Origin of the sequence: Exiguobacterium sp. s152, from assembly GCF_018618335.1 — a bacterium.
GTDB lineage: Bacteria > Bacillota > Bacilli > Exiguobacteriales > Exiguobacteriaceae > Exiguobacterium > Exiguobacterium chiriqhucha.
The window spans coordinates 57051-285751 of record NZ_JACSLX010000004.1; the positions used below are offsets into that span (position 1 = coordinate 57051).

Genomic DNA, 228701 nt, shown 5'->3' on the forward strand with positions numbered 1-228701 from the left:
TGACCTCGGTCCGATTCGTCCGTCTGCCGCCGAAGCTATGGGCCGCTCGATCGATGGCACCAAGGTACGCTTCCGTCTCGACGATTTTCCCGACAATTTGACCGTCGAAATGATTGTGGACGAGATACTTACCAAGCAGCGATCGGGCCAATTCAATCGTCGGTTGTTCATAAAATGATAGGTCGAGTCGTTTCATCGTCATCCCTCCTCCACCTATTTTCTCAAACGTTAGCGCACGGACACAAAAAAAATGCCCTTCGTAGTCAAAGGGAATTCATGATCGGAATCGAATGGTATGACATACGAGAAAGCGAGGCGAAGAAAGATGGGGTATCTTCTAGAGTTAAGACAGACAGTGGGGAGCAGGCCGCTCATCAGTGTCGGGGCGACCATCCTCGTTTTGAACGAATACGGGGAGCTGTTGTTCCAACATCGGTCCGATACGAATGATTGGGGATTGCCCGGAGGCTCGATGGAGTTGAATGAGACGTTAGAAGAAGTGGCCGCTCGTGAATTGAATGAAGAGACAGGGCTTGAAACGAATCAATTTGAACTCGTCGGTGTCTGTTCGGGACCGAAGTTTTACTTCAAGTATCCGAACGGAGACGAAACGCATAGTGTCATCAACCTCTTCCATGCGAAGCGCGTGCAAGGGGCGTTAGCCATGAACGACGGAGAAAGTCTGGACTTGCAGTATTTCTCAAGAGCTGACTTGCCATCGAACATCGAATCGAGGGCTCAGGCGCTCATCGACCAGTTCGGAGATGCGCTATGGGAACTTGAGAGCTCTTTTACTTGAGACACTCAAAAACCATCCAGGACCTTTAATTGTCCTAGATGGTTTTTTTGAGTGATTCGATTAAGATGCGATTCGCATCGTCTCACGCTGCTTTCCCAACTTCACGTATCCGAGAATAATCGAGAAAATCGGGCTGAGCCAGAGGAAGAAGGCGAATGGTGCGTATTCAAGCACCGGCACCCCGAGTGTAGCGGCGAAGAACGCACCCGACACGCCCCATGGAATGAGCGGGTTGATGACCGTCCCACCGTCTTCGAGGGCACGTGACAAGTAACGGGGATCGATGCCGCGATCGATGAACCCTTGCTTGAACGCTTGACCTGGGAGCAAGATTGACAAGTACTGTTCGCCCGCGAGCAAGTTGACGCCAATCGAGCTGAGGACGACCGACAACACCGAGCTGCCTGGTGATTTCAATCGTTCGAGCAACGCATCGACAATCGCTTGGAATACGCCGAGCTCACGGAGCAAGCCACCGAACGCGAGCGCAATCAAGACGAGACTGACCGACCAGAGCATCGACTCGAGTCCGCCACGATCGAGCACAGCTGCAATCGTCTCGTTCTCGACACCCGACTTGAACCCGGCCTGCATGACACCGAACCAGTTTGTGACGTTCCAGTTGCCTTGAACGAAACCAGCCGTCAACACCCCGGCGAACATCCCGACGAGCATCGTCGGCAAGACCGGCATGCGACGGAACGCAAGCACCGCGACGAGAACCGGCGCGAGAAGCGTCAACCATGACAAGTTGAATCGTCCAGCGAGTGCCGCCTGCGCTTCAGCGATTTGCGTCGTATCCGCCGCTTGACCGCTCCGACCGAGAAGCGTGAACAAGACGAGGGTGATGAGGATGGCCGGTACGGTCGTCCCCATCATAAAGCGGATATGGTCGAATAGTTTGACACCAGCCACGGCCGGTGCAAAGTTCGTCGTATCCGATAGCGGACTCATCTTGTCACCGAAGAGTGCACCCGAAACGATGGCCCCGGCCGCGAGCGCCGGAGAGATCCCGAGCGCCATCCCGATTCCGAACAAGGCGACCCCGACCGTACCGACTGTCGTGAAGGCACTACCCGTGAACGACGAGACGATCATTGTGATGAGCAGGACGCTCGGCAAGAACCATTGTGCTGAAATTGTATCTAAACCGATGGAGAGGATTGTCGCCACCGTACCAGACATTTGCCATACGCCAATCAACATCCCGATCAACAGTAAAATCAAGACCGGCATGATGGCTTCACGAATCCCGCTAATCATCGCCGCTTCAATTTGTTTGAAATCACGCGTCCGATAATACGCGTAACCCCCTATTAATACCATTGTGCCAAAGATCGCCATATGTGGCGTCGCTTTGGCCAAAAACATCAGTGCGAGCAGGGAAATACCGCTCATCAGTACGACGAATACAGCCTCTTTTCCTTTCATCTGCATCGACGTCCCCTCCTTTCAGTTCCATCATTTTCTACCTAACCGCTTAAACGCTTTTATGCGCGAAAGTGTTTCAGTGATGTTCTTTACTATACCTGCTTCTCTTTTCCCTGTCAAACGTCTTTTTATGGTAAAGTAAACGCTCGAGGGTGACCTCCGGAGTTCGTAACCTCCTCCGACATCAAAACTAGCGAAAAAGGAAGTGTGCACGTTGCAACACGAAAAAGCATTGGTCGTCTTTAGTGGCGGTCAAGATTCAACCACCTGCCTATTTTGGGCAAAACAACAATTCTCTCATGTGGAAGCGGTGACGTTCGCCTACGGGCAACGCCATGACGCGGAAATCGAGGTCGCAAAAGAGATTGCGGCCGAACTCGATGTCCCGCACCACATCCTCGACTTGTCCTTACTCGGACAACTCACCTCTAACGCGTTGACGAGACATGATCTCGACATCGACAATGCGGACGTCCCAAACACGTTCGTCGATGGACGCAATCACTTATTCTTATCCTTTGCGGCCGTCATGGCCAAACAGCTCGGTATGCATCACATCGTCACCGGCGTATGTGAGACCGACTTCTCAGGTTATCCGGATTGCCGGGACCAGTTCGTCAAATCCTTGAACGTGACGCTCAACTTGGCGATGGACTATCCGTTCGTCATCGACACACCGCTCATGTGGCTCGACAAAAAGCAGACGTGGGAACTCGCGGATCAACTCGGTGCGTTCGATTATGTCAAAGAACGGACGCTCACGTGCTATAACGGCATCCTCGGAGCAGGTTGTGGCGAATGCCCGGCTTGCGTACTCCGTCAAAACGGCCTCGCCGCTTATGAGGAGGTGCGCGTATGAAGAACGCTCCATTCCTCGCCCCGACGAGTGTTGAAGCTAAACAAGACGGCTCGCTCATCTACTGTCCGCACCGTGTCCAAATCGTCAAAGAAGTGACATTCGATGCCGCCCATCATTTGTTTGATTACGACGGCAAATGCCGCGCGCTGCACGGACATACGTATAAATTGCAAATGGGCATCAGCGGTTTTCTCGATAACCGTGGCATGACGCTCGACTTTGGTGATTTAAAAGCCATCTTTAAAGAAGAACTCGAACCATACCTCGACCATCGTTATTTGAATGAGTCGTTACCTTATATGAACACGACTGCCGAAAACATGTGCTACTGGATTTTCGAACAGCTCGCCAAGCACTTGCCTGACGAGCGCGACGTCCGCGTCGAATTCGTCAAACTGTACGAGACGCCGACCTCGTACGCCGAGTTCCGCCGCGAATGGTTGGTGGACTGATGAAAATCCCTGTCCTCGAAGTGTTCGGCCCGACGTTTCAAGGGGAAGGCCGCGCCATCGGGCAAAAGACGATGTTCGTCCGGACCGCCGGTTGCGATTATCGCTGTTCGTGGTGCGACTCCGCCTTCACTTGGGACGGCTCAGAAAAACCTGACATGCTCACAGCCGACGAGGTGATCGAACGGCTCGACGCGCTCGGTGTGTATGACTACGTCACCATCTCGGGCGGCAACCCGCTCCTCATCGCCGCGATGAAAGACTTGGTGACGAAACTGAAGGCGCGTGACGTCAAACTCGCCGTCGAGACGCAAGGCAGTCGCTATCAGGATTGGCTCGCTGACATCGACGACGTGACGCTCAGCCCGAAACCACCGTCTTCCGGCATGACGACCGACTGGGAGAAACTCGACGCCATCGTCGAACGGCTGCGCCCCGAACAGACAACGTTCAAAGTCGCCGTCTTCGACGAGATCGACCTCGCCTATGCGAAATCGGTCCAGACGCGCTACACCCCGGACGTCATGTATTTATCGGCCGGCAATCCTGAGCCCGGTGCGGACGGTGACATCACCGACGCCCAGCTCCGTCGCTTAAAAGAACTGTGGGAAGACGTCGCTCGTGACCCGTCATGGCAAAGCGTCCGTGTCCTACCGCAACTGCACACATTACTGTACGCCAACGAACGTGGCGTCTAAGGAGAATACTTATGAGACCAGATGACTTACAAGACTTGTCGCTCCTCGGACAGAAGAGCGTCCCATATATTTTTGAATATGCACCGGACGTCCTCGAGGCGTTCCCGAACCGTCACCCGGAGAACGATTACTTCGTGAAGTTCAACGCACCGGAGTTCACGTCACTCTGCCCGATCACGAACCAACCGGACTTCGCGACGATTTACATTTCATACATCCCGGACGAGAAACTCGTCGAGTCGAAATCGCTCAAGTTGTATTTGTTCAGCTTCCGCAACCATGGCGATTTCCACGAGAACTGCATCAACGTCATCGGGAAAGACCTCGTCAAGTTGATGGAGCCGCGCTATCTCGAAGTGTGGGGCAAGTTCACGCCCCGCGGCGGCATCTCGATTGACCCGTACTACAACTACGGAAAACCGGGCACGAAATACGAAAAAATGGCGGAACATCGTTTGTTCAACCACGACTTGTATCCTGAGACGGTCGACAACCGATAAATCAAAAAGTAGGCGCTCCCGTTGAGCGCCTACTTCTTTTTATAGCGATTAATTTGTCGTTTAATCGGTTCGCGGAACACGGTTGCAACGAGCGTCAGGACGACTAAGACGACGAGGGCGAGGATGATCATCTTAAAGTCTCCACTCGCGATACTGCTGCCGAGGAAGTTGTTGGCGAACGCTCCTGGAATCATCCCGACCGTGGTCGCGAAGATATAACCTGGGAGGCGCACTTTCGCGAGCCCTGAGGCGTAACTGACCAAGTCAAAGTTGACGAGCGGAATCAAGCGTAAAATCAACACATAGAAGAACCCGTCCTCTTCAATCTTATGCTGCACCTTCTCGTAGCTGCTCGTCTCGAAATGATGGAGAAAGCGGTCACCAAAGCGAATCGCGATATAGTAGGCGACGAGCGCACTGAGCGTGGCCCCGATGATCGTATAGACGACACCGGGCAACGTCCCGAATGCCAACCCACCGGCGACGGACAAGACGGACGTCGGAAATAAAATCAACGGACGAACGGTGAACAATAAAATATATACGAGCGGGGCGAGCCAACCGAATTGAACGATATAATCTCGAATCTCACTCGGACGCAAGTCAATCCACTGATAAAGGAACGTCACAGTACCGAATACGAGCAAGACGACGGCAATGATCCATTGGGTTTTCCATTTATCCATCGGTCGCCCTCCTCTCTTTCTTTCATCATATCGCCTCGTCTCAAAAAAGTAACGCCTTCCTTTTTTTAGGAGTCACATTATGGTACGGTTAGAAAAAGCAGAAGGAGGAATCCCTATGTATTTGGCAGACGCCATTAAACTGAAACAACTGCTGCTGAAGCAGATTGATAAGTTGCTCGAAGAAGTCGAACGCGTCGCGTTCATCGAACTCGAGAAAGATGAACCGCTCCCGACGATTCAGTCCCGGTCGCTCGAGGATATCGAAGTCGAGCTCGAGTCGATTCGAACTGACTTGCGTCGTCTGGACCGTCTCGTCTGTGAAGCAAACCTACGTACCGTCGTCGAGACGAATGATGGACCGCTCCCGCTCGTCGAAGCGATGGAGTTCGCCATTCAATTACGCGCTCAAGCTCGGATGTATCAAGATTTGGCCGAACGCCCGAAGCGCGAGTTCCGAACCGGGTATGTGGAAGGGACGGCCGTCATCAAACATGCGCTCTATGACCCTGAGCTGTATCGCTTGAAAGCCCGAGACGTCGAGAAACGGGCCAACCGGATCGCCAGCGCCATCGAGGCGGCCAACCATCGGACCGAAATCGACTTTGATGCAAGCCGCTATATGTAAGAAAAATGCGTCGGGAACGTTCCCGACGCGTTTTACATATGGTGATCGTGATGGTCGTGGTGATGCGAGCTCGAACGGCGTCGCGGTGCCGGCTCATCGGCGAACTTCTCCCCGTCCAAGATGCCGAGCCGCTTGTATTGGCGGTCAATCCGCTCCTTCGTCTCGTCGTGCACGTGCGGTGACTCCATGACCAAATGATAGCTGCCGAGTGCGACCCGGAACGGCTCCATCTGTGTCCGTTCGACCGGGAACGACGTGACGTCCCGCAAATAGTCGGCGAGCCGGTTCGCCGACTCGTCACTCGGATGGTCGGCCAAGTCTGACGCGAACTGCTGCATATCTTTCAACAGACTGTTCGTCTTCACTTGATTGCGGATGCCTGCCATCACGGCAAACACAATCAACGCGATAATACTAATAACCACAATCGGAAAGATGCTGAACATCCCTTCGAACAACGAATCGCCCATCCCGGTCGAATCGATGTATACTTCTTCCCCGAACGCAAACGTATAGACCATGATGTTGCCCCCTTTTTTCTATAATACGGACGAGGTGCCATTTGGTTTCATCGACACGAAAAAACCGTGGCATGTGCCACGGCTCATCGGTCAGTTCAATTGTTTTTCCATCATGATGCGCGGCTCGTTCTCCTCGGTATACGCCCCCATGATGTCGTAGCCACACAACAGGTTCAAGATGATGACCCCTTTGTTCGTGTTGCGCGCTTTCGTTCGAATCGAATGGAACCCTTGTGCCTTCACCCACTCGAGTTGCGTGTCCATCAGCTTGCGACCGATGCCATGCTTTTGAAACTCAGGGTGAACGCCGCCGGCCCAGCTATAGAAGCGATACGGCTCGGCCTCATAACCGATTTTGAATCCGACGAGACGCTCGTCCGAAAACGCGAGCAACACGAGCGGGTTCGCATGGCGATACAGCCGTTCTTTAAAACGCAGTTGATCGATGTCCCCGTATAACGTCCGATACAGGTTAAAGAATTCCTCTTCATAGTCTTTGAAATTCGTCGTCACATCTTTCACGATAAATGAACTGGTCGTACTCATCTTTCCATCCCCTTTCGAAATATGGACAAGTAGTTCGTACGCCTGTACCTTTCGCCGTTTACTCCGTTTTTCCTGTCTCGCGCGCAAAAGCGGTCAAACCTTTTTGCTTATAGACGCCGAGCGACCGCTTCGGAAGGCTCTTCACCATCCAATTTTTTAAGATGCGCTGCTTGTCTTCCACCTTCAGCCCATAGCCGTCCGTCACGACATGACGCGCCCGCGTCGTCACATCGTATAACGAGATGGCGGCAGCGACCGAAATGTTCAAGCTTTGGACGTATCCTTGCATCGGAATCAAATAATTGCCGTCCGCCTTGGCGAGCGCTCGTTCCGATACGCCGTGATGCTCGTTCCCGAACAACAGCACCGTCGGTTTCGACACGTCGATGTCCTCAAGCGGAACCGCCTCTTCACTAAGTGCCGTGGCGAGAATTTGATATCCGTCCGCCTTCAATCGGTCAATCGCGTCCTCAATGGAAGGGTGTTCGACCACGTCGACCCAACGATCCGCACTCTTGGCGATAATCGAGTTCGGTTTGAACTTGGCCCGACCTTCGACGACGTGCAACGTCTGCACACCGAACGCGTCCGCCGAGCGGAGCACGGCCGACTGATTGTGCGGATCATCGACCCCTTCCGTCAAAATCGTGATATGGTTCGTCCGTAACGCCAACACTTCCTGCATCCGTTTGACACGGTCTGGCATCAACATGCTATACAGTAATCGATCTTCTTCTAATAACAGGCCCGACTGCAACAACTCCTCAAGCAAGGCCGCCTGCTCTTCTTTTGATAATGCCGATGTCGTCTGTCTCCATCCCATCGTTCTCGCCCCTTTCAACCTCTAGTATTGTAGCGAGATTCGTTTCGACTGACAAGCTATGGGCGAAACGAGTCGAATCGGTTTCGATTATGAAAATCCATGAAAATTAGGAAAACGGTTGCACAAAGTTATGCAATCGATTACAATCATCTATGCAAGCGATTGCATTGACAGTCGCCATAGACAGATAAAAAGTTCCGTATAGGAAGGAAGCGTATAGCATGAAACAACTCATCTCGTTCGACTTTTGGCAGAAACTCGGTAAGGCCTTAATGGTCGTCATCGCCGTCATGCCAGCCGCAGGTCTCATGATCTCGATCGGTAAATTGATTGGCATGTCAGCCGGAGACGTCAGCATCTTGCTCACGACCGCTCGCATCATTGAAGATCTCGGTTGGGGAATCATCGTCAACTTACATATCTTGTTCGCGGTCGCCATCGGTGGCTCGTGGGCGAAAGATAAAGCCGGCGGTGCTTTCGCTGCACTGATTGCCTTCATCTTGATTAACCGTGTCACAGGTGCCATCTTCGCCGTCAACGGAACGATGCTCCAAGACCCGGAAGCGACAGTCCAGTCACTCTTCGGAGCTGACCTCGTCGTCGCTGACTACTTCACATCAGTACTCGGTTCACCAGCTCTTAACATGGGCGTGTTCGTCGGGATTATCGCCGGTTTCCTCGGTGGTGCCCTTTATAACAAGTTCTACAACTTCAACAAATTGCCGAACGCCCTCTCGTTCTTCAACGGGAAGCGCTTCGTCCCATTCGTCGTCATCCTCGGTTCGGTCGTTGCCGCGATTGCCTTGTCAATCATTTGGCCGACGATTCAAGGTGCGCTCAACAGCTTCGGTGAATGGATTGCGACGTCACGCAACACGGCACCAGTCCTCGCGCCGTTCATCTATGGTGCGCTCGAACGTCTCCTCTTGCCGTTCGGACTTCACCACATGCTCACTGTGCCGATGAACTACACGGAACTTGGTGGCACGTATACGATTTTGACAGGTGCGACAGCCGGTTCGGTCGTTGCAGGTCAAGATCCGCTCTGGTTGGCTTGGGTAACGGACCTCGTTAACCTGCGTGCCGCTGGTGATACAGCCGCTTACAACGCCTTGCTCGCAGACGTCGTACCGGCCCGCTTCAAAGTCGGTCAAGTCATCTTGTCGTTCGCTGCCTTGATCGGTGCTGCTTACGCGATGTACCGCAACGTTGACGAAGACAAGAAAGCACAATACAAGCCGATGTTCTTGTCGGCTGGTCTCGCCGTCTTCTTGACGGGTGTCACAGAACCAATCGAATTCATGTTCATGTTCGTCGCTCCAGTCCTTTACGTCGTCTATGCACTCATGGCCGGTGCCGCCTTCGCTTTGGCGGATGTCATCGACCTCCGTGTCCACGCGTTCGGTGCGATTGAATTGCTCACACGGATCCCGATGATTGTGAAAGCAGGATTGCTCCAAGACTTGATTAACTTCTTCCTCGTGTCGGCGGCCTTCTTCTTCTTGAACTTCGGTGTATTCAACTTCTTCATCAAGAAGATGAACCTTCCGACGCCTGGTCGCAACGGGAACTACATGGAAGAAACAACTGAGAAATCGAACGTGACCGGCAACGAGCAGGTCATGGGGATTATCGCTCTACTCGGTGGGGAAGAGAACATCGAGGACGTCGATGCCTGCATGACGCGTCTGCGTGTCACAGTCAAAGACATGTCGCTCGTTTCAGAAGAGAGCGAATGGAAAAAGAACGGCGCCATGGGTCTCATCTTGAAAGACCGCGGTGTCCAAGCAATCTACGGCCCGAAAGCCGACGTATTGAAGTCTGATATTCAAGACGTCATCGGTGCATAATCAACAGGCCAGCTCGTACGAGTTGGCCTGTTTTTTCTAAAGGAGGACTATCGTGAATATTTTAACGCTGAACTGTCACGCCTGGTTAGAGGACCGCCAACAAGAGAAAATCGACTCGATCGTCGAACGGATCGCGAGCGAGGAATATGACATCATCGCACTCCAAGAAGTGAATCAACATAAAGAAGCCCCGCTCATCGACGGCTTGATTCGAGAGAACAACTTCGCCTATGTGCTCGTCGAGCGTTTGAAAGAGCAAGGCGTCGATTACTACATGACGTGGGACTTCGCCCATTACGGCTATGACATCTACGAGGAAGGCGTCGCGATTTTGTCGCGCATTCCGTTCGTATCGACCGAATCGTTCTTCGTCTCGCAGACGACCGATCCGAACGATTACAAGTCTCGGAAAATCGTCAAGGCGGTCGTGGACGGCATGGACGCGCCGACGGCGATTTACTCCTGTCACCTCGGTTGGTGGCATGACGCCGATGAACCGGTGCGCCATCAGCTCGATGAACTGTTGCGCCGCGTCGAGGACGACGACCGCGCTTTGTTGCTCGGTGACTTCAATAACGACGCGTTCATCCGTGGCGAAGGGTACGACTACTTGATCGAGCACGGCCTCCAAGACTTGTTCCATTTGGCGACCGAGCGTGAAGGTGATGCGACCGTCCAAGGCAAGATTGCCGGCTGGGACGAGAACAAGCGGGCGCTTCGCATCGACTTGATGCTGACGAACGCCCCGATTCACGTCTCACGCCATGCCGTCGTCTTTGACGGCGAGAACGGTCCGATCGTTTCCGACCATGCCGGTGTCGAAGCGACGGCATTCTGGCGCTAATCAGACCCTTTTCTTTCACAATGTGAGAGAAAAGGGTTTTGCTTTTGACGAAAATTCGGTATGGTTGGAAACGACTGATGTCTAACGACCATTCTTTTTTGAAAGTAGTGATTTCTTTTGACGACTTCTTCAACGCTCAGTCGGACCGACTGGACGCTTATTTTATCACTTGCCCTGCTCACGTTCGTGCTCGGGACGAGTGAATTTGTCATTGTCGGCATTTTGCCTGATATCGCTGACGGCTTATCCATCTCCATCGCCACGGCGGGGACACTCGTCTCGGCGTTCGCCATCACGTTCGCCATCGGCACGCCACTGACGATGTCATTGACGAGCCATTTACCGAAACGAAAACTGATGCTCGTGCTCACCGCTCTGTTCATCGTCTTCAACCTATTCAGCAGTCTCGCTCCGACGTACGGGATCTTGCTCGTGCTCCGGATGATGACCGCCGTCGTGACGGGCGTGCTCATCTCGCTCGCCATGCTCGTCGCCAGTGAATCGGTACCGACCGGGAAGCGCGGGATTGCCGTCTCGTTCATTTTCGGTGGCTTTACGATGGCGAACGTATTCGGCGTCCCGCTCGGTACGTTCATCGGGCAACGTGCCGGATGGGAAACGACGTTCTTGTTGACGACCGCTTTAGGTGTCGTCGCATTTCTCGCCGTCTACCGCGTCGTCCCGAGTCAGTTGACGAGCGTCAAGACGTCAATTGCCGATCAATTGCGCCTCTTGACGAACCCGCGGATTTTAATCGCATTCTTCATCCCGGCGTTCGGCTTCGGCGCGACGTACGTCGTCTATACGTATCTCGTTCCGATTTTGAAAGGTGTACTCGGCGTCCCGGTCTCTTGGATTAGCCCAATTCTGTTTGCCTACGGGTTCATCTCCATCTTCAGCAATATGGCGGCCGGTAAAATCGCCAGTCACAATCCGATTGGTCGGCTCAGATACGTCTTCCTCATTCAAGCGCTCGTCTTGGCGGCGTTGTATGTGACTACGTCGAACGTGACGCTCGGCCTGATCAATATCGCGTTCATGTCGTTCATGGCGATTCTACTGACGACATCGACGCAAATCTATTTGATCGACTTGGCCGAGAAGTTCAATCCGGACGCCAAAGGCCTGGCTTCATCGCTCATGCCGGTCGCGAGCAACGTCGGCATCGGTATGGGCTCAGCGCTCGGCGGGCTCGTTTATGCGAACGCACCCGTCATGACGCTCGCCCTCGTCGGGGGAGCCGTAGCACTCTTGACGGCATTGTTAACCACCGTCAGTTATAAGCTCGACCAACGTTAAAACAGCGTGCCCACGTCGGGCACGCTGTTTTCATAACCAATCGATGATTTGGTCGATCGTCTCGTCTTGTTGCTCTTTGGCGCTGAGCGGGCTGTCGTTATCCCCATCCTGCGGTCCGTACATCCCAAAGTTGGCGTGATTGCCGTCCTTAATCTGATGGAAGACGGCGTCATTCGGGACGTTGTCACGGCTCGCTTCGATATCAGCCGGTGTGGCCAGACCGTCGATTTCCCCAGAGACGGACAAGACACGCAGATTGCTATCCGCCATCGTACTGATTGGGTACGACGCGAGGAAGATGACGCCCTCGACTTTTTCCTCGTGTTCGAGCGCGTAACCGGACGCGGCCGAACCGCCGAGTGAATGCCCCCCGACGACCCAACGCTCGATGTCTGGATGGGCGGCGATGATGGCATCTGCGGCATCGATATCGGCTATCCCGAGATTTAAGCGCAACGATGGGATGGCGACGAAGATTCCTTCTTCCGCTAACCTTGCTCCATAATAGGCGTACGCCTCTTTCTCGACTTTCGCTCCCGGATACAGAATGAAACCGACCTCGCTCGACGAGTCACCGAACTCGAGACGATTGTCCACTTCCGTCGCCTCCGCCGCGTAATCGAGCGCTTCTTCCGTCGGTCCGTACGTCAGTTGCGTCCACACGAGGAAGCCGATGATGGCGACCAATATGACCCCTAATAGGCCAAGGCCAATCCACTTCAGTTTTTTCTTCATTATATACCTCCATTTGCATCCACTTCCCCGTCACGGTACACTAATAAGAAAAAAGGGAAATACCAGGGGGACATCATGACCAAAAGTTCTGTAACCACGACGATTCAGTGGTTTATTTTTATTTTAGCTACAAACATTGTACCACCGCTCTCCATCGCTGCCTTATTCGAACTGTCGCCAGCCGACACGATGACATTCATCTCACGTTCGCTGTTCGTCTTTGCACTCTTCAGCATCATCCAGACGCTTCTCGGCCACCGACTGCCAATCTTAGAAGGACCGGCCGGGATTTGGTGGGGCGTGTTCACACTCTATGCCTCCATCGGTCCAGCACTTTATGGTAGCGGACAAGAGACGCTCCAAGCGCTCGGTTTCATGTTGTTCTTGAGTGGTGTGCTCGGTGTGGTCATGACCGTCACCGGTCTGTTGCGACGGATGCTGTCGTTGTTCACCCCACAAGTGCTCGGGGTCTATATGATTCTGCTCGTCCTGCAACTGTCGGGTGCCGTCATCAAAGGCGGCTTTGGCGTGACCGAGGACGGCATTAACATCGTTCAAGCCGTCGCGACGGCCGGTCTCGTGTTGTTCGCGCTCACGCTCGAGCGTAGCCGGTTCAAACAGTATGGACTCGTCATGACGCTCATCGCCGGATTTTGGTTGTTCAACTTGCTCGGACTAGGCAACCCGATCGTCCGTTCCGAGTCATTCTTCCTTGTTCCTGAACTGTTCCCGTTCGGAACGTGGGTGTGGGATTGGAACTTGCTTCCGACTGCGTTCGTCATCACGCTCCTTCTCATGACGAACGTCCTTGCCAATATCAAATTGATTGAACGCATCGTCAGCTCGCGTGAGAAGCGTCAAATCGAAGGCAACGTCCCGGCATCTGGTGTCGTCAGTGGGATCAGTCAAATGGTGGCGGGCATGTTTGGGACACCGGGACCGGTCGCCATCTCTGGAACGGCTGGTTTCTTATCCTCGACGGAGAGCGTTCATCGCTCACCACATCTCGTGGCCCATGCTGTGATGATGTTGCTCGCCCTCATCGGTCCGTTCGTCTCGCTCATCGCGAGCATCCCGGCCGCCGTCGGATACGCCATCGTCACCCCGCTCATCGCGACGATGATTATCATCGGAATTAACGAGGCAGCGTTCGAATTGAATCAAAAGACGGCGTCACTCACTGTCGGGCTCCCGCTCGTCATCGGAGCCGGCGCGATGTTGCTCCCGCCTGGAGCAATGAACGATTTGCCGCCACTCTTGGCGACCGTGTTCTCGAACGGACTCGTCCTCGGAACAATCGTCGCCTTGACGACGGCCATCCTTAGCCGCATCCACGACTAAAAAAAACTGACCTCGCGCGAGGTCAGTTTTTTTCGGTTACGTGCATATGGAACGCTGCATCGTGCGGCAAGACGGCACCATCTTCGGCCTCGAAGTGCGCACGGTCCTTGACGTAGGCAGCAATCGAAATCGTATCGCGGTGCAGTGCTCGTTTGAACGCCTGCTCGGCTGTGACAGGTGTCCCGTCGTCGTTTTTCAACTCAAGACCCATCAGTTTATAGCCGAGCGTCTGTCCGCCGCGACGCATCTGACACGCCTCGAGCGCATAGGCGACGAGCGTCGGCGTGATGACGGTATGGACGAACTCGCTCTTCACTTTTTTACGGACGAGCTGTTCGACGCCGTAACTGACCAATCCAGCGATGACGCTATCAATCAATACGGCTTTCGTCCGTTTTTTCGTCAGTCGCTTCATTGGCTCATCCTCTGCATCATACCAGACGTCAATACTTCGATGCCTTGTCCTTCTTCGGCGGCCATAATCAAGGCACGCGCCACATGAAGCGCTTGAATCGGTGCGGCGTCTGGGAGTTTATCGAGCAAGAACGGTTGGAGCGGACGGCTGAAGACCTCGGCTGCTTTCTCGCCGAGACGGAACTCCTCCCGATCCCCGAGCAAGAGCGACGGACGGGCGATAATCAAGTGCTCGAAGCCGAACACTTTGAGCCCGTTCTCGAGCTCCCCTTTCACGCGGTTGTAGAAGAAAGGTGACCGAAGTGACGCGCCTTGCGCCGAGACGACGGCGTAACGTGTCGCCCCGTGTCGTTTCGCGACGCGTGCCACTTCAAGCGGCAAGTCGAGATCGACATGTTTGAACGCCTGACGTGAACCAGCGACGGCAATCGTCGTCCCAAGTGCGCAGTAGACGTCATCGATGTGCGGCAACGCCTCGTCCATCTCTTCGAATCCGACGACTTCATGCAGTTTCGGATGACTCCATCGTTTCGAGCGGCGGACGATTATCCAGACTTGATCATACCGTTCTTGTTCGAGCAACTGTTCGACGAGTTCGCGTCCGATCAATCCGGTGGCGCCAACGACAAGTGCAGTTTTCCCCATGCTTGTTCCCCCCTAGTTACGTAGTTCCTTTCAGTCTAGCTGACTTGCCGGTTATCGGCAACGACCTCGGCCGGACGGAACCGGTCGACGAGTCGGAAGAACCCGTTCAATAACAAGGCAGTGAACGATCCGGCGACGATGGCACTGTCCGTGAACAACTGCACCGCTTCCGGCATATTTGCGACGATGGCCGGGTTGGCCGTGATGCCAAGCCCGACACCGATCGACAAGGCGATTGTAATCAAGTTCTCATTTTTCGCAAAATCAACTTGGCTCAAAATCCGAATCCCGGACGCGGCGACCGTGCCGAACATGACGAGCATCGCCCCACCGAGAACTGGTTTCGGAATCAATGTCGTGAACGTCGCGACTTTCGGCAAGAAGCCCAGTAAAATCAACAGACCGCTCGTCCAGAAGATGACGCGACGCGATTTGACGCCTGACAATTGGACGAGTCCAACGTTTTGACTGAACGTCGTGTACGGGAAGCTGTTGAAAATCCCTCCGAGAATCGTTGCCACACCCTCGGCCCGATATCCTTTCGTCAGCTCGTTCGAGCCAATCGGTTTTTTCGTGATATCGCTCAGTGCCAAGAAGACACCCGTCGATTCAATCATCGAGATGATGGCCACGAGCGTCATGACGAGGATGGCCGAGACATCAAACGTCGGCATCCCGAAGTAGAACGGTTGTACCATTTGGAACCAACCAGCCTCACGGACCGGGCTGAAATCGACGAGACCGAGGAATGCGGCGACCCCTGTGCCGATCAAGACCGCAAACAAGACGGCGGCCGCCCGTGTGAACACGGTACCGATTCGGTTCAAGACGAGAATCAAGCCGATGGTCAAGCCACCGAGCGCCAAGTTTTGCATCGAAGCGAAGCCAGGCTCACCCGGCATCCCGCCGCCGATGTCATTGATGGCGACCGGGATGAGCGAGAGACCGATAATCGTCACGACTGAGCCGAGCACGACCGGCGGGAAGAAGCGGGCCAGTTTTCCGACAAAACCTGAAATTAAGATGACGATGATCCCGCTCGCGATGAGCGCCCCATAGATGGCGGTGATTCCGCTCGAACTACCGATGGCAATCATCGGACCGACCGCGGTGAACGTACAACCGAGCACGACCGGCAGACCAACGCCGGTAAAACGAGTCGTCCATACTTGTAACAGCGTCGCGACACCACACATGAACAAATCGATTGCGACGAGATACGCGAGTTCCGTCGGACCGAGTCCGATGGCGCCACCGACGATGAGCGGGACAATGGCCGCGCCCGTGTACATGGCGAGTAAGTGTTGGAAACCAAGGCTGGCTGTCTTAAACGTATTCATCGGACCACCTCCACGAAGGAAATCTCACCCGCTTCAAGCTTTGCGATCCGGGCGAGTGACTCGACTTGATAGCCTCGTTCGAGCAACTTGTCCCGTCCCGGTTGGAACGACTTCTCGATGACGATGCCGACACCGGCGACGACCGCCCCGGCGGATTCGACGAGCTGCGTCAAACCGAGAGCGGCTTCCCCGTTGGCAAGGAAGTCATCGATGACGAGCACGCGCTCCCCGGGTTGGACGAAGCGTCGGCTCAAACTGATGCGGTTCGTCTCTTGTTTCGTGAACGAATAGACGTCCGCTTCAACGAGATCGTCTTGGAGTGTAAGTGATTTACGTTTACGTGCGAAAACGAACGGGATGTTCATCTCAAGCGCCGTCATCATGGCCGGAGCGATTCCACTCGATTCCAATGTGACGATGCGGTCAATTCCCTCGTCACGGAACCGGTCTGCGAACTCGCGTCCGATGGCTTGCATTAAGACAGGATCGACTTGATGGTTCAAGAAGGCATCGACTTTCAATACGTGTTCGGACAACGCTTGTCCTTCATCTCTGATTTTGTCTTCTAACTGCTTCATTGTTTTCCCTCCAATAAAAAAATGCGATTCGTCACCCCAACCCGGGGACGACGAACCGCATGGAAACAAAACGAATGCACACGACAAGCGTCACCCGTAGTCGAACCATTTACGGTGGTTCGGTAGAGACTTGTGAGCCATATTCTCACGGATATACGAGTGCGAATCTTTTATTTATATAAGATAGGACTTATTCTAGACGATATTTTATAAATTGCAACCCGTTTTGGAAAAGACGGCTAAAAGTTCGATTTTTCTGAAACTGCTGTATACTAAAGATACTGGAAAAACGAGAGGAGCTACGTCCATTATGAAGCTATTCGTATTAGGGGCCACAGGCCGGACCGGTCATCAGTTTGTCGACCAGGCCATCGAGCACGGCCACCATGTGACCGCCTTCGTGCGGGAACAGAAAAAACTCATCCGGACACCGCAACTTGAAATCATCGAAGGCGACGTCACAGACAGCGCCGCACTGACGAACGCACTCGCTGGTCATGATGCTGTCATCAGCTGTCTCGGAACCGACTTGAGCGATCCCGACTTCTTGGCCCGCGTCACCGATGCGCTCGTCCCGGCACTGAAAGCAAACGCCATCAGTCGGGTCGTCTATCTCGCCTCGGCCGGAATCGACAAAGAGATTCCAGGTATCGCCGGCACGGTCGTCACGTTCATGCTTCGGAAACCGCTCCGTGATCACCGGGCCGCGGTCGATTTATGGCGCAACTCGTCGTTCGATTACACGATCGTGCGGCCGATGCAACTGACGGACGGTCCTCGGACGTCAGCGTATCGCACATCCGTCGACAGCATTCCCGACAACGGCAAACAGATTTCACGGGCCGATGTCGCCCAATTCATGCTGAACGCCGTTGAAGACCAACTCTTCATCCGCCAATCGGTCGGACTGGCGTACTAATTTTTTTGAATCCATGCTACAATATCGGATAGTCAACTTTGAAGGGAACGAATAAGAAATATGAGTATATTAACAGTACAAAACTTGAGCCACGGTTTCGGTGATCGCGCCATTTTAAATGACGTGTCTTTCCGTCTATTGAAAGGCGAACACATCGGCCTCATCGGAGCGAACGGTGAAGGAAAATCTACGTTCATGAACATCATCACGCGTAAGCTCCAGCCGGACGAAGGCAAAATCGAATGGGCGAAAAACGTCCGTGTCGGTTACCTTGACCAGCACGCTGTCCTCGAACGTGGGATGACGATTCGGGACGTGTTAAAGAGCGCGTTCCAATACTTGATTGACACCGAAACACGAATCGGTGAGCTCTATATGGAAATGGGCGATGCGACACCTGAACAGATGGACGACATGCTCGCCGAAGTCGGCGAACTGCAGGAAATGCTCGATTCGAACGACTTCTATATCATCGACGCGAAAGTCGAAGAAGTTGCACGCGGTCTCGGTATTTTAGATGTCGGACTCGACCGTGACGTCACGGACCTCTCAGGTGGTCAGCGGACGAAAGTATTGCTCGCGAAATTGCTTCTCGAGAAGCCGGACATCCTTCTCCTCGATGAGCCGACCAACTATTTGGACGAGGCCCACATCGAGTGGTTGAAGCGTTATCTCCAGAACTACGACAACGCCTTCATCTTGATTTCGCACGATATCCCGTTCTTAAACAGCGTCATCAACTTGGTTTACCATATGGAGAACCAAGACTTGTCACGCTATGTCGGGGACTACGACAAGTTCATGGAAGTGTACGAGATGAAACGCTCGCAGCTTGAATCGGCTTATAAACGCCAGCAGGCAGAAATCGCCGACTTGAAAGACTTCGTCGCCCGCAACAAGGCACGTGTGTCGACACGGAACATGGCGATGTCGCGCCAGAAAAAACTCGATAAGATGGACGTCATCGAACTGAGTGCGGAACGTCCAAAACCAGAGTTCCGGTTCTTGCAGGCACGCACGTCAGGTCGTCTCATCTTTGACGCCAAAAATCTCGTCATCGGTTATGATGAGCCGCTCTCACGACCACTCGACCTCCAAATGGAGCGCGGTCAGAAGATTGCCCTCGTCGGTGCGAACGGGATCGGGAAAACAACGCTGTTGAAGAGCCTTCTTGGCATGATCAACCCGCTTGAAGGAACCGTCGAACGCGGTGAGTTCTTGGAGATTGGGTACTTCGAACAAGAAGCGGCCGTCAGCAACAACACATGTATCGAAGAGATTTGGAGCGAGTTCCCATCACTCAACCAGCAACAAGTCCGTGCCATGCTCGCGAAATGCGGTCTCATGACGAAGCATATCGAGAGTAAAATCGCGGTCCTCAGTGGTGGAGAGAAGGCGAAGGTCCGTCTCTGTAAGCTCCAAAACAACGAATCGAACTTGCTCCTCCTCGATGAGCCGACGAACCACTTGGATGTCGACGCGAAGGAAGAGTTGAAACGTGCGTTGAAAGAATATAAAGGCAGTATCCTACTCATCAGTCACGAACCAGAGTTCTATCAAGACATCGTCACCGACGTCTGGAACTGCGAATCGTGGACGACAAAAGTATTCTAATCCGTGTAGAGGAAGTGGCGTATGGCTGGCCCGATTCAAGTAAACGAACGTATCGTTCTATATGACATCATTCGAGGGTTTGCCCTATGCGGCATCTTTCTCGTCAACATCCCCACAATGCTCGGAAGCGACTGGATTTCCGGTCGCGCCGACTATGCGGGGAGCGATTTACTCGTTCGGACGCTATTCGATTTGTTCGTCCAGACGAAGTTTTACACGATTTTCTCGCTCTTGTTCGGAATCGGCTTCTCGATTTTTCTCGAGCGCTCATATGCGCGCGGGGACTCGGTCGCCCGTTATATCCGCCGTATCGTGATTTTGTTTCTATTCGGACTCGTTCACCTGGCCATTTGGTCGGGTGACATCTTACATACGTACGCGATGTGGGGCTTGTTGCTCCCACTGTTTTATGGATTAAGCAACCGGGCGATTTTGACATGGGCATGGAGTTTGTTGATTGGGAGCTTTTTACTCTTCTATGTCTCATCCATGTACTTAGAATTATCGCTCGGATTTAGGTTTAGTGGTGATCCTTTCCCGGCAATCTTTAATTCTGGATTCGGCCCATGGTTCGACTATCGCTTAGACGAAGAGATTTTTGACATGTTCCAAAACTCATTTTTTGTCGGGGTTGAAATTCTAAGCCTGTTCTTGTTCGGACTTTATATCGGACGGGAACGGAAACTCCTCACGTGGAGCATCCGAGGATTGACACGGACGGCCATCATCTGTACGATAGCGGCCCTTCCGTTCTTCGCAGTCATTATTTGGCATCACTACGGTAGCGGTGCCGAATATTCGGCGACGAACTCTGCGGCTGTCCTCGTCTCTGGGAAACTGCTCGCGACGACGTACGTCTGTCTCTTTACGATTGCCGTCCGTAACGGGCGCGCATTCCGTCCACTGCAGGCGCTCGGCCGTATGGCGCTGACGAACTATTTGACGCACACGCTCGTCGTCGTCCTGCCGGTCATCGCCCTCGGCTACTACGGTCGTCTGTCGTTGACGGAAGGATTGTTCTTAAGCATCGCAATTTTGATTGCCCAAGCGTTCTTCTCGATGTGGTGGCTCAAATCGCATCGATATGGTCCGTTCGAGAAGTTATGGCGCATCGGAACATATGGAAGACAATCCAACTAGAGGGACGCCGGTTCATGCTGTTCGTGATTACGAAATCCTGACAATATATATGCGAACAAGGCTCGAAGCAGACGCTTCGAGCCTTGTTCGTTATAAAACAAAAAATGAACGCCCAGTCGATCGACAGGACGTCCATGCATTTCTTAGTTTGTGGCTGCAGCAGTCAACACAGGCACAATTTGTTTTTTACGTGAGACGACACCAGGGAGTGTCGCAAGGCCATCGACCAATTTGACGTTGAACGCCTGCTCGAATAGGTCAGTCTTCTTACCGACAACGAGTGCTTCTGAATCGTTCGTCAAGATGTTCGTGATGGCGAAGACAAACAAATCGAGTTCTTTGTCTAATATCTTCACGGCCATTGCCGCTTCGACTTCAGCTTTACGGCTCAATACATCGTTCGCGTCGACCGTGTTCACTTGAGCAATCTCGATGCGGTAGTCGCCCATCGCAAACTCTTTCGCGTCGAGCGAGATGAGTTCTGGGATCGTCTTTTGGCTAAGGTCCGCTCCGGCTTTCAACATCTCGAGACCGTATGTCTCGATATCTGTACCAGAGATAGCTGCGAGTTCTTTTGCCGCTTTGATGTCCTCGTCCGTGCATGTCGGTGACTTGAACAAGAGCGAGTCCGAGATGATCGCCGATAGCATCAATCCTGCCATGTCAGGCGCGATTTCGACACCGTGCTCTTTATAGAGTTTGAGCAAAATCGTCGCCGTGCATCCGACAGGCTCCGCCCGATAGTAGAGGGCATCTGCTGTTTGGAAGTTGGCGATACGGTGGTGATCGACGACTTCGAGGATGCGTACGTCCTCGATGTCTTCCGCGCTTTGTTGGAACTCGTTATGGTCGACCAAGATGACCGAGTTCACTTCGTCCGAGACGCGTTCCACGAGGCGTGGTGCCTTGACGCGGAAGTGGTCGAGCGCATATTGCGTCTCCCCGTTCACTTCACCGAGACGGATTGCCTCAGCGTCCATCCCTAACTTTTTCTTGAGCTCCGCGTAAGCGAGCGCCGAACAAATCGTATCCGTATCTGGATTTTTATGTCCAAAGACTAGTACTGTACTCATCATACATTCTCCTCACTATGATAGTTTTCCCTTATCCATTATAACGTCTATACTCATTCTTTCAATTCCCAAACAAAAAGAGCCACCAGGGGCTCTTTACGCTTGTTCGTCTTCGTCCGTCTCTTCGAGGTCCGAATGATCCCCTTTTGAATCTTCTTCGTGCGAAATATCCGGTTGGTCTCGTTTCAACTTCTCTTGTTCTTCTTGTTCACGCTTTTTATCTTGTTCTGACATCTGTCTCATCCTTTCGGTTTTGTCATGTCGTAGACTGTTCCCCGAGCTGGATGGCTTCAAACGGATGTATTCTTACTGTTAACAAACTGTGATGTCACGCTTGAACGAAGACGACCTCGTCGCCACGGATCTCGACGTTGACGTCTTGTCCTTGGAACAACCATTCATCCTGTTCAGCCACGACGAAGCGAATCCCGTCCGCTTCCGTTTCGACCGCCGCGTTGTCGATATCTTCCGTGATGACCCCCACTGAGAAACCGTGCGTCAAATCGGTCGAACCCCCATATTTAGCGAATAAACGCACCGTCTGGCCTGCCTCGACCTCCATCTCATCTTTAAAAAATTGGAGTGCTTCTTCTGTCACGTTAATCTTCATCTGTCATCCTCCTCTCGACTTCTGTCTCCATTCTAATCGTTTCAGAAAAGACGAGCGAGGAAGTTGCCTAGAGTGTCGTCCCCGACAAATACGTGACCGTTAAACTGTTTGTGACCGAAGCTGCACCGTTCATTTCATCAAACGTCACGTCGAACAGCGTCCGGCCGATGTCTTCATTTGGCGAGTGCATCGTCGACAGACCGAATGCCTGACCGATCGGATGACCATCGAAGCCGAGGATAGCGACTTCATCGGGGATGCTGACACCGCGACGGCGTAATTCCCCTAAAAAACCGAGCGCCACGTAATCCGACGAGAAAAAGAGCGCTCGAGGACGCTCTTGTTGACGCAGAAACGCATCGGCCAGTCCGATCCCGTCCTCGCTCGTCAAGTAACCGGTCCAAACCCATCGCTCACGCGCAAGTTCGACTTCATCGAAGTACGCCTGCTGACGCGCGATTGAGCTTGGACTGTCTTGTCTTGACAACACGATGCCGATTTCGGCATATCCCGCTTGCGCCAACACGCGCAAACCGGCGACGAACGCGGTGTAATGATCGACGTGGACCGAAGAAATCGTCTGCGGCGCCCCGACGGTCGCGACCGCGATCGGACCAAATTTTCGATACGTTTCCATCTCATCGAATGACATCGTATGGGATAACAGGATCGCCCCATCGACTTCACGGTGCTTCAATAGATCAAGCGCTTGCCGTTCTTGGTCGAGTTGATACTCTGTCTGCCACATGACGAGTCGATAATCTCTTTGGAGGGCAGCTTTCGCGAGCCCGTTGACGAACAGTCCATAATACGGATGATCCAAATACGGCAACACGACGACGAAACGTTGTGTGCGACCGGTCGATAACGTCAGCGCCTGCTGATTCCGTAAATAGCCAAGCTCGGCCATCGCCCGTCGCACCCGCTCCCGCTTCTCTTTCGACACATACGGATGCTCGTTGAGCACGCGCGACACCGTCGTCACGGATACGTCCGCGTATTTCGCGATATCTCGGATGTTCGCCATTCCGCTTCACCTCAATCTGTCAGTCTTTGCATATAGTGTACCCAGTCTGACTCCTGACTGTCACCTTTCGCAATCACTTGCTTTCGGATGGCTTGGACGAGGCGGAACCGTTCTTCGACGGGTAGATGAAGAAACTCGTCTTGAAAACGGGCGCACAACATTCTTCCGAGCGGCGTATACAACTGATTGATGACGAGTTCGTAGACGATCCCACTACACCATGTTTTCCACGTTATCGGATTCATGAGCTTTCCCTCCTTTGACTTAACCGTACAGTCTGAAACGCGTTTCAGAGCAAGTACTATTTTTATTTCATCTATTTCCGAACATTCAACGCTTACATGAGGAAATTTAAAGTTTTTTCGCTCAAAATCATTGACGACAGCCAGCTCATTTTGTATAGTCATCAAGTTGATAACGTTAGTTCGACGATTGTCGGACATTATTGTTCGGAAATTACTAATTATAGGGAGTCCTACTCATGAACTTATTTCAATTGAAACAACATGGTACGAACGTTAAACAAGAAGTGATGGCAGGCATCACAACGTTCGTGACGATGGCTTACATCTCTGTCGTCAACCCGGCAATTCTGTCAGATGCCGGCATCCCGTTCGCCCAGGCATTCACGGCGACCATCATCGCCATCTTGATTGGTACCGGGCTCATGGCGTTCTACGCCAACCTTCCGATTGCCGTCGCCCCAGGGATGGGACTGAACGCATTCTTCGCGTATACGCTCGTCGCCCAGCAACAGATCACGCCGTCCGCCGCGCTCGGCGTCGTCTTCGTCTCATCGGTCTTCTTCTTGATTTTGTCGCTGTCACCGATTCGGACGAAACTGATTCAAGCCATCCCGGCCTCGCTCAAGCACGCCATCACGACCGGTATTGGTTTGTTCATCGCCTCGCTCGGATTGAAGTTGTCAGGACTCATCGTCGCCGATGAAGCAAACCTCGTTCGCCTCGGGGACTTGTCGTCGCCAAGCGTCCTGCTCGTCCTCGGCGGTTTGATCGTCTCGGCCCTCTTGTTCTCACGGAACGTGCCGGGCTCACTCCTCATCGGGATGGTGCTCACAGGCATCGCGGCTACCTTCATGGGTCTCTTGAAGATTGAAGGCGTGACGGCGATGCCGACATTGCCGGAAGGACTTATGGTCAATCCGCTCACGGCGTTCTCGGACGTCATCCAGTACGGTTTGTTCGGTGCCGTCTTGTCGTTCTTCCTCGTCACGTTGTTCGATACGACCGGAACACTCGTCGGTGTCGGAAAACAGGCCAACCTGTTGAAAGAAGATGGGACGATCGAAAACGGGCACCGCGCCTTGTTCGCCGATTCGCTCGCGACGATGGGCGGCTCGCTCGTCGGGACGAGCCCGTCGACGGCTTATATCGAGTCGGCCGCCGGTGTCGCCCAAGGCGGACGGACCGGTCTTACGACAGCGGTCGTGGCCGCCATGTTCGGACTGACATTGTTCTTCAGCCCGCTCATCGGTGCCATCTCTGGTGTTGCCGCCATCACGGCACCGGCCCTCATCATCGTCGGTGCGCTCATGTTGACGAACGTCCGTTACATCGACTGGACAGACTTCAGCGAATACTTCCCGGCGTTCATGACGATTCTCATCATGCCGCTCTCAGGCAGTATCGAACGCGGGATTGCCTTCGGTTTCATCCTGTATCCGATTTTTAAAGCGATGAACAAAGAAACAGTCCACCCGCTCATCTACTTGTTCGGCGCGCTATTCATCCTGGAAATGTTTTTCTTATAAGTTAGATTCGAGCCCTCGTCGACCGATGAGGGTTTTTCTGTTATCGGGCAGGGTAATGCTGTTTTATAGCAGTCATCTTCTGAATATTGATTCATTATCATTTAGTTCTCAATTAGACAGGATTTGACAATTTTTTGTGAGAATCGTTCCATTTTTCTTTTTTGACCTCGTTTATTATGGAATAATAACTGTGAAACCGTTTACGAATTAAACTATGAACCGGAAAGAAGGAATGGACATGCCTAAAGTGGCACTGTTCGTCACTTGTCTCTCTGATACGTTGTTCCCATCGGTAGGACAAGCGACGGTCGAACTATTAGAACATCTAGGTTGTGACGTCAGTTTCCCGTTTGAGCAGACGTGTTGCGGGCAGCCCGCCTATAACAGCGGCTACCATGAAGAGACGAAGAAGATTGCGAAGCATATGATCGAGACGTTCGAGAAGGCTGATGCCGATTATATCGTCGGCCCGTCCGGCTCTTGTGTCATGATGATGCGCGACTATCCGCACTTGTTCAAAGACGACCTCGCCTGGAAGATGCGGGCCGAGGCCCATGCGGCGAAGACGTTCGAGTTGACGCAGTTCATCGTCGACGTGCTCGAAGTGACGGACGTCGGGGCCAAGTTCCCGGCCAAGGCGACGTACCACGCCTCGTGCCATATGACGCGCTTGCTCGGCATCGAGGCGGCACCGGGTCAGCTGCTTAAAAATGTCGACGGCTTGACGATGCTCCCACTCGAGAACGTCCACAACTGTTGCGGCTTCGGGGGAACGTTCTCCGTCAAGATGCCGGACGTCTCGGTGCAGATGGTCGATGAGAAGGTCGAATCCATCTTGAACTCCGGGGCCGAGGTGCTCATCGGGGCGGACGCCTCGTGTCTGATGAACATCGGGGGACGCCTCCATAAACAAGGCCATCCGATCAAAGTGATGCATATCGCGGAAGTGTTGAACGAAGGGGTGAAACAAGCATGAGCATGGGGATTCGGTTAGATGAGAAGTTTCAGGAGCGACGCAAGGACGGGATTGATAACCCGTTCATGCGTCAAGCCGTCAGTTCGGCACAGAACCGTCTGCGCGACGGAAGATTGAACGCGGCAGGTGAGCTTGGGGATTGGGAAGCGTTTCGGGACCACTCGGAAGAGATTCGCCAACACGTGCTCGAGCATCTCGACTATTACTTATATCAACTGAGCGAGAATATTTCCAAACGAGGCGGCAACGTCTTCTTCGCCGAGACGCCGGAAGAAGCGAACCGGTACATCCGGGAAGTCGTCCGCGCCAAGAACGCCAAGCATGTCGTCAAATCAAAATCAATGGTGACCGAGGAAATCGGGCTGAACGAGGCGCTCCACGAGGAAGGATGCACGGTCGTCGAGTCCGATCTCGGGGAATGGATTCTGCAGCTCGACAACGACCCGCCATCGCATATCGTCGCCCCGGCCCTCCATAAAGACCGGAACGCCGTCCATGAGACGTTTACGGCGCACGGCTACGAAGGGACGAACGACCCGACCGAACTCGGCCGGTACGCCCGTCGAGAGCTCCGGAAAGACTTTTTGAAAGCGGAGGTCGGCATCACCGGCTGTAACTTCGCCATCGCCGAGAGCGGTGCCGTCGGTCTCGTCACGAACGAAGGCAACGGCCGCATGGTGACGTCGCTTCCGGACACCGTCATCTCGGTCATGGGGATGGAGCGGATCGTACCGTCGTATGAGGAGTTCGAGGTGCTCGTCAATATGCTATGTCGGAGCGCCGTCGGTCAACGACTCACCTCGTACATCACGACGTTCGCTGGCACGCGCGGTCACGGCGAAGTCGACGGACCAGAGGAGTTCCATCTCGTCATCGTCGACAACAAACGCTCTGGTATCCTCGGCACACAGTTCCAATCTGTGCTCCAATGCATCCGCTGTGCGGCCTGTATTAATGTCTGCCCAGTCTACCGCCATATCGGTGGTCACGCCTACGGCTCAATTTATCCGGGCCCGATCGGTGCCGTACTCGCCCCGCTCCTCGACGGATACGAGAATTATAAAGAATTGCCATACGCCTCGAGCCTATGCGGTGCCTGTACGGAAGCCTGTCCGGTCAAAATCCCGCTTCACGAGCTGTTGATTGAGCATCGTCGGGTCATCGTCGAGGAGAAGAGACAATCACCGTTCGTCGAGCGCATCGCCATGAAAGGCTTCGCCGTCACATCCTCGAGTCCGTTCTTATTTGAAGCGGCCGAACACATCGCGCCGTTCGCATCGTCCCCGTTCACGAAAGCGGGACAAATCGACAAAGGGTTACCGGCGTGGACGGATTCGAAAGACTTACCACAACCCGCCAAGCAGACGGTGCGGGATTGGTTCAAGAAACGGGGGAATGCAGAATGAATCCAGGCACAATCACCAATCGCGAGGATTTTCTAAAACGAATCGCAGGGCAACTCGGACGTGACGTCGATTTGACGCCGCCGAAACGAGTGTATAAGCACCGACCGCAAGACGAGGTGTTGAAAGATGCGTCCGACGAGGAACTGCTCGAAACGTTCCGGATGGTCGCGACACGCATCCACACCGACGTCGTCGAATGCGAGTCGGCCAACCTCGATGATACGCTCCGTCTGTTAATTGATCGGTATGAAGGGAAGGCCATCATCGCTGAACATGACGACCGGATTCAGGCGTGGGCCCCAAACACGAGCGAATCGTTTGACTGGTGGGATGTGGAGCGCCCGGAAGACAGCCGTGCCCTCGCCATAAAAGCCGATATCGGCATCACGATTGCCGACCAGGCCCTCTCCGAGAGTGCAACCATCGTTCAATACGCAGCACCCGGCAAGTCACGTACAATCAGCCTATTGCCGCGCGACCATATCGCCATCATCCCGAAATCGGTACTTGTCCCGCGGATGACGCAGGCGGCCAAACAATTGGCCGACCTCGACCGCTCCGGTGAGCTCAACTCGCCGAACGGAGTCAACTTCATCTCAGGTCCATCGAACTCGGCCGATATCGAGATGAATTTGATTGTCGGGGTGCACGGACCAGTCCGTGTCGCCTACTTGCTCGTCCACGATCTGTAAACAAAAAGACTCGCGCGTGAATAGCTCACGCGCGAGTCTTTTTCATACTTATTCGACGGTGATGCTCCCGTTGGAGCTCGTCAGTTTGAGTTCGACCGTCCCGTCCCCGAACGTCCGCTCGTTCGCCCGATCCCCGAACAGTTCGACTTTGCCGTTTCTCGTTTTGGCCCGGATGACGGCGTCACGCGGATCTCGCTTCAAACGCACATCGATGCGTCCGTTGTTCGTTTTCAGACGGACCGGATGCTCGAGCACATCGATGACACAGTCGATTCGTCCGTTCGATGTCTTCGCCTCGACTGCCCCTGTCACGTCATGGATATCGAGACGGCCGTTCGACGACTGAACCTCGAGACGATCCACAGTCGAGCCAAGCACTTCCACGCGTCCGTTCGACGATTGCGCGTCAAGGTCCTGCCCTGTCATCGACGTGAGACTGACTTTCCCGTTCGAAGAGCGGAACGAGCCTCGCTTGGCGCTAACAGTATGGCCCGTGATGCTCCCGTTCTCACTCTCAACTTCGACCGATGCGGCCTCGAGATTGCGCACGTCACAGGAGCCGAGACGATTTTTCAAGACGACTTGCTCATACGCATGGCGTGGTAGCTCGACGTGTAACACCGGTGCCTTTGTCACTGCCCAGGCGAACAAGTTCGACAGACCGAACCGGCGCTCTGATTCGATTCGAATCTCCAGGGTGTCCCCAACGATCTCCATCGTCACCCCGTGGTCCCGTTCCGTCTCGAGCGTGGCGTAGGCAAAGCCGTCATGAGACGGCACGACTTGGACGTGTGCTTGCAGGACGTTAATCGAGACGTTGCGAAACGCCACGTTCTGGCTTTTGACAACGGCCGGTTCTTTTCGTACGTCAGGCGATGGATCGACCGAACCAAGCAACTCGCTCGCGAGCGCGCTTGGCGCCCCGAGTTCCTCAATCATCGCCGCATCTGTCTTCCCGTCGATTCGTCCACTCGCAAAGTATTCCGACACATCCCGTAAAATGTCGACCCGCTCGATGACGCTCATTCCCATCAGTAACCGTTCGAGTTCCAATAAATATTGTTCTTCTGTCATTTGTCCGTTCCCCCTTCAATCAATTCGTTGACACCGGTCGTGAACGCTTCCCATTCCGCACGTAGTTCTGCCAAATGAGCTTTCCCCTGCTCTGTGATCGTGTAATACTTTCGCGGTGGTCCTTCTGCCGACTCCTTTAAGTACGTTGTGAAGTACCCGTCCGAGGTGAGTCGCCGCAGGAGCGGATAGACGGCCCCTTCCGAGATGGCGACTTTTGCCGAGATGGCTTGCACGAGCTCATACCCGTATCGGTCATGCGTCTCGACGAGCGCGAGCACACATAAATTGAGTACGCCTTTCTTGAACTGAGGGTTCATTTCTTCGCCTCCTCTACTATATATTAAACAATAGCTTATCATTCACTATTATTCAATAAATAATAGTTAAATTTCCGCTTATTTCTTGATTGGTGGAAACAACTGGTTCAAATCTGTACAATGAAGGAACGACACTCGCAGGATATTTGTCACAGTAGGAACGTACGCAGTTCCAGGAAGGAACGGTCTTTATGAAAGCATGGATTGACCAGCGGATCGGAAGACAGTTTTTATTCGTCTTCTATTTATTCATCGGACTGATCCTCCTTACCTCACTCGCCGTGTACATGTATACGGAAAACCGAATCGAACAAACGACGTCATCGCTCGAGAACATTAGTGAACGTCGCACGAACGCGACTGAACTATTCGAGACGTGGCAGTCGATGCAATATGAAATGCGCGGGTATGTCATCCTCGGCGACGATGCGATGCTCGCCCGCGTGAAAGAAAAACAAGACTTAATTGAGATTCAGACTGCATGGTTCGAGACGAACGCGGTCACTGAAAAAGAGAAGACGTATGCAAGCGACGCACGGACGCTATTCTCGGCCTATCAACAACGCGTCATGCCGAGTCTAGAGCGATATGTCATCGCCAAACGCGAAGGGACGGTCACAGAACCGTTTTTGAAAATGCCGACGCTCGGTAAAGTGACACCGCAAGCGGAACCGCCTGCCGACCGCAAATTTAAAATCAACTCAAAAAGTGCAGCTGACATGAGTGCGAGCATCGTCGATATGGAGACGGTGTTCACCGAATACCGCAACTCGTTGAATGAAGAAGAGAATCAGTTGCGAGAACAACTCGCCACTCATACAAAGTGGGCGCAAGTGCTCTGGCTCCTCTCCCTCCTCGCCGTGTTGCTCGTCCTCTTTATCGTTGCTCGTCCTTACGTGAAACGATTAACCGGTCAACTTCAAGAGTTGATCGTCAACAGTGAACGATTGGCGGATGAACGCATCATTCCGATTCCAGCGGCCGTATCTTCACGAAACGAGGTCGGACAATTGACGAACTCATTCCGTCAAATGGCCTCTTCGCTCGCGACACAACGCAACCAAGTCGAGGAAGAACGCGAGAAGACGGCGCGCCTCCTGCACTCGATTCGTGATGCGGTCATTTATGTCGAGCATACGACACATGAGAAGTTCGCCAACCAGGCCCTCTTCATCATGTTCAATCAAGCCGCCACGAAACGGAACGAGATGGACTTGTATCGTTTGGATGCCGATTTAGAAGAACTTGGTTTCCAAGTCGATCAGAAAGACTCGTTCTTCTCATTCATGCGCCGCGCGTTTGATGGCGAGAGCATGGAAGAAAGTGTGACGTTCTCGATGAATCAAGAAGAACGCTTCATTCAGATGTATGCGGAGAAAATCCACTTGCGCGGCACCCGTCACGGCACGATGCTCGTCTTCCGGGACGTGACGCAAGAGACCGAGGTCGACCGTTTGAAAACGGAACTCGTGTCGACCGTGTCGCACGAACTGCGCACACCGCTCACGAGCATCATCGGTTTCACCGAGCTGCTTCGCTATCGGACGATGCCCGCGGAGCGCATCGATCAATATTTAGGGATGATTCACCAAGAGACGCTCCGTCTCGAAGACTTGATTTCCAACCTGCTCGATGTGCAACGGATGGAGTCCGGAAAACAGACGTACCATAGCCGACCCGAGAGCTTGCATACGATTTTAAAAGAAACGATCGCCATCCATCAAGGTGCGAGTGAACATCATCAGCTCGACCTCGAATGTGATACGAATCTATATGTATACGGTGATCGAGATCGCTTGAGTCAACTGTTCACGAACTTGCTCCACAACGCGATCAAATATTCACCAGAAGGTGGAAAAGTCGCCGTCTGTGTCACGAATGACAAGTCCGATGTCATCGAGATTTCGATTCAGGACACCGGCATCGGCATTCCGACGTCGGCGCTACCGAAACTGTTCGACAAGTTTTATCGCGTCGACAACTCGGCCAGTCGTAAAATCGGTGGCACGGGCCTCGGCCTCGCCATCTGTAAAGAAATTGCCGAAGGACACGGCGGAACGATTCGCGTCGATTCGAGCGTCGGCCACGGCTCGACATTCACCATCATCTTGCCGAAATACGCGGCGGAAGATCAACTAAGCAGTTAATAGACAAAAGGAGACGCCGCTTGACGCGGAGCCTCCCTTTTATCATTGCACTTTATTTTCAGGACCGAATGATGGATAGAGCGACAAGCCTCCGTCCGCGAAAATCGTCGCGCCGGTGACGTATGATGACTCGTCTGAAGCAAGCCATGCCGCAACGGCCGCAATCTGTTCCGGACGACCAATCTCATGAGTCGGGATGAGCGCCTCGAGCCCTTTCTTCTCTTCAGGGTCTTGCATCGTCTCTTCATTGATTGGTGTGTCGATGGCGCCTGGTGCGATGCCATTGACACGAATTTTGTTCGGTGCGTACTCGAGGGCGACCGATTTCGTGAACATCTTCACGCCACCTTTACTCGCCGCATAATGCGTATAGCCTGGACGTGGAATCACTTCGTGCACCGATGACATGTTGATGATGTTCCCTTGAATCTCATGGTCGACAAAGTATTTGAGGGCGGCACGTACACCGAGGAACGTTCCCGTCAAATTCGTGTCGATGATTTTCTTCCAGTTATCGAGCTCCATCTCGTGCGTCTTTGCCTCGACCTGTACGCCGGCATTGTTGACGAAAATGTCCATCTTCCCGAACTCCGATACGGCCGTTTCAATCATCTTCTCGGCGAGACCCTCTTCGGCGACGTCCCCTTTGACCGCGACCGCTTTCCCGCCAGCAGCCTCGATGCCTTCAATGACTTTGTTCATCTCGTCCTCGCTGCTACGATAATTCAAGACGACATGAACCCCTTCCTTCGCATATCGTTCCGCGATGGCGCGCCCAAGTCCTTTCGAACTCCCGGTGATGACCGCGACTTTTCCTTTTAGTTCTGGATAGTTAGCCATATCAATTCCTCCTTCATCTCTTCTCGATTTGTAGTTCCCTCATTCCCCTCTTGTCGAAACCTTTCCGCCTGTTTTTTGAATATTTTTGGTAAATCTACTATACTGAAACAAACTATTCGTTTTCAGGGATTCTCCTGAACGACATACGACTTAACGTTAATGGAGGTGACTCCCCGATTTTTGGGGGAATTTTTGGACAGTCCCATGTTACTCAGCTTATTGATCGTCGCCTTGCTCATTTTTATGACCGCCTTTTTCGTGGCGGCCGAATTCTCCATCGTCAAAGTGCGTGGGGCCCGACTCGACCAACTCGTGCTCGAAGGAAACCGACGGGCCGCTGTCGCCAAGAAAGTGATTGAGAATCTCGATGACTCGCTATCGGCCTCACAGTTCGGCATCACACTCGCTGCCCTCGGGCTAGGCTGGATTGGCGCGGACCAAATCGAAGGGATGATTCAACCGCTCGTCGACCGCTTGAACGTCTCATCGTCGCTCGCGACCATCCTATCTTTCTTGATTGCCTTCTTGCTGATTGCCTTCTTACACGTCGTCATCGGGGAACTCGTCCCGAAAACGCTTGCTGTGCATGAAGCCGAACGCTTGACGTTACTCGTCGCCCGACCGCTCTATTTCTTCACGAAATTACTGTATCCGTTTATCCATGTGTTGAACGGGACGGCCCGGTTGACGTTGCGCTTGTTCGGCGTGCAGACGACCGCACAAGAGACGGCGCACTCGGAAGAAGAACTTAAGATCATCATGACCGAGAGCTTCCGCAGCGGAGAAATCAACGAGAATGAGCTCGCCTACGTTCAAAACATCTTCTCCTTCGACGAACGGATCGCCAAGGACGCGATGGTCCCACGAATGAACATGGTGACCATCGACGAAGAAGACTCGATTGAGACGATTATCGCTACCGTCCAAGAACATCAATACACCCGTTATCCGGTCACGCGTGATGGCGACCGTGATGACGTGCTTGGCTTCATCAACGCCAAACAATTATTCACCGCTCAACTCGTCAAAAGCGATGCCCCGTTCGAGACGTTCATTCATCAGCTTCCACTCGTGACGGAATTCACACCGCTCCAAGAAGCGATGGTGAAAATGCAGAACGCGCGGACGATGATGTGTCTCGTCATCGATGAGTACGGCGGTACGGCCGGTCTTCTCACGATCGAGGACATCCTCGAGGAAATCGTCGGAGAGATTCGTGACGAGTTCGACCGTGACGAACAGGCTGAAATCACCGAAGTCACACCCGGTCATTACCGCTTGTCCGGTCTCGTCTTGACGCAAGAGATTGAAGAACGGTTCGGCATCGAAATCGAGGATGACGTCGATACAATCGGCGGATTCGTCTTATCGCAAAAAGCGAATGCCCGCACCGGTGAACGGTTCGTCTTACCGGGCGAACATGAACTGATCGTCCGTGAAATCGACAATCACCGCGTCGTTTTCGTCGATTTGATTTTAGCCCATAAAGACGAGATTCAACCTGAACTCGACTGACTCAATGGACCGCCCTCCCCAATTTTTCGGGGAGGGCTTTTCGTGGAGCGGTCGAACTGTCGCTATATTTTCATGTCTTGTCGTGATATACTGCACATATGTTGCTAATTTGAGTGCGTGTCACTCATTGACACAACATCACCGAACAGTTCATCAATGTTCGGTCCAACAACTACAGAAAGAAGGTTACGCATGGAACGTAAACTATTTTTAATTGACGGAAACTCCATGCTGGCCAGTGCCTACTATGGTGCCGCCGCGAGCCGAACGAAAAAAGGACGCGAGGTATCTAAAAACGATCGGAGTGCCGTCATCGGTATGACCGGCCTCATCCGGACGATTCTACGCAGACATCGTCCGACTCATTTCGTCGTCGTGTGGGACGTCTCACGTGAAACATTATGGCGCCGCGAGCTCTATCCAGGCTATAAACGCCGTCGCCGCCAGACACCACCCGAGTTGAAAGCACAAATGGAACTCATGCGCCAATTGCTTGAAGAGAGCGGCATTCCGCAATATCAAGTCGAAGGCTATGAAGGTGAAGATTTGATTGCTCATATCGCTCGGAAGTTTAGCTGTAGCGCCCCTGTCGTCATTATGACGAAAGACAAGGACTTGCTTCAGCTCGTGAGCCCACGCATCACCGTCTGGCTTCAAACGCAAGAGCTGCAACAAATGCAGGCTCGTTGCGACATCAAAGACAATCGCCCGCTCCCGCTCAAGCGACATCTCGAGATTCGCCCTGAGGAGATTGCGGCATTGTACGAGGGATTGAAGCCAAAACAGCTCTCAGCAGTCAAAGCGTTGACAGGAGACCGTTCAGACGGGATTCCACCTGTGGCCGGATTAGATGAAAGTCAATCGGTCCAGTTAATCAAACGCTTCGGTTCGCTCGATAAGCTCTATACGGCGCTCAGCGTCAAAGGCGACAAACGACAATTGATCAATGAAACGATCGCGGCACTGACGTCAGAAGAAGTGCCCCGTAACTTGAGACGCACACGTAAAAAGGCCGAGCGCAACATGGAGCTCGTCCGTCTCGATGTCACGGTGCCAGAACTTGAACACTTGAAACTCGCTCATCTTGAGCTCAGTATCAATTCAAAACGTGTCGAACAAGCGTATCAAAAGCGCGGCATTCGCCTCTCGTTTGATTCAAGTCAAAAGAAAATTTCAGCACGCTAAAAAAGCGTGGACATTAGTCCACGCTTTTTATATTGACCGTGATGCCGTCGTCATCGGTGAGCGACCATTCCGATGTCATCCCGCCGAGTTCGCGATTCGTGGCCGTATCGACCAAGAGCGTCCACGCCTCCAGACCGGCCTCTTGTCCCATCGGCTGGCTTGGTCGGGCCCAGACGTTCGCGCCAATGTGGTGATGATACCCGTCGGCCGCTAAAAATAAGGCGCCCGGATACGAATCGGTCGTCACCTTGAAACCGAGACGATTTTGATAGAATGATTTTGCCGCTTCTAGGGAACGTACTTTGAAGTGGACATGCCCCATCGTCGTCCCGTTCGGAAGACCCGTGAACGGACGGTCGGCCGCCGCCTCAAGCATCGATTCATATTCAACTGGGTCCGTCGACATCTTCACATGACCGTTCGCTTCATATTCCCACTGCTCGCGGGGACGATCGGCGTAGAGCTCGATGCCGTTACCTTCCGGGTCGCTCAAATAGAACGCCTCACTGACCAAATGATCTCCTTGTCCGACTTCAATCCGTTGTTCAATCAAATGACGAAGGATCCGTCCGAGTTCGACGCGGTTTGGCAATAGGATCGCCATATGGAACAAGCCAGCTGTTCGTGGATTTGGACGCACGCCGCTCACTTCATGTAAGACGACGAGCGCCATTTCGTTCGTTCCGAGTGTGACGCGATGTTCTGACGTCTCGAGTACATCCATTCCGATGACGCGCTCATAATATGTTTTCATCATTTCTAAATCATTGACGCGCAATGTGACGGCGCCGAGTTTAATGTTTGTTAAGTTCATCCTTGATCACCTCTTTCTCAGTATACCCGCTAAGTAGCATCGACAGAAGACGGCACAAAAAGGTGGTATAGTTACCTCAAGGATACTGTAGAAAGGAGTGAGACTGATGCCATTGATTTCAAGTTGCGAAGTCGATACCGCGCTCGAGCTGATCACGGGGAAATGGAAACCGTCGATTTTACTCGCGCTCATTAATCGGGACACGTTAAGGTTCAGCGAGTTGAAACGCTCGCTCCCAAATATCAGTCAAAAGATTTTGACGGCACAGCTTCGCGATTTAGAGGAGCAAGACATCATCATCCGCACCGTCTATCCCGAAGTTCCGCCTCGTGTGGACTATCGCTTGAGCGAGTATGGGAAGACGTTGATTCCGGTGCTCGAGACAATGAACGCTTGGGGCATCCAACACGCAGAACGTATGCGTCAAAAATAATTGTCCACATGTGGATAACCCGTTTCCGCATTCCCATCTATCACTTATCCACAGGAGGCTCACATGATTCGTTATCCACAATTGACCGGACATCACTTCGGTGTGACGGCCCCTTCGTCTGGCGTTCCCGCTGAATTACATGGACTGCTCCATGAGGCCGAGGCGACATTCACCCGCCATGGGTTCACGCTTCAATTCGAGCCATCGGTTTGGACGCAAGACAAAGCAAAATCGGCACCAGCAGAAGTCCGGGCCGATGAATTGACCCGGTTGTTCCACAATGATGCAATCGATTTGATTATCCCGCCATGGGGCGGCGTCCTCTTGATTGAGTTGCTAGACGCGATTGACTGGGACGCGCTCCCACCGAAATGGATGCTTGGCTATTCGGACGTCAGCTTATTCCTATTCGTGTATACGCTCAAGACCGGTATCGCTTCGGCCCACGGGACGAACCTTGTCGACCTACGCGGCGAAGAATGGGACGCGACGAGCTCGCGTTGGCTCGATGTCGTATCAGCAAAAGAAGGCGAGACGGTCATCCAGCTCGCCTCGGAACAGTTCCAAAAAGAATGGCAGCATGAGAACCCAAGCCCGCACGTCTATCATTTGACCGAACCGACGGAGTGGAAATCACTCGACGGGACAGAGGCGACCGGACGACTGCTTGGCGGCTGTATCGATGTCTTGTTACATACCATCGGCACACCGTATGGAGATGTCGCCACGTTCCAACAGACCCATTTGGACGGGGAGCCGATTCTTTGGTATTTCGAGAACGCCGAGCTCGATGTTACGGCACTCAAACGGACCCTGCTTCAAATGAAGTGGGCCGGTTGGTTTGATTATACGTCTGGCATTTTGTTCGGGCGCAGTGCGGCTCAACAGCCCGTCCAAGGCTACACCGCAGAGGACGTGTATACGGAACTGCAGGAATTGCTCGACGTGCCTGTCATTTACGATATCGACTGCGGGCACGTCCCGCCGCAAATGACACTTATCAACGGTGCCCACGCCTCGATTCAAGTCGAGGACGGCAAAGGGACACTTATTCAAACGTTCAAGGGCTGAGAAATCAGCCCTTGATTTTTTTAATGAGCGACATCAGATGGCTGCGGAAACGACCTTCTGGGAACAAGCCCACTTCTCGTTCAATCAACGGTACCCATTCATCCCCACACCCGTGACTCGTTCCAATTAACAGCCCTTCGAAGTAAATGGCTTGATCGACAAACCCATGCTTCGCCCATTGATCATGATGCTCCAACAGTTTCAAAAACGATTTCCGGGCTGCCTCTATCTCACCAGTCAACGCGAAATAGACGCCTTTACTCATCTCGAACGCTGCGATGAATTCTGTATTTCCTTCTAGCAACTGATCCATGACAGCAATCTGTTGCTGTAGAAGATCCGTCTTCCGATATTCAATCGCATAGAGCGCTTCTGTCATCGCCAGGCGTATTTTCATCGTCACGTCGTCCGTGAAGCTCGTGTATTGTTTCGCTTTTTGTAGCGCATCGACAATCGTTGCTTCATCTTTTAAATAAAGGGCACAAATGGCAATCGTTCGATATACATCGTCGACCCGATAGTACATTTTCGTTCGTTTCATGTAATCAAGCGTATCTTCGAGACGACGAATCGCGCCTGGTAAATCATCGTCATACAACATATTACGGAACACCATCAACATGCTGAATTCGACGCGCGTCTTCGTCTTTATCCTTCTCGAATCAATCAACTCAATCGTATCGATACGCTCAATCGCTTCATCAAATCGATTCCACATGAGCAGATAAAACGCTTGGCTGATGCGGGCCATAATCAGTTCTTCTTTCTCCTCGAGCCGCTCAAACACCGCGATTGCCCGATCATACCACTCCAACAGTTGTTGTTGATTCCCACTATAAAATACACTGTCCGCGAGTAACGTGTACGCCTTCCCTTGCCATACCGAGTTCATCTCAACGTCCACGTAAGGGAGGAGCGCCTTCTGAACGGCCTCGTCTTCCCATGAGTGGAGACCTCCTTGCGTATATTCAATCTCCTCGACGATTTTCTGTAAGTCCTCCTCGCGAGGATCGACGAGCAATGACTGTACCGACACGTCGAGTCGTTTCGCGATTTCACGAAGGCTGCGCATCGACGTCTCTGCTTTGCCGTTCTCAATCATACTGAGCATCGATTTCGTGATGATGCCTTCAGCGAGCTGGCTTTGCGTCAGTTTTTTTTCTTTGCGTAACGCTTTAATCCGTTGTCCAATCATAGAGCACCTCTTAAAAGTTAAATTTAATTGAACTTATTGTATACAGATCGAGTGTCATCGTTTACTATAAAGTTAAATCAGATTGAACTTAACTGTAAAGGAGAATCGATATGACGACCACTTCATCAAACTTGTATGTATTATTGCTCGGAAAATTCATGTCGTTGTTTGCATCCAGTCTCTTCACGTTCGTCGCGGGACTGACGGTTCTGACGACGTCCGGTTCGGGACTACAGTTCGCACTCGTCTTGCTTGCCGGCACAGTGCCACGTGTCTTATTATCTCCGTTTGCTGGGGCGTTTGCCGACAAACTGGATCGCAAGCGCGTGATCATTACGATGGAGTCCGTGAACGCCTTATTATTTTTAGCTGCCGGCATCGCGAGTCTCGTCTGGACGTTCGGCGTTCCTGCTTTCTTGATTATCACATGTCTGCTCTCTGTCGTCTCGACTTTCTTATCCGTCACATTATCGAGTTCGATTCCATTCTTGTTCGACGAAGACGGACTCCAACGCGCCAATTCCCTCATTCAAAGTACCATCTCCATCTCAAGCATCGGCACGCCGCTGCTCGCCGGGGCACTGTTCACGTTACTTCCGGTATCAGCGTTTCTCTTCAGCTCGTCTCTCTTATTTATGATCGCCGCTCTTGTCGCCTCTCGTCTCCACTTTAAAGCGTACGACCATGTCCCCAGCGAGCAATCGACTTGGTCCGAGGTCCGGTCTGGCTTCCGCTACTTGAAACGCCAGCGCGTACTTTGGACGTTGACCCTCTTGGCCGCCTTGCTCAATTTCTTTTTTGTTGCCACCGAAGTGCTGTTCCCGATTGCCGCCCTACAAGAAATCGGCGTCAGCCCGCTTCAATTCGGATTTTTAGAAAGCATGTTCGCCGTCGGATTTTTAGTCGCCTCGCTCGCCCATGCATTGCCGGTCTTTCAAATCAAACATCGGCTAGCCACGACCCGAACCGCGCTGATCATTATGAGTTGCCTCTTTATCGGACCGGCCGTCCCGCTCTATTTCGACTTCTCAGTCACACCAGCTATCGTCTTCTTCGCTGGTTTCGCCTTATTAAGCGGGTTCTTCATCATCCGTGTCAATATCCCCATCCAGCTCTATTTACAGACGAACACGGAACCGAGTTATCTCGGTCGCGTGATTGGTGTCCTCGAATCCCTCGCGATGGGCATCACACCGTTCGGCTTCATCGTGTTTGGCCTATTAAGCGAATGGATGCCGGTCGCTTCACTCTATACGATTTGCATGCTCTGCCTGCTCACCATCACGTTGTTCGCGATGTATCGGATCCGTCACGACATCACTGCCGAAAAAGCCGCTGTATCAGCGCAAGCAGAGAGTGCATGAACGCAAAAAAGACATCGAACCTCAATTCGATGTCTTTTCTGTAGATGGTAGGACTCGTTTCTCTAACAAGAACGGTCCGAACGGGATAACGGATGCCATAACCGCGAGGACCAACACTTTGAAGCCCCAGTTGAAACGCCATGCCATATAGACGGCTGCCGCCACATAAGCGACGAACAAGAAACCGTGGGCCGCGCCGACGATGCTGACGGCAAGCGGCATGCCCGCCAAGTACTTGAGCGGCATCGCGAAGAGCAACAAGAGTAAGAAAGACATCCCCTCTGTGTATCCAAGCCATTTAAAACGTGTCGCGTTCATATTCGTTCTCCTTTTCAATCGATGCTACGTCCATCGTAGCCGAAAGAGGTGATGTTTGTCACAGGAGAACGTCATAAAGTCGTTACGCTATTTGACGATTTGGTGAACGATGCATGACTTTTGTTTCCACGAATTTGCGTAGGAACAATCCATCGACACCAAGTTTCCCAGCATTATAGCCTGCGACAAGAATGAGGACTGAGACAATCAACATCGTTGGATTCGTGCTGACCGTACCTGAGAGCAAGAACGCCATGTTCATCACGAGACCGAAGAAGGCTGCGCTACGTGTGAGGGCACCAACCAAGAGTCCAAGACCCACTAGGAATTCACCGTATGGAATCAACACATCGAACAAGGCAGCGTTCGGGATGGCGAAGTTTTCAAGGAATGCTGCCCACCAACCGGCTACAGCTGGGTGATCGCCTGTTGCGAGGGTCAGTGCGTTATTGAGGAAACCTTCTGAACCGAATCCGCCTGTGATCTTGCCCCAACCTGCTGTGAGCCAGTGATAGCCGAGCCAGACACGAAGGACTGTCAAAATACCGGTGGCGACGTTGTGGTTCTGCCAAAATTTTGTGAACATGATAATTCCTCCTTAGATGAGTGAATGATGTCTTATATGTGATTACATTCACAATATACCATCCATGTTCATCTTTTCACATAGGTTAGGATAACAGTTCACGTTTCGTTCATATGTGTGTCACAGGTCAGTCACTTTTTGGAAATTGGTCAATTACAAAAGACGCCCACTCGGGACGTCTTTGTTTGAATTACAGATTTACTTCTTGGGGCGGCTGCCCTTTTTTATTCATCACACGCATCGATTGCGGCGAGATTTTTAAGATGACGAGTTTCGGATCATCCGGACCGTCGAACCAGCCTTCGAGTTTCTCGTTCCATACTTTTTCTTTCATTGATTCGTCATCGGATACCGTCGTCTCCCCCAAAATCTCAAGATACGTATCCCCGACGCCATCGCCGTCATAGCCAATCAGAATATGCGTATACGGATTGTTCTTCAGTTCATCGACTTTATCCGTGTCTTTCGATGTTGCCGTGTAGAGTGTCAGCTCATCATGGAAAAAAGTCATATAACGGCTGTGCGGCTTTCCTTTATAGACCGTCGCCATCGTGCCCACGTTACTATGATCTAAAATCTGTCTTGCCGTTTGCATTGCATCCATTCTGAAAAACCTCCTTGTGGTAGTCACTCGTATATTCATTCCCCTGGGACAAGTGATTAAACACGCGGACAACAAAAAACCTGCTCGCCGAAGCGAGCAGGTTATAAAATTCCTTAGAAAGGAAGATTAGATTTTTTCAACGTTAGAAGCTTGTGGTCCACGAGCTCCGTCAGTGATTTCGAAAGTTACTGCTTGGCCTTCTTCAAGTGTCTTGAAGCCGTCGCCTTGGATTGCTGAGAAGTGTACGAATACGTCGTCTCCGCCTTCCATTTCGATGAAGCCGTAACCTTTTTCTGAGTTAAACCATTTTACTTTACCTGTGTTCATAATGAACCCTCCTGAAATAAACGCTGTGCGTTCTAGTAGTGCCTTACTAGAAAAAACTGACCAATAAAAAATCACAAACCTCTAGGATTATCTTAAACGAAAAATAATCCAAAGCGTTTTGTGAATTATGTTTCCAGCTATTCTTAATTAAGCACATATAGAATATACCACGGATAAATGCTTCTGTCTACTAAATACTTCGGTTTGCTAAAAATACTTTTAAAACGGGTACATCCAATTGTAGTGAACGCTAGGAGGATGAACCATATGACCGCATACATTGATCGCTCGAATATCGCTGCCACCATCGCCCACCACTCGAACTGGGCGCTCGGTGATCTATTGAAAGAAACACTTGATTGGCATGAGGCGACACGACAAGCCAATTATCCCGATCAAGCGAAAACCTATCTCTCCCACCTGCCGATGACCGAACGCATCGTCCCAGTGACAAGTTCCTTGCCGCTCGAGACGATCGATGGAATCGTCCGCCCGGTATGGATGCGTCGGCTCGACGCCGAGCACTTGAACTTGAGACAAGCGACACGCCAACATGTCGACGTCACCGACTACGGGGCCGTCGGGGATGGTTTGACCGATTGCACGCTCGCTTTCCGGCTCGCCCTCCGGTCGAACCGCCACGTCCACGTGCCGGCCGGCGTGTATGTCGTCCGCGGCATCCGCATCCCGTCGAACTGTGTGCTCGAAGGCGCCGGTCAGCAGGAAACGATCATCAAGCTCTCGGACCGAGCTCCGAAACATCGACGGTTGCTTCGAAATGCAACTCCATTCGCCGGAAACCACCATATCGAAGTCGCACATTTGACGCTCGACTGGAACGTGGAGCGCCTCGGTGACGTCGACCGGACCTCGAGTGGCGATACCGCTTCAAGCGCGTTGACGTTCACACACGTCAAATTCGGTTGGATTCACCATGTCACGGCGAAAAACGCGGGACTGCATGCCTTCGATATCACATCTCCTCATTATCATTACTTAGGGGACGGGCTTCGCGCCAAAAAAGGGAGCCGGTACGTGTGGCTCGACCATTGTGAAGCAACGAATTACGGAGATGACGGCATTACGACCCATCATAGCGATGCCCTCTATATCACGAACTGTTACTGCCATCATCCACACGGACGCACCCACGCCCATGGCTTCTCGAACTCGAACGGGATTGAGATTGATGATGGGTCGCGCCACGTCACGCTCGTCAATAATATGAGTGAAGGTTGTTTCGGGGGCGTCGAAGTGAAAGCGCACGGGACGTCATCGGCCGCCCATGACGTTCATATATTCGGACATTTTTCGTATCACGACAATCGGTCATTCAATTTCCGTCATATCAGCCATCACTTGGCAGATGACCCGCAGTCGAAGACGGCCCGCTTCCTGTCGGGCACGAATCTCGTGTCGATGGAACCGGTCCGCTCGAAGCTGTATACGAAATCTTCGGCACGCAGTCTCGTCGTGTCGGCGTATCAGGACGTGTTCATTCATGGATTCACGGCCATCGGCAATCCGGATTACGACTACCGCGCCAATCCAGCCCTCGCCGTCCAGTATAAATCTCGCAACGTACGCTTGAAACGGATTGCGACGAGCGGATTTGCATCGAGTCGGGCCGACATTGAACTGTTCGGCGGCGATAACCGGACCGACCACGTCACGATTGAGGACGTTATCTGTCGCAACTCGGCCCCGGTCGCATTGAAAATTGGTGGCCAGTTGACGAATATTACACTCCAGCGAATCGAAGGCGAACAAAAAAGTGGAGATGTGCTCATCTCCACGAGTAGTCCAATCGAGGCTCACGACTTGTTTGCTTACGGATTCTCAGGTCGCGTACGCAACGATGTTTGAGCCGCCTCGACGAGTTCATCGAGCATCGTCTCGTCTAAATTGAACGAACTCACCGTCTGTTTTGCCATCATGCGGACGATGGCTTTGTCGAGAAAGCCCATCCGCTCGAAATCATAGCCGTTGCCGACGACTTCGACGAAATAAGCGTGCACGCGCAACACTTCCCGATACGCGTCCTCGAGCTCCCGTTGCCGTTCGGCCGCGGTCGGCGTCCCAGCACATAGATAAAGTCCAAGCGGACGCTTCAACAATTTAGCTTCATGAATATGAAGCCATGCCGTCATCTCATCTTGGATTTTCCCCATCCGGATTGAGCTGCCGACAATCACATGATCGATTGTCGCCCAATCAACGTCTGGCTGTTCGACCACGTTTTGAATGTGCACGTTCCCTGTTAGCCGCTCGGCCAACAGATGGGCGACTTTCTCACTCGTCCCGTAGCGGGTCGAATAAGCAATTAACGTATTCATCGTGTTTCCCCCTTTCGGTCAGACTCTACTATCCCTATTCCCGAAACGGGTCATCTTTACTAACAACACAACAAAACTCGCCACGGAGGCGAGTTTTGTTCGTCACACTTTATACACTTGCGCTTCGTACGGACGAAGCGTGAACGGCTCTATTGGTTCCATGTTCCCAATCACCCGCTCTTTCACGTCGAATGGGAGCTCACGCGTCACCGTCTCGTCCGAGAAGTTACAGAGCACGAGCCACGTCTCGCCTTCGAACGTACGTGTAAAGGCGTATACCGCTTCATCGTCCGGCAGCAACAACTCATACTTCCCGTAAACGACAATCGGATGTTGTTTACGGAGCTGAATCAATTGGCGATAGTAATGGAAGAGCGAGTCCGGATCGCGTCGTGCCGCTTCCGCGTTCACGGTCACATAGTTCGGATTGACCCCGATCCAAGGCGTGCCGGACGTGAATCCGCCTTGCGCCTCGGCCGACCACTGGACCGGCGTCCGTGAGTTGTCGCGCCCACGTGCGTGAATGCCGCGGAAAATCTCATCATGCGTCAACAGTCCGTTCGTCGTGTAATCCCGATACGCGTTGAGCGTCTCGATATCGCGGTACTCATCAATCGAGTCGAACGCCACGTTCGTCATCCCGAACTCTTCACCTTGATAGATGTAAGGCGTCCCTTTCAACATGTGCAGGAGCGTCGCCAGCATCTTACCGGAGACGACACGGTATTCGTCCGAGTCGTTCCCGAACCGCGAGATGGCTCGCGGTTGATCATGGTTGCTCCAATAGAGACTGTTCCAGCCATCTTCCTCAAGACCTTCCTGCCAACGCGAGAAGATTGTCTTCAAGTCCGTCAACTTCCAGTCCGTCGGGTTCCATTTGCCGAAACTGCCGTTGCCGACGTCGACGTGTTCGAAATGGAACACCATGTTCAACTCGTCACGGTCTGTTCCCGTATAAAGCTTCGCCTCATCGACGCTGACGCCCGGCATCTCACCGACCGTGATCGTATCGTATTTCGACAAGACCTCACGATTCATCTCCTGCATGAACTCATGGATGCGCGGCCCGTTGAAGAAGAACGGTGTGCCGTCCCCATAACCTGTCCCACGCGTCTCGCCGTCTGGATAGCTCGGATCTTTCGAGATCATGTTGATAACGTCCATCCGGAAACCGTCGACCCCTTTATCGAGCCAGTACGTCATCAAATCGTATACTTCACGGCGCAACGTCTCTGACTCCCAATTCAAGTCTGGTTGCTTTTTGCTGAACAGATGCAAGTAGTATTCGTCGCTCGCCTCATCGTATTGCCACGCACTCCCTCCGAAGAAAGCGCCCCAGTTCGTCGGCGGCTGACCGTTCTCGCCTTTTTTCCAAATGTAATAGTCCCGATACGGGCTGTCTTTTGAGGAGCGCGACTCCATGAACCATTGGTGCTCGTCTGACGAGTGGTTGACGACGAGGTCCATCATAATTTTGATGCCGTGACGATGCGCTTCTTCGAGCATCGCATCGAAATCGTCCATCGTTCCGAACTCATCCATGATGGCACGGTAATCGCGGATATCGTATCCGTTGTCGTCGTTCGGTGAATCGTACACCGGCGATAGCCAGATGACATCGATTCCGAGTTCCGCCAAATACGACATCTTCTCGGTGATTCCAGGGATGTCCCCAATCCCGTCACCGTTCGAGTCATTAAAGCTGCGCGGGTAAATTTGATAGACGACCGCTTCTTTCCACCATTGTTTCATGTTTCATCCTCCTCATACGTTCTGTCGATTTCATCGTACCCGCTCGTCGCCTTGATTTCTATCCATGATATGATGAGAATATGCACGATTTTGCTATTAAGAAAGGATGATTCGATGGAAATTGGCTTTTGTGGCTATTCGTATCATACAACGACCTACACTTTTCCTTTTCCCAATCGATTGGAGACGTATTTGATTCGTTTGCAGACGGAGGGCACGGCGCGCATCGTCGTCAATGGGAAGACGCATACGGCACGACCTGGCGATTTGTTGCTCGTCAAACCTGGTGACGAGTACGAACTGCATGTCGACACTCCGGCAAGCGGGGACTATCATCTCTTCTGTGATGGTCCGACACTCGATGCATGGTGGGCGGCGATCGACCGTTCCCGCATCACGTCCATCTCGATCGACCCTCGCTTGTTGTCACTCTGGCAGCATATCACCGAAGAGGCGCGACGCCCGACGACTGAACAAAGTCCGGATTTGATTGAAACACTGATTGAAGCCTTGCTCCTCATGCTCGACCGTTCCGTCCAAGAAGTGCAAGCAAACGTGCGACCACCTGTCGTGTCACGCATGATGCGTTATATAGAAGGAAACGTTACAAGCGACTTCAAAGTGGTGGACGTCGCCGACGCGGTCGGGCTCAGTGTATCGCGGACCGTCCACTTATTCAAAGAAGTGACCGGTATGACGATTGTCGCCTATGCTCAATCGATTCGACTCCAGCTCGCCGAAGAACAGATGCAGTATACCCAACACTCTCTCGAACGGATCGCCGAGCTGTCCGGATTCCGCTCCTATCCATATTTTCATCGTATCTTTAAACGAAAATATGGCGTCGCACCAGGGGTCTATCGCACACTTCAACAAAAAAACGAGAAAAAATAAAAAAAGAGTGATCCATTTTTTGAACCGCTCCGTTAGATGGGTGTAAGCAACGACAACCACTCAAAAAAAGGAGCGATTACCCATGAAGAAGAAAACAATGAACAAGATTGTAGCACCGGCACTTGCACTCGGCTTACTCGTACCATTGAATGCACAGGCAGCGGATCACGCGCCGACAGCTAGCACACCAGCAGGTGACTTACGAGCCACGCTCGATCAATTACTTTCTGAGCATTACGTCTTAGCCGTCACATCGATGATGAAAGCTTATGATGGAGCACCAGACGCTGAAGTCGCGATGAAGGCACTCGATCAAAACGCACTCGACATGACACCGGCCATCGCTTCAATTTACGGAGATGAAGGCGCAGCGCAGTTCGAAGAAATCTTCGCTGGTCATAACGACTACTCAGCTGACTTCGTTGAAGCGGCTAAATCAGAAGACAAAGAGCTTCGCGCTGACGCAGAAGCTGAAGTCGATGAATTCGTAGAAGAGTTCTCAACATTCCTTGATGCAGCAACAGAAGGTAACTTACCAAAAGACGCTGCAGCTGACGTACTTGAGCTTCACGAAGACCAAGTTCTCTCAGTATTCGACAACTATGTCGCAGGTGATTACGAGTCGGCATATATGACGTACCGTGAAGGGTACAAGCTCATGTTCGACATCAGTAAAGCCCTTTCAGGCGCAATCGTCACACAGATGCCTGACAAGTTTGAAACTGCTGCTGACACACCGGCCGTCGAGCTTCGTTCAACATTGAACAGCCTTGCTGGTGAACACTTCGCACTCGCAGCAATCGGCATGCAAAAAGGCTACGATCAAGCAGAAGACTTTGACTACGTGAGCTGGGCTGAAGATCAGAACACACTCGATTTCAAAGCAGCCATCGGTTCAGTCTACGGTGACGAAGGTGCAGCCCAATTCGAAAAAGTATGGAACGGGAACCACATCACAGCCCAAGGTGACATCGTTGCCGCTACACTCGAAGGCGATGAAGCTAAAATTGAAGAAGCACGTATGAAGCTCGACCAGTTCGCTGTCGATTTCAGCACATTCCTCGATGCAGCGACAGAAGGTAACTTGCCACAAGAAGCTGGCCAAGAAGCCATCAAACAACATGAGGCCCTCGTGCTTCAAACGTTCGATCAGTATGTAGCTGGTGATGCGGATGCCGCTTGGATGTCATTCCGTGAAGGATACGCGTTCATGTTCGGTGTTGGTGAGACACTCGGTAACGCGATCGTGACACAAATGCCTGACAAGTTCGCTGAAACAACAATGCCTGAAGAGATGCCTGAAACAGGTCTCGGTGGTGCACAAGAACAATCAATGAACACGCTCTACGCTGGCCTTGCTGTACTTGGCGGAATCTTGCTCGCCTTCGTAACGCTTCGCAACCGTAAAGTGTCTGAACAATAATTCAATAAGGAGGGAGCCCCATGAACAAGCGCCATTTGTTTCTGGCGCTCTCTCTCTTTTGTTTTGGCTTCTGGACGTGGACGAGCGCCCAAGAATCGTCGTCACCACCTGTAGAAGAAAAACAAATAGAGGAGAGCCCAGATTTATCGGCTGAATTCTCACTTCTACAGGAAGAGGTGAAGAAGCTTCGATTAGCCGAGGAAGAGGAAAGTGCCAAGGCCGCGACACCCGTCCAACTTCAAATTCCTAAAATCAAGGTCGACACCGCAATCGAACAGGTCGGCGTACTCGACAACGGCCAGATGGGCGTCCCAAAAGACGAGAACCAAGTCGGTTGGTTCGAGCCCGGCGTCAAGCCAGGCAGTAAAGGGAATGCCGTCATCGCCGGACATGTGGACAGTAAGACCGGCCCCGCCGTCTTCTATGAGCTCGATCAACTGAAGACAGGCGATGACGTGACAATTATTGATGAGAATGGCAACACGTTGACGTTTCGTGTCACAAAAACAGAGAGTTACGATACGAAAAACGCACCGATCGAAAATATTTTCGGGGCCACGTCGAGTCGACATTTGAACTTGATCACGTGTTCCGGTACGTTCGGTGACGGCGGTTACGACGAGCGTTTCGTCGTCTATACCGAACTTGTCGATACCAAGATCAATACCGAAGTCGAACTTGATGCACCGACGAGCGTCGAACTCCGCGGGAACTTATTGACGTGGCACGCCGTCCGTGACGACACCGTCATCGGCTATCGCGTCTATGAAGTCGTCGACGGAAAAGCGACTCGTATTGAGAGTATCGCGTCGCACGCCCGGAAGAGCATCGAGGTCACGAACGAGCAGGCAGCGTATTATGTAACTGCCATCGACCAGCTCGGAAATGAGTCGAGTCCTTCTCAAGAGACGAAATAACCACAAAAGAACCCGCAGACGATTTATGTCTGCGGGTTCTTACGTTTTACACGAAACACGGAATCTGCGGGTTGAACGTCTTATTGTTCTCCGTCATGACCTGTTTTTTGATTTTGCCTTCGCCAAGATAGACGATACGGTCGGCGAGCGCCTCCGCGTCCTCTTCATCGTGCGTGACGAAGATAGTCGTCGTCCCCGTCTGTTTGAGGAGGCGGCGCAAATCGTCCCGAATGCGATGTTGGAGCGACGTGTCCAAGTTGCTGAACGGCTCATCCAAGATGAGGAGCGACGGTTTCGGTGCGAGCGCACGCGCGAGCGCGACACGCTGTTGCTGACCACCACTGAGCTCGTATGGATAGCGATGACGGAACTCGGACAAGTTCACGAGCGCCAGCATCTCTTCGACGCGCTCGTTCCGCTCCTTCCGGCTCAATTTATGCAGACCGAAACGGATGTTCTTCTCAACAGTCATATGCGGGAAGAGCGCATAGTCTTGGAACACCATCCCGACACCACGCTGTTCAGGCGGCATGAACTGGCAGTCGTCGCAACAGACACAGTCGTTGACGACGACGACGCCTTGGTTCGGCATCTCGAGCCCCGCGATGAGGCGTAAAATCGTACTCTTCCCAGAACCGCTGTCGCCGAGAAGCGATACGATTTCACCTTTCGTGATCGAGATGGAGAATCCTTTAATCGTCTCAGCTTGCGCACCTTTATAGCTGAAGTGTAAATCGTTGATTTGAACAAACATTAGTCGGCCTCCTTATCAAGCACCTTATGGAACACAAAGATCAACAGTCCGCTCATGAGCACGATGACGATCGAGGCGAGCGCGGCCTCATGAATCTTCTCGTCACTGACATATTTGAACGCCTGCGTGGCGAGCGTCGAAAAATTGAATGGCTGTAAAAACAGCGTCAGCGGCAATTCTTTCATAATATCGATAAAGACGAGAATGAACGCGCTCATGATCGCCCCTTTAATCATCGGGATATCGACCCGGAAGAACGTCTGTACCGTCCCCCACCCGAGCATGCGCGACGCTTCCGTGAACGACTTCCCGACTTTCTCAAATCCGCTCTCAATCGAGTTATAGCCGATGGCGAGGAAGCGGATGACGTAGGCGAAAATGAGCATGATGAGCGTCGTCCTAAACACGAACGTCTGCCCCAAATCGAGCGCGAGCGCCACGTTCAGCACCCACTCGTCAAGCAGCAAGAACAACGTGATGACGGCGATGGCGATGGCCGCTCCCGGAATCGAATAGCCGAGCGTCGTCACTTTCGAGATGACGCGTGTCATGTTCGACGGGAACAGGCGCGTGTAGTTCGCGATGATGAGCGCGAACACGAGAATGATTACGGTCGCGATGAACGCCACGCTCACCGTGTTCCAGACGAGGCGGAAAAACTCGGCCGTGAACACTTGTTCGAACGTCAATACCGTCCAAGCGACGAGCTGCACGAACGGGATGAGGAACGCGACGGCGAAGATGGTCGCTACATAGCCGAATACGGCGTAGCGGTGCCACCCGTTCAATTGTCTCGGTTTGAGCGGCTTCACTTTCGTCGTCGCATAGCTGAACTGCTTCCGACCTCGGACGAGCCGTTCCATCGTCAAGATGGCGATGACGAGAATCATGAGCGTCCCGGCGAGTTTCAGCGCCGAGGACGTATCTTTCATCCCGAACCACGTACTGAAGATGGCCGTACTGAACGTTTGAATCCCGAAGTATTTGACGACCCCATAGTCGTTCAATACTTCCATCAACACGAGGCTGACCCCGCCGATGATGGCGACACGCGAAATCGGGATGACGACGGTGAAGAAGATATCCCATGAGCCGCGGCCGAGGATGCGGGCGTTCTCAATCATCGAGGACGATTGGTTGTGCAAGAAAGCCCGCGTGATCGTGTAAATGTATGGATACAAGAACAGCGTGAAGATGAACACCGTTCCTTGAATCGTCATGATGTTGAAATACGTCTGGTCGACGGTGATGCCGAACTCATTGCGTAGCGTCGTCTGGATGACGCCCGTATAGTTCAAAATCCCGTGATACGTGTATCCCCCGATATAAGGCGGGATGGCGAGCGGTAAGATGAGCGCCCATTTGAAGAACTTACGGAACGGGAAGTCGTATACCGTGACGAACCAAGCTAAGCTCGTCCCGATAATCGTCGTCAGCAGGCCGGTCGCAAGCATGATGAACAGGGTATTGCGTACGTAAGTCGGCAACAAATACTCGCGGATGTGTTGCCAGTTGTCATTGACCGGTGCGAATAGTTCGACCAAGACGACGACGCCTGGCAGGACGATGAACAAGAGCGCGATAAAGCTGAGGATGGCCCATCCATTCAGTTGTCGTTTCAGCGCGTACCAGTTCATGTCGTACAACTCCCGTTCTTCTCTCGTTCAGTCACTTCCTGTCCCATCATATCAGGTTCAACGCTCTCGTTGTACCGCTAGCGTGTCGAGAAACGCAAAAATCTTCGGCCTGAACGTCTGTTCAAGCCGAAGTCTTCTTATTTCCAGCCCGCTTCGTTGAAGACGCGGATGGCTTCTTGCTGGTTTTCACCGAGGACAGACAAGTTGATGTCCTGCTCTTTGAACTCACCCCATGATTTAAGGAGTTCGTTCGGTTCAACCGATTCATTTACTGGATACTCGTAGTTTACGCTCGCGAACTGCTCTTGTGCCGACGGATCAGACATGAACTCCATGAGCTTCTTCGCGTTCTCCGAGTTCTTCGAGGCTTTCGTCATCGCGATTCCTGAGATGTTCACGTGTGTCCCCGTCGTATCTTGGTTCGGGAAGAAGACGCCAAGTTGTTCAGCGACTTTCTTCTCTTCCGCATCTTCCGAATTCAACATGAGACCCATGTAGTAGGTGTTCATAATGGCGACATCACCTTCACCGGCCACGACTGCTTTCGCTTGGTCACGGTCGTTCCCTTGTGGGTCGCGTGCAAAGTTGTTGACCATGCCTTTCGCCCACTCTTTTGCCTGGTCGACACCGTTCACTTCAATGAATGAGGCGAGGAGCGAGATGTTGTACATGTTCTCAGACGGACGAACGAGTACTTTGCCGTTCCACTGCTCTTCCGTGAGTGCTTCATACGTTGACAAGTCTTCTGGTTTCACGCGGTCTTTCGCGTAGACGATGACACGCGCCCGTTTCGTGAGACCGAACCATTCGTTGTCCGTGTCACGGTATTTCTCCGGAACGTTCGACTCAAGCACGTCGCTATCGACCGCTTGCAGGTGTCCCGCTTCTTTCGCTTGATACAAGTTCCCTGCATCCGCTGTGATGAAGAGATCGGCTTCTGTATTGTCGCCTTCTGTGTTCAAACGCTCGAGCAACTCATCGCTCTTCCCTTCAACGACATTAACTTTCACGCCTGTCTCTTCTTCGAACTGCTTGTAAAGCTCTTTATCTACATCATAGTGACGGCTCGAGTAAACGTTGACGACTTTTGACTCTTCTGCTGTCTCGTTGTCGCTTGAAGTCGTCGTTTCTTCTGTGCTGGCGCAAGCCGCAAGAAGTGATGTCGTGAGCGCAGCCGAAAGGCCGAGTGCCATGTACTTTTTGTTCATTTCATAATCCCCCACTTATTCATATCTATTATTGGTAATGATAATTACTCTCAGTTAATATCATCACTGATAATCATTCTCACGTCAACCTTTTTTGAAATCGTTTACTGCAGTTATAGGTACATAACTTAACAGTTTTAACATCATCATTTCTTGACTTCAAAATGACTAGCCCCCTATAGTGAAAGAGAACAAACCGTCTGGTCGGTACAGAAAGGAGGCATGACATGACAAACCGATCAATGATCACGAAACAAAAATTGTTGGATGCCGCGACGGATATCATCATGGAGCATGGTGTGCATCATCTTACATTAGATGAAGTCGCCAAGACAGCTGGCGTCTCGAAAGGTGGTCTCCTGTATCATTATCCATCCAAAGAAGCGCTGCTGACCGCCATCGTCGAACGGCTCCAAACCGAACAAAACGATTTGTACGAGTCGCTTCAAGCGGACGGCAACGGTCCTGTCGAAGCGTTCGTCCGCCTGTTTGACGAGACAAAACTCCATCCGGAGCGTTCACCGATCCACATCGACGCCGAGAAAATGATCGCTTTCTTGACGTTGTTCGCGGTCGACCAAGAGTACGCGGAACGATGGAAGCACGACCTCGACACGTTCTTCGCTCAGTTTCAACAGACGAGCGACCCCGTTGAGACGATGATTATCCGTTATGCACTCGAAGGCATGATGATGTCCGAGCACTTCAACGTCGGCGTCGCCCCGCCTGCCTTAAAACACGACATTATCGCTCGCTTGATCGAGCGAGCCCGGAATATCGATTCGGGTAAAACAGACTAAGCCCTCAGAGGAGAAATGAATCCCATGCAGAAAATCACGTCCTTCTCCGTCAACAACAAGTTCGCAGTCTGGTTGATGACGATCATCTTGACAGCCGCCGGAATTTTCGCCGGCTTGACGATGAAACTAGAAACATTGCCTGACATCACGACACCGACCGTCTCGGTGACGACGATTTATCCAGGAGCCTCACCTGAACAAGTGCTCGACGAAGTGAGCACCGTGCTCGAAGAACGCTTGAAGAGCTTGAACGGTGTCGAACAAGTTCGTTCGTCTTCGTTCCAGAACGCTTCAAACATTCAAATCGATTACGACTTCAGCACCGACATGGAAGAGGCTGAACAACTGGTCAAAGACGCGCTCAGCAACGTCGAGTTGCCTGAAGCCGTCCAAGACCCGCAGGTGTCGCGTCTCAGCTTTGACGCGTTCCCGGTCATCGGGGCAGCCGTCTCGGATGAGAGTCTCGATTTGGCTGAATTGACGAAATTGGTCGAAGATGAGTTACAACCAGCGCTTGAAGGTGTAGAAGGCGCTCAGACCGTGCAAATCGCCGGACAAGAGATTCGTCGCGTCGAGCTTCAGTTCGATGAGGAGGCACTTGCCGAATACAACTTGACGGAAGACACGGTCAAACAGTTGATTCAAGCGAACGATGCCCGCATCGCGCTCGGCTTGTATGAACTCGGTGATACGGAACAAGCCGTCGTCATCGACGGGAAGTCGGAGACGCTCGAAGCGTTCCGCGACCTCCAAATCCCGTACTCACCCGCACAAACGGAACAGCCGGTGCCAGGTGCGCCAACAGAACTTCCGACTGGCGAGACTCCACAAGTCCCGACTGAAGTGCCAGGTGCCGTGCCACCAGCCAACATCCCGACGACTGTCCCGACCGTCGCCTTGAGCGAACTCGCGACGATTGAAGACCGCGGGATCGAGGAATCGATTTCACGGTCGAACGGGGAACGTTCCATCGGGATTCAAGTGACGAAAACACAAGATGCGAACACCGTCAACGTCGTCAACGCCGTCAAAGACGTGCTCGCCGACTTCGAAGCCGACTATGACACGGCCAAAGTATCGGTCACGCTCGACCAAGGTCAACCGATTGAAGAATCGGTCGAGACGATGGTCTCGAAAGCGTTGCTCGGTGGCTTGTTCGCCATCTTGATCATTCTCGTGTTCCTTCGTAACTTCCGCTCGACGATTATTGCGGTCATCTCGATTCCGCTCTCGCTCCTTATGGCATTGATCGTCTTGAAACAGCTCGACATCACGCTTAACATCATGACGCTCGGCGCGATGACCGTCGCCATCGGACGCGTCGTCGACGACTCCATCGTCGTCATTGAGAACATTTACCGCCGCCTCACCCGTCCGAACGAGACGTTGCGAGGCAAAGAACTGATTATCGCCTCGACGAAAGAAGTGTTCATTCCGATCGCGTCGTCGACGATCGTCACAATCGCTGTCTTCTTGCCGCTCGGGTTCGTCACTGGCTTCGTCGGTGAGCTGTTCTTACCGTTCGCCTTGACCGTCGTCTTCGCCTTGCTCGCGTCATTACTCGTCGCGATCACGGTCGTACCGATGATGGCCGACTCGTTCTTTAAGAACCGCGATAAATTGAAACCAGAAGAAGGACCAGGGAAGCTCGCGCAATGGTATCGTGGTGTCCTCAACTGGTCGCTCAACCATAAACTCGTCGTCTTCGGTCTCGCGACAGCACTCTTAATCGGAAGTTTCGCCCTCGTCCCAGCCATCGGGGTCAACTTCTTGAACCAAGAGTCGGAGAAGACGCTTTACGTCACGTTCGACCCAGAACCGGGCCAAACACTCGACGATTCGATTGCGGCAGCTGAAATCGCCGAAACTTATTTCATGGAAGAGCAAGCAGACGCGACCGACGTCCAATTCACGGTCGGTGGCGAGAACCCGCTCAACCCGGGGAACAACAAACAAGGGATTTTCATCGTCCAGTATGACCCGGACACAGAAGATTTCGCTGACGTCAAAATCGCTGACGTCGAACGCTTGAACGAACTCGCTACAGGCGGGGAATGGAAAGAGCAAGACTTCGCCGGCGGCGCCGGCACGAGTGGCGTGACGTACAACGTCTATGCCAACTCGCTCGAAGATCTAGAAGCCATCGTCCCGACATTCATCGAGACGATTGAAGAAGAGACGGATTACGTCCGTCAAGCGACGTCCGATCTTCGCGAATCTTACGTGCAGTACACGTTCAACGTCGACCAGCAAGCTACTGCTGAGGCAGGCGTCTCGGCCGCTCAGCTCGCCCAGACGATTGGACAGTTCCAAGCGCAAGAAAGCCCGCTTTCGACCGTGACGATCGATGACAAGCAACTCGATGTCATCATCCCGACAGAACAAGTCACGTACGACAGCATCGAAGAGTTGCAAGAACAAGAAGTGACGACGCCGATTGGGCCTCGGCCAATCTCGGACTTCATCGAAGTCGAGGAAGGTACGACACCGGATACGCTCGTCCAACGCGACGGGAAGCTCCTCGCTCGCGTCAACGTCGAGCTCAGCACGGACAAAGCGACGGAAGCTTCGGCTGCTATCGAAGAACGTGTGTCTGACATCGAGCTCCCGACTGGCGTCTCTTATGACGTCGGTGGGGTCACTGAACAGATTCAAGAATCGTTCACCCAGCTCGGTCTCGCCATGCTCGCGGCCGTCGCCATCGTCTACTTGGTGCTCGTCATCACGTTCGGCGGTGCCGTCACACCGTTCGTCGTCCTGTTCTCGCTTCCTTATGCGATTATCGGGGGACTTGTCGCCCTACTCATCACAGGCGAAACGATTTCGGTATCAGCCTTGATCGGTGCGCTTATGTTGATTGGGATCGTCGTCACGAACGCCATCGTCCTGATTGACCGCGTCATTCATAAAGAAGCGGCCGGTCTCTCGACGCGTGATGCGTTGCTCGAGGCAGCCGGTACACGTCTCCGTCCGATTCTCATGACGGCGCTCGCGACAATCGGTGCCCTCGCTCCGCTCGCACTTGGCCTTGAAGGCGGTGCCTTGATCTCGAAAGGTCTCGGTGTGACCGTCATCGGCGGATTGACAAGTTCGACGCTGTTGACGCTCCTCATCGTCCCAATCGTGTATGAGTTCTTCGCACGGTTCCGCAAGAAAAAACAAGCGTAACGCAAAAGAGAGTTGTCCCAAATAGGGTCGACTCTCTTTTTGTGTTTAATAGCATTGCATGATGATTTCTGCCTCTTCAAAGCGCTTGTCTTTGAGGGCGTCGGTCGGGATGAGGAAATAAAGGATGCCGGCGTCACCGAACATGATGTCGAGTTCTTCACTCGAATCCATTTGGAATAAGAGAAACGGGTCACGGAAACGTTCCCCATACGTCTCTTCAATCTCTTCAAACACATCGTTTTGCACCTCGTCCGGATGCCCGCCCACCGCATGCAACTCGCCCTCATCGAACAGCTCCTCAAAAGCGGTATATTCTTCTTCGCTCATCAAATCAAACAGTGCATCATCGTTTTGCGCATAACCTTCCTCGAATGTGGCAGCCCGCTCCTTGAGCGCTTCGCCGACCCGTACCCGTTCAAGCGTCGTCGCTTCTGTATAGAGGACGCGCCAAAGGTGACGTTCGTCTGCGTCACCCCACGGTTGTTCATCCAAATCATAGAAGAACGATAACATGCCTTCTTTCGGAAGCGCTTCGACCGATTCAAATCCAGCGAAGTCACTAAGCCTGAACTGTGCCAAAAACGTCAAGTTCTCTCCGGGATGGTCCGACACACTCGGTAAATCCGGATAGCCGCCAAATTTCGAATGACCGATTGCGACTTCTTCTCGTGTCGTTCGGGGTTCAAGCTTCAAGTTAACGCGCTTCGTGAACGCCGCCAAGATGTCATCCCCCTGTTCGAGCCCGTGCTGGTCAATAAACTGTTTGATTGATTGAAGTTCCATTCGAACACCTCATTCGGATATGATACAAGTAGTCTATCATACCGAACGTGTGTACCCTTTATCATTTTTTATATAGCCTTTCTCTTGACCGAATGAATGAAACTTGAGAAGATGCTTACGTTTTGAACTTATTCGTGAAAGGATGTCACATATGCAACGTCTCATCGAATGGGTGATTGGCCTTTCGCTCTTGTTTGGCTTGAGCGCACTCGGAAATTGGATTGTCGCGACGCTTGATTTAAAAGTTCCCGGAAGCGTCATCGGGATGGTCCTCTTGCTGCTCTTATTGATGACCAAACTGATTCGGGTCGAGTGGATTGAAGACAGCGCTGGTTTTTTGACAAAGCATCTCGCCTTCTTCTTCATCCCGATTGCGGTCGGACTCATGTCGTACAGTGATTTATTAAAAGCGGAAGGCATGCCGCTCTTTGCCGCCTTGATCGTCAGTCTAATTGTCGGCCTCATCGTCACCGCACTCATCTCAGGAAGACGAGGTGAGGCCTCATGACGTTATTTTGGGTGTTCATCACCATCGGCGTGTACATGTTGAGCCGAAAGTTGTCCTTCAAATGGGCGTCCCCGTTCACGAACGTCGTCTTCTTGAGCACGGCGACACTGATTGTCGTGTTGCTGTTGTCCGGACAGACGTATGATGCGTACGCTCCGGCTCGAGACGCCATCACGACGCTGCTTGGACCAGCCACGGTCGCACTCGGATTACCACTCTATCGCAACTTGCCCATTTTGCTCGCGCGTGCGAAACGGGCGCTCGGGGCCATCATGCTCGGGACGCTGTCGACAATTTTCGTCGCTGTCGGGTTAGGGACCGCGCTTAAATTGACAGATCACGTCTTGCTCGCCTTGTCCGTAAAATCAGTGACGTCACCAATCGCACTGGAATTGGCGCGGCAACTGCAAGGTGACGCCGCACTCGCCGCGTCGGTCGCCGTCGCTTGTGGGATTCTCGGGGCCATGCTCGGTCCGACGATTCTGACGCGCTTCAACGTGACCGACCCGTTCACACGAGGATTGGCGCTCGGGACGCTGAGCCACGGCATCGGCACGGCCCAAGCAGCCACAGAACACCCGCTGTCAGGGGCGACAGGCGGCGCCGCGATGGGTCTGTCTGCCATCTTCACGTCATTCGTGTTGCCGTTTCTACTTCCTCTTCTGTTTTGATTCGGGAAGAAATCGGGCACGAAGAGAGGCCATTGCGCCTCTCTTTTTATTTTCAAACAATTTCGATACTTTTCAAAACGGCTCTCATGCTAAACTAAATGAGAACAGATTCATCAGAGGAGGCAGACCATGCAATCGAAATTGATCGAACGTTTAATCACATATGCAAAAATTGACACACAGTCCGACTTCACGAGTGAGACGACACCGTCGACGGCGAAACAATGGGATTTGATTCGCCATCTCGAGACCGAGTTGAAAGCGATTGGACTCGAAGACGTCGAGACGGATGAATATGGCTACTTGTTTGCCACGCTCCCGAGTAACGTCGACCACGATGTACCGACAATCGGCTTACTTGCCCACGTCGATACGGCGACCGACTTCACCGGGACGAACGTCAACCCGCAACTAGTCGAGCATTACGAGGGTGGCGATATCGTCTTGAACGAGGCGCTCGGTGTCATCTTGTCGCCGCGTGACTTCCCGGAACTCGACGGCTACGTCGGCCATACGCTCATCACGACAGATGGGACGACGCTGCTCGGGGCCGATGATAAAGCCGGCATGGCTGAAATCGTCACCGCTGTCGAATACTTATTGGCCCATCCGGAAATTCCGCACGGACCGGTCCGCATCGCCTTCACACCGGACGAAGAGATTGGCCGCGGCCCGCACAAGTTCGACGTCGCCCGCTTCAACGCCGACTTCGCCTATACGATGGACGGTGGCCCGCTCGGCGAACTCCAATATGAGAGTTTCAACGCCGCCGGTGCCACGGTCACGTTCCATGGGACGAACGTTCACCCGGGCAGTGCCAAAAACAAGATGGTCAACTCGATGAAATTGGCGATGGCATTCCACAACCGCCTTCCGGCCGATGAGGCGCCAGAGCATACGAGCGACTATGAAGGCTTCTTCCATTTGAACGGCTTCTCTGGCGACGTGGAGACGACGACGCTCCAATACATCATCCGCGACCACGACCGCACGAAGTTCGAAGCGCGCAAAGCGTTGCTTGAAAAACTCGTCGTCGAATGGAAACAGAAATACGGCGAAGCGCGCATCGACTTGAAGATGGACGACCAATACTACAACATGGCCGAGAAAATCGAGCCGGTGAAACATATCGTCGACACGGTCGCCGATGTCATGCTCGAACTCGGCATCGAACCGAAAATCGAACCGATTCGCGGCGGGACAGACGGCTCGCAACTGTCGTATATGGGACTCCCGACCCCGAACATCTTCACGGGCGGCGAGAACTATCACGGCAAGTTCGAGTACGTCTCCGTCAACAACATGGAAAAAGCGACCCATGTCATCATCCAGACGCTCCACACGTTCGCTGAACGCGCGCGAGCATAACACATGCGCCTCCAATCGTTCTCTTCTAGAATAGAGACATTGGAGGCGATTTTTATGAAGCATACGTTTCAAATGAACCTCGACTGGACCGGCGGACGCAATGACGTCGGTACGCTCGAGGCTGAACGGTTGAAAACACAAATCTCGATTCCCCCGGAAATGGATGGGCCCGGCATCGGGACGAACCCTGATGAGATGCTTCTCGGTGCTGCGGCGACTTGCTATATCATCACGCTCGCGGCCATGCTCGGGCGCAGTGACCTGCCGCACCGTGGCATCACCATCGACGCCGAAGGCATCGTCGACGTGACGAACGGCGTCTTCACGTATGAGACGATTCGCTACACGACCCGCATCAACGTGCCGGCAACAGCCACAGACCGTGACCTCACGCTCGTCGAACGGATTGCTAAAAAAGCGAAAGACGGTTGCATGATTTCACGCGCCTTGGCCGGCAACGTCACGTTCGAGCTCGACACGACGGTCACACGCGTCGACTGACGATGTATCGCTTCGCACAACCCCTGCATGAAGGGATCATCTTGAAACGGCGCAATCGGTTCGTGATGGACGTGTTGCTCGGTGACACCGTCGTCGCCTGTCACTGTCCGGTCACAGGCCGCATCGGCGATCTCGTCTTTGACGGGGTGCCTTGTCTCGTCTCGACGACGAACGACCCGCGACGGCACACGGCCTACACGGTAGAAGCCGTCTCAATCGATGCGGATGGACAATGGATCGGGATTCATCAAGGTCGCGCCAACGATTTCGTCGCGCATTGTTTGGACACGGACGCATTACCGGTCTTTCCTTCCCCCAAACAGGTGGGGCGTGAGCAAGTCGTCGGGTCATCACGACTCGATTTCAAGGTCGATGGTGTTTATATGGAAGTGAAGGCACCACTCGCCGAGCTGTTCGTGACGCCTCTCTCGCGCTTTGAACGACGTGCGGTGACGAGACCGGTCGAGACCGAACGGTTGATGCGGCATCTCGAGACGTTGATTGCGACGTTGCCTGAAACCAAACGGGCTGTCCTGCTGTATGTCTTCCTATACGACGCGCCCGTGTTCACCGGCAATCCGAACCGGAAACAAGACGCACGGATTCGCCAGATGATTCGCGAGGCGATTGCGGACGGACTAGAAATGTGGCAAGTGAACGGCGAGCTGACCACAGAAGGGATTCGTATGATCCGTTGCGTTGAGACAACGAATCATTTCAAGTAAAAAAGCCATCGCTGATGGCTTTTTTACTGTAACAACAGTGGGGTCACGTATGCCTCGATGACGGCCGAAATGGCGAGGAGCGGCACCGCGATGGAGAGAAACATCTTCACGCCTGCCACAAATAGCGCCTTGAACGTGACGTCCGTCTCTTTCCCGCGCAGTTTCTTCCACACGTAACGGTTGAGCGATAATCCCATCGCCGCTCCGAGCAAGATGGCCGAAATCTCGGTGATTCCGTGCGGCAAGATGCCGAGCACGATGACCCGGACGACCGATTCGCCGGCGAACCCGACGAGCATGGCGACTAAACCGATGACAGCGGCGTTGATGACGACGAACACGTATGGAATGAAGAGCGGAATCATCCCGAGCAGGAAAGCGAACAACGTGACGCGTGTATTGTTCACGAACAAGGCAATCATCGTCTCGCGCGCACTCGTATCGAACGTCAAGCCCCTCGATTCAAACGTATCTCCGAGCTGGGCTAAAATCTCGTCTACTTGATCGGGTGCGATAAACGATCGAAACAAGAAGTACGACCCGATGCCGGTAATGATGAAAAGGATCCACAGTCGCAGAAAGTCGTTCCGATAATAGTTCGACCACGCCTCGCGAATGGATAGTGATGTTTTCATTTGAATTCCCCCTTATCAAGCTATACGAATCTCGTCAACGTTCGTTTCATTTTTACCCACGACTGCGCGTTTTCCAAAAACGTGATACAATACACGTCGTAAACAAATCAGAAAAACGAGGGATCCTATACATGATTACAGTAAATAACGTAAGTCTCCAATTCGGTGGACGCAAGTTGTTCGAAGACGTGAACATCAAGTTCACACCAGGCAACTGCTACGGCTTGATCGGCGCAAACGGCGCCGGGAAATCAACATTCTTAAAAATTCTTGCCGGTGAGCAAGAGACGACAACAGGTGACGTCAGCTTCTCGCCTGGCGAACGCCTCGCTGTCCTTAAACAGGACCATTACGCGTACGAAGATCAAGCGGTACTCGAGACGGTCATCATGGGCCACGAGCGTTTGTATCAAGTCATGAAAGAAAAAGACGCCATCTATATGAAGGAAGACTTCTCTGACGAAGATGGTATGCGCGCGGCTGAACTCGAAGGCGAATTCGCCGAGATGAACGGTTGGGAAGCTGAATCAGAAGCTGCCATGGTCCTTCAAGGGCTCGGTATCACGGACGCATCACACCACAAGCTCATGAGCGAGCTCACAGGTGGCGAGAAAGTCAAAGTCCTCCTTGCACAAGCATTGTTTGGCAAACCTGACATTCTTCTCCTCGATGAGCCGACGAACGGTCTTGACCTTAAAGCGATTCAATGGCTCGAAGAGTTCTTAATCAACTTCGAGAACACCGTCATCGTCGTATCCCATGACCGTCACTTCTTGAACAAAGTATGTACGCACATGGCCGATCTCGACTTCGGTAAGATTCAATTGTACGTCGGGAACTACGACTTCTGGTACGAGTCGAGCCAACTTGCTTCACGTATGGCCAACGACCAGAACAAGAAAAAAGAAGAGAAGATCAAAGAACTTCAAAACTTCATCGCCCGTTTCAGCTCGAACGCCTCGAAGGCGCGTCAAGCGACGTCGCGTAAGAAGTTGCTCGATAAAATCACACTCGACGATATCCGTCCATCATCACGCCGTTATCCGTTCGTCGGCTTCTCGATGGAACGCGAAATCGGGAATGACGTACTCTACGTCGACAACGTCTCGAAAACAATCGATGGCGTCAAAGTACTCGATAACGTCACGTTCTCACTGAACAAGACGGACAAAGTCGCATTCGTCGGCCGTTCGGACGTCGCCATCACGACACTCTTCAAAATCATCATGGGTGAGATGGAGCCCGACACAGGTACAATCAAATGGGGCGTGACGACGACACAGTCTTACTTCCCGAAAGACAACTCAGAATACTTCGAAGGCTCGGATAAGAGCATCTTGGATTGGTTACGCCAGTTCTCACCAGCAGACGAGTCGGATACGTTCCTTCGCGGCTTCCTCGGTCGTATGCTCTTCTCAGGCGAAGAAGTCATGAAGAAAGCGTCTGTCCTCTCAGGGGGCGAGAAAGTGCGTTGCATGCTCTCGAAAATGATGCTCTCAAACTCGAACGTCCTCGTTCTTGACGATCCGACGAACCACTTGGACCTCGAGTCGATTACGGCGCTTAACAACGGGCTCGAAACGTTCAAAGGCGTACTCCTCTTCAGCTCGCATGACCATCAGCTCATCTCGACGATTGCCACGCGCATCATCGAAGTGACGCCGAACGGGATCGTCGATAAAGAAGCGACGTATGACGAGTTCCTCGAGAACGAATCGCTTCAACAACAAGTCGAATCACTCTATCAGAACGCATAAGAAAAACGATCGGCCGCGGCCGATCGTTTTTTATTTGACCTCGACGGTCTCCATAATGTGTTCATGGATATCGTGTCCTTTTGTCACATGGACTTGGACGTTGTACGTACCAGCCTCAGGGAACGTATGCTCACCTGCATAGCTTCCGCCTTCCGTTTCATCAAGCTTGACCCAGTCGTGCTTGTCCGCTCCGTCTTTGAACACTTCGAGCTGAACGTCCGCACCCGTCAACGCCTCATGCTCAATCTCAACGTTGACGGTGAACGGTTGGACTTCCTTAGCGACAGCTTGCGTCGGATCAAGGACGATGTCCGCTCCGGCATGGTTATGATGATCTTCCTTGGCCTCGGCTTCAGCCTCCGGATGACCGACCGTCACGTTCGTCGTCGGCATCGTGTGCATCGATCGAGCCGTCACGTGCACTTGTACCGTATAGACCGCTTCATCGGAGAAAGTTGTCTCCGCCTCATACACTCCGTCTTCTGTGAGCGCCGCTTCGGTCGTCTCGCTCTCTTCCTTGGCACCGTTTTTCCAGACTTCGAACTTAATCTCGTCGGCGTCATCGACTGCTTTCCCGTCTTGCGTGACGCGAACCGCCAACGTGATCGCCTCGTCTTTGTCGGCTGTCGCCGGCACGTTCAATTCTGCCTCTACTGGCTCCATCGACGGTGCGGTCTCGGCACTTTTTGTTGCCTCATCTGTCCCGCATGCCCCAAGAACGAATAGACCGACAAGCCCAAACGTCACGCCGAATCGTTTCATCATGTTGTTCATGTTGAATCCCCCTATTCAATCGCTTACATTCTTCACACATTGTTCATGATAGCACCCTTTTTTAGGAAATGTGTGAGGATTGTGTGAGATTTGCCACGTTTGTCACTCATAAATTGAACACAAATTTTGAGAGATATTATCCAAAAAATCCTTTGCCTAATTTTAGGGTTGAACGATGTTTACCATCAAAAGGGGGTATATAAAATATATACACAGCTCAATATATGGAAAGCCTTAACATCAAGATACATACACCCAAGAATGGAGGCGAAACCAAAATGAAGAGCAGGTTCGTACGTGTGTTAATGGCCTTGTTGATCATGTTGGCACCGTTAGTCGCTTATCCAAAATCGGCCGATGCCGCCGCTTCGAAATTCATCACGAGCGTGAACACGACGAGTAAAGTCGTCGCGTTAACCTTCGATGACGGTGCGGATGGTGCGAACACGAATAAGATTTTGGACATACTTGCCAAGAACAACGTCAAAGCCACTTTCTTTTTGACTGGATCGGGCGCCGCTAACCATCCTCAATACATCAAAAACATCGCCGCTAAAGGTCACCAACTCGGTAACCACTCCTACACCCATCCAGACTTCACGAAGTTGACCGCCACGCAGATGAAATCAGAACTTGACCGGACAGAAGCAAAAGTCAAATCGATCACCGGTAAAACGACAAAACCAATCTTCCGGGCACCGTTCGGCGCCGTCAATAGCGCCGTGTTGAGCGGAGTCGGCGCTGCCGGCTACGGTTATACGATTCAATGGAACATCGATACCGTGGACTGGAAAGGAGTCACTGCTAGCCAAATCAATACGAAAGTACAGGCGAACATCAAACCAGGCTCAATCGTCTTGATGCACACCGGTGCCGGCGCTCCAGGTACACCGCTCGCCTTGCCGACGATGATTTCGCAATTGAAAGCGAAGGGCTATAAATTCGTCACCGTCTCCCAACTCCTTGCTTATCGTTCTACTTCGACTGCCAAAACGTATACCGTCAAATCAGGTGACACCCTTTACAGCATCGCTCGTGCTTACGGCGTCACCGTCTCTGCCCTTGCAGCCGCCAATAAAATCACCAACTACAACTCGATTTATGTCGGGCAAGTGCTCGTCATCCCAGGTACCACTGTAACTCCTCCACCTACGACGACCGTCAAATATACGGTCAAATCGGGTGACACGCTTTATAAGATCGCCACTTTGTACAAAACGACCGTCGCTAAGATTGCCGCCGCCAACAAGATTACGAACATCAATTCAATCACTGTCGGACAAGTCCTCGTCATCCCAGGGACGACCGTCACACCACCAACGACCACAGTAAAATACACGGTTAAATCAGGGGACACCCTCTATAAGACTGCGACGATGTATAACACGACTGTCGCTAAAATCGCAGCCGCCAACAACATCACGAACACCAGCTTGATCAGCGTCGGGCAAGTGCTCACGATTCCGCGCTAAACAGACGAAGGAGATGAAACCTTCTCCTCTCCTCCTCGTAAATGAAAGGGAAGCACTATTCATTTTCAGAGGAGGCACAATTGATGGGACGAACACTGCTACGTCGTCTTGGCGTCGGGACGACGATTGGGATGGCAATCGCCACGATGCTGTTCTCTACGTTGATTTGGTTAGGCTACTCAGATGCACAAACGACGGGACAACCCGTTACATTCGCTGGCATTGACATTTACCGAATTGCGGATGGGTACGGAATCCCAAATCATACAAATATGACGTGGCTTGGGATTGTCATCACCGGTAGTTGGATCGTCCTCGTCGAGATGCTTCGGTCTATCCGCGGGCGGCGACGTCTAAAAACCACTGGCTAAAAAAACTGTCCACCGACGTGTTCGCTCGGTGGACAGTTTTTTCATACCCCTAAACATTCATCGACCATGGCAACGGCAACATGCGCCTCATCGGTCCCATGCACGAGCACCCGTCCATCAAGAAATAAAAGCATCCGATGATTCCGCCAACGCCATTCTAACGTGAACGGTGTTCGTTTCACCGCGATGTCCGCACGCTCGAGCTGATGTGCGATCGGTTCAAGCCCTTCGATAGAGCGACGGACTTGGACGACATCGCGACCGCATAGAAGTGCCGTCTGCTGTCGATTCGAGACGAGACTCGGATACTCGTGGGTTTGGCAAGACGGACAAGACACATCGACGAGCCGTGCGACATCGAGCCGCTGTGACTGGTTTTCCCACATGTCTTCAATCAAAAGTCGACGTTCCAGCTTTTCCAGCCGGCCCGTTAAAAACTTCAACGTCTCGACGACTTGACGGCTCGCCACATGTTGGACGATGGGGGCCACGACCCCCGCTGTCGCACACGTCTGTCCGGCTAATGGCAAGTGACGCATGAGGCAACGAAGACATGGGGCCTCTCCCGGCATGATGGTGTAGTTCATGCCGTACGCCCCGACACAGGAGGCGAACATGAACGGGATGCCACGCTCGAGTGCGAAATCATTTAACAACAACCGTGTGTCAACGTTATCGGTTGCGTCCAAGACGAGGTCGACAGGCGACAAGGTACGGAGCCACTCCCACGATACGTCGGCAATCCGAGCATCCAACTCAACGTCCGAGTTGATGGCACGTAGACGTTCGAGCGCCGCAATCGCTTTCGGTGTCTCGGCAAGTGCGTCCTGTTCCGTGTAGAGCGTCTGACGTTGTAAATTGGTCACTTCGACATAATCGCGATCGACGAGGATGAGTGGGACGCCAGCCCGAACGAGCTGATCAGCAACAGCCGCACCAAGTGCGCCGAGTCCGACGACGAGCACGCGCTTTTCCATCAACTCGCTTTGACCCTCCACTCCGATGCCGTGAAATCGCGCTTGCCGTGCGTAACGTTCCGGAACGTGTGTCATCGGACGTAATCCCCTGACTTCCCGCCTTGTTTCTCGAGTAAATACGTCGGTCCGATGACGATGCCTTTATCGATCGCCTTCGTCATGTCGTAGACGGTCAAGGCAGCGACGGACGCGGCCGTCAACGCCTCCATCTCGACCCCGGTATCGCCTTTCGTCTTCACGAACGACTCGATGATGAGCTGTGTCCCGTCCCACTCGAACGTCAAGTCGACTTTTTTCAAGGCGAGCGGATGGCACATCGGGATGATGCGGCTCGTCTCTTTAGCAGCCATGATACCGGCGACTTGTGCGACCGCGAGCACGTCGCCTTTCGATACTCGACCACCCGTAATCAGCTGTTTTAGCGTGTCGCTCAGTTCAACCGATGTACGGGCCCGAGCCGTCCGTGTCGTCTCCGCTTTGTCGGAAACATCGACCATTCGTGCCCGCCCTTGATTGTTTAGATGTGTCAGTTCCATCATTTACCCCCCACTCACCATTGGAATGACGGCGACCGTGTCCCCATCTTCAACGAGATACGTATCCGTCTCATAGCGTTCATTGACCGCGAACATGAGACGCTCTGCACCTGACACCCCTCGATCGGCCAAATCCGCTCGCAACGCGGCAAGCGTTTGTGGACCCGCGACCGCATAGGACCGCGTCGCTAATTCTTCTGCCACGTGAGCAAAACAAAGTACTTCAATCATGTATACGTCACTCCTTCCGGTCGGCCCGGGTGTTGTTCTTTTTGATCGCCCATCCATTTCGTTCCGTCGGTCCAATGCTCTCGCTTCCAAATCGGGACGATCTCTTTAATCCGTTCGATGGCATATCGATTCGCCTCATACGCGTCGGCACGATGGGATGAACTCGTGGCGATGACGACTGCCTCTTCCATGATGTCGAGCCGGCCAATCCGGTGATGGATGGCCGTCAATGCCCCTGGCCAACGTGCCGCGACTTCGGTCGCGATTTGTTCGAGCATCTTCTCGGCCATCGGTACGTATGATTCGTACTCGAGGAGCTCCGTCTGTTTCGAACCCGTCATCTCCCGCACCGTTCCGATGAAGAGTACGACCGCACCGACGTTTCGATGCCGGACCGTTTCATAAAGCACCATCGGTTCGAGCGGATGTTCATTCACTTGATACCATTTCATCCTCCATCCACCTTTCCACTGAACGCATCAACCGGTCCTTATCTGCCACGGAGTCTCCGCGTGCGATCACGTTCGTCACATCGACCGGTTGTTCATGCCCGTCTCGCACGAGCACCACTTTCGGATAGTCTTTCCGTTTGTATCCTTCGATGAGCACGATGTCGACGTGCATCTCGTACCAGTTGAGGAGCAACTCAAACGTGTCGGCGTCTCGCCATTCGATCATCGTCTCCCCTTCACCAATCACACTCGAGAGCACGGCACCAGCCAACGCATGACGGTGCGAGTCTGTCATTGGCAAATCGAGCGCCCCTCCGTGACCATGATGCTTGATGACGCCGACTCGTTTTCCAGCCGCCGACAACTGCCTCGTCAGCTCGGAGACGAATGATGTCTTGCCGCTATTTTGATAGCCGACCACTTGTAAAATCAAAGCTGATCGATGATTCGACACCGGACCGAGTCCCCTTTCTGAAACCCTCTCGTCCCGCCTGGCAGCTGAATCAACGCGTTACACGTCGCGAGCGAGGAGACGATACCCGACTTATCTTTGCCGCTCGGATGAACGACCGCCTGTCCGGCTTCGTTAATTGATATATGTCCGCGCACGAACCGGTCGAACGGATTCGGTTTCGGGAAATCGGCACCGAGCATCGCGTCAACGACCGGACGCGATGCTTGCCCAAACAAGGTTTTCATATACGTGCCGACAAATAGTTCCGTGCCGACGAAGCAGGCCGACGGATTACCCGATAACCCGAACAGCAGTCGATCCTTGAAGCGTGCGACCGTTGTGACAGAACCTGGACGCATCCCAACTTTATTGAACAACACGGTCGCTCCGAGTGCGTCATACACATCGGGCAAATAATCGAAATCGCCGACCGACACCCCGCCCGTCGTGATAATGGCATCACTCGTCCGAAGCGCCTCTTCAATCGCCCACTTTGTCGAGAGGAACGTATCCGGCAAAATGCCACCATACGTCGCCGTGCCGCCGAGTGCCTCGATTTGGGCAAGAATCATATAGGCATTTGAATTATAAATTTGACCGTCGGTTCTCTTCCGTCCCGGTTCGACGAGTTCGTCTCCGGTCGCGAATACGGTGATGTGTGGTTTCACGTACACGTCGACCTGGTCGTAGCCGAACGTCGCGAGCAAGGCAATGACGCCTGGATTGATGCGGGTACCTCGGTCAATGAGTTTCGTCCCCGCCGCCACATCTTCCCCGCGATAGGAGATGTTGGCATCGCGGGCTGGCCGTTTGAACGTCACGACTCGGTCATCTGCTTGCACGAGTTCGAGCATGACAATCGCATCCGCTCCGTCTGGGATTTTTGCTCCGGTCATGATGCGAATCGCCTCGCCATCACGTAACGGTTCCCCGACGTGTCCAGCTCCCTGTACGTATTGGACAGGTAAGGTCACTGGTTCGTCGCGACTCGCAGTCAACAAGTCGCTTGCTCGGACGGCAAAACCGTCATACGGTGATTTATCGAACGCTGGAACGTCATGCGTCGCGACAAGGTCCAGCGCTAAAATTCGTCCGTGTGCTCGATATAACGGTACCGTTTCCGATTTGGCTCGTCCCGTCGTTTCTTCGACGAGTGCGATCGCTTCGTCAACGGCGAGCGGCTTTCGAAATAGGGTCGACATCTTCTCCATCACTTCACTTCCTTCCCGAACAGAGATTCATACTCATTTGGTGTATTCACATTTTTAAACCAATCTTGCTCTTCAAATGAGACAATTGTCGCCTCAGTCAAGTGGGGCATGACCGCCCGTTCGCCACGATGTAAGGCAGCTTCAAATTTTGAAAGCATCGAACAGGGGTACAAGCCGATGAGCGGATGAATGCGATTGTCAGCGTAGGCGATGACCGGTTGATCGCTTCGTTCCGTCGCTAGGCGTTCATAAACACTTGCTGGCACCAAGGGCGTATCACACGCACAGACGGCGTACCAATCACTCGTAACGTGCCGCATGACGGTGACGATGCCTGCGATCGGCCCCATGCCTCGCCATTCTCGGTCGTCTTCAAGTTGATACGCGGTCGTCGACTGCCCGGCGGGAACGACGCTCCACTGGGTCTCCGTCGTCGTAGCTAGGATGTTCCTTGCTCGTTCTTCAAACGAGGCGTCTTTGTAGCGAGCTTGCCATTTAGGGGAGCCGAACCGACGCGATTGGCCGCCTGCCAAAACGATGCCAATCATCGCGTCGCTTCCCAGACAATGTGCGAGAGCTCGGGGAGAATCAAACGAGTCATCGCCAAGTCGACGGCGCCCCGTGACCCTGGCATCGAGAAGATGATTGTATCCCCGATACGTCCGGCGAGAGCGCGCGACAACATCGCGGCCGGTCCGATGTCGTCCGTGAAGCTTACGTGACGGAACAACTCGCCAAAGCCGACCATCTCCCGGTCAAGCAGTGGTCGAATCGTCTCGATGGTGACATCGCGCTTCGTAATTCCCGTCCCACCGGTCGTTAAGATGACATCCATCTTCTCATCAACCATTCGTCTGACGGCCGCCTCAATCTCTATCGGATCATCTTTCGTGATTTCACGGTATGTGACTGTGTGAGCCTCTGCTTTTAACAACGAGCAAATATGTTCTCCCGAAACATCTGTATCGAGCGTGCGTGTATCCGAGATTGTTAAAATCGCGGCCCGGACACGCTTTGTATTTTCATGTACGTGATTGTGTGTTTGCATGGTCTTCACCCTCCGATGTAACTCATTTCAATCCGGTTGCGTGTCCGGTTCCCATTTCGTGATCGTTCTTCCGAATAGCGATCGTCGCGCACTTCCCATACCATTTTTAACGTCATCGCGATGAGGTCGTCACTCGCTCCGCTGCGAAGCAACTCGCGAATATCTGTCCCTTCTTCCGCGAACAGGCACGTATACCATTTGCCATCGCTCGATAGCCGACCTCGTGTGCACGTCCCGCAGAACGGTTGACTGACCGAAGAGATAAAACCAACTTCTGCTCCATCATCGTAGCGGTAACGTTTGGCCACCTCCCCGAGCGCCTCGGGAGCAAGTGGTTCGAGCAAGCCGTTCTGTTGGCGCAACACCTCGAGAATCGATTCGGACGATACGACATGTTCGACATTCCACTCATTCGCCGTGCCAACATCCATGAACTCGATATAACGAAGCGTAATATTCCGTTCTTTGAAATAAGCGGCCATCGGGGCAACTTCATGATCGTTCCATCCTTTCCGGACGACCATGTTCACTTTCACCTCAAGCCCTTGTCGTTTCGCCTCATCGATGCCTCGTAACACCGTCTCGGGCGACGTCCCGCGCCCGTTCATCATCCCGAACGTCTCGGCTGATAAGGCGTCTAGACTCACATTGACCCGGTCCAGCCCTGCTTGTTTCAACGCCTTCGCCATCCGTTCTAAATAGACGCCGTTCGTCGTCAACCCGATCGTCTCGATGGTCGTGACCGCTCGGAGACGGTGAATCAGTTCATCGAGATTCGCTCGGAGTAACGGTTCACCTCCGGTCAAGCGCACTTTCTTCACGCCATGCGGGGCGATAATCCGAACGAATCGCTCAATCTCATCGAATGATAGCAATTCATCTCGCTTTAAAAATTGGTGGTGTCGAAACGCCTCTTCCGGCATACAGTACCGACATCGGAAGTTACATTTATCAATCACCGAGATACGTAAATCTTCCAACGGTCGTCTCCGTCGATCGGTCCATGGTGTCATGTAGGTTCATCCTTTCTGTCAACGACAGAAGGGACCGACGAAGTCCCTTCCCAAAAGTCAGCGAATCGGCTTTTCAGCACCGTTTCGCAAATAGTAATAAATGGTAGTGATGATTGAAATCGCATAAAGAGCGAGCATGACGAACAACGCGCCATTAAATGAGCCGACGAACTCAAGCGACCAGCCAAACATCTTCGGAATGAAGAAAGCACCGTAAGCGGCAAACGCTGCCGAGAATCCGACGACAGCCGGCGTCTTCGTCGCCACGAACACGTGGGGAATCATCGCGAACGTCGCACCGGAGTTGAGTCCCGTCGCAATGAACAAAACGACGAACGAGATGAAAAACATCGTCAAGTTGTTGTTCGTGATGGCCAAGATGACACTCATCGTCCCGAGTGCCATGATTCCGAACACGACCAATGTCACTTTGGCGGCCCCGACTTTATCGCTAATCCATCCTCCGAACGGCCGCGAGGAAGCACCGAGGAAGGCACCGAGGAAGGCGAGCGCCATCAAATCCGATTCCGGGAATTTTAACTTCAAGATCATCGGGAACGCCGCTGCGTATCCGATGAACGAACCGAACGCCGCGGTATAGAGCAACGTTTGAATCCAGAAGTGCTTGTCTTTGAACACGCTCGCTTGTTCACGAATCGATTGGCGTGCCGTCGGTAAGTTGTCCATGAACAAGTACGCACACACCGTCAAGATGATGGTCGGCACGACCCAGAGCAATGCGGCGTTTTGGAGCCAAATCTCTTGTCCGGTCTCCGTCACGAGGGCGTTTCCACCGATGACCCCGAAGATTCCTGTCGTGATGACGAGCGGCGTGATCAATTGGACGAGCGAGACGCCTAAGTTCCCGATGCCACCGTTAATCCCGAGCGCGGTCCCTTTTTTCGCTTTCGGATAAAAGGCACCGATATTGGCGTTTGACGACGAGAAATTTCCACCGCCGAGCCCGCACAGAGCGGCCAAAATCATGAACACCCAATACGGTGTTTCGACGTTTTGGACGGCGTAGGCGATACCAAGGAGCGGCAACAGCAAAATCGATGTCGAGAAAATCGTCCAGTTCCGTCCGCCGAATATGCTGTTCGCAAACGTGTAGAAAAAGCGCAACGATGCCCCGACAAGTCCAGGCAGGGCGGCCAAGGTGAACAGTTGACTTTGGGTAAAGCTGAACCCGATCGAATTCAATTGGACGGCCGCGACCGACCACATCTGCCAAACGATGAACGCAAGCGTCAGGGCCGGGACCGAGACGAGCAGGTTGCGATTGGCGACTTGCTTCCCCGTCCCTTCCCAGAACCCCACGTCCTCTGGCTTCCACTCGGCGAGTGCATGCGACCCTTTGTCTAATTGTTGCATTGTCTATTCCTCCTCTAAACGGTTCAATTCGTATCCTAATCCCATCCTATCGACCCCTCCCTTAAAAAAGTGTGCCTTCTTTCACACTTATTTCGCATGTTGAGTTTTTTTATCGGCTTGTCATCAATCTGTGACAAAATCGCCTTTCTTTCGGTTCTGTGACATTGAACACAGAAAAACCCTCCCCGATTCCTTATCGTAAGGAATAGAGGAGGGATAACTGTGTCACATCTTATTCAAATTCATTGCGCATCCGAGGCTCGTTTGGCGCTGCAGCCATATTTCTTCAGTCAAGATGGGGCCCATGTGTTCCGCGTCTTCGGTGTCTCGATTGCCGAAGCGGCGTTCACGGAGACGGGCATCACCGTCACGTTCCCACTGGAAAGTCCGATGGAAGAACTGCAAGCCCTGCATGACTTGCTTGTCCGAATCGATACAAACCACGACGTGACGATCGATGATACCCAGGCGGTCATCGGCTACCTAGGGGACGGGACGGTGGTCACCGTCTATCGCCACTTCAAACGTTGGCTGGACTTTTTGTCCGCAGCGCGCGTTCGCTCGATGGAAGGTGTCGTCGTCGAAGTCCGTGCTAACGGGGTCAAGCTAGCCGAAGGAGTACTTCGGTCTTACGAGTTGATGGAAGATGGCGATTTTTATGTATCGGCCTGTACAATCGAGGCCGATGGGTTAGAACATTTCGAGGGCGAGCTATCACTTGCCGCCGTGATGTGATCAATCGATGACACAGACTGAAATGGGACAGTCCTCACAATGGTTGAGCTGTTTCAAGCGGTCGAGGTCATGAATGATGATTTGACGAGACGGGAGCGACAAAATCCCCTCTTGGGCGAGCTCGTTCAACATGCGGTTCACGCGTTCGCGCGACGTTCCGCAATAGTTGGCGAGCTCTTGATTTTTCAGTTTCAAGTCGATGAGAATGCCACCTTCGACTTCCACCCCATAGCTGTTCGCCATGCGAATGAGCGTCGAATAAAGCGCCCCTTTCTTCCCGTTCAACACCAAGTCTCTAAATTTCGTATGCTGCTTCCGCATATGTTCGTTAATCATAATCATGAACTCGCGGACGAACTCGGGATTCGATGACAAAATCATCGTTTCAATCCGTTCGATTTTGACCGCATAAATTTCACTGTCTTCTAACGCTTTCGCGTTAAACAGATATTTCGGATCGATTGCGAACAACGTCAATTCTCCGCAACAAGCCTCAGCGCTTAAACAACGTAACGTCAATTCTTTTCCATTTTCCGTCAATTTCGAAATTTGGATTAGTCCACTCTTTACAATATAAAATTCGGATGCGTCTTCTTGTTCCCGGAACAGAAACCCGCCTTTGGGGACATGAATGATTCGATGTGCCAATTTTTTTGTTTCCTCGAGCACCATCGATTTACTTGAATGAGCCATTTCCACCGACCTTCCTTAAAAACACGTTGCACCATATGAAAGCTTGCCTTCATTCTAAACACAAACCCCCTCGAAACGCAATCAACATTTGGAAGCGTTTCAAGGGGACGACTATTCTTTTGTACGATATTCAATTTTTTTCCAATATCGATATAACAAGGTGATCAATCCGACATTGATGATGGCGATGACCATATATAGTCGCATCGAGGCATGATCATACACCATATAGCTCTCAATTGTATATTGCAACAGCACCATGTTCGTTGCGAGCAACACGACCAATCCGATTAAACTCCAACCGTTACGCCCCATGATGAATCTCTCTTCCGACCGCAAAGATTTTCCCGTTTTCAATCTCAAGTAGGATTTTAGGAAGCTCCCGTTGTGGCGGACCCGCTTGGGGCTGTCCATCCAGACCGAAGTAGCCGCGGTGACATGGGCAGAGTAGCACATCTTCTTCCTCTACATAAAACACAGGACACTGCAGATGTGTACATTTGTTGTTATAGGCAACGAACTCACCGGTCTTTAAATGAACAAGCAACGATGGCTCCGTGCCTGGATATTCGAATTCGAGTGATTTCCCCCGCTCGAGCGCCGCGACCGTCGTGATGAACTGACGATTGGTTCTCGGTGCACTGCGGACGAAAGTCGCGATATTAAACGGGACCGTCGCGAGACCGAGCGCGATGCCGGCCCCAAACGTCGATTTGATGAAGGCACGTCGGTTCAGTTTCACATCATCGGCCCGACTCAAGTTATCGACAAGTGCGGATAACCGTTCCCGCTCTTTTGAATCTTTCGACATAAGTCATCTTCCTTTCTGTCTCAGTCGGAATAGACGCCAAAGAATTCAGGGACGTAATTCCATTTATCGTCTTGTGAAGGTTTTTTTCCTTCAATCATGTTCATTTGAACGCGCTGACGACGCAGTTGCATCATCTCGTCATGGTCAATGAAACGAATCGCATCTGACGGACAAACTGACGCACACATCGGCGCGATATCATGTTTGGAACGGTCGTAACACATGTCGCATTTATACATCTTGTTCTTCTCAAAATCGAACTTCGGAATTCCAAACGGACAGGCGAACGTACAGTTCCGGCAGCCGATACATTTTTCTTCGGAAGCCGATAAGACGACACCTTCTGGCGTGATTTGAATCGCATTGGCCGGACACACTTGAGCACAAGCTGGATTTTTACATTGCATACAGATCATCGGGAACGTCTGACGGTTCTCCGAGAAATCGATATAGTCCACGTAGTTGCGCTCAAGTCCGTCATGATCACCACATTCGCGGCAAGCAGCCTGACAAGCTCGACAGCCGATACAACGTTCAAATTCTAAATACATGACTTTATTCATTTCGTATGAACCTCCTCATCCATGACGTGACAGCTCGTTGTAATCGCATGGTCCGCCATGAACGGTACGCTCGAACCGAGTGGCACCGTCAACGGGTTAATGTGTAGCGGCGTATTCGCCGGTAACTTCTTCAATTGAACCGCACATACTTTGAACTCAGGCATGCGTGACATCGGATCGAGACACGGATTCGTCAATTGATTGATGGCGAGCTCTTTGCCCCAATGGTAAGGGACAAAGACGGTATCGTTTCGAATCGCCTTCGTCAAACGCGCCTCGACGACCATCGCTCCGCGGCGTGTCCGCAGTTCGACTTTGTCACCCGTTTGTAGGCCATAACTTGAGGCGAGCTCGGGATGAATCTCCACGAACGGCAATTTTGACATCGTGCTCAAGAAATCGACACGACGCGTCTGGTTGCCAGACAAGTAATGGAAGACGACACGGCCCGTCGTGAGCGTGACCGGATATTCTTCATTCGCATATTCGCCGGCCGGTCGATACGTGACGACGGGCAAATTCGCTTTCCCGTTTGCCGTACCAAACCGTTCTTTGAACATCGTCGGTGTGCCCGGATGGTCTTCAGACGGACACGGCCAGAAGACACCATATTCGTTGTCGATTCGTTCCCACGTGATTCCGGAGTAGTCGGCCGCTCCACCTTTTGTCGCGATGCGGAACTCCTCCCAAATGTCACGCGCCGTCTCGTACGGGAAGTACTGTCCGCGTCCCATCCGTTCAGCAATCCGCTTCATGATGTCCCAGTCTGGAAGCGAGTCTCCGAGAGGTTCGCGTACTTTCCGGATCCGAATGACACGTCCTTCTAGGTTCGTCGTCGTCCCTTCATCTTCGGCCCACGAACAAGCCGGCAAGACGACGTCCGCGAACTCGCAAGATTCTGACATGAAGAAGTCGCTGACGACGAAGAAATCGAGCTTATTGAAACTGTCCCACACGTACGGTAGGTTCGGTGCCGAGACGGCCGGATTCGAACACATGAGGTGCATCGCCCGAATCGTTCCCGCTTGAATCTCATCGAACATTTCGAATGCAGACACACCTGGTTTTGGCATCTCGGAAGGATCGATGCCCCAGACACCGCTCACATATTCGACGGCTTTCGGGTCAGTTAACTTCCGGTAGCCCGGTAACAAATCGGCTTTTTGTCCATGTTCCCGTCCGCCTTGGCCATTCCCTTGCCCGGTCATCGTAGCGACACCCGAGGCGAATTTTCCGACCATGCCGCGCAGAAGTGCCATCGACGTGTAGAGCGAGACGTTGTCGACGCCTTTTGACTGTTGTTCGACACCACGGGCAAACAACATGACCGACCGTGGGCTCTTTCCGTAAATGTGACCTGCCTTTTCAAGCTTTTCGATAGCAATCCCCGTCACATCACTCGTCCGTTCGAGCGTCCAGTCACGGACCGACGCCTTCAACTCTTCGTAGTTATCGCAACGCTCATCCACATACGCTTGATCGACATAATCGTGTTCGACTAAAAAGTTGAGCAGTCCCATCGCAAGCGCCGCATCCGTCCCCGGTTTCAAATCGAGGTGAACATCGGCGACACGCGCCATCGGAATCTCACGCGGATCGGCGACGATGATTTTCGCGCCTTTGTCCTTTGCTTTCCAAATATGTTGCGTCGTCGTCGGATGACATTCGGCGATATTCGAACCGGCGACAAAGAACGTGTCGACATGCTCGAACTCCGTCCACGGGAGCGTCGCCCCGCGGTCAATCCCGAGAGTCTTTAAGAAACCGCCGGCAGCAGATGACATACAGAAGCGGCCGTTATAGTCGATGAATCGTGTGCCGAGTGCGACCCGCGCATACTTCCCGACGAGGTAACATTTCTCATTCGTCATCGAGACGCCGCCGAAGACAGACACCGCATCCTTTCCGTGCTCTCGTTGAATCCGTTTAAAGTTCGCTTCGATCACGTCGAGCGCTTCGTCCCATGTCGCTTTCTCAAACTTGCCATTCCGCTTGATGAGCGGTGTGAGGATGCGGTCCGGATGCTCAATCGTTTGATAGGCCGTGACGCCTTTCGGACAAAGCTTGCCTTTATTCACCGGGAAATCGTAGCGTGGTTCGACGCCTTTGACGGCTCCGGTCTTCTCATCGACCCGGATGTGCATGCCGCACTGCATACCGCAGTAACAACAATGGGTCGTAATCAGTTTCTCACCAGGTTTGATTAAGTTCTGTACTTCTGGCGACGTTAAAAAGTCACTCATCGTCTTCCCCTCCATAGAACGTTTCCGCTCTTCGTTTTGAAAATCCACTGACGTGATAGCCGTTAATCGTTTGAAGCGGATAATGCATCCCGTCACTTCCTGGCCGTCCGAGCGCCGAATCGAGCCGGGCCCGACGACGACAGGCGTGACAGAGGTCTTGGACCGTATGTGCCGCATCGACTTTTACGAGTTGGTCCGACCCTTCGAGCAATTGTTTCACTTGCTCGATTTCTTCAAGCGTCCCGGTCGGTTCTCCGCATTTAACGCACAGGTGTCTCATCTTTTGCCTCATCTTTCGTCTCCTTCGGCCGGCCGAACCCTGGCATCGACATGCCGGTATTCGTATCGACCGGGTGCGTCGACAACTGTCCATTCATCAAGTTCAACTGCATCTTCACACGCATCGAACGTCGACACGGTTGGCAGTAATCCGACAGCTGGGTCCCGTCACTGAGTCCGAGCTGAATCGTCTGTGCTTGTAAAATCGCTTGGACGTCCTCGACTTGATTGTCCGTTGCATAGCGTGTGCCACAACCAGCGCAGACACGCGTCTCATCCGCTTCGACTTCCCGGTAGTTCATCGGTACGCTGGCTGCCATCGGTCGGACCGGCAAGTGGAACAGTTTACCGAACGGGAAGTAGCATAAAAAGATGATGACGGTCAATTGATGGAACAAGGCGAGTTCATGATGGACGAAGCCGCCGAAGAATACGTACGACACGGTCAACAAGAGACCTGATACGGTGACGATGAGCAACATGAGGAGCGGTAAAATATCAAATTCGAATCGCTGGGTCACTTTCACGTCCTGGTCGTTAATCCGGCGATAGAGTGCCATGAGCACGCCGACGAGCAACATGAGCGCGGTGATGTTCAAGCCGTTATAGACGAGCTCGGCGAACAACCCGTGCGCGGCCATTTTGATGGTCGGGGTGTTGAAGACGACGATTTGATACGTCTCGATATCAATCAAATCAAAGCGCATCCATTGGAACGTCAAGCCGAACGTGATGGCGAACGACCCGAGGCATCCCCAGGCGATCAACATATGTTGGGTCCAGCGGTACCAGCCACGTTCCCAGATGAACTTCTGTAAGACGATGTTATTGACAGTTGTCGTGGCGACGGCTTTACTGGCCCGTTTCTTTTCTGCCTTCATTTGTTTAAGGCTCCGCTTCAATACTTGCGAAGTGGCCGGCCGTGCAAAGAATAACGTCAAACGAACGACCATCCCAATCATGCAAATGACGGCGGCGATATAGTAGCCGAACAACGCCATGTCCACGTGCTCAAATCCTGCCGACGCGACCCACGTCGAGAGCACCAAGGCGGTGAATCCTACGAACGACCACTTTGCAGCGGTCGAATAAAAATAACGATCGGACATATGTGTTCCTCCTTCTCTTTCCGAGCGACTTCATAGTTTCATCATAAAGATGACATCTCGACTTAACTGTTACTTTTTTCACAGATAAGCGATTCGAGACGTGACAGAATAATGAACGAAGGAGGCGTTCCCTTATGAAATCATCATTCAAAATCATGTTATTTCTCGCCATCGCAGCCATGCTTGTCGTCTTTTCCATCGGGTTTGTCTTCGCTAACCGGGCGACGACCGAGCCAGACGTCGAAGGATATGTGATTGAAGTGAATGAGTTTGACCGCACCGCTCTCGTCATCAGTGGTATCACTGCAGAAGAGGCCACGCTCTCTCCTGACACTCTTTTCGCGCAAAGTGAACCGGAAGACGTAAGTTGGTTCAAGTTTCAAGTGAAAGCCACGTTCGAACAAATCGCTGTCGGGGACCACGTCCACATTTGGAAAAAGACCGGCCCAAGTATCTTAAATACTCCGAACCGGTCTTATGTGAAAAAAGTCGACGTGATTGACTAATATTGACGTTTGCCATAACGTTCACTCAGCCATAGGACTAAAAACGCCAAACCAACCAACCATCCGCTCCAGACGAGTGCCTGGGTCATATCACCGTTGATTGTCGCCATATAAATCGCAGTAGCGAGTGTCATCGTCTCGCCCGGAATGTTCCCGGCAATCATCATCGTGATCCCGAACTCGCCGATTGACCGTGCGAAACCGAGGACGAAGCCGCTCGTCAACGCGGGTAGCAGCAGTGGAATCGTCACGTAAGTGAACAGTTGACGCTCTGACCCGCCGAGCACGCGTCCGGCCTCATACCATTCTGCATCGAGTTGTTTGAGCCCGAGACGAATTGTTTGGTAGATGAGCGGAAACGCGGCCAAGGCGGACGCGATGACGTTCGCCTGTTTGGTGAACAAGATGGTGACGGGCAAGAACCCACCGATCCCGTTGTTCCCAAGGACAATCAAAGCGTATAGCCCGATGACTGTCGGCGGCAAGATAAGCGGCAGTAAAAACACTGTCTCCAGCAGCCGCTTTCCTTTAAATTGACGGTGATGCATGAAATAGGCCGCTCCGAAGGCAAGGACGAAGGCGCTCACCGTCGCCATCATCCCGACTTCGAATGTGAGTTGAAGTGGAGATTGCGTCATTTGGAAAATCCTTTCGCCAAAAAGTGAGCTTGAATCTCATCATCAAACAAACGCGCATAGATATCGCGGACGTATGGATCATGCGTTAAGCGAACTGCCGGATACGAAATCGCACCCGTCGCTTCAAACGGGACCGACTGAATCGACTCGATGGCCGTCGTGAGTTCCGTTTTATAAACGAATCCCGCATTGGCGTCACCTTGTTCGATGAGCGTCAGCACTTGTCTCACGTTTTGGGCGAACATGACTCGCGGCTCCACTTCCTCCCACACATCTTCCCCTTCGAGCGCCACTTTTGCGTAACGACCGGCCGGGACATTGATCGGATCACCGATGACGATGCGAGCACATGTATTTAAGTCGTCCCACGTCTCCGCGCACGGTTTCCCTTTCGGTGTTACGAGCCACAATTCGTTATGCAAGAACATATCCCGCTCTAGAATCGGGATTTGTAATCGGTCGACATCGTCAACGCTCGCGGCTAAAAAGATATCTGCCGGAGACCCGTGATTGATTTGTGCTCGCAAAGCGCCGCTCCCGTTCGTCACGACCCGAACATCAATCCCCTCGAATTCCGCTTCAAGTTGTCGCTCGATCTCTTCCAAAGCCGGTCCTAAGCTCGCCGCTGCTAGGATGGTCACGGTGTCCTCCGAATCTGAACTCGACCAGACTTGACTTAGTAATAAGGCGACTGCCATCCCTATGATGACTCCACTCACCCGTTTCATGATTGATCACTCCTTTGCTTCTCTTTTATCGTAGCGATTGCTTCGCCTCCCATCTGTATCAAACGTCACAAAAATACACCCCTACGTCAGTAGAGGTGTGCCCTTATTAAGCGAACGTGCGCGCCCGCGGGAATAAAATGTTGTTCTCGAGATGAATATGTTCGAACGTATCCGATTCGAGCGCTTCTAACCGTTGATAGACAAGACGATACGTCCCACACGCACCTTCAGGCGGCGTATAGTCGTTCGTGATGTGCCGAAGCTCTTTCAAGATGTCACCCGCTGCTGCATGTTCTGACTCGAGCAAAGCCAAAATGTCATCAAGCTCCCGTCTCGTTTCAGCTGTCGGTGCCGTCTCATGACGAAGCAACGTCGGGAAGTCTTCCGTCTCTTCTTTGACGATATGTTGTTCAAGTTCCACTTTCAATTGATTGAACAATTGGTGAATGCGACCGAGGTGCGGATGATTTTGTCCGTGAACCCGGAACACTTTTGTCACATATGGTGTGAGCTGAGGCAATTCGTCCGTCAAAAACTGGTGATGCTTATAAATGATGTGCTCAATCAATTCCGAAGAAGAAGCGGCATCCCAATCGATGCTCTTCTCGTTCATCTCTTGCTTGCGTTGATAGAGCGCATTGACTTCTTCTAAAATATCTTCTGTCGACCGTTTCGATTTGTCAGTCGCTTCAGCGAGTGGTCGGTTGCCACCACAACAAAAATCGATTCGGTTCCGTTTGAAGATGTCTGCTGCTTGCGGGCATTGTTTGACGATTTCAGATACGTGCGTATCGCCCGTGAATGTCTGTGTCATCTGTCATAACCTCCATATTCGTTTTGACATATTTAGCGTAGCAAGAGTTTGACGACAAAAATGTGAAATACGTCACATTTAGGTGAACGGGATTGCCTCGTTCCAAATTTGGACACAAAACAGCCCCTCATTTTGTGAGGGGCGTCGATTAATGGGAAGGCGTTTCAAACTGCTCTGCCTCTGTCGATCCGGCCAGTGCCGTCGTCGACGACTGGCCTCCAGAAATGACGAGTGACACTTCATCAAAGTACCCGGTCCCGACTTCGCGCTGGTGACGTGTCGCCGTATAGCCATGCTGCTCCGCCGAGAATTCAGCTTGCTGCAACTCGGAATAGGCAGCCATCCCGCGGGCTTTGTATCCGCGTGCGAGTTCGAACATTCCGAAGTTGAGCGAGTGGAAGCCAGCGAGCGTGACGAATTGGAACTTGTACCCCATCGCACCGATCTCTTGTTGGAATGTTGCGATTTCCTCGTCCGACAGCTTCTTCTTCCAGTTGAACGAAGGTGAGCAGTTGTAAGCAAGCAGTTTGCCCGGATATTTCGCGTGAATCGCATTTGCGAATTGGCGTGCCTCGTCCAAATCGGGCTCGGACGTCTCGCACCAGACGAGGTCAGCGTACGGTGCGTAGGCAAGACCACGCGCGATTGCCTGTTCGATGCCTGCCTCGGTGCGGTAAAACCCTTCCGGTGTCCGGTCACCGACGATGAACGGATGGTCGATTGGGTCGATGTCGCTCGTAATCAAATTCGCCGCGTGAGCATCCGTCCGGGCGACGATAATCGTCGACACCCCCATGACGTCTGCCGCGAGCCGAGCGGCAATCAAGTTTTTCACGGCCGTCTGTGTCGGTAGCAACACTTTCCCGCCGAGATGTCCGCACTTCTTCTCTGACGACAATTGATCCTCAAGATGGACACCGGCCGCCCCCGCCTCAATCATCGCCTTCGTCAGTTCGAACACGTTGAGCACACCGCCGAAACCGGCCTCCATGTCAGCGACAATCGGGGCGAACCAATGCGTATCGCCTTTTCCTTCCGCCGTTTGGATTTGGTCGGCGCGTTGAAGCGCCTGATTGATCCGTTTGACGACGCTCGGCACCGAATTGGCCGGATACAGGCTTTGATCCGGATACATATGTCCCGACAAGTTCGCGTCGGCGGCAACTTGCCAACCGCTCAAATAGATGGCCTCAAGACCAGCCTTTACTTGCTGGATGGCCTGGTTCCCCGTCAACGCCCCGAGCGCGTGGACGTAGTCCCGCTCGTGGAGTAACTCCCATAACCGTTCCGCTCCTTTTGTCGCGAGCGTATGTTCAATCAACACTGACCCCCGAAGCCGCATCACGTCTTCGACTCCGTATGGACGTTCGACCCCTTCAAATCGTTCCGACTGTATCATTTCCTCAATTTGTGCGTGTTGTTCGTTCATATCCATTCCTCCTGTATTATATTAATTATAATTTTAATTTTTTGTTATATAACAGATGGTGCAAAAATTAATCTAAATAGGCACAGCATTCGAGCGCCGATTTGAACGACGAGTGTTCCATGCCGCAGCAGCGACAGACGTTCTCTTCATCACGTTCTTCCGGTTTGCGGAACACGACGACTTCTTCGACTGGCTCTCTCATGATTTGGAGCGATCCGTCGGCCCGGTCTAGGACGAGGCGCATCAAATCGTTCCCGTAGACGAACGCCGTGTTCGCTAGCGTCGCTGTCGATTCCCCTGAGATGATTCGACGGACGACCCAACGTTCAATTAACTGTTCGCTTTCGACTTTTTTCGTTGTCATAATGATGCTCCTCCTTTTAAGTTCGGTTCTAATGTCACTTGTTGTAAAAACTGTCGACGGCGCCGGTGCAAAATCGGTTCCGTATATCCATTCGGCGATTCGCCGCCTTCGAATACTAAATCTCGCGCCGCTTGATAGGCGATCGAACGCTCCACGTCAGGCGTCATCGGGCGATAGTACGGGTCCAACGCGTTTTGCGCGTCGACGACACCGGCCATCCGGACGAGCGTCGCTTCCACTTGCTCTCGACTACAGACGCCATGATACAACCAGTTGGCCACGTGCTGACTCGAGATACGGAGCGTCGCCCGGTCTTCCATTAAGCCGACATGATGAATATCGGGCACTTTCGAGCAGCCGACACCTTGTTCGACCCAACGGACGACATACCCGAGTAAGCTTTGCAAGTTATTCTCGAGCTCCTCGTTCACGTCTTCGTCCGTGTAGTCTCGCGTGGCGAGTGGGATTTCAAGCAACCGACTCCGTTCCATCACATGATCGAACGAACGAGCGGCCACTTCACGTTGGACGTCAAAGGCGTCGACTTGATGGTAATGGAGTGCATGAAGCGTGGCGGCCGTCGGTGATGGGACCCAGGCCGTCGTCGCCCCGGACCGGACATGGTTGATTTTTTCGCGCATCATCTCGCCCATACGGTCCGGCATGGCCCACATTCCTTTCCCGATTTGTCCGCTTCGATGGAATCCGGCGTCGAGTCCGCACCGGACGTTCGACCGCTCATACGCGTCGAGCCAAGCCGAGGCTTTCATCTCACCTTTTCGGCGCATCGGTCCGAGCGTGAGCGAGGAGTGAATCTCATCCCCGGTCCGGTCGAGGAAGCCTGTATTGATAAAGACGATGCGCTCTTTCACTCGTTCAATGCAGTTCTTTAGATTGAGCGACGTCCGACGCTCCTCGTCCATCACACCAACTTTAATCGTGTGACGCGGCAGCTCGAGCACGTCTTCAATCGCGTCGAACAAATCGTTCGTGAAGGCGACTTCTTTCGAGCCATGCATTTTCGGTTTGACGATATAGATCGAACGTTCGCGAGAATTGTGTCTAGCGTCGAGATGACGGCTCGAGATGAGCGCTGTGAAAATCCCGTCCAGGATGCCTTCCGGCACTTCACGCCCTGCCTCATCAAGCATCAAATCCGTCGTCATCAAGTGTCCGACGTTGCGAATGAACAAGAGTGACCGTCCCGGTAGCGTGACTTCACGTCCTTCCGGTCCGATATAATGCCGGTCCGGGTTCAATTTCCGTGTGAGTCGTCTCCCGCCTTTCATGAATGTCGCCTCGAGTGTTCCGTCCATGAGACCGAGCCAGTTCGAGTAGAGCTGGACTTTCTCTTCGGCGCACACGGCCGCGACCGAGTCCTCACAGTCGATGACGGCCGATAACGCTGATTCGAGCTCGATATCGACAAGTCCCGCTTGATCTGTTTTTCCGATTGGATGGTTCCGGTCAAACTTCAGCTCGACGTGAATCCCGTTGTGGACGAGCAGGAGCTTCTTCGGATCACTTGCCTCCCCGACATAGCCGACGAGACAATCGTCTTGGAACGCGATGCGGTTCCCTTCGATGATGGCGTACGGCCTTCCCTCTGACACGAGATAGCCGTCCGCTTCCGCATGCGAGCTGTCTCGGAGCGGGAACGTGTCGTCGAGAAACCGTTTGGCGTAGGCGATGACCTTCGCCCCTCGTTCCGGATTATATCCAGCCGTCGGCTCCTCGTCCGTGTCGATGACGTCCGTTCCGTACAAGGCGTCGTACAAGCTGCCCCAGCGAGCATTCGCCGCGTTCAACGCATAGCGCGCATTATCGAGCGGGACGACGAGCTGTGGCCCGGCCTGTATAATCTCTGAGTCGACGTTCGTGACGTCGATTGTAAAATCGGGAACGATTGGCTCGATGTAGTGGATGTCTTGCAAGAACGCCTCGTATCGATGTTGCTCGAAGGTCGGACCATGTTCCTTGTACCAGTCCTGTAACAGTCGTTCATATGCTACTCGTTCTTCCAGCAATGCTTCGTTCCGCTCCGTGAAGTCGTCTAGAATTTGACCGACCCCCACCCAAAACTGTTGCCGGGAAGCCTCTTCGGGCAATACCCGCTGCGCAATCAAGTTGACGAGTGCACGATGGACACGATATGTGCCAATCCTTACGTATTGTTCCAATCCGTCACATCCTTTCGAATAATTGTTATATATCAGTTGAATATAATATAGACTATTATATAACAGTTTGACAACAGTTTTTTTGAATCTTTTTATTTGCCTTCTCTCTTCAAACCGATTAGGATGAATTGTGTGACCTATCAATGATTGATTTATCAATTAGTTTTAAGGAGGATGTTTCATGCGCGACGCCTGTTCGCTCAGCGACGAAATCCTTTACCACGTCATCACCGTACAAAAAGAACTCGCCCAACTGTTCGATACGGAAATGGACGGACTCAGTTCGACCCGCTTCGATATTTTAAGCAACCTGCATCACGTCGGACCGTTACGGCAACGTGAATTGCAACAACGGGTCGGCGTCGACCATGCCGCCATCACGCGTCACTTAAAACAGCTTGAGACACAGGGCTTAATCACGCGCGAACGATGTCTTCAAGACAATCGGGTCATCTTTGTCGATTTGACGGATGACGGTCGTGAGCGGATTGCACATTGGACCGAGCAAAAGAAGTGCTTATCGGACCGACTTTTTGTAAACATGAAGGTAGAGGATCAACAACAGCTACTCGAATTGCTAAATACATTACAAACCAACATTCAACACGAAAGGAAGACCCTTATATGAACACGACTACACAAAAAGACTTTATGGAGATCGTCAAAGGACGCCGCTCGATTCGCGTATACGATGAGAATGTCAAAATCTCGAAAGAAGAGATGACACAAATCTTGGAGGAAGCGACGACGGCTCCGTCTTCACTTAACTTACAACCTTGGCGCTTCGTCGTCATCGATAGCGCGGAAGGCAAAGACACGCTCCTCCCGCTCGCAAGCTTCAACAAACGCCAAGTCGAGACGTCATCTGCCGTCATCGCCATCTTCGCCGATTATCAAATGGCCGATTACACAGAAGAGATTTTCGATACGGCCGTTGAACGTGGCCTCATGCCGCCAGACGTCCGCGACCGTCAAGTCGATATGATTACAGGCATCTTCAAAGATGCACCGAAAGAGTCAATCAAAGACAGTATCTTGCTCGACTCAGGCCTCGTCGCGATGCAGCTCATGCTCGTCGCCCGCGCCCACGGCTATGACACGAACCCGATTGGTGGCTATGACAAAGCGAACATCGCGGAAGCGTTCGGCCTCGAAAAAGAGCGCTACCTTCCGGTCATGCTCCTCTCAATCGGAAAAGCCGCGGAAGACGGTTACCAATCAGTCCGCTTCCCAATCGACCGCATCACAGACTGGAAATAAGAAAAAGCTCAAGCGCCGAGGCGCTTGAGCTTTTTTTCATCCGATGTATTTGACGACCTCGTTGAAGTCACGGCGTGTCTTCGGCGCGAAGTCACGGGCCCGATGTCCGAACGCGACCATGACCGAGAGCGACCAAGCGCCTCGTTCCATGACACCTTCTGAAATCAACAATTCGTCAATATCTGCTTGATTGAACCCTTCAATCGGGCATGAGTCGACACCGATTTGGGCAGCAGCCGTCATCATGTTGCCGAGCGGAATGTACGTCTGACGTTTAATCCACTCTTGGAACACACGCTCGTCGTCCAACAATCGATAATCTTGTTCTTGGAACTCACGGACACGCTTCACACGGAGGGCATATTCGTCTTCCGTCCGCCCTTGGACGTCCGTGACGACGTGACGGATATAGTCCGAATCATATCGCATCGCTTCAGGCGTCCGCGCCAAAATCAACACGAAATGACTTGCCGTCAACGCTTGTCCTTGTGCACCCCAAGCATGGTCTTTAATCTTTTGGAGCAAGTCTTCGCGACGAACGACGACGAACTGCCACGGCTCGAAACCGAACGAACTCGGTGACAAACGGCCCGTCTCCAAGATGAACTCGAAATCTTCCTCATCGATTTTTCGGTCCGCATCGAACTCTTTCGTCGCTTGACGCCAACGATACGCGTCTAAAATATCTTCTTTTTTCACGATTTTCCACTCCCCATTCACCAAGATGACTCCATCATATCAAAACGATAAATGAGAAAGCGCTCATGAAGATTCTTCAATGGTAATCGGACATCCTGCACGTAGCGAAACGGCGTCTCATCGTTCAAAAAATGTAAGTACTCATCGGCCGGATAATAGAGGATGAGGTCGACCGGGCGCGGTGTGCGCTCGACCGAGTCGATAATATTCGCGACGACCTGCCGGAACACGTTCACCGAGAACGGGTTGAAGAAATAAAAGCGGTTCGCCTCAGCCGGCACCTCAAACTGTTCGGCGTAGCCGCGGACGAGCTGAACACTGCCACGCGTCCGATGTTTCTTGGCATAGTTCATCCAATTCTCGAGCGCCGCCTCATGGAAGCCGCCGTCCATCTCGACACCGATGGCCCGGACCCGGAACGTATAGGCGAGATAAAACGGAAGCCGCCCCTTCCCCGAACCGAAATCTACGACCGTGTCCGTGGCCGCGAGCGGATAGGCGTCACGCAACAAGTCGAGCGCCTCATAAGGAGTCGGTTCATAGCGATGGTATTCAGCCGAGGCCGGGAACCCTTGTTGCGGTTTCGCCGTCTCGATTTGAAGCAATCGTTCATAATCTTGTTCAGTCATAAATCTGTCCTTTCTTGGATGGCGCGGAAAAACGGATGACGCTCCATCTCTTGTTTGAACGCCTGTCGTTCTTGCCACAGCACATAGCCGACATAGAGCGGGATGAGCAACTTGAACCAGCTCGGCACGAGGAGCATTCCGGTGACGGCAAGTGGGACGAGACGCAACCATAGGTTCCGATGACGCGGCGTCCGTATATAGAGTAAAATGGCCGACGTACGCCGGGCGGACCCAAACCGATTCGGTCTCGGTCGATAAAGCGGACGTTTGCGCCGACTTGGTTTCTCGATCGCACCCGACGTGGATAATAAGGCCCGGTCGAAAGCCATACGCAGCGCCTCACTACGTTCGAGTTCTTGACTAAGATATGGGTGGCGTGACAGCCATCCTTCTCCGATATACATCGCAAATGCAACGAGGCCGCTGCCGAGGACGACCGCCCCTAAAGGCGAGTCGCTGAGGAGCGCATACATACAAACGAACGTCACACAAGTGACCGTAACTCGTAACATCCAATGGCTGCGCCGGACTGTCAACTGATAACGGATCCACGTATGAATCCCGGTCAAAAACAGGAGGCTGATCCCAAATGCGGATATGGAGACAACGGGCCAACCGTCAAGCCAAAGCACGGGGATGAATGCCAATAGGACAAAGAGGAGCGTTGAACCTAGTTTGATGGCGTAATAAAACAACGAATCGTGCTTCAATCTGTGAATCAAAGAACGTTTGGCGATCAGCGTCACGTCCGCCCGTTCGATCCAGACGAAAAACTGATTTCTGAGTAGTACGATTCCAATTCCAAGCGCCCAAACGAACATCGGTACTTGGCTCACCCATCTAAGCTCACCTTGCCAAAGCAATCGGTATTGATATCCGAGAAAGATGGCGAACGGAATGACTCCGTAAAGAACGACTGTCCAATCCAAAATGAGCCGCCACGTCTTCCACTGCTTGGTCATATGGACTCGAATACGTCTAGCAAACAGCTGATGTTCATTCATCGCATAACCACATCTTCCATCATATCGAACAGCGACTCGCCTTCGGTTTGCAGGCTGAGACGCAATTCATCTTTCGTCCCACTTGCGAGCATGCGTCCGTCATCGATCCAGACGAAGCGGTCGCATAACCGCTCTGCCGTGTCGAGGACGTGGGTGACGAGAAGCACCCCGGTGCCTTGACGGCGTTCCGCTTCAAGTAAACGAAGCAACTGAATCGTCGTCGTCGCGTCGAGTCCGACGAACGGCTCATCGACAAGGAGAAACTTCGCCTCTTGGATGAGCGCCAACAGAATCATCGCTTTTTGCTTCATCCCTTTTGAGAACGAGGCGATATAGTCGTACCGGACCGTCTCGAGCCGAAACAGACGCAGCAATTCGTCTGTCCGCTCGCGAGTGTGAACACTCGTCAATTCCAATACGAGAGCGATATGTTCCTCGAGCGTCAAATAATCATAGTAAACCGGTTGCTCGGGGATATAGGCGTAGCGGTCGATTTTCACCGTTCCACGCATCCACGGGATTGTTCCGGTGAGACAGGCGAGCGTCGTGCTCTTCCCGGCCCCGTTCGACCCAATCATCCCAACGATTTCGCCCGGTCGGACCTCAAATTCGATGTCCTCAATGACCGACTCACCGCGTTCATACCCGGCTTGTTCAATGTGAACGTCCATTCGAACCTCCTTCGCAAAAAGTCGCCTTTTCCGGCGACGTCATCGAACGATATTGACCGAAGAGAAAACGAACTTGTCATAGCGGTGCCGGGCGAATGAATATTCGAATGGCTTCCCGTTACTCAAGTAAACGACTTGTTCGACTTCAATGATTGGGTCGGTAATGTCATTCTTCAAGTAACGTTGGTCGTACTCGTCAGGCTTGTCTGCTCGAATCATCTTGTGTGAACTCGTGATTGTATAACCGAGCTCCTGTTGGATGTAACTATAGACCGACTTCTCTAAAATTTTACGCGACAGTCCTGTAATTAGATTGGCGACCATGTACGTCAATTCGATGACATACGGCTCTTCGTCCACATAGCGGACACGACGAATCTCATAGACTGGTTCCGTCAGCTCAATCATCAAATGGTCAGCGACTTCCTGGGTCGGGAACTTCACTTCAAAATCGAGCACTTCACTGCGCAAACTGCGGTCGCCGATGACTTGCGTCAATCCTCTCGTCTCTTTACTGATGATGTTGATGCGTTCTTTTTGGAAACTGGCTGGCAAGATGAACGTCCCTTTGCCACGCTTCCGATAAATCAAGCCTTCCATCACGAGAATCTCGAGAGCACGCTTCATCGTCATACGGCTGACACCAAATTCTTCTGCCAATTGAATCTCATCTGGGAGCGGTGTTTCGAGTTCATAAGCCTGTTCATTGATCCGATGCCGAATCTCATCCGCAATCGATTCATATTTTGGTTTTTTCTTTGTAGACATATTCCACCTCATGTATAGACATATACAAATAATATATCAAAAAAAGCTGACAAAGAGTAGGTCCTTGTCAGCTTTTCCTATTATTCTGTAAATCCATGATTGGTAATCACTTGTTTGAACCAGTGACCAGACTTTTTAACGGTCCGCTCTTGGGTCGCCAAGTCGACACCGACGAACCCATAGCGGTTCTTATAGGCGTTGCTCCATGACCAGTTGTCCATGAACGTCCATAAATGGTACCCTTTCACGTTCGCACCTTCTTCGAGCGCCCGATGCGTCCATTTCAAATGCTCGCGAATGAAATCGATCCGGTAGTCGTCTTGGACGCTGCCGTCGGTGTCACGGTAACGTTCTTCCCCTTCAACGCCCATCCCGTTCTCAGAAATGAAACACGGGATGTTGCCATAGTTGTCTTTCAAGTTGATCAAGATGTCATAGACGCCCTGCTCATAAATTTCCCAACCACGATACGGGTTCATCTTGCGACCCGGCATCTCATAGAAGTCGAACAAATTCTCGGGTAGGAACGGCGCATCAGGATTCGGAAGCGACGCCTTTGCCTTGACCCGACGCGGTTGATAGTAGTTGATGCCAAGGAGGTCGATCGTATTCGCCCGAATAAGATCCAAGTCGCCCGGCTGCATCTCCGGCATCGCGCCTTGTTCCTGTAACACGTCGATGAGTTCTTTAGGGAACGTCCCGAGCACGGACGGGTCCAAGAACGAGCGGTTGAAGATGGCGTCGGCCAAGCGCGACGCCTTCAGATCGGCCGGATGTTGACTGCGCGGATACGACGGTGTCAAATTCAGGATGATCCCGATTTGACCGGGTTGTCCCTGCTTCCGATACGCCTGGATAGCGAGCGCGCTCGATAAGATCGAATGGTAAGCGACTTGAACGGCACGCTTGAAATCGACGACGTTCGGATAGTGGAAATCGTACAAGTAGCCGCCTTCGACCGGTACAATCGGTTCGTTATGGGTGAACCATGTCATCACACGGTCTCCGAAAAGTTCGAAACACGTCTTCGCGAACTGTACGTAAGCGTCGACGACGTCACGTGATTCCCAACCGCCTCGGTCTTGAAGCGCCATCGGCATGTCGAAGTGATACAAGTTGATGAACGGCTCGATGTCATGATCGATGAGGCAATTGATCACATTGTTATAGAACGTGATCGCCTCTTCATTCACCTCACCGACGCCTTCTGGGAATAGACGTGACCACGAGATTGAGAAACGAAACGTGTTATGTCCGAGCTCCTTCATGAGTGCGATGTCTTGCTCGTACAAATGATAGAAGTTAGACGCCTCCGTCGCGCTGACGCCATTGAAGAATCGGTTCGGTTGTTGCATATACCAATAATCCCAAATATTTAAGCCTTTGCCGCCCTCAAACGCCGCACCTTCCATTTGCGTCGCCGAAGAGGCCGTCCCCCACCAAAAATCGGTCGGGAATTGATACGTCACTGCTGCTGATGTTTTCGTTTCTGTCGGGTTCGTCATAAACTTTCTCTCCCTTATTCTCTATTTCTCATTCATACCGCTTCGTCTTTATGGTTAGCGGCTTCTTCCTGTTCTTTCTTCAAGTTCAAACGGTCAATAAATTTAAGGAATGGGAACCAGACCGCCAAGATGATCAAGAAGTTGACGAGTTGTAGCAATCCGCCGGCAAGTGAGTTCGTCGCCATCATCCCACTGATGAACATCGGGACGGTCCAAGGTACCGCGACCCCTGTCGGCGGCGGGACGAGCCCTGTCGACATCGCAAAGTAAGTGACTGTGACCGTGATGAGTGGGGCGACAATCCACGGAATCATGATGAGCGGGTTCATGACGATCGGCAGACCGAAAATGACCGGTTCGTTGACGTTAAAGATCCCTGGTCCGAGTGACAGTTTCCCGATTTGTTTCAACTGCTTCGATTTCAAGAACAACAAAATCGCTACGATGACGGCAAGCGTCGAGCCCGAGCCGCCAAGGCCGACCGTATAGATTTCGACGAACTGTTTACTGATGATGTTCGGTACTTCTCCGGTCGCCGTGTACGCGTTCAAGTTTTCAAGCGACAACGTATTCCAAATTGGATCCATGACCGAGTTGACGATGACTTGTCCGTGCAACCCGAAGAACCAGAACAATTGGACGAAGAAGATGGCGATCAACGTTGGGACGAGACCGTTACCCAATTTAACGAGCGGCTGTTGCACGACGTTGAAGATGACGTCATGTAAGTTCGTATTGAACAAGCTCGTCACACCGATGTTGAGGAGCAAGAAGACCGTGAGCGTCAACAAGGCCGGAACGAGCGCCGAGAACGACTTCGCAACCGCCGGCGGTACGCCATCCGGCATTTTGATCGTCCAGTTCTTTTGAACGACGAATCGATAAATCTCACCTGAGAGGAAACCTGTAATCATGGCGAGGAACATTCCTTTGGCGCCAAGACGATCGAGCGGGAGGACGTTACCGACCGCTTCTGTCATTCCTTCGACTTCAATGAGGAACGGTGTCAACAAGAGGAACGATACGAGCGAAATCGCCCCACCGAAGACGGCTTCGACGTTGTAACTTTTCGAAAGATAATAGCCAATACCGAAAACGACGAAGATTGACATGATTCCCATCGTGGCCGATGGGGCGTTACCGAGTGACGATTTGAACGCATTCAGCGTCCCTTCCGACATGAACTTGTCTAAGAACGGCAAGTTGGCAATAACGACGACGATTGAACCGAACATGGTAATCGGGAACGCGAGCATGAACGCATCCCGTAAGACTTGCAAATACCGACTGTTGTTCAAGTAAGTCGCCATCGGCATGAGCAACTTGCTGATCAATAAGAACATTTTGTTGTCCTGTGACATAGGATTCACCCTTCTTGATTAGGATTTACAATCTTTTGCTCCATCATCTCAATCAGACCTGCCGTCAAATCTAGCATCGTCTGAGTCGACATGAGATGGTCTTCGGCGTGAAGGAGCAACAGTGACATGTCCGTCTTCTCCCCGTTCGCCTCTTTTTGAATTTGGCTAAAGTGCGTCTGATGCGCTTCTTTTAACTGTTCACGTGCTGTCGCTAGCTGCGCTTCAAACGCTTCGTAGGAACCCTTCTTATACGTTTGGATTGCTTCTTGAATCGTGCTCCGAGCGTTCCCGCTATGCAAAATCATCATGAACGCCATCTGTTCTAACGTTAACTCTTCCGTTCCTTCCATGACCTCACCCCATCAATTTGATTGCTTGCTCATACGCTGCTTTCCCATTCGCCGTTCCGTAGGCCATCATGTCGATGACTTCGACCGGCTTTGATGTTTGCGCTTTCAATTTGTCGAGCAAAAAGCGCATTTGCGGTCCGATGAGGATGACGTCCGCCTCTTCCATCTCCTTACCAACCTGGTCTTGACCGACTGCCCAAATTTTCGCTTCGTCCCCGATTGACGCCGCGTGCTGTTGCATTTTCGTGACGAGCAGGCTCGTCGACATTCCTGAACTACAAGCAAGTAATACCTTCTTCATGTTCGATCACTCCTTTTTTGAAATCGTTTACAACTTTTATTATACACATGATTAATTTCATGTCTATACTTGATTTAAAGTTTGTTTAGTTTTTAAATTTAAAAGTGTATACGATAATAAATGAGAGTGAGGGAATTGACGATGAAAATCATCCCGTTACAGCCGCATTATCAATATCGTCTTTGGGGAGGCGACCGCTTAAAGCGTTTTGGTTTTTATTTTGATGAAGTCTCGATTGGCGAAGCATGGACCGCCTCGGCGTTGCCGCAAGGCAGTTCCGTCGTGTCTGCTGGCCCTTACGCGGGGACGCCACTAGGCGAACTGTACAACACGCATCGTGAACTATTCGGTATCGATGCTTCGGTATTTCCATTGTTAATCAAGTGGATTGATCCGAACGATGATTTATCGATTCAAGTCCATCCTGATGACGAGTTGGCGCAGTCGCTCGAGGGTCAACCGTATGGAAAGAATGAATGCTGGTACATCCTCGACGCGCCAGAAGGGGGAGAAATCATCTACGGGCATACGTTCGAGTCGAAAGAGACGTTACAACAGGCGCTCGAGGCTGGTGATGTCATGTCCGGTTTAATTCGAAGACCTGTCAGCCGCGGCGATTTTTTGTACGTGCCGGCCGGGACTGTCCACGCTTTGACGAAAGACGTATCTGTTCTCGAGATTCAACAAAGTTCAGATACGACGTACCGTCTCTATGATTACGGACGCACTGAACCGACGACGGGCCGCACACGTGATCTCCACGTCAATCAAGGTACCCTTGCCTCCTTTGCACCCCATCTCGACTATGTGGAACATGTCCTGTCACTGAATCATTTCCGGACGCAGTTGACGCGCAATCCGTATTTCTTTGTCGAAAAATGGACGATCGAACGCGAAGAATCCGTCTCGACGGACACGTTCCGTTTGCTCTCGGTCGTCGATGGGACACTTGAGATTGACGGTTCGTCCTTCGATATTGGTGCGACGTTGCTTTTGCCAGCGGATCAGTCATTTCAGTTGGACGGAACGGCCACGTGCCTCGTCACCGGCGTATCCTCTCCAACGAAACAAAAAGCCCGCATCGGCATCGATTTGGGCGGCACAAACACACGAATCGCCGTCGTGTCGACAGAAGGGCGCCTCGAGAAACAATATAAGTTGAAGACACAGCCACACCTTGAGCTCGACACCTTGTTGAACCAAATCAAGCTTGCCGTCGAACGATTCCAACTCGAATATGACATCACGCACGTCGGCATCGCAGCTCCTGGTCCGCTCGACTTAAAACAAGGTGCGTTCTTGACCCCGCCGAACCTCCCGAACTGGCACCATCAGACGATCGTGGAGCCGCTATGCACTCTGCTCGGCCTACCTGTCACGTTAGAGAATGATGCCAATGCGGCGGCACTCGCCGAAGCGAAGTTCGGGGCTGGTCGTCATGTCGACTCCGTCTTTTACGTCACGGTCAGCACAGGTATTGGCGGCGGCTTCGTCTATAAGCAAAATTTGATTAGTGGGGCTCATGGTAGCGCCGGAGAAGTCGGCAATATGATTATTCGTACGGACGGACCAACACATCCGACGCTGAACGTCGGAGCGCTTGAGACGCATGCGAGTGGAACGGCACTTCACGAACGTGCCCGCACTAAAGGAATGACTGATTCGATGACGCTTTTGACAGACGAAATCGAACGCAACACGTTCGTCGAGGATTTAGCGACCGGTCTCGCCAATATCATCCACACGGTCGACCCTGACGTCATCATTCTTGGAGGAGGTGTGACGGCTTCGGCTCCGTTATACTGGAATCAGTTACAAGACGCGGTCGCGATGCGAGTATACCCTCATTTGAGAGGAGCGACCCCCCTCGTCCTGCAGCAACTGCATGGCGACGCTGGCGTCATCGGGGCCGCGTTCTTGCCATAAGGAGTGGAAACAAGACATGCAACATTATTTAGCCATCGATATTGGTGGTACTAGTATCAAATACGGAGTCGTCCAAGCCGACGGCAACCTCCTGTCGAACAAACACGTCCCAACCCCAGCGACGTGGGACGGCCTGCTTGATCACGTCGATGTGATTTTTAACGAAGCTACCGTCGAGGCCCCACTCGACGGAATCGCCTTCAGTGCGCCCGGCTCCGTCGATTCGACGACCGGTGTGATTCATGGCATCAGCGCATTGCCTTATATCCACAATCGTCCGTTTCTACAGCCGTTCGAAGACCGTTACGACTTACCGGTCACCGTCTTGAACGATGCCAATGCGGCAGCACTTGCAGAAGGATGGAATGGTGCGGCCGCATCCGTGAAACGCTATGCGACCGTGGTCATCGGAACCGGCATCGGTGGAGCGTTCGTCGACTCGAACGTCCTTATGGTCGGGTCGCACTTCCACGGCGGTGAGTACGGGTACTGGATTTTGGACCCGAACTTACCTCATCCTGACGGAACATGGAGCGCCATCGGCTCGACGGCCGTCCTCGTCAAGCGTTGCAGCGAACAGCTCGGTCGTCCACTCACCGGAAAAGATGTGTTCGCGCTTCAAACCGATCCGGTCATCCAAACGGAATTAGAGCGCTTCTATCGCTGGAACGCGATTGGCATGTACAATCTCCAATTCGGGCTCGACCCGGATCTGATTTTAATCGGTGGTGGCATCAGTCGCCGTCCGGAAGTCCGGGACGGGATTAAACGACACTTGGATGCGCTCTGTGACGCGTTCGGCACGTTCCGCATCGACATCGAGACGTGTGCCCATTTCAACGAGGCCAACTTGATTGGTGCCGCACGGTTTCACATGTTAGCGCAGTAAAAAAAAGGGTTTCCATCACGAATCTGTGATGGAAACCCTTTTATTTTGCGAGGCGATCTTCATGGAGTTGATGATACACCTCGTCTCGAATCGCTGCGAGCGTACGATCATGGACAATCATATGCTCCCGAATCGTCCGGTTAACGCGTTCATTAATCTTGCCGGCCTCCAAGTGTCGATCCAACACGGGAAGGCTGAAGTCGTCAATCGGCAAATAGGCGATAGCAATCACGACTGACCCTGACTTCACCGAGACTTGCACGCCGTTCACTTCTGGAAAGAAATAAGATTCATAATACGGTTCGACGACCAGTTCTGATTTCCCCGCATCTCGGACTTCTGGAATCGTCGTCGGCAACGCGATGAAATATACCATTTGATCGAACGAGAACGAGACGTCTTTCAATGAGACGCCGAGCGCCGCAGCATGTCGTCTCGCTAACTTACCTGTCACGAAACGATAACACGGCTGACTCGTCAATAAGATTGAACCGATAAAGGCGACGGTCATAATCATGACACTGAATTCGGTCAAAGCGGCACCCCTTCCCAACGACAAACTTGGTTTTTCCCTTTTGATTTGGCTATATAGAGGGCTTGATCGGCACACTCAATCAACTGTTCAAGGGACTGTTCATGAAGGGTGTGCTTTGAAGCGACGCCGAAGCTTAGCGTCAACTGTCCACCCGGTTGTCGTTCTCCGTTCATAAAGTTCGTTCCGAGCACGGCGCTGCGGATTGTCTCCGCCACCTGTGCTGCCTCGACCTCGTCATACTGCGGCAATAGCACGACAAACTCTTCGCCACCGAACCGATACGCCATCTGTTCATCCGGCACGCTCCGTCGAATGACGCTCGCGAGTCGCGTGAGTAACTCATTTCCAGCCAAGTGACCATTCGTGTCGTTGAAGTGCTTGAAATGATCGATATCCATGACAATTAGTGACAGCTCGTCCGTTTCGCACTCCCGGAACAAGACGTCCAAATCTTGTTCGAATGAGCGATGGTTTTTAAGACGCGTCAAGCCGTCACGAAGTGCTAATGTCTCGATGCGCTGGTACAACATCGTTTGATGGAGCGCGAGCGAGGCTTGCTCCGCAATCGGACGGACGCTATCAATTTTTTGAGGGGTAATCGGCTTTTTATTGACGACGTTATCGATGACAAGGAGTCCGTAAGGAATGCCTTGATGGTGAAGCGGGAAAATCGTACACTCATCCATTTGTAAATCGGTATGTAGCATCCGCAGCACCGGGTCATCGGTGATGCTCGCGTAGACATGGAGCGGTCGTCCTGAATCGAGTGTCTGTTTGAACAGGTGGTTGCCATGAAACGGAATCGTCATCTTCCGAATCCGTTCGTTCAACTGTTCATCGTGCGTCGAGTCCGTCTCCTTCTCATCAATCAGTCCTTGGAGGTCATAATGTTGGCGCGTAATTTCTTCCCAAATTTGAAAGCCGTCTTCTGGATTCATCGGTCCTGTCCCCATCACTCCGTAAATGCTATCTTTTTCCAAATCCGCAAAGAAGATGATTGAACGGTTAAACCCGAGCCCGTGCCCCGCCGTCACCGATGTCAAAATTGTTTGCAGCAACCGATCCGGATCGAGCGTGTCTTGCATTGTAAAACTGACTTCCCGAAACACGTTCAATTGACGAGAACTTGCCGTCAACATCCGTAACCGTCCCGATCGCTCACGCTTCAACTGTTTGACATAGCCGAAGAGCAACGCCGCACCTAGTCCGAAAAAGATATAACTGAGTAACAACGGGAACGACAACGTTCCCGATTGGCTGTACACCAAAATCCAACCGACCAGAATGGCCGTCACCATGCCCTTCCAGTGAAAACAGACGAGTCCCGTCACAATCAACAACAGTACGGACCAATGTAAATCATAAAAGTCGAACAACACCCCGTGCCAAATCACGACGAGACTGCTCGTCCCGGCGAGCAGCCAGCGATTCAGGGCGGGGGTCGTCATCAACCGGAGGACGTTGAGGACGATGGTGATTAGGACGGTACCGCCAATCAATAAGCCATAAACCATGGTTACCCCTCGTTTCATCGATTCATCTATACTTTTGATTATAAATCGAATCTTCGAAGGCGGGACCGAATTCGCCCAATCACTGACCAAACTTTTAACTTCCTTGAAGTATTTTCCATAAGATGTCGAACGTCTTCATCCCCCTCTTATGAGTGATTTCACATAATCCTTTCGTTTACTTTAGTGGAGTAACGTGGAATGATGGAATTAACTAACCTATTTAAGCGAGGTGGAAGCGTGACCCGTACCGAACATCTAGAAGCTACACGGATTTTACAACATCTATTCAACGCGTCTTCCTTCGTCGGAATCGACTTCGGTTCCGGCCCAAACCATCACCTACTTTACTTTAAACGAGATGGCAACGAGTCTTGGCTCTCAATCGAAGGACCCTGGTATGTCCATTCATCGGGTCCGTCGTTCAATGAAGATGAACAACTCCATCACCTCGTCGGACTGCGACGTGAACGCGTCCGCTCCGTCCGTTTAACAGAAGACAACCCCAACCTTGAACTCACATTTGAATCCGGATCGGTCTTGTTCGTGAACGGTTATCATGAGCAGTATGAGAGTTGGCAGGCCGGAGACGCCCGCCCGCTCGGAGGCGAGCACTTTTTACTCGTCGCCATGCCTCAAGGAGACTTGGCCGTCTTCGCCGAAGATGACGTCTGATGGCAGCCTGGACAGAGATTCTCACATATATGTTGATTGCAGGCGGCGTCAGTCTCGCCATCATCGTTTTGCGAAAAATCACGAAAGCATAATAAAAGAGCGGCTGCGGCCGCTCTTTTATTATTTCACCGTCTCGTCCTCGAACAAGCTTGCCCCGTTCGTCTGGATGACGTTTTGATACCAGAAGAACGAGTCTTTCCGTGAACGTTCGAGCGTCCCTGACCCGTCGTCGTGCTTATCGACGTAGATGAAACCGTAACGTTTGCTGTACTCCCCGGTCGATGCGCTGACAAGGTCGATACAGCCCCAGCTCGTATAACCGATGACGTCGACACCGTCTTCAATCGCCTCCACCATCGCTTTCAAATGGTCACGCAAATACTCAATCCGATAATCGTCATGGACCGAACCGTCCGCTTCGACCTTATCATAAGCCCCGAGACCGTTCTCGACGATGAAGAGCGGCAATTCATAACGCTCATACAGTTTGTTCAAAATGACGCGAAGTCCCATCGGATCGATTTCCCAACCCCAGTCGCTTGCTTTCAAGTAAGGGTTTTTCACACCGCTCATAATGTTCCCTGCTGCTTCGTCTTCTGTCTTCTCCGCTTTCTCGGTACGCGACATATAGTAGCTGAGTGAGAAGAAGTCGACCGTGTGTGCTTTCAGCGTCTCGAGATCGCCGTCTTCCATCACGAGTTCAATCCCATTCTCACGGAAGAATCGTTTCGCGAACGACGGATATTCACCGCGAACGTGAACGTCGCCGCAGAAGAAGTTCATCATGCGCTCGGCGTCATGCGCGTACCAAATGTCTTCCGGGTTCGAGCTGTACGGATAGACCGGCGCCGCGATGAGCATGCAGCCGATTTGCATCGATGGGTCGATTTCGCGTGCCGCTTTTGTCGCGAGCGCACTTGCCACGAGTTGATGGTGCAACCCTTGATACGTCAATTGCAACTGGTCATCCCCTTCACGGATCGCCATCCCGAGACTGAGCATCGGCATGAATTGGGCCCCGTTGATTTCATTGAACGTGAGCCAATACTTGACCTTGCCTTGGTAACGTTCGAACAAGACACGGCTGTACCGCTCGAAAAATGTCACGAGGCGGCGGTCACGCCAACCACCGTATGCTGTCGCCAAGTGGAGCGGCAACTCATAGTGCGAGATTGTGACGAGCGGCTCAATCCCCTGCGCGACGAGCTCGTCGATGACGCGGTCATAGAATTGAAGACCTTCCTCGTTCGGCTCGAGTTCGTCACCGTTCGGGAAGATGCGCGACCAAGCGATTGACATGCGGAACGTCTTGAAGCCCATCTCTTTGAAGAGAGCGATGTCTTCCTTGTAGTGATGATAGAAGTCAATGCCTTCGTGGTTCGGGTACGTATACTCGTCATGTAGCTCGAAATCGAACGTCGGGTCATGGATGATTTTCATCCGGTCCTTGCCGCCCGGCATCACATCCGCGATCGACAGTCCTTTGCCGCCTTCTTGATATCCGCCTTCAAATTGGTTCGCCGCTGTGGCGCCACCCCATAAAAAGTTTTTCGCTACTTGTTTCATATCCATTTCCTCCTTTTAGGCTAAGACGCGCAAGACGCCGTGGTTTGGTTCGACGATGCCGCTATGTGTCGGCAAGACATCTAAGTAGTTCCCTGTATTGGTGACAATTACTGGAGTTATCGTGTCGTAACCGGCTTGAGCGATGGCTTCTAAATCAAATTTCACCAACACGTCGCCTTCGGTCACTTGTTGTCCGTCTGTGACGAACGATTCGAAATGTTGTCCCCCGAGCTGGACCGTGTCGAGCCCGACGTGAATCAATACTTCGACACCGCTATGCGACCGGAGTCCGATTGCGTGCTTCGATTGATAGACCGTGACGACTTCCCCGTCGAACGGCGCATAGACGACGCCTTCTGTCGGCATGATGGCAATTCCTTTCCCCATCGCGCCACTCGAGAACACTTCATCGCGAACGGTCTCAAGTGCGACGACTTCCCCTTTGACCGGTGAGGAGACCGGTGTACCGACGTGATCAGTCAAGACAGGTGCTGATTCGACACGCGGCGACGTTTCTTCCGATGCTACTTCTTTATGGAATGCGAACGTGAGTCCGAACGAGACGAGCGTCGCAACTGCCATCCCAATCAACGCACCATAGAATGTCATATCAAGGCCCGTTGCCGGAATCATGACCGGGATACTGAACACGCCGAGACCACCCATCGCATAAGCGGCCGTCCCGAGCATACCGCCGACGACACCGCCGGCCGCGCCGCCAACCATCCCAAAGACGAACGGTTTTTTACGCGGGAGCGTCAATCCGTAAATCGCCGGCTCGGTGATACCGAACACACCAGCGATCGTCGACGAGGTACCGAGTCCCTTCGTCTTCGGGTCACGCGCCTTCAATGTGATGGCGAGCGTTGCCCCGACTTGACCGAATGTGGCCATGAGGACCCCGACGACAATCGTGTCCATGCCGACGACTGCCAAGTTGTTGATGATAATCGGCACGAGCCCCCAATGGAGACCGAACATGACGAGCACTTGCCAAAATGCACCGATGAAAGCGATGGCGACGACTGGACTGAGTTCATATAAGAACGAGTAGCCGCCGGCGAGACCTTGACTCGCGTATGTCGCGACCGGACCGATGGCGAGGAACGTGAGCGGGACGACAATCAAGAGTGCCATCATCGGGGTCGTGAAGTTACGGACCGCCTCATGCGTGTGTTTGTTGAAGAACGTCTCTACTTTCGATGACACGTACGCCGCCAAGATAATCGGAATGACCGAGGACGCGTAGCTCATCAAGACGACTGGCACCGTGAGGAATGAGAGTGACTCGCCCGCACCTTGTATCGCGACGATGGCCGGATAGACGAGCGCACCCCCGATAATCATCCCAATATACGGATTGCCGCCAAACTTCTTCGCTGCCGAATGGCCGAGGATGACCGGTAAGAAGTAGAAGAGCGCGTCGGCCGCTGCGTTCAAGACGATGTATGTGCCCATGTCTTGTGTCAGTAAGCCAAGGGCGACGAGAATGGCGAGCAACCCTTTCAATAGACCACTACCGGCCATAGGTCCGAGGATCGGGGTGAAAATCCCCGCAATCACATCAATCAAACGGTTAAAGACGCCCGTTTTTTCCGTATCGTCATTTGATGACGTCTGGAATCCACCGGCCTCGACCACGTCCTTGTAGACGTATGGGACGTTGTTGCCGATGACGACTTGGAACTGGCCACCACTTTGGACGACCGTGATGACGCCGTCATGATTTTTTAACGCTTCGGGGTTAGCTTTCTGTTCATCTTTCAATTTAAAACGTAACCGTGTCGCACAATGGAACACGCTTTTGACGTTGTCTTTCCCGCCGACGTGACGAATGATGTCCGCGGCGAGCGTTTTTGTTTGGCTCATACTGTTCACTCCTTCAATTTGTATAAAAAGAAAAACCTAAATGAACGCACACGGGAGGTGTCGTCATTTAGGTTTGGCCTGCATCATCAGTAACCATCCTTAGGATCGTCGTTCTTTCATTAAGTTTTCGATATGAATCATCATATACAACCGCTCATCGGTCGAAACCTCGTAATTGTACTTCGTGGCGATTAGACCGGCGATTTTCTCGACACATTCGTAAGCGTCCGGATAGCGCAGCTTCACCATCTCGAACAGCGTCTCGTCGCCCCCCTGCTTAATCTTCTCACCTGAGGCAAGCCGTTGGACGAAATACTTCAAGTGGGTCAAGAATCGTGAATAGGCGTATGATTCTTCATCCAAATCAATTTGAAAGTGGTACGTGATGATGGTGAGGATTGCTTGTGTGGCGCGTGTCATCTCAGTGACGAGATGCAAATTCTCACCTTTGGCACCCGACATCGTTGCGTTGACGAGATGGAGCGCGATGGCGACCGCCTCGTCTTCGTCTAATTTGACGTCGTGCCGTTCATTGATGAGGGCGACCGCTTCTTTCCCGATGGTGAACTCGGGTCCGTAAAATCGTTTCACTTCCCAAACGAGCGGGTTCCGAATGATGATTCCATCCCGATACCGACTGAGGGCGAAATGGATGTGGTCGGCGAGGGTCACATATAGCGAATCATGGACCGACTTCTCAAGCCGCGTCTCCGCCAACTTGACGATCTCTTTGACCGTATCCATCTCCGCCGCTGGCATCTCATTCAAAAAATGAACGAACCGTTCGTGGCTCTCTTTACTCTCGAGCGTAAAGACTTTTTCAATCCGCGCTTGATCAATCGCATCACCCGGACGTTTTTGAAACGCAATCCCCCGTCCCATGACGACTTGTTCTTGACCGTTCGCTTGAATGGCCACGACGTTATTGTTGAACACTTTTGAAATCTGCATGGAATCAATTCACCTCCGCTCAAGTTCGAGTGAAAAGAAAAAAACCTAAATTCACACCGGTCCGCCCAAATTTGGATGATCGGCATCAATTTAGGTTTTGCCTGCTTGACCAGTAACAATCCCAAAATGGATTTTCTTCTTCTCGCTACTAGCATACTCCCTTGAAATCTTGACGTCAACATAAAAATAAAACGCTTACACCATGACCGTTTTCACTCGAACAGGATGCGTTGCATCCGTTCTGGTGCCGCTAGAAAGTCACGCATGACACGGACGTGCTCGAGTTCGTCGAATGTCGTCGGCCGGAGTCCCGTCTCGACTTGGAGTATGTCGGCGTCAGGATACGACATGAGGATTGGTGAATGGGTCGCGATGATGAATTGACTGCCCGATTGGACGAGTTCATGCATCCGCGCGAGCATCGTCAACTGCCGCATCGGGGACAAGGCGGCCTCAGGCTCGTCCAATATATAGAGCCCGCCATCCCGGAAACGATGGAGCATGAGCGACAAGAACGCCTCCCCGTGCGATTGCTCATGGAGCGATCGACCGCCGTAAGACGCATAGAACCGTTCCGGGTCGGGCGACGTTCGTGCAATCTCATCCACATAACTCGACAATTGATATGCCGTCTCGGCCCGGAGGAAAAATCCGTCCTTCGGTCGATAGGCACCCCGAATCGGACGGAGCGCCTCGAACAACGGGCTATGCGTTGCCTCGGTCTCAAAACGGAACGTCGTCGCCCCACCTTCCGGATTGAATCCGGCGGCGATGGCCATCCCTTCGACCAACGTCGATTTTCCACTCCCATTCTCGCCGACCAAGAACGTGACCGGCTTCGTCAGCGTCAGTTCATCAAACCCCTCAAAAATCGGTAGCGAGAACGGATAGCCCGGTGTCTCAATCCGGTCCCGTTCCAAGCGCACGCCCCGCAAAAATAAGTTTAATCCCATTCGATCCAAAATAGCGCCCCCTCTCTCGACTCAATCCCGTACGACAGCCCTTGTGCCTCGAGTAACAGCTTATTGATAGCCAGACCGAGCCCGTGCCCGTTCGAGCGGTCGCCTTTCACATACATGTCCCAGATGTTGACAAGCATCGATGCTGTGATGCCCGGACCCTGATCCTCGATTTCAAGCCGTCGCTCGGTGAGCCTGATTGTAATCATTCCGCCAATCGGACTCGCATGATACGCGTTCTGAAGAAAGTTTGACAAGATGCGCTCCATCGCCAACCGGTCCGCCTGAACGACCGCATCCTCGACGAGTTCAAGTGTGACCGTCACTTGCTTGTGACGGAACCATTCCTCCATCCGCGTGACCGTCGCTTCAATCAATTCATTCATGTGAACAGTCTCAATCGTGAGCGCCAGCTTGCCTGCCGATAGCTTCGAGTATTCGAGCATCTGGGTGACGAGCCGGTCGATGCGATCGACCTCTTCGGTCATGCTGCGTCCCGTCTCGGCCACGTCTTCTTGTTTAACGACACCGAGTTCAAGCATTTCTGCCTCGTTTCGGACGATGGCGAGCGGGGTGCGGACGTCGTGCGTGATTCCCGAGATGAACGTGTTTTGCAGTCGCTCTTTCTCTTCGAGCGACGTGTTCATTTGACGGACCGCTTCCGTCAAATCGCCGATTTCATCGTCAGTGACCGGTGGCAACGTGAGATCATGACGACCCGACATGATGGACGCGGTCGCTTGCTTCAGCTCGATGAGCGGGGACGTCAAACGCCGACCCATCCAATATGTGACACCGACGGCGACGAGGAGTGCGAGCAAAAAACCGCTGCCAAGAATGACATAAATTTGGCGAAACTGAGGGTTCGACAGCGGGACAGGTGCATACGTCACGATTTGAACATCTCCTTCTTCCCGAAGGAACGTCAATAGCCGCATCCCGTTCACGCTGACCTCGTCTCGTTCGGACAATCCGTCCGGGTCGAGCATCGGCGTCATCTGTCGACGCATCCTACCTCCCCGTTCAGGATTGACCGCCTCCCCGTCTTGAAACACGAGGACATCGAGCTGTCCGGGTATGCCGCGCCCATCCACGAGTGCCTCGTAGACGATATCCGCTTCACGCGCTAATTGGTCATAGCTCTCCGTCTCAGCGAAACGTCCAATCAATAGCGACGTCAGGCCGAACGTGAGCAACGCCATTACGACGAGCGGAAGGATTGCCGTCCATAGCAGTTTCTTCATCAAACGGCTCATCAGACTTCCTCCAATCGATAACCGACGCGGTGCACCGTCTTCAATTGCCGTTTCATCGTCGGTGATTTGTCGCGCAACTGCTTGACGTGCGTATCGACCGTCCGCGTATCCCCGGCGAACGTATAATCCCACACCTCGTCGAGTAGGCGGTTCCGATCGAGCGCTTCTCCGCTATGCTTCAAGAAGTAGAGTAACAACTCATATTCTTTATTGGTCATTCGAATCACTTGCCCGGCGTCAATCACTATGCGAGAACGTGCGTCCACCGTCATGTCGCCGAACGAAATCTCGTCCGTCTGTTTCACGAGACGCTTCAGACGAATTTCGAGTTCTTTTAACACAATCGGTTTGACCAAATAATCGTCGGCCCCGAGCTCGAGACCGAACACACGGTCATCTGCCTCTCCTCGTGCCGTCGCCAAGATGATGGCCGGCCGTGGCTTAAGTGCCTTCAGTTTTGGAATGAGCGTCCATCCTTCTCCGTCCGGCAAACGAACGTCGAGCAAGACTGCATCGAACGGTTGCTCAAGCTGTCGTTTCGCTTCGGCGAGCGTGCCGGCCACACTGACATAAAACCCCGCGTACGTTAAAAAGCGGGCGAGCCCGTCCGCTAATTTCGGTTCATCTTCGACTACGAGTACGTTCATCTTTATCGCCTCCACTCTCATTATATCGCATCGTGAAACGAACCCATCATTTCCCAAAGACAATTTGCAGAAACCTTGCAACTCCCTCACAACTTTTGAACGTCCCCGCCCTACACTTGAAGTAGTAAAGGAGGAGATTAATATGAAAACATCTAAATTAGCCATCGCCCTGGCCGGCCTACTTGCCGTCTCAGGAACCGGCGTCTATGCCGCCACGAACGATACGACAACGACCGACGGAACGGAAACGACGACACAATGCGAACGCGGAGAACGCGGCGAGCGGGGTATGTTCGGTGACCGGGCCGCCGAGCAGGCCGCTTTGCTCGAGGCGCTCGGTTTGACCGAAGACGAGGTGGACGCAGCGCGAGAAGAAGGACAATCGCTTCCTGAACTCGCGGAAGAAAAAGGGATCACCATCGAACAGTTCATCGAGGCGATCATCACCTCTCATGAAGCGAAACTTGAGGCAGCCATCGAATCCGGTGACTTGACGCAAGATGAGGCCGACACGATTCTTGCCGACCACGAAGAACGTTTTGCTGACGTCACGAGTTACGACGACTTAGGCGACATGCGTGGCTTTGGTGGTGGACGTCACGGGGGTGGGGGTGGGCATGGCCCACATCACGGTGGTCAATTCGGTGGACCTAACCAAGATGAGGACACACCTGCGTCCGATGATAACGTAGACAATCAGAGCACCAATTCACTGTAAGCAAAAAGGCAACCTCGCGGTTGCCTTTTCATATGGCCAATAACAGTAAAGCGTATCCGATGAGCCCGACAGCAAACGCACGAAAGCTGCTGTCTCGTTCTTCTGGCAGCTCTTCTTTCATGACGTTCAAAATAATCCCCCCGGCCAAGAACGCGACAATCATCGACAGCGTCACTTCATGGAGCGCTGAAAATGCGCCGACGCTCCACCCGGCAAGCACGGCCAACGACAACCACAATCGGCCTCGCCTGTCGTACGACTCCTGATGGTGATGCCTCAGACCCTGGTCGACCGTGATGAAATGAATCCCTAATGCGACAAAGTAGAGTGTCATTGCCCATGCCGTATCGAACTCGCTCTCCGCGAGCACATAGCCGATGCTGAAGTTGTAGACGATGAACAACGCCATGTGAATCCAAAAAACGCTGCCGTTGCCACGCCGTTTCATTTGCGTGGCTAACCGTTCCAAGCCATAAAACACTGCCAGACCGAGCATGCTGACGACGAGGATATGGTTTTCGATTGAGGCGAACAGTCCACTCTCGAGATGTCCTTCGAGTTCTTGTTGATATTCGTTCAGTTCAGGCAAGAGATGAAGAAACACATACGCGACAGCGACTCCGCCGGCGAGTGACAGAAACCGGCTCCGCGGCGTCTCGCGCACGTGAATCAACTGTCCTGAAAAGTAGTGGATCAAGACAAATCCGATGGCGAACAATAAACTTAACCAAAACATCCAGTCACCTCCGACACGTTACCCGTAAGCCGAACTGCTGTGATGACTCCCGGTCCTTGTTCCTTACCCGAGTGTCCTGCCGGATACACTCATTCGCCTCGTTCGGCACGTTGCCGCGCCCGAATCTCTTTCTCGACGCGACGGAGCGCTTTTTTCGAGCCACGGGCAAAGTCATGCGCTTCTTTCCGGTCCCGGTAATCGACGAATAACGTTTCGAGGTCATAGCCGGCTGGATACAAGTCGAGCGCTTTCGCCTCGCGTCGAACTCGACGGAGCGGGTGCTCACTGAAAACACCGTCGACATACACGGTGACTTGGCGCAACGATTCATCCATCGCATAGACAAGACCAACTTGATTCGTCTCAAGCAGGCGGACCCGGTCACCTTTCGCTAGCATTTGGTCAGGTTCGACGACAGGGCGGACGACTTCTTGTGTCAGGCGCGTCGCATCAAGGAGCGACTGGTCATACGTCTTGTCGTGCATATAGCGGGCCGCCTGCTTCAAAATCGATTCGGGCAATTTCATTTTCCGGGCAATGAACAAGGCGTTGCTGTCGCCGGACTGCCCAATCAACAGCCGATACTTCGGTTCGAGCGTGTCCGGGTCGAACTGCATGGCCGCGTTCATGAAGTCCGGATGCGTCTCTGAGTACGCTTTGATTTCGCCGTAATGGGTCGAGGCGACGACGAGACAGCCGCGCTTGTATGCCTCTTCTAAAATCGCGATGGCGAGTGCCGCACCCTCGTTCGGCTCGGTCCCGCTTCCGATCTCATCGAATAATAGTAATGATCGTTTCCCAGCCTCCTGCATGATGCTCGCCACGTTATGCATATGGGCCGAGAACGTGCTGAGCGCCGAACCCATGTCCTGGTTGTCCCCGATGTCGACGAACACGTCGTCAAACGTCGAGATGTCCGTGTCCGGATGGGCCGGGATATGAAGCCCGCTCATCGTCATCAAACTTAGCAGACCGATCGTCTTCAAGACGACCGTCTTCCCGCCGGCGTTCGGTCCGGTGATAATCAGACCGCGGTACGTGTCCCCGAGTGAGAAGTCGAGAGGGACCGCTCGTTCGAGAAGCGGATGGCGGACTTGTTTCAAACGGATGTTCCCGACACCGTTCACGCGCGGGGCGATGCCATCGATGGCTTGGCTATACTTCCCTTTCGCGAACACCATGTCGTATTGGGCGATGACGTCGAGCGTCGCCTCGATGGTCGGCAACGCCTCCGCCACTATGCCGGTAAGCGTGGCGAGCACTTGATAGATTTCGACTGCTTCCTCCGTCCGTTTGACGACGAGTTCCGCGTTCAGCTTCGCCACCGCTTCCGGTTCGATGAACACAGTCGTGCCGCGGCTCGACGTGTCGACGATTGTCCCGGCGATTTTATGTTTATACGACGCTTTGATCGGAATCGTGAATCGGTCTTGTTTCTTAGTCACAAAGCCGTCTTGAATCGCTTCCCGGTTCGCAGCGCTCTTCAAGAACTTGCTCAACCGCTCCTCGATCCGTCCTTCGAGAATGTCGATTTGTTTGCGGACCCGTTTCAATTCTTTGGACGCCTCGTCGACGACACGTCCCCCGCGAATCGACTGGATAATGTCTTCCTCGATACTGCGCCACTCGCTCATCTCTCCCGCGTAAAGGGACAAGAGCGGTGCAAAGAACGCCTGCTCGGCCATGAACCGCTTCAGTTTCCGGGCACCCCGGAAAAATTCGGCGACGGCTTCGAGTTCGCTTGCCTCGAGCTGGATACCCCGGCTGATTTTACCGATGAGTGGTTCCATATCGGATACCCCGATAAAGGGGACGTGTGACGTCGCGTCGAGAATCGCGCGTGCTTCCGATGTCTCTTGGAGCCGTTTTTTAACCGTTTGCAAATGGCTCGTCGGACGCTGGTTTCGTAACAAGTTGCGTCCGAATCCGCTGATGCAGTAGCGTTCGACGTGTTGAATCAAGTCGTTATATTGTAGTTTGTCTAAAGTTTGTTCATTCATGATGGAGTCTCCTTAAAAATGGGATGGAGATACCGCGCAAACAAAAAGCGTCGGCCGATGACGACCAACGCAAAAAGACAGACCGGTGTCTGGCAGTTTATGAAGGGCGGTATCTGTAACAGAACATGAAGGCATGACAAAAAGACGTGTCATCCAACATTTTTTCAGTTCGTTAGGCAGATACAACCTCACTCATTAACATGCAACACCTTTCTCATTCAGTTTCGCCCTAACTATACAACAGATTTTCGAAGAAGTAAAATTTCTAGAGAACGCTTTCAAATTAGGTCTTGATATCTATACATCGGCGTGCTATCTTGAGGGTGACGAAACGAATAATGATCACATGTGACTGATTCGATCAGGCATGGGGTAAGACGAAAGGCTCAGGCCACCCGTCTATACTCCATGCCTGTTTTGTTTTTTCACAATCATTTTTCAAGCGAAAGGATGATTCGAAGATGTTATTGAATAAGTGGATGAAGAGACATACACTGACACTTTATGCACCCATGGAAGGAGACATCATTCCACTTGAGGAAGTGACCGACCCTGTCTTCAGCGAGAAGATGATGGGCGACGGGATTGCCATCATGCCGACGAACGGAACCGTCGTCGCCCCGGCTGATGGGACCATCGTCCAAGTCGCACCGACGAAGCATGCCATCGGGCTCCGTTCGGGAGACGGAGCTGAAATTTTGATTCATGTCGGACTAGATACGGTCGAGCTTGCGGGAAGCCCGTTCGATGTCCACGTCAAAGTCGGTGACACGGTCACGACCGGACAGCCACTGTTGACGGCCGACTTGGAACAAATCCGACAAGCCGGAAAAGACACGGTCACCCCAATGGTCATCACGAATGGAGGAGCTTTGGAACAGCCCTACTCGTTCCATGCAGGCGGCCCATCGCTTCCTGGGAAGACCGTCGTCGCTCAAGCGGGACAATGACTCCTCGATAGGAGGACACATGTTAAAAATCAAAAAGATTCTAAACAACAACGCGGTCATCGTCTCAGATGAGGGTGAAGAGAAAATCGCCATCGGACCGGGCGTCGCATTCAAGAAGGCACGCAACGATATCGTCAATCCGCATAAAGTTGAAAAGCTGTTCGTCATGTCGGAGAACGATAAATTTCAACAACTGCTGACGCGGATTCCAATCGAGCACTTCACGATTTCAGAAGAAATCATTTCGCATGCGGAAAAACGGCTCGAGACGACGTTCAACGAACACATCCATATCGTCCTCACCGATCACATCTCATTCGCCATCGAGCGCGAGCAAGAAGGCATCTCGCTCCGAAATAAACTGTTGAACGAGATTAAGATTTTATATCGCAACGAGTACGAAATCGGACTATGGGCGCTTCACCTCATCGAGGACAAACTCGGCGTCAAGATGCCGAAAGATGAGGCGGCCTTCATCGCGCTGCACATCCATACACTAAAAGTGAAGGGAGGTGATTTACGCAAGACGGTCAAACAGACGACAATCGTACGTGACATGATTCAATCGATTTCGAGACGACTCGATCTATCTATAGAAGAAGATGACTTATCCTATCAACGCTTATTAACTCATTTACGATTCGTCATGGATCGGGTCAACCATTACGATCACCATACGATCGACGAAGATATGCTTCTCATGATTCAAACGAAGTTCTCGTCGGCCTATGCATGTGCGTCTGACGTCGCAAACGAAATGGAAGACTTATACGGCATCGTCTTGCCCGAATCAGAGCTTGGTTATATTACGCTCCACATTCAACGCCTGCAAGATCAACACCATCAAAAAGGAGGAAATTCACAATGATGAACTTTTTACAACGTCTCGGACGTTCCCTCATGTTGCCAGTTGCCGTACTTCCTGCAGCTGCCATTCTCATGGGGATTGGTTACTGGATTGATCCCGTCGGCTGGGGTTCTGAAAACATCGCCGCCGCATTCTTGATCAAAGCCGGTGCAGCCATTATCGATAACATTCCAATTCTCTTCGCAGTCGGGGTCGCCCTCGGAATGGCGAAAAACCGTGACGGCTCAGCCGCTCTAAGCGGACTTGTCGCCTTCCTCACGGTCACGACGCTCTTGTCTTCGGCTACTGTCGCCTTGTTCCAAGGTATCGACGTCGAAGCCGTCAACCCAGCATTCGGTAAAATTGCCAACGCGTTCGTCGGGATCTTGTCAGGTATCGTCGCCGCTCAAATGTACAACCGCTTTAGCCATGTGAAGCTTCCAGACGCGCTCGCTTTCTTCAGTGGTAAGCGTCTCGTGCCAATCATGACGGCATTCTCGATGATTCTCGTCTCGGTCGCCCTTTACTTCGTCTGGCCGGTCGTTTACACAGGACTCGTCGGATTTGGGGAAACGATCTCTAAAATGGGTGCAATCGGGGCAGGCCTTTACGGCTTCTTCAACCGTCTGTTAATCCCAACTGGTCTTCACCACGCCTTGAACTCGGTATTCTGGTTCGATGTGGCCGGTATCAACGACATCGGTAACTTCTGGTCAGGCGAAGGCGTGAAAGGAATCACTGGTCGATATCAAGCTGGATTCTTCCCAATCATGATGTTCGGTCTTCCGGCAGCAGCCCTCGCCATGTACCACACCGCGAAAACAAAACGTAAAAAACAAGCGGCCTCGCTCCTTCTCGCCGCAGCGTTCGCATCGTTCTTCACAGGTGTCACGGAACCGCTCGAATTCTCGTTCATGTTCCTCGCACCAGTTCTCTACCTCGTCCACGCGGTCTTGACAGGGGTTTCCCTCTTCATTGCGGCGACGTTCCAATGGACGGCCGGATTCGGCTTCAGCGCTGGTCTTGTCGACTTTGTCCTCAGCTCACGGTTACCGCTCGCGAACCAGCCGTACATGTTGCTCGTCCAAGGTCTCGTCTTCGGTGCCATCTACTACGTCATCTTCCGCTTCATGATCGTCAAGCTCAACTTGGCAACGCCAGGCCGTGAGTCAGACGAAGCGGTTGACGCGGTCGCAACGGAAACGACTCCTGAAGGCGAAACGAAGACGGCTCCAGTCGCTGTCGGCGGTCAATATTCAGCGATGGCAGCCACGATTTACGACGGTCTCGGCGGCGATCAAAACGTCACAGGCATCGAATCGTGCGTCACGCGCCTTCGTGTCGATGTGAAAGACATGGATACGGTCGACCAAGCCCAAATCAAGAAAGCAGGCATCCCTGGTATCAAGGTTGTCAGCCCGAACCACATTCAAGTCATCGTCGGAACAAACGTCCAATTCGTCCTCGAAGAGATTGAAAAACTCCGGAGCCATCGCGCCGGGTAACTGACGAAAGCCACCTCGCGCGCGAGGTGGCTTTTTACTGCCTTTGCTCATATGTTAGTTCAGCTCTTCTTTTTGACTGACATCAACATCAGCGAAACCGTGACTGAGTAAATCAATAAGAAGATGACAATGCCTAACTCAAGTGCCGACTCAAACATGAAGTCCCCTCCAATCCGTCCTCTTTTTACTATCATTCCCATTCACTATTCATACAAACTGGGTATGTGAAATGGGCTGATCCGATTCACGTACAAAGGCCCTCTTCCTAAAAAGAGGACCTTCGTTATGCACTACATACTTCGCAGTCTGGCAATCCGTTCATCCGGGTTCGGGTGCGTGGAGAACAGACCGCTCAGCTTTTTCTTGAGCGGGTCTGAAAAGTAGAGCGACGCCGAGGCACGTGAGGCTTCCTTCACCGGTGTCTGGATATTGGCGATTTTCTCGAGCGCCGATGCGAGGGCATCCGGATTACGCGTCAATTCGGCCCCGCTCGCGTCCGCCAAAAACTCACGATTCCGTGAGATGGCCAAGTTAACGAGCGTGGCAATGAGCGGTGCGAGAATCAACAACACGAGCCCGACAATCATAAAAATCGGGTTTTGGTTGTTGTCGCGACGGCCGCCGACGCTGCGGAAGAACAGCATCCGCGACCCGATATCGCTCATGATGGCGATGACCGAGACGAGGGCGAGCGTCACTGTCGCCAGTCGTACATCGTAATTTTTGATATGGGCGACTTCATGGGCGATGACGCCCTCGACTTCTTCTCGCGTCAACTGGTCGAGCAGTCCGGTCGTCACGGCGACAGCTGCCTTTTCTGGTTTCAGGCCGGTCGCGAACGCGTTCGGTGACGCATCGTTGATGATGAAGATGCGCGGCATCGGGACGCGCGCGACCATCGCCATATTCTCGACGGTGTGCCAGAGAAACCGGTGCTGGTCGACCGAAGTGATCTCTTGGGCGTGGTTCATTTTCATGACGATGTTCGTGCTCGACATGATGACGATCCCGATATAAAACAGCGAGAACACCGGCGTGAAGATGAGGCCTGGGAGCGGGTCACCATAATTCAAATACGAGATGACCACCCCGACGCCTAAGACGAGAAGGACGAATCCGGCCACGATGAACACGGTCTTGATTTTATTTTTGCGAATCTGTTCATATAAAATCATCGTCGCCACTCCAATCCATTAGAATGAAACACGCACGTTTTCGCGTTCTTCTTCACGAGCTTCGAGCATGTCGCGTTTTTCGAAGTTGTGAACGGAGGCGATGATGTTTGTCGGGACCGATTCGACTTTCGTGTTATATTTCATGACCGTATTGTTATACAACTGTCGTGAGTAGGCGACTTTATTTTCAGTCTGCGTCAGTTCTTCTTGAAGCATCTTAAAATTCTCGTTCGCTTTCAAATCTGGATATGCCTCACGGAGAGCGAACAAGTTTTTCAGCGCGCCGCTCAATTGATCGTTCACTTCCATCTGTTCTTGACGGCTCGTCTTCGACCCGAGCTGATTCCGGAGCTCAACGACTTTCGCAAGCGTCTCTTGCTCGTGTTTGGCATAGCCCTTCACCGTTTCGACCAAGTTTGGAATCAAATCGTAACGCCGTTTCAACTGTACATCAATCTGTGCCCACGCCTCGTCGACCCAGTTTCGATATTTGACAAGTCCGTTGTACATCGAAAAATAGACGAACGCCAAGACAACGATAATCCCAATTGCGATAATCCAACCCATTTCGACACCTCATTTCATGATTTTCTCCTGTATTAATTCCCTCTCGTCGTATACCATAAGCATAACTTCGGAAAATATAGTAAATGATTCATATCTACAGTGAGCTTCCTCACGATTTCATACAAAGGAGTGTCACGATGTCTATTCCATCTATCGTCGTCGCTGTGAAGGCAGTGATTGTGCAAGAAGACCGGCTCCTCATCATTAAACGGGCAACCGATGATGAAATCCATCCTGGCACGTGGGAGCTTGTCGGCGGCAAGCTCGATTTTGGTGAGACGCTCGAACAGTCCCTGGAACGGGAAGTATTCGAAGAAACTGGGCTACGCGTAACGATTCAACACTTACTGTACGCCACGACATTTTTGACCGACTCGAATCGTCAAGTCGTTCTGATGACGTACTGGGCTCATCCCGTCGCAACAACCATCACTCTCTCTGAAGAGCATAGCGATGCCAGATGGGTGACGGCTGATGAAGCACGACAGATGTTACTTCAACCGATTCTCGATGATTTGGATTCACATGACGTATGGACCTTGATTCAAACAAAAACAATCAACTGACAGGAGTGCTTGCTATGCTTGTGACTGACCTCGATTCCCGATTGACTGAATTATACGAAGAGATGGTGTCGCTTCGACGCCACTTCCACCAACATCCCGAACTCTCGTTTGAAGAACGGGAGACACCGCGGACGATTGCGGCCTATTTACGTGAGCTCGGGCTCGATGTGCGCGAACACGTCGGCGGCAACGGTGTCGTCGGACGGATTCATGGCGGTGACGGTCCAACCATCGCGTTTCGTGCCGACTTCGATGCGTTACCGATTCAAGATTTAAAAGATGTTCCGTATCGTTCAAAAGTAAACGGCTCGATGCACGCTTGCGGTCATGATGCCCATACGGCGACGCTGCTCGTCCTAGCGAAAGCCCTTACGGAAATCGATCTTCCCGGAGATGTCGTCCTCATCCATCAGTTCGCGGAAGAGCTCGCACCAGGCGGGGCCAAACCAATGATCGAAGATGGCTGCCTCGATGGGGTCGACTACATTTATGGTTCTCATATTTGGACGCCGCTTCCATTCGGCACGGTTGGTGTGAAGACCGGACCGATCATGGCGGCGGCCGACCGGTTCGAACTGACCGTCAAAGGCAAGGGAGGTCACGGGGCCATCCCGCAACACACGGTCGATGCCGTCATGGTCGGAACCAATATCGTCAGCCAGTTGCAACAAATCATCAGCCGCCGCATCGACCCGCTCGAACCGGCCGTCTTGACCGTCGGCACGTTCGTCGCCGGTCAAGCGTTCAACGTCATCGCCGATGAAGCAAAGCTGTCTGGCACGGTGCGAACGTTCACACCGGAGACGCAAACACGCATCATCGCCGAGATGGAGCGCACCATTGCCCACATCTGCTCGGCCAGTGAGGCACATTATGAGCTCGAGTACATTCGTGGCTATCCCGCCGTCATCAACCATGCGACCGAGACCGACCATGTGCGGCGCAGTGCCGCACGTGTCGTCGGAACGGATGGCGTCATCGAGATGGCACCGCTCATGGTCGGTGAAGACTTCGCCTACTATATGCAACACGTTCCTGGTAGCTTCTTTTTCACAGGGGCTGGCAACCCGGAAGTCGGTGTCGTATTCCCGCACCATCACCCTCGGTTCGATGTCGATGAACGGGCGATGCTGCATACTGCCCGCATCCTCATGCAGGCGGCGTTCGAGACGTGGAACACGCACAAAAAAGAAGACTGACGCCGCGGCGTCAGTCTTCTTCTATTTCGGTTGCTGGCAATTCAGATACGAGTACTTGGTCGACACGTTTTCCGTCCATATCGACGACTTCGAACCGGAGTCCGTACGCCTCGACGACATCACCTCGCTTCGGGAAGTCCCCGAGCGCGTAAATGACGAGACCGGCAAGCGTATGATACGAGCTTCGTCCTTCATCGAAACGATTATCTCGAATCCCGAACGTCCGTTTTAAATCTTCAATTCCGAGGAGGCCGTCTGCCAAGTACGATCCGTCTTCACGGCGCACGACTTCCGGCGTCTCTTCTTCGATCATCACTTCGCCGACGATTTCTTCAAGGATATCGAACAACGTGACCATTCCGAGGAATCCACCATACTCATCGAGCACGAAGGCGATCTCGACGCCGTTCTTTTGCATCATCTGCAAGACTTGGCTCGCTTCTCGCTGTTTTGGCACGACGAGCGGTTGTTTGATTCGTTTCAAGATTTGCGATGGCTCCCGAAGCGTCGGCAAGGTCAAAATATCGCGGACATCGATATAGCCCACGAATTCATCGAGCGTATCGCGACCGACCGGGAGTTTATTGTGTTTACTCTCATAAATCGATTTCTTGATATCGTCCATATCATCTTCGAGGTCGACCCATTCGAGCGTCGTCCGCGGCTGCATCAACTCATAAATCAACTGGTCATGGAACGCAAACACGCGCTCGACCTGTTGTACTTCTTCGTGAGCGAACGCCCCTTGTTGGGCCCCTTCGAATAAGAGCTGTTTAATCTCGAGCTCCGTCTCGCCACTCGATTGTTCTGCTTTCAAGCCGAGCAGTTTAAAGAGGAACAACGTCGATTTCGATAAAATCCAAATGAACGGTCGCATCACTTTGCTGAACACGTCCAGCGCTGGAATGATGGCCATCGTCACTTTTTCCGGTGCAACGAGGGCAATTCGTTTCGGCACGAGCTCACCAATGATGAGCGACAAGTATGTGATGAGCGTGACCACGACGACGTAACCGACGGTCGGTGCGTATTGGGCACTCATTCCGAGCTCCGCGAACAATTCGCCGAGCGGTGCCGAGAAACGCGCACCCCCATAGGCACCGTTAATGATCCCGATTAACGTGATTCCGACTTGGACCGTCGATAACAGGTCGGTCGGATCTTTTGAATACTTGAGTGCGATTTCGGCACTGCGCTTACCGCGGTTCGCCTCGACTTCAAGTTTGGCCGGTTTAGACGAGATGAGCGCGATCTCCGTCATCGCGAAAATCCCGTTCAACACAATCAAGAATAAAACAATCAGTAAATCGATTACTATGGAAGAATCCACCGTTTTCATCACCTCTACGTATATTTCGTACTGCTTCCCTCTCTATCCTATCAGAGATTCGTTATCCACCTGTACCCGTTTTGCTCAAAAAGAAGCCACTTCAACGTGAAGTCGCTTCGTTTGAACTTTCTTGCTGAAGAGCCGTTGCTTGTGACTGCTTGAAGACGATGACACCGAGAAGTAGCACCATCAGTCCGATGACCTGACCTGGGGACAATGACAACTGTGGCATTCCGAACGCTCCGGACAAGTCGACACCAAGTGCCCAAATCAATTGAGAGACGAGAATAATCGACACTGATAAGGTCGGTCCGAGCAATTGAATGCTTCGCATGACACAGAAGACGACACCGACACCGAGCAGACCGCCGAGCGCGTAAATCGGAGAGATATCAAACAGTCCCTGCAGATTGCCGCCAAATAAAATGAGTGGGATCAGCGAACCGATTAGCCCGACAATAAAGACGAGCACCGTCGTCGCCCAGGCGCCTAAATAGATGTTCATTTTTGCATTAACCGCCGCTTGGACACTAATGAACGCACCGGCCACTGCCGAACAAATAATTCCTACTATCATGAATTGCCTCCTTATTCGTACAACATGCCATTGGCACGTTCTTTTAATCGAGTCGCATCTAAAATCGTCACTTGCGTCCGTGTTTTCTCGACGAGTCCCTCATCCGCGAATGCCTGTAACGTCCGGTTCAAATGGCGATAGCTCGTCCCGAGCCATTCCGCGACTTCTTTTCGCTTCAACTGACTCATCTCATCTTGGAACAACTCATTCCCTGACTCGCTGAGCGAGACGAGATAACCCGCCAACCGTTCTTCGAGCGTCGACATGAGATGGTTCGATGAGGCGTTCGCCTCGATGAACAACTTATCAGACACGCCGCGGAGAAGGTGCTCCGTAAATTCAATCGTCCTGTTATGTGTGCGCAACACATCGAATGGGATGCGCAGACACGTCACCGGGCCGACCGTCTCGACCGTGTGGAGCACGTTGCGTCCACTCGCATATTCGATATCTCCAATCAACGTCGGAGCCATCTTTAAACGCAGTAAGCGCAACTTGCCTTCCTCGCTTAACGTATAGATTTTGACACGTCCCGACAACACGACGAAGAGTGACTCAATCGGGTTACCATTCGTGCAGAGCATCGCCCCGGACGGATAGGTCATGATTGTCGACGCCTCTAACGTTTGTCCTGAAAACAGATGGGCCCACCCGAGCCGTGCTAACGCTGTTTCTACTCTCATCTGGCTCCTCCTTACGTGAACGTGTAAATCCCAATCCCGATGATCATTAAAGCGAGCCCCATAAGCTGACCTTGATTGACAGGTTTCTGCTTCACACCGAACCACCCGTTCACATCAATCAAGAATGCGCCAATCAATTGGGCGACGAGCAAGACGCAAATGGCCCACGTGACACCGAGCTGTTGAATGGCTGTCAATTCCCCGAAGACGACGAAGACTCCGAACAACCCGCCGAGGCTGTAATACCAAGGCACGCGCCGAAACGCTGTCAAATCTGCATCCCGTTTGAACGCATAAATGAGGAGTGCGAGCACGAGACCGACGAGATGGACGACTGTGACCGACAACCAGGCGCCGACCGCGTAACCGAGCTTAGCGTTAAAAATACCTTGCAGCGCGATGAACGTGCCCGAGAGCACGGCAAATAAAATTCCCAAACAAGTTCCCCTCCTATCTCCTCGTCTGACTGTACGTGAGATGGAGCGCTTTGAAAAGGACATATGTCCGAAAAAAAGACAGCTTAGAAATGATTCCTAAGCTGTCGTTACGATTATCCAAGCAATTTGACGATTTCCGCGCCGACTTGTTCTGACGACTGCGGGTTCTGACCCGTGACAAGGCGCTCGTCCACGGCTACATTGACGGCCCAGTTGTCGGCGTTATCGAATTTCCCGCCGCGCTCACGCATTGCTGATTCAAGTAGGAACGGCACCGCTGAGTCGAGCTGCATCTCGCGCTCTTCTGCGTCCGTGAACCCTGTCACGCGCTTGTCTTTGACGAGCGGTTCTCCGTTACTTAACTTGACGTTGACGAGACCGATCGGGCCATGACAGACGGCTGCGACGACGTTTCCACCTTCATACGTGTCACGGATGACACGCTGTAGCGTCTCACTGTTCGGGAAGTCAACGACCGTCCCATGTCCACCCGGAAGGAAAACAGCGTCATACGTGTCATCCGCCACTTGATCAAGTCGGGCTGTATCTTTCAATAGATGCTGCGTATCCAACACCTCTTGCGGCAATTCGCCCTCTAAGCTGTTCGCATCGATTGGCACGTCTCCGCCTTCGATGCTCGCTACTGTGACTTTATAGCCTTGCTTCTCAAATTGAAGGTACGGTGCAGCAAATTCCTCGAGCCAAAGCCCTGTCGCGTGACCGTTTTCTAATTGATCGGCAGACGTCGTGACAATCAGTACATGTTTAGACATTGAAAATTCCTCCTTCTAAATTAAGCATACGAAAGAGTTGTTCCCGCTCTGGCTCCATTCAAACCTCTGGACCTGCGACGTCGGTCTTTTTTTGACCTGGTCCGATTTTGGAAATGGCGTCCGCCTGCCAATCATCTATACTCATCACATAATAGTAGAAGGGAACGATTGTGATGAAATACGTACTCGATTGGGGATTTCTTGCCGTCGCCGTTTTAATTGTGTTACTCGTGATGATGAGTGGGCTGTGAACGATGTTCAGGTTGGATTCACGGAGCTGTCACAAGGATGACTGTTTGAAGCTAGGGTTGAATCGGGAACAAATCTACTGTTGCCCTATCGCTACCGTTACTTCAGAAAGGATGTTGAATATGTCAGAACGTGTATTTATCAGTCCAGCCAAGTACGTGCAAGGCAAGAATACAATCGATCGGATTGGGGACCATGTCGGTCACTTCGGGTCACAGGCGCTGCTCATCGCCGATGACATCGTCTGGCGCTTGATTGGGGAGCGGGTGACCGATTCACTTAAAGCGAGCGGCGTCAACGCTGAGAAGGCTGATTTCGTCGGGGAGGCTTCGCGTCACGAGATTGAACGGATTGCCAAAGCGGCCGCAGAGAGCCATACCGCAGTCGTCATCGGGATGGGCGGCGGAAAAACGCTCGATACGGCCAAAGCCGTCGCTGACGAACTGGATGCCCGCATCGTGATCGTACCGACCATCGCTTCGACGGATGCGCCGACGAGTGCCCTCTCTGTCATCTATACGGATGAAGGAAACTTTGAGACATATCGGTTCTATAAAAAGAATCCGGATTTGGTTCTCGTCGACACGAAACTGATTGCTGAGGCCCCGGCTCGTTTCCTCGCCTCAGGAATTGCCGACGCGCTCGCGACATGGGTCGAGGTTCGAAGCGTCCTCGCCTTTGGGGGAAAAACGATGGCGGGCGGTGTCCCGACCATTGCCGCGGAGGCAATTGCCAAACGCTGTGAAGAAGTGCTGTTCGATTACGGGATTTTAGCTTACGAATCCGTAAAAGCCAAAGTTGTCACGCCGGCACTCGAGTCCGTCGTCGAAGCGAACACGCTCTTGAGCGGTCTCGGGTTCGAGAGTGGTGGATTAGCCGCTGCGCATGCCATCCATAACGGATTCACGGCCCTGCATGGCGACATTCACCATTTGACGCACGGCGAAAAAGTCGCCTTCGGTACACTCGTCCAACTCGCACTCGAAGGCCGGACGCAGGCAGAGTTTGACCGCTACGTCGCCTTGTATATGGCGCTCGATTTGCCGGTCACGCTTGAAGACGTGAAATTGAAAGATGCTTCCCGCGAGGACATCCTAAAAGTCGGCCAAGCCGCGACCGCAGAAGGCGAGACGATTCATAGCGGATTCGATGTGACCCCAGAACAAGTCGCCGATGCCATCATCGCGGCCGACCGCTACGCCCTCCTGTATCAAAGTAAACTAAGCTAAACAAACGAACGAGGAACGGCTAGTTGAGCCGTTCCTCGTTCGTTCGTTTGCGGGTGACGAAGGAAAACGCCACTCCAAGTGCCATACAACTGACCGTCAAAACGAAAAACGTCAATTGGTTCGCATAAATGATGTTCGTGAACTGATTCCACCCTGACGCATAGGCCGCGTTCTCAGAAGCACGGATGCCTGCGCGGAGCGAAGCGGCCTGCTCGGCGTTAATATAGAAACTGACTCCCGCCATGACGAGACTCCCCACCAAGAGACCGATTCGCGCCAAACGGTTTACCGACGCGACGGTGCGCTGCGCGAGCCGAATCGTAATCCAAATGAACAACAGGACGAACGGCCAACCGACCAGCAAAACGAGTACGTACGGATTCCCCTCGCCCGCCGGTTCCGTATAAGCGGCGGTCATCGTCTCACCTAGCTTAAAAAGCACAAACGTAATGAGCGTGATGATGAACCACGCCTTAATCAATTTATCCATGACAACACCTCGTCCTCAGTATAGCAAAAAAACACCATGCACTTTCGCACATGGTGTCCGGTCAAGCTTTTGGACGGACGGCATAGTAAATCAAGATGACGAGCCACGTCCAGACGCCGGTGAAAATCCCGATAATCCCGATGATGAAGAATCCGAGAGGAATCATCGATTTCGTCCGATTGTAATCTTTCCACATACTCGATAGCCCTTTGATGTTGAAATACAAAAAGGCAAAGAATAGGACAAGCAATAACAATGGTAAACCAAAAATGAGTTCCATATGCGCTCACTCCTTTCGATACTTCGATCCATCTCTTCCCTACACGATAAGTGTATCTTTTTTGGGCTGCCGGCACATCGGGCTCAGGCAGTACACGCTTCAGGTCAAGAGACGGAGACGATTTATCTCTTATTCCCTGATTCGTTATCTTTTCATCATTTGAAAAAAAGGGAAAAGAAGAGCAACGACTCAAAAGGAGGTCATCCTCATGAAACTCATCCGTGTACTCCTCGTCCTGATGCTCATCTTTCCCGTCATATCCACTTCCGCCGCAACCCCGTCACCCCAGCCAGGCTACACGATTAAAACGACGAAACTGTACTGGCGGGCCATGCAAGCGTCCCCGGTCGCCAAGACGCTGTCCACGAACACACCTGTCCGTTACACGATGTATAATCGCAGTTGGTCAAACGTCTATATCGATGGCACACGCTACTATACCCCGTCGAGCAACTTGAAAGCTGGCATCCCGAAACTTGCGCCTGCGGAACGGATTCGACTCGTCAATAAACAACACGGCCTCTCGAGCACGTATCGTTCGCGGCAACTCGTCACGTTGACCATCCCGACCGTCTACACGAAAGGAAGCGAGCGAACCCTCATGGCCGCTGAAGCCGCTCACGCGCTAGCCCTCCTCTATTACGCCGGGCGAAAAGAAGGCCACACGTTGTATGCCCTCAGCGCCTATCGCTCCTACGCCACTCAAAAATCACTTTATACGTATTGGGTCAACACGCGAGGCACGGCCTACGCCTCAAAATATGTCGCCCGTCCTGGATATAGTGAGCATCAAACCGGCCTCGCCGTCGATATGACGAGTGCACGCATGCAGATGGGACTCTATGCCTCGTTCGACCAGACCCCAGAAGGCAAATGGATGCTCCAACAGGCACACCGTTACGGATTTATCGTCCGCTATCCGAAAGGCAGAGAGAAAATCACCGGCTACAACTACGAGCCATGGCATCTCCGGTACGTCGGTGTGAAAGAAGCGACAACGATGAAACAACAAAATTGGACGTTCGAGGAGTGGTGGGCCGAACGTTGATGCGAGCATCTCGAGCGAGGCATCGATCGTGTTCCATGTATAATGAACCCGTACGATATCGCAGAGGAGGACATGTACATGTGGATTGTCATGAACAAACTAGACGTTGAAAAAGGGAAGATTGAGGCGGTCACCGCCCGTTTCCAAACGACGAAAGGCATCGAGTCGATGGATGGATTCATCCGGATGCAGGTGTTGATGGATACATCGGATGAGACGAAAGATCAGGTCGTCATCATGACGACGTGGCGCGACGCGGCGAGCTTTGAGAATTGGCGCGATAGCGGCGCGTATAAACATGCCCACAAAAAACGGGACGACGGCACTTCTGAAGTGAAGCCCATCGTCCTCGGAAACACGGTCACTCAATATGAGGTCGCCATCGAGCACGGCGCCTCAACCGATGACGTATAAAATATCTTGTGGTCGGATAATCCCGAGTAACGGCTCATCTTCTTGTCCCGTCTCGGTAATGAGCAAGGCATCGAGACGGACGCCGTCCTTCATACTAATGAAATGATGGTGCGCCTCGATGATCGACGTCTCTTGCGCGATAAATCGGTACCGTCGCCGGTGCGGGTCGTGTTGGAGTACGTGCTTGACTTGAACGCCTTCGAGTGACACATGCGGCCCGTCGACCGTTTCGGCGAGCCAACTGGTCACTCCTTTTTTCGTCAACAACCCACGCCACGACCCGTCTTGGTTATAGACAGGGAACTGCGAATAATTCTTGTCTCGAATCTCGCCGAGCACGGCGACGAGCGAATCGTCGGCGTCAAACGTCGTCACGATTTTACGGAACAGCGGGATGACTTGACGCGGATGGAGCAGTTCTTTCTCCACTTCGAGAATCAAATTGACGATCGAGTCATGCGGTTCAGCGATGATGAAGTCCGGCTCCCGCCGTTCGTGGACGATGGCGTTCCGCAACTGACTCATTTGATGTAAATCTTCTTTATACCTGTCAATAATCGGATTATGTTTGGCAAGACGGTTAACCATGTTGCTGAAACTGAAATGCTGGCCGTCCCCCATCTCTCGACTCAAGTAATCCTCAATCCGATGATACGATGCGATAAATTCTTCAGCTCGACTCATACATTCACGCTCCTTATCGCCTTTATATACCCTATTTTTTTAGTTTCGAGCAGGAAAGCGTGACCCAATCTCGAATCCACATTAAATCATCTATGAAATGGAGGAGGTCTCATGGCAACCCCGGTCTCTCAAATGACACCGATTCCGAATAAGGACGCCTTCCGTTCTGGCATGCGTGCCGGCATTCCCGTCGCCGTCGGCTACATCCCGATTGCCATCGCCTTCGGCCTGCTTGCGAAATCATTCGATATGCCAAACGTCATCACGCTTGCCATGTCCTTATTCATCTTTGCCGGTGCCAGTCAGTTCATCGGTGTCCAGTTGATTATGGCCGGTTCGATGTATTGGGAGATTATCTTGACGACGTTCATCCTGAACTTACGGCACTTCCTGATGTCGGCGTCGTTGTCCCAACGTCTCGAGACGACCTCGAATCGATTTCTGGCCGCCATCGCGTTCGGCGTGACCGATGAGACGTTCAGTGTCGCCTCGACGCGTGACGAGTCGACGCGCGGCCACTTTGTGCTCGGGCTAAACATGATTGCCTTCTTGGCTTGGAACGTCGGGACATGGATTGGCGTCTTTCTCGCCTTCGGCTTGCCCGCCTCGGTCCAAACGAGTATGGGCATCGCCTTGTACGCCATGTTCATCGGCCTACTCGTCCCATCCCTTACCCGCAAACCGGTCATCGTCGTAGCTGCAATCGCCGTCTTGACTCAAGCCATTCTCTACTTCGGCGTCTCTCCATTCATCCCGCTGTCGTCCGGTTTGAGCATCATCTTGGCCACGATGGTCGCAGCCGGCATCGGCGCTTTCGTATACAAGGAGGATGAGGTATGATCAGTCTGTTTTTGCTCGTCCTTGCCATGGCGTTCGTCACATACATCCCGCGGCTCGTTCCGCTGCTTTGGCTCCGGGACGTCAAGTTGCCGCCGCTCTTGAAGCGATTTTTACTGTTCACGCCTTATGCGGTGCTCGCCAGCCTGATTTTTCCGGGCATCCTACAGGCGACGAACAGTCTCACGTCCGCTTTAGCGGGTGGGATGGTCGCCGCAGCGCTCGCATTACTCCGGGCCAACTTGATGCTCGTCGTCATCGGCGGCATCGCCGGGGTGTATCTCGTTGATGCGTTTCTCTAACAAACAAGTCCGCCCGATTTGGGCGGACTTGTTTGTTTAGGCAGAGACGGCCTGACGTCGTAATTGAACGAACACGTCGACGAATGCGGCATCCCACTGGGTACCACGTCCACTCTCGAGAATCGAGAGTGCTTTTTCGACAGGCATCCCCTTCCGATACGGACGGTCCGATGTCATGGCGTCATACGCGTCGGCAATCGCCATGATGCGACCGAAGAGCGGAATACGTTCTCCGACCAATCCGTCCGGATATCCGCGCCCGTCAATCCGTTCATGGTGAGACCGGACCCCGGCCATAATCGGTTGCAGTGACTCGGGCAAGGCGATTTGATTCAATATATGAATGCCGATTGTCGGATGCTCTTGAATCTGGGCGAACTCATGGTCCGTCAACTTTCCTTCTTTCAACAGCACATCGTCACGAATCCCAATTTTCCCGATATCGTGTAGCAACGCCGATTTGCGGAGCAGTTCAATCTGTTCATTCGGCAACTGAAGTGCCTGCGCCAATTCGACTGAATAGGCGGCCACCCGCTCAGAATGTCCGGCCGTATACGAATCGCGGGCATCGAGTGTCGCGGCGAACAAAACAAATAGGCTATTTAACAGTTGTTCGTTTTCCTGATCACGGTACGTGACGTTCGTCACCATTTGGTTGAACCCGGTGACGAGTTGGGCGAACTCATCGGAGTAAGGGTTGTCGATTGTGTTCAACCGCCCGGCATCCAATGCGGCGACCCCTTCGGTCAAGGCCCCGATTGGACGCTTGATGTTGTCATACAACAAAAAACTACTGAACGTCGCAACTCCGATGATGACGACCAAAATCAAAGCCGCCCACTGCCAATACGCATCGGCTTGTTCTACCGCCGACAGCTGCACTCCTGACGCTAAAATGAACAATGCGACCGGGAAGACCCCGATGACGAGCATGCTAATCAACAACTTCGTTCGGACGCTGATGGACCGATACGTCGCTTGCAGCGGACGTTGATGCAGGCGATGGCTCATCTCTTGCAATTGGAGCAAGAGCGTTTCCACCGACCGGTACGTCAAAAAGAATTCGATAAGCGCGTGTAAGATGGCAATCAAGATGGCGCCGAATGCCGCCAAACCAATCAACCGATACGGGAGGTCGATCCAGCCTTGGTGAATGGCGAACGCCGTCAAACTCATCGCTGGAACGGATAACCCGAATAAGTGCGGACCAAGAATCCGCTTTACCGTCAACGTTGGAAAGTGACTCGTCTGATTGAACGCTTGTTGTAACGCCTCATAGGTCGGTGCATCCGTATGGAACACGTGATAGATAGGACGAATGTGACGCCGATAGAGGAGTAATTCAAGCCCAATCATCGTCATGCCCGACAACCCCATGATGACGGCCAAGATGAGCATCTCGGCCGGGGAAAGACTGAGCGTCTGAAAAATAAACAGACCCCCGACCCCAAACACAGCGATGCCTGATCCCCATATGTAGTTCATAATGAGCGTACGTTGAAACTGTTTGAACATATGTATGTCACTCCTGCCTTCTTACCGACCTGTTTCTTATTATATCGACAAAAGTGACACTATTTTACAGCAAAACAAAACGGGCCCCTGTACAGGGACCCGTCCTTCACTGTTATGGACGAAGTGGACCTTCGTTGTCATCAAGTGAACGGTTATCTTGATCTGGTGTGATGTTGTCATGGAACGGGTTCGGCTCTGGACCGTCTACGTTCGTCACATCAGATTGTGGGGTTTGGGGACGATTCGTTTCGCGTTTCAACTCTTGTTTCGTTTGATTCGCTTCACGTTTCGACTGCTCCACACCTTGTTTCGCCTGTTGCTTCGCAGCTTCGGCTTCTTGATTCATTTGGGCTTTTTCTTGCTCGAGACCTTCTTTCGATACTTCTGTCTCATCAATTCGTTTCTCCGCTTTCTTCAAGTAGCGAGCTGCTGTCTCGCGTCCACCAAGACCGAAGGCAAGACCGAAGGCGAGGGCAACTGCACCGAGGATGAGCAAGAATGCCGTATTGACGATCATTGGCGCGATGCCAAGTTGGCTGATTGCCATGAAGAAAGCGATTCCAAGAATCGCGTATTTCGCGACGTGGCGCAAGACGCTCGGTTGGCCAGCTCCATCTACGAGCACGCTACCGACGAGACGCTCTGCCATGTTCGCGAGCCAGAAACCGACCGCCAAGATGACGATGGCTGCGATGACCATTGGCAAGTATGCGAAGATTGCTGTTGCGAGCGAAGCCATAAAGTCGAGGTTCGCGACTTGAAGTGCCTCTGATACGAACAACAAGATGATGATGATTTGAACGATGGTTCCGATGACTTGTGCAATCGATGTCGATGATGTTGAGCGGCCACCGAGACCCATTTTGCTAGCGAGTGAGTTGACGCCCAAGTTCTCAAGGAGAGACACGACGACACCTTTCAACCACTTGGCAATAAACACACCGGCGAGAATCAAGACGATTGCCACGATGATATTCGGAATCATCGCCAAGACATCATTGAGCATCGAGATGGCCGGATCTGAAATTCCACGAACATCAAGTGCTTCAAGCGCTGAAATCGTGACCGGAATCATAATCAAGATGAAGACGATCGTTCCAACCGCTTTTGCGAGACTTGACCCTTTCACGTAATCAGCCAAGTGAAGTTTCTCGGCGAAGCGGTTAAGACCTGCCGCTTCCAAGAACTTCGTCAAAATATCGCGGACGATTTTCGCAACGACATAACCAATCGCGAAGATAAGGGCTGCAGCGACAAGTTTTGGAATGAAGGCAAGGAAACTGTTCAACAAGTCTTCAAACGGACCGCTGATGCCTCGTAACCCAAGCGCATCGAGTACCGCTGGAAGAGCTAACAATAGGACAAGGTAAAAGACGATATTGGCGACCGTGTCAACCCATTTCGTCTGATTGACACTAGTCGACTCTTGGCCTGTCTTCTCCATCAACTTGTTCAAGTTGAGACGATGACCTGCCATTTGAATCCCTTTCTTCAAGAGCGTGGCGATAATCCATGCGACGAGCAGGATGAGACCTGCTTTAATCACGCCTGTGATCAAGCCAGAGAAGCCGGCATAGATTTGACTGAACGGTTGAGCGACAGCTGGTACGTTCAAGAATTCAAAGATAATTAAGAATGCGAGAAGCAGTACGCCGAAGAAGACGACTTTTGCGATGATGCGTTCAGGCGTCCACCGCTTTTCCTCTCTTCCAGGCTTTCCGGGTTCACCTTCTTGTTTTACCCCTACACGGTCGTCAAGACGTGCTTTGCGAAGCGCTTTGCGCGTCACATTTTCAAGAACTTTCGCCAAAATGAATCCGACGACAAGAATGACCAAGGCAAGCAAAAGCTCAGGCAGCCATGACATGAATGTGTTGAAGTTATAAGTAGTATCGTTCATTTAACATCTTCCTCCAATCTCTTTTTGAAATGATTTCATTTATTTGACTCTTTGTATAAATACCAACATTTTCATCTGCCTAAACCTTGCCATTTCCTATTCCTCTATAAATCATTCTCGTCAAAACGTTTTTTAGAAAGTGCTCTTATAAGAAAGAAGTCGTGTCTTTCTCCAGTAAATGTGATACGAATTAAAAGAAGAAGTCTTTTGAGGAGGAATCAAGATGAACATCGCCCTGATTGCCCACGATAAGAAAAAAGATGATTTGATTGTGCTCGTAAAAGCCTACGCCCACGTCTTGAAACAACATCAATTATTCGCGACCGGCACAACCGGGAAGCGCGTCGCCGAGGCGACCGGTTTACCGGTCCATTGTTTTCAATCCGGACCGCTTGGCGGGGACCAAGAAATCGGTGCCGCCGTCGCCCGAGGCGAGATAGACATGATTATTTTCTTCCGTGACCCGTTGACGGCCCAGCCGCACGAACCCGATGTGAGCGCCTTGATGCGTCTCTGTGACGTGTATTCGATTCCGCTAGCGACGAATATGGGAGGCAGTGAGATTCTCATCCGCAGCATCGAACAAGGGGACTTCGAATCATTGACGCTATCGCATAACGACCCACCCCCGGAATAATCCAACTATGAGAAGAGAGGAATTTTTCTGAAATCACACGTATCGAACGACCCAATCGTTCAACAGTTTTACGATCAAGTCCGAACGCACTTGCACGACCTGCTCAATGATGAGACGAAAGCCGATCGGTTGCTCGACAGTTTAGCGGGCTATATTCGACAAGCGGAAAAGAACGAACAGTCGCTAGAGGGGCTGACCAAGCAAAACCCGAAGGAATATGCCTTATTCTTAATCGAACAACCGACGACGAACGAAGAGTATCGCCGTCGCTACCATACGATGATCGAGGCGTCAGAAGAATTGAAATCGCATGAGAAAACTCAAGCCAATCGGGAATTCGACTGGGCCATCGATCGGCTCAACGACGTCCAGGTCAAGCTTCAAGATGTCGAGATGCGTGACGTCTCCTTTTTGGCCTATACAAAAATCGAGGCCATCAAATCATCGCGTCGCGTCTGGAATCAATTCGGTTGGCTGCTCGGCATGATTTTAGCGTTCGCTTATGCGAATCTGTTGCTCGTTATGGATGACGTATTCAGTTTGCGCTTGTTCACGGCACCGGCCACGCCTTATCCGCTCGACTACTTCGGATTCGTGCTCCCAGTGTTGTTGACTGGTGCCGTGTTTGGACTTTTGACGCGGTTTCGCCATCACTTTCAGACGTTAGGACGACGGATTCTATTCGCCTTGCTCATCATTGCCGTATACGTCGGGTTCGTTTTACTGACCCAGCCCATCCTGTTCTCGCTCGGATGGTCATTCTTGATTCAATTGACGCCTGTGTATGCGCTCATTCTGCTCGCGATCAGTGGATTCATGGCCATGTGGACACTCGTCGAGTTCGTTTGGAAGAACACGCGATGCCATCTCGGAAACGAAACATTGATGATTTATTATTGATGACGCCATTCTCGCCTTGAGATGGCGTTTTTTGTTTGAACCTTTGTTAGAACGGAAATTACTAATAGCGTGACGTCGATTTAACAAATAAACGATTACGAAGGAGGCACAACATGTCGGATCGCAAAATCATTGGGTTATTCCATAATGAGCAAGAAGTCATGGATAAGGTGAATGAACTCAAGCAAGCTGGGGAAGCAGAGAAAAACATGCACGTCGTAGCCAAGCGGGATGGGGAAATTTCTGCCTTGCGTTACCACACCGATGTGAACGCCGAATCGGGGATTCGTGATGTCAACTGGTTGGACCGTGTGAAAGCGTTCCTTCACGGAAGCGACCGCATTCGCGATGAGTTGCGGAATATGGGGCTTAGTGACGCGGAGGCTGAAGAGTATTACACGTCAATTGATGCCGGCAAACTATTGCTTTACATCGATAAGCATTCATACGAACGCTATCCGAACATGTATAAAAAAGATAGTGAGCTCGATCATGATAAAGGGGAGGAAGCGGATGGCATCGCCTTCGACGCGAAACCGTTCAATGATCATGACGAGGAACCGCGCGGCACGAAAGAGGACCCAATCGTCCGCGGACATTCTGGCTTAGAAGACCATCGCCGATTATAAGGAGGAAACCAACATGAGTGAGAAACGATTCATCAGCATGTATGACACGCAAGATGCAGCGCTCGGCAAAGTCGAGGAGTTGCGTGCGAAAGGCTACAAAGATTCAGACATCTATGTCGTCGCCAAGCATGAGGACAATGTCTCAATTTTGCGTCGTCAGACAGACGTCCATACCGAAGCGTCGCACCATACCGGATGGTTCGATAAAGTTCGGGCTTTCTTGAGCGGGCATGAGGATGTACACGCGGGACTTCGAAACATGGGCTTGAGCGAAGAAGAGGTAAATCGCCACTATAGCGACGTCGAGGCCGGAAAAATCTTGATTTATGTGGACGAAGATTTCGAACGTCGCCACAATGAAGGACTGACGGTCGATTCCACGCCTTATAACGACTCGAGACACGACTCGAGCCATCAAGGCCACCATACGGCTGATGGTCTTGAAATCGATTCGACTCCATATAATGAACGGAAACATGCCACACATGATGCGAGTCGTTCTGACCGCCCGTCATCTGATGGCTTAGAGGTCGATTCGAAACCGTTCAATGAATCGGTCGGTGATGACCCGAACCGAGCCGTCGACCCTGAACAAGATCGCTTGGATAAAGAGTCCGATATAAACGACCGCGAGAACAAATTGCGCGGACTCGATGATCGGGCACTTCGTAACGACTATGAAGATCCGGATAATATTCGCCGTTTCTAATCCACGGATGCAACAAGGACCTGACCGCAACCCGGTCAGGTCCTTGTTTTACGTCAAACGGTTCTTCGGTTCTTCCCCATCAAGCACGTTCATGATGGCTTCTCGATTGAGCGCCATCATCGCGAGTCGGGTCTGAATCGAGGCGCTGCCGATGTGCGGAAGTGTCGTCACGTTCGGGAGTGTCAAGAGCGGATGGTCCATTGCCACCGGCTCTTTCGCAAACACGTCGAGACCGGCCGCCCAAATTCGCTGTTCTTTTAACGCCTCGTATAACGCCGTCTCATCGATAATCTCGCCACGGGCGACATTGATGAAGATGGCAGTCGATTTCATTTTAGCGAACTGTTCCACCCCTAGCATCCCACGTGTTTCCTCGGTGAGGGGCGCAAGGACGACGACGAAATCGGATTGTTCGAGCAGTTCATCGAGTTCCGCGTAGACGAACCCGTACATCGATTCCGATTCATGCCGTCGCGTCCGATTATGGTACAACACGTCCATGTCGAAGCCACGGGCCCGGCGTGCGACCGCCTCGCCGATACGTCCCATTCCGATAATCCCGAGCTTGGCCCGATACAAGTCCATACCGACGTACCCCATCGGCGTCCACGACTTCCACTCCCCGGCCCGTAAATCACGTTCCGCTTCCCCAAGCCGGCGTGCCGTCATCATCATCAGTCCGAAAGCGAGGTCGGCCGTCGTCTCGGTCAACACGTCTGGCGTGTTCGTCACGATAATGCCACGTTCTTTCGCCGCCTCGATATCGATATTGTTATAGCCGACCGCCAAGTTCGAGATGACTTCGAGCTGCGGGGCTTGCTCCATCAGTTCCCGGTCAATCGTGTCACTGAGCATCGTCCAAAGCGCATGTGCCGACGCCGCTTCTTCCACTAACACGTCACGCGGGACACTCTTCGCTTCTTCTTCCCACATGCGGACCTCATACTTGTCCCGTAGCGGTGCCACAGCCTCTTCCGGTAATCGTCTCGTGATGTAAATTCGTTTCTTCATGTCGTTTCCCCCTTTTGTCTCGTCTCGACCAGTGTATCAAACCGGTTCAATCAAGACTTCTTTTTCGTCACTGGATTTTGTTCCATGAACTTTTCGAACAACGAGCCAAAGTCACTGTCGAGCAGTTGCTCAATCGTCTTCGATGAGTCCATCGCGTTCCGGTACGCGACTTCGTTGATGGCGAGGCCGATCGCCCACGTGATGCCTGATGCGACAGTCGCATTGATGACGCTCGCCGCCGCGTTCGCCCCCGGGAAGAATTTCATAACGTTCAGTAAAATCGTCTTCGAGAGCGCCCGTCCGATTTGCGGGATGATGGTGCTGCCGATCAGCGTCTTCAGCATATCGTCGTTCGCTTTCACGCCCCAGTAGCGGAACAAGTGAACGCTCATCGTCACTTGAATCGGTGTGAGCGCGATCGCATCAGCGAACGGAAGCGGAACGGCGGCCGCCGTTCCGGCACTGGCGACATAACCCGAGATGATGCGGTTCGCCTTCTTCCGCTTCAATTTGAGCATCGCCTCACTCTCGGCATGAATCTCCATGAGCAACCCTTCTTGGAGCGAGTGATCGAGCTGTTCGACCGACCACGTGACAAGACGTTCCCAATCGAGATGGGCCCGTAATTCCGGATCATTCAACAGCTCGGCGGCGACGCTGACTTGGAACACGGCCTCTTCAGGTACCACATCCATTAATTCCTGTCGGAGGGCCGTGAGCTCATCTACATCGACTTGGTCGATTTGTGTCAACAGGACGGCGACCGATGTCGCTTCGTTCAACTGTTTGATGAGCGCCCGGTCGAGCGGGGTGACCCGTTTCATCGAGGCGTTGATGACATACCAGACGAGATGAATCTGTTCGGCCGCCCCTTTCGTCTGGGCCCGCTCAACGAAACCGATGACTTCATCGGCATACGCTTGTTGCCGGGCGCTCCCGATTTCATATCCTTCACTGTCGTAGAGCACGATGGCGATCTCATCACTCATGAACTGATGAATCCCTCGCGTCACCGGTTCACCGGCGGCCACTTTCGTCAAGTCGCGACCGAACACGTGGTTGACGACGGAACTCTTGCCTGATCCGGTCGCTCCCGCGATTAAGATATTCGGTTTTTTGACTTTTCCGCGCAATCGGTCGAGCTCTTCCTTCAAATCGTACGTATCAAAATTGAATTTGGTCTGTTTATCCATGTCCGTTCCTCCTCATTGATTGAGCGTCCGGCCGAGCCGTCGCATCTCTTCCTCGAATCCGCGGTGCACGTCCAGCTCGATCGTCTGTTTGACCAGCTCGTACTGTTGATTGACGGCTTTCTTGATGCCGCGCTCCGCCGTTCGCCGTTTGAACGCCCAGTAAATGAAGTGGACGCCCGGAATCATGCCGAGCACCATCTTTCGGACGGTCCGGTTAAACGAATAATCAAACCCGAGCTCGACCCGACGCGTTTTAAAAACAAGGTCGGACGGGGCGCCGACGAGCGGGTAGCGTTCCATCAATTGAATATAATGCCGAACGCCTTGGGCCATCGCCGCCTCTGTCGTCTCAGCGGCCGCTTCGAGCGTTCGTTCCAAGTCTTTTTCGATTTGCCGGGCTTTCCAGCTGATCATCACTTGCGGGGTGATCATGCGAATCGTCTCAGCCGAATGATAGCTCCGGGCGCGCCACGCCTCTAATTCGGTCAATAAATGACGCGTCAAGTTATGCGGTAGTTTTCGTTCGACGTCTTTCCAAAGGTTGGTCCGATTACGTTGCCACACCGCTTCATAGCCGATATGCGGCACGACTTGTCCGCCGAGCAATTTCTTTTCGACACTGTTGACGCGAATCATCGCATCCCGTGAAATTCCGAGTTCGCGCATGAGCACGTCCTCCATCGCTTCCGCCTTCTCGACGTTCATCGCACTGTCTGGGTTATAGTTCGTCAAGATGATCGTCACATTGCTTCGCTTCGCGTAGAGCGGTTTGAGAATCGATTCGAGTTCGTACGCCTCGACGCGCCCCGAGTTGATCGAGAGTAAATAATAGATGGTATGGAACCAGTCGGCGATATCGAGCGCACCTTCTCGCTTGTTGACGATGGAGAGGACCGCTTCATGCCATTCGTCGGACCGGTCCGCTTCGAGTCCCCACGTATCGAAGAAACGGAACAGGATACCGCGCTCGAGATCGTAGTACTCGTATTCGTGAAGTCCTTCGGCCGTCACCGGGCTGCCGGCACGTGACTCGGCAACGTCACGCCCATAAATGTAATTTAAAAAAGCGCTCTTCCCGACCCCGGTCTTCCCGGCGATCAATATGTTCGAGACAAGCCCCGTGTTGTCCATATGGTTCCCCCTGCATTCGTTATATAATAACCATTATACTAAACGGACGCATTTGAAACGTCCGACGGAAGGATGAGACCGATGCTGCACCATGTCGAACTGTACGTTTCCGATTTAACGAAGAGTCTCAACGCTTGGGACTGGCTTCTCACCGAGCTCGGCTATACCGTCTATCAACAATGGGACGAAGGGCGAAGTTATCGCTTCGGCGCCACGTATCTTGTCTTCGTCCAAACCGAGGCCGACCACCTCGAACCGCCCTATCATCGTAAAAAGACCGGGTTGAACCACCTCGCTTTTCATGCCTCCTCATTGGAGCAACTCGAGCGACTGCGCTCAGAATTGCCTCAGCACGGATTCACGGAGCTCTATGCCGATCGATTCCCTTACGCCGGTGGTCCGAACTATATCGCTCTTTATTTCGAGGATCCCGACCGAATGAAAGTCGAACTCGTGGCAACGATGTGAACAGTTGAAACGGCTTTCAAAAAAGTTTGTGAAAACAATTGCAAACTTTCAGTGGACCTCCTAGACTTAAGTTGTCTAAAGGAGGCCGTGTTCAAATGGAAAAACAAGCTGTCGAGTATATGGAAGAAGCCGCCTATAAAAAAGCGACGCTGTTGCGTCATGCGTTCGGTCACTACGCACTCCGCTCCATCGTCGCCGGGTTTCTAATCGGTATTGGGGTCGTGTTTGCCTTTTCGGTCGGTAACATGTTCATCGATGTTCCCGGGACGATGCTGTTTGCCGGGATGAGTTTCTCGGTCGCCCTCGTCTTCATCGTCTGGATGGGCGGCGAGCTGTTCACGAGCAACACGATGTATTTGTATACGGGCGCGAAACGCGGACGTGTCGACTGGCGCGATTTGACGGCCGTCTGGGGCATCAGTTGGATTGGTAACCTCGTCGGTGCGCTTCTCCTCGTCGGACTCGTCATCGGGGCCCACAGCATGGGTGACGTCGACGCCGATCACCTGTTGTCGGTCGTCGCTACGAAAAAGATGGGCGGTGAGGCGTTAGCGATTTTCTTAAAAGGGATTTTGTGTAACATCCTCGTCTGTATCGCCATCTTCATGCCGCTGAAAACGAAGAATGATGTCGCCAAAATCATGCTGACGATGCTCCCGGTCGTCATCTTTTTTGCCGCCGGCTTCGAGCACTCGATTGCCAATATGGGCATTTTCGGGCTTGTGCTCTATTATGTCCCGTCCGAGGCGATTAACGTCAGTCTGGCGTTGCATAACCTCGTCTTCGCCACGCTCGGCAATATCGTGGGCGGTGCCTTGTTCGTCGCCGGGACGTACGTCCATTTGAACGCCAAGCCAGCCGATACGAAAATCGAATCCATCCGTCAACAAGCATAAAAAGACAGGGGCCCCGATGCGCAGGGCCCCTGTTGTTGCACATTGAACGAATTAACCTTTTGTCGTATCGGCAGCAGCCGCTTGGACTGCACCTTGTGCGACTTCTTCTTCTTCGACGTCCCAACATTCCGTGTTCTCGATGCCGAGTTTACGGGCCGAGAAGCGTGGGTTGAGCCCTTGGGCACGCTGCTCTTCGTAGTCGCGAAGGACTTTGAAGGCGACGCCACCGAGTAACGTGATGGCTGCAATGTTGATTAACGTCATCCCTGCCATGAACAAGTCAGCCAAGCTCCAGACGAAGCCGAGGCTTGCGACCGCTCCGATGAAGACGAACGCCATTGTCGCAAGGCGGAAACCAAGAACTGCGTTTTTGCTCTTCTTGATGAACTCGATGTTTGTTTCACCGTAGTAGTAGCTACCTGCGATTGAACTGAAGGCGAACAAGAAGACACTGACAGCGACGAACGCTGGCGCCCATGATCCGATTTGTTCGCTCAATGCATTTTGAAGCATGACGATTCCTTCTCCGTTACCGGCAGCATAGCTGTCTGAGAGGAGGATGATGGCCGCTGTTGCCGTACAGACGATCAACGTGTCCAAGAAGACACCGAGCGCTTGAAGGAAACCTTGTTTCGCTGGGTGTGAAACTTCAGCAGCTGCTGCCGCGTTTGGTGCCGAACCCATACCTGCTTCGTTCGAGAAGAGACCGCGACGTACACCCATCGAGATGGCTGCTCCGACCGATCCACCGAACGCTTGCTCAAGACCGAATGCGCTCTGGAAGATCATCGCTAACACGCCTGGGATTTCTGTGATGTTGACGACGACGACATAAGCGGCGATGGCCAAGTACAATCCAGCCATAATCGGTACAACGATTGCCGAGAAGTTGGCGACACGGTGTACACCACCGAAGATGACCAATCCAGTCAAGACGACGAGGATGGCTCCACCGACGACGGCATCGATGCCGAACGCGTTATCAAACGCGGCCGCGATCGTGTTCGATTGCACTGAGTTGAAGATGAGACCGAACGTCACCGCGATTAAGACGGCGAAGACGATACCAAGGGCCCGGTTGTTGAGTCCTTTTTCAATGTAGTATGCTGGACCGCCGCGGTACGCGACGTCATCTTTTACTTTATAGACTTGTGCGAGCGTGCTCTCAATCATCGCTGTCGCTCCACCGAGAAGCGCGACGATCCACATCCAGAAGACCGCTCCTGGTCCACCGACCGTCACGGCGACGGTGACACCGGCCAAGTTACCCGTCCCGATTCGTGTGGCTGCTCCGATGAAGAACGATTTCATTGAACTGATGCTCTTGCTGTCTGTGACCTCCGGTTTTTCAGCGACGACCCGGAACATCTCTTTTAAGTAACGGAACTGCATAAAGCGTGTCCTCACTGTAAAGTAAATCCCGGCTCCGACGAGCGCGACGATGAGAACATACGTCCATAAGATGTTGTTCATGTAATCGACGCTTCCTTGTAACATGCTTTGCACGGCTTCCATAAATAAGTTCCTCCCTGTTGTGTGAATCTAAAGTTGTTAAGATGTTTTATAATGTCTTGTTTTGAATTATACAAAGATTCTGACAATTATCAATAATTTTTTTATAGGTCAGTTCACACTTATTTCATATGTTATATAACAAAAGTTGAGTTATAGCTTTATTTAAAGCGCTTACAAAGTTATCTGAAAGAAATAATAAATCTTTATTTCCCTGCTGTATTTTGACGTCCTCATTCAACTTGTTTCAAACTATTCGCTTTGTGAATAGGTTTTAATGTGAATATTGTTTACATTTCTCATCTCGTTTGAATTATTTCCCTGATTTGCGACTGAACGCTAATTGACCGGGTAATAAATAACTATAGGTGTGCACCTTCTATAACACCACGTTCAGTCATCACGAGGAAAGAAGGGAACGAGATGAAGAAGCATCGAAAATGGTGGTCACTGTTGTTCGTGCTCATGTTCGTGCTGTCGCTCTTGCCAATGAAAGGAGTCGTTGCGGAAGAAAGTAGTAAACAATGGTGTGTGTCGACGACGTCGAGTACAACGATTTATGCGGGACAAAACATCCCGATTGGTACTGTTGACTTTGAGTTCGTTGCCGATGGGCTGAAAATCGTCATCGATTTGAATGACGGGGTCGTCTTACAGGATGTACCAGAAAACATCAAGATTGATTTCCGTTTAACGACCGAGTCTCTTGAGCGTGGAAGTCCCGGTGCATATGAATTCAAGATCAAATCACTTGTCGACCCGACACAGTTACTGATTCCGTATGCGAATCTCGCCGGTTACCTTGGAGTCACTGAATCCACGCTTTTGTCAGACGGATTCCAATTCAATGTTTTCCTCCACTTGGATACGGTCGTGAACGGTTCGAACGAAACAGCCTATCCGGGTGATCCGGGCGTCGGTACTCCTTGGGTCCGCTACGTCACGTTGACGGTGGAAGAATGTACGCCACCACCGCCACCAACGGACGACTATGATGTGTATACGATCGGTTTCTGGAAAAACACATTCAACTTCGACAAAGTAACGTTCTCGTATGGAACGTTCATTACACTCAACGGCCAAACCTATAGCGTGACTGACGACCGTGAAGCACTCGCCCTGCTCATGGATCCCGCGAAAAGAGGAATGACCGAAGAGAAACGATTGATTATGCAACTGACGGCTGCAAAAATCAACGTCTTGTTAAACGGTACTGATGTGCTCGATCTCGAGCTCGTCTATGCCATAGACAATAGCGAGGTCGGGTTGACCGTCGGTGAATTGCTCGCCGGTGCGGACGCGGCGCTTGCAAGCAAGAACGTTGAACAGATGAAGTACTATCAACAGCTGCTCGACCACTTCAACAATGGCTATTTCATCGGTACGTCACATGACTGAACAAACCTGGACAAACAAAAAAGGCAGTCGCTCATTGTGAGCGGCTGCTTTTTAAACGCCTGTCCGTTTCTTCTGGTTGTTCGGCTTCTTCGTCAACTGGTTCGTCAACGGTTTCTGCTTCGTCCCACGAAGTCCTGTCGGCACTTTCGTCTCGTTTTGTTTCTTTTCAGCGAGTTTTTGCTTCATCGCCTCTTGAAAACTTAATTTCTTTTCAGTCATGTTATTCACCTCCAGCTTCGATCACTTTCACCCGACCGACCTGTCCATCGCTTAAGCGTACTTTAATGCCGTGCGGGTGACGCGGCGAGTTCGTCAAAATGTCTTTGACGACGCCTGACGTCAACTTCCCACTCCGCTGATCTTGTTTTAGGACAATCTGGACGTGGAGCCCTGGGCGAATGTCCGCGCGTTTCGTGCCATCCATACCCGACACCCCTTTCCGTATAGTCAACCTCTATCATATGCTCTTTTCCCGCGTTTGTCACAATCTATTCCACGATGCCGATTTGTCCGACCGTCCTCGTCAAATAACTTTGATCGGTCTCGAATCGGTTCGTCCCCTGTCCCCAAGCCGTCTCGACCTCGACGCGGCCTCGTTCGAACGAGATTGTCAAAATCACTCGCCCTGCCTCATTTTGTAATCGAGCCACTCCTTGCAACGCGTGAAAGGCATGGGTCAAATCCCGTGCAAATTGGACATACGCCTCCGTCCGGACCGTCTCGATGACTTGCGCATGGACGAGTCGTAACGTGTCGCGTGACGCTTCCGCGATGACGAACTCGAATATCGTCTCATCGTTTCCCATCTCTATTTGATGCTGCATCTTCCTACCTCCTAAAAAGACACCTTCGCCGGGAAGGTGTCTTCTTATTATAAGCGGTACAGTCTTGCCTCGAACGGACGCAGCATAAACGTGTCCGTCTCGATCGTCTCAGGATCCATCTCATTCGTTAACACGAGCGTCGCTTTGTCGAGACCAGGCAGCGTCGTCTCGGCAGGGTTTGCCGTCAGGTTCACGACGACATAAAACGTTTGTTCTTCAAACTTCCGTTCATAGGCGAACACTTGCAGATGTTCCGGCAACAAATCGCGGTAACTGCCGTACGTGAACGTGTCTTCCGTCCGACGAAGACGAATCATCGCCTTATAGAACGAAAGAATCGAATGGGCATCCTTCGATTGGGCGTCGACGTTGAGCGTCTCATACTCTTCATGAATCGGCATCCACGGCGTCACCGTCGAGAAACCAGCGTTCGGTGACGCGTCCCATTGAATCGGGGTGCGGACGTTGTCGCGTGATGTGCCCCATACGTGCTGCATCGAATCGATTTCGCTCATCCCGTTGGCAATCCGTTCGAAGTATTCATTTTTCGTCGCCACATCGTCATAGTCATGGATGGACGGAAGCGGCACATTCTTCATACCGATTTCCTGCCCTTGATAGATGAACGGTGTCCCGTGCATGAAGAAATACATCATACCAAGCGCAGTCGCGCTCTCGCGCCAATAGTGGTTCTCATCCCCGACGAGCGAGACGGCACGGACCATGTCATGATTCTCGATATAGAGAGCGTTCCATCCCGTCTCGAGTAGGCCTTGTTGCCACTTGTCAAAGATGCGCTTCAGCTTGACGACATCGAGCGGCGCCAGACGTGATTGCCGCATGATATCGACATGGTCGAAGTGGAAGGCCATGTTCATCGCCCCGTTCTCCGGCCCCATCCATAAATCGGCGGCTTGCGGTTCAATCCCGTTCGTCTCGCCGACCGTCATAATATCGTAATTGGCGAACGTCTCCTGCTTCATCTCTTGGAGATAGTCGTGGATGCCATCGATGTTCGAATACATCGAGAACGCCGTGACGTGCGGTTTTCCGTCTGGGGACGGCAACATCGTCTCGGTTGGCATCTTCTTGATGTGGCTGATTGCGTCGACCCGGAATCCGTCGATGCCTTTGTCGAGCCACCAGTTGATCATATCGTAGACGGCACCACGCACGTCTTCATTTTCCCAGTTCAAGTCCGGCTGTTTTTTGGAGAAGACGTGCAAATAGTATTGCTCGGTCGTCTCATCGTACTCCCACGCTGAACCACCAAAGATGCTCGCCCAGTTGTTCGGGGGTCCCCCATCCGTCCCATCGCGCCAGATATACCAGTCGCGTTTCGGGTCGTCTTTCGAGCGTTTCGATTCGACGAACCACGGGTGCTCATCGGACGTATGGTTGACGACGAGGTCCAAGAGCAGCTTCATGCCGCGTGCATGGACGGCTTTGAGCAATGCGTCAAAGTCTTCCATCGTCCCAAACTCTTGCATGATGTCTTGATAGTCCGAGATATCATAGCCGTTGTCATCGTTCGGAGATTTGTACATCGGACATAGCCAAATCACATCGATGCCAAGGTCTTCTAAATAATCGAGCTTCTCGATAATACCACGGAGATCACCAATCCCGTCTCCGTTCGAATCTTTAAAGCTACGCGGGTAAATCTGATACGCGATCGCTTCTTTCCACCACGTGCGGGTGACCGTTTTTTTCGCCACTTGTTCTCTGCTGACCATTGACTCCATACGCCGCTTGCCTCCTACATCTCATCATTTATATTTTATATACTTGAACAGCAATACCTGTTTTAGGCTGAATCTAATACTACAATAGCACTTGTGCAAGCGTTTGCAAATAATGAGATATAAAAAAATGTAGTCCGGAGACTACATTTTCGGGGCTGTCGCAACTTGTTCACAGAATGCGCCGATGACGTCCGCTAACCGCTCCCGGTCATGGTCCATCGTCGCCACATGATACGACTGTTCGAGCACCTCTCGTTGTTTTGGGGCTTGAACAGTTTCGTACAACCACATCGAGTCCTCGGGCGGCACGACGTTATCGATGGCCGAATGGATGACGCACGTCGGCACGGTCACCTCGGCCGCCATCGGTCGCACTTCCTCGATGAGCGCGAGTAATTCCCGAATGGCTGACGTCGGCACTTTGTCGTAGACAATTTCATACACACCCGGCGCACAGATATCCGGTTCGTCTTCATCAATGAAACGACAGACATCGTCCGTGGCGTGACAGGCATAGCCTGGCACGGACAAGGCCGCATTGATGGTGACGATCGCATCGGCCTGCCCGGCCAAAGCGGCCTTCATCGCCAGCGTCCCGCCCATTGACTGCCCGACAACGATGACGTGTCGACATCGCTCACGCAAGAGACGGATACCGGCTTCCATCGACTCATACCAGCAGCGGCGTGTCGATTGCCGAAACTCTTCCGGATCCGTCCCATGTCCTTTGAGCCGCGGTGCGAAGACGGTGAATCCTTTCTCCATCAAGGCGGTTCCAACGTCACGCACACTTTGAGGCGTCCCGTTAAAGCCATGGCATAACAAGATGCCAATATCATTTCCTTCATAATAAAACGCGCCCGCTCCCGGGATGACCGGATAAGTAATTGTCGTCATTCGTTTCCTCCCTATTTAATCCACAGTTAACCGATACACTTAGTTGTATTAATGAATTGTAAGAGTTGCAACACGTCGCGTCAACCCGATTGCCTACTTGCTCAGTTCTCTTCATGTCTGTAATCAAACTGTAATATGAACTTCGCAATAAGTGGATTGAGTTCTGACGTCTGCTTGGTTATGTTTAACATGTAGTTGAAAAGTTGGTAAATGATAGTGAAATACGTCAAACGATGGGGAAATACGATTATGTCTTCCTGGCGTCAAGTCGAGTAATGTAAGCGCTATCATTTTTTTGGATTAAGGGGGCATCCGCTCAAGCAAGTGACCACACGAACTGGGACATCGTATCGGCCATCTACATAATCAAAGGGAGACTAACACATGGGGAAACCACAAGCACGTTCATTCAAACAAATGACCGGCCTCGCCTTATCAGCCGGACTCATCGTCAGCAGCATGACGCCGATCGCGGCAAACGTACACGCAGAGACATTGAACGCTTCAGACCTATTCATCTCGGAATACGTTGAAGGGTCTAGTAACAACAAAGCCATCGAATTGTTCAATGGAACGAATGCGGCCATCGACCTCTCGGCCTATAGACTTGAATTGTATGCGAACGGAGCGGCCACTCCAGGCACGACGCTCAACTTGACAGGTACGCTTCAACCAGGTGGCACATACGTCATCGTCAACGGCAGTGCGAACGATGCCTTGAAAGCAAAATCGAACGCGACGAGCGGTGTGACGAACTTTAACGGCGACGACACGCTCGTCTTGAAAAAAGGAGACACGGTGCTCGACGTCTTCGGTCAAATCGGATTCGACCCGGGCACGAAATGGGGAACGACGGTCGCCACGGTGGACCAGTCGTTAGTCCGTAAAGATACGGTGACGACTGGCGATGCGAACGGAGCGGATGCGTTCGACCCGGCCGTTGAATGGAACTCACAACCAATCGATACGTTCACGAACCTCGGATCGCACACGTTCCAAGGCGTCGTCTACGGCGATGGCGGTACGGTCGAACCACCGGCTCCGGTCACTCCGATTTCAATCAGTGACGCCCGGTCGAAAGCCGAAGGCGAAACCGTCACGATTAAAGGTGTCGTCACAGCGAAGCTGGCCAATACGATTTCGATTCAAGATGCGACAGGCGGCCTCTCGGTCCGTCCGACGTCACTCGCCGTCAACGTCGGTGATGAAGTCGTCGTCACGGGTGCCATCGGTTCGTACCGTGAATTGCTTCAATTGAACAGCGCCGTCGTCGTCTCGAAACAAGCGGCGAGCGTACCAGCTGCGCAAGTCCTAACTGGCGAACAAATCAATGAGGACGTCGAGTCGGAACTCGTCACCGTGAAGAACGTTAAACTCTCGGGCAGCGGGCAAAACTTGACGGCCACGGATGGAACGAAAGAGTTCGTCGTGCGTGATGAGCGCGGCATTCTCGATTTACAGACGGACGTCAACTACTCGTCGATCACGGGTATCGTGCAACAGTTCGATAACACGTATCAAATCATTCCGCGCGACGTATCTGACGCAGTAATCGACGCATCGGTACTCCGTCCGGCAACAGCGAAGCCAGGTGCAGGCACGTTCGTCGGTCCACAAGACGTGACACTTTCGACGACGACAGCGGGCGCTGACATCTATTACACACTCGACGGGTCGGATCCGAAAGTGAACGGTACCCTTTATACGTCACCAGTCCGCATCGAGGAGACGAAAACGCTCAAAGTTGCCGTCAAATCGGGTGATGCGTTCAGCGCCGTGACGACGTTCGACTATAAAATCACGGACAAAATCCGCATTCATGACATCCAAGGCGCAAGCCACACGTCACCGATGAACGGACAGACTGTTGAAGGCGTCGAGGGCGTCGTCACGTACTCGTTCGTATCGATGGGTACCACGTATTACTATATCCAAACGCCTGACACGGAAGCCGACCAAGATGCACGAACGTCAGAAGGAATCATCTTGTATGGTGGCCGTTCAATCGCGGGCATCCAAGTCGGTGACCTCGTCAACGTGAAAGGTCTCGTCAGCGAGTACGCCATCGAAGGCTACAGCGACCGTCAACAGACGGATATGAAGATGACGCAAATAGATACACGCAACGGAAGTGTCAACGTCGTCAAGAGCGGTGTCACACTCCCGACGCCAGTGAAAATCGACGCGTCGAACTTGCCGACCGAGTTCATCGACAGCGATGCCCTCGCCGTCTTCAACCCGGACAAAGACGCCATCGACTTCTGGGAGAGCCTTGAAGGGATGCGCGTCGAGACGGGCAACCTCAAATCGGTATCACCGCAACAGAACGGCGACCTCGTGACCGTGCTCGAAGCAACACCGACCGAGACGTTCAACGGTGGTATTCTGTTGAAAAAAGATGATGCCAACCCGGAACGGATTCAATTCCGTCTCGAACCAAATGCCGACGCTCGTGATTTCGATGTCGCGACCGGTGACCGCTTCAACGGCCCGATCGTCGGTGTCGTTGGATACTCGTACGGCAACTATAAGATTCAAGCTGGTCTTGATGAGATGAAGGCTGCCTTCGTCAAAGGTGATGCCAAGCGCGAGACGACGTTCATCGAAGCTGAAGAGGACAAATTGACGATTGCCTCTTACAACCTCGAGAACTTCTCGAACAACGTCAAAGAGACGTCGGACGAGAAAGCCCTCAAACTTGCGAAAGCGTTCGTCGAGGAGTTGAACAGCCCGGACATCATCGGCGTGACCGAAGTCCAAGATAACAACGGGGAAGGTACAGGCGATTCTGCGGCCGATCAAAGCTACCAACGTTTGATCGACAATATCGTCTCGATTGGCGGCAAATCGTACAAGTACGTCAACATCGACCCTGAGTACAATAAAGACGGCGGCGCACCAAATGCCAACATCCGTGTCGGCTTCTTGTATGACCCGGAACGTGTCTCGCTCACAGAAGGCATCCCTGCCGGTGACGCAACGACAGCTGTCGGTTATGAAAACGGCAAGTTGACGCACAACCCGGGCCGCATCGACCCGCTCAACCCAGCGTTCAACAGCTCACGTAAACCGCTCGCGGCCCAGTTCGACTTCCAAGGCGAGAACGTCGTCGTCATCGCCAACCACTGGAACTCGAAAGGTGGCGACACTGGTTTCTTCGGCTCGAAACAGCCGGTCGTGCTCGGCAGTGAAGTCCAACGAAAACAAATCGCTCAAATCGTCCATGACTTCGTCGCTGACGTGAAAACGGACAACCCGGACGCGAACGTCGTCGCCCTCGGTGACTTCAACGACTTCGAATTCTCGGATGCGATGCAAATCTTCAAAGGCGACTTGATGACGAACATGGTCGAGAAAGTTCCAGCTGTCGACCGTTACTCGTACGTCTATCAAGGGAACTCGCAAGTGCTCGACCATATCCTCGTGTCAAACCGTTTAGCGGCGACGACCGAAATCGATATGATTCACGTCAACGCTGACTTCACGGAAATGTCGGGCCGCGCCAGTGACCACGATCCGGTCCTCGCACAAATCGACCTCACTCCGGAGCCAGAAGTGGAATTGACGCGTTACACAGTCGAGAACAACAAGGCTGCACGCCTCGTCCTCCAAGATGACTTCATCGGCGTGACGATCGGTAAAGGCACGAACTTCAAGAACGGCATCTTCGTACGCGGCGCCTACACGGAATTGACAGGTGACCCGCTCAAAAACATCGTCGTTCAAGTGAAACCGAAAGAAGCCGGTGCCATCATCGACTTCGACGGCGCAACTGTCAAAGAAGTAATTGTCGATGGAACGAACTTGGCTGAAATCCGTGGCGCAGAGAATGTGAAACGGATCAGCTACACGAAAGGCGCATCCGCGAACACAGTCGTCATCAAAAAGTAACGATTGAATCGAATACGCAAGCCGCAGACAGATTGTCTGCGGCCTTTTGCGTTTTCATTCGTGAAATTCGGGGATTAAGTAGAAGATGCTGATTATCGGAGGATGACGTTATGGAGATGCACAACGGGAACTTATATTGGCCGACCACAGAATCGGAACAGATCGTCTTACAAAAACCGATCAAGAAAGAGCGCTACGACGTACTCGTCATCGGCGCGGGCATGTCGGGAACGCTGACAGCCTATACGCTTTACAAAGACGGTGTCGATTTCGCCGTCATCGACCAAGGGAAAGTCGGAGCCGGGAGTACGGCCGCGAACACAGGACTCATTCAATACTCGAACGACATTATGTTGCACGAACTAGCCGAGCAAATCGGTGAAGAGGACGCGGTCCGCTTCTATAAACTGTGTGCCGAGGCGGTGGATGCGCTCGACGAGGTCGCTGGGACGGTCGACGCCAAAGACGTCTATATCCGGCGTGACAGCCTTTGCTTCGCCAGCAGCGAAGCAGATGTCTCCAAATTGAAACGGGAGTATGAGATGCTGACGAAACACGGACTCGCGGCCGAATGGCTCGACCGGGAGGCGTTACAAGACCGCTATCCGTTCGATAAACCGGCCGGCTTGATTACGAACGGCGATGCCGAGGTCAATCCGCTCACGCTCAGCCGTCAGGTCGTCCGCTACTTGTCGACCCAAAACGTCCCGATTTTCGAAGAGACGGACGTCACAGAAGTCGTCGCCGATGGAGACGACTGGCTCGTCTTGACCCCCGCGGGAACGTTCAAAGCGGGCCACGTCATCTTTGCGACCGGTTATCGCCCGGCCCCGCTCCTCGACACGCATCGGATCGAACTCAACCGTTCTTATGCGATTGCGACGAATCCCGTTCCTGACTTCGACGAGTGGGAAGGTCAGGCGCTCATTTGGGAAACGAAACGGCCGTACCTCTATTTACGGACGACCGTCGACGGCCGCATCATCGCCGGCGGACTCGATGAAGAAAAAGCAGAAACCCCGCATAGCGAGGCACTCATTCAAAAACGGGCCGAGCGATTGCGCCAAGAAGTCGAGGCGCTGTTCCCGATGTATGATTTGACAGTTGAATACGCCTGGGTGGCCCTGTTCGGTGAGTCAATCGACCAACTACCCTTTATCGGGGAACATCCGGACCGTCCGAACCTTTATTATTTACTTGGGTATGGGGGCAACGGCACGGTCTACAGCATGTTAGGTTCTAAAATCTTGAGCGAGTTGGTCCGCGGCATCGACAATCCAGATGCTCGAATCGTACGATTAAATCGGACACGTTAATCCCCTGACATCAGGGGATTTTTTATACATACACATTGGAGTGAGTGAAATGACAACAAAACAAAAACCAAAATGGGTGTATCGGCTGAGGCGCGCTCTTCTCTTCATCCCCGCCATCGCCTTGACCGTCTACGTCTGGCCGCACGAGCCAGCCGAAGAAACGACCGACGAAACCGTCACGCAAGCAGAGGCGACAGAGGATGAACGACGTTACACGATTGAAACGAGACAAGCTGTGACAGAAGATGAGGCCGTCCGCTATACGTATGATATCGTGGTCCACGGACAACCTGACGTCGAGACGCTCCAGTCCATCAGTCAGGATGTCATGGACGAGATGACGGCGCGCGATACGTTCCAAGCCGCCCTCCTCCGCTTTTATGATCACGAAGCCTATATCGGTACCGAATCGCCACTCGGCGAAGCCGTATTCGCCCCTGAAGGCGATTGGAGCCTGGCGGACACGGTCCAACCCGGCGCCTATGAAGAGATGTCGTTCGGCTGGCAGTTAAAAGAGAAGGAATGGGACACACAACTGTCAGATGAAGAAGCACGCGTTTGGCAAGCCTGGAATCGCGTCTACGAGGCCGAGCAATCGGACGACCCTGACTTGAAAGCGAAAGTGACCCGTACCGTCTCAACGAAATATGATCTCAATCCCGAAACGGTACAACGTATCGTCTTGAAGCAAAGTGTCTGGGCCGCATTATAACCTGATTCATCCAAAAAGATAGTACGATTTTTCCTTTCTTTGGCTAAATATATGATGGTATATATGCGACCGTTGATCAGTCAGATAAAAGAGGACACTATGAAATGAAAGACAACGAGAACCGATTGATCCATCTGTCGCAACTTAAAGTCGCACCGCTCCCGAAATTCGCCGTCGGTGCGAGTTACGTGGCGTACCGGGACTACGACTGGTGACTCCGCAATCAAGTCGAGTATTTGACGTTGATCCATATCGGTGAAAAGACGACGAAAATCACGTCTGCCACGGTTCAGAAGACGTCGCGCCACTACGTCGTGCGCTACAAACTGTCGGACGGCACGACGAAAACGCTATCGATGTTACGCTAACCTCCATTTTAAAAATGGGGGTTTTTTCTTGGTCGGTTAGGGAAAACTCGTACAGTAGGCCAAAATGTGGCTTACGGCGTGTGCGCATACTTAAAGGGGAGGCACTAACATGGGGAACAAGAAAGAAGAACAGTTAAAACAACATACGATTGATAACGAGCAGCAAGCCGGGCTCACGACGAACCAAGGGCTGAAGATGGCCGAGGACGAATTCTCGCTCAAAGCCGGACGTCGTGGACCGACACTGATCGAGGATTTCCATTTCCGCGAGAAGATGACGCACTTCGACCACGAACGGATTCCTGAACGCATCGTGCACGCACGCGGCGTCGGGGCGCACGGGGAGTTTCAAGTGTATGAGTCGCTCGCCGACTATACGAAAGCCGACTTCTTGAACGATCCGTCGAAAGTGACGCCGGTGTTCGTCCGTTTCTCGACGGTGCAAGGTTCGCGTGGGTCTGGGGATACCGTGCGCGACGTTCGTGGGTTCGCGACCAAGTTCTATACCGACGAAGGCAACTATGACCTTGTCGGGAACAACATGCCGATCTTTTTCATTCAAGACGCCATCAAGTTCCCCGACCTCGTCCATGCCGTGAAACCGGAGCCGCACACGGAAGTACCTCAAGGCGGCAGCGCCCACGACACGTTCTGGGACTTCGTCGGACAAAACCATGAGACGGCCCATATGATCATGTGGGCGATGAGCGACCGGGGCATCCCGCGCAGCCTTCGCATGATGGAAGGGTTCGGTGTGCACACGTTCCGTCTCGTCAACAAGGAAGGTAAGGCGCATTTCGTCAAGTTCCATTGGAAACCAAAACTCGGGGTCCATTCGCAAGTTTGGGACGAGGCGCAGAAAGCGCTCGGTAAGAACGCCGACTTCCACCGCGTCGACCTGTATGAAGCAATCGATAAAGGCGATTATCCAGAATGGGAGCTCGGGCTTCAAATCATCTCCGAAGAAGACGAGTTCAAGTTCGACTTCGACATTCTCGATCCGACGAAACTTTGGCCGGAAGAAGAGGTTCCCGTCAAACTTGTCGGGAAGATGATGCTCAACCGCAACGTCGACAACTTCTTCGCCGAGACCGAGCAAGTCGCGTTCCACCCTGGCCACCTCGTGCCGGGAATCGACTTCTCGAACGACCCGCTCCTTCAAGGGCGCCTGTTCTCGTATACGGATACGCAACTGTCACGTCTCGGGGGACCGAACTTCCATCAAATCCCGATCAATAAGCCGGTCTGTCCGTTCCATAACAACCAGCGCGACGGCATGCATCAGATGGCCATCCATAAAGGGCAGACGAGCTACCATAAAAACGCGCTCAACAACAATCAACCGGAGCCCGTTCCAGCCGACCAAGGCGGATTCGAGCACTATCAAGAGAAAGTCGACGGCCACAAGATTCGGGGCCGGAGCGACAGCTTCCTCGACTTCTATTCGCAAGCGAAGATGTTTTATAACAGCATGACCGACGTCGAAAAGCAGCACATCCAAGACGCCTGCAGCTTCGAGCTCGGCAAATGTGAGTCGGACATGGTCAAAGAGAACGCCGTCGATTTGTTGAATCGAATCGACCGTCATCTCGCCTCGGTCGTTGCCGACAACCTAGGTGTCGACCTCCCGGCCGAGAATAACGAAGTCGTCTCGGACAAAGCCTCACCGGCGCTCAGCATGGCCAACACGATTGCGAAGCCGGACACGAAGAGCGTCGCCGTCCTCCTTGCTGGAGACGTTGATGCCGCGCAAGTGAAGGCGTGGGTCCAAGCGCTCGCTGATCACAAGGTCAACTACAGCCTCGTCGGAAAAAAATCGTATACGCTCGGCGATCTTAAAGTGAAAGAGACGTACGACACGGTCGACTCGAGTCTGTTCGATGCGGCTTTCCTCGTCAGCACCGCGACCTCGGTCGAAGACGACGTGCTCGAGTTCATCGAGAACACGTATAAACACTTCAAACCGCTCGCGTTGCATTTGCATCACGATGAAGTGCTCGACCGTTGCCGCGTGAAGACAGATCAGCCTGGCGTCTACACGTTCAAACAACATAGTCTCGATGGCTTCGATACGTTTATCGACGGTATCGCGAAAGGCCGGTTCTGGGACCGTAAATAATTGCTCGATGTCACCGATTCGCTGAAGCGAATCGGTGTTTTGATTGGAATGCGTCTATTCGGACAAACCCTTCTCGTTTTGTTATACTCCTTTAGTTATGTTTATTAACTATTTAGAATCAAACGGATAAGGAGGCGGGCTGCAGATGCAACTGACCGCACAAAAACTATGGACGAAAGATTTCCTCATCATCTCTCTCGTCAACTTCTTCTTAACACTCATCTTTTTCTTATTGATGGTGACGATTGGCGTCCACGCCGTCTCAGCATATGGGGCTTCGACGAGCGAGGCCGGCCTTGTTACCGGCATTTTCATTATCGGGACCCTCTTCGGGAGACTCTTTATCGGGCGCTTGATTGACTCAATCGGACGTCGCAAGACGCTCCTGATCGGCCTGACGTTCTTCACGGCTACGATTTTGCTCTATTTCCTCGACTTTGGCATCGGCTTCTTACTGTTTACGCGCTTTGCCCACGGTCTCGGAATGGGACTATCGAGCACGGCGACCGGAACGATTGTCGCCCAAGTCATTCCCGGCTCTCGAAAAGGCGAAGGAATCGGCTACTATAGCATGAGTTCAACGCTCGCTACTGCCATCGGACCGTTCGTCGGCTTGATGATGAGCCAATACATGAGCTTCTCGGTCATCTTTCTTGCCTGTTTCGTCATCGGTCTCATCAGCTTAGGGAGCGCCTTGTTTGTAACGGTGCCTGAAGCTGACAACCCACAAGTCGTCCGGGGTCTTTCGCTCGGTGCATTCGTCGAACCGAAAGCGTTACCGATTGCGCTTATCATCGGCGTCGCCGCCCTCAGCTATTCGAGTGTGCTGTCCTATATTAATTTTTATGCGAGCGAGCTCGACCTCGTTGAAGCGGCGAGTATCTTCTTCCTCGTCTACTCCATCGCCGTCCTCATCTCGCGCCCGATCACAGGTCGTCTGATGGACGAACGCGGCGCCAATATCGTCATGTATCCGGCCATCGTCCTCTTCGCCGTCGGAATGCTCGTCTTGAGCCAGGCGAACAATGCCGTCATGCTGTTACTCGCCGGAGCATTGATTGGACTTGGCTTCGGGAATATCCAGTCCGGTACCCAGGCAATCGCCGTCAAAGCGGCGGACCCTCATCGGATGGGTATGGCCACGTCGACGTTCTTTATCGCCCTCGACGCAGGTCTCGGATTCGGCCCTTACTTGATCGGGTTACTCATTCCGTTGACCGGTTTCTCGACACTGTATCTGTTACTTGCTGATGTCGTCTTCTTTACCGTGTTCCTCTATTACTTGATGAACGGTCGCCGCGAGCGGGCCGAAATGAAGCAAGCTGCCTGACAGGACGTCTCATCGTCCTGTCTTTTTTGGAATGTTCACACATTTTGCTACGACTTACGGTAATATGAGAATGACGCGCCGAAAAGTTTTTGATTGAAATGAGGGACATGATGCACGCCGACCAGACCATCCAACACTATTCCTCCGTCCTGCTCCGTACGTTCGACAAAATCTCTGATTTTGTCTTCTTTATGGAAGTGGACGGTTCAACTTATCGTTACGTATTTGTAAACGAACCGGGAAGACAGGCGATTGGCTGGACAGAGGCCGATATCGGGAAACGTGTCGAAGACATGGTTCCACCTGAGACGGCCGCTCTCGTCACACGCCATTATGACGAGGCGGTACGAGAACGAAAGAGTCTCGTCTTCGAGGACTATCGCCTGGCCGAACCATCTTATACGACAGCAGTCATCTCACACGAGATCCACTTACCCGTTTATTACTACGAGTCCGAGGTGACGCCGGTCTTCGATGAGGCGGGTGCCTGCACGCACGTCATCTCGGTCGTCCGGGAAGTGACGGAACGGAAACGTCGTGAACTCGAGTTGTCTATCTTGAAAGATCAGCACGAATCGCTCCAACGCTATTCACCGCACGGCATCTTCGTCCTCGACGATGCGTTTCGCGTCCAATCGGTCAATCCTGCCGTCACACAGATTACCGGTTACGAGGAAGCCGATTTGTTGGGGGAATCTTTTTTGTCATGGTTGCCCGAGTCAGAACGGCCCCTTGTCGATGAGGGTCTCCGCTCTGCCTTGTCTGGCACGCCGCACAAATACGGCATGACCGCTCCGCAAAAGACGGGCAACTGGCTCGATTTGGCCATCTTGAATATTCCGATTGAAGTCGGGGGACATATCACGGGACTGTTCGCCATCATTATCGACCACACCCCGGAGAAGAATGCCGAACGGGCGACTCAGGAGAGCGAGCGCCGTTATCGCCAATTGATTGAGACGATTCCTGAAGGGATCGTCGTCCATAAAGACGGCGTGATTCTATACGCCAACGCCTTGGCGCTAGAAACGATTGGCGAGACGTATATCGAGAGCGAATCGATTTTCACGTTCGTCGCCACGGAATATCATGAGACGACCAAGGCAAGCCTTCAGGCGTTGCGCCAAGGCGATCCGGTCCAAGATACAGAAATCGTGCTCGTCACGCCGGCCGGTCGAAAACTGCATATGGACATCGGCAGCCTGTTAATTGATTACGAAGGAACGACCGCCGTCATGACCTTATTGCGTGACGTGACCGAGAAACGTGAGATGGAGCGTGCCCTGCACCAGAGCGAAACGCAATATCGACTGATCACGGAGAATATGAGCGACCTTGTCTGTATCCTCGAGCGTGACGGCCAAGTCCGCTACGCTTCGCCGTCTCATCAAACCGTGCTCGGATATGCCCCGTCGTTCTACGAGGGCAAGAACACGCTCGACTTCATCCATCCGAATGACGTCGAACCGGCGAGACAACAACTCCGGACGATGACATCGACGAGCGAGCCGCTCACTCTCGAATTCCGTCATCTGCATCAAGATGGTCGTTGGATTTGGCTCGAAACGAAGATTCAAGCGATTTATGATGATACGGGGCAACTGCTTCACTATTTGACCGTCCCGCGTGAAATCATGAAGCGAAAAGTGCTTGAAAAACAGCTCAAGCATTTGGCTTACCATGATACGTTGACCGACTTACCGAATCGGCGCTATTTCCTCGCCTATTTGGAAGAGACGTTGGCCCGGTTCGAGGAAGAAGACGAGTCACTCGCCATCCTGTCGCTCGATATCGATTGTTTCAAACAAATCAACGACACGCTCGGCCACGACATTGGCGACGAGTTGTTGCGCCAATTCTCTACTCGTTTGACCGACGTATTGCGAAATCAAGATGTGGTCGCCCGCTTTGGCGGTGACGAATTCTCGGTGCTCATCCGCTACACGGAAGCTGACGCGCCAAAACGCGTGGCCGAAAAACTCGTGACCGCCCTTCAGCGCCCATGGCAGATTGAAGGCCATTCGTTCGTCACGACCTCTAGCGTCGGCGTGGCTCCGTACCGACCGGGAATGTCGACAAAACTGTTGCTCAAACGAGCCGACTTGGCCTTATATCAAGCGAAAGCTAACGGCCGCAATCAATACGCTTTGTTTGAAGACCGCTCCTAAGCGGTCTTTTTTCACGTGAAACATAGAAAAAAGCACATAAACACGAACATTAAAGATAATTAACCAGCAATCATCAAGAATTTTTACCTTTTATCGCCATATCCCTTTGACATATGCTCTAATTTACGTTACATTACCGAATGGGCGAAGTATTTATCATTCAACGAACCAAATTGTTCGTAAATAGGGGTGTGACAACATGGATAAAGTATTTGATTATGAAGATATTCAATTAATTCCCGCAAAATGTGTCGTCGACAGCAGATCTGAATGTGATGCGAGCGTGACGCTCGGCGGCTTCACGTTCCGTCTGCCGGTCGTTCCAGCCAATATGCAGACCATCATCGATGAGAACGTCGCTCGGTCTCTTGCCGAGAACGGCTATTTCTATATCATGCATCGCTTCAACCCAGAGACGCGACTCCAGTTCATCGAGGACATGCATGGGCGTGGCTTGTATGCATCGATTAGCGTCGGTGTGAAAGAGGACGAATATCGTTTCGTCGAGATGCTTGCGGAAGCCGGACATACGCCGGAATTCATTACGATTGATATTGCGCATGGTCATTCGAATGCGGTCATCCGGATGATTCAACATATCAAACACCATCTTCCAAGCTCGTTCGTGATCGCCGGTAACGTCGGGACACCAGAAGCAGTCCGAGAACTCGAACATGCCGGGGCAGATGCGACGAAGGTCGGCATTGGGCCAGGGAAAGTATGTATCACGAAAATCAAGACGGGCTTCGGCACCGGCGGGTGGCAACTCGCCGCGCTCCGTTGGTGTGCCAAGGCGGCGACAAAACCGATTATCGCGGATGGGGGCATCCGGACACATGGCGACATCGCCAAATCGATTCGCTTCGGGGCATCGATGGTCATGATCGGTTCGCTGTTCGCTGGACACGACGAGTCTCCGGGTGAGACGTTCGAACAGGACGGGAAGTTGCTCAAAGAATACTTCGGGTCGGCTTCTGAATTCCAAAAAGGGGAACGGAAAAACGTCGAAGGCAAGAAAGTGTTCGTTGAGCATAAAGGGGCGCTCCAAGACACGTTGACCGAGATGGAGCAAGACCTCCAGTCGGCTATCTCTTACTCGGGTGGGGACAATCTCGATGCATTGCGCACCGTCGATTACGTCATGGTGAAAAACTCAATCTTTAACGGGGATAAAGTATATTGAAAAGAGGCGACTCACACGAGTCGCCTTTTTTCAATCAGCTGTCAGTTGCTTCGTCATCATATAGTAGTCCGATCCCGGCGGATAATCATAGAGCACGCCGGCGACTTCATAGCCGAAGCGCTCATAAAATGTCTTCGCTTGAAACGAGAACGTCGTCAATTTGACGCGCGTCGCCCCGAGTTCACGGGCCAACCGTTCCCCTTCCTTGAGCAGACGGCTCCCTAGGCCAGTCCCCGCATGTTCTGACGCGACCCAGAGTCGGTCCAAGTCGAACCAGCCCCAATAGACGCTCCCGAACAACCCCGCGATTACGTCCCCGTCCTGTTCCACTTTCAACTGAACGACCGGGACGTCGGCGTTGCGGATCTCGCGATGGTGTACCGAATGAGCGTCATTGAATATCCGCAATCGACTCGTCAAAAATTGTTGAAACGCTTCGTCCTCATCATGAATTCGTTTGATGTTCATCACGCTTCCTCGCTCGAACCGTTCACGAAGAACGAGATCAACTCTTGTACTTCTTCGTCGACGGTCCGACCTGTCAGACGTTCGTATTGAGCGGTTATCGCTTCTTTATTTCCTGGGAAATTCGTGGTGATTCGGGCTAAATGGCGTAAAACGTCTCGGTCTTTCTCATATTCTGCACGGGTCACGACTTGACCGTGTGACCAGACGTACGCTTCGGCCTCGAACTGATCGAGCAGGTCTAAGAGACGCAATGTCCGTGCCGGGGTCATTCGCCAAGTCGGCGCGTACAAGTTCGCATAGAGGGCATCCCCTAAAAACAACACCTTTTCCTCTGGTACATAAGCCACGACTGCATCGGCAGCGTGATCTCCACCAACGTGCTTCAGAATGACGTGTACCCCGCCGAGGTCGAGGGTGAGCGTATCATCGAACGTCAGCGTCGGTAAGACGACGCGCATCGATCGCTCTTCTCCATATTCGAGTTTGATCGCTTCCGCGCAAAACGCGATCTCGCTTCCGTCTTCGACCCGTTCGGCTAAGGAAGCATCGTCCCACGCATAGGGCAGCAATCGTTCCATCCCGCCTTTTGTCGCCGTGCTCGCGACGGAGACAATGTCGGTCAGCGCCGACAATCCAAAGATATGATCCCAATGCCAATGCGTCAACATGACGATTGACGGTCGTTTGATGCCCCGTTCGGTCAAGGCATCTAGAAATAAAATCGTGTGCGCCTCAGAGTTCCCCGCATCAATCATGAGCGTATGTGTGTCGCCGACGACGGCCCCTAAGATGGGACGGTCGGTCTTCGCGACCGGTTCCATATACCAAAACCGGTCCGAATGCTGCTTAAGTGTCTGCATGATCGGCCTCCTCTCTACTCCGTAATGCGTCGAGCGCTTCGAACGCCCCCCGTTCGTCATTGACGAGGCGAATCGTCCGGACCGGCAAACGCTCTAACAAGCTCAATTCACGCCGTTGCCGGTCTTTCAACAGTTGAATCGTCCCTTCAATCCCGTCCAATCCGTTTGCCTGAGCGTAAGCGCGAGTCGTGTAATACTCGACGAAACCACGTTGCCACTCTGTAGGCCGTTCCGCATAGACATCGCGAAACACGGTCGGAACGTCGACTGTCTCTAAATAGACGACAGTCGGGTCGAGCGGGGCCAGTAAGTCTGCCACCGTCTCGATATAGGCTTCAATCTGCTCGTTCGGGACGTCTTGGGCCACCATGCCGATTGTGAACGGGTTTTGCAGGAAGGCACATTCGAATACGTACGTACCGTCCTCTCCTTTGACCCGTTCCACGAAACGACGCCAACGGCCGATCATCAGTTCAACATGTATATCGAACGGCAGCTCATAGACGTCGACTCCAGAACGACGTTCGTTCGGACGATATCGTATGAATCGACCGTTTCCGTCTTGATCGATGACCTCGCCTTCCGTCATACCGTCTGCTTCGACCCAATAGACGTCATGAACATCGACCGGATGTGACGCATCGATTTCCGAATAAAACGTATAGCCTGGTGTCGTAGCGAGTGTTTCCGCGAACGTCGTCTTCCCGCTCCCTGGTAATCCTTCGATCAGCCATAATTTGCTCATATGATACCTCCGTATCAATTTTCTTGATGGGAGTCGTACACGTAATACCCATCCCCACCGCAATTTTTAGCGACGTACATCGCCGCATCCGAGTGATGAATCATCGCATCGAGCGAAGCGTGGTCTTCCGAACAAGCGACGCCTATGCTGGCCGACAACCGCAAGGACAAGCCATCTCCGACGTTCATTTCCTGGGAAATGAGACGATTCAACTCCTCAAATCGGTCTGCTCCAACTATTTCTCGCTCCGTATCGATGACGATTAAAAACTCGTCGCCTGCGAAGCGATACGCCTTCCCGTCATACATTTGACTGAACGAGCGAATCCGTCGTGCCGTCTCGATGAGCACTTCGTCCCCGATCAGATGACCGTAGGAATCGTTTACTTGTTTAAAATCATCCAAATCGATGAACAACAGCACGACCGACTGCTTCCGATTCATCTTTTGTCTCATGTCGGTCATGAACGAGTGCCGGTTCGCCAATTTCGTCAAACTGTCTTGGGTGATGAGTTCGATGACTTCCTGATGCTTACGTTCGCGCCGAATCTCGTTCTCCATCCACCGGGTCACGAGCAATATCGTATCCGTCATCTCGTTGATCGTCGCTGCGTCGACGACGTCGTTCAAGCTACCCTGTTCGGCCAAGAACACGACCCAACCGAACGTCTTGCCATCATTGGACAACGGCAGACTGATCATCGAGCTAAACTCGATTCCATCGATCACAAGTTCGGCACGACCTAATTTTTGGTGCCCGATTGTCGTCAAAGCATGAAGTTGTTGCAGGGCATCACTCGTCCAGTCGAGCCTGCCTTCCCCGTCCTCGGATAAGACGCGATGTTTCGACTCCGTCGAGAAGACGACGGCATGGGAATAGCCGATCCAGCCGCGGAGCACCGTCTGAATCCGTTTTAGTTTATTGCCGAACGGTTCATGAAGCGCCGTCACCTCATACAGCGACTCGAGCGTCTGTTGACGTTGGGCCTGGGCCCGTGTCTGTTCCGTCAATTCGATTTCAGCCATGACCCAACGCGCGAAATCTTCAAGCGACTGCAACGCTGCCTCGTCAAACGTGCGAGCTCGTTCGTCCGTCACACAAAGCGTGCCGATGACATGTCCGCTTCGCGTCGTGAGCGGAACACCGGCATAAAAACCGAGGTTTTCAAGCAACGGATTGTTTGTCCCGGCCTCAGACGTCTGCACATCCTCGATGACAACCGACGATTGGCCAGTCACGACCCGATCACACAGCGTCCATTCCCGGTCCACGTGTGGGCTCTCAAGCAAGGGACCCGCGCAGGACTTGAACCATTGTTGGTCTGTCGTCAAAATCGAGATGAGCGCGACCGGCATGTTCAGCGTGCGCGCGACAAGTCGCGTAATCCGATCATAGCGCTCCTCTCGCGGAGTGTTTAAAATCTCAAGGCGCAGAATCGTCTTCAAACGCTCGGCTTCTTGTTCATCAAGTACCGTCGATGGAGAAGTCGTGGCCAACTCGAGTTGCCGCAGCGCCGCATGTTGATAGACGAGCGCATCGAGCGCCTGTTGGAGATCATTTAGTGGGAGTGGACGACTGAAGAAATACCCCTGAATCTCATCACAACCGAGCTGTTCCATCACCCGGTACTGCGCTTCCGTCTCGACCCCCTCGGCCGTGACCTCTAAATTCAATTTTTTAGCGAGTGAGACAATCAATTTGACGATTTCATACTCTTTCAGGCCGTTGTCTTTATCCAATTGACTGATGAATGAGCGGTCGATTTTAATGCCGTCAATCTCAAACATCTTCAAGTAATTGAGGGAAGAGTAGCTGACGCCGAAGTCGTCAATCAACACGCGAAAGCCTTTCGTTTTCAAATAGTCGACCGTCTGAATACCAAGGAGCGGTTCTTGCATGAGCGTATGTTCCGTGATCTCAAACTCGAACTGTTCTGGTCTCAACCCGTATGTCGCGAGCACCTGTAATAACTGTTTGATATAGTCTTGTCGAAACAACACCGGGGATACGTTGACCGCGACACGTCGCCCTGCAAACAGATCCGGTTGCTCCATCATGTCACGACAGACTCGGTCGAAAACGAACCCGGTAATGTCTTCAATCAAGAGTGACGTTTCGGCAATCTTAATGAACGTTTCCGGTGAAACGTTACCGAGCGTCGCACTGTGCCACCGCACGAGCGCCTCAAAATGAACCATCCCGTCCTGACAGCCAACTTTCGGTTGATAGACGACGCTCAGTTCATCTGCTTTCAGTCCCTTGATGAGTTCCATCTCAATCGTCATCTCATCGATATAATGTTGGACGTAATCGTCCTTTTCGTACACTTTGATGATTTGCTTGCCCGCTTGTCTCGCTTCGAGGAGCGCCGTTGACGCATTCATGATGACCCGGTCGGCGTCCTCGCTCCCCGCGCTGATTCCGAGACAACCGGATAAAGCGAACTCGGTCTCGGCCACTTGGTAGGTGTACGCTGCGATGGCCGCAAGCAATAGTTCCCCATGTATCGTCGCCGTCTCGATTGAGGTGTAGGGCAGCACAGCGATAAAATCTTCACCGTCTACGCGTCCGATAATCGATCCTTTCGGCAACAGGTCCGATAAGTGCCGCGTCACCTCTTTAATCAGGCGATGAGATTGTTCCACGCCTTGCAAGGACAAGATGATTTTAAACCGGTTGATGTGCAACCGCATGACGCTCGTCACTTCCGCTCCTTCTCGTTGCGTGAACAGCTTCTCGAGCTCGAGCTTCACTTTCATCAAGTTCGGCATCCCGGTCAAATAATCGATGTTCTCGATGCTGCTCAATAGCTTCATCTCTGCCTCTTCCGATAAATCGGTCGTCAGCCCTAACACATAACGCACGTTACCCGCCTCATCTTCGAGCGGCATGAGGACCGATGATGCGAAGCGGGCCGTATTGGCCTCGATGTTCATCTGCGACATGAAATAGACCGGTGCATGCGTCGCGACGACTTCGTCATAATGCACGATTAACTCGTTGGCGACATCGACCGCATACATATCATGTAAATACAAGCCACTCACATCGTCCGGGAGCGAGGACGCCAGTTTCCCCTGTTCACTGACGCGTGCGTAACGATATCCCTCAGGTGTCACTTCCATCAAAAACACCATCCGGTATAATTGAACGAATACGTCAAACAAATAGTGCGGGTCAATCTTCATCTGCTGCATACTGTACCTCCAGGCAATCTCCGTTTCTTCTAGTTTAGTGGTTTTAGCCGGTCTTGTTCACGAAACCGTTTAAAAAAAGGGGAAGACGTTTTTAACGAGCGGGCAATAATCGGGTATAGATAAATAAACGTCACAAAAGTGAGGTGAACCATCATGCTCAGTCGAAACGTCTATCCACAGACACAGCCAGGAAAATGGTCGGTTCTCTTGTTGCTTGCGGTGTTCGTGCTCTTATTCGTGTCTGCTCTCATCGTCCAATCCGCTCAACCGTTCAACTTCGACACGTTATTCGACAATACGTGGGCGGCCGTTGTCTCGATGTTGGCCATCGCCGCCGCACTCGGTGCGTTCGTAGTCGGGATGTATACCATCTTACGCAATCACGAACGTTCGGTCGCCGTCTTCTTTACCGTCTCGCTCGGCGGGCTTGTCGCTTTGTTCGTGCTCATGCAACTGTTCCTCTAACTGACAAACGCACCTTTCCGTTAGGAATAGGTGCGTTTTTGTCATAGAAGTTCTTTGGCGAGCAACCGATAGACGTTCAAGCGGTTCTCTTGTGTATGCTGGATGCTGCAGATCATCGCCTCATCAAATCCATAATGGGCCGATTCTTCCTGCAGTTGCGTCGCAATCTGCTTCGGTGTCCCGACGAGATGGATTTTCCGGTTGTTGGCGATTTGAATCTTGTCGATCTCGGTGAGCGGATAGTCGTGTGCCGCCTCCGGGCTCATCAATTGGCGGAGCTGCCCTTTCATCAAGAACAGGCGTGATAAATCCGACGGACGTGCCAAATACTCGGCCTCTTCTTCCGTCTCAGCCGTCGTGACGAGATATGTGACGCTGATGTCCGGCTTCTCCATGAAAGCGGACGGGGTGAAATGCTGACGATACGCGTCGAGCGCCGCGACACTCAGCTCCCCATTGAAGAATTGAGCGAAGGAATAGCCGAGCCCCATCCGGCCTGCTTGGATGGCGCTGTTCCCGCTCGATCCGAGGAGCCATGCCTCAGGAAGTGACACACCCGTCGGCGCTGCCGGCGTATTCTTATACCATCGTTCTTCCGGCGCCTCATCGTTGATGAGTTGGAGTGTCGTCCCGAGCTTTTCATACAGGCCGTCCATCATCGGTTTTTGACCCTGCGACATCGCGTAGATGGCGTTCGCGTCCCCACCCGGTGCCCGGCCGACCCCGAAGTCGATACGTCCCGGTGCGAGCGCGCTGAGCGTCTTGAACACTTCGGCCATTTTGAGCGGGGAATAGTGCATCATCATGATTCCACCTGAACCAAGACGAATTCGTTCTGTTTTGGCCGCAATATAAGCCGCGACGACTTCCGGTGCCGAGCTGGCAAACGACATGCCACCGTGATGTTCGGCCATCCACATCCGGTAATAGCCGAGCTCTTCTGCCAATTGGGCCAGTTCGACCGCACTTTGTAACGCATGTTCTGACGTATGTCCGGATGTCACCGGCGCTTGATCCAATACACTTAATCTCATCTGTATCGCTCCGTTCCTAAAGTATATATGGTGAATATCTCGATTTTGTAAGACTCGCCGTCATCATACTAAAGTGAGCCGGAGAATACGAATAGTTCGCTCTTGAGAACGCTTTCTATATTTCAGAAGATTACAACGAATTGTTGCCGGCTCGCTGTTCACTTCTCTATAATGAACGGGAAGAAGCTATTCCTTCATAGCAATTCACGTAACGCACGATGGGGACGTGCCAGTGAAGCGCACACTACACTTTCGGGGAAAAGGGGTTAATTGAATGAATCACACACCAAACCGGTCCGGTCATGACGGGCCCAGATTCACATCAGCAGATTACATGAAATTCATCATTCCATCGTTAATCGGGATTCTATTCTTCATCGTCCCAATCCCGTCTGGTGACGGGTTCACCATTCCGGTCGCCTTTTTATCGAACTGGCTGATTGATTTGATTGGCGACTTCGTACCGACGATTGCCGTCATCATGATGGGTATCTCGGTCGTCGGCTCACTCATCGCGTATGCGGTCAAACCGGTGTTCATCTTAGAGCGCCCTCATTTGAACATGTTGTTCAACGTCACACCGTTCTGGTTTGTGATGCGGGTCATCGGTTTCATCGCCGGCGTCATGACATTACTCGTCATCGGTCCTGAGGCAATCACGTCCGAGTTCACGGGCGGATTGTTGTTATATGATTTAATCCCGATTTTGTTCGCGACGTTCTTGTTCGCCGGGATGTTATTACCGCTCCTGTTGAACTTCGGGCTGCTCGAGTTCGTCGGAACGATGCTCATCAAAGTGATGCGCCCGCTGTTCCGCCTCCCGGGTCGGGCCTCGCTTGACGCGCTCGCGTCTTGGGTCGGGGACGCCACAATCGGAATTTTATTGACGACGAGACAGTACGAAGAAGGCTATTACACGAAACGAGAAGCCTCGATTATCGCCACGACTTTCTCCGTCGTGTCGATCACGTTCACAATCGTCATCTTGTCGTACATGGAGCTCGACGCCTACTTCCCGCATTATTATGGCACGATCATCCTATCCGGTATCGTCGCCGCGCTCATCATGCCGCGCATCTATCCGTTGTCCCGTAAGCCCGACACGGCGTATGAAAAGACGGAGTTGAAACCGGAAGAACCGGTGCCGGCGAATGTCCCAATGCGCGTCTGGGCACTGCGTCAAGCATTGCTCAAATCAAAATCGAGTAAAGGGGCCGGCGCCACGTTCAAGGACGGGTTCCAAAACGTGCTCGACATGTGGCTCGGCATTTTGCCGGTCGTCATGGCCGTCGGAACGATCGCGCTCGTCATCGCTGAACATACATCATTGTTCACGATTCTCGGCAAGCCGTTCGAACCGATTCTCATGTTGTTGCAAGTGCCAGAAGCAGAGGCCGCGGCCCAGACGATGGTCGTCGGGTTCGCCGATATGTTCTTGCCGGCCGTGCTCGGCAGCGGCATCGAGAGCGAGTTGACGCGATTCGTCATCGCCTGTGTGTCCGTCACCCAGCTCATCTTCATGTCTGAGGTCGGCGGACTGTTGCTCGGCTCGAAATTGCCAATCTCGTTCTTCGATCTCGTTCTCATCTTCTTGTTACGGACGATCATCACGTTACCGATTATCGTCGGGATTGCCCATCTCATCTTTTAACGACAACACGCCCGTTCTCTCATTCCAGAGGACGGGCGTTGTTTGTATAATAAAGAAAAAGGGAGGTGCGTCATGGACGAAAATTATGCCGGCCAGCTCGAAGTGGCAAAGAAAGGTTACGCTGGAATCATCGACCCCAAGGCCTACGTGAACGACCGCTATCACGGCCATTGGACGGTCAAGAGCGAGAAGCGCATCAACGGGGTTCCAGTGTTGCTTCAAAAAGCGTTCAACGGGGGCAAGAACAATTGTACACTCACCTCGATGACGTCTATTTTCCGCTATTACCATGACCTTGGCTATGAGCGCATCCCGGAGGACGTAATCGAGATTCAACGAGACGCACGTGAGATTGCGCTCGCTCATCAGTTCAAAGATGAGAAAGGCACACCGCCGACTCGAATCAGTACGATTGTTACGAAACTATGGGCCCATTACGGCTACAAAGGGCACAGCAGCTCACGTTATTTATGGAAATGGTCGACGTTCGAGCGCGAACTCGAGTCCGACCGCCCTTTCATCCTGAATATGGCGAACGGGTTTTATAAAAATCACTCTGTCACTGGGATCGGCTATATCATCTTCCACAAACCCGGCTTTCCCGACGTCATCTTGCTCGAGGTGCTCGATAACCGCTCCCGCGACATCCGCTATATCGATTTCAACGAGTTCAACTTTTGGGGCAGCATCACGCGCGTGTATCCGCCACAGGACGTTCAGGAGAAATAACGACGAGCGCTCGCTTCGATGGCCGACCCGATTTGCATCAGATGCTCCCGTTTCGCATACGAGCCATGGTGGAGCCCAAACGCGTCTCGACCGTTCCCGAGACCGACGAACACTTCGGACGGTTTGACATGCAGTCCGACCATCGGGACATGGAGCGTCGCATGATAACCGAGCTCGAACCGGGCACTCGGATACGCGTCCAGCCGTTCACTGTGCGTGAACCCATTAAATGCCGCACAGTTATCACGCCCAAGGACGATCAAACGGGACGGGTTCACATAACGAATCGTCCGTTCGAGCAAATCGAGCGATGTCGGGTGCTCCATCCATTGGCGTCCTGTTCGCAATTGGCCCATCTGACGCGACGTCGCATATTTGAAAAAGTCGACATGGAGCGCGGACCCGTCGTAGAACGAGCGACCCATACCTTCGAGCAGGGCCTCGAGTTTCGCCCCTCCCGGTTTGCCGAACCAGCTCGTCGTCGCCCGTCCGGCCTCGAAGTAAGCCGCGGCGTAGTGAAGTGTCGCGTCAAGCGCGTTGTCATCTTGCAAGTAGACATCGAGTGATTCGTCACGCCAATAGAACTTTTGTGACTCTCCTCTACGAACGGTTCCGTCCCGTTCAAAAAATTCGCCGCGCGACGGATTCGTCCCGACGGTGAGCCACTGTCGCTCCGTCGGGCGCCCATACCATAGGACCGGAGAGGCCCCCTCAATCAATTCCGCCTGAAACGACGACGTCATGAGCGCTTGTTGAAATCGAATCGCGTCTTGCAATAGCAATCGTGCTTGATCCATCGTGCCACATCCTCTCTACTCGTTCGTTTCCCGCTTTCAGGCACATGTAAAATACGTTATAGTGAGAGGACGAAGCCAAAAAAAGGACGTGGATCTATGCGTATCAATAAATTCATCAGTGAATCCGGCAAGGCGTCCCGCCGCCAAGCCGACCGTCTCGTCGAAGAAGGACGGGTTACCATCAACGGGAAGAAAGCGAAAATCGGCGACCAAGTGAACCCAGGGGACGAAGTGCTCGTCAACGGTTCGGCCGCCCGTGTCGCACGAAACAACGTTTATATCGCCGTTCATAAACCGGTTGGCATCACGAGCACGACCGAGAAGAAAGTCAAAGGCAACTTGGTCGATCTCGTCAACCACCCGCTCCGCATCTTCAATATCGGCCGTCTCGATAAAGACTCGGAAGGGCTCATCTTGATGACGAACGACGGTGATATCGTCAACGAGATTCTTCGCGCCGAGGGTGAGCACGAGAAAGAATACATCGTCTCAGTCGATAAGCCAATCACTCCGGAGTTCGTCGAACAGATGGAAGCCGGCGTCAGAATCCTCGGCCAGAAGACGTTGCCGTGTAAAGTCCACCAACTGTCGAAGTTCGATTTCAACATCACGCTGACACAAGGGCTCAACCGCCAAATCCGTCGCATGTGTGAAGCGCTCGGTTACGAAGTGTACCGCCTTCAGCGCGTACGTGTCATGAACATCACGCTCGGCAAGCTCCCGCCCGGACAATGGCGCGACCTGTCGAAAAAAGAGCGTGAGCAGTTGTTCCGCGAATTGAATTACGAACCGAAAGAATGGTATTAAAACAAGCCCAGACGCTTTTGTCTGGGCTTGTTATCGTTCATAGAGCGATGCGACATGGGCGGTCTCTCGTCGGATGAAGCGTTTGAGTTGAGCGCATAAGTCATCGAGCTGCCCCATCGTCGTCTCGAACTTGAAGGTCGCATGGAAGTGGTCGAACGGATCGTGTTGCCTCTCGTCATGGATGAAGACGTCGACTTGAATCATGCCTGTCCGATCAATCAGCGTGAACGTGAGGCTGATTTTATGGTCATCCGCATCCGGGTCCAACAACTGCCAAATCACGGGTTCCTTGCCCCAGGTGTTGTTGAATCCAGCAATCGAGTCAATCAGTTCTTGCAGTGTCTCGTCCTGCATATATACATCTTAATTGCTCGAACAGACGGATGCATGGAGCTGAAGCCTAATCTGGTAAAACTGCTCGGTCTCATCCATCCAAATCCGTTCCATCTCAAATTGAGTTTTCACTTTCTACACCCGCTTTCTCGTTTTGACTTGGCCACTTATTCTGGGCGAAGCGATTCGACCCAATCGGTTTCGCACGCCAAGAATGCCGACAGTTGTCGCTGCAACTCATCCATCTGCCCCATCGTCGTCTCGAACGAGAACGTCGCCTTCATGTCTCCACCATCGCCTTTCATTTGTTCCATCTCAATATTGACCCGAACGGTCCCTCGCGCATTCGCCAGTTCGAACCTTAACGAGACGTGAACGAGCGGGACATCGAGCGCCCAAGTCTCAGGTGACTTCCCGTTTCGTGCATTGAACGCCCGTAACGTGGAGACGAGTGATTCGATGTCGGCACCTGTGACATATTCGTCCACCGTGACCGCGCACCATTTCCCTTTCAGCGTCAATTCGACTTCCATTTCCAACACGTCTTCCCAAATCCGTCTCAGTTTGAACTGTTCCACCCTCGTCCCCCATTCTCTCATTTCGATTATATCATGTCGTTTCCACGAAACCCGTCAACTTTTGGTCAAAACGGGAATAGACCTATACAGATGATTTCGCAACGAAAAGAGGTGAATCGTCATGAATGGCGCCTTGTTCCCTCGCACCTCGGTCGGCAAGTGGTCCATCATCCTCATCGGCTTGTTCCTGGCCATGTACGTGCCTTTCCTCTTGCTCGATAACTTCGATACGACCTTCCACTCGACGCTTTGGAGCGACAACGCCGCGAACATGCTCCGGCTCAGCTATATGACCACGTTCTCCGTCCTCGGACTCGGAGCGTTCGTGACCGGCTGGTGGGCCATCTTGAAACGAAAAGAATTTGCTGTGCTCGTCTTCTTCGCGGCCGTCCTCGGCTCCGGACTGTTCATCCTCTTGATCATGGAGCTCCTCGGCATCCTCGAGTAGAAGACAAAACAAGGAGTTCGCCGCGGCGAACTCCTTGTTGTTTGCGCACTTATTTGACGATGACTTGTTTCATCTGGCTGGCGCGGCCTTTCGCATCTTCGATATGAATCGAGAGACGCTATTTTAGGAAACTCTTGATTTGTCTATCTCTAATATGGTTTTTTCGAAAAATAATTTAAAAAACAGGTCAGAGGAATTTTTCCCCTGACCTGAACGAGTTGTGTTGCTTATTTTGCTGTGACGCCCCCATCGACCGGAAGTTCGATTCCCGTGATGTGATTTGCCTCATCCGACGCGAGGAAGAGGACGGCCGTCGCCACTTCTTCAGCCCGACCGAGATTCGGCAAAGCGATTTGATTCAAGAAATGTTGTTTATAATCCGGGTGTTCCATGTGCGGCGCACTCATCGGTGTCACGATATAGCCCGGATGGACCGAGTTGACGCGAATGTTGTGTTTCCCGTAATCGACGGCCGCCGCTTTCGTGAGCGACCGAACGGCTCCTTTCGAGGCCGTATAGGCACCGGCACCGGCCATGCCTGTGAGCGCCGAGATGGACGAGATGTTGACGATCGACCCACCGCCGTTTTGCTCCATGAGCGGGATTGCATACTGTGTCCCGAGCATGACGCCATCGATATTGATCCGATACGTGCGCGCCCAGTCTTCCTCCGTCTGATCCAAGAACGGTTTTGCGAGCGCGATGCCCGCATTGTTGACGAGCACATCGAGCTTGCCGCACACGGACTGGACTTCGTTATAAATGTTTTCCCAATCGTTGCGTGACGTGACGTCGTGTTGAAGCGCAATCGCCTCGCCACCATTCGACCGAATTGTCTCCACGACGTGCGTCACCGCTTCAAGATTGATGTCCGTCGCGACGACAGTCGCCCCTTCTCGTGCGAACAGCTTGGCCGTCTCCTCACCCATGCCACTGCCTGCCCCTGTAATGACCGCTACTTTCCCCATTAACCGCATAATCCCAGCTCCATTTCTTTAAATATGATAGTCTAACTATCATTATAGTAGTCGATGCACATTCGATTCTCAACGAAACTGCCTCGACACGGTATAATAACGAGATACAAAGAGGTGATTTCATGAGTAAACGACAACAAAATAAAGAAGAGCGAATGAATCGTATCATCGAGCAAGCCGAGGTGCTCTTTTTACAAGATGGATTTGAACGGGTGCAAATGCAGGACATCGCTGACGCGTCCGAGCTCGGGGTCGCGACACTGTTCCGTTACTTTCCGAAAAAAGACCAATTGATCGTTGCTGCGGCCGTGCGCAATTTGGCACCGACGCTCGATGCGTTCAAACAACTGACGAGCCGGCCTGGAAGTGCCTACTCGCGGCTCGAGGCGATTCTCGACTATCTGCTCGACCAACAAGTGAAGCGGACGAGTCATTCTCGTTTCCGTGAGGCGTTCGAGAGTTATGCTTCGTCCGTCGCAAGTCCCCTTCCCGGGATTGACGACTATATCGAATTGCAGCGCGAAATCATGGAGACGCTCGAACCGCTCATCGCGGACGGGAAGACGGACGGTTCGCTTCGGAGCGATCTCGACGTGAAAGCAACCGTCGTCACCATCATCAACGCGTTCGGGACGTTCGGCAACAATATCATTTTGAAGTCTCACATCAGTTATTTAGAGGACGACATCGAGCCCCTCATCCAACAGCGGGTGTTGCGAGAGATGCTCTTGTCTTACGTGCGCCCATAACGAAAGCCCCTTCGTGTGAAGGGGCTTTATTCGTGCAGTTCGAGCGGCAGACCGTCCGGGTCAAAGAAGAACGTCATCTTCTCGCCCGTGAACGTGTCAAACCGAATCGGTTCCGTCGTGACACCGTGCGCATTCAGTTCAGCGACGACCGACTCGATGTCGTCGACTTTAAAGGCGAGATGACGGAGTCCACACGCCTCCGGAAAGCTCGGCCGTTTCGGACTGTCCGGTTTGATGAACAGCTCGAGCTCGTACGCGCCGAGCCGCAGGTCGATCTTGTGATCGCCTTTGTCCGGACGATGATGCTCGCGGATGACGTCGAAACCGAGGATATCGATGTAGAACCGTTTCGCCTCGTCATAATTTGAGGCGATAATCGCCACGTGATGGATGGTATGTAGTTGCATCATAATCCCCCATATACAAAAAAATGAGCACCTCTCACTAGAGGTGCTCTCGAAAAGTCTACCGCGTCGAACCACGCTCCACAACGTGCTCCCGAAGGAATGTCCGCCGTCTTACATAGACCAGCTCATCGCATGTACTCAACTATAGGTGAATCTGAGCCCCTCGTCAACGTTTTGTTTGAATCGGGTTGACATCTTCCTAAAAATTAGGATAATCAATAGTGTTAGCACTCTTATCATCAGAGTGCCAAAAACGAACAATTAAAAAGGAGAACGATCATGACAAAGAAACAGTTTCAAGCCGAATCGAAACGAATTTTAGAGTTGATGGTCCACTCAATCTATACGCATAAGGACATCTTCCTCCGTGAGCTCATCTCGAACGCGAGTGACGCCATCGACAAGATGTATTACCGGGCCTTGTCAGATGAGGCAATCGACTTCAACAAGGACGACTACTTCATTAAAGTCGAGCTCGACAAAGACGCCCGCACAATCACCATCCGTGACACCGGAATCGGGATGACGGCCGACGAACTCGAATCGAACCTCGGGATTATCGCCAAGAGCGGCTCGCTCGCGATGAAGCAGGCGACGAAGATGGAAGAAGATCACAGCCTCATCGGCCAATTCGGTGTCGGCTTCTACTCGGCGTTCATGGTGGCAGACCGTGTGACGGTCCGCACCCGCTCGGTCGACAGTGAACAAGGCTACTTGTGGGAGTCGGAAGGCACAGACGGTTACACGATCGAGCCGACGGATAAGACCGACATCGGGACTGAGATCACGTTGCACGTGAAAACCGACACGGACGACGAGACATACTCATCATTCCTCGAAGAGTACGAGATTCGTTCACTCATCAAGAAGCATTCGGACTTCATCCGCTATCCGATTAAGCTCGATGTGACGAAGCACCGTCAAAAAGACGATTCAGAAGAGTACGAGGACTATATCGAAGAAGATACGGTCAACAGCATGGTGCCGATTTGGCGCAAACGGAAGAGCGAGCTGTCGGACGAGGACTACAAGGCGTTCTATCACGAGAAGCGTTACGGATTTGACGAGCCGCTCAAGCACCTTCACTTGAATGTCGACGGCTCGATTCGGTATCAGTCGATTCTCTACATCCCATCGACGGTCCCGTTCGACTATTACACGAAAGAGTTCGAGAAAGGGCTCGAGCTGTACTCGAACGGTGTCTTGATCATGGAGAAGTCGCCTGACCTGCTCCCGGACTATTTCGGTTTCGTCAAAGGGATGGTCGACTCGGAAGATCTTTCGCTCAACATTTCCCGGGAGATGCTGCAGCAGGACCGCCAACTTCGCGTCATCGCCAAAAACGTGAAGTCGAAAATCAAAGGCATGCTCGAGAAGATGCTCCAAAACGAGCGCGAAGACTACGAGAAATTCTTCGATTCGTTCGGCCGTCAGCTCAAGTTCGGCGTCTACGATCAGTTCGGTGCCGCCAAGGACGAGTTGAAAGACTTGCTCTTGTTCCACTCGTCGAACGAGAAGAAGCTCGTCACGCTCAAAGAGTACGTCGAGCGCATGAAAGACGATCAAAAGTACATCTATTACGCGACGGGTGAATCGATTCACCGCATCGACCTTCTCCCTCAGGCGGAACGCTTGAAAGAAGAAGGGTTCGAGATTCTCTACTTCACTGAAGAAATCGACGAGTTCGCCATCAAAATGCTCCAGTCGTATGACGACAAAGAGTTTAAGTCGATCGCGAGCGGTGACCTCGGGCTTGATGACGAGGCGGCCCATTCGCTCAATGAGGACAACAAGGACTTGTTCGCCTTCATGAAACAAGAACTGGGCGACCGCGTCAAAGAAGTGCGCGCATCGACACGTCTCAAGTCACATCCGGTCTGCTTGACGGTCGCCGGTGACGTCTCAATCGAGATGGAGAAGATTTTGAACACGATGCCGAATGGCGGCGGCATGAAAGCTGAAAAAGTGCTTGAAGTGAACGCCGATCACGCCATCTTCCGGACGTTACAGCGCATCTATAAGGAAGATGAAGCGAAAGCGAAACAGTATACCGATTTGCTCTATCAGCAGGCACTCCTCATCGAAGGGCTACCGATTGAAGACCCGGTCGCCTATTCGAACGCGGTGTGCGCGTTGATGGCAGAATAATTGAAAGGCAGAGGGCGACCTCTGTCTTTTTCATTTATTCGTATGGAGACGTGATACAATTTAACGTAGAAGAAATTCTTGGGAATGAGGTGTCATATGCTGTTCGAAAAAAATAAGTTGTATAAACGCTCTGAACTTCACGATCGTTACGGTGGAAGTCGACAACGAGGGATTAGTACCCCAAACAAACATAAACTCATCTTTATATTCGATAGTGGAATGGACGAAGAGTTTGGCTATAAAAATGGCTGGAATGAAGATGACGGTCTCTACTATTACAGCGGAGAAGGACAGGAAGGGAATCAATCGTTTTCTTTCGGAAATAAAGCTCTACTCAACCATGTAGAAAATGGCGAAGACGTTTATTTATTCGAATCGCTTGGACGAGGGACTTACCGCTTTGTCGATCAACTCATTTTAATTGGTTTTGATATTCAATTTGGAATTGATAAGTATCACAATCAACGAGAAGTGATCGTCTTTGCGTTTGAACCACTGCATGTAATTCAGGAAGAAGCCCATCAGTTCTCATCGACGATGCGCTATAAATCAATTGAAGAGTTAGAGGAAATTGCATCTCGCGACCCAAAACGAGCAACTGGTTTAAGCATGTCCGCTCGAAAGTTACAAGTTCGCGAACAAACAGCAGCGCTTCATTATTATGTGCTGGCTCGTACCAATAACTGTTGCGAAGCTTGTGAGAAACCAGCTCCGTTTGAAACGGAAAACGGACCTTATCTCGAGCTCCACTCGCTCTACAAAGAATCCGATGATGGCTTGTCGCAACCTGACCAAGTTGTAGCAGTTTGTCCGAACTGTCACGCTCGCCTCCATAAAGGCATAGATCGAGTAGAATTTAATCAAGATATCATCCATAAGATTCAGCAACCTTAATCTGCCGTCAGATTGAGGTTTTTTTATTGGTAAATGATAATGTAACGATTTATGACGAGAATCTCGTATTCGTTTCTTTATCAAATAGGAGTATATGAGTAAGCTTTTATTTTTTTCACATAGGTTATTGAAAACAAAAGTACATTTATTTTGTAATCGTTTTCTTTCCTTTCATCAAGCGTTTTAACCATTTAACGTTGATATATCAACATTTTCCCAGACATGCAAACGCCTTGACATTTTTGGCGGGTTATATGAAGTTAGTATTACATTATAATTATTCTAGTAGAGACGAAAGTCCACTAGAGTAAAAAACCAAGGAGGACATATCCCATGTCATTAATCGGCAAAGAAATTTTACCTTTCAAAGCACAAGCATTCCAAACAGGTGAATTCCTCGAAGTATCGGACAACGACTTCAAAGGTCAATGGAGCGTCGTTTGCTTCTACCCAGCTGACTTCACATTCGTCTGCCCGACTGAACTTGAAGACCTTCAAAACGAATACGCGACACTTAAAAACCTCGGCGTCGAAGTCTACTCAGTATCGACTGACACACACTTCACGCACAAAGCATGGCACGAAACATCAGAGAAAATCGGCAAAATCGAGTACATCATGATTGGTGACCCATCACACACAATCTCACGTAACTTCGACGTCTTGAACGAAGAAGATGGTCTTGCTGACCGCGGTACGTTCATCATCGACCCAGACGGCGTCATCCAAACAGTTGAAATCAACGCAGGCGGCATCGGCCGTGACGCGAGCACACTCGTCAACAAAGTCAAAGCGGCACAATACGTCCGCAACAACCCAGGCGAAGTTTGCCCGGCGAAATGGGAAGAAGGTTCTGCGACACTTCGCCCGAGCCTCGACCTCGTCGGCAAGTTGTAAGGAGCGGATTTCATGTTAGAAGCAGATATTAAACAACAGTTAGGCCAATATCTCCAGCTCATGGAGGGCGATGTCGTCCTCCGTGTCAGCGCTGGAGACGACGCGGTCTCAAAAGAGATGCTCGACCTCGTGAACGAACTCGCGAGCATGTCGTCACGCATCTCGGTCGAGCACGTCACGCTCGAACGCACACCGAGCTTCAGCGTGAGCCGTCCGTCTGAAGAGACAGGAATCGTCTTCGCAGGAATCCCGCTCGGTCACGAGTTCACGTCACTCGTCCTCGCCTTGCTCCAAGTGAGCGGCCGGGCGCCGAAAGTGGACGCGGATGCGATCAAACAGATTCAAAACATTCAAGGCACGTACCACTTCGAATCGTATATCAGCCTCAGCTGCCATAACTGCCCGGACGTCGTCCAGGCACTCAACGTCATGAGCGTCCTCAACCCGAACATCTCACACACGATGATCGACGGTGGCGCGTTCAAGGCAGAAGTGGAAGCGAAAGAAATCATGGCTGTCCCGACCGTCTTCTTGAACGGTGAGGCATTCGGCAACGGGCGCATGTCACTTGAAGAGATTTTGGCGAAACTCGGTACTGGCCCAGACGCTTCGGCGTTTGACAACAAAGAACCGTATGACGTCCTCGTCATCGGTGGCGGCCCGGCCGGTTCGAGCGCAGCGGTTTACGCGGCTCGTAAAGGTATCCGGACCGGCATCGTCGCGGAACGCTTCGGTGGACAAGTGATGGACACAATGGGGATTGAGAACTTCATCGGTACGTCTTACACGGAAGGCCCGAAACTCGTCGCGAGCTTGGAAGAGCACGTGAAAGAGTACGGCATCGACGTCATGAACCTCCAGCGCGCGAAGCGCCTCGAGAAGAAAGACCTCGTCGAAGTCGAACTTGAGAACGGCGCCGTCTTGAAGAGTAAGAGCGTCATCCTGTCGACTGGTGCACGTTGGCGCAACGTCAACGTGCCAGGTGAAGCCGAGTTCAAAAACAAAGGTGTCGCCTACTGCCCGCACTGTGATGGCCCTCTCTTCGAAGGCAAGCGCGTCGCGGTCATCGGCGGCGGTAACTCTGGGATTGAAGCAGCCATCGACCTCGCTGGAATCGTCAAACACGTGACGGTGCTCGAGTTCGCTGCCGAACTCAAAGCTGACCAAGTGCTTCAAGACCGTCTCCACAGCCTCCCGAACGTGACCGTCGTCACGAACGCTCAGACGACAGAAATCACGGGTACGGACAAAGTGAACGGCATCTCGTACTTGTCACGCGAGACGAACGAGACGCATCACGTTGAACTCGAAGGCGTCTTCGTCCAAATCGGCCTCGTCCCGAACACGGATTGGCTCGACTCGGTCGAACGTAACAACTTCGGTGAGATTGTCGTCGACCGTCACGGCGCGACGAACGTCCCAGGTGTGTTCGCAGCAGGCGACTGCACGAACAGCGCCTACAAACAGATCATCATCTCGATGGGATCTGGTGCGACTGCCGCACTCGGTGCTTTCGATTATATGATTCGCAACTAATCAGAAACGCGTCCTCACATTGGAGGACGCGTTTTTATAATGTCTCCTGAATCGGGTAAAAACAAGACTCGGTCCCCTGAATCGATTTCAAATAAATAGACACGGTTTGGTTGAAACGGATTCCAGCCTTCGTTCACCACCCCGACATCATTCACATAGTTCACGTTCTTATGTACTTGTTTCAGGTTATGTTCTGCCTCAGCGACCGAATAATTCGGCAACCCGAAGTAAATTGCTCCAGCAATCAATAATGAAAAGATGACTCCCATTCTTATCCGATATCGGTTTTCTAAACTCTTTAGGCCAATCAACGTCACGATAATCATACTGGTCGCCGTTCCAAACGCCGCCGAGTTTCCATACCAAGCCTCATTTACGACCATCATTCCTCCAATGGCCAATATCCCGAACATCCACCACCACTTCATCCCCATCACCTCTCTTCAATTATCCCAAAAACAGGAAAATAGGCAACTTCATTTTGGTTTGATGAATTATAAAATTAAGTGCAACACCCAAAAGTGAACGCACAAAAAGCCCACAGCGACGTCCTCGTGTAGAATGAAGTTACGACACAAACATTCAGACGGAGGAATCGCTATGAGCTATATTCATCTTACCACAACGGAACGCGTGAAAATAGAGACGTATCTGGAGCTTGGGATGTCCATCCGGTCCATCGCGAGACGGCTCGGGCGACAGCCCTCGACCGTCTCGCGGGAAATCAGACGGAACCCCGACTACGTGGCTGAACGTGCCCAGAAACGCTACGAGAAGGCGAAGACCAACTGTGGCGCCAAGACGAAACTCGACGACACGATGCGCCGGACGATCGTCGGGAAGCTGCGTGCGACCTGGTCCCCGGAACAGATCGTCGGCCGTCTCTACACAGGAATAATTGCCTTCTCCACCATCTACCGTTGGATCTATGCGGGACGGATCGACGTGCCCCTGACCGTGCTCCGCCAGAAAGGGAAACGTCAAAAGCCGATCGCGGACCGCACACGAGGCCTTCGCGGAGGAAGTGTTGCGCTTAATTTGACAAACCGTCCAGAGTAATTAGCTTAGTTAATAGGGGTGTTTTGCTAATGAATTATGCAGTTGACACAAGTTTATGTCATCTTGGTAAAATAAGTGCCAAATAAGTAGCCATTTCTCTTTCTTTTTGTAGATAAACATTGTTAAATCAACAAAAATTAGCAATCCATTTTATATGCTAATTGGATTGCTAAAATGTTTGTTATTTTATGTTTTGTACTATTAAACTTAACACGTTAATGATGGCACGCTACTCTGCTTATATTTATTTAGTATGAAGTAACAATTGATCTAAATCCATTATTTTAATTTTCTTTTTCGGTAACTGTTTAATCAATCCAAGTTCTTCTAGAGTAGTAAATTTACGGCTGATTGTTTCTGGTGTGGTACCAAGATACGAGGCTAAATCCTTTTTGGACATTGGTAAGATAATCGTTGGACTATTGCCACTTCCCTTTTCAATATTCTCAGCTAAAAAGGATATAATGCGGGTTTCTACATTTTCAATCGCTACTTGTGTGGTTTGTTTTTCAGAATCCTTTAAACGCATCGTTACTTCTGACAGTATTTTTAATGAGATCTGCGGATATTCCACCAAATACTTCTGTAAATCACCTCGTTTAATTAAACAAATAGATGTATTTTGTAGTGCTTCCGCATAATTCTCATGAATACTTCCAGGTTGGAAAATGGCGACTTCACCTGTAAAATCACCAGGATTTAAAATGCGAACAAGTTGTTCTTTTCCAGAATCCGATAAGCGGTAAATCCGAGCCTTACCTGAATTGATAATATATAAGGTATCATCTTCCTCATCTGCACGGAATAACATTTCCCCTTTTTTAAGATGAAGTGTCTTGGCAGATTCCGCAATCAAATCCATTTGTGAGTCTTCCAAATGGTTGAAAATGGGGACAATACGAATACATTCTGCATGTCCATGTTGGTGATGACAACATTGGTTTTGTTCCAAAATAACCTCTTCCTTTTATAAAAAGCCTAAGAGGGCATCCTAGGCTTCCTTTCTATTCACTCGATTAAGCAGGTTTTACCTTTGATTTGACAACAGGATATCCTAAGTCTTCAATTGCCTTTTCGATATCGTTAATAGCGACTGCTTCTGAATCAAAATCTACTTTTACTTTACTTGCATTGAACATTACTTTCAAGCTATCTTGATTCACACCGTTTATTCCTTTCACCGCATTTTCAATCTTTTGGAGACAAGATGGGCAAGATAAGGTTTCTAATTGAATCGTTGCTTTTTGCATAAATCATTTCCCCCTTCATTTTTTAACGACCGTAAACCAATCTATTCTTTTGTTTTTGAGTTACTTTAAGCCTGATATGCTTTATCTACTTCTGATAACATCTCGAATGTGCCTCCATACGTTTCACATACATCTCCAGGAATGGTGTAGTTGTCTGTGATTTTTCGTAATTGAGCAAATTCAGCATCTAAGTCAGGTTTGTTCGTACCTGCGTCTTTTACTTTTCCACTAATTGTTTCAAACAATTCACGTACTTCAAAGGCTTCTGGGTGATTCTTACCATGGGCCCGTGTAATTGCAGTGGTGTATAAATCTAGCTTTTCAAAATGGTTTGTTATTACTTCGTTAAATGTCTGTTCAGACATTATTCGTTCCCTCTTTCTTGTGGTTTTTTGGTCTTAGGCCGATTTTACTTTTGATTTGACGACTGGATATCCTAAGTCTTCAATGGCTTTTTCGATATCGTTAATGGTGATCGTTTCTGAATCAAAATCTACTTTTACTTTACTGGCATTAAATAATACTTTTAAGCTATCATGATTAACCCCGTTTAATCCTTTCACCGCATTTTCAATCTTTTGCATACAAGATGGACAAGATAATGTTTCTAATTGAATAACTGCTTTTTGCATGAATTATTTCTCCTTTCATCTTATCTTTTATTTTTTTGTTTTCCCTCTTTTTCTTTACAATTTAAGTATAGTTCAGGTTCAACGAAATGAATTTGATGCAAATCAAGTTTTAAGAAAAAGTAGGGGAGTATTTTGTTCTTCCTACCTGAATACTTCCCCTTTATCATTCATCAAGACTGCTTTCTATTAAAATTATTCTCTCAAACGGTATCGAAGCAATCTCATACCATTCAAGATGACTACTAAGATACTTGCTTCGTGAACCAACATCCCGATTGACATATTCATCCATTCACCAAATAGTAGGCTGGCAAGTAAGACTAATACCACACCAACTGCTATGGTAATGTTCTGTTTCATGTTTCTTGAAGTTGATTTTGTTAAGCCTAATGCGTGTGGTAAACGACTAAAGTCAGAATTCATTAAAACAACATCTGATGTTTCAATTGCAACATCTGTTCCACTTCCCATGGCAATTCCGATATCTGCTAAGGCTAGTGAAGGACTATCATTCACTCCGTCACCGACAAAGGCAATGATCCCGCCTTCTGCTTGCATTTTTTCGATATAAGCAGATTTTCCTTCCGGTAGCATATGACCATGTGCTTCTGTTAACCCAAGTTCTCGAGCAACTAAATCTACGGTTCCTTGGTTGTCCCCAGAAAGAACGACAAGGTTTTTGACCCCTAGTTTTTTCAGTTTTTGAAGATCTTTTTTAACACCTGGGCGGATTTGATCCCGAATACCCATCAGAACGTTTAATTCTCCGTCGACCGCAGTTAACACAAGAGAATTCCCATTTTTCTCAAAGCGTTCGACGTCTTTTTTAGCTTTTTCGCTTAATTTCACATTTTTCTTTTCCATTAAAGCTACGTTACCAACGGCTATACGATGAACACCTATTTTTGCTACAATTCCGCCACCTTTAACGACTTCGGTTTCTTCAACAGTAGAGAAAGTTATCTCGCCAATATCCTGTAGGACAGCTTTCGCTAGTGGGTGGTCCGATTCACGCTCCACACTTGCTAAATATCCTAGAACCTCTTCAGTATTTTTTCCGTAAAATTCTTTTTCGGCAACTTCAGGGTTTCCTACTGTCAATGTTCCTGTTTTATCAAAAACGATAGTATCTACTCTGCTAAAGTCATTGATAACTTCACTACCTTTTAAGAGGACACCATTACGTGCACCGTTTCCGATACCGGCAACGTTGGATACAGGAACCCCGATAACTAATGCACCTGGACATCCTAAAACAAGAATCGTGATAGCTAGTTCAATATCTTTTGAGAAAAACCAAACAATAAAACCAAGGACTAACACAGCTGGTGTATAGTATTTTGAGAATCGGTCAATGAAACGTTCTGCTTCTGATTTGGAATCTTGTGCCTCTTCCACCAATTCGATAATTCTACCAAATGTTGTATCTTCTCCAACACGATCAGCTCGAATTTGGATCGTTCCATTTTCTAAGATAGATCCTGCAAATACTTCAGAATCAACCTTTTTACTTACAGGTAGAGATTCTCCAGTAATACTTGCTTCATTAATGTGACCTTCACCAGTTAACACTGTTCCATCTACCGGAACTTTTGCACCCGTTTTAACTAATAAAATATCACCTTCGTCTACATCATCGACATCTACTTCTTCAAATTCTCCGTTTTCCATTTGCTTTAAAGCACTTTCTGGTGCCAGCTCTGTTAATTCTTTAATGGCAGAACGTGTTTTGTTCAAGGTACGCTGCTCCAAGTAAGAACCAAATAAGAATAAGAAAGTAACGATGGCTGATTCCTCATAATTTTGAATCAATACTGCTCCAATAACTGCAATGGTAACTAAAACATCAATACTGACAACTTTTACTTTTAATGCCTGATAGGCTTGGATTGCAATCGGCGCCACACCAAGAATGGATGCAATGATGAGCGACCAATTGAAAATGGCCATGTTGTCTAAGGAAAATCGTCCGAAGAATGCAAGTGCAATCAAAATTGCACTGATCAGTGTAATGGAATTCTTTTTACTTAATATATATCTTTGCATGTTGATTCCCTCCAATTTCATTTTCATTTGTATTCCTTGTTGATGACTCTAGTCTAGGATGTTTCTATGAAATAAAAATTGATTCGAATCAAGTTCTATTGTAAAAGTGAAAAATTATAAAAGAACAGCAAAACAAAACCAACAGTTTTACGGAATAACTCTTATATATTATCGAACATCGACATACAATCACAAAAATTCATTATATTGTACATTCTTTATTCAGCAGGCTTTAGAAAAGTAGTTAGTTTAAGTGTACTCTTTCACATTATCCATTGGCGTTACTCAGAATTTGCTCCAATTACTAAACAAAAGCTAATGAAGATTATGGAACAACATGATCCAGTTACCGTTTTTTTTTGGAATATCCGCCATAGGCTCAAATAGTTTGTTTAACAAACAGCTATCATCCTAATCACCTAAACAGGTAGTTTTGTTTAACATTTTGTCGCGAATGTGTGAATAACTCAACTATTTAACGAAACCCTCCAAGCTATAATAAAAAAATGGTGCTCATCCAAACACTAACAGAAAGTGTAAAAAGGGCCGTTTTGTATTTCATCATTAATTTTCGTTTATTATCTTTAAACACCAAACAAACACCAACTCTAAATCAAAAGCGCGTAAGATAGCGTGTTTTCGGGCTTTGTTCCGTATCAGTGTGAATGTTTCAAAGTATGTTCCGCCTCGGCGACTGAATAACTCGGCAACCCAAAGTAAATCGCTCCAGCAATCAATAATGAAAAGATGACTCCCATTCTTATCCGATATCGGTTTTCTAAACTCTTTAGGCCAATCAACGCCACGATAATCATACTGGTCGCCGTTCCAAACGCCGCCGAGTTTCCATACCAAGCCTCATTGACGAACATCATTCCTCCAATGGCCAATATCCCGAACATCCACCACCACTTCATCCCCATCACCTCATGCCAATTACCCCAAAAACAGGAAAATAGGCAACTCCATTTTAATTAACTCCGACCGATTCAAACGTTTGATTCCCCCGGAAAGTGGAATATCGGACAAGAGAACGGATTTTGAATGAGGAGGCATTTCATGAACATCCCAACCATCAAACTACATGACGGCTACGAGATTCCGGCAATCGGGCTCGGCACCGTTTATTTACGAGGTGAACCGGGCGTCGACGCCATCACGAGCGCTATCCGCAACGGCTATCGTCTCATCGATTCGGCAATTCGCTATGACAATGAAGGAACGGTCGGCGAAGCCGTCCGGCAATCCGGCATCCCGCGCGAGCAACTGTTCTTGACGTCGAAGCTTCGCGCCCAATACTTCGACTACGACGATGCGCTCGAGATGATTCGTGAGTCGCTCTACCGGGCGAACCTCGACTATTGGGACTTGTTCCTGTTACATTGGCCGAACCCGAAACAAGACAAATACGTGGAGGCGTGGCGCGCACTCATCCAAGCGAAAGAGAACGGGTGGATCCGCTCCATCGGCGTCTCGAACTTTATGCCTGAGCACCTCGACCGTTTGATTGAGGAGACGGGTGAGACACCGGTCATCAACCAAATCGAGCTCCACCCATACTTCTCCCAAGTAGAACAGCGTCAAGCTGACAAAGAGCGCGGCATCATCACTGAGGCATGGAGTCCGTTGAGCCGAGCCCGGACTGTCACGCATGACGAGACGATCGCGGAACTAGCAAGACAAAAAGGCAAGACCGTGTCCCAAGTCATTCTGCGTTGGCACGTCCAACTCGGTGTCATCCCGCTCCCGCGTTCATCGAGTGAGTTGCACCAAAAAGAGAACCTCGACATCTTCAACTTCGAATTGACCGAGGACGAGGTGGAGACGCTCAACTCCCTGACGAAGCCAGACGGCCGCATCGATAATCAAGACCCAAGAGAATACGAGGAATACTAAAAAAGATTGAGCCGTCTGGGCTCAATCTTTTCTCGTTAAAACGCCGGAATCGCCGTTTCTTCGTAATTCTCTTCCAAGAATGCACGGACTTCGTCACTTGTGAGTGCTTCGCCGAGTTTCTGGATCGCTTCTTCATCTTTGTTGTCTTCACGAGCAACAAGCGTGATGGCGAAGTCGTTCTCGACACCTTCCGTCAAGAGCGCATCGCTCTTCGGCGTCAAGCCGAGTGGAGCCGCATAAGCCGGCGTCATGAGGACCGCATCGACATCATCGTACGCACGCGCGAGCATGAGCAAATCGACTTCCTCGAACTTGAGGTTCTTCGGGTTTTCCGTGATATCGGCTTGCGTGTAATACGAACCGTTCTTCTCGCCGAGCTCAATCACGTCGTGCTGTGCGAGCAACGAGAGCGAGCGATCGATGTTTGAGACGTCATTCGCGATGGCAATCGTCGCGCCTTCCGGGATATCGTCCATGTTGTCATACTCTTTCGAGTAGACACCGTAGTTGGCGAAGTAAATCGGTTCGATTGGGACGAGGTTGGCATCATTGCTGCGGTTGAACTCTTCCATGTACGGAACGTGTTGGAAGAAGTTCGCGTCGACTTCTTTCGCTGCGAGCGCCGTGTTCGGTTGGACGTTGTCACCGAGGACGACGATTTCGAGCTCGATGTTGTCTTCTGCGAGTTGCTCTTTCGCGATTTCAAGCATATCCGTCATCGGTGGGATGAGCGATGCGACTTTGAGCGTCTGCGGCTCGTTTGACGGGGCTTCCGTCGTGTTCGTTTCGGTATCGTTCCCACACGCCGCGAGGACGAGTGTGAGTGAGGCGAAAAGCGCCATTAATTTTTTCATAAGTTCTCCTTCTTTCTGTAGGTGATTAGCGTTTGTCGATGAGCCGGGCCACCGTCGTACCGGTGAACTGAATCATCTGGACGAAGACGAGCATAATCAAAATCATGTACATCATCAGCTCCGTCTTGAACTGTTGATAACCATAGCGGATGGCAAAGTCGCCGATGCCACCGCCCCCGACCACCCCCATGATGGTCGAGTACGAGATGAAGCTAATGATTGACGTCGTAAGCCCGAGGACGAGACCGGAACGGGCCTCGACGTACAAGAACTTGAAGATGACGTCTTTGATGGACGCCCCCATCGACACGGCCGCCTCGACGACGCCACGCGGTACGTCAAGGAGTGACTGCTCGACGAGTCGCGAGTAATGGGCGATGGCGATGATGGCGAGCGGCACGGTTGCCGCCGCCGTCCCGATGGCCGTTCCGATGATGAGCCGCGTAAATGGAATCAAAAACACGACGAGTAACAGGAACGGGAACGAGCGGACGATATTGACGATCAAGTTGAGCACGGAGAAGACGGCCCGATTTTCGAGCAGTTGCCCTTTTCGTGACAAGTAGAGCCACGTCCCGAGCGGCAGGCCGAGGAGGACGGCCGCGAGAATCGAGACGCCGACCATGATGAACGTCTCGCCGATCGATTGCCAAATCTCGGTCTGATATTGCAGGAGCACCTCAGGCATGTGGTTCACCTGCCTTCTTCAGTTGATCGACGAACCAGGACGGATTGTCGTCGATGTCTGCGACCCCACTCGGAATGACATCAATCGTCTCATACACCGAACCGTCCGTCATGACGGTCACGCGGTCGCACACTTGTTTGATGACGTCCATCTCATGTGTCACGATGACGATGGTGACGCCGAGCCGCTCGTTAATCGACTTTAACACGCCGAGCACTTCAGCCGTCGTATTCGGGTCGAGCGACGACGTCGGCTCATCACATAACAAGACGTGCGGTTCGTTCGCGAGCGCCCGCGCGATGGCGACGCGCTGTTTCTGCCCGCCGCTCAACTGTGCCGGGTATTTATCTTTGAACGACTCGAGCCCGACGAAACGAAGGCACTCGAGCACCCGGGCCTCATGCGTCGAGCGCGGCCGGCCAGCCAGCTTCAGTGAAGCGGCCACATTGTCATAGACGGTCTTGTTCGCGACGAGATTAAACTGTTGGAAAATCATGCCGATGACGTGGCGCTTCTCGCGTAGCTGTCGACTCGATAAGCTCGTCAATTCGTCCCCATCGACCGTGACTTGCCCTGTATCCGGTGTCTCGAGCAGGTTCATCAACCGGAGCAGCGTCGACTTGCCGGCCCCGCTCGCGCCGATGATGCCGTAGACCTCGCCCTGCTCGATCTGAAGCGAGACGTCACGGACGGCTGCGTCGCGGCCGAACTGTTTGCTGACATTCGTTAACGTGATCATAGACGGTTCCTTTCTCTTATGGGAAAACTGGGTCAACCTCGTACCCCATTTTAGCGAACTAAAGCAAATTTGTCAGGTGAGGTGCTTCACAAAAAAAAGAACCGCACGGGGCGGTTCACTTTAACGGGTGCTGTTTGAAATGGTCAGCGATATGGCGCCGCATCGATTCACGATTTTCGGCAAAGATGCGATGCCGATGGCCGTTCCCCCCTGATGGATGGGGAAATCCGCTCACGACGCGTTCTGGCGCGATGATGCCCTTGTCGACGAGCGTCTCGACGGCCCGACGGACGTTGATGCCCATCGGCAAGATGAGTGCGTCCTCGAGGACGGCCATCTCGTCGGCGAAGCTGCCTTCGACATAAGACCGGAACAAGTCCGTCTTCAACATGTCTGGACTCGACCCGTTGTAGTTCTTCCCTTTATAGAAGACGGGATACGGTAGCACCGCCGTATTCTGCACAAGATGGTTCGCCTCGCCAAATAAGTCGAGCGTCGTCGGGAGACCGAGGTGGTGATGCAACTCCAAGTCGTCGAGCATCGTCACCAAGTTCTTGCGAATCGGTCCGGAGAAGCTACCTCGTTGTTTGACAGCTCGAAGCGCCTCCTCGTCGGGTGCGTCCGCCAAATCACGAATCGCCTCGAACGATTGCCGCATTTGATACAATCCTGGCGTAATCCCTGCGATGACGACTTTAGCATTCGGATTAATATATTCGAACGGCGCATAATAAATTGTGAGCTGCTTGTTCGAGTCCTCCTCGAGCAGGAACGGTTCACTCTTCAGTGTCGTCTCCTCCAGGTCGGGTAGTTCGAGAATATGTTGTTTATAGCGTTGAAATAAATCGGTACGTGTCGGCATGTAAGTCCCTCCTCTGCTTTTCTGTTCCCTAAACCGTCAAATCCTATCAGAGGATGGTGAACTCGTTTCGCGCATTGACGTGACACATCCGCTTTTGTATAGTTAGGAACGACAAAAACGAATAGGAGTGACCAATTTGACTCCAACAGAACCAACGACACGACTCCTCGATCTCCTCAGTGAGCGACATGACCAAATCCGACGCATCAGCGAGCGGGCTTGGAACGAGCAACACGATATCTATATCTCCAACTCCGAATGGTACGTGCTCGCCCGCATCTATAAGACGAAGCCGACCATTGCCGAAGTGACGCGCAACGTCCACATCTCCCGTCAAGCGATCCATAAGCTCATCAAGAACTTGAAGACGAAAGAACTCGTCACGGTGACCGATCATCCGACGAGCCGAAAAGATAAATGTATCGAGCTGACCGAGCTCGGGGTCCGTTGCTACGAACAGAACGAGGCACTGAAAGCCGAACTCGAACAAAAAATAGCCGATTCACTCGGTGACGCCGCGTTCCGACAACTGAAAATGTTGTTGAAAGCCGACTGGAATTTGTAATCTCTCCTAACGATTGGGAGGGATTTTTTTGTGTCATATCTCACCTCAAATGTCAACCGAGTTGACATTTCGTGTCATGAACTACTATACTTGATGAAAGGAAGAGGTGATCGATTTGTTCAAAACTGGTGATTTAATCATTTATTCGACCCACGGAGTTTGCCGCATTGACGACATTTCCGATATGACGGTCGCGGGTGAGACGAAGTCGTACTATACGCTCCATCCCATCAACAACGCACAGAAGTTGCAAATCAGTATCCCCGTCGATAGTGATAAAGTGATGATGTTGACGCTCCTAGAAGCCAAAGAAGCAAAAGAGATCCTTGAATCGTTCCGCTCGCCGGGTGTCGAATGGAATCCCCATCCGAACAACCGCAATCGTGAATTCTTGAACGTCGTGCACTCGGGTAACCGTCACGAGATCGCTCAAGTCATCAACACGCTTGCTCGCCGCCAAAGCGAAGCTCTCTTGTTGAACAAAAAGTTATATGAACAGGACCGTAAGATTCTAGAGAACGCTAAAACGATCCTCGTGAAAGAACTTTCGCTCGCGCTTGAATTATCGGAAGAAATCATCGATCAACAAATTGCTGCTTATTTGAGCGAAGAACCTGTCGCCACTACTTGATTGGCCCCTTCCGTGCGAAGAGGTCTTTTTTTTTATGCAAAAATTAAAAAGAAAAAGCGAGAATATGAACATATCCTCGCCTTTACTCGCTTAGTTGTGGACGACACCTTTCTCTTTCAAGCCGAGCGCCATCGCTGTCGATTCGTGAATCGTCTTGAACAGTTCCGGGTGATCGGAGAGTGAGACGCCATAAGACGGCACCATCTCTTTGATTTTCGGTTCCCATTCCGGCATCCGGCTTGGGAAGCACTGCTCGAGCACTTTTAACATGACGTGCACGGCCGTCGACGCGCCCGGTGACGCACCGAGAAGTGCTGCGACCGATCCATCTTCGGCGCTGACGACTTCCGTTCCGAACTGGAGCGTCCCTTTTCCGTCCGGCGTGTCTTTAATGACTTGCACGCGTTGTCCGGCGACGACGATTTCCCAGTCCTCATTTTTCGCGGTCGGAATGAATTCGCGCAGCTCGTCCATCCGTTTGTTGTGTGACAAGAGCACCTGCTCAATCAAATATTTCGTGAGCGGCATCTCTTTCGCCCCGGCCGCGAGCATCGTCACGACGTTGTACGGTTTGACCGATTGGAGGAGGTCGAGGTTCGAGCCCGTTTTCAAGAACTTCGGCGTGAAGCCGGCGAACGGTCCAAACAACAACTCTTTACGCCCTTCGATGAAGCGCGTGTCGAGGTGCGGCACCGACATCGGCGGTGCGCCGACTTTCGCTTTGCCGTATACTTTCGCGTTGTGCTGTTCGATGACGTCACGGTTCTTACAGACGAGGAACAGACCGCTCACCGGGAATCCGCCGATGTGCTTCGACTCCGGGATGCCCGTCTTTTGAAGGAGCGGCAGGCTGCCTCCACCGCCGCCGATAAACAAGAACGGCGCCGTATGCGTCTCAATCGTGTTCGCCTCGATGTCTTTCACTTTCACTTCCCACAATCCGTTCGCCAACCGTTTCACGTCCTCGACGCTATGCTTGTAATTGACCTCGACGCCTTGGCCGGTCAAATGGTCAAACAGCATCCGTGTAAGCGCACCGAAGTTGACGTCGGTACCTGAATCGATTTTCGTCGCCGCGATCGGCTCATCGACGGAACGTCCTTCCATGACAATCGGCATCCAGTCACGGAGTTGTTCCGGGTCATCCGATAAGACCATCCCTTCAAACAACGGATTATTTGTTAGCGCTTCCAAACGTTTCTTCAAGAAGCGGACATCGTTCTCGCCTTGGACCATACTCATATGTGGAATCGAACGGATGAACGCTTCCGGATTTTGAATCAAGCCTTTGTTGACGAGATGCGCCCAAAACTGACGCGAGATTTGGAACTGCTCGTTCACGTTGATTGCTTTCGAGATATCGAGCGTGCCATCCGGCTTCTCGGTCGTATAGTTCAACTCGCAGAGGGCGGCATGTCCCGTCCCGGCGTTGTTCCATTCGTTCGAACTCTCTTCCCCTGCACTTTCGAGCTTCTCAAACACTTTGACTTCCCACTCTGGTACGAGCTCTTTAAAAAGCGACCCGAGTGTCGCACTCATGATGCCTGCACCAATCAAAATGACGTCTGTTCTCTTTTGAACACTGCTCATGAAAACCCCATCCTTCTCCCCTGGATTTGTGTATGAGACGATTCGGTAAATCCCCATTCGCCGACTCGCCCCGTTTATAATTGTTATATTGATTATAACGCTTTTGTGATGTTTGATAAGGGTTAAGTACGGAAAACTTTTAGAGATTCTAACGAAGTCATCTCGCGGAACTAGAGATGTTATGATGAATACAATCAATACTTAAGAGAATGAGGTAGCTATAATGAAAAAGAAAGTAAAAGTAGTTGCAGCAGTGATTGAAAATGAAAATCAAGAAATTCTCTGCGCCCTTCGCTCAACAAATATGATGATTCCAAACATGTGGGAGTTTCCTGGTGGAAAAGTTGAAGACGGTGAGAATTTGCAAGAAGCACTTGAACGTGAGATTTCTGAAGAGTTAGCTTGCGAAATCACTGCGCACGAAGTGATTAATGAACATGTACATGAATATGAAACGTTCATCATTCAATTGATTTCATTGCGTGCTGAGTTAAAATCAGGAACGCCTACCGCGACAGAACACGATGCGTTAATTTGGTTAAAACGCGATAACTTACATTCCCTTGTGTGGGCCCCAGCAGATATTCCTGCCGTCAACGACGTCATTAATCAAACGACAAAAGCCGAGAACGTGTAACCATCACGTCTCGGCTTTTGTTAATGCGTTTGTTCGTGTAAGTAGTCGTAAATTTGCTGATCGACACGTTCTTGGAGGAGTAAGTTCATCGTAACAACAGACAATTCCTGTCCGTCTTGATTCAGCATTGTCGTATCTTGAACAGATTCGCGATCCGGTTTGACTTCACCCAAATAGTAGAAATCTCCGCCCTCATCATCATCCTTTTTCACAAAGAGATGAATATCGATTTCTCTTTCCTGTGCTTCAATGATTTTACGTACTTCTTCCGATTTTGTCGTTCTTCTGCTTCTCGTATACCAATGAAACACTTCTGGATTAATAAAGGAGTCTCCATAATTGACGCTAGCTTCAACGTCTTCACCCTTATGGTATGTGACAAAAATCGGACAAGTTTGATGTTTTATTTTGTAGCCATATATCGTAGATTGTTCTTCTTTGTCCCAATTTAATAGGCGGCAAGCATCTTTCCTCGTGTACTTTTCAAGTCGGGTTAATGGTTTTGTTTGATCGTATCGTTGACCTCTAGCTAAGGAAGCTGTTAATACATCTTTAAACAGCTGAGTGAACCATTCATCTTTTAATAAAGAGTGCATATGAGATGAGAATCTATACACCTCACCTTCCCAAGAAATTAAGGCGTGTCCTCCATACTTCAATCGATCAGCATCTTTAAAGAAGTTTAGTGATAATACGTTTTCTAAAGAGTGAATGGTAGCTTGATCACTTCGTATGCCCTGCTCACGCAAGCGATGAATAAAATCTTGTTTGTTCAAACTTTCCTGCTCCAACAGAAGTTGCATTAACAATGCCTCATGTACTCGTTTTCCTGATAATAACTCTTGGGTCACCATCAACAGAACTTTCGAATGAATGGAAGGAAGATCAGGGAGATCAGGCTCCACTATATTCAAAAAGGCACCGTAATGACCCTTCTTTGTTCCAATAACAATTGGATCCATTGAATAATGTTCAACAAAATCACTTAGCATCGGAGGTCGGCCTAAACGGTTTTTCAAATTGTGATAAGCCTCTTTTAACACTTTTAAGTCCGTTAGTTTTGCTTGATTAATCGATTCGTAAATTCGCTCTTTTGCGATGGCTTCAAAATTAATGGTCGACGTGCCAGAAATATAGCTACGATCGATTACTTTTCTCCGAATCGAATCTTTATTTTGAGAGCGGTCTCCGGATAAAGCGATTGGAATCAAATAGTTATTTTTGTAGTTAGCAATGAAATCGATAACGGTCACGTATTGTTTTGAGCTGTGTTTTCTTAATCCCCGTCCTAGTTGTTGAATAAAAATAATACTTGATTCTGTCTGTCGCAACATGACGACTTGATTAATGCTTGGAATATCAATACCTTCGTTGAATATATCAACTGTTAAAATGTAATCTAGACGACCCTCTTCCAAATTAGTCACTTCAACTCGTCTCTTTTCTTGCGAATCATCTCCCGTTAAAGCACATGTTCTAAAACCTCGATGATTCAATTCCTCTGAAAGTCGTTTCGCTTCTCGTTTTGAACTACAGAACATCAAACCACATAAACGCTCTCCAGAAAAACCATAGTAATCAATCTTCTCGATAATCCGTTCTACACGCTCCTCTGAAACGAGCTGAGTGAATACATCAAACTCAACTTGATTTCCACTCACTTCAAGATCTGTCACTCCAAAATAGTGGAAAGGACACAACATGTCCTCTTCAAGCGCTTCTTGTAACCGAATCTCATATGCAATGTTGTAATCAAACAACTTAAATAAATCATATCCATCTGAACGTTCAGGAGTTGCTGTCATTCCTAATAAAAATTGTGGTGTGAAATGTTCTATAATTCGTTGATATGTAACCGCTCCTGCTCGGTGACTCTCATCAATCAATACGTAGTCAAATGCGTCTCGGTCAAACTGATCTAATGTTTCTTGTTTAGAAATTGTTTGGATCGTTGCAAAGACATACCTGGCCCCCATTGCTCGGCTCGAACCTGACAGGATACCAAAATCACTTTCATCACCACCAATGACTCGATGAAAATCATTCTTTGCTTTTTGCAAAATCTGTTCGCGATGCACTACGAATAGCATTCGCTTCGGTCGATAGCGACGAACATCAAAAGCGGCTAAATATGTTTTTCCCGTGCCCGTCGCTGATACGACGAGCGCTCTTGTATTTCCATGCGCACGAACGGCCTCAATCCCACTTAAAGCTGCTAGTTGCATCGAATTAGGTTCTACTTGTAACGCTTCTTTTAATCGATTTACTCCATACGAGTCTGGAAACTCAGCTACACGTTCTCCAAAGACTGGACGATACGAACGTTCATAAGCTGAAATCCATTCAAGTGTCAATGGAACTGAAACACTCCACATTTCTTCAAACTGATCGAGGAAGTGTCCGACAATTTCTCCATTCTCGTGAGAGGTCAACTTCAGATTCCACTCATAATTTGTCTTTAACGCTCCAGACGTCAAATTAGAGCTTCCAACAATTAATGAGTAGTACTCTTCGTGTTGAAAAATGTATCCCTTAGAGTGGAATGCCTCAACTTCTGAAATGCGAATATCTACATTCTTCAGTTTTAATAGTTCTTTAAAGACTTTAGGTTGATTAAAGTATTGGTACGTTGAGGTCATGATTTTTCCACGGATACCTTTGTCATGTAAGTCGGAAAGCGTAGATTTTAACGTAGCTAAGCCAGCTTCCGTAATAAACGCAACAGAGAATAAGAAAGATTGGCATCCCTTTAGTTCGTCTAGAAGCGAAGTGAGTACATCTTGTCGTTTATGTTTTTCATTCATTAATAACTCAGGTTTAAATGGACTCACGTGATGATGATGCTTATCAATGAACCCCTTTTCTAACGAATTTTTGAGTTGTTCTGTAAAATGAGTCATATGTACCTCCAACATGATTTATACTAAATTCAAATAATTTCAATACCAGTATTTTATTTTACATATATTTCATTATTATCTTCTGCATAAAAATGATCAAGGAGGAACTCCATGTCTACGTTCTATCTCATCCGTCATTGCTCGGCGACTGGCCAAGAGCCGGACGCCCCGCTCACCGAGGCCGGCGAACAACAGGCACTCGCCCTCGCTGACTTCTTTCAAGATGTTCCCGTCGATCGCATCATCTCGAGCGACTATACGCGAGCTACTGCCTCGATCGCACCGCTCGCCACATCCAAGCAGCTGACCATCGAGACGGAGCCGAAGTTGCGCGAACGCATCCTCTCGCTTGAACCTCGAGAAGATTGGTTCGAGCTGCTCCGTCATTCGTTCACCGATGCCTCGTTTCGTCTGTCAGGTGCTGAGTCGGGTCAAGATGCGACGGACCGGATTTTGAGCGTCATCGAATCACTTGACGACGTAAACGGCACGACCGTCCTCGTGACGCACGGAAACCTGCTCGCGTTGCTTCTTCAACATGTGGATAACCGCTATGACTTCGACACGTGGCGCAATCTCAGCAATCCCGACGTCTATCGCCTCGATATTGTGGATAACTCTTGGTCCGTGGAACGTGTCTGGTCCGTCCCTACCTGTGGATAACGTTATCCACAGAAAAAGCCGTCTCTTTCCCGAGACGGCTTTCGTTTTATTTCTCCACAAAGAACATCGAGATGGCCCCGAGACCGACGTGCGTCCCGACCGAGACGCCCATCTGCATCAGGTAAATCTCGCCTTTGAAGTCGGATTCGGCTTGAATCTTCGCCTTCAAGTTCTCGGCAATCTTTTGATCTGACGTATAGCCGATGATGACGAAGTTCGTGATAGCTTTGTCGCAGCGTTTGATGAACTCGTCCGTATAGTGCTTGAGCACTTTCCGCGTTCCCCGCTCTTTGGCGACGATGGCGCCTTTCCCGTTCTTCATGCTCATGATTGGCTTGACCATCAACAGCTTGCCGATGATGGCACTCGCGTTCGAGATGCGTCCGCTCTTAATCAAGTGGTCCAAATCATCGACCGACAAGAAGTGCTTCACTTTCATCTTATACGTCTCATTGAACTCGACGAGCTCCTCGAACGTCGCCCCGGCTTCGCGCATCTGGGCACTCTTCATCAAGAGCCAACCGCTCCCGTGGCTCATCGAGCGTGAGTCGACGATATGAATCTTCACCGTCGAATCGGGATGCGCCTCTTCGAAGTACTCTTTTCCGAGCACGGCCGATTGATACGATCCGCTCGTCCCGCTCGACATACAGATACATAAAATCTCATCATGTCCGCTCTCGACGGACTCTTCCATCAGCTTCATAAATGTCGCTGGGCTCGGCATCCCCGTCGTCGGGAATTCCGGTAGCGCTTCCAACATTCCGTAAAACTCATCGGGCTGGATGTCGACGCGGTCCTCATACGATTTGTTGTCAATCGTGATGATCAGCGGCGCGACGCCGATGTCATATTTCGCTAAAATCTCATCAGATAAATCACAAGTTGAATCTGCCAATAATCTAATCATAGTACCCTCCAAAAATCGCTCCTGAGTGACGAGAATCGCCCTAGACCACTACGTCGATTCAGACGTCACGATAGGACTTCTCCATTGTATCAGATATGGAGGGGTAGATGTTTTTTTGCCAGGCCTGAATATGCGTTGGCTTGTTCGTGCCGAAGCAGCCATTCCTTCCGCCACAGTCCGCCCGCATAACCCGTCAACGTCCCATTCGATCCGATGACGCGATGGCACGGGATGACGATGCTCAACCGGTTGCGTCCGTTGGCACTGCCGACGGCCCGGACGGCGCGGTCCCGACCTAGTTTCACGGCCAATTCTCGATAAGACGCCGTCACGGCATATGGGATTGTCGCCAACGCCTGCCAGACATCTTTCTGAAAAGGTGTTCCCTCGACTTCATACGGGAACGTAAACGTTTGCCTGCGTCCGTCGAAGTACTCCTCGATTTCTCGGTAGCACATCGTCAACACGTCTGGCGTCGACTCATCCGCTTCAAAACGGACATCTTCGCGTTCGACGAACAAGAGGGAGCGGATGGCCGTCTCTGTCCCGACGATCTCTAAAATTCCAATCGGACTCACATAGTCGAATCTATACGTCTCCATACAATGACCTCCATAAATAGAATGTGGCGTACGCTTCCCATCCGGCAAACCGTTCCCCGTACAACCTCACTTCGTTCGCCGTCAACTTGTCGCTTCGCCCGAGATGATGCTTCAACGCCTGATGCAGACCGGCGTCCGCGACCGGGAACGCCGTCGGGTCTTGGAAACACTTCATCCGGACATACGCGGCCGTCCACTCCCCGACACCGCGTAAGCTCAGCAACCGTTCATGCATCACGTCGGGTGGCTCGCTGCGCAACTGCTGTTTCGACAATCGTCCGTCCGTCATCTTCTGGGCGATGCCGATGATATATTCTGCTTTCCGGGTGCTGAATTGAAGCTGTCTCAGTTCACTCGGGTCGAGGAGCGCGATCGTCTCTGGGGTCGGGAAAGCCCAGTACGTCACGCCGTCCACTTCCCGGGATGGTCCATATTGCTCGACGAACCGTCGTTTCAGCGTATAGGCGAACGAGAGTGTGATCTGTTGACCGATGACGGCCCACGTGAGCGCCTCGAACAAGTCCGGGAACCCGATCAGACGCAGCCCCTCGTACTCTCGGACGAGCGGACGCAACAGTTCATCTGTCTCAGCCATTCGCACGAACGTCGCGACGTCTTGGTCGAGGTCGAACCATTCGTGGACATATCGTTCCACCTGTTCTTGTTCCGTGCTCGTGATGACGTCTTCCCGGAACGTGATGACGAGCCCTTGGGACGTCTCCGTGATGTCCCCTAGCAGCAACCGTCCGTCCACATCGAAAAGCTTTGAGACGGACGCCTCGCTTGCGACATGCATCACTTCATCGTTGGATCGTCGCAGAAACTGCAGATATTGCTGAAAATCAAATGGAGGAGTGACCTGAATCTCGAACGATGAACGGTTCATCGGCTCCCTCCTTTCGATACATGCTCGGTGAACAGCCCTTTAGGCGACGGAAGACGCGATAAAAGTTGGATGGGGTTTGAAACCCGACCTCATAACAGATGGCGAGATTGCTCATGTCCGTCGTCCGCAACAGATGGGCCGCCTTGTCGATGCGAATCTTTTCGAGCAGACGGCGCGGCGTCTCGCCCGTCGCTTGCGTGAACGTCCGCTCGACATAAAACGGGCTCAGGTTGACGTGCTCGGCAATCTCCTCGAGCTTGAGCGGCCGTTTGTAATGCGTGAGCACGAACGTCGTCACGTCTTGGACGAGTGCGCTTGCCGGGCTGCGGTCGACTTCGGGCTGGCATCGTTTGCACGGCCGAAAGCCGGACGACTCCGCTTCAGCCTTCGTCTCGTAAAAATCGACGTTCTCCCGCTTCGGCTTCCGCGAGCGGCACGAGGGCCGACAGTAAATGCCGGTCGTCTTGACCGCGGTATAGAACTGCCCGTCATACGCCGCGTCGCAGGCGAGCACTTTCTCCCACTTCTCTTCAAACGTCAGCATCTCAGTCCCCCCTTTTGTTTCACTGTAGCAGATTGATTTTTGTTCACTCGTCCTGTTTCTTGCGCTTACAGTCTACATTCGCGCCATTCACGAATCTCATTGATTTTGAATCCGTCTTCGCTTCTGACTCGTACTATGATTACACGACTCAATTGAGTACACTTTAGCTAATCAAGATTTCGATAGTTTGTCAGAAGGAGCACATACGATGCAAAAGCGAATTTCCTGGAAACAACTGAAATGGTTGCTTCCATTCCTATTGATTGGATTGATTCTTTATCAGAGCGGTCAAGAGCTCCAAAACTTGTCGCTTGCCGCGGCGTTTCAAACGTTAGAGGCGTTGACGGGTTTCGAACAGATTACCTTGATCGGCCTCGGCCTCATCGCCGTCTTGTCGATGACCGGATACGACTACTTTTTATTGCGTTCGCTTGACGTCCATATCCCGCTCTCGAAACTGCTTCGGGCGGCTTGGATCACCAACTCGATGAACGGTATGATCGGGTTCGGCGGCGTCATCGGCATCGCGCTCCGGACGTCGCTGTATCGACCGTATACGGACACGAAGCGGTTGCTCCGGGCCATCGGATGGATGACCCCGACGCTCATCAGTGGCTTGTCGCTGCTGGCCGCAGGTGTGCTGCTCGGGCTTTTCCCGGCCAGTGCACTCACCGGAACGAAACAGTGGATTTGGCCGGTGCTCGTCGCGACACTCGCCGTCCTACCGCTCTACATATACGTGACGCGGAAGCGGTCGAACTTGGATTGGACGACATTGCTCGGCTATATCGCGACGTCGCTCGCCGAATGGGTGACGGCCGGACTCGTCGCCTTGTATGCCCTGCATCTACTCGGAGGCGAGGCACCGCTCACGGCCATGATGGGTGTCTTCATCGTCGCGACCATTGTCGGGGTCGTCTCGCTCGTCCCGGGGGGTGTCGGTTCGTTTGATTTATTATACCTCGTCGGGATGACCCAGCTCGGCATCGACCAAGAGATTGTCTTGTCGTCATTAATCGTCTATCGCTTCGTCTACTTCATCGTCCCGTTCATGATTGGCCTGTTCTTGGCGGCTCTCGTCTTCGGAGACCAGGTCGTCAAACAGATCGAGTATAAACCGATCATCGGGTCGTCCTATGAGATTGGGACTGTCGTCTGGCGCATCGTGTCACGCACGCTCGCTAAGACTGGTCGGCTCGCCGGAAGCCTGATTGCATTGATGACGAGCCTCGTCTTGTGGTTTCAGACGTTGTTGCCGAGCGTGTCACCGCTCTATTCGACTGCCCTCTGGTTACAGTGGGTCGGCACGCTCGCGCTGTTCACAGCCGGTCTGTTGACGTTACTGACCACGTTCGGCATGTACATCCGGACGAAACGCGTCCTCTGGCTCGTCGGGGTCGCCTGTGTCGTCGCCAGCCTCGGTGTCATCGCACGCGGCTTCAATCTGTTTGAAGCGTTCGTCGTCGGCGGGTTCGCCCTGTTCGTCTGGTTGACCCGGACCCAGCATAGACGCTATCGCTCCATCGTGACCGTCAGCCGCTTTGTCCGCAACGTCTTCTATGTCGGCCTCTATGTCGGCACGCACGCGTTCCTGCTGCAATCGTTCAGTCAGACCGACACGATTTTCTTTGACCCGGAAGCTGCCGCCGGGTTGAGCATCGCCGCCGTCGTCTTATCCGGACTGCTGTTAATTGGGATGTTTATTCTGTTCAACCGATTGAAACGTCCGAAGCTCGGCACGTCGTTCGAACCGTCCCGTTTCGCGACGTTTCAAGCCACACATACGACGACGAACACGTTCGATTTGGCCTATATGAACGACAAGCTCGTCTATTATGGGCCGGACGACGAGGCGTGTCTCTTGTTCGCCGTATCCGGCAATCACGCCATCGTTCTCGGGGATGTGCAAGGAGCGCGAGACGCCGCGTCACACCTGTTGCTCACCTTTATCGAAGAAACGGACCGGCTCGGCTATATCCCGATTTTTTATCAAGTCACCCCGGACTGGATGCCGCGCCTGCATGATGCCGGCTTCACGTTCTTCAAGCTCGGTGAGGAAGCGACGGTCGACGTCGCCACATTCTCGCTCACCGGTAAAAAACGCGCCAACATGCGCTCGCTTTATAACCAATTCACGAAGCGAGACTATACGGCTGACATCGTCATGCATCCATCGCCCGACTTGATCATGTCACTGCGCTTCATCTCGGACGACTGGCTCGGCAATCGAAGCGAGAAAGGATTCTCGCTCGGGTTTTTCAACGAACAGGCTTTGACCCATTATCCGGTTGCTCTCCTACGTGATGACACGGGACAAGTCATCGCCTTCATCACGTTGCTCCGCGGCAGTGATACCGTCTCCATCGATTTAATGCGCTCTAAGAATGATGCTCTGCCCGGCTCGATTGAGGTGCTGATTCTCCATGTAATCGAGTGGGCACGAGCCAACGACTACGCCTACGTCGGTCTTGGCATGGCGCCACTCGCATCGGTCGGTGAGCACACGTTCGCGTACTGGCCGGAGCGGATTGCAGCCGATATTTTCGAAAACATCAGTTATATCTACCCGTTCAGCGGGCTTCGTCAGTTCAAACATAAGTTCAAACCGACGTGGGAAGCTAGGTATTTGGCCATTCGCAAGCGTCGGAAGCTACTACCTTCTTTGCTTCGGACGGCACGGTTGATTAGCCGGAAACGAGAGTCTTAAACACGAAAGAGCGTCTCACATGCGAGGCGCTCTTTCGTGTTACGTCATGAGTGAAATGTCGGGCATCTAAAACTGATACATTCTCTTTAATAAGATGCATTTCTGTGTTCAACTCTTCTTTTAACGAATATGATAGCACCGACCTTATATCAAGTCGATGCTTCCGTAACTGTCCAATCTGAAATTGTGACGTTGAATTCTGGCGCCTTCGGATCCGGACTACAGGCGTACGGTCCGATGCGTAACGTCGAGACGTCATGGAGGTGAGCGATTCGCAACTGTTCACGCGTGCCCCCCTCGTATTCGAAGAACACCTCAACATCGCCATCGGTGTAGGCGAGTTCAAACGTCAACGGTTCACGGATGGCGTCGTTCGGGAAATCACGTGTCGACCAATCCGAGTAGCCAAAGGACGTGACGACGGCCCCAAGGTGTGACGGTCCGTCCGGAATATATTCGACGGACGTCTTAAGCCAATGCTCGTCGTTAACGTATAACAGGATGCCGGCCTGGTCATATGTATGGCTCGGATCCATCTCAATCGTCGCGCGACATGTGAACCGCTTAGACGACACATCCGTCACCAAAGCGTGGGCCGTCATCCGGTTGAACCCGTAATGGGTGTTCCGCCAAAAGTCGGTGTCGGGTGCTGTCTGGAACGTCAAGCTTTCACCGAGACTCACTTCGTCTGGTTCATTGATCCACTTATATGACTTCCACATGATTGATACCTCCCCATTGTCCTCGCATCGCGAACAGCAACGGAATCATCGGTTCGTGATACGGAATAAATTTCCCTGACCTGATCATATCAAGAATCGTCGCCTCATCCGCCCATTGCACGGCTTGCACTTCTGATGGTTGGAGCGTCAACTCATCGAGGTCAACTTCTGCTTCGACGAGATAGATATCATCGAACCCTTCGTCAAAGTTGACCGTCAAATGGGGCCGTGTGTTAGATAAATCAAGTTTCAGCCCAATCTCTTCTTCAAGCTCGCGCATCGCCGCTTGTTGACTCGTATCGCCGACCGTGGCGCTACCTCCGACGGTGATGTCCCACATGTTCGCCCAACCGTCTTTGAACGGTTGGCGCTGCTGAATCAACATCTGTCCATCCTTGTTGAAAATGCAAACGTGGATGACGAGATGATAATCATCTTGAGGAAGGCGTATCCCTCGTTGCCACGTTCGCCCTGTTTTCTTGCGGTCTACATCATACACATCCCAAAACTCCATCGTTCCATCCCCTTTACGTCGCGGCGCTCGAAGATGCCGCTTGATCTGCTTTGACGCAGTCGATGGCGACGACGATTGAGATGAGTAAGTGTTCCATCGTATCATCGACTACTCGAATTTCGTACGTATCGCCCCACGTTAGCCACTTCTTTTGGACACTACCGATGACATGTCCGTTTTGGCGTACTTCGAAGTTCATATCCCACCAGTTGCCATCGACTTCAATCCCGGCTGCATCAATTGTGTAGCGCGGCTTGAAGAACGTGAACTCTTTTGAAATCGTTAACGTCTCCTCCCCCTCGACATCGACGTAAAATGTCGGCAAAAAGCTGAATGTCTTTTTCGTGATCTTCGTAATCTCGTATCCATTCTTGTCAGAAATCGTGAACGACTTCGGTAACTTCATAAAACTACCTTCTACAAAATAAAGATCGTTCTCATCTGCATCTTTGATACTGAACCGGCCACGTAGGCTGAAAACCTTTTGTTTCATGTAGAGCGTGTTCATCGTCATCCCTCCGATTGTATGTGGTACCTTATATACGAAACCATACCCGAAATCGATTCAGAATCTTTCAACACGCAACGTGAGGTGGACTAAGGAGTTCTAGAATGTCTGTCAACTCATTAACGATGTAGTCCGCTTGGTGTACATTCATTAACATACTCGAATCAAATCGTTGGGAACATCACTTTCGTCATCGATTTTCATGATTATTTCCCGGGACAAGGCTGGTCAGATTTCGTTGCTATCGTGTTGACACGGTGGATTGACAATGGCCGCGCCCTCTTATTCGCCCCGTTGCAGGAAACCTACTCATTCCAATTCATGGACGGTCCAATTCAAATATCTGCTAAAAAAGTGACCGGCACAGAAGTTGAGCTCACATTGATAGAAGAGGATCGTCCCCAAACAATCATGGGAACGGTAACACTTGTGGAATTAACAGAGGCACTCATCAAAACGAGCCGGCAGTTAATTAACGCCGCAGACCGAAACGGATGGAAAAACGAGGAGATCGACCAGCTACGTTATGCCGTCAAATCGCTTCAGGCATACTAATAGAGAACTAAGCATTAGCATAGCTAGCGATCTATTAGGCTCTATGCAAAAAAGATCGACGGACAGTCGATCTTTTACTCACTCTGTCAAAGCTGTTTCGACGAACGTCATTAAGCCGTTAAGATTTGTCATTTTTTCGTTGCACGTGGCACTATCTGTACAGATATATGTCCCAATCGCTTTATAATAGTCAGGATTTTTGGCTTGTTTTGCTTTCGTGATAGTCACACAATATGAGACTTCTGCCAACTGATTACAGAAGGCGCAAATATTTTTCTTCGCATTTGAGCTTGCCTTAAGCTCGATCCCAATCAGCTGATGATTCTTTTCGCAAAGGATATATTTCCGATTGGAACGCAGGTCGTTCCAGCTCATGTAGGACATACGATTCACATTAAGTTCCGCTGCGTCTGGAAGTCTTAGTTTTTTCTGTTTGGGAAACATTTTTTTCACTTGCTGTTCCGACACTTGCGGAAACGACCGGACGTGAGGTCTTAACTCATCTATAAACCCATCATAGGCTTCGTCGGTTTGTAACTTTGATACGTCCAACATGGCAAGCTGAGCTGATGTCGCTTCAGGAAACAGAAAAGCAATTTTGGCATTGGCCAAATCGATGACGGCTTGTAACACGGAAGACGGTAAACTTTTCTTTCGACTATCTCGAATCGTCTCGACTTGTTCTCGAATGTAATTAAATTGGTGGTTCTCAATAAAACGCTCTAGCATATTCAGTCATCCTTTCTCAATCCTGACTTCTTTTAGTGTAAAGGATTTTACAAAACAAGATTGCACCGACTTCAAGTTAGAACTGTTTTATACAAAAACGGCACAATCGCAACTATGCGACGTGCCGTTGATTAATTTGAAGAGTAAACGATTTTTCGAATGGTCGTGACCGCCAAATGATAGTCAGCCGCCAACTCCTCGACCCGAGTCCCCTTCGCAAAAGATGTTCGAATCGCTTCATTCCGCTGTTCAAGCAACTGTTTGCCACCACTGACTGTTCCCCAGCGCTTCTTTTCTTGACCGGTCCGGGGCACATAAAGCGTCTCCCCTTGGACGTATCGTTGAACTTCTTGAAGCAACTCCTCTGGAAGGACATGTTGCGCATTTACGTACTTCATCTCTGCTCGCTCCTTATAAAAAATCCGACAATAAGGAAGCAAAGCCATTGTTGTAACGTACTAGATTGCGATCAAATTAACCGTTCTGCCCCATGCAAATGATCGCCTTTGTGACAACTGGCTTTGCATGAGTGATTGAAGACTTAGAAAATCTCAAACGATTTTCCACGTATATGCGCCCCCCTTTCAAATCACAAGATGTTGACCCCATTATACAAAACATCTCGTGATGTTTAAAAGGCAGGCGAACATATACGATGAAGAGCTCTTGTTGATCATCCGTTTTTCATGCTGAACGAGTCCGCGAGCGTAAACGTGATGTCTTTCACGTCGAGACCGCCAAGTGCGAAATAGAGTTGCAAGTAGTTATGTTGATTCAGGAAGAATACTTGCTTCGTCTGCGTCACCCATTCGCCGTCCGTTCCGTTGAACGTGAACGTTGGGCCCGGGATGTTGTTGGCGAACAGCGTGACCGGCATCTGGGCAAGTTCGCCCGCGTCCGATTTCGCCGTGATTGTCACGTCGTACGTGCCTGTCTCATCGACTGAAACAGCAAAGACGTGGGTGTTCCCCGTCGATGTGTCGGCGTCACTCATGCTGACGCTTTCCCCGTTTTCTAGGTGGCGATACGTCACATCGAAATCGATCGCTTGTCCGGCCTCTTCGTCGAGCCCGACCACCTCGACCGTGCCGTCATGAATGCCGAGCTCGCGCTCCATCGCCGGTGACTGTAAGACGAAACGACAGATGTTCGCCGCACTCCGGAGCAGTTCACCACGCGTCAATGTCCCATCAGCGAGCGCCGCGCCCGTGTTGTCATCGAACGAGTTCGTGTCCGGACGGTCGACGACCATATATAAGTCGTTTTGCGACTGGACCATCGCCGCCGTGTTCTGACGGTTCGCCGGCTCGTTTTCATGGTGATTCACTTTCGCCCACCAGTCGGTCATGACGATACCGTCAAAGCCCCACTCGTCGCGGAGGACGCGTGTGTTCTGGTCATAGAGTCCGGCCGTCCATACCCCGTTGACGGCGCCGTACGTCGTCATGATCGATGTCGCCTTGCCTTCTTTGACGGCCATCTCGAACCCTTTCAAGTAAATCTCGCGTAGCGCCCGCTCCGAGACGATTGAATCGATATCGTGACGGTGCGCCTCTTGGTTGTTGGCGCTGAAGTGTTTGAGCGTTCCCGTCACGCCGACGCGATGCATCCCGTTCAATTGAGCGATCGCCATCTTGCCGGTCACGTGCGGGTCTTCCGAGAAGTACTCGAAGTTCCGGCCGTTCAGCGGATTGCGGTGGATGTTCATCCCAGGTCCGAGGAGCGTATCGACGCGGTTTTTCCGCATCTCAAGTCCTGTCATCTCGAACAGGTCTTCCACCAATTGGACGTTGAACGTCGAGGCGAGGAGCGTCCCGTTCGGAAGGGCGAATGCCTTCGTCCCGATATCCATCCGGATGCCGGACGGGCCGTCCGCGCAACATGCTGCTGGGATGCCGAGTTCGTTCAAGCGGTCCGATACCCCGCCGAATGCGGCGGCCGTCCCCGGCGTCACACGCGGCGAGTTCATCCCTTGTCCACGAACGATGCAGGCGAGATCCTCATCCGTCAATTGATCGAGGAACTCATCGAGCTCGACCTTGCCGGCGTAAACGTCCTTCAGTGTGATGCCGTTGTCACCGGCGTAGTCGCGCGTGACCGGACGTTCGGCGAGGTAACGTGCCTCGACATCGAGCGCACGGAGCGGCGTCGGTACGTACTCGACCAAATAGCCATGCTCGCCGAGGACTGGTTTGAGTCGGTCGAACGGAGTGATCGGGGCCATGTTCTCGCTGAGCCTTTCGACGACTTGAAGAGATGCCACTTCATACGTGAACACCGGTTGGGCCGAGCGAACGTCGGTCCCGAGGTGAAGCTCGTATGTGCCGGCCTCGAGAACAAAGCTCGACACGTGTCCGGTCGCCCCGTTGTCGTCATAGCTCGCAAAGTCCGTGACCGGGACGCTGAGTGTGAGCGTCGTCCGTTCCCCCGGTGCGAGTGTGTCCGTTTTAGCGAAGGCGACGAGCGAACGCGCTGGGTTGCCGAGCACACCTTGCGGCTTCTCGACGTAAAGTTGGACGACTTCTTTTCCTTCAACGGTGCCTGTGTTCGTCACATCGACGGTCACCGTGATCACGCCGTCCTGTTCGTTCGCCGTCGCGACGTCGGTCATGAACGTCGTATACGACAAGCCGAACCCGAACGGATAGAGCACCGAATCCTTAGCGAACGTCTCGAAATAGCGGTAGCCAACGTAGATGTCTTCTTGATAGATGCCCTTGTCCGCATGACCGAAATTTTTCGTCGATGGGTAGTCCTCAATCGATTTGGCAATCGTATCGGTCAGCTTACCAGATGGCGTGACGACACCCGTCAAGACGTCGACGAGTCCAGTGCCACCTTCCATTCCGCCTTGCCACGTATAAAGAATCGCGCTCGGTTTGTGCGCCCAATCCATGTCGATGATATTGCCGACGTTCAAGACGACAGCCGTCTTCGTGAATGTCTTTGATACCTTCTCAATCAGCGCCTGCTCGATGTCCGTCAACAAATAGCTACCCGGGTCGGCCGTGTTATCCCGGTCCTCACCGGCCGTGCGTCCGATGAAGATGAGCGCCAAATCAGAAGCCACGGCCGCTTCCGCGACGAGCTCGTCCGTCACTTCCATCTCCGGCTGCGACCACGGTTCTCCGGCCCAGCCGACACCTTGGTCGAACGGGTTCGCCTCGACCCACGTCTCGTACCTCTTGAGAAGCGAATCGTTCAACTGAATCCCTTCTGTCGCTTGAAGCGCCTCGAGCGGACTCGTCACGTGCGAGACGTTGACCATCCCGCCTGATCCTGTACCGCTCTTGTAGTAGTTGAATTGGCTGCGTCCGAACACAGAAACGGTCGTCCCTGTTTGAATCGGAAGCGTCGCGTGCTCGTTCTTCAAGAGGACGGCCCCTTCTGAGACGGCTGTCCGCGCCAATTGTTTATATGTATCCCAGTTCAATGTGTAAGTCTTCATCGTGTCATCTCCTTCAGTCCATTTGCGATTTCAATCATGCAGTCTTCGGCTTGCGGGTAGTCGCCGAGCTTGTCCATAAAGGCGTGGTCCATCCCGCGGTATTGAATCAGTCGCGTCGGTACTCCGTCGCGTGCGAGTTTACGCGCGTACGCCTCGCCTTCAAGGCGCAGATAGTCATATTCGGCCGTGATAATGAGCGCTGGCGGAAGGCCGGTCACATCCTCGGCGAACAATGGAGAGACGAGCGGGTCGGTCAGTTCGGCCTTGCCTTGTAAGTACACGTGGTTGAGCAAACCGTCCGAATCCCCGAGCGCCATGACGACGCCACGGATCAAATCGTGGTGGTGCTTGATCTCATAATCGTCGAGTTTCCATTCGTAATCGTCTGTCGGGATTGAGCCTAGATTGACGACCGGATAAATGAGCGCCTGGAAACGAATCATGTTCGTCTCGTTCGATCGGTCGAGTAAGCAACAAGCGGTCGCCAAGTTGCCGCCGGCACTGTCGCCGGCGACGTCGATGCGATCCTGCCGCACGTTCAACTCTTCAGCCTGATCGTATACCCATTCAACCGCTCGGAAACAGTCGTTCAGCCCGGCCGGAAACGGATGCTCCGGCGCGAGTCGGTAATCGATCGAGACGACGAGAGTGTTCGCTTTCTCGGCGAGCAGTTTACACGGGTTCTCCACCGTATCGAGCGTCCCACCGAAGAACCCGCCGCCGTGAAAGAATACGATGGCCGGTAACGTCTCTTCCGTACGCGGCCGATACAGGCGTGCCGGGATGTCACCGTCATCGCTCGGAATCATAACGTGGTCTGTCGCGATGTCCATCGTCGTCACGTCACGGTTCGGCCAACCCATGCTGGCACGGGCCGTCGCCAAGTCGAATGACGTTTCCGGCTCGGCTGCAACATAGCCTTGGATGACGGCCAGGACGCGCGGGTCCAAATCCCCGCTGACATCCGAGTCGGGAATCGGTTTGATGATTGTCTCGACACGGTCTATTGTGTGGACTTGTCGAGCTGTCTCGAGTTGTTCTGCCAATACACGATACGTCTCACGTGAATTCAACATGATCTGTAGTCCCCTTTCCATAGGAAAAATTGACACGTAGATTCAATTCCCTGATTCCTTACTGATTCGTCCTACTCAACAAGAAAAAATTGACAATTATCCAGCTTTTCCATACCATTCTACTAATGCTCCAGTAGAAAGGATTGATGTCCATATGTCACAACCAGTACGATATGATGTCGCCGTCATCGGCGCCGGCACGATGGGCATGTCAGCCGCCTCGTTTTTGACGGAACGCGGTGCCCATACGCTCGTTATCGATGCGTTCGACCCGCCTCACAACAAAGGTAGTCATCACGGGGACACCCGGATGATCCGACATGCCTACGGGGAAGGTCGTGCGTATGTCTCACTCGTCAAACGGGCCCAAAAATTATGGGAAGATCTCGACCGTACGTCGCAGTATCCTATTTTCAAGAAAACGGGTGTCCTCGGTATCGGGCCACGCGATTCGGCGTTTCTCGGTGAGACGATTGCCTCGGCCGAAAAGTATGACTTGCCGCTCCAGCGTTTGTCGAAAGGAGACATCGAGACACGTTGGCCCGGACTCTCGATTCCAGACGACTATATCGGTTGCTATGAGACCGAGTCGGGACTGCTCTACAGCGAGAACGCGATTCGAGCGTATCGCGAACGAGCCACCGCAAATGGCGCCGAGCTCGTCATGAACACGCCGGTCGAGTCACTCGAATTCCATGAGGACGGGGGCACCATCGTCACGTCCGAGGCGACGTTTTACACCAAGAAAGTGATTGTCACAGTCGGGGCCTGGGCGAAACAACTGCTCCCCGACCTGTCGCTCCCGCTCGCACCGACCCGGAAAGTCGTCGGTTGGTTCGATGCGGACGAGACGCTTTATTCGGATGCGTCGTTCCCGTCGTTCTTCGTCGAGGACGATGACCGGATGTTCTATGGATTCCCAAGTCTTGACGGGGCCGGACTAAAAGTCGGACGGACCGACGGCGGTCAGGCCATCGATCCGAACCTACATACGCAAGACTTCGGTCGCTATGAAGCCGACGAAGGCGATTTGCGCCACTTCCTCGCGACGTATATGCCAGAGGCGAACGGTGCCTTGAATCAAGGCAAGACATGCCTGTATACGATGTCGGACGATCACGACTTCATCGTCGATGTTCATCCCGAACATCACAACGTACTCATCGCCTGCGGTTTCTCAGGTCACGGCTTCAAGTTCGGCAGTGTCATGGGCGAAGTGCTGAGTCAGCTCACGCTAGACGGGCAAACATCGTTCGATTTGAGTCGCTTCCGTCTCGCTCGTTTTCGTGCATGAACGACGAACCGCTTCGTTTCGTGTATAATGAAGCGTAATCCAAATTGCTAATGAAAATTTCTCGAATAGAAGTTTCTTACACGAAAAAGAGGTAAACCTATGAATCAACCACGCTTTTCAGACTATCGCCTAAGCGAAGACATCCAGCGCGCGCTCGGCATCATGAAATACGAATCACCGACCGAAGTCCAACAGAAAGTCATCCCGCTCGCCCTCGAGCGCCAAGACTTGGTCGTCAAAGCCCAAACCGGCAGCGGGAAGACTGCAGCGTTCGGCATCCCGGTCACGGAACTCATCGAATGGGAAGAGAACAAGCCACAAGTGCTGATTCTCACACCGACGCGCGAACTTGCAGTCCAAGTCCGTGAGGATATGACGAACATCGGTCGTTTCAAACGCATCAAGGCGACCGCCGTCTACGGGAAAGAACCGTTCTCGAAACAACGTGAAGAATTGAAGCAGAAGACGCACATCGTCGTCGGGACACCCGGACGCGTCATGGACCACATCGAACGTGAGACACTCGTTCTCGATAAAATCGATTACTTGATTATCGATGAGGCCGACGAGATGTTGAACCGTGGCTTCCTCGCTGACGTCGAGGCGATCCTCCAAGAATTGCCACGCGACCGTGTGACGATGGTGTTCTCGGCGACGTTCCCGAACGATATCGAGCGCCTGTGCCAGAAGCACATGAACGAACCAATCCGTGTCGCCATCGAATCGAGCGGTGTCACCGCTTCGACGATCGAACACGGCTTGATTGAAGTGCGCCGAGAAGACAAGCTCGCTGTGCTGAAAGATGTGACCGTCGTCGAGAATCCGGACAGTTGCCTCATCTTCTGTCGGACGAAAGAACATGTCGACACGGTGTATACCGAGCTCGATCAGGCCGGTTACTCGTGCGAACGCCTCCACGGTGGCCTTGAGCAAGAAGACCGTTTCGCCGTCATGGAAGGGTTCAAGATGGGCAACTTCCGTTATCTCGTCGCGACCGACGTCGCAGCACGTGGAATCGACGTCGATAACGTCAACCTCGTCATCAACTATGACGTGCCGATGGAAAAAGAGAGCTACGTGCATCGGACCGGACGCACAGGCCGTGCCGGCAACGCCGGAAAAGCGATCACGCTCGCGACGCCTCACGAGGGCAAGTTCGTTCGCGCCATCGAAGCATTCATCAAGTTCGATATCCCGGAGATGGATGCACCGACTGAAAGAGAAGTCGCGCGCAATCAAGCCGCATTCGAAGAGAAGTTGAGCGGTCGACGTGTCGTTCGCAACAACAAGACGGCCCGAATCAACCAAGACATCATGAAGCTTCACTTCAGCGGCGGGAAGAAGAAAAAACTCCGCGCCATCGACTTCGTCGGTACAATCGCCAAAATTCCTGGCGTGTCGGCTGACGATATCGGCATCATCACGATCAACGACCAGATGACGTACGTCGACATTTTGAACGGCAAAGGTTCACTCGTCCTTCAGGCGATGGAATCGACACCGATCAAAGGGAAGAAGTTGAAAGTGAGCAAGGCGAAAAAATAATCATCACTCCAACCTCAACACCTCTCCACTTGGAGCAGGGTTGAGGTTTTTTTGTTGTATCCAACTATATCGAAAGCGCTTTCGATAAAATCCAAAAAAATAAGGCTTATCGAGATAACGCTTTCAAGAGCATCATACCGATAACCGTTCCGAAATTCAACCATCCTCACGTGATTGACAAAAAAAGGCTCAGACGATTGTCTGAACCTCAGTCTTCCAAATGAAGAAAATCAATCTTATCCTCTCGAATCGAACGATGTCGCGACAGGAGGACAGCAAGGGTGATCATCCGCTCAACGATTTCTAACGGGTGCACCCGCTCGCCTCCGTCCGCTCAGCGTCAGTCCAACAGTTCTTCTGAAATGAGTTTGAATCCTTCGATTTCCGTATCCTCTTCTAATTCGATCAACAGGCAACGTTTTCCTTTCACGTTCACTTGTCTCACGTACTTCAAGTCTTGCGGGCTGATTGAGATATTGGCGACTTTCGTATTGATTTTAATCGACTTCGACGTGTATTTCGGGACGACGCTGCTCGCCTTCATCTCATATTGGCGGTCATCGACAACTTGTTGGAACGCCGCTTCGACTTTCTCCGTCGTCACATCCTCGACCCCACTCGCTTTCAACACGATTTCGACGGTTCGGGCATCAATCATCGGCACGGTCTCTTCCTCGTCCTCACGCTCCGCCTCGGCGAGAATCATTTGGTTGATCTCATCGTAAACGGTAGCGAGCGTCCCGACGTTCACTTCTTCACCGATGACGGTCTTGACGACCTCTTCGAACATCGCTTTCTCCTCGACCGCCGTCACGATTTCGGTCCCGTTCAAGACGTTCTCGATAAAGCCGAAGTCTGGTTGATGCGCCTTCTGGGCCGCATACAAGATATGATTGACGTCGGCCGCGTTGTCCGTGAAGCACGGGAACATAAACCCGCCAATCGGTGCATCGAGCTTGATGACGGGATTGATGAAGATGTTTGACTTGAACTCTCGCTCGATATAGTCGAACACGAGCGACTGTTTCGGGAGCTCGGTCTGGTTGATACTGCCGAGGATGAACCGTGACGTCCACACCTCGTCGCGCATATCGATTTCCGTCTCCTCCGAGTGGCGGCGCGTCGGCTTATTGTATTTGAAGCGGATGAACGTGATGACCATGTCCTTCTCGAAAGGCGTCTCCTGCACCATCTTGAGCGCAATGCGCTGCATCATACCGGCCCACTCTTCGATGTCATCGGTCCGGAGTGCCTCATAGAGCAACGTCTGCGTATGGTCGGTCTGGCCCGGCTCCGGATGCTGAAACTTCACTTCGAACAACTTCTCGTCGATTTTGCCGCCGAGCACTTTCTTGAAATTGGCGAGGAACAACTCTTGGTGCTCCTGCTCGACAAACGGGAACGACCGCAACTCCTCGTGGAAAATCTCGTTGCTGTCTTGGCGAATATAAATATTATAAATGTCGGCGATTTTGACCGCTTCCGCATTCAACTTGAAATGCTTGCGAATCGCCGCGATGTCTTTTTGATTCATTCATTCCCACTCCTTCGTCCTTTGCTACAAACCGACTTCATTATACCAATAGTTAGGGTCGGCGCGTATGTCAGTAGTGCTAAAGCCGGGACGTCTGATGTCATGTATCATGTCCCTGACCTCAACTTTTATAATCTTTGGATTCATTTTTTGTAAATTTGCGTATTTCTCACTTCCTTGCCATGTATAGTCGATGTGCATCGTGCGTTTACGATGCGCGTCGTTCAGTCGTCATACATAATAGGAGGCACAAACATGTTCAAAAAATGCATCAGTTCGTTATTCGCCATCATCCTAGTCGCCACAACGCTTCACTTCACGACCCCTACCGCTTCGGCACTCCCGCCGAACATCCCGTCAAAAGCGGATGCGCTCACGAAATTGAACGCGTTGACCGTTAAAACCGAAAGTACGATGACCGGCTACAGCCGTGACTTGTTCCCGCATTGGAGCAGCCAAGGGAACGGATGTAACACGCGTCACGTCGTCTTGAAACGCGACGCCGATTCGGTCGTCGATGAGTGTCCGGTCACGACCGGCACGTGGTACAGTTACTATGACGGCATCACGTTCACATCGCCGTCTGACATCGATATCGATCACGTCGTCCCATTGGCTGAAGCATGGCGTTCAGGTGCAAGCAGCTGGACGACGACGAAACGTCAAAGTTTCGCCAACGATTTGAACGGGCCACAGCTCATCGCCGTCTCGGCCAGCTCGAACCGTTCGAAAGGGGACCAAGACCCGTCGACATGGCAGCCGCCACGCACCGGTGCGCGTTGCGCTTATGCGAAGATGTGGGTCGAGACGAAGAGCCGTTGGGGCCTCAGCCTCCAATCGACAGAAAAGACGGCCCTACAAACGGCCATCAACGCTTGCAGCTATTAAGTTTTGAAAGGAGTTCACGATGAACCAGCAATCTTCAGTATTTAAAGCATCCCACGGTGTCATGACCGAGGAAGTCGGCGTCATCAGTGGAGATCTTGAATTACGGACGACATGTCAGGCAGACGGCACGCTCGAGCTCGCCATCACGTACGTCGGGGCGGCCGAATGGTACACATTGCCCGGGAAAGACTACAAACTGCATGACGTGCGCGACCATGAGGTCGTGCATCGCTTGCTCGTGAACGTCCTCGAACGGGCATAACAAATGAGCCGACACGGCATCGTGTCGGCTCATTGTTTATACTTCTCTAATAACGTCTTCGGGATATGGCAGTAATCGTCCGAAGCGCGAGCCGGTCTTGATGCTCGTCCGCGCTTCGGACGTAGTTCGTGAGCGGCAATACCTCGACCGCGATTCGGTCCGCATCGCTCCGACCGCCGATAAACGTGCGAGCGGCTTCCAAATGGCTTGGGTCTGTACTATAGACGCCAGTCCGATACTTTTCGCCGACATCCTCGCCTTGGCGATTGATGCTGTACGGATCGATGATTTCGAATAAGTAGTGCATCAAATCTTCCATCGTGACGATGCTCGAATCGAACGTCGTTTTGACGCATTCGGCGTAACCGTCATATGGTCCGTTAAGCGTATCCGTCGTCCCGTTCGCCCGTCCGGCCTCCGTTTCGATGACACCGGGTAACGTCTTGATGAACGCTTGGACGCCCCAGAGGCATCCTCCCGCTATATATACCGTTTGCATCCAATCATCCCCTTAAAATTTTAGTCAATAATTCCCACGATTCGGTAGAAATGCGCTACGATAAACTCATATCTTTTATCGGTGAACAGCTACGGGGGACTTACATTGAAAAAACTCATGTGGACCACTTTTTGGACCATCACCATCGTCGCAACCATATATTCTGTCACGACGGGAGAGTCGTTTGTCTCGATGAGTCAGTCCGTTTCGGTTGATCATCAAGAGATGGAACGCTATTTGTCGACCGAAGTGATGGAACCGAACTTCGGCGGTGACGTGTGGACGTCATATCAAATACTCGACACGAATACGACAAAACATGAAGTGTACGTCTGGGCGCTCATCCAAGAGTACGTGCAAGAAGGTGATCGCTTCGAGCAAGGTTCGGGCATGTCCGTCCCCCTTGTATTATACCTTGACGACGATGACGAATCATTTACGATTCAAGGTCATCGGTTGCCGCGTGACGGCTCGTCTTATCCGACCGATTTATGGACCATGTTCCCGGTTCATGTTCAACTCGCGATTTCTCCGCATCCAGACGGGATCGTCACCAAACTACACGAACAAATGGAAGTAAAAATTTTGCTGCACCAGCAAGCGAAACATGGAAAGGAAGATTGACTTGAAGATCACGAAACGCGCGATGCTCCTCTCGACCGCGCTTCACCTGTTGTATTTCGTCGCCACGTTCGGGGTCGGATTCATCCGCACACTCAACTATACACCCGACATCATCGCCGAGGCGGGCAACGTCACCACGCTTCACAACGAGGTGGCCATCGGGACGACCGGGTCCCCGTTCATCTACGTCTTCACATGGATCGGCCTCGCCATCGTCCTGGCGCTAGGAATGTTGACGGTCCAACGGATTCGCCAAACGCGTTAAACAAGGAATACATGCACCACACACGTAACAGACGCTATGTTTAGGAGGGATATCGGTTGAATCTTATTCAGCAAATCAGACAAATCTATGTACCGGTGCACGATTTGGATCGCGCGGTCCGTTTCTACCGGGACACGCTTCAACTTCCGCTCTTATTCCAAGCTGGCCAGCTCGCCTTTTTAGAATGCAGCAGTGTACGGCTCATGTTGTCGCGTCCTGAGAATGAAGACTTTGCCAAAGCGAGCTCCGTGCTGTATCTCCAAGTGAACAATCTCACTGAGGCGTATGAACAGCTTTTGGCGAAAGGCGTTCAGTTTATCGACGAGCCGCATCTCGTCGCGAAAATGGAGAACCTCGAGACGTGGATGGCTTTCTTCAAGGACTCGGAGGGCAATACGCATGCGTTGATGAGCGAGCTTCGAACGTGATGCGCGAACATACAAAAAGGAAATCTACGCGATTGTAGATTTCCTTTTCTTATAGATAGCCGAGCCGTTTCAAATCCTCATAGACGAGAGACGATAGGAGCGTTCTCCCTTTCCCGTTCAAATGGTCCGGATTATGAAAGTACTCGCGCTGATGGATAAACCGTTCGTCAGTCATGTAGTTCAGGAACGGGACGTCCAACTCGAGCGAGGCCAAATGTTGATGGACGAGTCGGTCCATGACCGCTTCATCAAAACAGGCGTTGTAAGACGCGTGGACCGGCTCCATCGCCAAGACGACGCGATAGCCTTTCGTCTGACAATACGTGACGATGTCTGTCACGCGTTCCATATTCTGCTCGATGTCACGATTCTCCACAGCTTGTTTATACTGGGCTTCGACCATCTCGTATTTTCGTTCCGAATAGTTCTTGCCGTTATTCACCCACAGTTCGTGCGACTCCCACCTTAAATCACGAATGTCTCGCGACAGCGCCGTATAGACGCTCCCACTGTTCAACGCGGGAATCGACGTGTACGTATAGTAATCGAACGTGCTGACCGGTTCGATGTCTTCCCGGTCCAACACCTGATAATAATTTTCTTTCCGGCCAATCTCCGCATTGCTGAACGTGATTTGCGAGAGTGAGACGATGACGACCCCACCCGGACGCAGATGTTCATCAAACTGCTTCAACATCTTCCAGTCATACTCAATCGTCTGGCTCGACATCGGATAATCGGGTTGCTCATTGAAAAAAACGGCCATCGCTGTTCGATGGCCGGTCTCGGGAAATCATTTGAATCGTTCAATCAATCGTTTGATGGCGGCCAAGATGACTTCCGGCTCATCTCGCTGGATGTAATGGGCGCTCGCTTCGGCAAGGACGAATTCGGAATTTGACGAGATTTGCGTGAGTTCTTTCTGCATATCGTTCCATAATCGTTGCGATTCACTGGAGTAGTGGTCCTTCTTGCCGGCTCCGATGACGATGACCGGAATCTGTAATGCCAGTTCCGTCTCTTTTAATTGTTTCAAACTTTCCATGAACTCCTCGTAGTTCCCTTCGCGGACGAATTGCTGATGGTAGGCATGTTGAAAGTCTTGTGACATCGTCGGCAGGAATCGCTCACGATAGTCTTTCGGAGTGACATCTACTAAAATCAACCCGCTGACGTCTTCTTCATAGGCAGCTGCGAAAAGCTGCATGTTCACCCCGCCAAAAGAATGACCGACGAGGAAGTAAGGAGGTTTTGTATTGGTTTCCGTCAGTAACTGTCTCAGTTCTTGAATCATGTTTCGACTCGTTCGTGGGTTCGCGCTGGTTTCACTTTGCCCAAGGCCAGCTCGATCATACAAGAAGACGTTAGCTAGCTTCGAAATATCAGCCACCAATGGGCTCCAAGCCGTTGAATCATCTCCGTATCCAGCGTCCATGACGACCGTCACGTTTGCGGAATCGTGTTGAATTGATTTGGTGTATAATTTTGATGTGTCGCCCTGCACGCATTGATGTTTCATCCCCAAACCTCTTGCAACGTATGTCGAAATAACTCGTTTAATTGTGCCGTTGGATCATTTACTTGAACGTCCAGCGATTCCACATATACTTCAAAACGTTGAATTTCTCGTTCTACAAATTCGTTAATGACGGCAATCCGTGGTTCTAAGTCAAACTCGTCTCCTGCCAACTTCCTCTCTAATAATCGATCAATCGAATGCTTTAATTCACCATCTTTTAATGAATCCTCTAAAAGGACATGAAAACTAATCGGGGGTGCCGTATTGTATTTTTCAATCCACTGACAAGCTAAAATCGGACGAAGCACGTAAAAATATTTTTTGATGCGGACTTCCCGTCCTTGCAAATATTCACGGTAGTTATTTTTAGCCATATTTAAGTAATGATGTAACATCGAGTTCGGATAAAACACATCTGATTCTAGCGCTCGCATATTATCTATAAGCGTATACTGTTGATAGTAAACAATTTCACTTCTGAGCCATTCCAAGAGAGGGGGATTGTTCTTTCTAAATAGACGCAATGCTTTCGTGACTTCCCAACCACTGATGTCTAATAAATCGTTAATCGGCTCTTCAATTACATCACGTTTTTGTCCAATGCCTTGAGGATCGATGGCTAAATACCACTCAGGAAGATGAATGTAGATAAATCGAACATCATAATCGCTATCTTTTGAAGGGAATCCCCAGGCTCGGCTACCAGATTCAACCGCATATAGAATTTTTACATCGTACTTCGCTTCAATCTCTATTAGTTTTTGCTGGATTATTGTATGCATTAAAGAAATCTCCTTTGTAATTTAGACGTTAATTGTTTATTTATGTATGATTATAGCGGAAATGGAGATGAGTCAATGACCTATATCTGCCCCGTCTGTGGATTCGATGGATTAGATGAACCTGCTTACAACGAATTTAACGATCCTTCATTTGAAATTTGTTTATGTTGTCGATTTCAATTCGGAGATGATGATGACGTAGAAATTGAAGAAGGGTTGTTTATGCAACGGGAAGAGACACATACTAATTATCGAGAGGCATGGATTGAGAGCGGAGCTCCAATTTTTCAGACTGAATATTACCCAAAGCAATTTCAATTCGATGGTGCGGTAACGAGAGAACAATTGATTGAACAACTAAAAAATATTCGTATTTTTGAGACGAACATAAAAGGTTGATGGGCCAGCGCTCATCAACCTTTTATTAGACTTCATTTATTTATGGTAAGGCTCATTCCTGTTGATCCGATACGCCCGATAAATCTGTTCGCACAAGACGAGCTTCATCAATTGATGCGGGAACGTCATCTTCGAGAAGGAGATTGTATCATCCGAGCGTTTCATGACGTCGTCCGACAAACCGAGCGAGCCACCGATGACGAACGCGATTTTGCTCTTGCCGTACGTCGCGAGTTGATCGAGCTCACGGGCGAACTCTTCGCTCGTCCGCTGTTTGGCGTCGATGGCCAAGGCAATCACATGCGTGTCTGGACTGATTTTCGCCAAAATTCGCTCGCCTTCTTTTTGTTTTACTAGAATCATGTCTGCTTCACTCAAGTGCTCGGGCGCTTTCTCGTCTGCGACCTCGATTTCCTGCACTTTCGCATAGGCCGACAGGCGTTTTGTGTACTCGGCAATCCCTAGTTTCAAATACTTCTCTTTTAGTTTGCCGACCGTGATAATTGAAATATTCATCCAATTCTTCCTTTTTCCACAGTTTTTTTGGAGTTATCCATAGGGTTATCCACAGAGTTATCCACAAATCCACATGTTGATAATCATTTTTTGCTTGACACAACATATGTTGCGTCGGCATCACAGAACTCACATGTCACTTGTCCACTTGTGGATAGTTCTTCGAGCAACGGGTATTCCCCCGTCTCATCGACAATGATATCTAAAGCGATTTCAACATGTTCCTTGCATACTTTTTTTTCCACAATGTTTCCTCCTTAAAAAAGAAGCGTCGCCGCTCCTTTAGGTTGCTTCAGTTAATGTGGCCACGGTCTTGCTTGCCTTGCCGCGTCGCGTATATTCGATCGTGACCTTATCCCCAACCGTGGCGTCTCGGTACAGGGCGTCTCGCAAATCGACGTAACGTTTGATGTCACGGTCGCCGATTTTGACGATGACGTCACCGACGCGGAGGCCCGCCTCTTCGGCTGGACTGCCGGGCGTGATTGCCTCGACGAACACCCCGTCTTCGTTGTCAAAACTAATCCCATACTCTTCCCGGACGTTACCCGGTACGGCGATGACTTCTTGAATCGTGACACCGAGCTGGGCACGCGTCACTTCCCCATCACGCTCGAGCATATCGATGACCGGCAACGCGACGTTGACAGGAATCGAGAAGCCGACCCCTTCGACGCTCGCCTCGGCGATTTTCATCGAGTTGATGCCGACGAGCTCGCCGCGGATGTTGATGAGTGCCCCGCCGGAGTTACCCGGATTGATGGCTGCATCGGTCTGGATGACCTCGGCGTTATAATCCATGAGGCCGTCACTGTTCGTATCGACCGGCACGGTGCGTTCGACACCACTGACGATACCACGGGTGACCGAGTTTGAAAAGACGCCGAGCGGATTCCCAATCGCCATGACGGTCTCGCCTGCCTGGAGCACGGTCGAGTCCCCGAGTGCAATCGGGGCGACGTCGATATTGGCCGGCAGTTTGACCGATGCGACGGCCAAATCGTTGAGCGGGTCTTCTCCGAGAATCGTCGCCGACGCGACTTGTCCGTCAGAAAACGCGACGTTGATCTCATCCGCTTCTTCGATGACGTGGAAGTTCGTGACGATATACGCCGTGTCGCCGTCGACCTTATAGATGACACCAGAGCCCGCTCCGGCCTCCCACTGCGAGTCCGAGGTGAACGCCCGCTGGATGTTCGTAATACTGACGACGGACGTCTTAGCGCCCGTCACAGCGCTCGTGATGTCGGATTCCGTGACGGTTACGGCTTGTTCCGTCCGAATCAGTTCATTCGTCACAAAACGAGAGGTTGGGGAATCCCAGAGCATCATCGCCAAAAAGAACAAAGCCGCTCCTAAGAATCCGCCAACCCCTCCGAGTAACAACGGTTTTAAATTCACTCGCGGCTTATGGCGCACATGTTCTTCTTGCTTCGGGCGCCACTCGCTACGAGATGGGTACGTCGGTTTTACATCGTTCATTGTATCTGCTTCGTGCTCTAAAGGTTCGACGTCTTGAGGTTCATACTCATGGTGTCTCTCTTCATTCACGACGCGTCCCCCTTTCAAGACAGTGTGTTATCTGTCTTTTCCCAAGTTCGCTTATAAAGAAACGAGCGAAGTGGGGGTCGATGGGTCGGTATCGCACAATTTGATGCGACCGAGGTCGACATCACGCGTCCCGAGTGTTTGCGAGACGCTCATTTGAGCGAGTTCTTTCATGTTGTTATCTTTACTGAGGTGAGCCAAATAAATCCGTTTCGTCTGATCCCCAATGACCTCGCTCATCGCGATGGCCGCGTCTTCGTTCGAGACGTGACCGTAGTCCCCGAGAATCCGGCGCTTGACGCTCCACGGGTAACGACCCATCTGGAGCATCGAGACGTCGTGGTTCGACTCGAAAATGAAATCATCGGCCCCACGGATGACACCTTTCATCCGATCGGACACATAACCCGTGTCGGTGATATGGGCGAGGCGTCGTCCGTCATGGGCGAAATGGTAGAACATCGGGTCGGCCGCATCATGGCTGACGTTGAACGACTCAATCTCGATATCCCCGAACTGTTTAATCTCCCCCACCTCGAAGTGAAACTTCAAAGCCGGGTCGATTTTCCCAATCAAGGATTCCATCGCGTCCCACGTCTTCGCGTTCGCGTAAATCGGTAAATTATATTTTCGAGCGAGAATCCCGACACCTTTAATATGGTCGGAGTGCTCATGCGTGACGAGCAGTGCATCGATCCCGTCAAACGACCGGCCGATCTCGGTGATGCGTTGTTGCATCGCCTTCCCGGTCAATCCGGCATCGACGAGCAATTTCGCCCGTTCCGTCTCAATGTAGAGGGCGTTCCCGGTCGAACCGCTCGCAAGCACACTATAGCGTAAAGTCACTCGATCACTCCTTTCATTCTTCTGAATCAAATTCGACCCGTTCGACAGTCCCGTCGATCGCATTGACGAAATAGACAGACTCGTCAATCGTGATCGACCAGAGAGGCGGCATGATAATCAAACTGCCGGTACTGTCGAGTGGCAGGCTATAGAAGCCCGTATTGATGGCCCGCATCTCTTGATTCGGCTGGAAGTACTTCCGGGCCGCGAGTTGCGAAATCGCCTCACTCGCCGTCAAAACGAGGTCGTCTTGCGACTTCGAGGTCAAGTTCGTCAAATGACGTTGTTTATAGTCGGTCACTTCGAACGCTTCGTTCAGTTGAAGCAATAAAAGCGACGGACCGATGTACTGTTCCGTCTCCCCGTTGATTTCGGGGTTCGAGAAAATTTTATTATTTTCATACGTCTGCACGAAAGCGACTTGACGCGTCTCGGCGTCATATCGCCAGTACGCATATTCGGAACCGAACGGGACGTACTCTGAGACGAACGTCGCCGCGGTCGTCCGCAAGTCATTTTGATCGAGCGGGACGGGTTGCTTGAGCTCGACTTCGAGCTGCATGTTGTCGAGTGTCGTCGCCAGTTGAGCTTCCCGATTCTGCGTGATCATCGAGGCCGACATCTGTTCCGACGATCCCGTCAAATAGCCGATATCCCGCCCCATCCGTGGCAACTTCGACGCATCGACGTTGCGTTGGTCCAAGATTTGCGCGATTGACGTATTGTCGTTCGTCACGACCTCCGTCGCCCACGTTTCCGTCAAGAGCTGGAACAACAGGTAGATGTTCAGCGCGAGGAAGGCGAAGAGGAGAATCGTTTTCGCTTTACTCCAGTCCACGATACATCATCCTTTCTGTCCAGTCCTCCGGTTGATCGAATGGAATCCATCTTCCGGCTTCCCGAACGAACCAGTTCGGGGAGAACGTGACGTAACGGCTCGTGTCTTCATTGTATTCAATCTCATAGCCGAGACGAATCTCGGTCACGTTTTCAAATCGTCCTGCGTTGACGAGCGTATCAACCACATCTTGTCCATCCGCGAGCTGCGTCGTCCCGACCGAAATCAAACGATCGATTTCGAGATGGTGCCGGGTGATCGACCGGACTTGCGTCCCGTCGTTCTCGACACGCAGCGTCGACAAATCGACGGCGTCGTTGTTGATGAACGCCTCCCGTTGACTGAACACCGGGAAACCGTTCACGTGAAACCGGAACACGGTCGTCTCAAACCCTTGATTGGCCGGGGTAATCGCATCGAAGCGAAGCGACAACCCTTGGCTCTCCGACGTCTCATCGACCCAACCCCCGTGGAAGTTGACGAACTCGACGATCGTGTCGAGTCCGATGACCGACTCTTGTTCCGTGCTATTGCGCGACAAGTTACGGTAGCGGCTCGCGTTCAGGTTCGCATCGTACTCGGCGACGCTAATCCCGTTCGTGAGGGCGCCAACAGAGCTGGCCGGATCGACTTCCTGCACGTTCGGGTCACCCGGGAAGAACGTATCGCGCATCCAGTCGAGGCGCGCCGAGATTTGAATTTGAGACACGTCATAGGCGAACAGCTCATTCATCTCCGGTCCGACGACCGGGATATAGTTGACGCGTTCATCCGTATACGTGACACGTCGCATCGCCCGGTCCGAATCTTTCAAGAACAGGCTGTTGACGTCCCCTTGTCCGACTTTCGACAAGCGGCCTTCCCAGAGCGACTGGTCGCTCATGATGGTACGGATACGCCACGTGTCGTCCTCCATGAAGATGAGGGCGCGTTGCGGCACTTTCCCGGACAGGCTGTACGAGCCCGGGAGCATGTAGCTGAGCGTGTCCGCATAATACGCTTCCGGTAAAATCAATTCGACGGCCTCGTCGACGCCCGCATACAAACTCGGGACGTTCTTGACGGCGAGTGGTTTGAACTCGCTCGCTTCGAACGATTCACGGATGACGCGCATAATCTGCTTCGGCGTGTTCTTCGTTGCAAAGACGGCGTTGTTCTCATGGACGACCGTTTGGGCCGGCACAATGACTTGACGCGTCTGGCGCTGCAACGACTCATCCACCGTCGCGACTTGCGTCTCCGATTGGACCGACTGATACTTCGGATGGTAATCCCAGAGGATGACCGTTTGGACGATGGACGTGACGATCAAGGTGAGCAAGACGAGCGATTTCACTAGTTCTGGCTTCGCCAAGAAGCGTGGTCGTTCCATCAGTCATTCACCTCCACGATCGTATCGAACGGGATGGTGAAGTAAATCGTCGTCCCACGTCCGAACTCACTCTCGGCCCAGATGTCGCCGCCATGGGCGGAAACGACTTCTTTGGCGATTGATAGACCGAGTCCGGTCCCGCCGATATTGCGAGCCCGGGCTTTGTCGACCCGATAGAACCGTTCAAAGATTTTTTTCAAGTTCGATTTCGGGATACCGACTCCTTCATCTTTAATGCCGATGACGAGCCGTTTGGCACGGAGCATTGTCCGGAACGTGATCGTCCCGCCTTCCGGCGAGAACTTGACGGCGTTCGTGATGATGTTATCGATGACCTGCGTCATCTTGTCTTGATCGGCATGGACGTATACGCGACGCTTCATGAGCTTACGGCGGAACTGAATCGTCTCACCTTTCGTCATCTCATGTCGCTCGATGATGTCGTTAAAGAACTGGATAAAATCGAACTTCACTTTTTGCATCGTATACTCTTTGCTGTCCATCTTCGACAGTTGCAACAAGTCGTTGACGAGGCGAATCATCCGCTCCGTCTCGTTTTGTGTTGTCTCGAGGAAGCGCGGGGCAAGCTCGTCGTCCTTATATGCGCCTTCCGCGAGCACTTCGAGGTAACTCCGCATCGTCGTGAGCGGCGTCCGCAGCTCGTGGCTGACGTTCGCGACGAACTCACGGCGGTCTTGCTCGACTTGTTCTTGCTCGGTCACGTCGTGCAAGACGACGATCAGACCGGTGATCGGTCCACTATGCTTTTGAATCGGCGAGAAGTAGGCGCGGACGAGGAACAGCTCTTCGTCCGTACTGAGGTCGATCAGTTTCGGCGGCATCGTCCCGTCTTCCGGGATGACGATCTCATCGTCAAACTCGAGCAGGTTCTGTAGGTTCGCACCCATCGCCTCTTCTTCGGCGAGCCCAATCATGTCACGGGCCTGGTCGTTCATCAAGATGACCCGGAGCGAGCGGTCCGTCGCGACGACCCCGTCCGACATATTCTCGAGGACGCTCGTCAAACGGCGTCGCTCGGCCTCGGTCGTGGCATTCGCTTCCATCAGCTCATCGGTCAATTCGTTGAAGGCGTAGGCGAGTTGACCGACCTCGTCATCGGAATAGACTTTAACTTTCCGCGAGAAGTTCCCTTTTCGCATCTCGACGGCTTGACGACGCATATCCGCAATCGGTCGCGTAATCGTCCGTGACAGCAAAATCCCAAGAATCGACGTGATGATGAGGGCGATGAGCGTCCCGGTCGCGAGGATCCGGGTCACTTGTTCCATCTGATTGTAGATAGACTGCATCGACGCCTCGATATAAATCATACCGGTCGTCGTCCCATCGACTTCTGATTTGATCGGAACGGCGACGACGCGCATGCGTTCGTTCGAGTCTTCATAGACGAGCGTCTCTTGCGCCCCGCTCGTCGCGAATGATTTTTGAATGAACGAGTTCGCCGTCCGTTGTCCGACGAGACTCTGGTTGTTCGGGTTCGACGTCGCCCGGACGACACTGTTCGTGTCGATAATCTGGACTTCGCGAATGTCGTCAGCTAGCGTCGTGCTCTCCGTAAACTCAGACAGCAGTTGATCCAGTACCTGGTTCAACTGCTGGTCCGAGGTCGAGTCACCACCGTTCGATGCGATCCCTTCACTGACGTTATAGCTCAGAAGGTTGGCTCGATCGACGAGCGACTGCGAGAAGTTGTTGATGTATTGTCGTTCGAGGGAGCGTACGAAGTACACTCCGATGACTTGCATCGCAACAAGAATGAGCAGCGCATAGATGACGACGAGCTTCCACTGGATAGATTTAAAGAAGTTCGTCCGTTTCATCGTTTAGTCTTCTTCCCCTGCTTTTAAATAGTACCCGACACCACGGCGCGTGATGATATACGTCGGCGTCGATGGATTGTCTTCGACTTTCTCACGCAACCGGCGGACTGTCACGTCGACCGTACGGACATCGCCGAAGTAGTCATAGCCCCACACCGTCTGGAGCAAATGCTCCCGCGTCATGACTTGCCCGATGTTTTGGGCGAGGTAATGGATGAGCTCGAACTCACGGTGTGTCAATTCGATTTTCTCTTCCCGTTTCGTGACCATGTACGAATCCGGATGAATCGTCAAATCACCGATCACGATATCGTTGTCATTGGCACCTTTCGTCTCTGGGGCCGGAGCCGTTGCGTGACGGCGCATGTTCGCCTTGACGCGGGCCAAAAGCTCGCGTGAGCTGAACGGCTTTGTGACGTAATCGTCGGCACCGAGCTCAAGTCCGAGCACTTTATCGATCTCAGAGTCTTTCGCCGTCAACATGATGATTGGCATGTCGTACTTCTTACGGACTTCACGGCACACTTCCATGCCGTCTTTGAGCGGCAGCATGATGTCGAGCAAAATCAAATCCGGTTTGACTTCTTCGACTTTCACGAGCGCCTCTTCCCCGTCATATGCGACGTGGACTTGGTATCCTTCTTTTTCAAGCTTAAACTTCAATATATCTGCAATTGGTTGTTCGTCATCTACCACTAAAATCGTACGATCCATTCAGTGAGTCCTCCTCTTATCGTTAAACGTACATGTCTACATTGTAACTCTTTTTCTATAGGTTAGAAAGCGTGGTCCATTTCCGTGGAAATGAAAAGAGAGCCACGAGGGCTCTCTGTCTTATGCTTCGTAAATGTCACGCAAAATGACCGTCTGCTCACGTGCCGGTCCGACCGAGAACGTCAACAATTCGATACCCGTCAACGCTTCGATGCGCTTGACGTAGTTCTGTGCGTTCACCGGCAAGTCTTCGAACTTGCGGATGCCTGTGATGTCTTCTGTCCAGCCTGGGAGCTCTTCGAACACCGGCTTGCACTGTTCGAGCACGCGGAAGTTCGGCGGGTACTCGTCGAGGAGCTTGCCTTCGAACTCATAAGCCGTACAAATCTTGAGCGTCTCAAGACCTGTCAACACGTCAATCGAGTTGAGGCAAAGGTCTGTGATGCCGCTGACGCGGCGCGAGTGGCGGACGACAACCGAGTCGAACCAACCGACGCGACGCGGACGTCCTGTCGTCGTACCGTACTCTTTTCCGACTTCACGGATCGTGTGACCGATTTCATCGTCAAGCTGGGTCGGGAACGGGCCGTCTCCGACGCGTGACGTGTACGCCTTACAGACGCCGACGACGTGATGGATCTTCGATGGACCGATACCGGCACCGCTCGATACGCCGCCTGAAGCCGCGTTCGATGATGTGACGAACGGGTACGTTCCGTGGTCGATGTCTAGCAATACACCTTGTGCGCCTTCGAAGAGCACTTTCTGTTCTTCGTCGAGCGCGTTGTTCAACACGACCGATGTATCACATACGTACTTGGCAAACTGTTGGCCGTACGCATAGTATTCTTCGAAGATGTCATCGAATTCGATCGCATCGACTTCGTACATCTTCACGAACATGCGGTTTTTAATCGCGAGGACCGTCTTGAGCTTCTCGGCGAACACTTCTTTGTCGAGCAGGTCGGCGATGCGAATCCCGATGCGCGCCGCTTTGTCCATGTAGCAAGGACCGATCCCTTTAAGTGTCGTCCCGACTTTGGCGTCGCCTTTCGCGTCCTCTTCGAGCTTGTCCTGCAACTGGTGATACGGCAAGATGACGTGGGCCCGGTTCGAGATGCGGAGGTTATCCGTGCTCACACCGCGCTCGTGCAAATACGCGAGCTCCGTGACGAGTGATTTCGGATTGACGACCATCCCGTTCCCGATGACACATGTTTTGTCCGAGTAGAAGATCCCCGATGGAATCAAGTGAAGTTTATACTTCGTATCGTTGAAGACGATTGTATGACCAGCGTTGTCTCCCCCTTGATAACGCGCGACGACCTCGGCCTGCTTCGATAAGAAGTCCGTGATTTTCCCTTTACCTTCATCGCCCCACTGCGTTCCCACTACGACTACTGATGACATAATGAATCCTCCTTGTAGATAAACGTTCTATTCAAACCATCCGTAAGTGTACACTTGCTCTTGTTGAAAGTCAACCTAATACCGAACGATATTTTTAAGTTGTAACCTTTCGTTCGTTATTGACGTGTCATTTCTCGTTCGATGATGGAATTCTTTAAATTCAAGATACGTTTAGGTCTAAAGGCCGACCAAAAAAGACGACGTCTCGTGACGTCGCCTTTGGCAGAATCATTCGTCCTACATCGGCGGCGCAAAGGCTTGCGTCTCCATGTTGACGAATTTATTGTATTCTTTTCGGAATGAGAGTTTGACCGTCCCCGTCGGACCGTTACGCTGCTTGGCGATGATGATCTCGATCGTGTTGGCGTCTTCACTCTCTTTATCGTAATAGTCATCCCGGTACAAGAACGCGACGATATCGGCATCTTGCTCAATCGCCCCGGATTCCCGGATATCCGACATCATCGGCCGCTTGTCTTGACGGCTCTCAACACCACGTGAGAGCTGTGACAAGGCGATGACCGGCACTTGAAGCTCACGCGCGATCGCTTTGAGCGTACGCGAGATTTCCGAGACTTCTTGCTGCCGGTTCTCGCCCGGCTTGCCGTTCCCGACGATGAGCTGCAAGTAGTCAATCATGATCATACCGAGGCCGTGCTCTTGTTTCAAGCGGCGGCACTTGGCCCGAATCTCGTTGACGCGAAGACCCGGCGTATCATCGATATAAATCCCGGCTTGTGACAGCGACGACATGGCGAGCGAGAGCCGCCCCCAGTCCTCGGCCTCAAGACGACCCGTCCGTAGGCGCTGGGCGTCGATATTGCCTTCCGCACAGAGCATCCGCATGACGAGCTGCTCGGCGCCCATCTCCAAACTGAAGATGGCGACGTTCTCGCCAGTACGGACGGCCACGTTTTGCGAGATGTTGAGGGCGAAAGCCGTCTTCCCGACGGAAGGACGGGCCGCGACGATAATGAGGTCGTTGCGTTGGAAACCGGCCGTCATCTTGTCGAGATCGCTGAACCCCGTCGCGATACCGGTGATTTCGCCACTCGATTGGTGCAGTTTTTCAATCGTCGAGTAGGCGTCCGATAAGACGGAGCCGATTGGATGGAAGCTTGACTGCCCTTTTCGTTGCGAGACCTTTAAAATGTTCCGCTCGGCGTCTGACAGGACGGCATCGACCTCGTCTTGGCGTTCATAGCCGTCCGAGACGATATTCGTCGCAGTCCGAATCAAGCGGCGGAGTGCCGCCTTTTGATCGACGACGTTCAAATAATACCCGATGTTCCCGATGGCTGGAACCGCCTCGGCGATTTCCGCCAAATAGTTCAATCCACCGATCTCATCGAGAATACCTTGGGCTTGAAGCTCCGAACTGAGCGTGACCAAATCGACGAGTTCGCCCCGGTCATTGATTT

The 228701-nt window shown here is 51.9% G+C and carries 239 protein-coding genes, 2 pseudogenes and 1 riboswitch (2 of these 242 cut by a window edge); of the genes and pseudogenes, 96 read left to right on the plus strand and 145 right to left on the minus strand.

Annotation, left to right across the window (positions count from 1 at the left end; genetic code table 11):
* A protein-coding gene (locus KNP72_RS08710; protein ID WP_214832897.1) for a DNA-3-methyladenine glycosylase crosses the window boundary here: on the minus strand, positions 1-202 show its start. Its footprint begins 389 nt before the window's first position; 202 of the gene's 591 nt are visible here — the first part of the coding sequence; it begins with the start codon at positions 200-202; the stop codon falls past the left edge of the window.
* Between the two features lie 123 nt (positions 203-325).
* Between KNP72_RS08710 and KNP72_RS08715 the strand changes: the two genes are divergently transcribed.
* Positions 326-799 (plus strand): NUDIX hydrolase, encoded by a 474-nt coding sequence (locus KNP72_RS08715; protein WP_034805169.1) that lies wholly within the window; start codon positions 326-328, stop codon positions 797-799.
* Between the two features lie 60 nt (positions 800-859).
* On the opposite strand, the gene nhaC is transcribed toward KNP72_RS08715, so the two are convergent.
* Entirely contained in the window at positions 860-2236 is a 1377-nt protein-coding gene (nhaC, locus tag KNP72_RS08720; protein ID WP_214832899.1) for a Na+/H+ antiporter NhaC, read from the minus strand.
* Between the two features lie 208 nt (positions 2237-2444).
* Between nhaC and queC the strand changes: the two genes are divergently transcribed.
* Genes queC through queF form a run of 4 tightly spaced genes read left to right on the plus strand, consistent with a single transcriptional unit; the run spans position 2445 to position 4736 of the window.
* Positions 2445-3089 carry a 7-cyano-7-deazaguanine synthase QueC gene (gene queC / locus KNP72_RS08725; RefSeq protein WP_214715028.1) on the plus strand — a complete coding sequence of 215 codons (645 nt, stop codon included), beginning with the start codon at positions 2445-2447 and terminating at the stop codon, positions 3087-3089.
* Positions 3086-3541, plus strand: a complete 456-nt coding sequence (queD, locus tag KNP72_RS08730; RefSeq protein WP_021068101.1) for a 6-carboxytetrahydropterin synthase QueD — start codon at positions 3086-3088, stop codon at positions 3539-3541. The genes queC and queD overlap by 4 nt, the downstream gene beginning before the upstream one ends.
* Positions 3541-4236, plus strand: coding sequence for a 7-carboxy-7-deazaguanine synthase QueE (queE, locus tag KNP72_RS08735; protein WP_251128948.1), 696 nt, complete (start codon positions 3541-3543; stop codon positions 4234-4236). Before queD ends, queE begins: the two co-directional genes overlap by 1 nt.
* Positions 4237-4247: 11 nt before the next feature.
* Positions 4248-4736 (plus strand): preQ(1) synthase, encoded by a 489-nt coding sequence (gene queF, locus KNP72_RS08740; protein ID WP_214715054.1) that lies wholly within the window; start codon positions 4248-4250, stop codon positions 4734-4736.
* A 29-nt stretch (positions 4737-4765) separates the two neighbouring features.
* On the opposite strand, the gene KNP72_RS08745 is transcribed toward queF, so the two are convergent.
* On the minus strand, positions 4766-5422 hold the full coding sequence (locus KNP72_RS08745) for a TVP38/TMEM64 family protein (protein WP_214715056.1): 657 nt from the start codon (positions 5420-5422) through the stop codon (positions 4766-4768).
* Between the two features lie 115 nt (positions 5423-5537).
* On the opposite strand from KNP72_RS08745, the gene KNP72_RS08750 reads away from it, so the two are divergent.
* Positions 5538-6047 (plus strand): hypothetical protein, encoded by a 510-nt coding sequence (locus KNP72_RS08750; RefSeq protein ID WP_214718478.1) that lies wholly within the window; start codon positions 5538-5540, stop codon positions 6045-6047.
* A gap of 32 nt (positions 6048-6079) precedes the next feature.
* On the opposite strand, the gene KNP72_RS08755 is transcribed toward KNP72_RS08750, so the two are convergent.
* The 3 genes from KNP72_RS08755 to KNP72_RS08765 form a co-directional block, all read right to left on the minus strand.
* Positions 6080-6568 carry a hypothetical protein gene (locus tag KNP72_RS08755; protein WP_214832901.1) on the minus strand — a complete coding sequence of 163 codons (489 nt, stop codon included), beginning with the start codon at positions 6566-6568 and terminating at the stop codon, positions 6080-6082.
* 90 nt (positions 6569-6658) lie between these two features.
* Positions 6659-7114: a GNAT family N-acetyltransferase gene (locus KNP72_RS08760; protein WP_251128949.1), complete on the minus strand. Its 456-nt coding sequence runs from the start codon at positions 7112-7114 to the stop codon at positions 6659-6661.
* 58 nt (positions 7115-7172) lie between these two features.
* A complete protein-coding gene (locus tag KNP72_RS08765) occupies positions 7173-7937 on the minus strand; it encodes a TrmH family RNA methyltransferase (protein ID WP_214832905.1) in 765 nt (254 codons plus the stop codon).
* 221 nt (positions 7938-8158) lie between these two features.
* Between KNP72_RS08765 and KNP72_RS08770 the strand changes: the two genes are divergently transcribed.
* The 3 genes from KNP72_RS08770 to KNP72_RS08780 all read left to right on the plus strand — a co-directional run bounded on the left by KNP72_RS08770 (position 8159) and on the right by KNP72_RS08780 (position 11930).
* Positions 8159-9787 carry a PTS transporter subunit IIBC gene (locus KNP72_RS08770; protein ID WP_214715063.1) on the plus strand — a complete coding sequence of 543 codons (1629 nt, stop codon included), beginning with the start codon at positions 8159-8161 and terminating at the stop codon, positions 9785-9787.
* A 52-nt stretch (positions 9788-9839) separates the two neighbouring features.
* Positions 9840-10631: an endonuclease/exonuclease/phosphatase family protein gene (locus tag KNP72_RS08775; protein ID WP_214832908.1), complete on the plus strand. Its 792-nt coding sequence runs from the start codon at positions 9840-9842 to the stop codon at positions 10629-10631.
* A 117-nt stretch (positions 10632-10748) separates the two neighbouring features.
* Positions 10749-11930: an MFS transporter gene (locus tag KNP72_RS08780; protein ID WP_214832910.1), complete on the plus strand. Its 1182-nt coding sequence runs from the start codon at positions 10749-10751 to the stop codon at positions 11928-11930.
* 30 nt (positions 11931-11960) lie between these two features.
* On the opposite strand, the gene KNP72_RS08785 is transcribed toward KNP72_RS08780, so the two are convergent.
* Positions 11961-12665, minus strand: coding sequence for an alpha/beta hydrolase (locus KNP72_RS08785; protein WP_214832912.1), 705 nt, complete (start codon positions 12663-12665; stop codon positions 11961-11963).
* Between the two features lie 75 nt (positions 12666-12740).
* Here KNP72_RS08785 and KNP72_RS08790 point away from each other — a divergent pair, with 75 nt between their 5' ends.
* Positions 12741-14006, plus strand: coding sequence for a purine/pyrimidine permease (locus tag KNP72_RS08790; protein WP_214832914.1), 1266 nt, complete (start codon positions 12741-12743; stop codon positions 14004-14006).
* 22 nt (positions 14007-14028) lie between these two features.
* Here the strand turns inward: KNP72_RS08790 and KNP72_RS08795 are convergent, their stop codons facing one another.
* From KNP72_RS08795 to KNP72_RS08810, 4 genes are read right to left on the minus strand one after another with little or no spacing between them, the layout of a single operon-like run.
* On the minus strand, positions 14029-14421 hold the full coding sequence (locus KNP72_RS08795; protein ID WP_214753532.1) for an RDD family protein: 393 nt from the start codon (positions 14419-14421) through the stop codon (positions 14029-14031).
* Positions 14418-15065 (minus strand): NAD(P)H-binding protein, encoded by a 648-nt coding sequence (locus tag KNP72_RS08800; RefSeq protein ID WP_214715074.1) that lies wholly within the window; start codon positions 15063-15065, stop codon positions 14418-14420. The genes KNP72_RS08795 and KNP72_RS08800 overlap by 4 nt, the downstream gene beginning before the upstream one ends.
* A gap of 35 nt (positions 15066-15100) precedes the next feature.
* Positions 15101-16405, minus strand: a complete 1305-nt coding sequence (locus KNP72_RS08805) for a nucleobase:cation symporter-2 family protein (protein ID WP_214715076.1) — start codon at positions 16403-16405, stop codon at positions 15101-15103.
* The gene (locus KNP72_RS08810) at positions 16402-16983 is read right to left on the minus strand and encodes a xanthine phosphoribosyltransferase (RefSeq protein WP_214832916.1); all 582 of its coding nucleotides are present in this window, start codon (positions 16981-16983) and stop codon (positions 16402-16404) included. The genes KNP72_RS08805 and KNP72_RS08810 overlap by 4 nt, the downstream gene beginning before the upstream one ends.
* 77 nt (positions 16984-17060) lie before the next feature.
* Positions 17061-17162: riboswitch (purine riboswitch) on the minus strand.
* Positions 17163-17293: 131 nt separating this feature from the next.
* On the opposite strand from KNP72_RS08810, the gene KNP72_RS08815 reads away from it, so the two are divergent.
* From KNP72_RS08815 to KNP72_RS08825, 3 genes are read left to right on the plus strand one after another with little or no spacing between them, the layout of a single operon-like run.
* On the plus strand, positions 17294-17902 hold the full coding sequence (locus KNP72_RS08815; RefSeq protein WP_214718507.1) for an NAD(P)-dependent oxidoreductase: 609 nt from the start codon (positions 17294-17296) through the stop codon (positions 17900-17902).
* Between the two features lie 60 nt (positions 17903-17962).
* Positions 17963-19516: an ABC-F family ATP-binding cassette domain-containing protein gene (locus KNP72_RS08820; RefSeq protein WP_021068083.1), complete on the plus strand. Its 1554-nt coding sequence runs from the start codon at positions 17963-17965 to the stop codon at positions 19514-19516.
* 21 nt (positions 19517-19537) lie between these two features.
* Positions 19538-20656, plus strand: a complete 1119-nt coding sequence (locus KNP72_RS08825; protein ID WP_214832918.1) for a DUF418 domain-containing protein — start codon at positions 19538-19540, stop codon at positions 20654-20656.
* A gap of 143 nt (positions 20657-20799) precedes the next feature.
* On the opposite strand, the gene KNP72_RS08830 is transcribed toward KNP72_RS08825, so the two are convergent.
* The 5 genes from KNP72_RS08830 to KNP72_RS08850 form a co-directional block, all read right to left on the minus strand.
* The gene (locus tag KNP72_RS08830) at positions 20800-21729 is read right to left on the minus strand and encodes a manganese-dependent inorganic pyrophosphatase (protein ID WP_214718511.1); all 930 of its coding nucleotides are present in this window, start codon (positions 21727-21729) and stop codon (positions 20800-20802) included.
* Between the two features lie 96 nt (positions 21730-21825).
* On the minus strand, positions 21826-21963 hold the full coding sequence (locus KNP72_RS08835) for a hypothetical protein (RefSeq protein WP_021068076.1): 138 nt from the start codon (positions 21961-21963) through the stop codon (positions 21826-21828).
* A gap of 94 nt (positions 21964-22057) precedes the next feature.
* A complete protein-coding gene (locus tag KNP72_RS08840; protein WP_021068075.1) occupies positions 22058-22339 on the minus strand; it encodes a HesB/YadR/YfhF family protein in 282 nt (93 codons plus the stop codon).
* A gap of 67 nt (positions 22340-22406) precedes the next feature.
* On the minus strand, positions 22407-23366 hold the full coding sequence (locus KNP72_RS08845) for a LacI family DNA-binding transcriptional regulator (RefSeq protein ID WP_214832920.1): 960 nt from the start codon (positions 23364-23366) through the stop codon (positions 22407-22409).
* An 11-nt stretch (positions 23367-23377) separates the two neighbouring features.
* Positions 23378-23611, minus strand: coding sequence for a hypothetical protein (locus tag KNP72_RS08850; RefSeq protein WP_214764072.1), 234 nt, complete (start codon positions 23609-23611; stop codon positions 23378-23380).
* Between the two features lie 236 nt (positions 23612-23847).
* Here KNP72_RS08850 and KNP72_RS08855 point away from each other — a divergent pair, with 236 nt between their 5' ends.
* From KNP72_RS08855 to KNP72_RS08870, 4 genes are all read left to right on the plus strand, one after another.
* Positions 23848-25137, plus strand: a complete 1290-nt coding sequence (locus tag KNP72_RS08855) for an NCS2 family permease (RefSeq protein ID WP_214710179.1) — start codon at positions 23848-23850, stop codon at positions 25135-25137.
* A gap of 238 nt (positions 25138-25375) precedes the next feature.
* Positions 25376-26113: a (Fe-S)-binding protein gene (locus KNP72_RS08860; RefSeq protein ID WP_214715103.1), complete on the plus strand. Its 738-nt coding sequence runs from the start codon at positions 25376-25378 to the stop codon at positions 26111-26113.
* 2 nt (positions 26114-26115) lie between these two features.
* Complete coding sequence (locus KNP72_RS08865) at positions 26116-27519, plus strand: LutB/LldF family L-lactate oxidation iron-sulfur protein (protein ID WP_380082842.1); 1404 nt, start codon at positions 26116-26118, stop codon at positions 27517-27519.
* The gene (locus KNP72_RS08870) at positions 27516-28211 is read left to right on the plus strand and encodes a LutC/YkgG family protein (protein WP_214832922.1); all 696 of its coding nucleotides are present in this window, start codon (positions 27516-27518) and stop codon (positions 28209-28211) included. Before KNP72_RS08865 ends, KNP72_RS08870 begins: the two co-directional genes overlap by 4 nt.
* Before the next feature lie 48 nt (positions 28212-28259).
* On the opposite strand, the gene KNP72_RS08875 is transcribed toward KNP72_RS08870, so the two are convergent.
* Positions 28260-29285 (minus strand): DUF4097 family beta strand repeat-containing protein, encoded by a 1026-nt coding sequence (locus KNP72_RS08875; RefSeq protein ID WP_214715108.1) that lies wholly within the window; start codon positions 29283-29285, stop codon positions 28260-28262.
* The gene (locus KNP72_RS08880) at positions 29282-29602 is read right to left on the minus strand and encodes a PadR family transcriptional regulator (RefSeq protein WP_021068067.1); all 321 of its coding nucleotides are present in this window, start codon (positions 29600-29602) and stop codon (positions 29282-29284) included. Before KNP72_RS08880 ends, KNP72_RS08875 begins: the two co-directional genes overlap by 4 nt.
* A 191-nt stretch (positions 29603-29793) precedes the next feature.
* On the opposite strand from KNP72_RS08880, the gene KNP72_RS08885 reads away from it, so the two are divergent.
* Positions 29794-31749 carry a HAMP domain-containing sensor histidine kinase gene (locus tag KNP72_RS08885; protein WP_214715110.1) on the plus strand — a complete coding sequence of 652 codons (1956 nt, stop codon included), beginning with the start codon at positions 29794-29796 and terminating at the stop codon, positions 31747-31749.
* A gap of 42 nt (positions 31750-31791) precedes the next feature.
* On the opposite strand, the gene KNP72_RS08890 is transcribed toward KNP72_RS08885, so the two are convergent.
* Complete coding sequence (locus KNP72_RS08890) at positions 31792-32589, minus strand: glucose 1-dehydrogenase (RefSeq protein ID WP_029596296.1); 798 nt, start codon at positions 32587-32589, stop codon at positions 31792-31794.
* A gap of 192 nt (positions 32590-32781) precedes the next feature.
* Here KNP72_RS08890 and KNP72_RS08895 point away from each other — a divergent pair, with 192 nt between their 5' ends.
* Positions 32782-34104, plus strand: coding sequence for a hemolysin family protein (locus KNP72_RS08895; protein WP_035385700.1), 1323 nt, complete (start codon positions 32782-32784; stop codon positions 34102-34104).
* Between the two features lie 192 nt (positions 34105-34296).
* A complete protein-coding gene (locus KNP72_RS08900) occupies positions 34297-35289 on the plus strand; it encodes a 5'-3' exonuclease (RefSeq protein ID WP_021068063.1) in 993 nt (330 codons plus the stop codon).
* A gap of 13 nt (positions 35290-35302) precedes the next feature.
* On the opposite strand, the gene KNP72_RS08905 is transcribed toward KNP72_RS08900, so the two are convergent.
* Positions 35303-36103: a VOC family protein gene (locus tag KNP72_RS08905; protein ID WP_214832924.1), complete on the minus strand. Its 801-nt coding sequence runs from the start codon at positions 36101-36103 to the stop codon at positions 35303-35305.
* A 106-nt stretch (positions 36104-36209) separates the two neighbouring features.
* Here KNP72_RS08905 and KNP72_RS08910 point away from each other — a divergent pair, with 106 nt between their 5' ends.
* The gene (locus tag KNP72_RS08910) at positions 36210-36536 is read left to right on the plus strand and encodes a winged helix-turn-helix transcriptional regulator (protein ID WP_214832926.1); all 327 of its coding nucleotides are present in this window, start codon (positions 36210-36212) and stop codon (positions 36534-36536) included.
* A gap of 63 nt (positions 36537-36599) precedes the next feature.
* Complete coding sequence (locus KNP72_RS08915; protein WP_214718517.1) at positions 36600-37607, plus strand: S66 family peptidase; 1008 nt, start codon at positions 36600-36602, stop codon at positions 37605-37607.
* A gap of 4 nt (positions 37608-37611) precedes the next feature.
* On the opposite strand, the gene KNP72_RS08920 is transcribed toward KNP72_RS08915, so the two are convergent.
* A complete protein-coding gene (locus KNP72_RS08920) occupies positions 37612-38802 on the minus strand; it encodes a helix-turn-helix domain-containing protein (protein ID WP_214832928.1) in 1191 nt (396 codons plus the stop codon).
* A gap of 110 nt (positions 38803-38912) precedes the next feature.
* Between KNP72_RS08920 and KNP72_RS08925 the strand changes: the two genes are divergently transcribed.
* Positions 38913-40166, plus strand: coding sequence for an MFS transporter (locus tag KNP72_RS08925; protein ID WP_214715122.1), 1254 nt, complete (start codon positions 38913-38915; stop codon positions 40164-40166).
* A gap of 21 nt (positions 40167-40187) precedes the next feature.
* Here KNP72_RS08925 and KNP72_RS08930 read toward each other — a convergent pair whose 3' ends face one another.
* The 4 genes from KNP72_RS08930 to KNP72_RS08945 all read right to left on the minus strand — a co-directional run bounded on the left by KNP72_RS08930 (position 40188) and on the right by KNP72_RS08945 (position 42001).
* A complete protein-coding gene (locus KNP72_RS08930; RefSeq protein WP_214718520.1) occupies positions 40188-40484 on the minus strand; it encodes a DUF3817 domain-containing protein in 297 nt (98 codons plus the stop codon).
* Positions 40485-40566: 82 nt separating this feature from the next.
* Positions 40567-41070, minus strand: a complete 504-nt coding sequence (locus tag KNP72_RS08935) for a DoxX family protein (RefSeq protein ID WP_021068056.1) — start codon at positions 41068-41070, stop codon at positions 40567-40569.
* 190 nt (positions 41071-41260) lie between these two features.
* Complete coding sequence (locus tag KNP72_RS08940; protein ID WP_021068055.1) at positions 41261-41674, minus strand: pyridoxamine 5'-phosphate oxidase family protein; 414 nt, start codon at positions 41672-41674, stop codon at positions 41261-41263.
* A 126-nt stretch (positions 41675-41800) separates the two neighbouring features.
* A complete protein-coding gene (locus tag KNP72_RS08945; protein WP_016507985.1) occupies positions 41801-42001 on the minus strand; it encodes a cold-shock protein in 201 nt (66 codons plus the stop codon).
* A gap of 267 nt (positions 42002-42268) precedes the next feature.
* Here KNP72_RS08945 and KNP72_RS08950 point away from each other — a divergent pair, with 267 nt between their 5' ends.
* Entirely contained in the window at positions 42269-43867 is a 1599-nt protein-coding gene (locus KNP72_RS08950; RefSeq protein ID WP_214718522.1) for a glycoside hydrolase family 55 protein, read from the plus strand.
* Here the strand turns inward: KNP72_RS08950 and KNP72_RS08955 are convergent.
* A complete protein-coding gene (locus KNP72_RS08955) occupies positions 43831-44337 on the minus strand; it encodes a flavodoxin domain-containing protein (RefSeq protein WP_214832930.1) in 507 nt (168 codons plus the stop codon). The two genes, KNP72_RS08950 and KNP72_RS08955, sit on opposite strands and share 37 nt — an antisense overlap.
* A gap of 102 nt (positions 44338-44439) precedes the next feature.
* Positions 44440-46089, minus strand: a complete 1650-nt coding sequence (locus tag KNP72_RS08960; protein WP_214832932.1) for a glycoside hydrolase family 13 protein — start codon at positions 46087-46089, stop codon at positions 44440-44442.
* 114 nt (positions 46090-46203) lie between these two features.
* On the opposite strand from KNP72_RS08960, the gene KNP72_RS08965 reads away from it, so the two are divergent.
* The 3 genes from KNP72_RS08965 to KNP72_RS08975 all read left to right on the plus strand — a co-directional run bounded on the left by KNP72_RS08965 (position 46204) and on the right by KNP72_RS08975 (position 49323).
* On the plus strand, positions 46204-46983 hold the full coding sequence (locus KNP72_RS08965) for a helix-turn-helix domain-containing protein (protein ID WP_214832934.1): 780 nt from the start codon (positions 46204-46206) through the stop codon (positions 46981-46983).
* A gap of 82 nt (positions 46984-47065) precedes the next feature.
* Positions 47066-48406: a globin family protein gene (locus tag KNP72_RS08970; RefSeq protein ID WP_021068050.1), complete on the plus strand. Its 1341-nt coding sequence runs from the start codon at positions 47066-47068 to the stop codon at positions 48404-48406.
* A gap of 20 nt (positions 48407-48426) precedes the next feature.
* Complete coding sequence (locus tag KNP72_RS08975) at positions 48427-49323, plus strand: class F sortase (protein WP_214718531.1); 897 nt, start codon at positions 48427-48429, stop codon at positions 49321-49323.
* A gap of 46 nt (positions 49324-49369) precedes the next feature.
* Here the strand turns inward: KNP72_RS08975 and KNP72_RS08980 are convergent, their stop codons facing one another.
* The 3 genes from KNP72_RS08980 to KNP72_RS08990 form a co-directional block, all read right to left on the minus strand.
* Positions 49370-50077 (minus strand): ABC transporter ATP-binding protein, encoded by a 708-nt coding sequence (locus KNP72_RS08980; RefSeq protein ID WP_214718533.1) that lies wholly within the window; start codon positions 50075-50077, stop codon positions 49370-49372.
* Positions 50077-51714: an ABC transporter permease gene (locus KNP72_RS08985; RefSeq protein ID WP_138860112.1), complete on the minus strand. Its 1638-nt coding sequence runs from the start codon at positions 51712-51714 to the stop codon at positions 50077-50079. Before KNP72_RS08985 ends, KNP72_RS08980 begins: the two co-directional genes overlap by 1 nt.
* Before the next feature lie 137 nt (positions 51715-51851).
* The gene (locus KNP72_RS08990) at positions 51852-52922 is read right to left on the minus strand and encodes a Fe(3+) ABC transporter substrate-binding protein (RefSeq protein WP_214830489.1); all 1071 of its coding nucleotides are present in this window, start codon (positions 52920-52922) and stop codon (positions 51852-51854) included.
* A gap of 227 nt (positions 52923-53149) precedes the next feature.
* On the opposite strand from KNP72_RS08990, the gene KNP72_RS08995 reads away from it, so the two are divergent.
* Positions 53150-53722, plus strand: coding sequence for a TetR/AcrR family transcriptional regulator (locus KNP72_RS08995; RefSeq protein ID WP_214718539.1), 573 nt, complete (start codon positions 53150-53152; stop codon positions 53720-53722).
* 24 nt (positions 53723-53746) lie between these two features.
* Positions 53747-56890, plus strand: coding sequence for an efflux RND transporter permease subunit (locus tag KNP72_RS09000; RefSeq protein ID WP_214832937.1), 3144 nt, complete (start codon positions 53747-53749; stop codon positions 56888-56890).
* Between the two features lie 45 nt (positions 56891-56935).
* On the opposite strand, the gene KNP72_RS09005 is transcribed toward KNP72_RS09000, so the two are convergent.
* A complete protein-coding gene (locus KNP72_RS09005) occupies positions 56936-57673 on the minus strand; it encodes a YwqG family protein (RefSeq protein ID WP_214830493.1) in 738 nt (245 codons plus the stop codon).
* A 151-nt stretch (positions 57674-57824) separates the two neighbouring features.
* On the opposite strand from KNP72_RS09005, the gene KNP72_RS09010 reads away from it, so the two are divergent.
* The 5 genes from KNP72_RS09010 to KNP72_RS09030 all read left to right on the plus strand — a co-directional run bounded on the left by KNP72_RS09010 (position 57825) and on the right by KNP72_RS09030 (position 61446).
* The gene (locus tag KNP72_RS09010; protein WP_214832939.1) at positions 57825-58181 is read left to right on the plus strand and encodes a CidA/LrgA family protein; all 357 of its coding nucleotides are present in this window, start codon (positions 57825-57827) and stop codon (positions 58179-58181) included.
* Positions 58178-58852: an LrgB family protein gene (locus KNP72_RS09015; RefSeq protein ID WP_214832941.1), complete on the plus strand. Its 675-nt coding sequence runs from the start codon at positions 58178-58180 to the stop codon at positions 58850-58852. Before KNP72_RS09010 ends, KNP72_RS09015 begins: the two co-directional genes overlap by 4 nt.
* 129 nt (positions 58853-58981) lie before the next feature.
* A complete protein-coding gene (gene pepT / locus KNP72_RS09020) occupies positions 58982-60220 on the plus strand; it encodes a peptidase T (protein ID WP_214832943.1) in 1239 nt (412 codons plus the stop codon).
* A gap of 54 nt (positions 60221-60274) precedes the next feature.
* The gene (locus KNP72_RS09025) at positions 60275-60721 is read left to right on the plus strand and encodes an SACOL1771 family peroxiredoxin (protein ID WP_214718558.1); all 447 of its coding nucleotides are present in this window, start codon (positions 60275-60277) and stop codon (positions 60719-60721) included.
* Positions 60649-61446, plus strand: coding sequence for a DNA/RNA nuclease SfsA (locus KNP72_RS09030; RefSeq protein ID WP_214832945.1), 798 nt, complete (start codon positions 60649-60651; stop codon positions 61444-61446). Before KNP72_RS09025 ends, KNP72_RS09030 begins: the two co-directional genes overlap by 73 nt.
* Before the next feature lie 23 nt (positions 61447-61469).
* Here the strand turns inward: KNP72_RS09030 and KNP72_RS09035 are convergent, their stop codons facing one another.
* Positions 61470-62081, minus strand: coding sequence for a stage II sporulation protein M (locus KNP72_RS09035; protein ID WP_214832946.1), 612 nt, complete (start codon positions 62079-62081; stop codon positions 61470-61472).
* A gap of 131 nt (positions 62082-62212) precedes the next feature.
* On the opposite strand from KNP72_RS09035, the gene KNP72_RS09040 reads away from it, so the two are divergent.
* Complete coding sequence (locus tag KNP72_RS09040; RefSeq protein ID WP_214718566.1) at positions 62213-63838, plus strand: ABC-F family ATP-binding cassette domain-containing protein; 1626 nt, start codon at positions 62213-62215, stop codon at positions 63836-63838.
* A gap of 30 nt (positions 63839-63868) precedes the next feature.
* Here KNP72_RS09040 and KNP72_RS09045 read toward each other — a convergent pair whose 3' ends face one another.
* Complete coding sequence (locus tag KNP72_RS09045; RefSeq protein ID WP_214832948.1) at positions 63869-64612, minus strand: FixH family protein; 744 nt, start codon at positions 64610-64612, stop codon at positions 63869-63871.
* 320 nt (positions 64613-64932) lie between these two features.
* Here KNP72_RS09045 and KNP72_RS09050 point away from each other — a divergent pair, with 320 nt between their 5' ends.
* Positions 64933-66084, plus strand: a complete 1152-nt coding sequence (locus tag KNP72_RS09050) for a LysM peptidoglycan-binding domain-containing protein (protein WP_353048447.1) — start codon at positions 64933-64935, stop codon at positions 66082-66084.
* An 83-nt stretch (positions 66085-66167) separates the two neighbouring features.
* The gene (locus tag KNP72_RS09055) at positions 66168-66455 is read left to right on the plus strand and encodes an LlsX family protein (protein ID WP_214832952.1); all 288 of its coding nucleotides are present in this window, start codon (positions 66168-66170) and stop codon (positions 66453-66455) included.
* Between the two features lie 41 nt (positions 66456-66496).
* On the opposite strand, the gene KNP72_RS09060 is transcribed toward KNP72_RS09055, so the two are convergent.
* The 10 genes from KNP72_RS09060 to KNP72_RS09105 are packed head-to-tail and all read right to left on the minus strand — an operon-like array spanning position 66497 to position 73751.
* Positions 66497-67507 carry a ThiF family adenylyltransferase gene (locus KNP72_RS09060; protein ID WP_214832954.1) on the minus strand — a complete coding sequence of 337 codons (1011 nt, stop codon included), beginning with the start codon at positions 67505-67507 and terminating at the stop codon, positions 66497-66499.
* On the minus strand, positions 67504-67971 hold the full coding sequence (gene moaC / locus KNP72_RS09065) for a cyclic pyranopterin monophosphate synthase MoaC (RefSeq protein ID WP_214832956.1): 468 nt from the start codon (positions 67969-67971) through the stop codon (positions 67504-67506). The genes KNP72_RS09060 and moaC overlap by 4 nt, the downstream gene beginning before the upstream one ends.
* Positions 67972-68199, minus strand: coding sequence for a MoaD/ThiS family protein (locus KNP72_RS09070; RefSeq protein WP_214832958.1), 228 nt, complete (start codon positions 68197-68199; stop codon positions 67972-67974). It lies immediately after the preceding gene.
* Positions 68196-68651 (minus strand): molybdenum cofactor biosynthesis protein MoaE, encoded by a 456-nt coding sequence (locus KNP72_RS09075; RefSeq protein WP_214832961.1) that lies wholly within the window; start codon positions 68649-68651, stop codon positions 68196-68198. Before KNP72_RS09075 ends, KNP72_RS09070 begins: the two co-directional genes overlap by 4 nt.
* Complete coding sequence (gene mobB, locus KNP72_RS09080) at positions 68629-69084, minus strand: molybdopterin-guanine dinucleotide biosynthesis protein B (protein WP_251128950.1); 456 nt, start codon at positions 69082-69084, stop codon at positions 68629-68631. The genes KNP72_RS09075 and mobB overlap by 23 nt, the downstream gene beginning before the upstream one ends.
* Positions 69081-70316 (minus strand): molybdopterin molybdotransferase MoeA, encoded by a 1236-nt coding sequence (locus KNP72_RS09085; RefSeq protein ID WP_214832965.1) that lies wholly within the window; start codon positions 70314-70316, stop codon positions 69081-69083. The genes mobB and KNP72_RS09085 overlap by 4 nt, the downstream gene beginning before the upstream one ends.
* On the minus strand, positions 70316-70864 hold the full coding sequence (locus KNP72_RS09090) for a molybdenum cofactor guanylyltransferase (RefSeq protein WP_214832967.1): 549 nt from the start codon (positions 70862-70864) through the stop codon (positions 70316-70318). The genes KNP72_RS09085 and KNP72_RS09090 overlap by 1 nt, the downstream gene beginning before the upstream one ends.
* On the minus strand, positions 70861-71364 hold the full coding sequence (locus KNP72_RS09095; RefSeq protein WP_021068027.1) for a MogA/MoaB family molybdenum cofactor biosynthesis protein: 504 nt from the start codon (positions 71362-71364) through the stop codon (positions 70861-70863). Before KNP72_RS09095 ends, KNP72_RS09090 begins: the two co-directional genes overlap by 4 nt.
* 5 nt (positions 71365-71369) lie before the next feature.
* The gene (gene moaA / locus KNP72_RS09100) at positions 71370-72377 is read right to left on the minus strand and encodes a GTP 3',8-cyclase MoaA (protein WP_214801631.1); all 1008 of its coding nucleotides are present in this window, start codon (positions 72375-72377) and stop codon (positions 71370-71372) included.
* Positions 72378-72434: 57 nt separating this feature from the next.
* Positions 72435-73751, minus strand: coding sequence for an MFS transporter (locus KNP72_RS09105; RefSeq protein WP_214832969.1), 1317 nt, complete (start codon positions 73749-73751; stop codon positions 72435-72437).
* Between the two features lie 222 nt (positions 73752-73973).
* Here KNP72_RS09105 and KNP72_RS09110 point away from each other — a divergent pair, with 222 nt between their 5' ends.
* Entirely contained in the window at positions 73974-74486 is a 513-nt protein-coding gene (locus KNP72_RS09110; protein ID WP_021068024.1) for a hypothetical protein, read from the plus strand.
* On the opposite strand, the gene KNP72_RS09115 is transcribed toward KNP72_RS09110, so the two are convergent.
* From KNP72_RS09115 to KNP72_RS09145, 7 genes are all read right to left on the minus strand, one after another.
* Positions 74487-75179, minus strand: a complete 693-nt coding sequence (locus KNP72_RS09115; protein ID WP_021068023.1) for a Crp/Fnr family transcriptional regulator — start codon at positions 75177-75179, stop codon at positions 74487-74489.
* Positions 75180-75290: 111 nt separating this feature from the next.
* Entirely contained in the window at positions 75291-75494 is a 204-nt protein-coding gene (locus tag KNP72_RS09120) for a hypothetical protein (RefSeq protein WP_214832971.1), read from the minus strand.
* Positions 75484-75990 (minus strand): QcrA and Rieske domain-containing protein, encoded by a 507-nt coding sequence (locus KNP72_RS09125; protein WP_214832973.1) that lies wholly within the window; start codon positions 75988-75990, stop codon positions 75484-75486. The genes KNP72_RS09120 and KNP72_RS09125 overlap by 11 nt, the downstream gene beginning before the upstream one ends.
* Positions 75991-76010: 20 nt before the next feature.
* On the minus strand, positions 76011-76553 hold the full coding sequence (locus KNP72_RS09130; protein WP_021068020.1) for a 4Fe-4S dicluster domain-containing protein: 543 nt from the start codon (positions 76551-76553) through the stop codon (positions 76011-76013).
* Positions 76550-78796, minus strand: a complete 2247-nt coding sequence (locus tag KNP72_RS09135; RefSeq protein WP_214832975.1) for a molybdopterin oxidoreductase family protein — start codon at positions 78794-78796, stop codon at positions 76550-76552. The genes KNP72_RS09130 and KNP72_RS09135 overlap by 4 nt, the downstream gene beginning before the upstream one ends.
* On the minus strand, positions 78789-79076 hold the full coding sequence (locus KNP72_RS09140) for a hypothetical protein (RefSeq protein WP_114164958.1): 288 nt from the start codon (positions 79074-79076) through the stop codon (positions 78789-78791). Before KNP72_RS09140 ends, KNP72_RS09135 begins: the two co-directional genes overlap by 8 nt.
* On the minus strand, positions 79057-80184 hold the full coding sequence (locus KNP72_RS09145) for an MFS transporter (RefSeq protein WP_214832977.1): 1128 nt from the start codon (positions 80182-80184) through the stop codon (positions 79057-79059). Before KNP72_RS09145 ends, KNP72_RS09140 begins: the two co-directional genes overlap by 20 nt.
* 134 nt (positions 80185-80318) lie before the next feature.
* Between KNP72_RS09145 and KNP72_RS09150 the strand changes: the two genes are divergently transcribed.
* The gene (locus tag KNP72_RS09150; RefSeq protein WP_214801642.1) at positions 80319-80690 is read left to right on the plus strand and encodes a DUF3221 domain-containing protein; all 372 of its coding nucleotides are present in this window, start codon (positions 80319-80321) and stop codon (positions 80688-80690) included.
* On the opposite strand, the gene modB is transcribed toward KNP72_RS09150, so the two are convergent.
* The 6 genes from modB to KNP72_RS09180 form a co-directional block, all read right to left on the minus strand.
* Positions 80687-81328: a molybdate ABC transporter permease subunit gene (gene modB / locus KNP72_RS09155; protein WP_214801645.1), complete on the minus strand. Its 642-nt coding sequence runs from the start codon at positions 81326-81328 to the stop codon at positions 80687-80689. The two genes, KNP72_RS09150 and modB, sit on opposite strands and share 4 nt — an antisense overlap.
* Complete coding sequence (gene modA, locus KNP72_RS09160; protein ID WP_214832979.1) at positions 81325-82056, minus strand: molybdate ABC transporter substrate-binding protein; 732 nt, start codon at positions 82054-82056, stop codon at positions 81325-81327. The genes modB and modA overlap by 4 nt, the downstream gene beginning before the upstream one ends.
* 106 nt (positions 82057-82162) lie before the next feature.
* A complete protein-coding gene (ric, locus tag KNP72_RS09165; RefSeq protein WP_214801649.1) occupies positions 82163-82870 on the minus strand; it encodes an iron-sulfur cluster repair di-iron protein in 708 nt (235 codons plus the stop codon).
* A gap of 148 nt (positions 82871-83018) precedes the next feature.
* A complete protein-coding gene (aceA, locus tag KNP72_RS09170; RefSeq protein WP_214832981.1) occupies positions 83019-84299 on the minus strand; it encodes an isocitrate lyase in 1281 nt (426 codons plus the stop codon).
* 67 nt (positions 84300-84366) lie between these two features.
* Complete coding sequence (locus tag KNP72_RS09175; RefSeq protein WP_214832983.1) at positions 84367-84663, minus strand: hypothetical protein; 297 nt, start codon at positions 84661-84663, stop codon at positions 84367-84369.
* Positions 84660-86843, minus strand: coding sequence for a malate synthase G (locus KNP72_RS09180; protein ID WP_214832985.1), 2184 nt, complete (start codon positions 86841-86843; stop codon positions 84660-84662). The genes KNP72_RS09175 and KNP72_RS09180 overlap by 4 nt, the downstream gene beginning before the upstream one ends.
* Positions 86844-87024: 181 nt before the next feature.
* Here KNP72_RS09180 and KNP72_RS09185 point away from each other — a divergent pair, with 181 nt between their 5' ends.
* Together KNP72_RS09185 and KNP72_RS09190 are read left to right on the plus strand one after the other, a co-directional pair.
* Positions 87025-87471, plus strand: coding sequence for a MarR family winged helix-turn-helix transcriptional regulator (locus tag KNP72_RS09185; RefSeq protein WP_021068009.1), 447 nt, complete (start codon positions 87025-87027; stop codon positions 87469-87471).
* Complete coding sequence (locus KNP72_RS09190) at positions 87468-88103, plus strand: nitroreductase family protein (RefSeq protein ID WP_021068008.1); 636 nt, start codon at positions 87468-87470, stop codon at positions 88101-88103. Before KNP72_RS09185 ends, KNP72_RS09190 begins: the two co-directional genes overlap by 4 nt.
* A 36-nt stretch (positions 88104-88139) precedes the next feature.
* Here the strand turns inward: KNP72_RS09190 and KNP72_RS09195 are convergent, their stop codons facing one another.
* From KNP72_RS09195 to KNP72_RS09235, 9 genes are all read right to left on the minus strand, one after another.
* On the minus strand, positions 88140-88802 hold the full coding sequence (locus tag KNP72_RS09195; RefSeq protein ID WP_214801658.1) for an NAD(P)H-dependent oxidoreductase: 663 nt from the start codon (positions 88800-88802) through the stop codon (positions 88140-88142).
* Between the two features lie 17 nt (positions 88803-88819).
* Entirely contained in the window at positions 88820-89431 is a 612-nt protein-coding gene (locus KNP72_RS09200; RefSeq protein ID WP_058765356.1) for a class I SAM-dependent methyltransferase, read from the minus strand.
* Positions 89428-90435, minus strand: coding sequence for an ABC transporter permease (locus tag KNP72_RS09205; protein WP_214832987.1), 1008 nt, complete (start codon positions 90433-90435; stop codon positions 89428-89430). The genes KNP72_RS09200 and KNP72_RS09205 overlap by 4 nt, the downstream gene beginning before the upstream one ends.
* Positions 90432-91106: an ABC transporter ATP-binding protein gene (locus KNP72_RS09210; RefSeq protein WP_029596334.1), complete on the minus strand. Its 675-nt coding sequence runs from the start codon at positions 91104-91106 to the stop codon at positions 90432-90434. Before KNP72_RS09210 ends, KNP72_RS09205 begins: the two co-directional genes overlap by 4 nt.
* Positions 91107-91145: 39 nt before the next feature.
* The gene (locus KNP72_RS09215) at positions 91146-91874 is read right to left on the minus strand and encodes a GntR family transcriptional regulator (RefSeq protein ID WP_021068003.1); all 729 of its coding nucleotides are present in this window, start codon (positions 91872-91874) and stop codon (positions 91146-91148) included.
* 80 nt (positions 91875-91954) lie between these two features.
* Positions 91955-93379: a glycoside hydrolase family 1 protein gene (locus tag KNP72_RS09220; protein ID WP_214832989.1), complete on the minus strand. Its 1425-nt coding sequence runs from the start codon at positions 93377-93379 to the stop codon at positions 91955-91957.
* Between the two features lie 32 nt (positions 93380-93411).
* Entirely contained in the window at positions 93412-94722 is a 1311-nt protein-coding gene (gene celB, locus KNP72_RS09225) for a PTS cellobiose transporter subunit IIC (RefSeq protein WP_029596337.1), read from the minus strand.
* Between the two features lie 23 nt (positions 94723-94745).
* Positions 94746-95090, minus strand: a complete 345-nt coding sequence (locus tag KNP72_RS09230; RefSeq protein ID WP_214832991.1) for a PTS sugar transporter subunit IIA — start codon at positions 95088-95090, stop codon at positions 94746-94748.
* A 4-nt stretch (positions 95091-95094) separates the two neighbouring features.
* Entirely contained in the window at positions 95095-95391 is a 297-nt protein-coding gene (locus KNP72_RS09235; RefSeq protein WP_021067999.1) for a PTS sugar transporter subunit IIB, read from the minus strand.
* A 141-nt stretch (positions 95392-95532) separates the two neighbouring features.
* Here KNP72_RS09235 and KNP72_RS09240 point away from each other — a divergent pair, with 141 nt between their 5' ends.
* Positions 95533-97317 carry a type I phosphomannose isomerase catalytic subunit gene (locus tag KNP72_RS09240; protein ID WP_214832993.1) on the plus strand — a complete coding sequence of 595 codons (1785 nt, stop codon included), beginning with the start codon at positions 95533-95535 and terminating at the stop codon, positions 97315-97317.
* A 16-nt stretch (positions 97318-97333) separates the two neighbouring features.
* The gene (locus tag KNP72_RS09245) at positions 97334-98206 is read left to right on the plus strand and encodes an ROK family protein (RefSeq protein WP_214832995.1); all 873 of its coding nucleotides are present in this window, start codon (positions 97334-97336) and stop codon (positions 98204-98206) included.
* Between the two features lie 40 nt (positions 98207-98246).
* On the opposite strand, the gene KNP72_RS09250 is transcribed toward KNP72_RS09245, so the two are convergent.
* Positions 98247-98741 (minus strand): hypothetical protein, encoded by a 495-nt coding sequence (locus tag KNP72_RS09250; protein WP_214801676.1) that lies wholly within the window; start codon positions 98739-98741, stop codon positions 98247-98249.
* Positions 98738-100255, minus strand: coding sequence for a sensor domain-containing diguanylate cyclase (locus KNP72_RS09255; RefSeq protein ID WP_214832997.1), 1518 nt, complete (start codon positions 100253-100255; stop codon positions 98738-98740). The genes KNP72_RS09250 and KNP72_RS09255 overlap by 4 nt, the downstream gene beginning before the upstream one ends.
* Before the next feature lie 198 nt (positions 100256-100453).
* Here KNP72_RS09255 and KNP72_RS09260 point away from each other — a divergent pair, with 198 nt between their 5' ends.
* Complete coding sequence (locus tag KNP72_RS09260) at positions 100454-100927, plus strand: DUF6188 family protein (protein ID WP_125318031.1); 474 nt, start codon at positions 100454-100456, stop codon at positions 100925-100927.
* Between the two features lie 120 nt (positions 100928-101047).
* On the opposite strand, the gene KNP72_RS09265 is transcribed toward KNP72_RS09260, so the two are convergent.
* From KNP72_RS09265 to KNP72_RS09290, 6 genes are all read right to left on the minus strand, one after another.
* Positions 101048-102499, minus strand: coding sequence for a glycoside hydrolase family 1 protein (locus KNP72_RS09265; protein ID WP_418508259.1), 1452 nt, complete (start codon positions 102497-102499; stop codon positions 101048-101050).
* A 9-nt stretch (positions 102500-102508) separates the two neighbouring features.
* On the minus strand, positions 102509-104362 hold the full coding sequence (locus KNP72_RS09270; RefSeq protein ID WP_214801682.1) for a beta-glucoside-specific PTS transporter subunit IIABC: 1854 nt from the start codon (positions 104360-104362) through the stop codon (positions 102509-102511).
* 99 nt (positions 104363-104461) lie between these two features.
* Entirely contained in the window at positions 104462-105313 is an 852-nt protein-coding gene (gene licT / locus KNP72_RS09275) for a BglG family transcription antiterminator LicT (RefSeq protein WP_021067990.1), read from the minus strand.
* 212 nt (positions 105314-105525) lie between these two features.
* A complete protein-coding gene (locus tag KNP72_RS09280; RefSeq protein WP_214833119.1) occupies positions 105526-106266 on the minus strand; it encodes an AAA family ATPase in 741 nt (246 codons plus the stop codon).
* A complete protein-coding gene (locus KNP72_RS09285; RefSeq protein WP_214833001.1) occupies positions 106257-107528 on the minus strand; it encodes a HAMP domain-containing sensor histidine kinase in 1272 nt (423 codons plus the stop codon). Before KNP72_RS09285 ends, KNP72_RS09280 begins: the two co-directional genes overlap by 10 nt.
* On the minus strand, positions 107528-108175 hold the full coding sequence (locus tag KNP72_RS09290) for a response regulator transcription factor (protein ID WP_214833003.1): 648 nt from the start codon (positions 108173-108175) through the stop codon (positions 107528-107530). The genes KNP72_RS09285 and KNP72_RS09290 overlap by 1 nt, the downstream gene beginning before the upstream one ends.
* A gap of 142 nt (positions 108176-108317) precedes the next feature.
* Here KNP72_RS09290 and KNP72_RS09295 point away from each other — a divergent pair, with 142 nt between their 5' ends.
* Positions 108318-108893 carry a hypothetical protein gene (locus KNP72_RS09295; RefSeq protein WP_214833005.1) on the plus strand — a complete coding sequence of 192 codons (576 nt, stop codon included), beginning with the start codon at positions 108318-108320 and terminating at the stop codon, positions 108891-108893.
* 28 nt (positions 108894-108921) lie between these two features.
* On the opposite strand, the gene KNP72_RS09300 is transcribed toward KNP72_RS09295, so the two are convergent.
* Complete coding sequence (locus KNP72_RS09300) at positions 108922-109629, minus strand: hypothetical protein (RefSeq protein ID WP_214833007.1); 708 nt, start codon at positions 109627-109629, stop codon at positions 108922-108924.
* Between the two features lie 89 nt (positions 109630-109718).
* Positions 109719-111629 (minus strand): endonuclease MutS2, encoded by a 1911-nt coding sequence (locus tag KNP72_RS09305; RefSeq protein WP_214833009.1) that lies wholly within the window; start codon positions 111627-111629, stop codon positions 109719-109721.
* A 461-nt stretch (positions 111630-112090) separates the two neighbouring features.
* On the opposite strand from KNP72_RS09305, the gene KNP72_RS09310 reads away from it, so the two are divergent.
* From KNP72_RS09310 to nagE, 3 genes are read left to right on the plus strand one after another with little or no spacing between them, the layout of a single operon-like run.
* Positions 112091-112579, plus strand: coding sequence for a PTS sugar transporter subunit IIA (locus KNP72_RS09310; protein WP_251130266.1), 489 nt, complete (start codon positions 112091-112093; stop codon positions 112577-112579).
* A gap of 19 nt (positions 112580-112598) precedes the next feature.
* Positions 112599-113447, plus strand: coding sequence for a PRD domain-containing protein (locus KNP72_RS09315; RefSeq protein ID WP_021067982.1), 849 nt, complete (start codon positions 112599-112601; stop codon positions 113445-113447).
* A complete protein-coding gene (gene nagE / locus KNP72_RS09320; RefSeq protein ID WP_214718632.1) occupies positions 113444-114931 on the plus strand; it encodes an N-acetylglucosamine-specific PTS transporter subunit IIBC in 1488 nt (495 codons plus the stop codon). Before KNP72_RS09315 ends, nagE begins: the two co-directional genes overlap by 4 nt.
* A gap of 290 nt (positions 114932-115221) precedes the next feature.
* Here the strand turns inward: nagE and htpX are convergent, their stop codons facing one another.
* Complete coding sequence (htpX, locus tag KNP72_RS09325) at positions 115222-116103, minus strand: zinc metalloprotease HtpX (protein ID WP_286038398.1); 882 nt, start codon at positions 116101-116103, stop codon at positions 115222-115224.
* A 21-nt stretch (positions 116104-116124) separates the two neighbouring features.
* Entirely contained in the window at positions 116125-116673 is a 549-nt protein-coding gene (locus KNP72_RS09330) for a LemA family protein (protein WP_021067978.1), read from the minus strand.
* Between the two features lie 137 nt (positions 116674-116810).
* Here KNP72_RS09330 and KNP72_RS09335 point away from each other — a divergent pair, with 137 nt between their 5' ends.
* Together KNP72_RS09335 and KNP72_RS09340 are read left to right on the plus strand one after the other, a co-directional pair.
* Complete coding sequence (locus KNP72_RS09335; protein WP_214718634.1) at positions 116811-117239, plus strand: NUDIX hydrolase; 429 nt, start codon at positions 116811-116813, stop codon at positions 117237-117239.
* A 14-nt stretch (positions 117240-117253) separates the two neighbouring features.
* Positions 117254-118438 carry a M20 metallopeptidase family protein gene (locus KNP72_RS09340; RefSeq protein WP_251128952.1) on the plus strand — a complete coding sequence of 395 codons (1185 nt, stop codon included), beginning with the start codon at positions 117254-117256 and terminating at the stop codon, positions 118436-118438.
* A 10-nt stretch (positions 118439-118448) separates the two neighbouring features.
* Here KNP72_RS09340 and KNP72_RS09345 read toward each other — a convergent pair whose 3' ends face one another.
* The 5 genes from KNP72_RS09345 to KNP72_RS09365 all read right to left on the minus strand — a co-directional run bounded on the left by KNP72_RS09345 (position 118449) and on the right by KNP72_RS09365 (position 122238).
* Complete coding sequence (locus KNP72_RS09345) at positions 118449-119777, minus strand: hemolysin family protein (protein WP_214718636.1); 1329 nt, start codon at positions 119775-119777, stop codon at positions 118449-118451.
* Between the two features lie 91 nt (positions 119778-119868).
* Positions 119869-120345 (minus strand): DMT family transporter, encoded by a 477-nt coding sequence (locus KNP72_RS09350; RefSeq protein ID WP_214718638.1) that lies wholly within the window; start codon positions 120343-120345, stop codon positions 119869-119871.
* Between the two features lie 11 nt (positions 120346-120356).
* Positions 120357-121028, minus strand: coding sequence for a Crp/Fnr family transcriptional regulator (locus KNP72_RS09355; protein ID WP_214833013.1), 672 nt, complete (start codon positions 121026-121028; stop codon positions 120357-120359).
* An 11-nt stretch (positions 121029-121039) separates the two neighbouring features.
* A complete protein-coding gene (locus KNP72_RS09360) occupies positions 121040-121465 on the minus strand; it encodes a DMT family transporter (RefSeq protein ID WP_214718641.1) in 426 nt (141 codons plus the stop codon).
* Positions 121466-121578: 113 nt separating this feature from the next.
* Entirely contained in the window at positions 121579-122238 is a 660-nt protein-coding gene (locus KNP72_RS09365; protein WP_021067971.1) for a type 1 glutamine amidotransferase domain-containing protein, read from the minus strand.
* 371 nt (positions 122239-122609) lie between these two features.
* Here KNP72_RS09365 and KNP72_RS09370 point away from each other — a divergent pair, with 371 nt between their 5' ends.
* Positions 122610-123716, plus strand: coding sequence for a glycerol dehydrogenase (locus tag KNP72_RS09370; protein WP_214718643.1), 1107 nt, complete (start codon positions 122610-122612; stop codon positions 123714-123716).
* Between the two features lie 19 nt (positions 123717-123735).
* Here KNP72_RS09370 and KNP72_RS09375 read toward each other — a convergent pair whose 3' ends face one another.
* Together KNP72_RS09375 and KNP72_RS09380 are read right to left on the minus strand one after the other, a co-directional pair.
* Positions 123736-124206 carry a hypothetical protein gene (locus KNP72_RS09375; RefSeq protein WP_214833015.1) on the minus strand — a complete coding sequence of 157 codons (471 nt, stop codon included), beginning with the start codon at positions 124204-124206 and terminating at the stop codon, positions 123736-123738.
* 61 nt (positions 124207-124267) lie between these two features.
* Complete coding sequence (locus tag KNP72_RS09380; RefSeq protein ID WP_021067968.1) at positions 124268-124486, minus strand: hypothetical protein; 219 nt, start codon at positions 124484-124486, stop codon at positions 124268-124270.
* Between the two features lie 208 nt (positions 124487-124694).
* Here KNP72_RS09380 and KNP72_RS09385 point away from each other — a divergent pair, with 208 nt between their 5' ends.
* A complete protein-coding gene (locus tag KNP72_RS09385) occupies positions 124695-125534 on the plus strand; it encodes a M15 family metallopeptidase (protein WP_214833017.1) in 840 nt (279 codons plus the stop codon).
* 78 nt (positions 125535-125612) lie between these two features.
* Positions 125613-125948, plus strand: coding sequence for an antibiotic biosynthesis monooxygenase (locus KNP72_RS09390; protein WP_214833019.1), 336 nt, complete (start codon positions 125613-125615; stop codon positions 125946-125948).
* On the opposite strand, the gene KNP72_RS09395 is transcribed toward KNP72_RS09390, so the two are convergent.
* Positions 125931-126632: a CBS domain-containing protein gene (locus KNP72_RS09395; protein WP_214833021.1), complete on the minus strand. Its 702-nt coding sequence runs from the start codon at positions 126630-126632 to the stop codon at positions 125931-125933. The two genes, KNP72_RS09390 and KNP72_RS09395, sit on opposite strands and share 18 nt — an antisense overlap.
* A 111-nt stretch (positions 126633-126743) precedes the next feature.
* On the opposite strand from KNP72_RS09395, the gene KNP72_RS09400 reads away from it, so the two are divergent.
* Both KNP72_RS09400 and KNP72_RS09405 read left to right on the plus strand, forming a co-directional pair.
* Complete coding sequence (locus KNP72_RS09400) at positions 126744-127472, plus strand: AzlC family ABC transporter permease (RefSeq protein WP_214718656.1); 729 nt, start codon at positions 126744-126746, stop codon at positions 127470-127472.
* Positions 127469-127771: an AzlD domain-containing protein gene (locus KNP72_RS09405; RefSeq protein ID WP_214718657.1), complete on the plus strand. Its 303-nt coding sequence runs from the start codon at positions 127469-127471 to the stop codon at positions 127769-127771. Before KNP72_RS09400 ends, KNP72_RS09405 begins: the two co-directional genes overlap by 4 nt.
* Before the next feature lie 36 nt (positions 127772-127807).
* On the opposite strand, the gene KNP72_RS09410 is transcribed toward KNP72_RS09405, so the two are convergent.
* Entirely contained in the window at positions 127808-129286 is a 1479-nt protein-coding gene (locus KNP72_RS09410; RefSeq protein WP_214718658.1) for an HD-GYP domain-containing protein, read from the minus strand.
* 112 nt (positions 129287-129398) lie between these two features.
* Positions 129399-131186 carry a mechanosensitive ion channel gene (locus tag KNP72_RS09415; protein WP_214718659.1) on the minus strand — a complete coding sequence of 596 codons (1788 nt, stop codon included), beginning with the start codon at positions 131184-131186 and terminating at the stop codon, positions 129399-129401.
* A gap of 223 nt (positions 131187-131409) precedes the next feature.
* On the opposite strand from KNP72_RS09415, the gene mgsA reads away from it, so the two are divergent.
* The 4 genes from mgsA to KNP72_RS09435 all read left to right on the plus strand — a co-directional run bounded on the left by mgsA (position 131410) and on the right by KNP72_RS09435 (position 134061).
* Complete coding sequence (gene mgsA / locus KNP72_RS09420) at positions 131410-131823, plus strand: methylglyoxal synthase (RefSeq protein WP_214718660.1); 414 nt, start codon at positions 131410-131412, stop codon at positions 131821-131823.
* Between the two features lie 90 nt (positions 131824-131913).
* Positions 131914-132723, plus strand: a complete 810-nt coding sequence (locus KNP72_RS09425; RefSeq protein ID WP_251128953.1) for a hypothetical protein — start codon at positions 131914-131916, stop codon at positions 132721-132723.
* A 113-nt stretch (positions 132724-132836) separates the two neighbouring features.
* Positions 132837-133352 (plus strand): YflT domain-containing protein, encoded by a 516-nt coding sequence (locus tag KNP72_RS09430; RefSeq protein ID WP_029596367.1) that lies wholly within the window; start codon positions 132837-132839, stop codon positions 133350-133352.
* A 13-nt stretch (positions 133353-133365) separates the two neighbouring features.
* On the plus strand, positions 133366-134061 hold the full coding sequence (locus KNP72_RS09435; RefSeq protein WP_214718661.1) for a YflT domain-containing protein: 696 nt from the start codon (positions 133366-133368) through the stop codon (positions 134059-134061).
* Positions 134062-134109: 48 nt separating this feature from the next.
* On the opposite strand, the gene KNP72_RS09440 is transcribed toward KNP72_RS09435, so the two are convergent.
* Genes KNP72_RS09440 through KNP72_RS09450 form a run of 3 tightly spaced genes read right to left on the minus strand, consistent with a single transcriptional unit; the run spans position 134110 to position 137396 of the window.
* Positions 134110-135072, minus strand: a complete 963-nt coding sequence (locus tag KNP72_RS09440) for a 2-hydroxyacid dehydrogenase (protein WP_214718662.1) — start codon at positions 135070-135072, stop codon at positions 134110-134112.
* A gap of 50 nt (positions 135073-135122) precedes the next feature.
* Positions 135123-136265: a YcjF family protein gene (locus tag KNP72_RS09445; RefSeq protein WP_214718665.1), complete on the minus strand. Its 1143-nt coding sequence runs from the start codon at positions 136263-136265 to the stop codon at positions 135123-135125.
* A gap of 12 nt (positions 136266-136277) precedes the next feature.
* Positions 136278-137396: a GTPase gene (locus KNP72_RS09450; protein WP_214718671.1), complete on the minus strand. Its 1119-nt coding sequence runs from the start codon at positions 137394-137396 to the stop codon at positions 136278-136280.
* Positions 137397-137477: 81 nt separating this feature from the next.
* On the opposite strand from KNP72_RS09450, the gene KNP72_RS09455 reads away from it, so the two are divergent.
* Positions 137478-137864 carry a VOC family protein gene (locus tag KNP72_RS09455; RefSeq protein ID WP_214718672.1) on the plus strand — a complete coding sequence of 129 codons (387 nt, stop codon included), beginning with the start codon at positions 137478-137480 and terminating at the stop codon, positions 137862-137864.
* A gap of 95 nt (positions 137865-137959) precedes the next feature.
* Positions 137960-138760, plus strand: a complete 801-nt coding sequence (locus KNP72_RS09460) for a formate/nitrite transporter family protein (RefSeq protein WP_214718673.1) — start codon at positions 137960-137962, stop codon at positions 138758-138760.
* 51 nt (positions 138761-138811) lie between these two features.
* Here the strand turns inward: KNP72_RS09460 and KNP72_RS09465 are convergent, their stop codons facing one another.
* Entirely contained in the window at positions 138812-140275 is a 1464-nt protein-coding gene (locus KNP72_RS09465; RefSeq protein WP_214718674.1) for an alanine/glycine:cation symporter family protein, read from the minus strand.
* 420 nt (positions 140276-140695) lie between these two features.
* Between KNP72_RS09465 and KNP72_RS09470 the strand changes: the two genes are divergently transcribed.
* Positions 140696-141670, plus strand: a complete 975-nt coding sequence (locus KNP72_RS09470; RefSeq protein ID WP_214833023.1) for a hypothetical protein — start codon at positions 140696-140698, stop codon at positions 141668-141670.
* Positions 141671-141721: 51 nt separating this feature from the next.
* Here the strand turns inward: KNP72_RS09470 and KNP72_RS09475 are convergent, their stop codons facing one another.
* The 5 genes from KNP72_RS09475 to KNP72_RS09495 form a co-directional block, all read right to left on the minus strand.
* Entirely contained in the window at positions 141722-141889 is a 168-nt protein-coding gene (locus tag KNP72_RS09475; protein WP_021067950.1) for a hypothetical protein, read from the minus strand.
* A gap of 1 nt (position 141890) precedes the next feature.
* Positions 141891-142094: a YwbE family protein gene (locus KNP72_RS09480; RefSeq protein WP_021067949.1), complete on the minus strand. Its 204-nt coding sequence runs from the start codon at positions 142092-142094 to the stop codon at positions 141891-141893.
* Between the two features lie 64 nt (positions 142095-142158).
* Positions 142159-142494 (minus strand): hypothetical protein, encoded by a 336-nt coding sequence (locus KNP72_RS09485; RefSeq protein ID WP_214718677.1) that lies wholly within the window; start codon positions 142492-142494, stop codon positions 142159-142161.
* A gap of 47 nt (positions 142495-142541) precedes the next feature.
* Positions 142542-144239, minus strand: a complete 1698-nt coding sequence (locus tag KNP72_RS09490) for a glycoside hydrolase family 13 protein (RefSeq protein WP_251128954.1) — start codon at positions 144237-144239, stop codon at positions 142542-142544.
* 141 nt (positions 144240-144380) lie between these two features.
* A complete protein-coding gene (locus tag KNP72_RS09495) occupies positions 144381-145136 on the minus strand; it encodes an alpha/beta hydrolase (RefSeq protein WP_128123028.1) in 756 nt (251 codons plus the stop codon).
* 384 nt (positions 145137-145520) lie between these two features.
* Here KNP72_RS09495 and KNP72_RS09500 point away from each other — a divergent pair, with 384 nt between their 5' ends.
* The 8 genes from KNP72_RS09500 (at position 145521) to guaC (ending at position 158223) form a co-directional block, all read left to right on the plus strand.
* Positions 145521-149027 carry a chitobiase/beta-hexosaminidase C-terminal domain-containing protein gene (locus KNP72_RS09500; protein ID WP_214833025.1) on the plus strand — a complete coding sequence of 1169 codons (3507 nt, stop codon included), beginning with the start codon at positions 145521-145523 and terminating at the stop codon, positions 149025-149027.
* Positions 149028-149137: 110 nt separating this feature from the next.
* A complete protein-coding gene (locus tag KNP72_RS09505) occupies positions 149138-150343 on the plus strand; it encodes an NAD(P)/FAD-dependent oxidoreductase (protein WP_214833027.1) in 1206 nt (401 codons plus the stop codon).
* A gap of 49 nt (positions 150344-150392) precedes the next feature.
* Positions 150393-151055: a hypothetical protein gene (locus KNP72_RS09510; RefSeq protein ID WP_214833029.1), complete on the plus strand. Its 663-nt coding sequence runs from the start codon at positions 150393-150395 to the stop codon at positions 151053-151055.
* Positions 151056-151291: 236 nt separating this feature from the next.
* The gene (locus KNP72_RS15980) at positions 151292-151423 is read left to right on the plus strand and encodes a hypothetical protein (protein WP_285800965.1); all 132 of its coding nucleotides are present in this window, start codon (positions 151292-151294) and stop codon (positions 151421-151423) included.
* Positions 151424-151532: 109 nt separating this feature from the next.
* Positions 151533-153542, plus strand: a complete 2010-nt coding sequence (locus tag KNP72_RS09515; protein ID WP_214833031.1) for a catalase — start codon at positions 151533-151535, stop codon at positions 153540-153542.
* A gap of 145 nt (positions 153543-153687) precedes the next feature.
* Positions 153688-154872 (plus strand): MFS transporter, encoded by a 1185-nt coding sequence (locus KNP72_RS09520; RefSeq protein ID WP_214833033.1) that lies wholly within the window; start codon positions 153688-153690, stop codon positions 154870-154872.
* A 110-nt stretch (positions 154873-154982) separates the two neighbouring features.
* Positions 154983-157040 (plus strand): PAS domain S-box protein, encoded by a 2058-nt coding sequence (locus tag KNP72_RS09525; RefSeq protein ID WP_214833035.1) that lies wholly within the window; start codon positions 154983-154985, stop codon positions 157038-157040.
* Positions 157041-157239: 199 nt separating this feature from the next.
* Complete coding sequence (gene guaC, locus KNP72_RS09530) at positions 157240-158223, plus strand: GMP reductase (protein WP_021067936.1); 984 nt, start codon at positions 157240-157242, stop codon at positions 158221-158223.
* A 30-nt stretch (positions 158224-158253) separates the two neighbouring features.
* Here guaC and KNP72_RS09535 read toward each other — a convergent pair whose 3' ends face one another.
* The 4 genes from KNP72_RS09535 to KNP72_RS09550 are packed head-to-tail and all read right to left on the minus strand — an operon-like array spanning position 158254 to position 163493.
* Positions 158254-158691 carry a GNAT family N-acetyltransferase gene (locus KNP72_RS09535; protein WP_214718696.1) on the minus strand — a complete coding sequence of 146 codons (438 nt, stop codon included), beginning with the start codon at positions 158689-158691 and terminating at the stop codon, positions 158254-158256.
* Positions 158691-159551: an MBL fold metallo-hydrolase gene (locus KNP72_RS09540; RefSeq protein ID WP_214833037.1), complete on the minus strand. Its 861-nt coding sequence runs from the start codon at positions 159549-159551 to the stop codon at positions 158691-158693. Before KNP72_RS09540 ends, KNP72_RS09535 begins: the two co-directional genes overlap by 1 nt.
* Positions 159538-160296, minus strand: coding sequence for a P-loop NTPase family protein (locus tag KNP72_RS09545; protein ID WP_214718703.1), 759 nt, complete (start codon positions 160294-160296; stop codon positions 159538-159540). Before KNP72_RS09545 ends, KNP72_RS09540 begins: the two co-directional genes overlap by 14 nt.
* Before the next feature lie 14 nt (positions 160297-160310).
* On the minus strand, positions 160311-163493 hold the full coding sequence (locus KNP72_RS09550; RefSeq protein WP_214833039.1) for a bifunctional diguanylate cyclase/phosphodiesterase: 3183 nt from the start codon (positions 163491-163493) through the stop codon (positions 160311-160313).
* A 153-nt stretch (positions 163494-163646) separates the two neighbouring features.
* Between KNP72_RS09550 and KNP72_RS09555 the strand changes: the two genes are divergently transcribed.
* On the plus strand, positions 163647-163958 hold the full coding sequence (locus KNP72_RS09555) for a hypothetical protein (RefSeq protein WP_214718705.1): 312 nt from the start codon (positions 163647-163649) through the stop codon (positions 163956-163958).
* 41 nt (positions 163959-163999) lie between these two features.
* On the opposite strand, the gene KNP72_RS09560 is transcribed toward KNP72_RS09555, so the two are convergent.
* Complete coding sequence (locus KNP72_RS09560; protein ID WP_214718706.1) at positions 164000-164992, minus strand: LLM class flavin-dependent oxidoreductase; 993 nt, start codon at positions 164990-164992, stop codon at positions 164000-164002.
* A 274-nt stretch (positions 164993-165266) separates the two neighbouring features.
* On the opposite strand from KNP72_RS09560, the gene KNP72_RS09565 reads away from it, so the two are divergent.
* Together KNP72_RS09565 and KNP72_RS09570 are read left to right on the plus strand one after the other, a co-directional pair.
* A complete protein-coding gene (locus KNP72_RS09565; RefSeq protein WP_214718708.1) occupies positions 165267-166643 on the plus strand; it encodes a YjiH family protein in 1377 nt (458 codons plus the stop codon).
* 72 nt (positions 166644-166715) lie between these two features.
* Positions 166716-167372 carry a C39 family peptidase gene (locus KNP72_RS09570; RefSeq protein WP_214833041.1) on the plus strand — a complete coding sequence of 219 codons (657 nt, stop codon included), beginning with the start codon at positions 166716-166718 and terminating at the stop codon, positions 167370-167372.
* On the opposite strand, the gene KNP72_RS09575 is transcribed toward KNP72_RS09570, so the two are convergent.
* Complete coding sequence (locus tag KNP72_RS09575; RefSeq protein WP_214718712.1) at positions 167360-168169, minus strand: hypothetical protein; 810 nt, start codon at positions 168167-168169, stop codon at positions 167360-167362. The genes KNP72_RS09570 and KNP72_RS09575 overlap by 13 nt on opposite strands.
* A gap of 96 nt (positions 168170-168265) precedes the next feature.
* Here KNP72_RS09575 and rluF point away from each other — a divergent pair, with 96 nt between their 5' ends.
* A complete protein-coding gene (rluF, locus tag KNP72_RS09580; protein ID WP_214710769.1) occupies positions 168266-168976 on the plus strand; it encodes a 23S rRNA pseudouridine(2604) synthase RluF in 711 nt (236 codons plus the stop codon).
* 30 nt (positions 168977-169006) lie between these two features.
* Here rluF and KNP72_RS09585 read toward each other — a convergent pair whose 3' ends face one another.
* Both KNP72_RS09585 and KNP72_RS09590 read right to left on the minus strand, forming a co-directional pair.
* Positions 169007-169330 carry a hypothetical protein gene (locus KNP72_RS09585; protein WP_251128955.1) on the minus strand — a complete coding sequence of 108 codons (324 nt, stop codon included), beginning with the start codon at positions 169328-169330 and terminating at the stop codon, positions 169007-169009.
* 146 nt (positions 169331-169476) lie between these two features.
* A complete protein-coding gene (locus KNP72_RS09590; protein ID WP_214833044.1) occupies positions 169477-169887 on the minus strand; it encodes a hypothetical protein in 411 nt (136 codons plus the stop codon).
* A 121-nt stretch (positions 169888-170008) separates the two neighbouring features.
* Here KNP72_RS09590 and KNP72_RS09595 point away from each other — a divergent pair, with 121 nt between their 5' ends.
* Positions 170009-170335 carry a hypothetical protein gene (locus tag KNP72_RS09595; RefSeq protein ID WP_214833046.1) on the plus strand — a complete coding sequence of 109 codons (327 nt, stop codon included), beginning with the start codon at positions 170009-170011 and terminating at the stop codon, positions 170333-170335.
* Between the two features lie 227 nt (positions 170336-170562).
* Here KNP72_RS09595 and KNP72_RS09600 read toward each other — a convergent pair whose 3' ends face one another.
* The gene (locus KNP72_RS09600) at positions 170563-171312 is read right to left on the minus strand and encodes an SDR family NAD(P)-dependent oxidoreductase (protein ID WP_214718718.1); all 750 of its coding nucleotides are present in this window, start codon (positions 171310-171312) and stop codon (positions 170563-170565) included.
* Between the two features lie 122 nt (positions 171313-171434).
* Here KNP72_RS09600 and KNP72_RS09605 point away from each other — a divergent pair, with 122 nt between their 5' ends.
* Complete coding sequence (locus tag KNP72_RS09605; RefSeq protein WP_214833047.1) at positions 171435-172061, plus strand: TetR/AcrR family transcriptional regulator; 627 nt, start codon at positions 171435-171437, stop codon at positions 172059-172061.
* A gap of 26 nt (positions 172062-172087) precedes the next feature.
* Here the strand turns inward: KNP72_RS09605 and gloA2 are convergent, their stop codons facing one another.
* On the minus strand, positions 172088-172468 hold the full coding sequence (gene gloA2 / locus KNP72_RS09610) for an SMU1112c/YaeR family gloxylase I-like metalloprotein (RefSeq protein ID WP_214801787.1): 381 nt from the start codon (positions 172466-172468) through the stop codon (positions 172088-172090).
* A 279-nt stretch (positions 172469-172747) separates the two neighbouring features.
* Between gloA2 and htpG the strand changes: the two genes are divergently transcribed.
* The 4 genes from htpG (at position 172748) to ahpF (ending at position 177943) form a co-directional block, all read left to right on the plus strand.
* Positions 172748-174616 carry a molecular chaperone HtpG gene (htpG, locus tag KNP72_RS09615; protein WP_214833049.1) on the plus strand — a complete coding sequence of 623 codons (1869 nt, stop codon included), beginning with the start codon at positions 172748-172750 and terminating at the stop codon, positions 174614-174616.
* Between the two features lie 96 nt (positions 174617-174712).
* Positions 174713-175510 (plus strand): SRA domain-containing endonuclease, encoded by a 798-nt coding sequence (locus KNP72_RS09620; RefSeq protein ID WP_214833051.1) that lies wholly within the window; start codon positions 174713-174715, stop codon positions 175508-175510.
* Between the two features lie 333 nt (positions 175511-175843).
* Entirely contained in the window at positions 175844-176407 is a 564-nt protein-coding gene (ahpC, locus tag KNP72_RS09625; protein ID WP_021067918.1) for an alkyl hydroperoxide reductase subunit C, read from the plus strand.
* Between the two features lie 12 nt (positions 176408-176419).
* Positions 176420-177943 (plus strand): alkyl hydroperoxide reductase subunit F, encoded by a 1524-nt coding sequence (gene ahpF, locus KNP72_RS09630; protein WP_214833053.1) that lies wholly within the window; start codon positions 176420-176422, stop codon positions 177941-177943.
* Positions 177944-177957: 14 nt separating this feature from the next.
* On the opposite strand, the gene KNP72_RS09635 is transcribed toward ahpF, so the two are convergent.
* A complete protein-coding gene (locus tag KNP72_RS09635) occupies positions 177958-178371 on the minus strand; it encodes a hypothetical protein (protein WP_131472010.1) in 414 nt (137 codons plus the stop codon).
* Between the two features lie 172 nt (positions 178372-178543).
* On the opposite strand from KNP72_RS09635, the pseudogene KNP72_RS09640 reads away from it, so the two are divergent.
* Positions 178544-178951, plus strand: a pseudogene (locus tag KNP72_RS09640) (transposase); the annotation flags it as partial.
* Between the two features lie 295 nt (positions 178952-179246).
* Here the strand turns inward: KNP72_RS09640 and KNP72_RS09645 are convergent.
* From KNP72_RS09645 to KNP72_RS09670, 6 genes are all read right to left on the minus strand, one after another.
* Positions 179247-179954 carry a Crp/Fnr family transcriptional regulator gene (locus KNP72_RS09645; RefSeq protein WP_029333958.1) on the minus strand — a complete coding sequence of 236 codons (708 nt, stop codon included), beginning with the start codon at positions 179952-179954 and terminating at the stop codon, positions 179247-179249.
* Positions 179955-180018: 64 nt separating this feature from the next.
* A complete protein-coding gene (locus tag KNP72_RS09650; protein WP_026907428.1) occupies positions 180019-180252 on the minus strand; it encodes a heavy-metal-associated domain-containing protein in 234 nt (77 codons plus the stop codon).
* 65 nt (positions 180253-180317) lie between these two features.
* On the minus strand, positions 180318-180617 hold the full coding sequence (locus tag KNP72_RS09655) for an iron-sulfur cluster repair di-iron protein, ric (protein ID WP_128123856.1): 300 nt from the start codon (positions 180615-180617) through the stop codon (positions 180318-180320).
* Positions 180618-180650: 33 nt separating this feature from the next.
* Positions 180651-180884, minus strand: coding sequence for a heavy-metal-associated domain-containing protein (locus KNP72_RS09660; RefSeq protein ID WP_029333960.1), 234 nt, complete (start codon positions 180882-180884; stop codon positions 180651-180653).
* A 192-nt stretch (positions 180885-181076) separates the two neighbouring features.
* Positions 181077-182930: a heavy metal translocating P-type ATPase gene (locus tag KNP72_RS09665; protein ID WP_214712453.1), complete on the minus strand. Its 1854-nt coding sequence runs from the start codon at positions 182928-182930 to the stop codon at positions 181077-181079.
* A 656-nt stretch (positions 182931-183586) separates the two neighbouring features.
* Positions 183587-183847, minus strand: coding sequence for a hypothetical protein (locus KNP72_RS09670; protein ID WP_029333962.1), 261 nt, complete (start codon positions 183845-183847; stop codon positions 183587-183589).
* A gap of 142 nt (positions 183848-183989) precedes the next feature.
* On the opposite strand from KNP72_RS09670, the gene KNP72_RS09675 reads away from it, so the two are divergent.
* Positions 183990-184826: an aldo/keto reductase gene (locus KNP72_RS09675; RefSeq protein WP_214833056.1), complete on the plus strand. Its 837-nt coding sequence runs from the start codon at positions 183990-183992 to the stop codon at positions 184824-184826.
* A gap of 35 nt (positions 184827-184861) precedes the next feature.
* Here KNP72_RS09675 and KNP72_RS09680 read toward each other — a convergent pair whose 3' ends face one another.
* The 4 genes from KNP72_RS09680 to KNP72_RS09695 all read right to left on the minus strand — a co-directional run bounded on the left by KNP72_RS09680 (position 184862) and on the right by KNP72_RS09695 (position 187969).
* A complete protein-coding gene (locus tag KNP72_RS09680) occupies positions 184862-185680 on the minus strand; it encodes a MetQ/NlpA family ABC transporter substrate-binding protein (RefSeq protein WP_214833058.1) in 819 nt (272 codons plus the stop codon).
* Positions 185681-185705: 25 nt separating this feature from the next.
* On the minus strand, positions 185706-186368 hold the full coding sequence (locus tag KNP72_RS09685; RefSeq protein WP_029596402.1) for a methionine ABC transporter permease: 663 nt from the start codon (positions 186366-186368) through the stop codon (positions 185706-185708).
* Entirely contained in the window at positions 186361-187107 is a 747-nt protein-coding gene (locus tag KNP72_RS09690) for a methionine ABC transporter ATP-binding protein (protein WP_214833060.1), read from the minus strand. Before KNP72_RS09690 ends, KNP72_RS09685 begins: the two co-directional genes overlap by 8 nt.
* Positions 187108-187222: 115 nt before the next feature.
* Positions 187223-187969: a hypothetical protein gene (locus KNP72_RS09695; RefSeq protein WP_214833063.1), complete on the minus strand. Its 747-nt coding sequence runs from the start codon at positions 187967-187969 to the stop codon at positions 187223-187225.
* A 136-nt stretch (positions 187970-188105) separates the two neighbouring features.
* Between KNP72_RS09695 and KNP72_RS09700 the strand changes: the two genes are divergently transcribed.
* Together KNP72_RS09700 and KNP72_RS09705 are read left to right on the plus strand one after the other, a co-directional pair.
* On the plus strand, positions 188106-188534 hold the full coding sequence (locus tag KNP72_RS09700; protein WP_214833065.1) for a MarR family winged helix-turn-helix transcriptional regulator: 429 nt from the start codon (positions 188106-188108) through the stop codon (positions 188532-188534).
* A 106-nt stretch (positions 188535-188640) separates the two neighbouring features.
* The gene (locus KNP72_RS09705) at positions 188641-189165 is read left to right on the plus strand and encodes a CarD family transcriptional regulator (protein ID WP_029596405.1); all 525 of its coding nucleotides are present in this window, start codon (positions 188641-188643) and stop codon (positions 189163-189165) included.
* Between the two features lie 90 nt (positions 189166-189255).
* Here the strand turns inward: KNP72_RS09705 and mqo are convergent, their stop codons facing one another.
* The gene (gene mqo / locus KNP72_RS09710) at positions 189256-190755 is read right to left on the minus strand and encodes a malate dehydrogenase (quinone) (protein ID WP_214718751.1); all 1500 of its coding nucleotides are present in this window, start codon (positions 190753-190755) and stop codon (positions 189256-189258) included.
* Between the two features lie 223 nt (positions 190756-190978).
* On the opposite strand from mqo, the gene KNP72_RS09715 reads away from it, so the two are divergent.
* Positions 190979-191392 carry a (deoxy)nucleoside triphosphate pyrophosphohydrolase gene (locus KNP72_RS09715; protein ID WP_021067905.1) on the plus strand — a complete coding sequence of 138 codons (414 nt, stop codon included), beginning with the start codon at positions 190979-190981 and terminating at the stop codon, positions 191390-191392.
* A 20-nt stretch (positions 191393-191412) separates the two neighbouring features.
* On the opposite strand, the gene KNP72_RS09720 is transcribed toward KNP72_RS09715, so the two are convergent.
* Positions 191413-194292, minus strand: a complete 2880-nt coding sequence (locus KNP72_RS09720; protein ID WP_214833067.1) for a DEAD/DEAH box helicase — start codon at positions 194290-194292, stop codon at positions 191413-191415.
* Positions 194293-194403: 111 nt separating this feature from the next.
* On the opposite strand from KNP72_RS09720, the gene KNP72_RS09725 reads away from it, so the two are divergent.
* On the plus strand, positions 194404-194955 hold the full coding sequence (locus tag KNP72_RS09725) for a histidine phosphatase family protein (protein ID WP_214833069.1): 552 nt from the start codon (positions 194404-194406) through the stop codon (positions 194953-194955).
* 46 nt (positions 194956-195001) lie between these two features.
* On the opposite strand, the gene KNP72_RS09730 is transcribed toward KNP72_RS09725, so the two are convergent.
* The 4 genes from KNP72_RS09730 to KNP72_RS09745 form a co-directional block, all read right to left on the minus strand.
* Positions 195002-195865 carry a DegV family protein gene (locus KNP72_RS09730; protein WP_214718755.1) on the minus strand — a complete coding sequence of 288 codons (864 nt, stop codon included), beginning with the start codon at positions 195863-195865 and terminating at the stop codon, positions 195002-195004.
* Between the two features lie 89 nt (positions 195866-195954).
* A complete protein-coding gene (locus KNP72_RS09735) occupies positions 195955-196467 on the minus strand; it encodes a methylated-DNA--[protein]-cysteine S-methyltransferase (RefSeq protein WP_214833071.1) in 513 nt (170 codons plus the stop codon).
* Positions 196454-197353 (minus strand): DNA-3-methyladenine glycosylase family protein, encoded by a 900-nt coding sequence (locus KNP72_RS09740; protein ID WP_214833073.1) that lies wholly within the window; start codon positions 197351-197353, stop codon positions 196454-196456. Before KNP72_RS09740 ends, KNP72_RS09735 begins: the two co-directional genes overlap by 14 nt.
* Positions 197310-197897 carry a bifunctional transcriptional activator/DNA repair enzyme AdaA gene (locus tag KNP72_RS09745; protein ID WP_214718761.1) on the minus strand — a complete coding sequence of 196 codons (588 nt, stop codon included), beginning with the start codon at positions 197895-197897 and terminating at the stop codon, positions 197310-197312. The genes KNP72_RS09740 and KNP72_RS09745 overlap by 44 nt, the downstream gene beginning before the upstream one ends.
* 208 nt (positions 197898-198105) lie before the next feature.
* On the opposite strand from KNP72_RS09745, the gene mprF reads away from it, so the two are divergent.
* Entirely contained in the window at positions 198106-200604 is a 2499-nt protein-coding gene (gene mprF, locus KNP72_RS09750; RefSeq protein ID WP_214833075.1) for a bifunctional lysylphosphatidylglycerol flippase/synthetase MprF, read from the plus strand.
* Positions 200605-200753: 149 nt separating this feature from the next.
* On the opposite strand, the gene KNP72_RS09755 is transcribed toward mprF, so the two are convergent.
* Genes KNP72_RS09755 through KNP72_RS09765 form a run of 3 tightly spaced genes read right to left on the minus strand, consistent with a single transcriptional unit; the run spans position 200754 to position 202348 of the window.
* On the minus strand, positions 200754-201326 hold the full coding sequence (locus KNP72_RS09755) for a DUF1349 domain-containing protein (RefSeq protein WP_214833077.1): 573 nt from the start codon (positions 201324-201326) through the stop codon (positions 200754-200756).
* Positions 201310-201840: an NUDIX hydrolase gene (locus KNP72_RS09760; protein ID WP_128123836.1), complete on the minus strand. Its 531-nt coding sequence runs from the start codon at positions 201838-201840 to the stop codon at positions 201310-201312. Before KNP72_RS09760 ends, KNP72_RS09755 begins: the two co-directional genes overlap by 17 nt.
* A 13-nt stretch (positions 201841-201853) precedes the next feature.
* Positions 201854-202348: an LURP-one-related/scramblase family protein gene (locus KNP72_RS09765; RefSeq protein ID WP_214833079.1), complete on the minus strand. Its 495-nt coding sequence runs from the start codon at positions 202346-202348 to the stop codon at positions 201854-201856.
* A gap of 249 nt (positions 202349-202597) precedes the next feature.
* Here KNP72_RS09765 and KNP72_RS09770 point away from each other — a divergent pair, with 249 nt between their 5' ends.
* Positions 202598-202903, plus strand: a complete 306-nt coding sequence (locus tag KNP72_RS09770; protein WP_251128956.1) for a hypothetical protein — start codon at positions 202598-202600, stop codon at positions 202901-202903.
* Positions 202904-202981: 78 nt separating this feature from the next.
* On the opposite strand, the gene KNP72_RS09775 is transcribed toward KNP72_RS09770, so the two are convergent.
* The 4 genes from KNP72_RS09775 to KNP72_RS09790 form a co-directional block, all read right to left on the minus strand.
* The gene (locus KNP72_RS09775) at positions 202982-203632 is read right to left on the minus strand and encodes a FusB/FusC family EF-G-binding protein (protein ID WP_214833081.1); all 651 of its coding nucleotides are present in this window, start codon (positions 203630-203632) and stop codon (positions 202982-202984) included.
* A gap of 131 nt (positions 203633-203763) precedes the next feature.
* Complete coding sequence (locus KNP72_RS09780; protein ID WP_034780358.1) at positions 203764-204030, minus strand: CD3324 family protein; 267 nt, start codon at positions 204028-204030, stop codon at positions 203764-203766.
* Between the two features lie 275 nt (positions 204031-204305).
* The gene (locus KNP72_RS09785) at positions 204306-207080 is read right to left on the minus strand and encodes a glycoside hydrolase family 3 C-terminal domain-containing protein (RefSeq protein WP_214833083.1); all 2775 of its coding nucleotides are present in this window, start codon (positions 207078-207080) and stop codon (positions 204306-204308) included.
* Positions 207077-208156 carry an alpha/beta hydrolase gene (locus KNP72_RS09790; protein WP_214833085.1) on the minus strand — a complete coding sequence of 360 codons (1080 nt, stop codon included), beginning with the start codon at positions 208154-208156 and terminating at the stop codon, positions 207077-207079. Before KNP72_RS09790 ends, KNP72_RS09785 begins: the two co-directional genes overlap by 4 nt.
* A gap of 154 nt (positions 208157-208310) precedes the next feature.
* Between KNP72_RS09790 and solA the strand changes: the two genes are divergently transcribed.
* Positions 208311-209450, plus strand: a complete 1140-nt coding sequence (gene solA / locus KNP72_RS09795; protein ID WP_214833087.1) for an N-methyl-L-tryptophan oxidase — start codon at positions 208311-208313, stop codon at positions 209448-209450.
* Between the two features lie 99 nt (positions 209451-209549).
* Entirely contained in the window at positions 209550-210995 is a 1446-nt protein-coding gene (locus KNP72_RS09800) for a DEAD/DEAH box helicase (RefSeq protein WP_214833089.1), read from the plus strand.
* A gap of 340 nt (positions 210996-211335) precedes the next feature.
* Here KNP72_RS09800 and KNP72_RS09805 read toward each other — a convergent pair whose 3' ends face one another.
* Positions 211336-212529 (minus strand): DUF4317 domain-containing protein, encoded by a 1194-nt coding sequence (locus KNP72_RS09805; RefSeq protein ID WP_214833091.1) that lies wholly within the window; start codon positions 212527-212529, stop codon positions 211336-211338.
* A 255-nt stretch (positions 212530-212784) separates the two neighbouring features.
* Here KNP72_RS09805 and KNP72_RS09810 point away from each other — a divergent pair, with 255 nt between their 5' ends.
* Entirely contained in the window at positions 212785-213417 is a 633-nt protein-coding gene (locus KNP72_RS09810; RefSeq protein WP_214833093.1) for an HNH endonuclease family protein, read from the plus strand.
* 19 nt (positions 213418-213436) lie between these two features.
* On the plus strand, positions 213437-213679 hold the full coding sequence (locus KNP72_RS09815) for a hypothetical protein (RefSeq protein WP_214833095.1): 243 nt from the start codon (positions 213437-213439) through the stop codon (positions 213677-213679).
* Positions 213680-213708: 29 nt separating this feature from the next.
* Here the strand turns inward: KNP72_RS09815 and KNP72_RS09820 are convergent.
* Positions 213709-214178 (minus strand): annotated as a pseudogene (locus tag KNP72_RS09820) (peptide-methionine (S)-S-oxide reductase).
* A 192-nt stretch (positions 214179-214370) separates the two neighbouring features.
* Between KNP72_RS09820 and KNP72_RS09825 the strand changes: the two are divergent.
* Genes KNP72_RS09825 through KNP72_RS09835 form a run of 3 tightly spaced genes read left to right on the plus strand, consistent with a single transcriptional unit; the run spans position 214371 to position 215495 of the window.
* Positions 214371-214802 (plus strand): hypothetical protein, encoded by a 432-nt coding sequence (locus KNP72_RS09825; RefSeq protein ID WP_214718848.1) that lies wholly within the window; start codon positions 214371-214373, stop codon positions 214800-214802.
* A 1-nt stretch (position 214803) separates the two neighbouring features.
* The gene (locus tag KNP72_RS09830; protein ID WP_214833097.1) at positions 214804-215067 is read left to right on the plus strand and encodes a hypothetical protein; all 264 of its coding nucleotides are present in this window, start codon (positions 214804-214806) and stop codon (positions 215065-215067) included.
* 56 nt (positions 215068-215123) lie between these two features.
* Positions 215124-215495 carry a VOC family protein gene (locus KNP72_RS09835; RefSeq protein WP_029596429.1) on the plus strand — a complete coding sequence of 124 codons (372 nt, stop codon included), beginning with the start codon at positions 215124-215126 and terminating at the stop codon, positions 215493-215495.
* A gap of 49 nt (positions 215496-215544) precedes the next feature.
* On the opposite strand, the gene KNP72_RS09840 is transcribed toward KNP72_RS09835, so the two are convergent.
* From KNP72_RS09840 to KNP72_RS09850, 3 genes are read right to left on the minus strand one after another with little or no spacing between them, the layout of a single operon-like run.
* Positions 215545-216261, minus strand: a complete 717-nt coding sequence (locus tag KNP72_RS09840) for a hypothetical protein (RefSeq protein ID WP_214718780.1) — start codon at positions 216259-216261, stop codon at positions 215545-215547.
* Positions 216262-216288: 27 nt separating this feature from the next.
* Positions 216289-217014 carry an alpha/beta fold hydrolase gene (locus KNP72_RS09845; protein WP_214718782.1) on the minus strand — a complete coding sequence of 242 codons (726 nt, stop codon included), beginning with the start codon at positions 217012-217014 and terminating at the stop codon, positions 216289-216291.
* Positions 217011-217796 (minus strand): nucleotidyltransferase domain-containing protein, encoded by a 786-nt coding sequence (locus KNP72_RS09850; RefSeq protein WP_214718784.1) that lies wholly within the window; start codon positions 217794-217796, stop codon positions 217011-217013. The genes KNP72_RS09845 and KNP72_RS09850 overlap by 4 nt, the downstream gene beginning before the upstream one ends.
* Before the next feature lie 75 nt (positions 217797-217871).
* On the opposite strand from KNP72_RS09850, the gene KNP72_RS09855 reads away from it, so the two are divergent.
* The gene (locus KNP72_RS09855) at positions 217872-218195 is read left to right on the plus strand and encodes a hypothetical protein (protein ID WP_214718786.1); all 324 of its coding nucleotides are present in this window, start codon (positions 217872-217874) and stop codon (positions 218193-218195) included.
* A gap of 36 nt (positions 218196-218231) precedes the next feature.
* Here KNP72_RS09855 and rlmH read toward each other — a convergent pair whose 3' ends face one another.
* From rlmH to dnaB, 10 genes are all read right to left on the minus strand, one after another.
* Complete coding sequence (gene rlmH / locus KNP72_RS09860; protein ID WP_029596433.1) at positions 218232-218711, minus strand: 23S rRNA (pseudouridine(1915)-N(3))-methyltransferase RlmH; 480 nt, start codon at positions 218709-218711, stop codon at positions 218232-218234.
* A gap of 83 nt (positions 218712-218794) precedes the next feature.
* A complete protein-coding gene (locus KNP72_RS09865) occupies positions 218795-218956 on the minus strand; it encodes a CxxH/CxxC protein (RefSeq protein ID WP_021067873.1) in 162 nt (53 codons plus the stop codon).
* 37 nt (positions 218957-218993) lie between these two features.
* Positions 218994-220262, minus strand: a complete 1269-nt coding sequence (locus KNP72_RS09870) for a S1C family serine protease (protein WP_214833099.1) — start codon at positions 220260-220262, stop codon at positions 218994-218996.
* A 51-nt stretch (positions 220263-220313) separates the two neighbouring features.
* A complete protein-coding gene (locus KNP72_RS09875; RefSeq protein ID WP_214718789.1) occupies positions 220314-221105 on the minus strand; it encodes an MBL fold metallo-hydrolase in 792 nt (263 codons plus the stop codon).
* Between the two features lie 13 nt (positions 221106-221118).
* On the minus strand, positions 221119-221943 hold the full coding sequence (locus KNP72_RS09880) for a two-component system regulatory protein YycI (protein ID WP_214833101.1): 825 nt from the start codon (positions 221941-221943) through the stop codon (positions 221119-221121).
* On the minus strand, positions 221930-223315 hold the full coding sequence (gene yycH / locus KNP72_RS09885) for a two-component system activity regulator YycH (protein WP_214833103.1): 1386 nt from the start codon (positions 223313-223315) through the stop codon (positions 221930-221932). Before yycH ends, KNP72_RS09880 begins: the two co-directional genes overlap by 14 nt.
* A complete protein-coding gene (gene walK, locus KNP72_RS09890) occupies positions 223315-225156 on the minus strand; it encodes a cell wall metabolism sensor histidine kinase WalK (RefSeq protein ID WP_214833105.1) in 1842 nt (613 codons plus the stop codon). The genes yycH and walK overlap by 1 nt, the downstream gene beginning before the upstream one ends.
* A gap of 3 nt (positions 225157-225159) precedes the next feature.
* On the minus strand, positions 225160-225870 hold the full coding sequence (gene yycF, locus KNP72_RS09895) for a response regulator YycF (RefSeq protein ID WP_021067867.1): 711 nt from the start codon (positions 225868-225870) through the stop codon (positions 225160-225162).
* A 120-nt stretch (positions 225871-225990) separates the two neighbouring features.
* Positions 225991-227280: an adenylosuccinate synthase gene (locus KNP72_RS09900; protein ID WP_021067866.1), complete on the minus strand. Its 1290-nt coding sequence runs from the start codon at positions 227278-227280 to the stop codon at positions 225991-225993.
* A gap of 237 nt (positions 227281-227517) precedes the next feature.
* A protein-coding gene (dnaB, locus tag KNP72_RS09905; RefSeq protein ID WP_021067865.1) for a replicative DNA helicase crosses the window boundary here: on the minus strand, positions 227518-228701 show its 3' portion. The gene runs 169 nt beyond the window's last position; the window shows 1184 of its 1353 coding nt (coding positions 170-1353); its start codon lies beyond the right edge, outside the window; it ends in the stop codon at positions 227518-227520.

Bases quoted from the DNA above. Each gene is read 5' to 3' on its own strand.
- KNP72_RS08715 (WP_034805169.1), top strand. From the start codon at position 326: ATGGGGTATCTTCTAGAGTTAAGACAGACAGTGGGGAGCAGGCCGCTC.
- nhaC (WP_214832899.1), bottom strand. From the start codon at position 2,236: ATGCAGATGAAAGGAAAAGAGGCTGTATTCGTCGTACTGATGAGCGGT.
- queD (WP_021068101.1), top strand. From the start codon at position 3,086: ATGAAGAACGCTCCATTCCTCGCCCCGACGAGTGTTGAAGCTAAACAA.
- queE (WP_251128948.1), top strand. From the start codon at position 3,541: ATGAAAATCCCTGTCCTCGAAGTGTTCGGCCCGACGTTTCAAGGGGAA.
- queF (WP_214715054.1), top strand. From the start codon at position 4,248: ATGAGACCAGATGACTTACAAGACTTGTCGCTCCTCGGACAGAAGAGC.
- KNP72_RS08745 (WP_214715056.1), bottom strand. From the start codon at position 5,422: ATGGATAAATGGAAAACCCAATGGATCATTGCCGTCGTCTTGCTCGTA.
- KNP72_RS08750 (WP_214718478.1), top strand. From the start codon at position 5,538: ATGTATTTGGCAGACGCCATTAAACTGAAACAACTGCTGCTGAAGCAG.
- KNP72_RS08755 (WP_214832901.1), bottom strand. From the start codon at position 6,568: ATGGTCTATACGTTTGCGTTCGGGGAAGAAGTATACATCGATTCGACC.
- KNP72_RS08760 (WP_251128949.1), bottom strand. From the start codon at position 7,114: ATGAGTACGACCAGTTCATTTATCGTGAAAGATGTGACGACGAATTTC.
- KNP72_RS08765 (WP_214832905.1), bottom strand. From the start codon at position 7,937: ATGGGATGGAGACAGACGACATCGGCATTATCAAAAGAAGAGCAGGCG.
- KNP72_RS08770 (WP_214715063.1), top strand. From the start codon at position 8,159: ATGAAACAACTCATCTCGTTCGACTTTTGGCAGAAACTCGGTAAGGCC.
- KNP72_RS08785 (WP_214832912.1), bottom strand. From the start codon at position 12,665: ATGAAGAAAAAACTGAAGTGGATTGGCCTTGGCCTATTAGGGGTCATA.
- KNP72_RS08790 (WP_214832914.1), top strand. From the start codon at position 12,741: ATGACCAAAAGTTCTGTAACCACGACGATTCAGTGGTTTATTTTTATT.
- KNP72_RS08795 (WP_214753532.1), bottom strand. From the start codon at position 14,421: ATGAAGCGACTGACGAAAAAACGGACGAAAGCCGTATTGATTGATAGC.
- KNP72_RS08800 (WP_214715074.1), bottom strand. From the start codon at position 15,065: ATGGGGAAAACTGCACTTGTCGTTGGCGCCACCGGATTGATCGGACGC.
- KNP72_RS08805 (WP_214715076.1), bottom strand. From the start codon at position 16,405: ATGAATACGTTTAAGACAGCCAGCCTTGGTTTCCAACACTTACTCGCC.
- KNP72_RS08810 (WP_214832916.1), bottom strand. From the start codon at position 16,983: ATGAAGCAGTTAGAAGACAAAATCAGAGATGAAGGACAAGCGTTGTCC.
- KNP72_RS08815 (WP_214718507.1), top strand. From the start codon at position 17,294: ATGAAGCTATTCGTATTAGGGGCCACAGGCCGGACCGGTCATCAGTTT.
- KNP72_RS08820 (WP_021068083.1), top strand. From the start codon at position 17,963: ATGAGTATATTAACAGTACAAAACTTGAGCCACGGTTTCGGTGATCGC.
- KNP72_RS08825 (WP_214832918.1), top strand. From the start codon at position 19,538: ATGGCTGGCCCGATTCAAGTAAACGAACGTATCGTTCTATATGACATC.
- KNP72_RS08830 (WP_214718511.1), bottom strand. From the start codon at position 21,729: ATGAGTACAGTACTAGTCTTTGGACATAAAAATCCAGATACGGATACG.
- KNP72_RS08835 (WP_021068076.1), bottom strand. From the start codon at position 21,963: ATGTCAGAACAAGATAAAAAGCGTGAACAAGAAGAACAAGAGAAGTTG.
- KNP72_RS08840 (WP_021068075.1), bottom strand. From the start codon at position 22,339: ATGAAGATTAACGTGACAGAAGAAGCACTCCAATTTTTTAAAGATGAG.
- KNP72_RS08845 (WP_214832920.1), bottom strand. From the start codon at position 23,366: ATGGCGAACATCCGAGATATCGCGAAATACGCGGACGTATCCGTGACG.
- KNP72_RS08850 (WP_214764072.1), bottom strand. From the start codon at position 23,611: ATGAATCCGATAACGTGGAAAACATGGTGTAGTGGGATCGTCTACGAA.
- KNP72_RS08855 (WP_214710179.1), top strand. From the start codon at position 23,848: ATGAACTTATTTCAATTGAAACAACATGGTACGAACGTTAAACAAGAA.
- KNP72_RS08860 (WP_214715103.1), top strand. From the start codon at position 25,376: ATGCCTAAAGTGGCACTGTTCGTCACTTGTCTCTCTGATACGTTGTTC.
- KNP72_RS08865 (WP_380082842.1), top strand. From the start codon at position 26,116: ATGGGGATTCGGTTAGATGAGAAGTTTCAGGAGCGACGCAAGGACGGG.
- KNP72_RS08870 (WP_214832922.1), top strand. From the start codon at position 27,516: ATGAATCCAGGCACAATCACCAATCGCGAGGATTTTCTAAAACGAATC.
- KNP72_RS08875 (WP_214715108.1), bottom strand. From the start codon at position 29,285: ATGACAGAAGAACAATATTTATTGGAACTCGAACGGTTACTGATGGGA.
- KNP72_RS08880 (WP_021068067.1), bottom strand. From the start codon at position 29,602: ATGAACCCTCAGTTCAAGAAAGGCGTACTCAATTTATGTGTGCTCGCG.
- KNP72_RS08885 (WP_214715110.1), top strand. From the start codon at position 29,794: ATGAAAGCATGGATTGACCAGCGGATCGGAAGACAGTTTTTATTCGTC.
- KNP72_RS08890 (WP_029596296.1), bottom strand. From the start codon at position 32,589: ATGGCTAACTATCCAGAACTAAAAGGAAAAGTCGCGGTCATCACCGGG.
- KNP72_RS08900 (WP_021068063.1), top strand. From the start codon at position 34,297: ATGGAACGTAAACTATTTTTAATTGACGGAAACTCCATGCTGGCCAGT.
- KNP72_RS08905 (WP_214832924.1), bottom strand. From the start codon at position 36,103: ATGAACTTAACAAACATTAAACTCGGCGCCGTCACATTGCGCGTCAAT.
- KNP72_RS08910 (WP_214832926.1), top strand. From the start codon at position 36,210: ATGCCATTGATTTCAAGTTGCGAAGTCGATACCGCGCTCGAGCTGATC.
- KNP72_RS08915 (WP_214718517.1), top strand. From the start codon at position 36,600: ATGATTCGTTATCCACAATTGACCGGACATCACTTCGGTGTGACGGCC.
- KNP72_RS08920 (WP_214832928.1), bottom strand. From the start codon at position 38,802: ATGATTGGACAACGGATTAAAGCGTTACGCAAAGAAAAAAAACTGACG.
- KNP72_RS08925 (WP_214715122.1), top strand. From the start codon at position 38,913: ATGACGACCACTTCATCAAACTTGTATGTATTATTGCTCGGAAAATTC.
- KNP72_RS08930 (WP_214718520.1), bottom strand. From the start codon at position 40,484: ATGAACGCGACACGTTTTAAATGGCTTGGATACACAGAGGGGATGTCT.
- KNP72_RS08935 (WP_021068056.1), bottom strand. From the start codon at position 41,070: ATGTTCACAAAATTTTGGCAGAACCACAACGTCGCCACCGGTATTTTG.
- KNP72_RS08940 (WP_021068055.1), bottom strand. From the start codon at position 41,674: ATGGATGCAATGCAAACGGCAAGACAGATTTTAGATCATAGTAACGTG.
- KNP72_RS08945 (WP_016507985.1), bottom strand. From the start codon at position 42,001: ATGAACACAGGTAAAGTAAAATGGTTTAACTCAGAAAAAGGTTACGGC.
- KNP72_RS08950 (WP_214718522.1), top strand. From the start codon at position 42,269: ATGACCGCATACATTGATCGCTCGAATATCGCTGCCACCATCGCCCAC.
- KNP72_RS08955 (WP_214832930.1), bottom strand. From the start codon at position 44,337: ATGAATACGTTAATTGCTTATTCGACCCGCTACGGGACGAGTGAGAAA.
- KNP72_RS08960 (WP_214832932.1), bottom strand. From the start codon at position 46,089: ATGAAACAATGGTGGAAAGAAGCGGTCGTCTATCAAATTTACCCGCGC.
- KNP72_RS08965 (WP_214832934.1), top strand. From the start codon at position 46,204: ATGGAAATTGGCTTTTGTGGCTATTCGTATCATACAACGACCTACACT.
- KNP72_RS08970 (WP_021068050.1), top strand. From the start codon at position 47,066: ATGAAGAAGAAAACAATGAACAAGATTGTAGCACCGGCACTTGCACTC.
- KNP72_RS08975 (WP_214718531.1), top strand. From the start codon at position 48,427: ATGAACAAGCGCCATTTGTTTCTGGCGCTCTCTCTCTTTTGTTTTGGC.
- KNP72_RS08980 (WP_214718533.1), bottom strand. From the start codon at position 50,077: ATGTTTGTTCAAATCAACGATTTACACTTCAGCTATAAAGGTGCGCAA.
- KNP72_RS08985 (WP_138860112.1), bottom strand. From the start codon at position 51,714: ATGAACTGGTACGCGCTGAAACGACAACTGAATGGATGGGCCATCCTC.
- KNP72_RS08990 (WP_214830489.1), bottom strand. From the start codon at position 52,922: ATGAACAAAAAGTACATGGCACTCGGCCTTTCGGCTGCGCTCACGACA.
- KNP72_RS08995 (WP_214718539.1), top strand. From the start codon at position 53,150: ATGACAAACCGATCAATGATCACGAAACAAAAATTGTTGGATGCCGCG.
- KNP72_RS09000 (WP_214832937.1), top strand. From the start codon at position 53,747: ATGCAGAAAATCACGTCCTTCTCCGTCAACAACAAGTTCGCAGTCTGG.
- KNP72_RS09005 (WP_214830493.1), bottom strand. From the start codon at position 57,673: ATGGAACTTCAATCAATCAAACAGTTTATTGACCAGCACGGGCTCGAA.
- KNP72_RS09010 (WP_214832939.1), top strand. From the start codon at position 57,825: ATGCAACGTCTCATCGAATGGGTGATTGGCCTTTCGCTCTTGTTTGGC.
- KNP72_RS09015 (WP_214832941.1), top strand. From the start codon at position 58,178: ATGACGTTATTTTGGGTGTTCATCACCATCGGCGTGTACATGTTGAGC.
- pepT (WP_214832943.1), top strand. From the start codon at position 58,982: ATGCAATCGAAATTGATCGAACGTTTAATCACATATGCAAAAATTGAC.
- KNP72_RS09025 (WP_214718558.1), top strand. From the start codon at position 60,275: ATGAAGCATACGTTTCAAATGAACCTCGACTGGACCGGCGGACGCAAT.
- KNP72_RS09035 (WP_214832946.1), bottom strand. From the start codon at position 62,081: ATGAAAACATCACTATCCATTCGCGAGGCGTGGTCGAACTATTATCGG.
- KNP72_RS09040 (WP_214718566.1), top strand. From the start codon at position 62,213: ATGATTACAGTAAATAACGTAAGTCTCCAATTCGGTGGACGCAAGTTG.
- KNP72_RS09045 (WP_214832948.1), bottom strand. From the start codon at position 64,612: ATGAACAACATGATGAAACGATTCGGCGTGACGTTTGGGCTTGTCGGT.
- KNP72_RS09050 (WP_353048447.1), top strand. From the start codon at position 64,933: ATGTTGGCACCGTTAGTCGCTTATCCAAAATCGGCCGATGCCGCCGCT.
- KNP72_RS09055 (WP_214832952.1), top strand. From the start codon at position 66,168: ATGGGACGAACACTGCTACGTCGTCTTGGCGTCGGGACGACGATTGGG.
- KNP72_RS09060 (WP_214832954.1), bottom strand. From the start codon at position 67,507: ATGACACACGTTCCGGAACGTTACGCACGGCAAGCGCGATTTCACGGC.
- moaC (WP_214832956.1), bottom strand. From the start codon at position 67,971: ATGATGGAACTGACACATCTAAACAATCAAGGGCGGGCACGAATGGTC.
- KNP72_RS09070 (WP_214832958.1), bottom strand. From the start codon at position 68,199: ATGATTGAAGTACTTTGTTTTGCTCACGTGGCAGAAGAATTAGCGACG.
- KNP72_RS09075 (WP_214832961.1), bottom strand. From the start codon at position 68,651: ATGAAATGGTATCAAGTGAATGAACATCCGCTCGAACCGATGGTGCTT.
- KNP72_RS09085 (WP_214832965.1), bottom strand. From the start codon at position 70,316: ATGGAGAAGATGTCGACCCTATTTCGAAAGCCGCTCGCCGTTGACGAA.
- KNP72_RS09090 (WP_214832967.1), bottom strand. From the start codon at position 70,864: ATGATTGGCATCGTTTTGGCAGGCGGCCAATCGCGTCGGTTCGGCTCC.
- KNP72_RS09095 (WP_021068027.1), bottom strand. From the start codon at position 71,364: ATGCAAACACACAATCACGTACATGAAAATACAAAGCGTGTCCGGGCC.
- moaA (WP_214801631.1), bottom strand. From the start codon at position 72,377: ATGACACCATGGACCGATCGACGGAGACGACCGTTGGAAGATTTACGT.
- KNP72_RS09105 (WP_214832969.1), bottom strand. From the start codon at position 73,751: ATGCAACAATTAGACAAAGGGTCGCATGCACTCGCCGAGTGGAAGCCA.
- KNP72_RS09115 (WP_021068023.1), bottom strand. From the start codon at position 75,179: ATGGCTCATTCAAGTAAATCGATGGTGCTCGAGGAAACAAAAAAATTG.
- KNP72_RS09120 (WP_214832971.1), bottom strand. From the start codon at position 75,494: ATGGGGCGTAACGGTTGGAGTTTAATCGGATTGGTCGTGTTGCTCGCA.
- KNP72_RS09125 (WP_214832973.1), bottom strand. From the start codon at position 75,990: ATGTCGAAAGATTCAAAAGAGCGGGAACGGTTATCCGCACTTGTCGAT.
- KNP72_RS09130 (WP_021068020.1), bottom strand. From the start codon at position 76,553: ATGAATAAAGTCATGTATTTAGAATTTGAACGTTGTATCGGCTGTCGA.
- KNP72_RS09135 (WP_214832975.1), bottom strand. From the start codon at position 78,796: ATGAGTGACTTTTTAACGTCGCCAGAAGTACAGAACTTAATCAAACCT.
- KNP72_RS09140 (WP_114164958.1), bottom strand. From the start codon at position 79,076: ATGAGACACCTGTGCGTTAAATGCGGAGAACCGACCGGGACGCTTGAA.
- KNP72_RS09145 (WP_214832977.1), bottom strand. From the start codon at position 80,184: ATGTCCGATCGTTATTTTTATTCGACCGCTGCAAAGTGGTCGTTCGTA.
- KNP72_RS09150 (WP_214801642.1), top strand. From the start codon at position 80,319: ATGAAATCATCATTCAAAATCATGTTATTTCTCGCCATCGCAGCCATG.
- modB (WP_214801645.1), bottom strand. From the start codon at position 81,328: ATGACGCAATCTCCACTTCAACTCACATTCGAAGTCGGGATGATGGCG.
- modA (WP_214832979.1), bottom strand. From the start codon at position 82,056: ATGAAACGGGTGAGTGGAGTCATCATAGGGATGGCAGTCGCCTTATTA.
- ric (WP_214801649.1), bottom strand. From the start codon at position 82,870: ATGACACAGACATTCACGGGCGATACGCACGTATCTGAAATCGTCAAA.
- aceA (WP_214832981.1), bottom strand. From the start codon at position 84,299: ATGAACGAACAACACGCACAAATTGAGGAAATGATACAGTCGGAACGA.
- KNP72_RS09175 (WP_214832983.1), bottom strand. From the start codon at position 84,663: ATGACAACGAAAAAAGTCGAAAGCGAACAGTTAATTGAACGTTGGGTC.
- KNP72_RS09185 (WP_021068009.1), top strand. From the start codon at position 87,025: ATGCGCGACGCCTGTTCGCTCAGCGACGAAATCCTTTACCACGTCATC.
- KNP72_RS09190 (WP_021068008.1), top strand. From the start codon at position 87,468: ATGAACACGACTACACAAAAAGACTTTATGGAGATCGTCAAAGGACGC.
- KNP72_RS09200 (WP_058765356.1), bottom strand. From the start codon at position 89,431: ATGACTGAACAAGATTATGAACGATTGCTTCAAATCGAGACGGCGAAA.
- KNP72_RS09205 (WP_214832987.1), bottom strand. From the start codon at position 90,435: ATGAATGAACATCAGCTGTTTGCTAGACGTATTCGAGTCCATATGACC.
- KNP72_RS09210 (WP_029596334.1), bottom strand. From the start codon at position 91,106: ATGGACGTTCACATTGAACAAGCCGGGTATGAACGCGGTGAGTCGGTC.
- KNP72_RS09215 (WP_021068003.1), bottom strand. From the start codon at position 91,874: ATGTCTACAAAGAAAAAACCAAAATATGAATCGATTGCGGATGAGATT.
- KNP72_RS09220 (WP_214832989.1), bottom strand. From the start codon at position 93,379: ATGACGAACCCGACAGAAACGAAAACATCAGCAGCAGTGACGTATCAA.
- celB (WP_029596337.1), bottom strand. From the start codon at position 94,722: ATGTTCTTATTGATCAGCAAGTTGCTCATGCCGATGGCGACTTACTTG.
- KNP72_RS09230 (WP_214832991.1), bottom strand. From the start codon at position 95,090: ATGGAAGGAACGGAAGAGTTAACGTTAGAACAGATGGCGTTCATGATG.
- KNP72_RS09235 (WP_021067999.1), bottom strand. From the start codon at position 95,391: ATGAAGAAGGTATTACTTGCTTGTAGTTCAGGAATGTCGACGAGCCTG.
- KNP72_RS09240 (WP_214832993.1), top strand. From the start codon at position 95,533: ATGAAAATCATCCCGTTACAGCCGCATTATCAATATCGTCTTTGGGGA.
- KNP72_RS09245 (WP_214832995.1), top strand. From the start codon at position 97,334: ATGCAACATTATTTAGCCATCGATATTGGTGGTACTAGTATCAAATAC.
- KNP72_RS09255 (WP_214832997.1), bottom strand. From the start codon at position 100,255: ATGGTTTATGGCTTATTGATTGGCGGTACCGTCCTAATCACCATCGTC.
- KNP72_RS09260 (WP_125318031.1), top strand. From the start codon at position 100,454: ATGATGGAATTAACTAACCTATTTAAGCGAGGTGGAAGCGTGACCCGT.
- KNP72_RS09265 (WP_418508259.1), bottom strand. From the start codon at position 102,499: ATGGATATGAAACAAGTAGCGAAAAACTTTTTATGGGGTGGCGCCACA.
- KNP72_RS09270 (WP_214801682.1), bottom strand. From the start codon at position 104,362: ATGAGCCAAACAAAAACGCTCGCCGCGGACATCATTCGTCACGTCGGC.
- licT (WP_021067990.1), bottom strand. From the start codon at position 105,313: ATGCAGATTTCAAAAGTGTTCAACAATAACGTCGTGGCCATTCAAGCG.
- KNP72_RS09280 (WP_214833119.1), bottom strand. From the start codon at position 106,266: ATGGGATTAAACTTATTTTTGCGGGGCGTGCGCTTGGAACGGGACCGG.
- KNP72_RS09285 (WP_214833001.1), bottom strand. From the start codon at position 107,528: ATGAGCCGTTTGATGAAGAAACTGCTATGGACGGCAATCCTTCCGCTC.
- KNP72_RS09290 (WP_214833003.1), bottom strand. From the start codon at position 108,175: ATGAACGTACTCGTAGTCGAAGATGAACCGAAATTAGCGGACGGGCTC.
- KNP72_RS09295 (WP_214833005.1), top strand. From the start codon at position 108,318: ATGAAAACATCTAAATTAGCCATCGCCCTGGCCGGCCTACTTGCCGTC.
- KNP72_RS09300 (WP_214833007.1), bottom strand. From the start codon at position 109,629: ATGTTTTGGTTAAGTTTATTGTTCGCCATCGGATTTGTCTTGATCCAC.
- KNP72_RS09305 (WP_214833009.1), bottom strand. From the start codon at position 111,629: ATGAATGAACAAACTTTAGACAAACTACAATATAACGACTTGATTCAA.
- KNP72_RS09310 (WP_251130266.1), top strand. From the start codon at position 112,091: ATGTTATTGAATAAGTGGATGAAGAGACATACACTGACACTTTATGCA.
- KNP72_RS09315 (WP_021067982.1), top strand. From the start codon at position 112,599: ATGTTAAAAATCAAAAAGATTCTAAACAACAACGCGGTCATCGTCTCA.
- nagE (WP_214718632.1), top strand. From the start codon at position 113,444: ATGATGAACTTTTTACAACGTCTCGGACGTTCCCTCATGTTGCCAGTT.
- KNP72_RS09330 (WP_021067978.1), bottom strand. From the start codon at position 116,673: ATGGGTTGGATTATCGCAATTGGGATTATCGTTGTCTTGGCGTTCGTC.
- KNP72_RS09335 (WP_214718634.1), top strand. From the start codon at position 116,811: ATGTCTATTCCATCTATCGTCGTCGCTGTGAAGGCAGTGATTGTGCAA.
- KNP72_RS09340 (WP_251128952.1), top strand. From the start codon at position 117,254: ATGCTTGTGACTGACCTCGATTCCCGATTGACTGAATTATACGAAGAG.
- KNP72_RS09345 (WP_214718636.1), bottom strand. From the start codon at position 119,777: ATGAAAACGGTGGATTCTTCCATAGTAATCGATTTACTGATTGTTTTA.
- KNP72_RS09350 (WP_214718638.1), bottom strand. From the start codon at position 120,345: ATGATAGTAGGAATTATTTGTTCGGCAGTGGCCGGTGCGTTCATTAGT.
- KNP72_RS09355 (WP_214833013.1), bottom strand. From the start codon at position 121,028: ATGAGAGTAGAAACAGCGTTAGCACGGCTCGGGTGGGCCCATCTGTTT.
- KNP72_RS09365 (WP_021067971.1), bottom strand. From the start codon at position 122,238: ATGTCTAAACATGTACTGATTGTCACGACGTCTGCCGATCAATTAGAA.
- KNP72_RS09370 (WP_214718643.1), top strand. From the start codon at position 122,610: ATGTCAGAACGTGTATTTATCAGTCCAGCCAAGTACGTGCAAGGCAAG.
- KNP72_RS09375 (WP_214833015.1), bottom strand. From the start codon at position 124,206: ATGGATAAATTGATTAAGGCGTGGTTCATCATCACGCTCATTACGTTT.
- KNP72_RS09380 (WP_021067968.1), bottom strand. From the start codon at position 124,486: ATGGAACTCATTTTTGGTTTACCATTGTTATTGCTTGTCCTATTCTTT.
- KNP72_RS09385 (WP_214833017.1), top strand. From the start codon at position 124,695: ATGAAACTCATCCGTGTACTCCTCGTCCTGATGCTCATCTTTCCCGTC.
- KNP72_RS09390 (WP_214833019.1), top strand. From the start codon at position 125,613: ATGTGGATTGTCATGAACAAACTAGACGTTGAAAAAGGGAAGATTGAG.
- KNP72_RS09395 (WP_214833021.1), bottom strand. From the start codon at position 126,632: ATGAGTCGAGCTGAAGAATTTATCGCATCGTATCATCGGATTGAGGAT.
- KNP72_RS09400 (WP_214718656.1), top strand. From the start codon at position 126,744: ATGGCAACCCCGGTCTCTCAAATGACACCGATTCCGAATAAGGACGCC.
- KNP72_RS09405 (WP_214718657.1), top strand. From the start codon at position 127,469: ATGATCAGTCTGTTTTTGCTCGTCCTTGCCATGGCGTTCGTCACATAC.
- KNP72_RS09410 (WP_214718658.1), bottom strand. From the start codon at position 129,286: ATGTTCAAACAGTTTCAACGTACGCTCATTATGAACTACATATGGGGA.
- KNP72_RS09415 (WP_214718659.1), bottom strand. From the start codon at position 131,186: ATGAACGATACTACTTATAACTTCAACACATTCATGTCATGGCTGCCT.
- mgsA (WP_214718660.1), top strand. From the start codon at position 131,410: ATGAACATCGCCCTGATTGCCCACGATAAGAAAAAAGATGATTTGATT.
- KNP72_RS09430 (WP_029596367.1), top strand. From the start codon at position 132,837: ATGTCGGATCGCAAAATCATTGGGTTATTCCATAATGAGCAAGAAGTC.
- KNP72_RS09435 (WP_214718661.1), top strand. From the start codon at position 133,366: ATGAGTGAGAAACGATTCATCAGCATGTATGACACGCAAGATGCAGCG.
- KNP72_RS09440 (WP_214718662.1), bottom strand. From the start codon at position 135,072: ATGAAGAAACGAATTTACATCACGAGACGATTACCGGAAGAGGCTGTG.
- KNP72_RS09445 (WP_214718665.1), bottom strand. From the start codon at position 136,265: ATGGATAAACAGACCAAATTCAATTTTGATACGTACGATTTGAAGGAA.
- KNP72_RS09450 (WP_214718671.1), bottom strand. From the start codon at position 137,396: ATGGACAACACGGGGCTTGTCTCGAACATATTGATCGCCGGGAAGACC.
- KNP72_RS09455 (WP_214718672.1), top strand. From the start codon at position 137,478: ATGCTGCACCATGTCGAACTGTACGTTTCCGATTTAACGAAGAGTCTC.
- KNP72_RS09460 (WP_214718673.1), top strand. From the start codon at position 137,960: ATGGAAAAACAAGCTGTCGAGTATATGGAAGAAGCCGCCTATAAAAAA.
- KNP72_RS09465 (WP_214718674.1), bottom strand. From the start codon at position 140,275: ATGGAAGCCGTGCAAAGCATGTTACAAGGAAGCGTCGATTACATGAAC.
- KNP72_RS09470 (WP_214833023.1), top strand. From the start codon at position 140,696: ATGAAGAAGCATCGAAAATGGTGGTCACTGTTGTTCGTGCTCATGTTC.
- KNP72_RS09475 (WP_021067950.1), bottom strand. From the start codon at position 141,889: ATGACTGAAAAGAAATTAAGTTTTCAAGAGGCGATGAAGCAAAAACTC.
- KNP72_RS09480 (WP_021067949.1), bottom strand. From the start codon at position 142,094: ATGGATGGCACGAAACGCGCGGACATTCGCCCAGGGCTCCACGTCCAG.
- KNP72_RS09485 (WP_214718677.1), bottom strand. From the start codon at position 142,494: ATGCAGCATCAAATAGAGATGGGAAACGATGAGACGATATTCGAGTTC.
- KNP72_RS09490 (WP_251128954.1), bottom strand. From the start codon at position 144,239: ATGGAGTCAATGGTCAGCAGAGAACAAGTGGCGAAAAAAACGGTCACC.
- KNP72_RS09495 (WP_128123028.1), bottom strand. From the start codon at position 145,136: ATGACGACAATTACTTATCCGGTCATCCCGGGAGCGGGCGCGTTTTAT.
- KNP72_RS09500 (WP_214833025.1), top strand. From the start codon at position 145,521: ATGGGGAAACCACAAGCACGTTCATTCAAACAAATGACCGGCCTCGCC.
- KNP72_RS09505 (WP_214833027.1), top strand. From the start codon at position 149,138: ATGGAGATGCACAACGGGAACTTATATTGGCCGACCACAGAATCGGAA.
- KNP72_RS09510 (WP_214833029.1), top strand. From the start codon at position 150,393: ATGACAACAAAACAAAAACCAAAATGGGTGTATCGGCTGAGGCGCGCT.
- KNP72_RS09515 (WP_214833031.1), top strand. From the start codon at position 151,533: ATGGGGAACAAGAAAGAAGAACAGTTAAAACAACATACGATTGATAAC.
- KNP72_RS09520 (WP_214833033.1), top strand. From the start codon at position 153,688: ATGCAACTGACCGCACAAAAACTATGGACGAAAGATTTCCTCATCATC.
- KNP72_RS09525 (WP_214833035.1), top strand. From the start codon at position 154,983: ATGCACGCCGACCAGACCATCCAACACTATTCCTCCGTCCTGCTCCGT.
- guaC (WP_021067936.1), top strand. From the start codon at position 157,240: ATGGATAAAGTATTTGATTATGAAGATATTCAATTAATTCCCGCAAAA.
- KNP72_RS09535 (WP_214718696.1), bottom strand. From the start codon at position 158,691: ATGAACATCAAACGAATTCATGATGAGGACGAAGCGTTTCAACAATTT.
- KNP72_RS09540 (WP_214833037.1), bottom strand. From the start codon at position 159,551: ATGCAGACACTTAAGCAGCATTCGGACCGGTTTTGGTATATGGAACCG.
- KNP72_RS09545 (WP_214718703.1), bottom strand. From the start codon at position 160,296: ATGAGCAAATTATGGCTGATCGAAGGATTACCAGGGAGCGGGAAGACG.
- KNP72_RS09550 (WP_214833039.1), bottom strand. From the start codon at position 163,493: ATGCAGCAGATGAAGATTGACCCGCACTATTTGTTTGACGTATTCGTT.
- KNP72_RS09555 (WP_214718705.1), top strand. From the start codon at position 163,647: ATGCTCAGTCGAAACGTCTATCCACAGACACAGCCAGGAAAATGGTCG.
- KNP72_RS09560 (WP_214718706.1), bottom strand. From the start codon at position 164,992: ATGAGATTAAGTGTATTGGATCAAGCGCCGGTGACATCCGGACATACG.
- KNP72_RS09565 (WP_214718708.1), top strand. From the start codon at position 165,267: ATGAATCACACACCAAACCGGTCCGGTCATGACGGGCCCAGATTCACA.
- KNP72_RS09570 (WP_214833041.1), top strand. From the start codon at position 166,716: ATGGACGAAAATTATGCCGGCCAGCTCGAAGTGGCAAAGAAAGGTTAC.
- KNP72_RS09575 (WP_214718712.1), bottom strand. From the start codon at position 168,169: ATGGATCAAGCACGATTGCTATTGCAAGACGCGATTCGATTTCAACAA.
- rluF (WP_214710769.1), top strand. From the start codon at position 168,266: ATGCGTATCAATAAATTCATCAGTGAATCCGGCAAGGCGTCCCGCCGC.
- KNP72_RS09585 (WP_251128955.1), bottom strand. From the start codon at position 169,330: ATGCAGGACGAGACACTGCAAGAACTGATTGACTCGATTGCTGGATTC.
- KNP72_RS09595 (WP_214833046.1), top strand. From the start codon at position 170,009: ATGAATGGCGCCTTGTTCCCTCGCACCTCGGTCGGCAAGTGGTCCATC.
- KNP72_RS09600 (WP_214718718.1), bottom strand. From the start codon at position 171,312: ATGCGGTTAATGGGGAAAGTAGCGGTCATTACAGGGGCAGGCAGTGGC.
- KNP72_RS09605 (WP_214833047.1), top strand. From the start codon at position 171,435: ATGAGTAAACGACAACAAAATAAAGAAGAGCGAATGAATCGTATCATC.
- gloA2 (WP_214801787.1), bottom strand. From the start codon at position 172,468: ATGCAACTACATACCATCCATCACGTGGCGATTATCGCCTCAAATTAT.
- htpG (WP_214833049.1), top strand. From the start codon at position 172,748: ATGACAAAGAAACAGTTTCAAGCCGAATCGAAACGAATTTTAGAGTTG.
- KNP72_RS09620 (WP_214833051.1), top strand. From the start codon at position 174,713: ATGCTGTTCGAAAAAAATAAGTTGTATAAACGCTCTGAACTTCACGAT.
- ahpC (WP_021067918.1), top strand. From the start codon at position 175,844: ATGTCATTAATCGGCAAAGAAATTTTACCTTTCAAAGCACAAGCATTC.
- ahpF (WP_214833053.1), top strand. From the start codon at position 176,420: ATGTTAGAAGCAGATATTAAACAACAGTTAGGCCAATATCTCCAGCTC.
- KNP72_RS09635 (WP_131472010.1), bottom strand. From the start codon at position 178,371: ATGAAGTGGTGGTGGATGTTCGGGATATTGGCCATTGGAGGAATGATG.
- KNP72_RS09650 (WP_026907428.1), bottom strand. From the start codon at position 180,252: ATGCAAAAAGCAACGATTCAATTAGAAACCTTATCTTGCCCATCTTGT.
- KNP72_RS09655 (WP_128123856.1), bottom strand. From the start codon at position 180,617: ATGTCTGAACAGACATTTAACGAAGTAATAACAAACCATTTTGAAAAG.
- KNP72_RS09660 (WP_029333960.1), bottom strand. From the start codon at position 180,884: ATGCAAAAAGCAGTTATTCAATTAGAAACATTATCTTGTCCATCTTGT.
- KNP72_RS09665 (WP_214712453.1), bottom strand. From the start codon at position 182,930: ATGCAAAGATATATATTAAGTAAAAAGAATTCCATTACACTGATCAGT.
- KNP72_RS09670 (WP_029333962.1), bottom strand. From the start codon at position 183,847: ATGAAGTGGTGGTGGATGTTCGGGATATTGGCCATTGGAGGAATGATG.
- KNP72_RS09675 (WP_214833056.1), top strand. From the start codon at position 183,990: ATGAACATCCCAACCATCAAACTACATGACGGCTACGAGATTCCGGCA.
- KNP72_RS09680 (WP_214833058.1), bottom strand. From the start codon at position 185,680: ATGAAAAAATTAATGGCGCTTTTCGCCTCACTCACACTCGTCCTCGCG.
- KNP72_RS09685 (WP_029596402.1), bottom strand. From the start codon at position 186,368: ATGCCTGAGGTGCTCCTGCAATATCAGACCGAGATTTGGCAATCGATC.
- KNP72_RS09690 (WP_214833060.1), bottom strand. From the start codon at position 187,107: ATGATCACGTTAACGAATGTCAGCAAACAGTTCGGCCGCGACGCAGCC.
- KNP72_RS09695 (WP_214833063.1), bottom strand. From the start codon at position 187,969: ATGCCGACACGTACCGATTTATTTCAACGCTATAAACAACATATTCTC.
- mqo (WP_214718751.1), bottom strand. From the start codon at position 190,755: ATGAGCAGTGTTCAAAAGAGAACAGACGTCATTTTGATTGGTGCAGGC.
- KNP72_RS09715 (WP_021067905.1), top strand. From the start codon at position 190,979: ATGAAAAAGAAAGTAAAAGTAGTTGCAGCAGTGATTGAAAATGAAAAT.
- KNP72_RS09720 (WP_214833067.1), bottom strand. From the start codon at position 194,292: ATGACTCATTTTACAGAACAACTCAAAAATTCGTTAGAAAAGGGGTTC.
- KNP72_RS09725 (WP_214833069.1), top strand. From the start codon at position 194,404: ATGTCTACGTTCTATCTCATCCGTCATTGCTCGGCGACTGGCCAAGAG.
- KNP72_RS09730 (WP_214718755.1), bottom strand. From the start codon at position 195,865: ATGATTAGATTATTGGCAGATTCAACTTGTGATTTATCTGATGAGATT.
- KNP72_RS09735 (WP_214833071.1), bottom strand. From the start codon at position 196,467: ATGGAGACGTATAGATTCGACTATGTGAGTCCGATTGGAATTTTAGAG.
- KNP72_RS09740 (WP_214833073.1), bottom strand. From the start codon at position 197,353: ATGAACCGTTCATCGTTCGAGATTCAGGTCACTCCTCCATTTGATTTT.
- KNP72_RS09745 (WP_214718761.1), bottom strand. From the start codon at position 197,897: ATGCTGACGTTTGAAGAGAAGTGGGAGAAAGTGCTCGCCTGCGACGCG.
- mprF (WP_214833075.1), top strand. From the start codon at position 198,106: ATGCAAAAGCGAATTTCCTGGAAACAACTGAAATGGTTGCTTCCATTC.
- KNP72_RS09755 (WP_214833077.1), bottom strand. From the start codon at position 201,326: ATGTGGAAGTCATATAAGTGGATCAATGAACCAGACGAAGTGAGTCTC.
- KNP72_RS09760 (WP_128123836.1), bottom strand. From the start codon at position 201,840: ATGGAGTTTTGGGATGTGTATGATGTAGACCGCAAGAAAACAGGGCGA.
- KNP72_RS09765 (WP_214833079.1), bottom strand. From the start codon at position 202,348: ATGAACACGCTCTACATGAAACAAAAGGTTTTCAGCCTACGTGGCCGG.
- KNP72_RS09775 (WP_214833081.1), bottom strand. From the start codon at position 203,632: ATGCTAGAGCGTTTTATTGAGAACCACCAATTTAATTACATTCGAGAA.
- KNP72_RS09780 (WP_034780358.1), bottom strand. From the start codon at position 204,030: ATGAAGTACGTAAATGCGCAACATGTCCTTCCAGAGGAGTTGCTTCAA.
- KNP72_RS09785 (WP_214833083.1), bottom strand. From the start codon at position 207,080: ATGAAGACTTACACATTGAACTGGGATACATATAAACAATTGGCGCGG.
- KNP72_RS09790 (WP_214833085.1), bottom strand. From the start codon at position 208,156: ATGTTGAATTCACGTGAGACGTATCGTGTATTGGCAGAACAACTCGAG.
- solA (WP_214833087.1), top strand. From the start codon at position 208,311: ATGTCACAACCAGTACGATATGATGTCGCCGTCATCGGCGCCGGCACG.
- KNP72_RS09800 (WP_214833089.1), top strand. From the start codon at position 209,550: ATGAATCAACCACGCTTTTCAGACTATCGCCTAAGCGAAGACATCCAG.
- KNP72_RS09805 (WP_214833091.1), bottom strand. From the start codon at position 212,529: ATGAATCAAAAAGACATCGCGGCGATTCGCAAGCATTTCAAGTTGAAT.
- KNP72_RS09810 (WP_214833093.1), top strand. From the start codon at position 212,785: ATGTTCAAAAAATGCATCAGTTCGTTATTCGCCATCATCCTAGTCGCC.
- KNP72_RS09815 (WP_214833095.1), top strand. From the start codon at position 213,437: ATGAACCAGCAATCTTCAGTATTTAAAGCATCCCACGGTGTCATGACC.
- KNP72_RS09825 (WP_214718848.1), top strand. From the start codon at position 214,371: ATGAGTCAGTCCGTTTCGGTTGATCATCAAGAGATGGAACGCTATTTG.
- KNP72_RS09840 (WP_214718780.1), bottom strand. From the start codon at position 216,261: ATGGCCGTTTTTTTCAATGAGCAACCCGATTATCCGATGTCGAGCCAG.
- KNP72_RS09845 (WP_214718782.1), bottom strand. From the start codon at position 217,014: ATGAAACATCAATGCGTGCAGGGCGACACATCAAAATTATACACCAAA.
- KNP72_RS09850 (WP_214718784.1), bottom strand. From the start codon at position 217,796: ATGCATACAATAATCCAGCAAAAACTAATAGAGATTGAAGCGAAGTAC.
- KNP72_RS09855 (WP_214718786.1), top strand. From the start codon at position 217,872: ATGACCTATATCTGCCCCGTCTGTGGATTCGATGGATTAGATGAACCT.
- rlmH (WP_029596433.1), bottom strand. From the start codon at position 218,711: ATGAATATTTCAATTATCACGGTCGGCAAACTAAAAGAGAAGTATTTG.
- yycH (WP_214833103.1), bottom strand. From the start codon at position 223,315: ATGGAACGACCACGCTTCTTGGCGAAGCCAGAACTAGTGAAATCGCTC.
- walK (WP_214833105.1), bottom strand. From the start codon at position 225,156: ATGAAACGGACGAACTTCTTTAAATCTATCCAGTGGAAGCTCGTCGTC.
- yycF (WP_021067867.1), bottom strand. From the start codon at position 225,870: ATGGATCGTACGATTTTAGTGGTAGATGACGAACAACCAATTGCAGAT.
- KNP72_RS09900 (WP_021067866.1), bottom strand. From the start codon at position 227,280: ATGTCATCAGTAGTCGTAGTGGGAACGCAGTGGGGCGATGAAGGTAAA.